Origin of the sequence: Stenotrophomonas maltophilia R551-3, from assembly GCF_000020665.1 — a bacterium.
Lineage (GTDB): Bacteria > Pseudomonadota > Gammaproteobacteria > Xanthomonadales > Xanthomonadaceae > Stenotrophomonas > Stenotrophomonas maltophilia_L.
The window spans coordinates 3,020,917-3,249,112 of record NC_011071.1; the positions used below are offsets into that span (position 1 = coordinate 3,020,917).

Consider the following 228,196-nt stretch of genomic DNA (forward strand, 5'->3'; position numbering starts at 1 on the left):
GTATGCCGACGGCGATGTGCTGGCCGGGCTGGCGAAGATCCGGGTGGAGAAGGCGTTGGCGATCGGTGCCAACACCGACATCCTGTTCCCGGTGCAGCAGCAGCAGCAAGTAGCAGATGGCCTGCGCGCCGGCGGCGCCGATGCGCAGTTCATCGGCCTGGAATCACCACAGGGCCACGACGCCTTCCTGGTCGATTTCGAGCGCTTCGGCCCGGCCGTGCGCGGCTTCCTCGACACTCTCTAAGTGGCCTGGCGGCGTAACCTCGCGCTGGCCGCGTTCGGCGCGCTAGTTGCGCTGATGATCAGCGGCGTGCTGCCACTGTGGCTGGGCGGCTGGTGCCTGCTGGCCAGCGCAGTGTCGTTCGGCCTGTACGGCCACGACAAGCGCGCGGCGCAGCGCAAGCAATGGCGGATTCCCGAGCGCACCCTGCAACTGCTGGCCTTTGCCGGCGGTTGGCCCGGTGCGCTGCTCGGCCAGGCGCTATTCCGCCACAAGCATCGCAAAGCCGAATTCCAGTGGGTGTTCTGGCTGTGCGTGCTGGCCAACGTGGCCTCGATCGCAGTGATGCTGCGCGAGTTCTCGCGGTAACCGTTCGAAGGGGTAGTGCCGGCCGCTGGCCGGCAATTCCGTATCCGTATCAATTGCCATGAGGTTGCCGGCCAGCGGCCGGCACTACCATTCACGCTTCGCGGTTCAGAACCCCATCACGCAACCGATACTGCACATCGACCACGCCCTCGGGCAGGTCATCGTGGGTGATCATCAGCAGGCTGCGGCCGTCCAACAGGCTGGCCAGATCCTGCAGCAGCGCGCGCGCGGTATCCACGTCCAGGCCCTCGGTCGGTTCGTCCAGCAGCAGGATCGGCGCATTGCGCAGCAGCGCGCGCGCCAGTGCCAGGCGCCGTGCCTGACCGGCCGACATGGTCGCGCCGTTCTCGCCCACCCAGGTCTGCAGGCCACCATTGTGCTCGGCCCATTCGCCCAGGCGCACGCGACGCAGCACCGCCCAAAGCGCCGCGTCGCTGGCATTGGGATCGCCCAGGCGCAGGTTCTCGGCCACACTGCCGGCAAACACCGGGGCGTTCTGCGGCAACCAGGCCAGTTGCCGATGCCAGTCGGCCTGGGCGAAGTCGCGCAGGTCACGGCCACCGTAGGTCAACTGCCCCTGCTGCGGATCCCACAGCCGCAGCAGCAGGCTGGACAGTGTGGTCTTGCCACTGCCGCTGTCGCCGCGGATGGCAATGCGCTCACCCGGTGCCAGGGTCAGCTGCAGGCCGGACAGCACCGGACGCACCGCGCCTGGCCACTGGAAATGGATGTCATCCCAATGCACGCGCGCCGCCTGCGGCACCGGCTGCGGCGCCTGCGGGTCTTCCACCGTCGGCGGCTGCTCGACGATGGCCTGCAGCCGCTCAGCGGCGATGCGCCCGGACTGCAGCGACTGCCAGGCCAGGCCCATGCCCGCCCACAGCTCGATCATCGCCACGGTCAGGAACACCAGCCCAGCAGCCATTTCCGGCGCGATCCGCTGCTGCTCCGCTTCATGCAGGGCCAGTGCCAGCATCGCCACCAGGCCCAGCCCGGCAACCAGGCCATGCAGGGTCGAGGCCGCGATCAGGCGCCAACGCCGACGACGATCACGCGAGGCCAGCTGCTTGGCGGCCACCCGCACCTTCAGCTGCCATGCGGTGCTGGCATGCAGCGCGGCCAGATCACCCGCGCCTTCCAGTCCTTCGAACGCGGCGGTGCGCAGCGCAGCGCGATGTGCGGCGCGATCGGCCTCCTCATCGTCACGGCCACGCACGCCCAGCCACGGCACCCCGAAGCTGATCAGCACCGCCAGTACCGCCAGCAGCACGGCCGCCGAAGGCAGGATCACAGCGGCCGAAGCCACCCCCACCAGCGACAACCCGCCCAGGGCCAACAGGGGGCCGATGGCGCGCACCAGCAGGCCATCCACCTCGCCGATGTCACCCAGCAGCCGTGCCAGCAGCTCGCCGGTACGCGTCGCGCCCAACCGCGCCGGTGCCAGCGGCAGCGCGCGTCGGAAGAACCACACGCGCAGGTCACGGGCGATGCGCAGGGTCACGTCGTGCCCCACCAGCTTTTCGAAGTAGCGCGACGCGATGCGCGCCATGGTCAGCCCACGGATGCCCGCCGAGGGCGTGAAGAAATTGAAGCCCTGACCGAGGCCGGCGGCACCGGCCAGCGCCGCGGCGGTCAGGAAGCCGCCCGACAACCCCAGCAGGGCGGTGCCGGCCAGCATCGTGGTCCACAGCAGCAGCACGGCCAGCAACAGGCGCGCGCGATGGCGCAGGAACACCGCACGCAGCGAATCCGGCGAACGGCTCATGCGCGCACCGCCTGCGCCGGCTCAACCAGCCGCCCTTCGGGCAGCAGCAGGCAACGGTCAGCCCATGCAATCACCGCTGGGCTATGGGTGGCGACCACCACGCTGCGCCCGCGCGCATAGGCGGCCAGGCTGCGCAGCAGCGCGGCTTCGGTGTCGGCGTCAAGGAAGGCGGTGGGCTCATCCAGCAGCAGTACCTGTGGATCGCGCAGCAGCAACCGGGCCAGGCCGATGCGGCGTGCTTCACCACCGGACAGCCCGAAGCCGCGCTCACCGATCACGGTATCCAGCCCCTGCGGCAGGCGCTGTGCGAACTGCAGCACCTGCGCGGCTTCGGCCACCGCACGCAGGCGCGCGTCGCTGGCACCCGGATCGGCCAGCCGCAGGTTGTCGGCGATGCTGCCATGGAACAGGTAGGGCCGCTGGCTGGCATAGGCGACCTGCAGCCCCGGCCGCAGCTGCACCTTGCCCGCACGAGGTGGCAGCCAACCGGCCAGCGCTTCCAGCAACGTGCTCTTGCCACTGCCACTGGAGCCCACCAGCGCCAGCCGCTGGCCCGGCTCCAGTGTCACATCGAGGTCCTGCAGCACATCGTGCGGCGCACCCAATGGGCGAAGCACCAGCCCCTGTGCCTGCAGCGGCGCCATCGCCACTTCGGCCGGCTCCTGTGCCATCGGCGCCATTTCGTCATCGGCAAGAGCCGCTTCTTCCGGCAGCACCTGCAGAAGGCGCTCCACTTCAGCGGCTGCGGCCAGCGCATTGGCACGGTCGTGGTAGTGCGCTGCCAGCCGCCGCAGCGGCGCGTAGAACTCCGGCGCCAGCAGCAGGCAGAACAGGCCCGCACCCAACGTGGGCACCGTCGCATGCAACGACATCAGGCCCAGATAGCTCAGCCCCAGGTACAGCGCGACCATCGCCACGCTCACCGAGGCGAAGAATTCCAGCACGGTGGACGACAGGAAGGCGATGCGCAGTACCTTCATCGTGCGCACGCGCACGCCTTCTGCAGCCGCTTCGATACCGTCCAGCTCGGCCTCGCCGCGGCCGTACAGGCGCAGCAGGCCCAGGCCCTTGATGCGATCGGCGAAGTGCCCGCTCATCCGTGCCAGTTCACCCAGCTGCGCACGGCCGGCCGCTTCGGCACCCCAGCCCACCAGCATCATGAAGAACGGCACCAGCGGCGCGGTGAACAGCAGGATCAGCGCCACCACCCAGTCGACCCAGGCCACTGCGGCGAGGATCAGCAGCGGTACCACCACCACTTCGGTGCGCACCGGCAGGAAACCGCTGTAATAACTCTCAATCGCATCACCGTGATGCAGCATCAGCTCTCCGAGCTCGCCGGTGCGGCGCTGGCGCAGCCACAGCGGGCCGTGGCCCAGCAGCCGCGCGAACACGCGTTCGCGCAACGCCAGCCGTGCGGCGTCGGCTACATCACCCGCTGCGGCCTGGGTGGCGCTGCCCAGCAGCGTACGCACGATCAGGATCACGGCCAGCGTGGCCAGCACCGGCAGGCCCGAGGCCAGCGGTGCACGCTCGACGAGCACCTGCTGCACCAGCCAGGCGATGGCGGCGGCCTGGCCGATCAACAGCGCGCCGGACAGGCTGATGCACAACGAGGCCAACCGCTGGCGGCCACGCGCGGACCGCGCCAGATCGGCCAGCCACGCGCTGCGGACACGTCGCAACCGGGTCGATTCGTCATCGGAAACAGGGGCGTCAGCAGTCGGTTCGGCGGCGCTCAAGGGTCTTCACAGGCAACAGGGCATTGGCAGGCATTGTAGGCGCAGGCAACGGCCTCCCCCTGCGGCCGGCGGTCGCAGTCCTCGGTGGGTTGGCATACGATCCTCCTGAATACCCATTCATACATTGATCTGGATCAAGGCTGTTTGAAGTAGTCGGTCACATCATTCACCCCGTAGACCACCCTTCCCGCCACCTGCAACGGCACTATCCAACGAGGTAGCCAGGCCATGATTGATCAGACAGTCGTAGAACTGTCGCGGCTGCAATTCGCTCTGACCGCGATGTACCACTTCCTATTCGTCCCGCTCACGCTTGGCCTGTCCTTCATGGTGGCCATCATGGAGAGCGTGTACGTGATGACCCGCAAGCAGGTCTGGCGGCAGATGACCCTGTTCTGGGGTGCCCTGTTCGGCATCAACTTCGCCATCGGCGTGGCCACCGGCCTGGTGATGGAGTTCCAGTTCGGCATGAACTGGTCGTACTACAGCCATTACGTCGGTGACATCTTCGGTGCGCCGCTGGCCATCGAAGGCCTGATGGCGTTCTTCCTGGAAGCGACCTTCATCGGCCTGTTCTTCTTCGGCTGGAAGCGCCTGACTCCGGTCAAGCACCTCACCGTGACCTGGCTGATGGCGCTGGGCACCAACCTGTCGGCGGTGTGGATCCTGATCGCCAACGGCTGGATGCAGAACCCGACCGGTGCGGTGTTCAACCCGGAAACGATGCGCATGGAAGTGGTCGACTTCGCCGCGGTGCTGCTGAACCCGGTGGCCCAGGCCAAGTTCGTGCATACCGTCAGTGCCGGCTACGTGACCGGTGCGATCTTCGTGATGTCGATCAGCGCGCTGTACCTGCTGCGCGGCAAGTACAAGGACATGGCCCGCCGTTCGTTCGCGGTGGCCGCAGCCTTCGGCCTGCTGTCCTCGCTGTCGGTGGTGGTGCTGGGTGACGAAAGCGGTTATGCCGCCAGCGAACACCAGAAGATGAAGCTGGCCGCGATCGAAGCGATGTGGGAAACCGAGCGTGCGCCGGCCGACTTCACCGCCTTCGGCATTCCCAACCAGGACACCCATCAGAACGACTATGCGGTGAAGATCCCGTACCTGATGGGCCTGATCGCCACCCGCTCGCTGGACCAGCCGATTCCCGGCATCCTGGAACTGGTGGAACGTGCCGAGCACCGCATCCGCGGCGGCCAGATCGCCTACGGCGCGCTGGAACGGGTGAAGAAGGACCGCAACGATCTTGAAGCACGCGAGATGTTCGATCGCCACTGGCAGGATCTCGGCCATGGCCTGCTGCTGAAGCGCTACCGCGAAGACATTCTCAACGCGACCCCGGAAGAGATCTCCAAGGCGGCGATGGACACCGTGCCGCGCGTGGCTCCGCTGTTCTGGACCTTCCGCATCATGGCGGGCCTGGGCTTCTACCTGATCGCCTTCTTCGCGTTGGCCTTCTACTTCTCGTGCCGCAACAACTTCCAGGACAAGCGCTGGTTCCTGCGGTTGGCGGTGTGGTCGCTGCCGGCACCGTGGATCGCGATCGAATGCGGTTGGTTCGTTGCCGAGTACGGCCGCCAGCCGTGGGCGGTGGACGGCGTGCTGCCGACCTTCTACGCCGCATCGGGCCTGGCACTGCATGAAATCCTGACCACGCTGGCGGTGTTCACCAGCTTGTACACGGTGCTGCTGATCATCGAGATCAAGCTGATGCTGAAGGCGATCCGCAAGGGTCCGGACGACATCCTGCCGACGCTGCAGGCCGATATCCGCCCTGTTTCCCCCAATGCAGTCGCCCCCGGCCAGGCCTGAGGCAGGAGAATCCAGATGGAATTCATTGCACTTGATTACACCACGCTCCGCGTGATCTGGTGGCTGCTGCTCGGCATCCTGCTGATCGGCTGGGCCGTGATGGATGGTTTCGACCTTGGCGTCGGCACCCTGTTGCCGTTCGTTGCAAAAACCGATGAAGAACGCCGACTGGTGATCAATACCGTCGGCCCGGTGTGGGAAGGCAACCAGGTGTGGCTGGTACTGGGCGGCGGTGCGATTTTCGCCGCATGGCCGCCGCTGTATGCGGTCAGCTTCTCCGGCTTCTACCTGGCGGTGTTTGCGATGCTGTTCGGGCTGATCCTGCGCCCGGTCGGCTTCAAGTACCGCAGCAAGCTGCCGTCCAAGCGCTGGCGCGACAACTGGGACCGCGTGCTGTTTGTCGGTGGCCTGCTGCCGGGCCTGATTGCCGGCGTCGCGGTGGGCAACGTGCTGCTGGGTGTGCCGTTCCACTTCGATGACACCCTGCGCGTGACCTACACCGGTTCGTTCTTCGGCCTGCTCACGCCGTTCGCGCTGATTGCCGGCCTGATCAGCGTCGCCATGCTGGTTTCGCATGGTGCGGCCATGCTGGTGATCAAGACCGACGGCCCGGTGGCCGAACGTGCCGCACGTTACGGCAGCGTCGCCGCCATCATCAGCTTCGTGCTGTTCGCCGTGGCCGGTGCCTGGGTGGCCTTCGGCCTGCCGGGTTACCAGATCACCTCGCAGGTGGTCACCGATGGCCCGACCAACCCGCTGCTGAAGACCGCCGAACTGGGCACGGCTGCCGGTGGCTGGCTGCGCAACTACAGCTCCATGCCGGCGACGCTTGTGTTCCCGGTGCTGGGCCTGCTGGGCGCACTGGCCAGCGCGGTGCTGCTGCGCGCACGTCGTGGCGGCCTGGCCTTCATCGCCTCGGGTGCATCCATCGCCGGCATCATCCTGACCGTCGGCTTTGCGATCTTCCCGTTCCTGCTGCCGTCCTCCAGCCAGCCCACCTCCAGCCTGACCGTCTGGGACAGCTCGTCCAGCCACCTCACGCTGTGGGTCATGCTGCTGGCCACGGCCATCTTCCTGCCGATCATCATCGCCTACACCACCTGGGTGTACCGCGTGTTGAAGGGCAAGACGACGGTCGAGGACATGGACGACAACCCCAACGCCTATTGATTGCCAGCGTGCCGACCCACGGTCGGCACCTGTCTTGCACAGAGGAGATTGAACATGTGGTATTTCGCCTGGATCCTCGGCGCCGGCCTCGCCTCGACGGTCGCCATCCTCAACGGCATGTGGTTTGAAGCCCGCGAGCAGAACCGTATCGAGAAAGAAAATCGTCGCTGAGCTGTAAAAAAGCCTTGCCGCCCTGGTCTTCACACGGTATCTTAGGCGGCTCCTTCGGGGTGTAGCTCAGTCTGGTAGAGCGCTACGTTCGGGACGTAGAGGTCGCAGGTTCGAATCCTGTCTCCCCGACCACTCAAGTGGTCGCATTGAAGCCTGGTGAAGTCGTCCAGGCTTTTTTGTTCCCTGAAGTGGCACTGCTTCGGCAGTGTGAAGAAAACAGCATCCACCCCTTGCCGCCATCGGGGTGAATCGCTAGAATAGGCGGCTCCCTTCGGGGTGTAGCTCAGTCTGGTAGAGCGCTACGTTCGGGACGTAGAGGTCGCAGGTTCGAATCCTGTCTCCCCGACCACTTCGGTGGTCACCAAGAAGCCTGGAAGACATCACTGTCCTCCGGGTTTTTTTGTGCCTGCGGCCCGGGACCGGACCGGCCGGCCGCAACGCCACTGGCCAGCCACGTACAATGGCCGCCTCCCCCACCTGCCGCTTCGGCGTAGACCGATGCCGGCGCTGCATGCCACCACGTCGGCGTGCGACACCTGCAAGGACCACCGATGAGCTCCTCCACTTCCGATTCGCCGTCGCTGCTGCACGGCCGCGTCCTCGCATTCGCCGCGATCCTGCTGGCCGCGATCAACCTGCGCACTGCGGTCACCTCGATCACGCCCCTGCTCGATGTGCTCGGCCAGCAGTTCGGTTTCGGCACCACCATGACCGGTGTGCTGGGCATGCTGCCCACCGCCTCGTTCGCGCTGTTCGGTGTAGCCACGCCGGCACTGGCGCGGCGCCTGGGCCTGGAGCGCACCACCCTGCTGGCCATGCTGATGGCCGCCGCCGGCCTGCTGCTGCGCTCCAGCGCCGGCAACGTCGGCACGCTGCTGCTGGGCTCGGTGATCGCACTGGCCGGCATGGGCATCGGCAACGTGGTGGTGCCGCCACTGGTGAAGCGTTACTTCGCCAACAAGGTCGGCACCATGAGCACGCTGTACATCAGTGTGCTGCAGCTGGGCACGATGATGCCGGCGCTGCTGGCGGTGCCGGTGGCCAATGCGGCCGGCTGGCGGGTGTCGCTGGGCATGTGGGCACTGCTGGCGCTGGCGGCGAGCCTGCCGTGGCTGCTGCTGGCGCGCCGTGCGCCAAAGCCGGCGCTGGACGCCAACGACCCGACCGCACAGCCGCATGGCAAGGTCTGGCGCACGTCGCTGGGCTGGAGCATGACGTTGATGTTCGGCATGACCTCGCTGATGACCTATTCGATGTTCACCTGGCTGCCGCGCATCGTGGTCGAAGCCGGTGGCACGCCCGCCTTCGGCGGGGTGATGGTGGCGGTGTTCTCGGCACTGGGCCTGCTGCCGTCGCTGGTCATCCCATCGATGGCGGTGCGCCTGCAGAACCCGTTCCCGCTGGTCCTGATCGGCTTCTTCTCGTTCGTGATCGCCTTCACCGGCCTGCTGCTGGCACCGATGAAGGCGCCATTGCTGTGGGCCTGCCTGCTCGGTGTCGGCCCGTCCACCTTCCCGCTGGCACTGACCCTGATCAACCTGCGCACGCGCACTCCGACCGGCTCGGCCGCGCTGTCCGGCTTCATGCAGGGTGTGGGCTACAGCTTCAGCTGCCTGGGGCCGTTCCTGGTCGGCTGGCTGCACACCGTCAGCGACGGCTGGACGATCCCATTCAGCTTCCTGTTCGGCTGCGCCACCCTGATGCTGTGCGCCTCGTGGGTGGCGTGCAAGCCGCGCAAGCTGGAAGACCTCTGGTAAGCCTCCACCGGGGCCGCCTGCCGGTCCCGTCTACCGCCGGTCAGTCTTCACGCGCATTTTGACGCCGGGCTGACAATTCCGGGCGGATAGTGCCCACGAATGCCCATCCTTGCCGCGTGCCGGCATCGGGCATGGGGGCGGCAACGCCGTCCAGGCCACCACTCGGTGTGCGGGGGACTCTCGTTTCAGACAAGACATTGCAGGTCGCTGTCCTGGTTCTACCCGTCCTGCTGGATGGGAATGCGCGAGGGAGTGACGCAGGCCACGGCCATCCCAAAATCTGGCATGTGATGTGCGTCACATTTTTCAGGTTGTCTGGTTCGGAAGCCAAGGGGGTCCCCAATGGTTGTCCACCGCCGGCTGGCGCTCTGCGTCGGCCTTGCCTGCTCCGCCCTGGCCTGGGCCAGCGGCGCTGCCCCGCCTGATCGCGAGGCCGCCCTGGCCGAGATCGGCCGCTACCGCGCCCAGGCCCGCTGGCTGGACGCACTGGGCGCGATCGAGCGCGCCAGCCAGCAGCAGCCCAACGATGATCTGCTGTTCAAACTGCGTGTACTGACCCTGGGCGACATCGGCAATGCCTGGCGCGCGTGGGAGCTGTACCAGCAGCGCCCGCAGCTGTTCGATGCTGCACAGAAGCAACGCATCGAGGGCGACTACCTGGCCAAGCTGGTGGTCTGGAGCCTGGCCTACAGCAGCAGCGAGGACGCCCGCCTGGAAGAAGCCGAATCGACCCTGGCGCGCATGCAGCGCTACCTCGGCAGCGAAGGCACCCCACCCGAGCAGGCGCCGCTGCGCATCCGCATGGACCGGTTGATCCTGCTCAACCGGCTCGGCCGCCATGCGCAGGTGCGCGAGGAAGCACGGGCGCTGCAGGCCGAAGGTCATGCGCTACCCGACTACGTCCTGCCAGCGGTCGGTGATTCGTTGATGGGCACGCTGCATCCGCAGGAAGCCATCCCGGTGCTGCAGGCGGCCGTGGCCGGCGATCCCACGCGCGACGCCTCGCATTCGGAACTGGCCTATGCCTACCTGGAGAGCGAACAGCAGGAAAAGGCCATCGGCCTGCTGCAGGCGTGGCGCGACAAGGAACCGGCCTGGCGCTGGAGCAACGGCAAATCACCGTATGCAAACTGGTCACGCTACGAGGCCGACCTGAACCTGGCGATGGTGCGCGCCTACAGTGGCGACCTGCCGACCGCCCAGCACGAGCTTGAATCGATGGTTGATATCGCCCCCGGCAACGGTGGCCTGCAGAGCGCGCTGGGCAGCGTGTACATGATGCGCGGTTGGCCACGCATGGCCCTGCAGCGCCAGCAGATGGCGCATGCACTGGACCCGCGTGACATCGAGCCGCGGCTGGGTATGGAAGAGGCCTACGTCGCCCTGCAGCGCGATGACCTGGCGCGGCCACTGCATGACGACCTGCTCGCGCGCTATCCCACCCAGCCTGCCGTCGAACGCATGGACCAGGCCTGGCGTGCACATCGCGGCTGGCAGCTGAAGGCATGGACCGACATCGGCCGCAGCTCCGGCGGTGGCGGCACTTCGCCACTGGGCAACAACGACCGCCATTACGGTCTTGAAGTGGAGACACCGATCCTCGATGACCGCTGGCGGTTGTTTGCGCTCGCAGACCGGCGTTCGATCGACTTCCAGGACCAGCGCATCGATCCGCTGTGGCTGGGCGCCGGCGTGCGCTACCGCTTCGGCCGGCTGGATGCGGAGGCGGCGGTGCTGCGTGCCAACGACCACATCGGTGATACCGGCCTGCGTGCCAGCGTGGGCTGGCAGTTCAACGACTACTGGCATGCCGGACTGATTGCCGCACGCAATGATCCGGAGGCCTCGATGCAGGCGCGCGCTGCCGGCATCACCGCCGACAGCGTGAGTGCACAGGTGGACTACCGGCGCAGCGAACGCACCCACTGGATGTTCGGCGCCAGCCGCTTCCGCTACGACGACGGCAATCATCGCGAACTGTTCAGTACCCGCGTCGAGCAGCGGCTGCTGACCCGACCGCGCTGGCTGATCGATGGCCTTGCCAGTGCCTATACCAGCCGGGGCAGCCGCGACGATGCACCCTACTTCAACCCCAGTCGTGACCGCATGGTCGAGATCGGCCTGCGCATCGACCAGCAGCTGTGGCGGCACTATGAACGCCATTTCCGGCACCGGCTGACGGTCTCGCTGGGCGACTACTGGCAGGACGGCTTCGGCAGTGCACTGGTGCCGTCGGTGTCCTACCTGCACGAGTGGCAGATCGGCCAGGGCCGCGTGTTCGAGTATGGCGTGCGCTGGTCGCGGCCGGTCTACGACGGCCACCGCGAGCGTCACATCGGCTTCGAAGCCGCACTGCGCTGGGGAGACTGACATGACCCGCATCCTGCGACTGATCGTGCTCCTGCTGCTGGGCGTCACGCCACCCGCCCTCGCGCAGCAGGCCGTGCATCTCGACGCGGCCGACAACGGCCTGCTGATCCTCAGTTATCACGACATCCGCGACCAGGTCGCAGCCAAGGGCGACGCCGATACCTATGCGGTGAGCACGCAGAACTTCGCCGCACACCTGGACTGGCTGGGCGCGCATGGCTATCACCCGGTGTCGCTGTCGCAGCTGATCGCGGCCTCGCAGGGCCGCGCCACGCTGCCCCCGAAACCGGTACTGCTGACCTTCGATGATGGCCTGCGCAGCGTCTACGACAAGGCCTTCCCGCTGCTGCAGGCCTACCGCTATCCGGCCCTTGTAGCAGTGATCACCGACTACGTGGACATGGCGCCGGGCCGCACCATCGATTACGGCTACCGGCCGTTCGGCCGCGATGACTTCGTCACCTGGGCACAGCTGAAGCAGATGCACGACAGCGGCCTGATCGAGGTGGCCAGCCATACCGACGACCTGCACCATGGCGTGATCGCCAACCCACAGGGCAACTCCACCCCAGCGGTGGTCACTCGTGTCTATACGCCCGCGACCCACAGCTACGAGAGCGAAGCGCAGTACCAACAACGCCTGCGTACCGATCTCTCGCGCAGCGTGCAGCGCATCGAGCAGCACCTGGGCGTGCGCCCGCGCGCCATCGTCTGGCCGTATGCCGCGTACAACCAGCTGAGCAACGATATCGCCGAGCAGCTGGGAATGCCGGTCTCGTTCGACCTGGAAGGCCGCAGCACGCCGGTGGCCAGCGATCTGCACGGACTGGCGCGCTTCCTGGTCAGCGACAACCCGACCGTGGAGGGACTGGCCTACGAACTTCGCCGCGACGTCGCACTTGATGGCGTCCGCGCCCTGCAGGTCGACCTCGATGCTGTCTACGATCCCGATCCTGCACAGCAGGCGCGCAATCTGGATGCACTGATCGAGCGGGTCAAGCGGATCGCGCCGACCCACGTCTACCTGCAGGCCTTTGCCGACCCCGATGGCAACAACACCGCCGATGCCGTGTACTTCCCCAACCGGCACATGCCGATGCGCGCGGACCTGTTCAGCCGCGTCGCGTGGCAGCTGAAGTCACGTGCCGGAGTGAAGGTGTACGCGTGGCTGCCGGTGCTCGGTTTCGAGCTGCCCGATCCGGCGCAGCGACAGGCGCTGGCGATCCGCAATGGCGATGCCGATGGCATGTACCGGCTGGACTTCACCAACCCCCAGGCACGCCAGATCATGCTCGACATCTACGAGGATCTGGCGGTCAATTCCTACTTTGAAGGGCTGCTGTTCCATGATGACGGCTACCTGCGCGACACCGAGCTGCCCGCGCTGGGCGCAGGCAGCGATGGCAGCGCGCGTACGCAGGCGCTGATCGACTTCACCCTGGCCCTGCGCGACCGCGCACAGCGCTGGCGGCCGAAGCTGGCAACGGTGCGCAACCTGTACGCCGAGCCGGTGCTGCGCCCGCAGAGTGAAGCCTGGTTCGCGCAGCGCCTTGACCTGTTCAACAAGGCCTACGACCAGACCGCGCTGATGGCGATGCCGTGGATGGAAGGCAGCAGGCACCCGGAGCGCTGGCTGGACCAGCTGCTGGCCGATGTACGCAGGCACGATCCGCAGCTGCAGCACACGTTGTTCGAACTGCAGACTGTTGACTGGCGCAGCGGCCAGCCGATTCCGGCCGATCGCCTGCGTGCACAGATCCGCCAGCTGCAGGCGCAGGGCGTGCATCACTTCGCCTGGTACCCGGATGACTTCATCGCCGGCCAGCCCTCCACCCACGATGCCCGTGCGGCCATGTCCGCCGGCAACTTCCCGTACCCGGAGAAGTGACATGGACATGCATCCGTTGCTGCAGGTCCTGTTCCAGTTCGCCTTCTATTACCCGATGGTGATGGCGTTCTTCTGGATGTCCGGCGGGCTGTACTACTACTTCCGGCGCGAACGGCATTCGCGGCCGCGCAATGATCCACCGCTGATGATCGATCCACCGTTCGCCAGCCTGCTGATTCCCTGCCACAACGAATCGGAGAACCTGGACGACACGCTCGGCGCGGCACTGGCACAGCGCTATCCGGCCGACTACGAGGTGATCGCCATCGACGATGGCAGCAGCGACGACACCGGTGCCCGCCTGGATGCGCTGGCCGCGAAGCACCCGCGGCTGCGCGTGCTGCACCTGGACCGCAACCTGGGCAAGGCCAATGCACTGCGCATGGGCGCGCTGGCGGCACGCTCGGAATACCTGGTGTGCATCGACGGTGATGCGATGCTGGAGGAGCACGCGCTGCACTGGATGATCTGGCACCTGGTCAGCGGCAGCCGGGTCGGCGCGGTCACCGGCAACCCGCGCATCCGCAACCGCTCCACCCTGCTGGGCCGGCTGCAGGTGGCCGAGTTCTCCTCGATCATCGGCATGATCAAGCGCGCGCAGCGCGTGTACGGACGCATCTTCACCATCTCGGGGGTTATCGCCGGCTTCCGCCGCACCGCCCTGCACCAGGTGGGATGGTGGTCGGATGACATGGTCACCGAGGACATCGACATCAGCTGGCGGCTGCAGCGTGCGCACTGGGACATCCGCTACGAGCCCAACGCGCTGTGCTTCATCCTGATGCCGGAAACGCTGAAGGGGCTGTGGCGGCAGCGTCTGCGCTGGGCCCAGGGTGGCGTGGAGGTGATGCTGCGCCACGCACGTTCGCTGCTGCACTGGAAGGAGCGGCGCATGTGGGGCGTATTGCTGGAGTACGTGCTGAGCGTGGTCTGGGCCTACACCATGCTGTTCATCGTGGTGCTGTGGGCGTTGGGCAAGTTCATCGAAATGCCGCCGCAGCTGTACATCGCCAGCCTGCTGGCCCAGTGGCATGGCGTGATCCTGGCGCTGGTCTGCCTGCTGCAGTTCGCCAGCAGCCTGATCATCGACCGCCGTTACGAAACACAGATAGGACGCAACTATTTCTGGGTCATCTGGTACCCGATGGCGTACTGGCTGATCAGCCTTTCCACCACCCTGGTGGCACTGCCGAAGACATTGCTGCGCCGGCGCAGCAAGCGCGCCACCTGGACCAGCCCTGACCGGGGAATCCGATGAACACACAACACCCATCCAACCGCTTCGATTCACGGATGATCCGCAAGCCACACCACCAGCCTCGTTTTCAACGCACTGCATGGGGCTTCGTCACCCTGGCGTTCTGGGGCTTTTATTTCTACCTGTGGGCCCCACTGGTCACCCTGGTGTCGTGGCTGGTCGGCGGCCAGCTGGCCTGGCAGCAGCTGTACGAACGACAAAGCCAGTTCGATCCGTATGTGCTGGTGGCGCTGCCGCTGATGCTGCTGTGCGCCAGCATGTTGCTGATCGGTTGGGCCGAGTACAACCGCGCACGCTTCCGTGGCCACGAGCGGCGCCTGCCACGGCCGCTGGCCAGTCTCAACGAGGTCGCCGCTGACCTGGGTGCCAGCACCGGCCTGGCCGAACGCCTGCTGGGCTGCAAGGCCGCCACGCTGCACATGGACGATCACGCGCGGCCGATCGGCATCCGCCGGGAAGTGGTGTGACCCTGCGCTTCGCCGGGCATGGCCCGGCGTCCGCTGCGCTCAGGTGCGGGTCTGCCCCTCGCCACGCACCACGAAACGCTCGACGGTGAGCGCTTCCAGCCCCATCGGGCCGTAGGCATGCAGGCGCGTGGTGGAGATCCCGATCTCGCTGCCCAGGCCCAGCTGACCACCATCGGAGAAACGCGAGGACGCATTGACCATCACCACCGCCGAGCGCAGCGCAGTGACGAAGCGCTCGGCGTTGCCCGCATCCTCGGTGGCGATCACTTCGGTATGGTCGGAGGTGTAGGCACGGATGTGCGCGATGGCAGCGTCAAGGTCGTCAACCACGCGCACCGCCAGCACCAGATCAAGGAACTCGGCGGCGTAGTCGTCTTCGGTGGCCAACGTGCTGCCCGGCAGCAGCGGCTGCGCCAGCGCATCGGCGCGCAGCTGCACGCCGCGCTCGCCAAGCGCCTGTGCCACGCGCGGCAGGAATGTATCGGCCACGGCACGATGCACCAGCAGGGTCTCCAGCGAATTGCAGGCCGCCGGACGGCTGCACTTGCCATCTACCAGCAGGTCGATGGCCTTGCCGGGGTCGGCACTGGCGTCCACGAACAGGTGGCAGACACCCTTGTAGTGCTTGATCACCGGCACCCGCGCATGCTCGGCAACGAAGCGGATCAGGCCTTCGCCGCCACGTGGAATGGCCAGGTCGATCAGCTCATGCAGCTGCAGCAGTTCCAGCATCGCTTCGCGACGCAGGTCGGTCAGCACGGTCACGGCAGCCGGCGGTACGCCGTTGGCCTTCAATGCACCGGCTAGTGCCTGGGCGATGGCGGTGTTGGAATGGATCGCTTCGGAGCCGCCACGCAGGACCACACCATTGCCGGCCTTCAGGCACAGCGCCGCGGCTTCGGCAGTCACGTTCGGACGTGCTTCGTAGATCATCGCGATCACGCCCAGCGGCACGCGCACCTTTTGCACACGGATGCCGTTCGGGCGCACATCGTCGCGGGTGACCTGGCCGACCGGATCGGGAAGCGCTGCGACCTCACGCACGGCTTCGGCCATCGCGAACAGGCGTGCCGGGTCCAGTGCGAGGCGGTCGAGCATGGCACTGCCCACGCCCTTGTCGCGCGCGGCGGCGAGGTCACGTGCATTACCGGCCAGGATCAGCCCGGCATTCACTTCCAGCGCCTGTGCCATCGCCAGCAGCAGCGTGCGGCGGGCCGCACTGTCGAGGCCGGCAACCACCTGGGCCGCATCACGGCAGGCACGCGCCTGCGATTCGATATCGCTCATCGGAATATCCTGCAGTTCGTTCATGGCAGTACCAGATCGTCGCGGTGGACGACAGCGCCACCGTAGTTGTAGCCGAGCACGGCCTGGATATCGCGGGTGTGGCGACCGGCGATGCGGCGTACGTCGTCGGCCGCATATTGACTGACCCCGCGCGCAACGCAGACACGTCCCTGCGACGAGGTCCAGCACACCTGCACCATGTCGCCACGGCGGAAGCTGCCTTCTGCACCGGTGATGCCACCGGGTAGCAGCGAAGCGCCTTTCTCACGCATGGCCTGGGCCGCGCCCGCATCGACGATGATCGCGCCCTCGGCCAGCGGCGCATGCCGCAGCCAGTGCTTGCGTGCGGCCTCACGGCTGCGCGCGGCGTGGATGCGGGTGCCGAACAGGCGGTCCTGCGCCAGTGCGCGCACCACGTCACTGCTGCGGCCATTGAACAGATAGGTCTCGATACCGAGACGACCGGCCTTGGCCGCCGCTTCCAGCTTGGTGCGCATGCCGCCGGTACCGGCACGCGAGCCCGCACCGCCTGCCATTGCCAGCACCCCGTCGCTCAGTTCCGGCACGTCATGCATCGGTCGTGCGTCGGCCACGGTGCGCGGGTCGGCGCTGTACAGGCCATCGATGTCGGTGGCGATGAACAGCGCGTCGGCATCGACCAGCGCGGCCACCGTTGCGGCCAGGTTGTCGTTGTCGCCGAGCTTGAGTTCGTCCACCGATACGGTGTCGTTCTCGTTGACCACCGGCAACGCGCCCAACCGCAGCAGTTCGTTGAGGGTGGCCCGTGCGTTGAGATAGCGGCGACGGTTGCGCAGGTCGTCATGGGTGAGCAGCACCTGCGCCACCGGTCGTTCAAAGAAACGCTGCCACAACCCGATCAACTGGGCTTGGCCCAGCGCGGCCAGCGCCTGCCGCGCCGCCATCGCCGCACCGGGCTCATCAGCCCGGGGAAGAATCGCGCGGCCAGCGGCGACCGCGCCCGAGGACACGATCACCACCTCGCGTCCGGCCAGCACGTTGGCCGAGACGAACTGGGCCAGGCCCAGCGCGTGGCGTGGCGACAGGCCACCGCCATCGGCGGCCAGCAGGCTGCTGCCAACCTTCAGCACCGCGCGCCGCCACGGCGGCAGCACCTGTTCCGGGAACGGCGAGGCGACGTGGGTGGCGTGCAGGGTCATCAGGTGTGCCTCAGCGGGTATTCCATTCGTGCACGGTCAGGTCGGAGGCCTGCATCGTCACCAGTGGGTCGGTGGCGACGATGGCCTGCGCCTGCGCCAGGTTCTCCACGTTGCACAGCACATAGGCGCCGCCGCTGCCGTCGGCGAAACCGCCGGTCAGCTGCAGCCTGCCCTGCGCACGCAGCGCATCCAGGAAGTCCAGATGCGGCTGCACCGCTGCGGCGTTGAAATCGGGCCGGCGCATGGCCAGCACCAGGTACACGGTAGCGGCCATCAGGACAGCGCCTGCCAGCGCGCGCGCAGTTCATCCAGGCGCAGGTCGGCTGCCGAACCCGGCGATACGCGTGCGGCCAGGCTGCCTTCCGGAGTACGCCCCTGCCCTGCACTGTCGGCGCCGGCAGCTGCGGCCTTGTAGGCCTCGCGGAACGGCACGCCGGCAACGGCGGCTTCCACCGCAACGTCGGTGGCATACATGCCCGAATCGATCGCCGCGCGCAGCTTGTCATCGCGCCATTCCAGATTGGCCAGCAGCGACGGCAGCAGTTCCAGCGCGGCCAGGCCACGACCGAAACCATGGAAGATGGCGCCCTTGGACGACTGCAGGTCGCGGTGGTAGCCCGACGGCAGCGACAGCAACTGCTCGATCTCGGTGCGTGCGGCGGCCACGCTGGCGTGGGTGGCGCGCATCAGTTCGATCACGTCCGGGTTGCGCTTGTTGGGCATGATCGAACTGCCGGTGGTGTACTGCGCCGGCAACGCCACGAAGCCGAACTCCGCGCTGGTGAACAGCGACAGGTCCCAGGCGATGCGGCGCAGGTCCAGGGTCGCCGCGCCCAGCGCTTCCAGTGCGGCCAGCTCGAACTTGCCGCGCGACAGCTGCGCGTAGATCGGCGAGATCTGCATGCGCGCGAAACCGAGCGCGGCGGTGGTGTGCTCACGGTCCAGCGGCAGGTTCACGCCGTAGCCGGCAGCGGTGCCAAGCGGATTGGCGTCGACCAGTGCATGGGTATCGCGGGCACGGATGGCGTTGTCGATGAAAGCCTCGGCCCAGCCGGCCCACCACATGCCGGCCGAGGACACCACGGCGCGCTGGATGTGCGTATAGCCGGGAATCGGCAGGTCTTTTTCCGCCTGCGCACGGTCCAGAGCGACCTTGGCCACTTCGGCGCTGAGCTGGGCCACGCGCTGCAGCTTCTCCTTCAGCCAAAGACGCGTGGCGACCAGGATCTGGTCGTTGCGGCTGCGGCCGGTGTGGATCTTGCGGCCGGCATCGCCGAGGCGTTCGGTCAGGCGCGCTTCGATCGCCGAGTGGCCATCTTCGTACTGCGTATCCAGCACGAAGCGGCCTGCGCGGAAGTCCTGCGCCAGCACGTCGAGCTCGCGCAGCAGGCCCGCCAGCTCATCGGCGCTGAGGATGCCGATGTGCTGCAGGCCCTGTGCGTGCGCGGCGCTGGCGGCGATGTCGTGCAGGAAGAACTCGCGGTCGAGGATGACGTCGTCACCGGCGAGGAAGGTCTGGATCTTGGCGTCTACAGCGACACCGGGCTTCTGCCAAAGAAGGTCTGCCATGGGGGGCTCCGGAAGCGTGGTCAGTGCGGGATCGACGTCAGTTCGTCGATGCCCAGTGCGAGATTGAGGTTCTGCATGGCCTGGCTGGCCGCGCCCTTCAGCAGGTTGTCCAGGGTCGCCACCACCACCACCCGCTTGCCGCCCGGGGCCAGCGTGAAGCCACCGACCTGGGCACCGTGGCGGCCGGCAATGCGGCTGACCCACGGTGCTTCATCCACCACCTCGATCAGTGGTTCGCCGGCATAGGCCTGCTGGAAACGCTCGACGATCTGCTCGCGGGTCTGCACGCGATTCAGCCACAGATTGGCGGTCAGGGTGATGCCACGGAAATGCGGGGCCACGTGCGGCATGAACTCGACCGCCACGCCCATCTGCACCGACACCTCGCGCTCATGCACATGGTTGGTCAATGCATACGGCATCAGGTTGTCGGCCAGCAGTTCGACATTGTTCTTGTCCGAGGGCGTGGTGCCGGCACCGGAGTAACCGGACACGCCGAAGCACTGCGGCGGACCGGCCAGCAGGTCCAGCAGCGGGTAGATCGCCAGCTGCATCGCGGTGGCATAGCAGCCCGGATTGCTGATGTGCTTCTGGCCGTTGTAGCGACCGCGGGTCAGCTCCGGCAGGCCGTAGTACCACGCATTGTCGAAGCGGTAGTCGGCCGACAGGTCGACAATGACGGTGTCCGGCTTAGCCGCTTCCAGCGCGGCCACGAACGGAGCGGCCAGGCCGTTGGGCAGGGCCAGGATCACCGCGTCCACGCCCTTGGCGGCCACCGCGTCGGCGTCCAGGTTCTCGTACCGCAGTTCGCCCTGGAACTCGGGATGATGGTCAGCCAGGCGCTGGCCCGCGCGTTCGCGCGAGGACACGAAGGCCAGCTGCAGCCGCGGATGCGCAGCGACCAGCTTGATCAGTTCGGCACCGGTATGGCCTCGGGCGCCGACGATGCCCAGGGTGAAAGTCGAATCGTTCATGCGTGGCTGTCCAGGCGGTGCTGCAGGTGGCGCTTCACGCCTTGCCATTCCGCGTCGATTATGGAGAAGATGACGGTGTCGCGCGGGGTGCCGTCGGGGTGGCGGCGGTGGTTGCGCAGCACGCCATCCTGCTTGGCGCCAATGCGCGCGATCGCGGTGCGCGAGGCGAAGTTGAACCAGCTGGTCTCGAACACCACGCTCAGGCACTCCAGCCGCTCGAACGCATGGCTCAGCAGCATCAGCTTGGTCTCGGTATTGACCCCGGTGCGCTGCGCCGACTCGCCATACCAGGTGTAACCGATGCTCAGGCGCGGCACGTCCGCTTGCAGATCGTAGTAACGGGTGGTGCCGACAATCTGGTCGTTGGCATCGAACACCACGAACGGCAGCACCTTGCCTTCGGCCTGCGCCTGCAGCGCCGCCTGCACGTAGCCGGTCATGGTCTTCGCATCGGGCACCTGGGTGTACCAGAGCCTGGACAACGCGCCATCGCCGAGCGCGCCGCGCAGGCCATCGATATGCCCCATCTGCAGCGGCTCCAGCCGCGCATGGGTGCCCGCCAGCGTAGGGACCCTGGTCCAATCGGCATGGTTCATGTGTTCAGCCCTCCAGGCTCGGCGCACGCACGCCGCAATGGTCGACATAGGTCCTGATGCGGTCGATGCCATCGGCGCCGTACCAGAACACCTTCCAGTGGCCCTGCTTGTAGCAGCCATCGGATTCGGCGTAGTAGAAATGGTTGATCGGGTTGCCATTGCGCGAACGCCAGAACAGCTGCGGCGTCTCCTCGCGCATCACGTTCCAGACCGCGCGTCCCAGGCCTTCGCCCTGCGCATCATCAAGCACCGCGAACTTGTCCAGGTACACGCCCTCGGCCTCGTCGGTAAGGATCACCGCCGTGCGGTAGTTCTCGCTGACGTAGGCGCGCAGCAGCGTGGTCTTCTGGAAGTAGTCCGGCACCAGGGTACGGCCGAAACTCGACTCGATCAGCTGCTTCAGGCGCGGCAGGTCCAGCTGCTCCCACGCGGTGGCGCGCAGCACCTTCTCGCCCTTGCGCACCAGCGTGCCCGAGCCCTTGTGGGTGAACAGCTCCTTGGCCAGGTCGGCCGGGCGGGTGATCGATACCGACGATTCCAGCGGCAGGCGGTCGAGCAGATCCTTGATCTGTTCGATCTTCACCTTCATGCCGCCGTGGATCCACGGCTGCGCGATCAGGTGGTCGTACTCGGTGGACAGGTTGATCGAGTCGATCACGTTGCCCTGCTCGTCCAGCAGGCCGCCGGTGCCGGTCAGGAAGATGATCTTGTACGGCTGCAGCTCCTGCACCAGCTCGTTGGCAGCGAAGTCGGCGTTGACGTTGAGGATCTGGCCGCCAGCGGTCTCGCCCAGGCTGGTGATGACCGGAATCGAGCCGGCGCGAAGGCTGGCCTCGATCGGCGCCAGGTTGACCTTCTTCACCTCGCCAACCAGGCCGTAGGTGTCCACGTCCAGGTACTCGGCTTCGAACACGCCGCCGGTGATCGAAGTGGCGCGCGCACCGTTCTGCTGCAGCGCTTCGACCAGGCGCAGATTGGACTGCTGGAACACCCGGCGCACGATCGCCAGCGCTTCCGGCGAGGTCACGCGCAGGCCGTTGACGGTCTGCTTCTCGATGCCGGCCGCGGACAGCTCGGCATCCAGCTGCGGGCCGGCGCCGTGCAGCACGATCGGGGTCAGGCCGACTTCCTGCAGGAACGACAGCGACGAGGTCAGCGCGTCAAGGTCGTCGCGCAGGACGGCACCGCCGACCTTGACCACGGCGAAGCGCTTGGCGTCCAGCTGCGAGAATCGCTTGAGGTACTGGCTGATCTCCTTCGCGCTGGCCATGCTGGAAAGCAGGCGCACGATGGTCTGGCGGGTCTGGCGGTGGGGCTGGAGGGCAGGAGACATTTCGGTTTCGTCACAGGCGGCGGTCGCCGCGTTGCAGTTCCACCGTGCCGGAGCACGGCGGCGTTGTGGGGTCGATCAGGCGCCGGCAGCAATGATGCGGTGAACGGCGTCGGTGTAGCGCTGCAGCTGGTCCAGCGTTACGAACTCATCGGCGGTATGGGCCTGGGCGATGTCACCCGGGCCGAACACCAGCGTGGTGTAGCCACCGGCCGAGAACAGCGAGGCCTCGGTCCAGAAGTCCACCGCGTTGCCGATCGGCAGCTCAAGTGCGTCGGCCACGTCGCGCGCCAGCAGGCGGCGGTTCTCGGCCTCGGCGATGTCACCGGCCGGCAGGCTGGGACCACGGAAGGTTTCAGTGAACAATGCGGCTTCCGGCTCAGCGAAACCGGCAAAGGTTGCCAGCAGGCCATCAATGTCCATCGACGGCAGCGGGCGGAAGCCGAACCGCACTTCGGCGGCCGGGGCAATCATGTTGGCCTTGATCCCGCCTTCGACGCGGCCGATGTTGAAACGCAGGCCGGTGAGGCCGCCGAAGCGCGCCGAGGCCAGCGATTCCACATGGTCCAGCGCACGGTTGCCCCAGCGCATGGCCTGATGCAGTGCGCTGGCGGCCGCATCCTGCTTGCCCGAGGCATGCCCGGCGCGACCGGAGAACTGCATCAGCACCGAGCTGATGCCTCGGTGCGCCAACACCGCCTCGCTCATGGTCGGCTCGGCCACCAGCACCGCTTCATACGGAATGCCACGGGCCAGAAACGCGGCGATGCAGCGCGGATCGTTGGCTTCCTCGTCGCTGGAGAACAGGAACGCGGCATCGCCATCACTGGCGTTGGCCGCGGCCACCAGCGCGGCGGCCGCGCCCTTGATATCGCATACGCCAAGGCCTACCACGCGGTCGTCGAGGCGCCGCATCACATGCGGGTCGGCACTCCAGTGCGGCGAGTCCGGCACGGTATCCAGGTGCACGTTGAACAGGTACTTCGGCGTGCCACGCACCGCATACAGGCTGACCGCACCGGCGCCATGGTCGATCACCTCGACGTTGAAGCCGGGCAGGTTGTCGCGCAGGTAATCGAAGATGCCACCGGTGGTGATCGCACGCGGCGGGTTGCGGGTGTCGAAGGACACCAGCGCCTGCAGGTGATCGAGCGTCTGTTCAAGCATGAATCAACAATCCTGTGGGATTCCGCCGGGCATGGCCCGGCGCTACCGTGATGCGTCTGGTGGAGAGCCCCCTTCTTGTTGAAGGGGGCGCGCCAACGGCGCAGGGTTAAGGCGGAATGCGTGGTCAACCGCTCAGCGGTTGACCTGCGCATAGACAGTGGAGCTCATGCCGAACAGCTTGATGAAGCCTTCGGCCTCCTCCACGCCCCAGTCGGCCGACTGCGCGTAGGTGGCGCCCTTGGTGTTGAGCAGGTGCGGCGACTTCACCGCCACTGCATCGACGCGGCCGCCACGGGTTTCCAGCACCACTTCACCGTTGACCTTGGCCTGCGAGGACTTCAGGAAGGCCTCGATGTCGGTCTTCAGCGGGTCGTGGTAGAAGCCTTCGTACACCAGCTCCACCCACTTGCGCGCCACGTCCGGCTTGAAGCGGTTCTGCTGCTTGGTCAGCACCGCATCTTCCAGCGCGCGGTGCGCGGCCAGCAGCGAAACCAGGCCAGGCGCTTCGAACACGATGCGGCCCTTCAGGCCGATCACGGTGTCACCGGTGTAGACGCCACGGCCGACGCCGTAGGGAGCGAACAGCTTGTTGAGCTGGGCCAGGATCTGCTCACCCGGCAACGCCTTGCCGTTCAGTTCGACGGCTTCGCCTTCAACGAACTTCAGGGTGACGGTCAACGCCTGCTCCGGCCATTCGCTGCGCGGTGCGCACCAGCCACGGGCGCCCTCGCCCGGCGCTTCCCAGCGATCGATCTCACCGCCGGACATGGTCAGGCCCAGCAGGTTCTCGTTGATGGTGTAGGCCTGCTGCTTGGCGCGCACGCCGAAACCGCGCTCTTCCAGGTACTTCTGCTCGTAGGCACGGGTCTGGGTGTGTTCCTTCTGGATCTCGCGGATCGGCGCGATGATCTGGTAGTCGCCCAGCGCCTTCACTGCCAGGTCGAAACGCACCTGGTCGTTGCCCATGCCGGTGCAGCCATGGGCGATGATGTTGGTGCCCAGTTCAGCGGCGCGCTTGAGCGCGGCATCGACGATCAGGTAGCGGTCGGAGACCAGCAGCGGGTACTGGCCCTGGTAGCCTTCGCCGGCCCACACGAACGGCTTGACGAAGCCGGCCCAGATGGCCGGGCCACCATCGACGGTGACGTGGCTGGCCACGCCCAGTTCGGCGGCGCGCTTTTCGATGAAATCGCGCTCTTCATCATCCACGCCGCCGGTGTCGGCGAACACGGTGTGCACGTTGTAGCCACGCTCCTGCAGGTACGGCACGCAGAAGCTGGTATCCAGGCCGCCGGAGAAGGCGAGAACGACGTCTTTGTTGCTCATGGGGGTAATGTCCAATCAGGTGGGGTAGCGCCGGGCCATGCCCGGCGGATTGTTTCAATGCTTGGGAATCAGCGCCCGGCAACAGCCGCCATGATCGCCTTCTGCACGTGCAGTCGGTTCTCGGCTTCGTTGATGGCGATGCACTGCGGCGAATCCATCACCGCGTCGGTGGCCTTGACGTTGCGGCGCAGCGGCAGGCAGTGGCTGAAGACACCGTTGTTGGTCAGCGCCATCTTCCGTTCGTCCACGATGAAGTGCTTGAACTGGTCGCGGATCGGCTTTTCCGGTTCCCAGTTGCCGAAGAACGGCAGCGCGCCCCAGCTCTTGGCGTAGACCACGTCGGCACCGGCGTAGGCGCTGTCGATGTCATGGCTGATCTTCAGCGAACCGCCGCTCTCGGCCACGTTCTGCTCGGCCCAGCCCATGTAGCGGTCGTCGAGGATGTAGTCGGCGGTCGGGCACAGCAGGGTCACATCCATCCCCATGCGGGTGGCGATGGTCAGCGCCGAGTTCGCCACCGCGGTGTTCAGCGGCTTCGGGTGGTAGGTCCAGGTCAGCACGTACTTCTTGCCACGCAGGTCCTGGGTGCCGAAGTGCTCCTGCAGCGCCATCACGTGGGCCAGTTCCTGGCACGGGTGGGTGATGGTCTCCATGTTGATGACCGGCACCGGCGAATACTTGGCGAAGCTGTTGAGGACGATGTCCTGGCGGTCGTAGGCCCAGTCGATGAACTTGGGGAACGCACGTACGGCGATGATGTCGCAGTAACGGCCCAGCACCTTGGCCACTTCAGCGATGTGCTCTTCGGTATCGCCGTCCATCACCGTGCCGAGGTTGAACTCGATCGGCCACGCATCCTTGCCCGGCTGCAGCACCACCGCGTGGGCGCCGAGCTGGAACGCGCCCAGTTCGAAGCTGGTGCGGGTGCGCATGGACGGATTGAAGAACACCAGCGCGATCGACTTGCCCTTGAGCTGGTCGCCGAGCTTGTTGCGCTTGAACAGCGCGGCCTGGGTCAGCAGCGCGTCGAGATCGCTGCGGCTCCAGTCCTGGGTGTTCAGGAAGTGCTTGGGGGACATCATCTTTCCTTGCGTGGCGGCGCCGAAGGTCGACGCGGTGGAAGGGAAACCAGGAACCAAAGGTGGTACGAAAAGGTTGCAGTTGCAGCTTTCATGACGCGGAAACGAAAAAACCCAGCCGGTGGGCTGGGTTTTTTTCGGACGAACAGCAAAAAGCTCCGGTTACCCAGCGAGGATGTGGGGTTCCGGTCGACGCGCACGCGAGGTCATGCCCGACGCCTGTCGGGCTGCGCTGCTGTCGTGCTGGAAGTCGGTGAGCTTCATGGCCGGGCATCTTTGCATGCGGCCGGGACCGGCGCAAGGGGCGTGGGTCGCGGAATCAGGGATTGCTGGCAGTGTTCTGTTCGGGACCGACCCATGGGGTGATCGAGACCCGGACCTTGAGCCGGTTGCCGGGGTCTTCCGGCAGCCGCGAGCGGTACTTGGTGCCCTTGTAGACGTAGTCCACGTCATAGGCGATGGGCCGACGGAATTCACGCCCGACCGGCACGATACGGCAGTCGCGGGTCAGCATCGGCCCGTTGTTGGCCGGCGCCGGGGCCGGCGCGGGCGTCTCGGCCGCCGTCTCCTCCGCGCCCTCTTCATCGCTGCGCTTGAACATCGAGCGCACCGAGTCCCAGAAGCGACCGATCCGGCCCTTGTCCTCGGCAGGCTCCTCACCGGTGACATTGACCGGCGCCAGGGTCCGGGTCGAGACCGGCTCGCAGTGTTCTTCGGTGCGGGTCGCACGCAGGGTCTGGAACACGGGTTCGACGTTCAGCACCTGCGCGTAGTCGAACTTCACGTTCTCCACGATCACCACCCGGTTGCGGGGCTCGGCCTCCTGCGCCTGGGCCACGGCGGGCAGCGCCGACAGGCAGGCCAGGGTCAGCAACGCGGTGGATTTCATTGGCGACGGGAGCAGGGACACGGCGATAGTGTAGGCAGTGGCGAGCGCAAGGGGCTGAACATTACCCGTCCGCGCCGCTCCTGCCCACCCCACCTTGGGCGGGCTTCAGGTCCACCGGTAGCAGCGCGTCGCCCCAAAGCGCCCCGACACGTTCTAAAATCACAGGCTTGTCCCCCAGTCACAGCCCCATGACCCTGCGCCTGCACAACAACCTGACTCGCCAGCTCGAACCGTTCACCCCGCTCGACCCGGCCTGTCCGACCCTGTATGTGTGCGGCCCGACGGTCTACAACTACGTGCACATCGGCAACGCCCGTGGCCCAGTGGTGTTCGGGGTGCTGGCCGACCTGCTGCGGCGGCGCTTCGGTGGCCTGCGCTACGCGCGCAACATCACCGACGTGGACGACAAGATCAACAACGCCGCGCGCGAACAGGGGGTGCCGATCAGCACCATCACCGATCGTTTCGCCGCCGCCTACCGTGAAGACATGGCCGCGCTGGGCGTGGCACCGCCGGACATCGAGCCGGAAGTGACCGCGCACATCCCGCAGATCATCACCATGATCGGGCAGCTGATCGCCAGCGGCCACGCTTACCCGGCCGAGGGCCACGTGCTGTTCGCGGTCAGCAGCTTCGAGGGCTATGGCAAGCTCTCGCGCCGCGATCCGGAGGAAATGCTGGCCGGCGCCCGCGTCGATGTCGCCCCCTACAAGCGCGACCCGGGTGATTTCGTGCTGTGGAAGCCGTCCAGCGATGACCTGCCCGGCTGGGAATCGCCGTGGGGCCGTGGCCGCCCGGGCTGGCACATCGAATGCTCGGCAATGGCCGCCGCCCACCTGGGCGAGACCATCGACATTCATGCCGGTGGCGTCGACCTGCAGTTCCCGCACCACGAAAACGAACTGGCCCAGAGCGAATGCGCGCATGGCGGCAGGATCTTCGCCCGCTTCTGGCTGCACAACGGCATGCTCAACTTCGGCGGCGCCAAGATGAGCAAGTCGGTCGGCAACATCGAGCGCGTGCACGATCTGGTTCGCCAGCACCCGCCGGAAGCGCTGCGCCTGGCCCTGCTGTCGGCCCACTACCGGCAGCCGCTGGAGTGGTCCGATGCGCTGATCGAACAGTCGGTGCGCACCCTGGACCGCCTGTACGGCACCCTGCGCGAGCTGGCGTCGGTCGTGGCGGTCGTGGCGATCCCGGCCACGGTCGAGGCGACCCTGGATGACGACCTGAACACCCCGCAGGCACTGGCCGAAGTGGCCCGCATCGCCGCCGACGCACGCCGCGCCACCGACCCCACCGAACAAGCGCGCCTGAAGGGCGAACTGCTCGGCGCCGGCCTGGCACTGGGCCTGCTGCAGGCCGATCCGGCGCAGTGGTTCGGCACCGCTGCCGGTGATGATGGCGACGACGCGCGCATCCAGGGCCTGATAGACGCGCGCGCCGCCGCCAAGCAGGCGCGCGACTTCGCCCGTTCCGACGCCATCCGCGACCAGCTGGCCGCCGAAGGCATCGTGCTGGAAGACACCCCGCAGGGCGTGCGCTGGTCGCGCAAGCGCGGCTGACCTGCCCTGCCCCGTGGCCGGCCTGCCGGCCACGCTCCCACTGTAGAGACTGTTGTGACCGACTCCCCGTTCCCGCTTGAACCCACCGCCGCCGAGGCCCAGGCCGCCATCGCCGAGGAATTCGGCTTCTTCGGTGACTGGTCCGAGCGCTACCAGTACCTGATCGACCTCGGCCGCAAGCTGCCGGTGTTTCCGGAAGAATGGAAGACCGAAGAGCATCGCCTGCTCGGCTGCCAGTCGATGGTCTGGATCGTGCCGGAAGGCAACACGCAGTCGCTGCGCTTCCACGCCATCAGTGATTCGGCCATCGTCTCCGGCCTGATCTTCCTGGCCCTGCGCGTGTACTCCGGGCGCTCGGCGCAGGAGATCCTCGACACCGAGCCCAGCTACATCCAGGACATCGGTCTGGCCCGCCACCTGTCGCCGACCCGCAGCAACGGCGTGGCGGCGATGCTGGCCTTCATCCGTGAGACCGCGCAGGCGCAGCTGCAGCGCGAGCCCTCGTGAGCGAGCCTGCCACAGCCGAAGACACCGCGCTGGGCCTGCTGTCCCGGCCCGGTTTCGCCAGGCTGCTGGCCTACCGCATCTTCGCGATGCTGTCCTACCAGGTGGTCGCGGTCACCGTCGGCTGGCATATCTACGAAGTCACCCGCAATCCGTTCTCGCTGGGCCTGGTTGGCCTGGCCGAGGTGCTGCCGTTCTTCTGCGTCGCGCCATTCGCCGGCTACCTGGTCGACCACCTGCCGCGCCGCCGGTTGGGCATGGTCGCCTGTTCCGGGCTGATCGCCACTGCGCTGGTGCTGACCAGCGTGGCGATGGGCTGGCTGCCCGTTGACGGTGTGTGGCCGATCTATGCCGCCATTGCGCTGACCGGCATGGTCCGCGCCTTCCTGTCGCCGATCTACAACGCCCTGTTTGCCCGCGTACTGGCCCGCGACCAGTTCGCCCGTGGCGCCGGCCTGGGTGCGGTGGTGTTCCAGGCCGGCATGATCGCCGGCCCGGCACTGGGTGGCGTACTGGTCGGTTTCGCTGGCAAGGGCCTTTCCTATGCGGTGGCCACCCTGTTCGCGGCAGTCGCGATGGGCTGCCTGGCCACGCTGAAGGTGGAAGAGCCCGTGCATTCCGGCCCGGCTGCGCCGATCTTCAAGAGCATCGCCGAAGGCGCACGCTTCGTGGTCGGCAACCGGATCATGGTCGGTGCGATGGCGCTGGACATGTTCTCGGTGCTGCTGGGTGGCGTGGTGGCGATGCTGCCGGCATTTCTGCACGAGATCCTGCACCACGGTCCGGAAGGCCTGGGCATCCTGCGCGCGATGCCGGCGCTGGGTTCGGTCTGTGTCGGCCTGTGGCTGGCGCGCCACCCGCTGCACCGCAATGCCGGCTGCGTCCTGCTGTTCGCAGTGGCGGGCTTCGGCCTGTGCGTGATCGGCTTCGGACTGTCCCAGCACTTCTGGCTGTCGGCGCTGATCCTGTTGTTCTACGGGGCGTTCGACGGCGTGTCGGTGGTGATCCGATCGACCATCCTGCAGCTGGCCACGCCGGAAGAGATGCGCGGACGGGTGTCGTCGATCAACGGCATTTTCATCAGTTCCTCCAACGAGCTCGGCGCGTTCTATGCCGGCACGATGGCCAAACTGCTCGGCTTGGTGCCGGCGGTAGTGCTGGGCGGCTTCGCGGTGCTGAGTGTGGCTGGGATCACGGCGTGGAAGAACCCGACGCTGCGGAAATTGAATCTTCGCGACCTGCAATGAACCTGTAGAGCCGAGCCCATGCTCGGCTGAGCATTTCCGCGCGCCCACGCGCCGGTAGCGCCGGGCCATGCCCGGCGAGCGAAGTGGCGGTCTTTGCTCTCATCCCCCCTCCAAGCCCGCGCCTTCGGCCCGAGCCGGGCATGGGCTCGGCTTTACAGCAACCGCGCACGCAGGAAACCGTCGAGAGCCTGCGGGTGGGTCCGGGCAGGACCGTCCGCGGCATGAATGCCACGGCCGAGCTTACAGGGATGTACTTGCAGCGTGTCCTGCCCGGACCCACCCGCAGGCTCCCCCCGATACCCGGAAGGCGCTGTTCTACCCAGCCAACCACCACCCAACAAAAAACCCGGCCGGAGCCGGGTTCTTCGCATGACCATACAACGATCGGGAATCAGTCGCCCTGCTGCTTCTGCAGGTGCTCCCAACGCTCCTGGGCGTCGATGGTGCGCTCGGCGGTGAGGCGCGCTTCCAGGCGCTCCAGGCCGATTTCTTCACCGGTGTCCACGCAGTAACCATAGTCGCCCGCTTCCAGGCGCTTCAGGGTGCTGTCGATCTTGCCGATCAGCTTGCGGTAGCGGTCACGGGTACGCAGTTCCAGCGAGTTCTCGGTCTCGCGGGTCGCACGCTCGGCTTCGTCGCCGATGTCACGCACTTCCTCGCGCAGGTTCTCGATGGTCTGCTTGGACTCTTCCACCAGGTCCGCACGCCAGTTCTGCAGGCGCTGGCGGAAGTATTCCTGCTGCAGCGGGCTCATGTATTCCTCTTCCGAGGACGGCTTGTAGCCAGCCGGCAGGATCGGGCGGCCAGTGGCCTCATCGGTCTTGTATTCGACCACCTTGTACTTGCTGCGCGGGGCCGGCGCGGCCGAGCGGGCGGCGACGGCCACGGCGACCTTGCCGACAGGACGCGGCACGGTCTTCGGGGCGGAATCGGATTTCACGGCGGTTTTGGCAGGCGATTTCGAAACGGGCACGGGATTCTTGGATTGCGGGGCGGTCGATGCTGCAGGAGCGGCGGCCGGGGCCGGCTTGGGAGCCGGTTGGGCTGCTGCCACTGCCGCGGTCTTGGCCGGGACAGACTTGGCCGGAGCCGGCTTCGCAGCTGGCTTCGGTGCGGACTTCACAACGGGGGCCGGAGTCGGCTTTACGGCCGGCGCGGCGACATTCTTGGCAACTTTCTTTACAGCAGCAGGCTTGGCCGCAGCGACCTTCTTCGCTGCAGGCTTGGCGACCGGCTTTACCGCAGCCTTCTTCACCACTGCCTTCGGCGCTGGCTTGGCTGCTGCCTTCTTCGCCACCGGCTTGGCGGCGGCCTTCTTCACCGGCGCAGCCTTGCTGACGGCTTTCTTCAGCACCGGCGCCTTCTTGCCGGCAGCGGCAGGCTTGGCCTTGGCAGGCGCAGCGGCCTTCTTCGCCGCCGGCTTGGTTGCCTTCACCGGCGCTTTCTTTGCGGTGGCCTTCCTGGCCGCCGGTTGCGAGGACGCTGCCTTGGTCACCGGCTTGCTGGCCGGTTTCTTGGCAACGGGCTTTGCCGCCAACTTCTTCACAACAGGCTTGGCGGTTTTCTTGGCGGCCGTTACGGCCTTCTTTGCAGTTTTTTTAGCAGCCACGAAACGCTCTTCCTTGGATTCCCCGGGGCCCGGGAAAGCGGGCCTTTATAGCCTACCCGACCCGCAGCAGCAACCTCGGTGGCCCACTCCATTCAGTCCAGGAGACAACGGGCCCAAGGTGCGGTCCGACCAACACGGACCGCCCTGCGCGGTACGGAACCTGTCCGGCACCTGGAGGGTGCCGCGAGCGGTCGCAGGCCATTGGCGACATGCGACCAACGGCCCATCCTGCACAAATGCGGCCTTCATGCCAACTGGCATAAGATGACTGGGTGATCTCGCGCCTGCTCATCGCCCTGCTGCGCTTCTACAAGCGCTTCATCAGCCCCCTGCTGGGGCCGCGCTGCCGTTTCGTACCCAGTTGCTCTGAATACGCGATGGAAGCGATCTCGCGCCATGGCCCGCTGCGCGGCAGCTGGCTGGCGGCACGACGGCTGGGCCGCTGCCATCCGTTCCATCCTGGCGGCTTCGATCCAGTGCCCGAATCTCCCAACGCCCCCTCTTGCCGTTGCACAGGAAAACACTGACATGTCCTCCACGCTCATCACCAACGCCCGCCTGGTCAACGAAGGCCGCACCTTCGACGGCGACCTGCGCATCGAGAACGGCCGCATCGCGCAGATCGGTTCCGGGCTGGCGCCGCGCGACGGCGAGCAGGTGGTGGACGCGGCCGGGCGCTGGCTGCTGCCCGGCATGATCGACGACCAGGTGCACTTCCGCGAGCCAGGCCTGACCCACAAGGGCGACATCGCCAGCGAATCGGCGGCGGCCGTGGCCGGTGGCCTGACCAGCTTCATGGACATGCCCAACACCAACCCGCCTACGCTGGATTCGACCATCCTCGAAGCCAAGTACGAGCTTGCGCGCGGCCGCGCCTGGGCCAACTACGGCTTCTACCATGGCGCCAGCAATGACAACCTGGAGGCGATCCGCGCACTGGACCCGAAGAAGGCACCGGGCGTGAAGGTGTTCATGGGCGCCTCCACCGGCAACATGCTGGTGGACAACCCGGAAACGCTCGATGCGATCTTCCGGGAATGCCCGACCCCGATCATCACGCACTGCGAAGACACGCCGATGATCGATGCCAACCTGAAGGCCTTCCAGGAGAAGTACGGCGATGCGCTGACCCCGGACATGCACCCGGACATCCGTTCGCGCGAGGCCTGCATCAAGTCCACCCGCCTGGCCATGTCGCTGGCACGCAAGCACGGCACCCGCCTGCACGTGCTGCACATCTCCACCGCCGATGAGCTGGCGCTGTTCGAGAAGGGTCCGCTGATCCGCGCCGACGGCAGCCGCAAGCAGATCACCGCCGAGACCTGCGTGCACTTCCTGCATTTCGCGCGCCCGGATTACGCGACCAAGGGCAACCTGATCAAGTGCAACCCGGCGATCAAGGACGTGGCCGACCGCGAGGCGATCACCGCCGCGCTGGCCGATGACGTGCTGGACGTGCTGGCCACCGACCATGCGCCGCATACCTGGGAAGAGAAGCAGAAGCCGTACGCACAGGCGCCCTCGGGCCTGCCGCTGGTGCAGTACGCGCTGGTGGCCGCACTGGAGCGCGTGCACGAAGGCAAGCTGACCCGCGAGCAGGTGGTGCAGAAGTTCGCCCATGCCCCGGCGCAGCTGTTCGACGTCGAGGAACGCGGCTTCCTGCGCGAAGGCTACTTCGCCGATCTGGTGCTGGTTGAGGACGTGCCGTTCACCGTCAAGCGCGAGGACGTACTGTCCAAGTGCGGCTGGTCGCCGTTTGAAGGCACCACCTTCCGTTCGCGCATCGCCTCCACCTGGGTCAACGGCCAGCAGGTGTGGGACGGCAGCAAGCTGGTGGGCGAACCCGCCGGCCAGCGCATGACCTACGACCGCTGATGCGCTCCGCTCTCCTGATCGGGGCGCTGCTGGCGGCGCCCTTGTTTTCCGCACCTCCGGCGCAGGCACAGGATGGCATCGGCAGCCTGATCGACAGCCGCGTGGTGTTCCCGGCCAGCGCGTCGCAGGGCGCGCTGGTGATCGGCAAGGTACCCGCCGGCAGCCGCGTGCAGTACGCCGGCCGCCAGTTGCGGGTGAGCGGCTATGGCAGCGTGGTGTTCGGCATCGGCCGCGACGAGAAGGGTCCACTGCGTGTGCAGGTACAACGCCCCGATGGTGGCAGCGAGACCGCGACGATCACGGTGACACCGCGCGACTGGCCCACCGAACGTGTCAACGGCGTGCCGCCGAAGACGGTCAATCCGCCGCCGGCGATTGCCGAGCGGATCAAGCGCGAACAGGCGCAGGTGACCGCTGCACGCGCCCGTGACGACGACCGTACCGACTTCACCCAGACCTTCATCTGGCCGGTGCAGGGCCGCATCAGTGGCCGCTTCGGCAATGCCCGCGTCTACAACGGGCAGCCCGGTGCCGGTCATTCCGGCATGGACATCGCGGTGCCAACCGGCACTCCGGTGAAGGCCCCCGCCGCCGGCATCGTCACCTTTGCCGGCCCGGACCTGTACCTGACCGGCGGCACGTTGCTGCTTGACCACGGCTTCGGGGTCAGCTCCAACTTCCTGCACCTGTCACGCATCGACGTGAAGGTGGGTGACCGCGTGGAACAGGGCCAGGTGATCGCTGCGGTCGGCGCCACCGGCCGTGCCACCGGCCCGCACCTGCACTGGGGCATGAACTGGTTCGATACCCGTATCGACCCGCTGCTGGTGCTGGAACGGAAGTAACGCGCGACGAACGGCCGCCGGGCATGGCCCGGCGAGCGCAGCGGCATCAGCCGCGCGCGGCCCACCACACGCGCAGCAGCGTGCGTACCGGCGTGGCTTCGATCGGCTTGCCTGCGGCCTGCGCGGCAACGCGTGCACGCGCCAGGCTGGACCACACGCGGCGCGGGCGCGGACCGGGCACGCGACTGCCCCACCCCTTCAACAGATACTGCGCCCAGCGCTGCGCGGCGGTGCTGGAATCCTCGTCCAGCAGGCTGCGCGGCACACCAGCCACGCCGGCGTCCTGCAGGCGCTGGGCCAGGGTCTGCAGCAGCACCGCACGGCCTGCGCCGGTGCGCGGCTTGTCGGCAAAAAGTGCCGCTTCCACGGCGGCTACGGCCTCGGCGTAGTTCGCCAGCGCACGCTCGGCGCCGGCCGCATCCAGCGCGACGGTACGCGCTTCAACCAGATCCGGAAGTGCTTCGGCCAATTGTGCCCACGGCGCACGCACCGGCTCCAGCAGACGGCCCAGCGGATGGCGCGAACGATGCGCGGCCCAGCTGCGCAGCTCCTCGCCCCACCACGCCAGCTTGGCGTCGGCCGGCAGCGGGTCGCCGCTGGTGTTGAGCATGTCGTCGAATTCCTGCAGCAGCGCAAACCACGCCACTGCGATATCGCGTTGCGGTTCGGCCACGAACGGGGCGGCCACCGACCATTCCGGCCAACGGCTGCGCCACTTGTCGAGGAAACTGTCCAGCGCGGTACTGCTCACTACGTGATTCCTTACGGCTGGGCCGGGGCTGCCGGCCGGGTCGGCCAGAGGCTGGCCAGTTGCAGAAGTTCGGCGTTCTCGACCAGCACGTCGGCCTGCCAGGCCAGCGGATCGTCGCTGTGCAGGCGATAGCCCCACAACGCCGCCACCGACGGCATGGCCGCGGCACGCGCGGCGATGATGTCGCGCTCGTCGTCACCCACGTACACGCAGTCTTCGGCGGCGATGCCGATGGCCTGCGCGGCGTGCAGCAACGGCAGCGGGTGCGGCTTGCGCTCGGCCAGGCTGTCACCGCCGACCAGCACCGCGCAGCGCTGCTGCCAGCCGTACTGCGGCAGGATCAGCCGCGCCAGGTACTCGGGCTTGTTGGTGACGATGCCCCACACCGTGCCGGCAGCGTCCAGCGCGGCGAGCATGCCCGCCACGCCGTCGAACAGCACCGCGTGCTGGCCGATCAGCGCTTCATAGCGCTGCAGGAACTCGGGAATCAGGGCATCGCGTTCAATGGCTTCCAGCTCAGGGAAGGCCACCGACACCATCGCGCGCGAGCCCTTGGACACTACCGGCCGCAGCAGCACCGGATCGACCGGCGCGCGACCACGCTCGGCCAGCATCGCATCAAGGGTGGCGACGAAGTCCGGTGCGCTGTCCAGCAGGGTGCCGTCCAGGTCGAACAGCACCGCGCGCGGGAACTGCACGGTGGTCATGCAGCCTTGACCGCGTAGGCCAGGTAGTTGATGTCGGTACGGCTGCTCAGGCGGGCATGGTTGCGCCACGGCTCGTAGGCCATGCCGCTGACATCCACCAGCTGCATATCGGCCTCGCGCAGCCAGCGCGCCAGCTCGGCCGGCTTGATGAATTCCTGGTAGTGATGGGTGCCCTTGGGCAGCAGCCGCGCCACGTACTCGGCGCCGACGATGGCCACGGCAAAAGCCGCAGCGGTGCGGTTGATGGTCGACAGGAACAGGTGACCGCCCGGCTTCAGCAGGCGCATGCAGGCCTCGATGATCGCGCCCGGATCCGGCACGTGCTCGAGCATCTCCATGCAGGTCACCACGTCGAAGCTGCCCGGCTGCTCGGCGGCCAGGTCCTCAGCAGCCTGTACCCGGTAATCGACCGTGGCACCGCTTTCCAGCGCGTGCAGGCGTGCGACCTTGACCAGTTCCGGTGCCAGGTCGATGGCGGTGACGTCGGCACCGGCCTGGGCCAGTGCTTCACTCAACAGACCACCACCACAACCGATGTCGAGCACGCGTGCGCCACGCAGCGGCACGCGGTCGGCCACGTACTGCAGGCGTACCGGGTTCAGCGCATGCAACGGCTTCTGCGGGCCGTCAGCGTCCCACCAGCGGTTGGCCAGTGCGGCGAACTTGTCCAGCTCGGCCTGATCGAAATTGGAGGATGCGTGGGGGGCAGTCATGGGGAGTCCTTGCAGCGCCGGGTTCAGGCGCGGATATGACGGATGCGCTCGCGCCACTGGCGCGCGTTGGCGATGATGCCCGGCAGGTCCATGCCGACCAGCTCGCGCTGCACCAGCTTCGGCTTGCCGGCAATCCAGACGTCGCTGACCTGCTGGCGGCCGGTGGCGTACACCAGCTGCGACAGCACGTTGTGCAGCGGCTGGGTTTCCAGCGCGGACAGATCAACGCAGACCAGGTCGGCCTGCTTGCCGACTTCGATCGAACCGATGCGGTCGCCGAAGCCCAGCGCACGGGCGCCACCGAGGGTGGACGCGCGCAGCGTGGTCGCCGCGTCCAGCGCGGTGGCATCGTCGGCCACGGCCTTGGCCAGGATCGCCGCGGTGCGGTTCTCGCTGAACATGTCCAGGTCGTTGTTGCTCGCACAGCCATCGGTGCCGATGGCCAGGTTCACGCCGGCGCGCTGCAGAGCGCAGGCCGGGCAGAAACCGGAGGCCAGCTTCAGGTTCGATTCCGGGCAGTGCACCACACTGACGCCACGCTCGGCGCACAGGTGGATTTCCGCATCGGTCAGCTGGGTCATGTGCACCGCGATCAGGCGGTCATTGACCAGGCCGAGCCGATCCAGCCGCGCCAGCGGGCGCTGGCCATGCAGCTTGATCGAATCGGTGATTTCCTGCGCGGTCTCGTGGGTGTGCAGGTGCACCTGCATGTCGAGCTGGTCGGACAGCATCCGCACCCGCTCGAAGTTGGCATCGTTGACCGTGTACGGCGCATGCGGGGCAAACGCGGTGCCGATCAGCGGATCGGTGCGCCACTGGTCATGCAGTTCACCGGCCTTGGCGAAGTACTCGTCATCGGTCCTGGCCCAGGCGGTGGGGAAATCGATGATGACCGCGCCAACCAGCGCGCGGAAACCGTGCTTCTTGTAGACCGCGGCCTGCACGTCGCCGAAGAAGTAGTTCTCGTTGGCGCAGGTGGTGCCGCCGCGCAGCATCTCGGCGATGGCCAGGGTGGTGCCGTCGGCAACGAACTCGGGGCCGATCACCGCCGCTTCCACCGGCCAGATGTGCTGCTGCAGCCAGGTCATCAGCGGCAGGTCGTCGGCGACGCCGCGCAGCAGGGTCATCGGATTGTGCGTGTGCGCGTTGACCAGGCCCGGCATCAGCGCGGCCTCGGGACGGCTGACCACCTGGGTGGCGCGGAAACGCGCACGGGCTTCGGCACGCGGCAGGATGGCCACGATCTCGCTGCCGCGAACGGCCACGGCATGGTCTTCCAGCACCACCGCATGCGGCTCGATCGGAACGACATAACCGGCTTCGATGAGCAGGTCGCAGGCTTCAGGGAGGTGCGGGCTATCGCTCATGCGGGCTCACTGGCTGGGGGGGCGGTGGCCCACGATCCCCCGCGGGAGGATCGTGGTCGTGGCGCCGGGCGATACCCGGCGCCGTCCCGCAACCGTTGAGGTGGCGGGGTTGCCGGCCAGCGGCCGGCACTACACAAGGCGGGCCTGCGGCCCAGACCTTACTTCACGCGCGAGGAGTACTCGCCCGAGCGGGTGTCGACCTTGATGATTTCATCCTGGTTGACGAACAGCGGCACGCGGACCACTGCGCCGGTTTCCAGGGTGGCCGGCTTGCCGCCGCCGCCCGAGGTGTCGCCACGGACGCCCGGATCGGTCTCGGTGATCTTCAGTTCGACGAAGTTCGGCGGCTGCACGAAGATCGGCGAACCGTTGAACAGGGTCACGATGCAGGACTCTTCACCCTTCAGCCACTTCTCGGCGCCGCCCATGCCGGCCTTGTCGGCCTGCACCTGCTCGAAGGTTTCCGGGTCCATGAAGTGCCAGTACTCGCCGTCGCTGTACATGTAATCCATGTTGGTATCGACCACATCGGCCACTTCCACGTCATCGGTCGCCTTCATGGTCATTTCGACCGTGCGGCCCGACTTGATGAAGCGATAGCGCACGCGGGTGAAGGCCTGGCCCTTGCCCGGCTTGATGAACTCGGTCTCGGAGATGACGGCCGGTTCATTGTTGACCAGGATCTTCATCCCGTTCTTGACATCGTTCATGCCCGCAGTGGCCATGCTCAAGCTCCTCAAATGGCGAAACCGCCGCGCGTGCGGCGAGCCGGATAGAATGGAAAGCCCACCGGAACCCCGGCGGGCAACTGTTTATGTGTCCATGATAACCGCAGGCCCCCTGTCCATGCAGCTTTCCGCCTTCCCCCGGACCCCGTCGCCAGGCGCGCCCGCACGCTGGCAGCAGCTCTGGCGCCAGGCGCTGCGCGACCCGCACGCCCTGCTGGCCCGGCTGCAGCTGGACCCGGCCGCGCTGGGTGTCTCGGACCAAGCCATGGCCCAGTTCGCGCTGCGCGTGCCGGAGGGCTTCGTGGCCCGCATGCGCAAGGGCGATGCCGCCGACCCGTTGCTGCGCCAGGTGTTGCCGATCGACGAGGAAATGCGTCCGGCGCCCGGGTTCAGCTTCGACGCGGTGGGCGACGGCGCGGCAAAGAAGGCCACCGGCGTCATCCAGAAGTACCGCGGCCGTGCCCTGCTGGTGGCCACCGGCAGCTGTGCGATCAACTGCCGCTACTGCTTCCGCCGGCACTTCGACTACGGCGCGGAGAATGCCGCCAAGGGCGGCTGGCAGGAGGCGGTGGCGGCCATCGCGGCCGACCCGGACATCGACGAGGTGATCCTGTCCGGTGGCGATCCGCTGTCGCTGGCCACGCACAAGCTTGCCGAGCTGACCGACGCGCTGCGCCAGATCCCGCACATCCGGCGGCTGCGCATCCACACGCGGCTGCCGATCGTGCTGCCGGAGCGCGTGGACGAGGAACTGCTGGCCTGGCTGGGCGGCCTGCCCTGGCCGCTGGCGATCGTGGTCCACGCCAATCACGCCAATGAATTCGACGCCAGCGTGGACGCAGCGATGGCCCGCCTGCGCGGTACCGGCGCCCAGCTGCTGAACCAGGCGGTGTTGCTGCGCGGGGTCAACGACAGCGTGCAGGCCCTGCAGGACCTGAGCGAGCGCAGCTTTGCCGCCGGCGTGCTGCCCTACTACCTGCATCAGCTGGACCGGGTCGAGGGCGTGGCCCACTTCGAAGTGGATGACACCCAGGCCAAGGCGTTGATCGCCGGCCTGACCGCGCGCCTGTCCGGCTACCTGATCCCGAAGCTGGTGCGCGAACTGCCCGGCGACCCGAGCAAGCGCCCGCTCTGACCGTCAAAAAGGGGACGGAGGGGATTAAGTCGCAAATGCATTTGCGACTTAATCCCCTCCGTCCCCTTTTTTGTCAGAGGCCCGATTCAATCATCCGCACCACTTCGGTGGCGGTCACCGGGTGGCTCAGCCAGTAGCCTTGGCCGAGGTCGCAGCCACGCTGGGCCAGCAGCTCGAACTGCGCCTGCTGTTCGATGCCCTCGGCCACCACCGTGATGCCCAGCGCATGGGCCATGGCGATGATCGCCGTGGTCAGGGCCAGGTCGTCGGGGTCGCGCTGCATGTCGGCGACGAAACTCTTGTCGATCTTTACCCCGTCCACCGGCACCTGGCGCAGATGGCTGAGGCCGGAGAAGCCGGTGCCGAAATCGTCCAGCCAGACCTTCACCCCGGTGCGGTGCAGCTTGTCCAGCAGCTGCGCGGCCACCATCTCGTCGCCGATCACCGCCGTCTCGGTCAGCTCCAGGTGCAGGCGCGAGGCCGGCAGCCCGGACTCATGCAGGCACTGCGCCACCAGTGCCGGCAACTCACCGCCGCGCAGCTGCCGCGGCGATACATTGACCGATACGAACAGGTCATCACCGGCCGCTCCGCGCGGCCACTGCGAGGCTTCAATGCAGGCCGCGCGCAGCACCTTCGGGCCGATGATCTCGATCAACCCGCTCTGCTCGGCCACTTCGATGAACACCGACGGCGGGATCGTGCCCAGGGTCGGGTGCTGCCAGCGCAGCAGCACTTCGACACCCACCATGCGGCGGTCGCGCATGCGGAAGATCGGCTGGTAGGCCAGGCGCAGCTCGCCTCGCTCCCAGGCACCGCGCAGCTCCTGCTCCATGTGCACGCGGCGCTCGACCGCATGGTCCATCGCGCGGCTGTAGTAGCGATAGCAGTTCTTGCCGGCCATCTTCGCCTGGTACATGGCGATGTCGCCGTTCTTCAGCAGCGTGGTCGCATCGGCCGCATCGTCGGGGAACAGGGTCACGCCGATCGAGGTGCCGAGGAACAGCTCCCTGCCCTGCACCACCAGCGGCTTGCCCAGCTCGCGCACCAGCACTTCGGCCAGCAACCGCGCGTTGGCAGCCACGTCACCGTCGCCGACCAGGATCACGAATTCGTCGCCACCGAACCGCGCCAGCAGCGCCTCATCGCCACCGGCATCGGTCACTGCGCGGCCGATGCGCTGTGCGAACTGCAGTAACGCCTCGTCGCCTGCCTCGTGGCCAAGGGTATCGTTGACCCGCTTGAAGTCGTCGATGTCGGCAAACAGCAGGCCCAGCCGATGGTTGGAGGCGCGCGCGGCCATCAACCGGTGATCCAGCGCCTCGCGGAACGCCAGCCGGTTGGTCAGCCCGGTCAACGCATCGGTATAGGCCATGCGCCGCACTTCGCGATCATGGCGGGCGATCGCATCACGCATGCTGGCAAAGCCGCGCACCAGCTCACCGACCTCGTCATCGCGACTGTTCTCGGCCAGCGGTGCCTGGTAGTCCCCGGCTTCGATACGGCGTGCCGCCGCAGCCAGGTCGCGGATCGGCGCCACCAGCGTGCGCTGCACGTAGAGGATCACCACCACGCCGATCACCACCAGCAGGCCCAGCATCAGCAGCAGCCAGCCCAGGTGGCGGCTGCCAACCTGCTGCAGGCGCTCTCCGAGGGTGGCGTTGGCAGCTTGTTCGCGCTGCTGTACCTCGTCCAGCGCCATACCGACGCGGACGCCGCCGATACGCTGATTGCCGACCATGATCGGCATCGCGTTGTCGAGCACCTTCGGCGATTCCTGCACCACCAGTGCCCGTGCGGCCACAGCCCTGGGCGCCAGCGGGTCGGCCATGGGCTGCCCGAAGCCCGCGACTTCCACCGTACCGTCATGCACCAGCCGGCCATGGTCATCGAACACCAGCACGTAGCGCACCACCTGCTGGCGGGCGGTATTGCGCACCAGCGCGCCGACCTGGTCCAGGTCGCGGTAGTACAGCGGGTTGGCCAGCGCATCGGACAACTCGCGCGCCATCGCCTCGCCACGGCTGCGCACGCCGCGGTCGAACAATTCATGGATGACGCTGCCACTGAGGTTGCGCACCTCGCTCTGCATTGCCGTCTGCCGCCCAAGCAGTACCGCCAGGATCGCCACGACAACGATCATCGCCCCGCCCATCGCGAGCAGGAACCGGGCCTGCATTCCCGAGCCGAGCCACTTCATTCCACTTCCATCCGCACGCGCGTCAATCCTTGTTTCAATTCATCCAGCCGCTGCTGCGCATGCGCATCGACGCGGTGGAAACCGGAAGTGCCAAAAAACCGATGCAACGCCCCCTGCGCCCGCGGATCGCTGGCCGCCTCCAGCAGCACCTGCTGCAGGCGGTCACGCACCTTCGGATCGAGGTCGGCGCGCACCATCTCCACCGCACGCGGGTACGGCTCGGTGCGCAGCAGCTCGCGGAAATCGCGCCGGAACGCCGCCGGCACCCGCCGTTCGTCACTCCAGTCCACGCTGCTCACCGCCCCCACATCGGCCATGCCCTTGTGCACATAGGTGGCGATGTTCAATTCACTGCGTACGAACATGTAACCCACGCTGTCCCGGCCCGGCATGTCCCAGGCCCCGGCCAGGATCTGTGGCGACAGCCCGTCCTGCAGCAGGGTCATCACCGGCACCAGGTAGGCACTGGTGGAGGCGGTGTTCTGCAGGGCCAGGCGATGGCCGCGCAGATCCTGCACGCGCTGGATCGGGCTGTCGTTGCGCACAAAGAACACCGTCTGGTATTCGCGCACGCCATTGCGCTCGGTCAACAGCAGCGGACGAGCGCCGCTGCGCTGGCCCAGCGCCATGGCCGTGCCCGATGTTTCGGTGACCCAGTCGACCCGTCCCCGCCGCAGATAGCTGGCCATCTGCTGGGGATCACGCGCCATCAGGATCCTCCCCTCCTTGATGCCAACGTCGTGCATGCGCGCCACCACATAGTCCAGCAAGGGCTGCAGCTGCTCGTAATGAGCCTTGGGATCATCGCTGATCCGGCCCAGCACCAGCACCGGGTCCGTTGCTGCACGCACCGTCCCGGCCAGCAGGACCATGGCCAGGCTCAGCAGTCCCCCCTGCATTGCCTTTCGAAGACCCGACACAGGCTTCATCCCCCCTGGGTATCCGGACAGACTACCCGAAAAAATGAGAACGTCGTCAGCTGTCCTTGTTGCCCGCCTGGGCCAGCCGCGCCATGCGCTGGGTGTCGGCGAGGATGCCGCGCAACAGGCGCACTTCCTGCTCGCTCGGCTCGCTGCGCAGGAACAGGCGGCGCAGCTTGCGCATCGCCGATTCGGGCGCGCGGCCCTTGTGGAAATCGATCTCGTCCAGGGTGTCGCCGAGCTGGGCGAAGAAGCTCTCCATCTGCTCATGGCTGGCCACCGGTTCGCGGACGCCGGTCCCGGACTCAACCACCGGCTGTGCGCCAAGCAGCTGCATGCGGGTTTCATAGGCCAGGACCTGTACGGCCGCCGCCAGGTTGAGCGAGCTGAACTCCGGATCGGACGGGATGTGCACCGCCGCGTGGCACAGCTGCAGCTCTTCATTGGTCAACCCGGTGCGCTCGCGACCGAATACCAGCGCCACCTCGGCGCCTTCACCGGCTTTGGCCACCGCGCGGGCAGCGGCGTCGGCGGGCAGGTATTCCTCCAGCTGGACGCGGCGGGCACGGGCAGTGCAGCCCAGCACCAGGCGGCAGTCGGCCACGGCCTCGGCCAGGGTGGCCACCACCGGGGCGTCACCGAGTACGTCTTCGGCACCGGCCGAGCGGCGGAAGGCCTCCTCGTCCAATGGCTTTTCGGGCGCGACCAGCACCAGGCGGGCCAGGCCCATGGTCTTCAGGGCACGGGCGGCGGCGCCCATGTTGCCGGGGTGCTGGGTGCCGACCAGGACGAATCGGAGGCGGGTGGCGACGGGAAACTGGGACATGAACAGGGAAAATGTCGAGCTGGACGAAGACCAATGGTAAACTGTGCGGCCGGCCACTGCGCCGGACCCGCTCTTTTCCCCCGCCAGCCCTTCTCTTCTGCCTTTCCGGGAGCCCACGCCATGCAGAAACCCGCCGTAACCGTCATGGTCAAGGCCGCCCGCCTCGCCGGCAACGTCCTGTTGCGCAACATCAACAAGCTCGAGGCGCTGAATGTGGTGCAGAAGGGCCGGATGGACTACGCCAGCGAAGTGGACGCGGACGCGGAAAAGGTCATCGTCAAGGAACTCAAGCGCGCCTATCCCGAATACGGCATCTTCGGCGAAGAAGGTGGCGTGCAGGGCGAGCGTCGCCAGATGTGGGTCATCGACCCGCTCGATGGCACCAGCAATTACCTGCGCGGCGTGCCGCACTACTGCGTGTCGATCGCCCTGGTCGAGAACGGCGAGCCGACCGATGCAGTCATCTTCGATCCGCTGCGCAATGAACTGTTCACCGCCAGCCGTGGCGCTGGTGCCGTGCTGAACGACCGCCGCATCCGCGTTGCCGACCGCAAGGACCTGGAAGGCACCATGATCCACACCGGCTTCGCCCCGCGTGAGCGCGCCCGCGCCAGCGCCCAGCTGAAGTCGGTCGACACCCTGCTGGTCCAGGCCGAGGACATCCGCCGCACCGGTTCGGCCGCGCTGGACCTGGCCTACGTGGCCTGTGGCCGCGCCGATGCCTACTTCGAAGCCGGTGTGAAGGCGTGGGACATCGCCGCTGGCCTGCTGCTGGTCCGCGAGGCCGGTGGCAAGGTCTGCGACTTCAAGGGCGCGACCCTGGGCCGCATGGACAACCGCGGCCCGGACACCCACCAGATCGTGGCCGGCAACCTGAAGGTGGCCGAGTCGCTGCAGAAGGTGCTGGTGAACACTGGCTACGCGGCGGAGTTCGACGCGAAGTTCTGAGGTTCCGTGTAAAGCGGTTCATGGAGACGGCACCTGCGAAGGTGCCGTTTTTGTTTGCGCGCCCGCGCATAGGTAGCGCCGGGATCATTTCCGCGACCGCGGAGGGGTGTCACTTTCTTTGTGCGCAAAGAAAGTGACACCTCTCCGCAGGCGCGGAAACGATCCGCCGGGCACGACCCGGCATCCGCAATGCATCCCTCAAACAAAAACGCCCGGCGCGAGGCCAGGCGTTCCTGCACTACCGTGGAAGTACGGAGGCTTACGCCACCGTCGACGCCCGCAGCGCGGCGATGCGCTCTTCCAGCGGCGGGTGGCTCATGAACAGCTTCTTCGCCGTCGAACCGGCAATACCGAACGCCGCAATCTGGGTCGGCAACGTGCTCTGGCCGTGGTTGAGCTGCAGGCGTTCCAGCGCGGCGATCATCTTCTGGCGGCCGGCCAGCGAGGCACCGCCTGCGTCGGCGCGGAACTCGCGATGGCGCGAGAACCACATCGAGATCATGGTGGCGAACAGGCCGAACACCATCTCCAGCACGAACACGATGATGAAGTAGGCGAAGCCACGGCCGCCGCCTTCGCGATTGCCCGACAGCGCGCTGTCGATGATGCCGCCGACCACGCGGGCCAGCACGATCACGAAGGTGTTCAGCACACCCTGCAGCAGCGCCATGGTGATCATGTCACCGTTGGCGACGTGGGCGATCTCATGGCCCAGCACTGCTTCGGCCTCGTCTTCACTCATGTTGTGCAGCAGGCCGGTGGACACCGCCACCAGCGCATTGTTGCGGTTGGCACCGGTGGCGAAGGCATTGATCTCCGGGCCTTCGTACACGGCCACTTCAGGCATGCCGATGCCGGCGGCCTTGGCCTGACGCTCGACGGTGGCCAGCAGCCAACGCTCGGTCTGGTTGCGCGGCTCGGTGATGACCACCGCACCGGTGGAGCGCTTGGCCATCCACTTGGACAGCAGCAGCGAGATGAAGGAACCACCGAAACCGAAGATACCGGCCATGACCAGCAGGCCGCTCATCGAACGCGAATCCACGCCCAAGAGTGACATCACGATGCTGGCCAGGATCAGCACCGCGAGGTTGGTCGCTAGAAAGAGGGCAATACGGGTGAACATGGGAAATTCCGGCTCGGAAGGGGTCGATATCGATCAATTTGCGGTGCGGTCAGCTTGAATTCAAGCGCCAACCTGACCGACGATTCAGCCAGCATGACCTCCCCCATTCCCTGCGGCCGCTTCGCACCCTCGCCCACCGGCCTGCTCCACCCCGGATCCCTGCTCGCCGCCTTCGGCAGCTGGCTGCTTGCCCGCCATCATGGCGGCCTGTGGCGGCTGCGCATCGAAGACGTCGATCCACCACGCACCGTGCCCGGTGCGGCGGAATCACAGCTGCAGGCACTGGCCGCGTTCGGCCTGGTCCATGATGGCCCGATCCTCTGGCAGAGCGCCCGCAGCGAGGCCTACCAGGCCGCGCTGGATGTACTGCTCGCCAGCGACCAGGCCTTTGTCTGCCACTGCAGCCGCAGCGACCTTGCCGCCAGCGGCGGCATCCATCATCGCTGCGTCGCCCGGCAACCACGACCGGACCCAGCCGTCCGCTTCCGCGTGCCGCCCGGCAGCCTCGTGCACTTCGACGATGGCCTGCGCGGCCCGCAGCAGCAGGACGTGCAGGCCGAGGTCGGCGACTTCGTGCTGCGCCGTGCCGACGGCTGCTGGGCGTACCAGCTGGCGGTGGTGGTGGATGACGCCGCACAGGGGGTGACCGAAGTGGTGCGCGGTGCCGACCTGCTCGACTCCACCGCGCGGCAGATTCTGCTGCAGCAGGCATTGGGGCTGGCGGTACCGCGCTACTGGCACCTGCCGCTGCTGCTCGATGCGCCGGGCCACAAGCTGTCCAAGTCCCTGGCGGCGCTGCCGGTGGACAGCGCACGCCCGCTGCCGGTGCTGCGCCAGCTCTGGCAGCTGCTCCGCCAGGCCCCTGAGGCGCTGGCGCAGGCACACGACCTGGACGCGCTGCTGGCCACCGCTCGACGGGCCTTTGACCCCGCCCAACTGCCGCGCACCGACATCCTGCTGCCGGGCGGCGCACTTTCCGCGCCGATGTTGCAGAATCCCCCTTCCCCCACCTGATTCCCGGACAGCATTCCATGACATCTCGCGTCGCACTGGTCACCGGCGGAACCGGCGGCATCGGTACCGCCATCTGCCAACGCCTGGCCGACCAGGGCCACCGGGTCGCCACCAATTACCGCGATGAAGCCAAGGCCCGGGCCTGGCTGCAGGCGATGACCGAACGCGGCTACAGCGTGTCGATCTTCCCGGGTGATGTCTCTGATCCAGACAGCGCCGAGGCGATGGTGCGCGCGGTCGAGGCCGAGCTCGGTCCGGTCGAGATCCTGGTCAACAACGCCGGCATCACCCGCGACACCACCTTCCACCGCATGCGTGCGGACCAGTGGCACGATGTGATCAACACCAACCTCAATTCGGTGTTCAACGTCACCCGCCCGGTCATCGAAGGCATGCGCCGCCGCGGCTGGGGCCGGGTCATCCAGATCAGCTCGATCAACGGCCTGAAGGGCCAGTACGGCCAGGCCAACTACGCAGCGGCCAAGGCCGGCATGCACGGCTTCACCATCTCGCTGGCCCGCGAGAATGCCGGCTTCGGCATCACCGTCAACACCATTTCTCCGGGCTATGTCGCCACCGACATGGTGATGGCAGTACCGGAGGAAGTGCGCGCCAAGATCATCGCCGACATCCCCACCGGGCGCCTGGGCAAGCCGGAAGAAATCGCCTACGGCGTGTCGTTCCTGGTGGCCGACGAGGCCTCGTGGATCACCGGCAGCAACCTGGACATCAACGGCGGCCACCATATGGGCTGGTAAGCCGCGCACGGGGTGGTTGCGCCGCGCGTTGCCGCCCCCCTGCCGAGAGTCATGCTGCGCAGCACGCAAACCCTTGTTGCGCAACATGATCGCCGCCGAAAGCCAAGCCTGGCGGGGGCTGAGGCGGTTGCAACGGCTGCTGCACTGCGCCATGCTGCGCGTCTACTGTGACGAGTACCGCTTCATGGCTGCGACCCGCATCATCAAGAAGTATCCGAACCGCCGTCTCTACGACACCGAGATCTCCAGCTACATCACCATCGAGGACGTGCGCCAGCTGATCCTGGACGGTGAAGACTTCGAAGTCCGCGACGCCAAGAGCGGCGACGACCTCACGCGATCGGTCCTGCTGCAGATCATCGCCGACCAGGAACAGGACGGCGAACCGATGCTGTCCACCCAGCTGCTGAGCCAGCTGATCCGCTTCTACGGCGATTCCCTGCAGGGCTTCATGGGCAATTACCTGGAGCGCAGCATGCAGGTCTTCCTCGACCAGCAGCAGCAGTTCCGCCAGCAGATGGGCAACCTGCTGGGCCAGACCCCGTGGGCGATGATGAACCAGCTGACCGAGCGCAACCTGGAGCTGTGGCAGGAGTTCCAGCGCAACATGGGCACCGGTTTCGGCGGCCCGCGCCCGGGTGGTACCGGAACGGGTACCGGCACCAGCACGGGTAACAAGCCGAATGAACCCGGCACCGGTACGGGTACCGGCGGCAAGACGCGCCGCTGAGCCATTGCTCCGGCTGGAACGATAACGGCGCGCCCCTTGGCGCGCCGTTCTGTTTTGCAGTGCAGCCGCGATGCGTCAGCGTTTCGCCTTGCACCCCGTGCACACGCGCTCGACCTTGTAGCCCTTCGCCTTCAGCTTTTCGACCACGCCATCGTTGCCGAGCAGATGAAGCGTGCCGACCACGACCAGCGTACCGCCCTGCCCGGCCTGCAGGTACGGCAGCAGCTTGGGCACCCAGGCATCATTGCGACCGGTGTTGATGCGCTGGTACAGCTGCGGATACTGCTGGCGCATCTCCGCCGCCATCTTGGTCCACAGCACGCGCTCATCGCCGCGCCGCCAGGCGTCGTGCAACTGGCGGGCCTGCTCATCACCCTTGCCGGCCTGGTCCAGCGCCTCGGACAGCATCTGACGCTGCTCCTGCACCGTCATGCCGTCGAGCATGCCGATCTGGGTATCGATATCTTCCAGGCCAGCGGTCTTGCGGCCAGTCTTCTGCGCGCGCTCCATGAAGTGGCGATCCAGGCCCAGCGCCGGGTCCAGCCCCATCTTCTGCATCTGCCCGACCGAAATGCTCAGGCCGACAAACCACGGCTTCATGCCCTGCATCTGCGCCAACGGCAGCTTGTTCTCGGTGGCGAACACCTGCAGTTTCTGCCAGGTGGCGGCATCAAGATCACGCTTGAGTTCGCTGCCATCGGTGCGCACCGCGGCCTGCACCATGCGACTGGCCAGCTGTGGCGACTGCATGTCTTCGGGCGACAGCTCGAACACCACCCGCTGCGACGCCTCGAAGGCCTGTTCCACATCGGGCGACAACGGATAGTCCTGCGGCTTCAGCAGGTGGAACGAACCGAGCAGGTACACGCGTGCATCGCCGGGGCCGGTTACCTTCCACAGCAGGGGGACTGGCGGCTTGGCGGTACCGGCAGCAGCAACGTCAGCCGCAGGCGCATTGCGCGCCAGCGCCGCCGGCGCGATCGCACAGGCCGCCAGCACCAGCGTGGCGCGGAACAGCAATCTGATGGGCATTTCAGCCTTCTCCTTCAGGCAGGTGGTAGGCCTTCTCGCCCGCTTCCACGCGCAGGTCCAGCCGGTTTTCCGGTGGCGCCAACGGGCAGGTCGCATAGGCGGTGAACGCACACGGTGGGTTGTAGGCGTGATTGAAATCGATGCGTACCGTGCCGTCGGCGCCGGGCGCATCGGTGTCCAGGTAGCGGCCGGCCGGATAACTGCCACGGCCGCTGGTGCGGTCGGCGAAGATCAGGAACAGCGGCTGCCCGGGAGCACCGATCGCCTCCAACCGCCAGGCGCGTCCATCGCGCTCGAACTCGACCGCACCGGCATTCGGCATCTCGGTGGTCAGGCCGGTGATATCGACGATCGGCAAGGTCTTGCCCGGCGGATGCGCGATGAAGCGCGCCTGCACCTGCCAGTCCGGACCACCAGGCCAGTACTCCAGGCCGGCGAAATCGCGGCGTGCCGGTGCGTCGGCGTGTTTGACCCGCAGCGCATCGCGCGGGCCGCGACGGATGATGCCGAGCTGGCCCTTGCCACCATCGAAGGCCAGCAGGGTCGGCTGCGGATCCTTGTCGGTGTCGATGCGGATGCGGCCGCGCACCGGCTGGCCGTCATGGCTGATCTCGGCGCCCGCTTCCGGGGTGAACCACCATTGGCTGCCTTCGCGGCGCAGCAGGCCCAGCTTGTCTGGCCCAACCGCCAGGCGGATGCCATTGGTGGCGCCGCTGCCGACGAAATGCGATCTGTTCGGCAGCCAATGCAGGCCAACCAGTGCTGTCCAGCCATCGGGCCGGGTCAGGTCCTGGTAACGCGCCACGCGCCACTGCTGCTGCGCGGTGGCATAGGCTGGATCTTCAGCAACGGCCGGTGCCGGCGGCGTCGCCGGGCTGCAGGCCGCCAACAACAAGGCGGCCAGCAGGCCGCCCATTCCCCGATAACGCATCGATGCTCCCCTCAACGTCCGCGCAGGAACCAGCGGTCAATCTCCGCCAGCGAAAAACGGGCCCAGGTCGGTCGGCCGTGGTTGCACTGGCCGGACCGCTCGGTGATTTCCATGTCGCGCAGCAACGCGTTCATTTCCGGCACGGTCAACCGCCGGTTGGCACGCACCGCGCCGTGGCAGGCCATGGTCGACAGCAGCTCGTCACGTGCAGTTGCCACGCGGCGGCTCTGGCCATGCTCACGCAGGTCGGTCAGCACGTCGCGCAGCAGGCCTTCCGGTTCGGCGTGGGCCAGCAGCGCCGGAATACTGCGTACATGCAGCGAGCCGGGGCCGGCGCGGGTCACTTCGAAGCCGAGTGCGGCCAATGTATCTGCCTCGCTCTCGGCGGTATCCGCCTCGCGCTCCCCCACCGCCAGCGTGATCGGCACCAGCATCGGCTGCGACTGCAGGCCGATGCCGTCGTGCGCGTTCTTCAGCCGCTCGTAGCCGATGCGTTCGTGCGCCGCATGCATGTCGACCACGATCAGGCCCTCAGCATTCTCGGCCAGGATGTAGATGCCGTGCAGCTGCGCGATCGCATAGCCCAGCGGCGGCACGCCGGCGTCGGCGCTGGTCACCGGCAGCCCGTTCTCGGTCGGCATCGGCGGTAACGCCGCCCCGCGTTCTGCACCGGAGGGTGCGGCATACAGCGCAGCATAGGCAGCCGGAGCATCGGCAACCTGCAGCCCCAGTGGCTGTTGCGGGCGCCAGCCTGAGAATCCGCCACCACCACCACCGGAGCCAGCGCCGGGTGCGGGACCGCGCACCAGTCCGAAACCGGAGGCGCCCGCGGTTGATGCCACCGGTGCAGCGGCCGCATCCACCGGATGCACGGCGCCAGCACCGATCTCCTGCGCCGACATGCCGGCGCGGGTATCGGCCAGCGCATCCTTCAGCGTGCGGTAGACGAAGTCATGGACCAGCCGCGAATCACGGAAGCGCACTTCGTGCTTGGCCGGATGCACGTTGACGTCGACGCGGGTCGGATCCAGCTCCAGGAACAGCACGTAAGCCGGCTGGCGGCCGTGGTACAGCACATCGCCGTAGGCCATCTTCACCGCGTGGGCGACGCTGCGGTCGCGTACCGAACGGCCATTGACGTACAGGTACTGCTGGTCGGCACTGGCCCGCGAATAATGCGGCTGCGCGATCCAGCCGTGCAGGCGCAGCCCGGCACCGCTATGGTCCACGCGCACCGCCTGGTTGGCGAAGTCCTCGCCCAGTGTTTCAGCCAATCGCGTATCGGAGTACAGGTCGCCCGGCTTGTAACGGCGTGACGCCTTGCCGTTGTGCGACACGCGCAGTTCGACATCCGGCCGCGCCAGCGCCAGCGAACGCAGCCACTCTTCGATATGGCCCAGTTCGGTGCGCTCGGCGCGCAGGAACTTGCGTCGTGCCGGCACGTTGTAGAACAGCTCGCGCACTTCCACGGTGGTGCCCGGCGCATGCGCGCGCGGGGTCACTTCGCCGATCTTGCCGCCTTCGATCTGCAGCGCCGAGCCATGCTCGTCATGCGCGCGGCGCGAGGACAGGGTGAAGCGGCTGACCGAAGCGATCGACGGCAGCGCTTCACCGCGGAAGCCCAGCGTGGCCACCGATTCGAGATCGTCGAGGTCGGCGATCTTGCTGGTGGCGTGGCGTGACACCGCCAGCGGCAACTGCTCCGGCGCGATGCCGCTGCCGTTGTCGCGGATGCGGATCAGGCGCACGCCGCCCTCTTCCAGGTCGATATCGACGCGGCTGGCGCCTGCATCGATCGCGTTCTCGACCAGCTCCTTGACCACCGACGCAGGACGCTCGACCACTTCGCCGGCGGCGATCTGGTTGATCAGGATGTCCGGCAACGGCCGGATCGGGCGCGGACCGGGCGCGCTCATGGGATGAAATGGGCAGCAGACTTCATGGGTTGATGATAGCGGAGCAGCCCGTCGTCCGCCGGGCATGACCCGGCGCTACCGTAACCTATTGCGCGATCCCATCCGCCGGGCGTGGCCCGGCGCTACCGTAACCCGCTGCGCGGGTTACTTGCTGCCGCCGGCCATGGTGCCGGCGGCGTCGATCTCGGCCTGGGCGCGGGCCGCGTAGAGCGTGCCCGGCGGCGGCTGCCGGCTGAAGAAGGTGTGCACGCCATCGAGCACCGCACCGGCGATCTTGCGCTGGTAGGCCGGGTCGATCAGGCGGCGCTCTTCATCCGGATTGGAGATGAACGCGGTTTCCACCAGCATCGCCGGCATGTCCGAAGTACGCAGCACCGCGAAGTTGGCGCGCTCGATGTTCGGCTTGTGGTTGTTGCCGATCCGCTTCAGCCCGCCCAGCACGTGGCCGGCCGCGTCCTCGGACGCCTTCATGTAGCCGCTCTGGGCCAGGTCCAGCAGCACGTTGGCCAGGGTGCCTTCGGTCTGCTGCAGGCGCACGCCGCCAACCAGGTCGGCGGCATTTTCCTTGTCCGCCAGCCAGCGGGCGCGCTGCGAGGAGGCGCCCTTGGTCGACAGCACGTACACCGACGAACCGGTGGCCGAACGGTTCTCGGCAGCGTCGGCGTGGATCGAGATGAAGATGTCGGCCTTGTTCGCACGCGCCTTCTGCGCACGCATCGGCAGCGGAATGAACACGTCGCTGTCGCGGGTCAGGTAAGCCTTCAGGCCCGGCGTCGCGTTGACCTGGCGGGCCAGCTCACGCGCCACGGCCAGGGTGACGTCCTTCTCTCGCTTGCCGGTCGGGCCGATCGCGCCTGGATCCTGGCCGCCATGGCCCGGATCAATGGCCACCACCAGGTGGCGCATGCCAGCCTGCATGCGGATGCGCGAGGCATCGCTGGGCATGACCGGGCGCGGCGGCACAACCGTCGTCGATACCGGCGCGGGGGCCGTAGCCGGCGGATTGGTCACTACCGCAGCGGTGCGCTGGCCGGCAAGGATCGCGGCCGGCGAGGAAGAAGGCGTGCTGCTGGCGGTGGTGCCGGCGGCGGCGACCTGGGCCGGCGCGGTGGACGGTGCCGGCGTCGGCGTAGCCGGTGCGGCAGCGGCAGCGCTGGCCTGCTGCTGCACCTGTGCGGTCAGCAGCGCCGTGGCACGCGCGGCGTCTGAACGCGACTGCGCGCTTTCGGCCGGCGTCGGCGCCGGTGCGGCAACCGGTGCCTGCTGCGGCGGCACGGTCGGCGTCGCCGCCGGACGGCTGGCGGCCACGGCGGGGCCATCACCCGGCCATTCGATCACCAGCTTGGATTCATTGCCCTCGCGCTGCATCTGCGGGCGGAACGGCGCCACCGATTCAGCGAGGTCGAAAACGACACGGAAGGTACCCGGCACCGGCTGTCCGGTACGCACCGCCGTGACCACGCCCTGCGCAGCCGGCATCTTCAGGTTGCGAATGGCGCTGGAGTCCGGGAAATCGACCACCAGCCGGTTCGGTCCCGCCAGCGACAAGGTCTTGTAGCCGCCGCTGCCAACCAGCGAGATTTCGGCGCGGGTGCCGGTGGCGCCCGTGTTCAGCAGGACCTGGCGGACTTCGCCGGCCCACGCACTGACGCTCGCCAGACTCAGTCCGACGGCGGCACAGATGGCAATGAGACGGTTCCCCGGGCGCATGGCTCAGGATTCAATCACCGCGCTGAACGGAATGCAACACCTTTTTCCTTAATAATCCGTAACCTGCCGGTGTTTGTTCTCGTCAGCCGACAGAAATGGCCTGCAAGTCGCCCCCTTGGGGGAGCCGTTTCAGCCATTCATGTCCGACGTCGCTGGCTCCAGTGAGACGGACGCGACGCCCCTGCCCCTCGATCTCCAGCGCCACAACCAGGTCAGTCGGCGGCAGCGCGCCAGCGCCACGCTCGGGCCATTCCACCAGCCACAGCACTGCACTGCCCTCGTCCAGCCCGAGAAAATCGAGCTCGCCGGCCTGGCCGATCCGGTACAGGTCCAGATGCCAGGCCTCGCCACCGCTGGCCAGCGGATAGCGCTCGACCAGGGTGTAGGTCGGGCTGCGGATCGCCCCCTGCACGCCCAGTGCGCGCAGCAGTGCGCGGGCGGTGGTGGATTTGCCGGCGCCCAGGTCGCCGCGCAGTTCGACCAGCGCCTGCGGCGGTCGGGTGGCGGCCAGCCACTGCCCGAGCAGTTCGGTGGCATCGCTGTCGGCAAGGAAGAAATCGATCATCGAGAGAGTTCCGGGTTGGCCAGTCGCCGCAGCGGCGACAGCAGATCAGTAGGAAGCAGGCCGCGCGCACCGTCGGCGGCAGCGATATCGCCGGCGAGCGCATGCAGCAGCGCGCCAGTGGCGGCGGCGTCGAAGGCGCTCAGGCCCTGCGCGCGCAGGCTGGCGATGATGCCGGTCAGCAGGTCCCCCATGCCACCCACAGCCATGCCGGGATTGCCGGCGGCAATCAGTCGTGGCCCGTGTCCAGGGGCGGCCACGATGCTGCCGGCCCCTTTCAGCACCACCACCGCGTGGAAACGTTCGGCCAGTGCCTGTGCGCTGGTGAAGCGGTCGGCCTGGATGTCAGACGTGCTGCAGCCGAGCAGACGCGCAGCCTCGCCCGGGTGCGGCGTGAGAATGGCTTCGGGCAATGCGCGCGGGTCCTGCGCCAGCAGGTTCAGGGCATCGGCATCGATCACCAGCGGCTTGCCGCATGCCAGCACCCGCGCAAACAATGCACGTGCCCACTCGTCCTGGCCCAGCCCGGGCCCGATCGCCACCACCCTGGCCTTGTCCAGCAGCGCCGGCAGTGCGTCACCATCTTCCAGTGCATGGGTCATGGCCTCGGGCAGCCGAGCCAGCAACGGGCCAACGTGGTCGCGGCGGGTGCCGAGGCTGAGCAGGCCCGCGCCTGCCCGCAGCGCCGCTTCGGCGGCCATCGCGATGGCGCCGCCGCTGCCGTGGTTGCCGCCCACGCACAGCACATGGCCGGATTCACCCTTGTGGGTATTGGCACGGCGCGGCCGCAGCAGGGCCGGCAAGCGCGGCTGCGTCCAGTGCTCCGCCGCTGGCGCCACGCCCAGCCATGCCGCCGTTGGCAGTTGCAGCGGCGCCAGCTGCTTCTGTCCGCAATGATCCAGCGCGTCACCGGTATACAGGCCGCGATGCGCCACGATGAACTGCAGGGTCAGCGCGGCCCTGACCGCCTCGCCGGGTACGGCGCCGCGGTCGGCATCGACGCCACTGGGGACGTCCAGCGCCAACACCGGTGCCACCTGCGCGTTGAGCGCGACAATCATGGCCTGCGCCGCGCCCTCCGGCGCGCGGTCGAAGCCCAGCCCGAACAGGCCATCGACCCAGATGTCGGCCTCGGGCAGCGTGCCGTCGAATTCGGTAACAGTGCCCCCCGCGCGGGCGAAGTCCGATGCCGCACGCCGCGCCAGTGCGGTCGACGGCAGTTTGCCCGGCAAGCTGATCACCTTCAGCGGCCGCCCGGCCTGCAGCGCATGGCTGGCCAGCACGTAGCCATCGCCGCCGTTGTTGCCCGCGCCGACCACCACGCCGATCCGTTGCGCCTGCGGCCAGCGCTGCAGCAGGCACTGCCAGGCCGCCTGGCCGGCCTGCGCCATCAGGTCCCAGCCGCCATCGGCAGCCAGTGCCGAGGCCTGCGCATCGAGCGCACGCGCGGCAGCGGAATCGAACAGATCGGCAAGGTTGGCCATGCAGGGATTTTATACTGGTGCACATGTCCCCCGTCCCCGCCCCTGTCGATCCGGCCCAGGCCGTGCAGCGCATCCGTGAACTGGCCCGTGCGCATGGCTTCCAGCGCTGCGGCATTGCCGGCATCGAACTGGGCGAGGATGAAGCGCATCTGGCCGACTGGCTGGGCCAGGGCCTGTACGGCACGATGGACTGGATGGCGCGCCACGGCACCCTGCGCGCACGCCCGGCCGAGCTGCTGCCCGGCACCGTGCGGGTGATCTCGCTAGGCATGGATTACAGCCACAAGGACGACACCGAAGCCTGGGCAACCCTGGCCGATCCCGGCCGCGCCTACGTGGCCCGTTACGCGCTGGGCCGCGACTACCACAAGCTGATGCGCAACCGCCTGCAGAAGCTGGCCACGCAGATCAACGATGAAGTGGCACCGCTGGGCTACCGCGTATTCGTCGATTCGGCACCGGTGCTGGAACGCGCACTGGCGCGCAACGCCGGGCTCGGCTGGATCGGCAAGCACACCTGCCTGATCGACCGCCACGGCGGCTCCTGGTTCTTCATCGGCGAGATCTACATCGATATCCCGCTGCCGATCGATGCAGCGGCCACAGCACACTGCGGTACCTGCACGCGCTGCATCGATGTCTGCCCGACCCAGGCCATCACCGGCCCGCAGCGGCTGGACGCGCGGCGCTGTATCTCCTACCTGACCATCGAACACGATGGCGCCATCCCCGAAGACATGCGGCCGCTGATCGGCAACCGCATCTACGGCTGCGATGACTGCCAGCTGGTCTGCCCCTGGAACAAGTTCGCCAAGCGCACCGACGAAGCCGACTTCCGTGCACGCAACAACCTCGATACCGCGCGCCTGGACCAGCTGTTCGCCTGGGACGAAGCAGAATTCCTGCGCCGCACCGAAGGCAGCCCGATCCGCCGCAGCGGCCATGAACGCTGGCTGCGCAACATCGCCGTGGCGCTGGGCAACGCACCGGCCTCGGCCGAGGCGTTGGCCGCGTTGCATACCCGCGTCGATGATCCCTCGCCGCTGGTGCGTGAACACGTGCAGTGGGCACTGGCCCAGCACGGCGCCCGCTGACGTGCGATCCTGAGCACCCGTTCCACCCGCCGCACGCCGTACCCATGCAGCCACGCAACAACGACATCCTTACCCCCAGCCAACTCAACACCCTGGCCCGCGACCTGCTGGAAGGCAGCTTCCCGGCGATCTGGGTCGAGGCCGAACTGGGCAGCGTGGCGCGGCCTTCCTCCGGGCACCTGTATTTCACCCTGAAGGACGCACGTGCGCAGCTGCGCGCGGCGATGTTCCGGATGAAGGCGCAGTACCTGAAGTTCGTGCCGCGCGAAGGCATGCGCGTGCTGGTGCGCGGCAAGGTGACGCTGTACGACGCCCGTGGCGAGTACCAGATGGTGCTGGACCACATGGAAGAAGCCGGCGAAGGCGCACTGCGCCGCGCCTTCGAGGAGCTGAAGGCACGGCTTGAAGCCGAAGGCCTGTTCGATCAGGCGCGCAAGCGCCCGATGCCGGCGCACGTGCAGCGCCTGGCGGTGATCACCTCGCCCACTGGCGCTGCCGTGCGCGACGTGCTGAGCGTGCTCGGCCGCCGTTTCCCGCTGCTGGAAGTGGACCTGCTGCCGACCCTGGTCCAGGGCAACAGTGCCGCGGCGCAGATCACCCGCCTGCTGCAGGCCGCCGATGCCAGCGGCCGCTACGACGTGATCCTGCTGACCCGCGGTGGTGGATCGCTGGAAGACCTGTGGGCGTTCAACGATGAAGCGCTGGCCCGTGCGATCGCCGCCAGCCGCACCCCGGTGGTGTCGGCAGTGGGCCACGAAACCGACTTCAGCCTCAGCGATTTCGCCGCCGACCTACGCGCACCCACGCCGTCGGTCGCCGCCGAGCTGCTGGTGCCGGACCAGCGCGAACTGGCGCTGCGCCTGCGCCGCAATGCCGCGCGCATGGTGCAGCTGCAACGGCATACGATGCAGCAGGCCATGCAGCGCGCCGACCGCGCCCTGCTGCGTCTGAACGCCCAGAGCCCGCAGGCCCGGCTGGATCTGCTGCGCCGCCGCCAGCTGGATCTGGGGCGGCGCCTGCACGCTGCCTTCAACCAGCAGCAGGAGCGCCGTGCTGCGCGCCTGCGGCATGCGGCTGCGATCCTGCGCGGGCACCATCCGCAGCGCCAGCTCGACGCGATGCAGCGCCGCCTGGCTGCCCTGCGCGGGCGCCCGCAGATTGCGATGCAGCGCCTGCTGGAACGCGATGCACTGCGCCTGCGCGGGCTGGCGCGTTCGCTGGAAGCGGTCAGCCCGTTGGCAACCGTGGCCCGTGGCTACAGCATCCTGACCCGCAGCGATGACGGCACGCTGGTACGGCAGGTCGACCAGGTGCAGCCGGGTGACGCCCTGCAGGCTCGCGTCGGCGACGGCGTGATCGACGTGCAGGTCAAGTAAAGGGTTGTTCGGCAGGGCTGCGCCCTGCACCTGCCGAAGCGTTCAAGCAACAGCAACAGCCGAAGCAACAGCCAAAGCTGGTATCCCGTGGGATGGCGGGGCGGTGTGGCTGTGCAGGACACGCCGTAAACCCATCCATGGGGGCTCGATGGCGCCATCCATGGCGCCAACGGTCCTGCACAACCACACCGCCCCGCCTCTGACAGATTCCGGAGGCTGTTGGTAGGTGTCGACCTTGGTCGACACGGTAGATCCACGCATGCGTGGATGAATCTCCATCGGAATCGAATATTTCGATATCGGAACGATTTGAGCCGAGCATGGCTCGGCTCTACAGAAGAGCGAACAGATTGCGAGAATCTGTCGAAGGCGGGGTGGGTCCGGTTGCGGGGGCGTGAGCCGCATGGATGCGGCGACCGAGCTTACATGGACGTACTTGCAGCGGCCCCCGCAACCGGACCCACCCCGCCATCCCACGGAATGCACGCTGTTGCTGTTGCTTCGGCAGGTGCAGGGCGCAGCCCTGCCGAACAACCCCCTACTTTGCCTGCTCGCAGAACTTCTGCCGGTACTCGAGCGCCTTCGGCATCAGCGCCTGCAGGTTCTGGATGCGGGTACCCGGGTTGGGATGGGTCGAGGAGAATTCCGGTGGTGCCTGGCCACCGCTGGCCTGGCCCATGCGCTGCCACAGCGGCACCGCCTCGCGTGGATCGAAGCAGGCCGCCGCCGCCAGCATCAGCCCCACCTCATCCGCCTGGGTCTCGTGGCTGCGCGCGTAGGGCAGCAGGTAACCGTAGCCCATCGCCGACATCATCATCTGTTGCTGCTGCGCGTCCATGCCGCTGGCAGCGCCAGCCACCTGCCCGATCTGGGTCAGCTTCTGCTGGGCCATGCGCTGTGCACCGTGGCGCAGCAGCGCATGGGCGATTTCATGGCCCATCACCACTGCCATCGCATCGCGGGTGCGTGCCACCGGCACCAGGCCGGTGTAGACCGCCATCTTGCCGCCAGGCAGGCAGAACGCATTGGCCTGCTCGGACGGGATCACGTTCACTTCCCACTGGAAATCACGCGCGAAATGCGCCGGCTGCACGCCGTGCTCCTGCGCCAGCGCGGTCTCCACCACGTCCACCTTGGCGATCAGGCGCAGGGCGATGTCGCGCACGTCGCGTGCGATCGGCGCATTCGGGTCCATCGGCCGTTCCTGCGACAGGATCTGCTGGTAGGCCTGCAGCCCCAGTGCGGTCTCCTGGCGCGCATCCAGGCTGCTGTCGATCATCACCTTCTCGCCGGTGTAGGGGTCGACCGTGCGGTTGGAGAACCAGTAGAACGCGGCGTAGCCGGCGGCCAGCAGCAGCACCCACCACCGGATGTTGCCGAACAGGCCGCGCCGCTGCGGGCCCTGCTGCGAGCGGGAGAAGGGATCGTTGCTCATCGGGAGATCTTCCAGCAGCCCCGCCGGCTGGCGGGTACGGCGCAATCTTAGTGCGCCGATGCCCGTAGCGGGTGAAGCCGGACGCCGATCAGATGCCGCGCACCAGGCGGAAGCCGATGCGCGCGTTGGTGGTGTCCGAATCCTGTGATTGCCGCCAGGCCGCGCGGGTCTGCTCGGGCGCGTTGGCCCAGTTGCCACCACGGATCACCCGTGCCCGGCAGCCCGGGTTGAACCAGGCCGCGCCATCGGAGGGCGCACGCCGGTAGCTGGCGTGCCAGCAATCGGCCACCCACTCGCTGAGGTTGCCGCCCATGTCGTGCAGGCCGTACGCATTGGCCCGGAAGCTGGCCACCGGTGCCGGCCCCCACCAGCCGTCGCCATAACCGACGAAGGCGTTGTGCCAGTGCCGCCCGGAGGGCGACACATCCTTGCTGCCGGTGAAGTTGCCACTGCCCGGCGGCGGTATGCCGGCATCGCCCCACGGATAGCGGCCACTGCTGCCGCCACGCAGCGCGTACTCGAACTCAGCCTCACTGGGCAACCGATAGCTGCGACCGGTCTGCTCGGACAACCAGACCGCATAGTTCTCGGCGTCGCGCACGCTGACATGCATCACCGGGGCATTGCCCAGCGCGCGGGCGCCGTCGTAATCCGAACGCCAATCCACGCCGCTGCGGCGGATGAAGTTGCCGCTGCGTTCGTCATAGACCACCGAATGACCGCGACGGCTCGCACGTGGCCGCGCATTGGTCGCCTTCACGTAGCGCTCGAAATCGCCAACCGTGACCTCGGTGATCGCCATCGCGAAGCCACGATCGAAACGCACGTAATGCGAGGGCCGTTCGGAATCAGTGGAGCCCGGCTCCGCATCACCAGCGCCCATCTGGAAGCCACCATGCGGGACCACCACCATCTGCGGACCACGGCCGCCGTCACGCATCGCATCGCTGAACACCTGGCCCGGGCGGAAGCTACCGTAGTGCGTGGCCAGGTCGATGCGCTCTCGCAGCTGGGCGACCACCGGGTCACCCGGCAGGGCGATGCGCAGGGCTTCGCCCAGCTTCTCGCGCGCCGGCTTCAAGCCCTGCGGCGTGGCCAGATCCCGCAGGCCGTCGTCGCGCAGCTGCAGCAATACGGTCGCCCGGATCTGCTCGATGCGCTCGAATGCATCGGCAATGGTCGGCGACGAGTCGCGGACCTTGCTGGCCTCGGCCAACCAGCTGCCGGCACTGGCGAAATCACGCGCACGCGCGGCCTCCTCGGCACGCCGGATCAGCCCGCTCTCGGCCGCTGCCAGGCCCTGGCGCGCCCGGCTGTTGTGTTCATCCAGCGCCAGCGCCTCGCGGAAATTGCCGATCGCACCGTCGCCGTCCTCGCCAATCCGGTCGGCGCGCAGGTCCTCTTCGCCGGCACGGTTGTAGGCCACCACCCGCTGCGCGTTCTCCACCCGGCCCTGCAGCGCCCGCACGGTCTCGTCCTTGGGCGCCAGGGTCAGCAGCACCAGTGCCTGTCGGCTGGCCTCTGCCAGTGCTTCGCGCTGCTTCAGCGGCCGTACCAGCAGCGCATCGGCCTGCTGCTGCAGGCGCTGGCGCGCGCGCTGCAGGCCCAGCCGCGCCTGGCGGTCATCCGGGTCTTCTTCCTGGACCGCCAGCCACAGCGGGATGGCCGCGTCTGCATCCTCGTACAGGCGGCCATCGGCGTACGCCTGCGTGGCGGCGCGGCGCAACTGGGCCAGGCTGCGGCCCTGGCGGTCCACCCGCGGCGGCGTCCACTGCTGTACATCCTCGGCGGCATCCTCACCGGCGATGGTCACGCTGCCCAAGGCCGGCTGCGGGCTGTCATCGGCGCCCTTGTCCGCGCCCGGACGCACGTCATCGGCTGCCGCCCGGTCCGCCGTCGCGGGGGGCGACGGCGTGCAACCGGCCAGGGCCACGGCCAGGGCGGTGCACAGCACGGACGACAGCGGAAAACGCAAGCGGGATCTCCTTCGGCACGGACGCGGACCGACGTTAGGCTATTCTCCCCTGCCTGAGCAAACCCGAGTAGTAGGCCCTGACCCGTGGCAACCTGGATCACCACCCCCACCGAGCTGGATGCGTACTTCCAGCAGCGCCCCTCCCGCATCGGCCTTGACACCGAATTCATTCGTGAGCGCACCTTCTGGCCGCAGCTGGCACTGGTGCAGATGGCGGTCGGCCAGGACATCCTGCTGATCGACCCGCTGATTCCCGGCATGGCCGAGGCGCTGGCGCCGTGGCTGGCCGATGAATCGATCATCAAGGTGATGCACAGCGCCAGCGAAGACCTGGTCGCCTTCAAGTGGGCCTGCGGCGTGCTGCCACGACCGCTGTTCGACACCCAGATCGGCGCGTCACTGGCCGGCATCGGCGGCGGCATGGGCTACCAGAAGCTGGTGGCTGAGATCACCGGCGTGGCATTGGCCAAGGGCGAGACCCGCTCTGACTGGATGCGCCGGCCGCTGTCGGAGTCGCAGCTGCAGTACGCCGCCGACGACGTCGAGCATCTGTTCGCGATGCATGACGCCATCGATGCCAAGCTGCAGGCGCTCGGCCGCCAGCAGTGGCTGCATGACGACGGCGAGCGCCTGCTGGCCAGCGTCGCCAATGACGAGGACCGCTGGCCGCACCTGTCGATGCGCTCGGCGCAGTTCCTTGATGCCGCCGCGCAGCGCCGCCTGCTGCGCCTGCTGCGCTGGCGCGATATGCAGGCACGCAGCAGCGACCGCCCGCGCAGCTGGATCCTGGACAACGAACTGGCGGCGACCCTGGCGCGTACGCCACCGGCCGACGCCGACGCCCTGGCCAAGCTGTTCGAGCAGTTCCCCAAGGCACCGCGCAAGCTCGCCGCTGCCGTGTGGCAGGCGCTGGACACTCCGCTGGCCGACGAAGCCGAAGCGCCGCTGGCGCTGCCGGCCAACGACAGCAACAAGCAGGCGCTGAAAAAGCTGCAGGATGCGGTGGCCGAACGCAGCCGCGAGCTGGGCCTGCCCGATGGCATCCTCGCCTCGCGCAAGCACCTCGAAAGCTATCTGGAGCGTCGCCAATGGCCGGCCGCACTGGCCGGCTGGCGCCAGCAGGAACTGGAATCGCGGCTGCAGGCACTGCTGCCCGCATAAGAAAACCGACCGCATCGGCCGCCCGGCAGGGCGGCCCTGCCGATGATCGACAAGGACGTTGCTGCATGCCTGCGTGGCTCCAATCCGGCACATCACGGTGGATGACAGCCTCGGTGCTGATGCTGGCGTCCAGCAGCATTGCAGCGCCCTCCTGCCCACCCGCATCCGGAGTTGCCGTGGCACAGACGCCCGAGTCCCTCAGCGAAGCCCTTGCGCGGGGCGATCTGCAAGCCGCCATCGAGGTGCTGCGCGATCCACAACGTTATCGCGTGTTGTTCAAGGATCCGCACGGCGCAGAGCGCTACATCGCGCTGGCACAACAGGTCGCCGACGATGTCCAGCAGAACCCCTGCATCGATCACGGCAGCCTGCTCAATGCCTACACCGTACTGGCCAGCGGGCTGGATCTTTCCCGCTCGGTCCACTACCTGGCACTGTCAGCCGCACTGATCGAACAGGATGCCGATGCCAGCGAGCAGGACACGCTCGAACCTGCGCTGCATCCGCATGCCCTGATGCATGGCTACTTCGAAGCCGGCGGTGGACTGGCACTGGAAGGCGCTGTACCCGGCATCGATCGCGCCGAAATCACCGCGTGGCACTACGGCCACACCACACCGGCCTACCAGCCGGACCTGCTGCTCGCGTTCCCGCTGCGCATGGATGCCCGCCAACGCCAGCGCCTGTTCGAGGTGACCAGCTTCACCCTGCTGCCGGCATCGCAATGGCATGACGCCGTCGCACTGCGCGCCATCATCCGCAGCGATGCCTACCTTGACTGGCTGGAGTCAGCGCCCCTGCATCTTGCCTCACGCTTGTCGATGGCATTGGAAGAAATGGCCACGCCGCCCTGGCCGGAGCATCTGCGTGCTGCCGGCTATCGGGTCCATGGCGAGACACCCGGGGATGATGGGGCCGATTCCGATTGAGCAACGAAAAGGGCGGCCCGGATCACCGGGCCGCCCTTTGCATTCCGTCGATGCGATGGTGGGACAGTGCCCGCCACCGCGACAGCGCGTTACCAGTTCATGTTCAGCGAGACACCCACGGTACGTGGTTCGTTGTAGACGGCGGCCATGTAGTTCTCGATCACGCCCTTGAGGTTCTTCTCGTTGGTGATGTTGCGCGCGAACAGCGCCACTTCGTAGGCACCGTAGTTGCCCGAATAGCCGATCTTCAGGCCACCCTCGAAATCGCCCTTGGAGTTGAACTCCTTGCTGTCGTACAGCACGAAGCTGGTGTAGCCCTGCTTGTTCCAGTCGGTGGACACGAACATCGTGGCCGCGTCGCTGACCGGGAAGTCGTAACGCGCTGCCAGGTTGATGTTGTACTTCGGCGCGTTCGGCAGCGGGTTGCCATCGATCTGCGCGAAGGTGTTGGCACCGACCTTGATGGTCGGATCGTTCACCGTGCACACCACCTGGCCGTTCAGGCCGCAGACCTGCGCGTAGACGCGCTTGTCCTTGATCTCGCTGTGCAGCAGGCTCAGGCCGGCGCTCAGGGTCAGGTTCTGGATCGGGCGCAGCTCCATGTCCGCTTCGAAACCGTAGGCCTTGGCCTTGTCGGCGTTGAACAGCACGCCGTTGCCGTCCGAATCGTTGCCGTTGAGCTGGATGTCGTTGACGGTGTAGGTGAACGCGGTGGCGTTCAGGCGCAGGCGGTTGTCCCACAGGCTGCTCTTCACGCCTGCTTCCCAGGACAGGATCGTCTCCGAATCGGCGGTAGTGAAGTCGGCATTGAACACCGCCGAACGGCCCTGGATGGTCGGGCCGCGGAAGCCGCGGGCGACCTTGGCATAGACGCTCACGTCCGGGGTGATCTGATACATCGCGCTCAGATCCCAGCTCGGGGTGGTGTCGGACATCTTGACGTCGGTGCGGCCCTTGTAAGTGACCACGCCAGCGGCAGTGTCAGCCGTCTTCAACAGGCGGGTGTGCTTCTCGTCCTTGGTCTGGCGCAGGCCGGCAGTAACGGTGAACTTGTCGGTGAAGGCGTAGCTGAGCTGGCCGAAACCGGCCCAGGAGGTGTTCTTGTTGCGCAGGCGCACCCAGTTGTTCGGGTTGCGCGCCGCACCCTTCAGGAACCAGGCGCGCTGGTAGAAGTCGGTGGTGTCGCTGCCGTTGAAGTAGAACGCACCGGCCTGCCACTGCAGGGCGCTGTCGTCGTGGCTGGCCAAGCGGAACTCCTGGGTCCACTGGTCCAGGTCACGGATCTGGCCCATCGACTGGCCGTAGCCGTTCGGCACGCCATTGACCGGGAAGTTGACCGCAGCGCCGCCATCTGTGTCACCACGGCTGTAGCCGGAGGTGGTTTCGTAGGCGGTGATCGAGGTGAAATCGACCGCGCCGAAGTCATAGCGCGCCTTCACCAAACCGCCGTAGGTCTTGTACGCCTGCGGGTTGTTGTCGGCCTCGTCGTAGGCGACCTGGTCACGCGGTACGTCGGTCTGGTTCGAGCCCTTGGTCAGCGCGTTGCGCAGGAACAGGGTCGAGGTGCCTTCGTAATCGCGGGCGTGGGCCGAGGCGAGGATCGAGAACTGGTCGCCCGGGGTCAGCAGCAGCTGTGCACGCACGTTGCGGTCGTCGAAGCCGCCCATGGCATTCTTCTTCGGGCTGACCGTGCCGTCGGCACTGGGGCCGGTGTAGGTGTTGTCGACGTAGTCGTCGCGGTGCTGGTACAGCGCCGACACGCGGAACGAAGCGATGTCGTTGATCGGGCCGCCGAAGCCACCGTCGATCGACACGCTGTTGTAGGAGGCATAGCTGGCGCTGACGCGGCCGCTGTAGTCCTGGGTCGGCTTGAGGGTGTCGAACTTGACGATGCCGGCGGTGGTGTTGCGGCCGAACAGCGAGCCCTGCGGACCGCGCAGCACTTCCACCTGGTCCACGTCATAGACCGGGTTGGACTTCAGCACCACGTGCTCCAGCACCACGTCGTCCTGGATGATCGACACCGGCTGCGAAGCACCCAGGTAGAAGTCGATGTTGCCCAGGCCACGGATGTAGAAGCGCGGGAAGATGCGACCGGTGGTGGTTTCCGCATACAGGCTCGGCACGCGGCCGGACAGCGCCAGCAGGGTGTCGTCGCCGCCGGCGGTGAAGTCGCGCATGCGCTCGCCCTGCACCACGCCCACCGACACCGGCACTTCCTGCAGGTTCTGCTCACGGTGCTCGGCGGTCACGGTGATGGTGTCCAGCCCGGTCGGGGTCGGCGCACTGTCCTGCGCGGCAGCACCGAAGCTGGCAGCCAGCGCCAGGCCCGCACAGGCCAGGGCCAGCGGATGGCGACGGAAGGAAACGAGGGAGGACGACATGCCCGACGAACGGCGGGAATCGGAATGGGAAGGCATCGAAAGCTCTGAGGAGGCGTCCGTGCGGCCTGCGCTGGCCGGGCGGCAAATAGGAGGAAAACTGCGCAAGCGGCCATTATCCTCCAAATTGTTACAATTTCGTTGCGCCGACCCACAACCCGGCCATCAAGCCGCTTTCGGCACAGTCCGGCCTCAGCTGTCCTTCGAGAGCGGCGCCAACGCGACGTCGACCATCGCCAGCAGGCGTTCGCGGCTGATGCCGTCACGTGCCTGCACCGAGATGCCGTGCAGCACAGTGGCGAAGTGATCGCCCAGCGCCTGCACTGCCGCATCGTCGCCAAGCTCACCTGCCACCTGCGCCTGCTGCAGCCGGGCGATGATCGCTGCCGTGCGCTGGCGGCGGTGGCTGGCCAGCCAGTCGCGCACGCCCTCGCCATCCGGTGACACGCTGCTGGCCGAGGACACCACCAGGCAGCCATGCGGACGACCACGACGGGTGTAGGTCAACACGGCATCCCGCAGCATGCTGCCGATCGCATCGCGCAGTGACGCCTGCTCCAGCGCGCGCGGCGCAAAGCCGCCCTCGCCTTCTTCGTACAGCGCCACTGCTTCGCGGAACAACTGCTCCTTGCTGCCGAACGCGGCGTAGATGCGCGCCGAGGCAATGCCAAGCGCTTCGACCAGGGCCGACATCGAGGTGCCCTCATAGCCGTGCTGCCAGAACAGCAGCATCGCCTTGCGCAATGCCTGGTCCCTGTCGAATTCGCGCGGTCGCCCTGCCATCTGCCTGCCTGCCGTTCTGAGGCGCGCAGTGTAACGCGGGTGTTGACCATCCCGATGCAGGCACCTATTCTTTGTCGACCGACAAACAATTGGAGCAACACATGCAAACCCTCAAAGGCCCCAGCCTGCATCTGGCGCAGTTCGCTGGCGACCAGGCGCCGTTCGACAGCCTGTCCGGCATCACCGCCTGGGCGGCCGGTCATGGTTTCAAGGCCCTGCAGATTCCGGCATGGGACGCGCGCCTGTTCGACCTGGCCACCGCCGCTGACAGCCAGGACTACTGCGATGACCTGCGTGGCACCCTGGCCGAGCATGGCCTGCAGGTCAGCGAGCTGACCACCCACATCCTGGGCCAGCTGGTGGCGGTGCATCCGGCATACGATGAGCTGTGCGATGGTTTCGCACCGGAAGCACTGCGCGGCAACCCGCAGGCACGCAGCGAATGGGCACAGCAGCAGCTGCATCTGGCCGCCCGCGCCTCGCGCCGGCTCGGCCTGCAGGACATGGGCACCTTCTCCGGCTCGTTCGCCTGGCCCTACCTGTTCCCCTTCCCGCAGCGTCCGCCGGGCCTGATCGATGCCGCGTTCGATGAGCTGGCACGCCGCTGGCGGCCGATCCTCGATACCTGCGAGGACAACGGCATCAACCTCTGCTACGAGATTCATCCCAGCGAAGACCTGCACGATGGCACCAGCTTCGAGCGCTTCTTCGAGCGTGTCGGCCAGCATGAACGCTGCCGCATCCTGTTCGATCCCAGCCACTTCGTGCTGCAGCAGCTGGACTACCTGCAGTATCTGGACATCTACCATCCGCTGATTCGCATGTTCCATGTCAAGGACGCGGAGTTCCGCCCCAGCGGCCGCCAGGGCATCTACGGCGGTTACGCCGACTGGACCGAGCGGGCGGGCCGTTTCCGCTCGCTGGGCGATGGCCAGGTCGACTTCAAGTCGATCTTCTCCAAGCTGGCCCAGTACGACTACCAGGGTTGGGCAACGCTGGAATGGGAGTGCTGCCTGAAGGACCAGGAAGCCGGTGCACGCGAAGGTGCCGCTTTCATCCGCGACCACATTATTCCGGTCACCGACAAGATCTTCGACGATTTCGCCGGCGCGCCGATCAGCACCGCACAGATGCAGCAGATGCTCGGCATCGCCTGAGCCCCAACGGAGCAACCCCCATGAACACCCTTTCTTCCGCTGGCGCTGCCGGCGACGCTTCGCTGCGCCACCACTACCTGCGCATCGATGGCCAGCGCGTGCATTGCGTGTCGGCAGGCAGCGGCCAGCCCGTGCTGCTGATCCCTGGCTGGCCGCAGACCTGGTATGCCTGGCGCCATGTGCTGCATGCGCTGGCAGCCGCCGGTTTCGAGGCCATCGCGGTCGATCCGCCAGGCATTGGAGAATCCGATCGCCCCGTACATGGCTACGACACAGGCAGTGCCGCCGCAGTGCTGCACCAGACCATGCAGGCGCTGGGTCACGAACGCTACCAGGTGGTCGGCCACGACATCGGCATGTGGATCGCCTATGCGCTGGCCAGCGACCAACCGCAGGCCGTGCAGCAGCTGGCCGTCACCGAAGCGGTCATCCCCGGGCTGGCGCCGGAGCCGGGCATCTTCGCTGCGCCGGCCGACAACATCTTCCTCTGGCACTTCATGTTCAACCAGGTGGCCGACCTGCCGGAAGCATTGATCACCGGACGCGAGCGCGCCTATCTGGAATTCATGTTCGACCGCTGGTCGTACCGCCGTGATGCCGTCGCCGCCGATACCTACATTGCCGCCTACAGTCGGCCCGGTGCACTGCGCGCCGGCTTCGCCTGGTACCGAGCGATTCCGGAAACGATCCGCCAGAACAAGCTGCGTGCGCAACGCCGGCTCGCAATGCCGGTGCTGGCGATCGGCGCCGAGCATGCCACCGCCGACGCACCGATGCTGACCCTGCGACCACACGCCGATGACCTGCGCGGCAGCATCGTGCCGGGCTGCGGCCACTTCATCATGGAGGAAGCACCGCAGGCGTTCCTGGAACAGCTGCTGCCATTCCTGCGGGAGGCGCGTCATGCCGCTTGAACCCGCACTGCAGCAGTTCGTCGATGCAGTCGCGGCCCATCCGCTGCCGGAGGACCTGCGCGAACTGCGTGCGATCAGCGAGACCGCGCTGCCGCAACTGCAGGGTGCACCGCAACCGGTCGCACACGTGATCGAGCACAGCGTGGTCGCACGTGACGGACAGGTGCTGGAAGTGCGCCTGTATACCCCGGACGGGCTACCCGACGGACCGGCGCCGGCCCTGTTGTTCGCGCATGGCGGCGGCTGGTTCCAGTGTTCGCTGGCGGTCTATGACGGTCCTTGCCGTGCGCTGGCCAATGCCAGCGGCTGCGTCGTGGTGGCGGTCGGCTACCGGCTGGCCCCGGAGCATCCGTTCCCGGTGCCGCTGCATGATGTCGCAGACGCCTGGCAGTGGCTGCAGATCAACGCCGCAGGCCTGGGCCTGGACCCGCAACGACTGGCGATCGGGGGCGACAGTGCCGGTGGCAATCTCGCTGCCGCCTGCTGCCTGATGCTGCGTGATCTCGGCCTGCCGCAGCCGCGCCACCAGCTGCTGCTGTACCCCGCGCTGGATGCCGGCATGGGCAGCGACTCCTACCGTGAGTACGCCAGCGGCTACTACCTCAGCGCCGAATTGATGCAGCGCTGCTGGCAGGCCTATCTGGGTGACACGTATCCGCTGCCCACACTCGCCTCGCCGGCCCACGCAACGGACCTGTCTGGCCTGGCACCGGCTTCCGTGCTCAGCTGCGAGCACGACCCGCTGCGTGATGAGGCCGAGCACTACGCGGCGCGCCTGCAGTCTGCGAACGTGGCGTGCACGCTGGAGCGGCTGCCTGGGATGATCCATGCCTGCATCCATCTGCATGGAATAGCGGCCTCCACGGACGTGGCGGTACAGCGCGCGGGGCCCCGGCTGCGTCAGGCACTGGCCTGAACAGGTGGGCCAGTGGCGGGGCCTAACACCGCCACCCTGCCCTCCGCTTGGCAAGCCCCACAGGCAGCGCTACACTGAAAGCCTGCCGTGGGGCCATAGCTCAGCTGGGAGAGCGCGTCGTTCGCAATGACGAGGTCAGGAGTTCGATCCTCCTTGGCTCCACCACTATTCGGAAGAACCCGCAGATCCTGGTGATCTGCGGGTTTTTTCTTTCCTGCATCCCGGTTCAGGCCGGCTCCTCGCCGCCGTCCTTGCGCTGCGGGCTGCGCGAGTGCGCATCGCGCAGCTGTTGATCGCGCTGCCCCGGCCGCTGCTTGGTCACGTCGTCCTGCTTCCTGTCCTGGCGGCTTTCCTGCACGCCCTGCTTCGGGTCGCCGTGATCTTTATCGTGCTCGCTCATCGAAAACTCCCTCGTCGGCAGAGGCCGACGCTGCCTCCACGCTAGAGCGCATCGGGTAAGTCGAAGGTCAGCCCGGTGCGAACGCTGTGTGCAGCCCGCGGCTTGCAGCCATCGGCAAGGTGCATCCAGAATCCGACGCACTATGCATATCGGGTGCACCATGCCCTCTTCTGCCCAGCACGCAGCACACGCCGTGCCGATGATCTTCGATGCGACCGACGGCAGCCTCCGGCTCGGCAATATGTCGGCCTTGATCTGCCCCACCCTCTCACTGGATGAAGCGCGCATCGCCTTTGCCGCCTTGGCAAGTGGGGAGCGTGATGTCGGCACCGGCTATCGCTGGTTGAGCCTGCACCGGCTCAGCCTGGGCGGTGCGCCCGCTGGCATCAGCCTGTGCTTCCACGGGCAACAGCTCGACATGGTGACGATGGGCGTCAGTCTGCCTGGTGCGACGTTGGAAGACGGCTGGCCGACCCAGGTGGCGATCGACGCCGAGGTCGCCTTCATGCGCCGCACGCTGGGCGCGGCGTTGGGTCGCAAGCTGAGCGGCGGCCACGCCCGGTTCGACTGGGGCGAAGCCTGGGCCCGTTTCGATCCGAAAGGCTTCATGGCCAGCAGCGGCATTCGCTACTCACCACGCACGTAACCGCGCTCAGGTACGGGTGATCGACACGCCACCCTCCACGCGCATCGCGGTACCGGTGACGAAACTGCTTTCATCGCTGGCCAGGAAAAGCGCCGCGTTGGCGATCTCCTCCGGCTCGGCCATGCGCTTGAGTGCGTGCAGCGAGCGCACGAAATCACGCGCATCGCCCGTAGGCGCCGCCTGCCGCCCCATCTCGGTATCGGTGCCACCGGGCAGCAGCACGTTGCTACGCACGCCACGCGCCCCGTATTCGGCGGCGATCACCTGGCTCAGGCCGATCAGCCCGGCCTTGCTCGACGCATAGGCCGCCATGCCCGGGAAGCCCACGGTGTGGCCGACGAAGGTGCCAACGAACACCAGCGAGCCGCCGCCGCGCGCCAGCAGTGCCGGCAACTGCGCGCGTGCCGCATGGAAGGCGGCATCCAGATTGGTCGCCATCACTTCGCGCCAGGCGTTCACCGGGAACTCCGCGGCCGGCACACCGGGCCCGAGCATGCCGGCATTGTTGAGTGCGATGTCCAGACCGCCGAATGACTGCTGGGCCAGATCGACCAGCGCCTGCGCCGTGCCCGGATCAGCCACATCCGCCGCATGCACCACCACCTCGCCACCAGCGGCGCGGATCTGTTCGGCCAGTCCCTGCAGCGGCTCCGGCCGCCGTGCGTTGAGCACCAGCTTTGCTCCTTCGGCAGCGAAGCGCAGCGCGCTGGCGCGACCGATGCCGGCACTGGCACCGGTGATGAGAGCGATCTTGTTGTTCAGGCGCATGGTCGTGGTACCGGTTGTGAAGTGGCCGCCACGATGCCGTGCCTTCGGCCCGCCAACACTCCGTTTCCGGGCCTCACAGATGAGTGCAGGAAACGGAGTTTCCGCAGCACCGGCACGTGCCAGAATCCGGCCATGGACAGTACCGCCGCCGCCACCCTCGATGCCCGCGTCGAACGGGTCTGCCGCCACCTGCAGACCAGCCTCGACGAACCCTCGCTGCAGGAACTGGCGGACATCGCCGGCTGCAGCCCGACCCGTCTGCATCGCCTGTTCAAGCAGGCCACCGGATTGACCCCCAAGCAGTACGCCGCCGCGCTGCGCGCCGACCGCCTGCGCACCGGGCTGGAACAACAGGAACGCATCACCGACGCCTTCCACGATGCTGGCTTCGGTTCCAGTGGACGCTTCTACGAGAACGCACCGAAGTTGCTGGGCATGACGCCCAAGCAATGGCGCGCAGGGGGGCGCGGCGAAGTCATCCACTTCGCGCTTGCCGAAAGTTCACTGGGCAGCGTGCTGGTGGCCAGCAGCGGGACCGGCGTGGTCGCGATCCTGCTCGGCGACGATCCGGAGACGCTGCTGCAGTCATTGCAGCAACGCTTCCGCCAGGCCGAACTGGTCGGCGCCGACCAGGACTACGAGCAACTGGTGGCACAGGTCGTAGGCCTGGTCGAGGATCCTTCGCGAGGCGCCACGCTGCCGCTGGATATCCGCGGCACCGCCTTCCAGCAACGGGTGTGGCAGGCGCTGCAGCAGATTCCGCGCGGGCAGACCGCGTCGTATGCGGATGTTGCCGCGCGCATCGGCGCGCCGCGCTCGAGCCGTGCGGTGGCACGCGCATGCGCAAGCAACCCGCTGGCGGTGGCAGTCCCCTGCCACCGCGTGGTGCGCCGCGATGGCGACCTGTCCGGCTACGCCTGGGGCGTGGCCCGCAAGCGTGAACTGCTGCGCCGGGAAAAGGCAGCCAACGGCTGATGCAACCCGGTAGCTGCCGACCTTGGTCGGCACACCACGCGGTAGCGCCGGGCCATTCCCGGCGAATCCCGGCGAACGCTCAATCCAGCTTCACCACCAGCTTTCCGAAGTTGCGCCCCTGCAACAGCCCGAAGAACGCCTCCGGTGCATTCTCCAGCCCTTCCACCACATCCTCGCGGTACTGAATGCGGCCGTCGCGCAGCCACTGCGGCATCTCGCGTTCGAAGTCCGGCCACAGGTGGTTGAAGTCGTGCACGATGAAACCACGCACGGTCAGGCGCTGGCGCAGGATCTGGCTGAACAGTGCGGGCAACCGGTCCGGGCCGGGCTGCTCGACGCCCCGCTCGTTGTAGGTGGCGATGGTGCCGCACACCGGAATGCGGGCGAAGTCGTTGAGCAGCGGCAGCACTGCATCCAGCACGTGTCCGCCCACGTTCTCGAAATACACGTCGATACCCCTGGGCACTGCCGCGCGCAGCGTCGCGGCGAAATCAGCGGCGCGATGATCCAGCGCCACGTCCACGCCCAATGTCTGCAGATAGGCACGCTTGGCTTCGCCACCGGCGATGGCGACCACGCGCGCGCCCTGCAGCTTCGCCAGCTGCGCCACAGTCGCGCCGACCGGCCCGGTCGCGGCGGCCACCACCAGCGTCTCGCCCGGCTTCAGGCGGGCGATTTCATGCAGGCTGGAATAGGCGGTGAAACCGGGCATGCCATACACGCCCAGCGCCGTACTCAACGGCAGGCCGGCCGGATCCAGCCGACGCCCCAGCGCCTTGGCCGGCAGCACCGCGTGGGTCTGCCAGCCACCGGGCGCCAGCACCAGATCACCTGCGGCTACGCCCTCGGCGTTGGACTGCAGCACCTCGGCCACGGTCTGCCCTTCCATCACCGCGCCCACCGCCACCGGCGCGGCATACGAGGGGCCCTCGTCCATGCGTCCACGCATGTACGGGTCCAGCGACAGATAACGGTTGCGCAGCAGCACTTCGCCATCGGCCAATGACGGCAACGCAACCTGTTCCAGGCGGAAGTTGGCTGCGCTTGGCGCCCCCTGCGGACGCGACGCAAGCACGATGCGGGAGGTGGTCGAGGGATCGGACATGGCCAGGTCTCTGCTGTTGCCAGCATCAGGAAAGGAGTGCCGACACTACGCCGCAGCCATACCCGATGGCGGCCACGAAAACAGCGTTCCATCGCCCGGACCGGCGCGGGTCCGGCGCAGCCCCTGCCCTTGCAGCTTTGGCGATGGCGGCGATCTGCTGATTTCCACCACAGGCGATTATCGACTGGTCACGCCCCGCCCCAGAACGGAGGATCAAGCACTTGCGAGCGTGCAGACGGCAATGTGAAGAAATCTTGGCAAAACGCTTGCCGAAGGCAGCCGACCTCCGTAATATACGCGTCCTTGGCAGCGACCTCGCTGCAACGAAACATGTGGCCGAGTAGCTCAGTTGGTAGAGCAGGGGATTGAAAATCCCCGTGTCGGCGGTTCGATTCCGTCTTCGGCCACCACTTTCGAAGGCCTGCAGAAATGCGGGTCTTTTTTTTCCGGAAGCCGGGTTTGATCACGGTTGCCACACAATTTGGCCGAGTAGCTCAGTTGGTAGAGCAGGGGATTGAAAATCCCCGTGTCGGCGGTTCGATTCCGTCTTCGGCCACCATCTTCAGAGACCTGCAGAAATGCAGGTCTTTTTTTTGCGCGACCGTCCCTGCCGTCTCTGTAGTACCGTCCTTGGTTCACTGCATGGAGCACTGATGACATGGATGACACCCCCTCCCTGTCCCAACTACAGCAATCGCTGCGACGCCTGCAATGGCTGGTTGCCGGGCTGTCCGTATTGTTGCTTGGCTTGGCCGCAGTCACAGCCTGGCTGCTTTCGCAGCGCGATGCCGCATTACACGTCGATCATTTGAGCACGCGGCAGCTGCAGGTACTCGACGAGCACGGCGTGGTACGGGTGGAGATTGGCCAGGGCAGCGTAGAAGAAGGGCGACGAAGCCGCGCTGCCGGCATCCTGATTTTCGACGCTTCCGGCGCCGAGCGAGGCGGCCTGAGCACGTTCGAGGACAACAGCGTCGCTCTTGCTCTGGACGCCCCGAAGGGACAGGGCGAGGACCGGTGGCGGGACCGGGCCGGACTCCGTGTGGACGCCGACGGCTCCGCGCAACTGCTGCTGACAGACAATCTGACCCGCGGCGCAGTACGCCTGCATTCCAAGGGAACCGGCGGCGGAGGGCTGGACACCTTCAAATGGGATATGAGCAGCGGCACGTTGCATACGCGGACAATTACCTTTGACGGCGACGAGCGCAGTCAACGCCCGTTCGAGCAGTAGCCGCAACTGACGACGGCAATGGTGCCGGCGCATGGAACCTTTACACGCGCCCGTGGCCGCTCGCCTAAGCTCCAGACTCCCGCCTGGAGCCGCCCATGCATCTTCGCCCCGCCCTGCTCGCCTGCCTGCTGCTGGCCGCCTCCCCGGTGATCGCCACCGAACCGGTGCGCGCAGTCGACACGCTGGACATCGATCGCTACGCAGGCCAGTGGCACGAGATCGCGCATCTTCCGGTGTCGTTCCAGAAGCAGTGCGTTGGCGAAATCACCGCCAACTACGGGCTGCGCCGCGATGGCCGCATCAGTGTCACCAATGCCTGCCGCAACGGCGACGGAGAACGCGTGGTTGCTGAAGGCGTGGCACGCCCGGTTGCCGGCCATCCCGGCCAACTGCAGGTGCGCTTTGTGCCGGACTGGCTGAGCTGGGTGCCACTGGTCTGGGCGGACTACTGGGTCCTGGCACTGGACCCGGACTATCAGTGGGCGTTGGTCGGTGAGCCGGACCGTAAGTACCTGTGGATCCTCTCGCGCCTGCCGGAAATGGATCGCGCCCGGTTCGAACAGTTGAAAGAGAAAGCCGAGACGATGGGCTACGACCTCGGCCCACTGCGCCTGATGGCTCCGATTCGCGACACGCCCGCCGACTGAACCACGCCGCATCCGGCGCACCACGCGCGCGCCATCCGGCGCCGCGCACGCCCGGCCGCCATCTTCACGCGCTACCCTCTGCGACGGGTCGCCACAGGCGATCCAAACGACCATACGCCGTAGTATGCTTATCCAACGCACCCCTCCAGAGGACCTGCGCCCATGCTCCACCGTTTCCGTATCGCCTTGATCGTCCTGTGCACCCTCGCTCTTGTTGCCTGCAACAACGGCATCGTCAAGCGTGTTTCGGAACCGGCGGCCAGCCTGCAGCAGCTGACCGTGCGCGCCGACGGCAACTGGACCGTAGCCCTGCGCCTGCAGAACTACAGCTCGATGCCGATGACCTTCGATGATGTCTCCCTGGCCCTGACCGTCGGCGACACCGAAGCCGGCACCCTGCAGGCCAAGCCCGGCATCTCCATCGGCGGCACCTCGGCCGACGTCATCAATATCGACCTCGTGCCCAGCTCGGCCGCACGCTTGGTGGTGGCCGACGCGCTGGCCGGCAATCGCACCCTCGCTTATGGCCTGAAGGGTTCGGTGGCGGCCACGCCGCAGGAAAAGAAGCAGCGCAGCTTCGACATCAGCAGCCGCAGCACCCTCAACCAGGCCCCGGGCCTGCCCGGCGTGCTGCGCTGACTCCACTTTCCGCCGCGGCGCCTGCCGCCGCTCCCCCTGCCCCTGATCGAGACGTACCTGATGAGCAGCTACACCGCCCCGCTTTCCGACCTCCGTTTCGGCCTGCACGACGTGCTCAAGGTCGAACCCCTGTTCGCCCGCCTGGGCTTCACCGACGCCACCGCCGACGTGGTCGATGCCGTGCTGGAAGAAGCCGGCCGTTTCAGCGCCACCGTGCTGGCACCGCTCAACAGCGTCGGCGATGAGATCGGCTGCGTGCTCGACCAGGCCAGCGGCGAAGTGACCACCCCGCCCGGCTTCAAGCAGGCCTATGACCAGTTCGTGGACGGCGGCTGGACCGGCCTGACCGCCGCACCGGAGCTGGGCGGCCAGGGCCTGCCGCACACTCTGGGCGTGCCGCTCAACGAAATGATCAATGCCGCCAACCTCGCCTGGGGCAACTTCCCGCTGCTCTCGCACGGCGCCATCGAAGCCCTGAAGCAGCACGGCGAAGCGTGGCAGCACGAGGCCTTCCTGAAGCCACTGATCGAGGGCCGCTGGACCGGCACCATGTGCCTGACCGAACCGCATTGCGGCACCGACCTGGGCCTGCTCAAGACCAAGGCCGAGCCGAATGCCGACGGCAGCTATTCGATCACCGGCACCAAGATCTTCATCACCGCCGGCGAGCACGACCTGACCGGCAACATCGTGCACCTGGTGCTGGCCAAGCTGCCTGACGCGCCCCCGGGTGCGAAGGGCATCTCGCTGTTCGTCACCCCGAAATTCAAGGTCGACCGCGATGGCAATGTCGGCGAGCGCAACGCGCTGCGCTGCGGCTCGATCGAGCACAAGATGGGCATCAAGGGTTCGGTCACCTGCGTGATGAACTTCGATGGTGCGCAGGGCTACCTGGTCGGCCAGCCGCACAAGGGCCTGCAGGCCATGTTCACCATGATGAACACTGCGCGCCTGGGTGTCGGCCTGCAGGGTATCGGCCTGTCCGAGCGCGCCTACCAGAACGCGCTGAAATACAGCCGCGAGCGCCTGCAGTCGCGTTCGCTCAGCGGCGCCAAATTCCCGGACAAGCCGGCCGACCCGATCCTGGTGCACCCGGACGTGCGCCGCATGCTGCTGACCATCAAGTCGCTGGTCGAAGGCAGCCGTCTGCTGGCACTGCACGCGGCCACCCTGATCGACGTCGCCCACCACGCCGACGATGCCGCCGAGCGTGAGCGCGCCGACACCCTGGTGAGCTTCCTGACCCCGATCTCCAAGGCCTGCCAGACCGAATGGGGTATCGAGAACACCTACAACGCCCTGCAGTGCTTCGGCGGCCACGGCTACATCCGCGAACACGGCATGGAGCAGTTGGCCCGCGATGCGCGCATCACCACGCTGTATGAAGGCACCACCGGCATCCAGGCGCTGGACCTGATCGGCCGCAAGACCGCCTCCAGTCAGGGCGCCGGCCTGAAGCTGATGCTGGCCGAGATCGAGGCGTTCGCCAAGGCCAACGAGGGCAACGAAGCGCTGGCCGAGTTCATCGGCCCGCTGCGCGCCAAGGCCGCCGAATGGGGCAAGCTGACCATGGATGTGCTGCAGCGCTCGGCCGCCAATCCGGACGAACTCGGCGCGGCCAGCTACGACTACCTGTTCTATTCGGGTTACGTGGTGCTGGCCTACTGGTGGGCCCGCAGCGTGGCCGCCGCCGATGCCAGCGCGCATGGCGCCGCCTTCGCCCAGGGCAAGCGCGAGACCGCACGGTTCTACTTCGCCCGCGTGTTGCCGCGCACGCTCAGCCACGCCGCCGCGATCCAGGCCGGCGCCGCCCCGCTGATGGCGATGGACGACGAGCGCTTCGGCGCCTGAGCCGGGCGGCGCCCGGCACCCGCGGTAGTGCCGGCCGCTGGCCGGCAACCGCAACAGCAACAGCTGCATCCCGGTGGATGGCGGGACGGTATGGGCTGGCAGGACACGCCGTAAACCCATCCTTGGGGGCTCGATGGCGCCATCCATGGCGCCAACGGTCCTGCCAACCCACACCGCCCCGCCTCTGACAGTCCCCCGCGATCTGCCGTAGATCCACGCCACGCGTGGATGGAAACCACCGAAATCCATCTGGAGAAAAGCCCCCCCTTTGTTAAGGGGGGGCGCACCGACAGGTGCGGGGGATAGGAGGAATGCGCGGACCTGAATCTTGCGATTTGGGTATCGCCCTCCAGGCGATACCCAAATCGCAATGATTCAGGTATAAGCTGTTCTCCCGATGGAGACAGACACTACACGCTTGGGTCTGATCGAAGCCGGAGCCCCGATTTCTGCTCCGGGCGCCGAAGCATCGCCCAACGCCACGACGCTGCATCGCCCCGGTTCGGTCCGGCTGCTCTCGCTTGATGCCCACGGACGCGTACTGGACTGGATCACCTGGCAGGATGCTGCCTGCCTCTACGCCCGCGAAGCGGTGGCCTGGACGCTCGGCGATCCCTGCCTGCACATCCACGGCGGCATCAACCGCTTCAGCGGCCTGCAGAGCGGGATGGACCTGCACCCGATCATCGCCGCGCGTGGCCATGCCCGCTCCCGTGCGATCGACCCCACACCGAACCTGACCAACCCGGCCCTGTTCGCCCGCGACGCCCACCTGTGCATGTACTGCGGCCAGCAGTTCGGCCGCCCCACGCTTACCCGCGACCACGTCATGCCGCTGTCCAAGGGTGGCCTGGACTGCTGGGAAAACGTGGTCACCGCCTGCTTCCACTGCAACTCGCGCAAGAGCGACCGCACGCCCCAGCAGGCCGGCATGCCACTGCTGGCGGTGCCCTACCGGCCCAGCTGGATCGAGCACCTGATCCTGTCCAACCGCAACATCCTGGCCGACCAGATGGCCTTCCTGAAGGCGCAATTGCCCAAGCGGTCAAAACTGAGCACCTGAATCGCCGAAAATGCAACCCTCACCGTCCTGTCACGGACGGCGGCGTTTGCTTGCCCCACCCCCGTTTGAGGGCGAAAATGGGCGTTCAGAACAAGTGCGAACATGATGATCGACTCTGCCCGCTATCCCCGCCTCGCGCGCATCCAGACACCGGATGACCTGCGCACGTTCGACGAATCCGAATTGACGGCGGTCGCCGATGAACTGCGCGCCTACCTGATCGAATCGGTGGGCAAGAGCGGCGGCCACTTCGCCGCCGGCCTGGGCGTGATCGAACTCACCGTGGCCCTGCACTACCTGTACCAGACCCCGGTCGATCAGCTGGTCTGGGACGTCGGTCACCAGACCTATCCGCACAAGATCCTGACCGGTCGCCGCGACGAGATCCATACCGTCAAGCAGAAGGACGGCGTCGCGCCGTTCCCGAAGCGCGAGGAAAGCGAATACGACACCTTCGGCGTTGGCCACTCTTCGACCTCGATCTCGGCCGCGCTCGGCATGGCCATCGCCCGCCAGTCCGAAGGCGACGACCGCAAGGTCGTGGCGGTGATCGGTGACGGCGCGATGACCGCCGGCATGGCGTTCGAGGCGCTGATGCACGCCGGTGGCATGGAGCCCGAGCCGAACCTGCTGGTGATCCTCAACGACAACAACATGTCGATCTCCGAAGCGGTTGGCGGCCTGACCAAGATGCTGGGCCGCGCCACCGGCAGCCGCACGCTCAACGCACTGCGCGAAGGCGGCAAGAAGATCCTGGGCGACAAGAAGAACAATCCCGCGCGCTTCGTGAAGCGCTGGGAAGAACACTGGAAGGGCATGTTCGTTCCGTCCACGATGTTCGAGGAAATGGGCTTCCACTACACCGGCCCGATCGACGGCCATGACCTGCCGGCGCTGCTGTCCGCGCTGAAGACGCTGCGCGCCTCCAAGGGCCCGAAGCTGCTGCACGTGATGACCACCAAGGGCAAGGGCTACGAGCCGGCCGAAGGCGACCAGATCGGTTACCACGCGGTGGGCCCGTTCGATCCGGACAAGGGGCTGGTAGCCAAGGCCGGTGCCAAGAAGCCGACCTACACCGATGTATTCAGCGACTGGCTGTGCGATGCCGCCGCCGTCGAGCCGCACCTGTACGGCATCACCCCGGCGATGCGCGAAGGCTCCGGCCTGGTGCGTTTCAGCAAGGAATACCCGCAGCGCTATTTCGACGTGGCGATCGCCGAGCAGCACGCGGTTACCCTCGCCGCCGGCATGGCTACCCAGGGTGGCAAGCCGGTGGTGGCGATCTATTCCACCTTCCTGCAGCGCGCGTACGACCAGCTGGTGCACGACGTGGCGATCCAGGACCTGGACGTGCTGTTTGCGATCGATCGCGCCGGCGTGGTCGGCCCGGACGGCGCAACCCACGCCGGCAACCTCGACCTGAGCTTCCTGCGCTGCGTGCCGAACCTGGTGGTGATGGCACCGTCCAATGAAGCCGAGTGCCGGCAGATGCTCAGCACCGGCCTGCAGCACCCGGGCCCGGCCGCCGTGCGCTACCCGCGTGGTACCGGCACCGGCGTGGCCGCCGGCAGCGACCTGTCCACGCTGCCGATCGGCAAGGGCGAGCTGCGCCTGCAGGGCAGCCGTATTGCCCTGCTGGCCTTCGGCAGCACCGTCGCCGCGGCCGAACAGGTCGGCCGCGAACTGGGCCTGAGCGTGGTCAACATGCGCTTCATCAAGCCGCTTGACCGCGAGCTGGTGCTGGCTGTCGCCGCCCAGCACGAGGGCCTGGTGACGATCGAAGACAACGTGGTGGCCGGTGGTGCCGGTTCCGGTGTCGGCGAGCTGCTCAATGCCGAGGGCGTGCTGCGCCCGATCCTGCACCTGGGCCTGCCCGACAGCTACCAGCACCACGCCAGCCGCGAGGACCTGCTGGCTGAAGCCGGTATTGATGCCGCCGGCATCCGCGCGGCAGTGCTCAAGCGCTGGCCGCAACTGGCAACCGGCACCCCGCCGCTGAGCGCGGCCGGCTGAGGCCGGTCAGCACCACCCAGTGGATCCACGCCATGCGTGGATGGCGGAACCCCGAAAACGCGCCCCGGCCGTCAGCCGTAGCTGACCGCCTCCACGAAGGCACCACTGGCCTCCACGCGCACCGCCGCACGCTGCCCGGTATCGACAAAGTGCAGGCGTGCGAGGGTTTCGGCGAAATCGTAGGCACGGGCGCCATCGCGGAACTCGATCGGCTCCGGCCTGTCCGGGTGCAGCACGCGCCATTGGCGCTGTTCGCATTGCAGGCGGATCAACATGCGGCTCACTCCTTGAGGCAGCGTATCGACGTTGGCGTACGACCGAGCCGATACCGGCACGGACTGTCGTTGCAGATCAGGGACACCCGAGGGCGCCCTGATCGCAGAAGATACGTTGTTCAAAATGTGAGCTGTATCAGATTATTCTGATTTTCGAGGGGGACGCTCAGTTCACCTGGAACTGCGCCCGGCAGCCGTTGCTGACCCAGATGCCGCGACGGTCCCAACCCCAGGTCTGGCCTTCGATGCAGGCGCTGCGCGAATCCTGGCGGACCATGCGCACGCCACGGCGGATGCGGGCTTCGCAGTACTCCTGGCGGTGGCCGTTGGAATGACAGGTGACGACCTCGCCACCACCCCAACCGTTGCCGTTGCCATTACCCCAACCGCCCCCATTGCCCCAGCCACCACCGCGGCGGTATTCACCGACAAACTCGGCACGGCAGCCCTGGGTGACCCAGACCCCGTAGCGCGACTGCCCCCAGGTCTCACCCTCGACACACGGCGAACCCGACAACTGGCGGATCATCCGCGCCCGGCCTTCCAGGCGGCACTCATTGCTGCGGTTCTTGATCGACTCGCAGCGCACGATGCCGCTGCCTTCGCGACCGCCATAGCGATCATCGTCATAACCGTAGCCATAGCTCTGTGCCCGTGCGCCACCGGCGGCTGCCAGCATCGGCAACAGGGTGCAGGCCAGGGTGCGCCAGGGGAGTGCCTTGCCCATCGATATCTCCAGATGAATACGATGGCGCAAGCATCAGTGATTCCCGACGCGGCGCACAGGGGGCGTGCAACGACGGTTCTTTCCCCATTCAAACAACCCAACCGTGGCTGACCGCGCCACCGTCGGCAGCGCGTCACCCGACGATGAGCGCGTCCACGGCATTTCCGAGCGCCTCGACCCGTACCCGGCTGGGCTGGCCGGTACGACGGTGGTGCTCCAGCGCCAGTGCGGCGGCGGCGTCGAACGCGTCGGCACCGCGCGCATAGCGGGCGGCATCATCCGCGTGCGGGTCCAGCACGGACCAGTGCTGGGTGTTGCATCGGACAGTAAAGACCATGGAAGGCTCCTGTGGGTTCGAAGATTCGTCGGCGGGTTCCGCCGCCAGTACCCCGTCAGGCTAGCCAGCGCCTCAGGAGAGGCCTATCAGATTTGTACGAAAATGCCTCGTCATTCGGTCGGCCCCCCCCCTGCCCTCACATCGCTGAGTCCGTTTACCGAATTCATTTCGTGATCCTTGTCACGGAGTCAGCACGGCTTCACACTACTGTCACCAACAGGGGCCCCTTCCACATGCGCACCTTCTTTTTCCAGCAGCGTTCAACGCTTCTGAAGTTCTACTTCGTGGCTTGCTATCTGGTGCTGATCGAGGAACTGATCCGCGCCGTCGTGTAGAGAGCGCTTGCTGAAGGGTTATTTGCGACAGACACTGTCGCTTTAGGCACGGAGCCGGCCCGATGAAAGCGTTTCTCCTGATTCCCCTCCTGATGCTCCTGACCGCCTGCGCGAGCCAGGACAAGGCAGCTGCGCGCGCTGACGCGGCAGCGGCTGCGCCGGCCACACCGATGGTCGGCGGTGACCGCGACGCCCACGGCTGCATCGGCTCGGCCGGCTACCAGTGGTGCGAACACAGCCAGCGCTGCGAGCGTCCGTGGGAACTGGCACAAGCCCAGGGCCTGGCCAATACCGCCGAGGCCATTGATGCGTACTGCGCGAAGCCGGCCAATCCGGCCCGCAAGTGAGCTGCGGGCACCATGGCTGAGCTGGGCCCACTGCCGACCCTCGCACCGGGTCGCTACCGCCATTTCAAGGGCGGCGAGTACGAAGTGATCGACATCGTCCGCAGCAGCGAGACGCTGGAGCCGCTGGTGCTGTATCGCGCCCTCTATGGTCAGGGTGGCCTGTGGGTACGGCCGTTCCCGATGTTCGTCGAACAGGTGCCCGGCGAACACGGTCCGCAACCCCGATTTGCGCGGATCGACGATTGACCCGATGCTGCCGGCCACGGCCGGCAGCCCGACGCAGCACCAGGCCTGCGTTACAATCGTACCGTCCAGTCGGTTTCTTCCCGCCATGTCCGCATCCCCCTCCCGTTCGCGCCGCAAGGCGCCCGACAGCGTGCGCCAGTCATTGCTGCAGGCAACCATTGAAGTGATCGGCCGTCATGGCCTGCCCGCGCTGACCGTGCAGGACGTCGCGCAGGCCGCCGGTGTCAGCAAGGGTGCGCTGTTCCATCATTTCAGCAGCAAGCAGGCACTGGTGGATGAAGCCATCGGCGCACTTATTGGCGAATTCGAAGCACGCGTGCGCGCCCTGCTGCTGCAGAACGCACCTGGCCATGGCTGCTTCAGCCGTGCCTATGTGCAGGCCAACTTCGAGCACTTGCTGCAGCAGGAAGAAGACAACGACATCGGCCTGACCCTCGGCAATCTGATGGAGCCGGCCCTGCTGGCGCACTGGCGCACCTGGAAGCGCGCGATGCTGGCCGAATTCCCTGACGAAGCCAACGACGCACGGTTGTATGCCGCGCGCTGTGCCGCCGACGGCTACTGGGCCACCGCCTATGGCCGGCCGCTGGATGAAGAGGAGCGCCTCAACGCCCTGGCCATGGCCGAGCAGGCCCTGAAGCTGTGCGACCCGTTGTGAGCCGGAGCCTGTAATGAACCCCTACGCCTATCTCGCCGCTGCGATCGTGCTGGAAGTGATCGCCACCTCGCTGCTGAAGGCGTCCGATGGCATGAGCCGTCTGGCACCGACACTAGGCGCATTGGTCGGTTACGGCCTGTGCTTCTACCTGCTGTCAGTGACGATGAAGTCGATCCCGACCGGCATCGCCTATGCGATCTGGTCCGGTGTCGGCATCGTGCTGATCTCGCTGATCGGGCTGGTAGTCTTCAAGCAGCGCCTGGATGCACCGGCGCTGATCGGCATCGGGCTGATCTGTGCCGGCGTGCTGGTGATCAACCTTTTCTCGCACAGCAGCGCACACTGAGCACACTGCTGCGCGGTCAACGCTAGCTGACCTTCTTCGCTACGGTCATGCCGAGCAGGAACAGCACCACGGCGATGATGATGCCGGCCCAGAACAGGAACTTGGCGATGCCGACCGCGGCGCCAGCAATGCCGCCGAAGCCGAGCACGCCCGCAATGACGCCGATGATGGCGAAGATGATGGCCCACTTGATCATGTCAAACCTTTCCCCGTGGGGACTGCGTACTGGATGATCAGGCTAGGGCGTAGCCGATGCGGCAGTCGTGAACAGGCCGCGTGCGCGGCGTGAATCAGCGCGGGCGGAAACGCAGCAGGGCCACCGCGAAGGCCAGGAACACGCTGCCCACCAGCCGCTCGAACCAGCGCCGCGCGAAAGGTTTGGCCAACCAACGGCGCAGGCCATGGCCACCGGCGGCATACATCACGTACCAGAACAACTCGCAGGCAGCGAAGGTGGCAACCAGCACGCTGTACTGCAGCGCCTGGCCACGCGACGGGTCGACGAACTGCGGCAGGAACGCCGCAGCGAACAGCAGCAGCTTGGGATTGCTCAGGCCCACCAGAAGGCCACCACGGAACACCCTCCACGCGCCCAGCGACGCCGCAATCGGCAGCGCGGCATCGACCGTCACCGGTGGTGCCGGCCGGCAACTGTCACGCCATGCCTTTAGACCCAGCCAGGCCAGATAGGCCACGCCAAGATAGCGCAGCACCTCAAACAGCATCGGCGAGGAATGCAGCAGCGCACTCAGGCCTGCTGCGGAGGCCGCCAGCACCAGCAGCATCGCCAGCAGGCAGCCAGCCATCGCCGGCACGCTGCCGCGAAAGCCGAGCCCGACGCTGCGACCGAGGATATGCAGCATGTTCGGCCCCGGCGTACCACACAGAACGAACACCGTGGCGAGGAACCACCACCAGGTATGCAGGGCCATATCGGACATCCACTTCAGAAGATCCCACCAGCATAGAGTGCGCCGGCCTGGCGCGGCACACACAGCGCAGCATGGATGCGGTGGTTACAGAGGCAGGCTCAGGCCGCGAGCGCGTCGCGCCGTAACAGTACCTGGTCGATCAAGCCCCATTCGCATGCCTGCTCGGCACTCATGAAACGATCGCGGTCCAGGGTCTGCTCGACCTCCTCGACACTGCGTCCGCAATGCTGCGCATACAGCCGGGTGATGCGCTGCTTGGTGCGCTGCATTTCCTCGGCGTGGATGAAGATGTCCGACGCCTGGCCCTGCACCCCGCCCAGCGGCTGATGCACATGCAGGCTGGCATTGGCCAACGCCGCGCGGTGACCGGGCTCGCCGGCCATCAACAGGAACGAACCCATCGACCGCGCGGTGCCCATGCACAGCGTATGCACCGGGGCCGAGATGTATTGCATGGTGTCGTACATCGCCAGGCCGCTGGAGATCACCCCACCCGGCGAGTTGATGTACAGATGGATCGGCTTCTCCGGGTTTTCCGATTCCAGGAACAGCAGCTGCGCGCAGACCAGCGCCGACACAGTGTCATCGACTTCGCCGTTGAGAAAGATGATGCGCTCACGCAGGAGCCGCGAGTAGATGTCATAGGAGCGCTCACCGCGCTCGCTGCGTTCCACCACCATCGGTATCAGCTGCATTCTGTCCCGCATGTGCCTGCTCCCTGTAGCGTTCGATCCAGGCGCCGCCTCAGGCCGCGCGCATCATGGTGCGATGATCGTCGTTGGCGGCCAACGGCAGCAGCGCGCGCAGGTCGGTGAGCCGATGCACGATGGTCAGCACCGTCCCCCCACCGTCATCCGCGCGCAGCCGGAAACACACCAGGCTGTGCAGATGCGGGGGCTGCGCATCGCGCAGGTGGAACCCCAGCTCCCGCCCCTCCTCGCACAGGCAAGGCTGCGGATCGGCAAGATCGGCCGCCGGCAACCAGCGCTCACGCAGCGCCGGATCGAACAGTGCGCGCCAGACCCGTTCCGATGGCGCTGGCAGCCACTGCTCCATCACCAACGCGGGAGCCGCTTCGTGCAGAACATCGTCCATCAGTCCATCTCCTTCAGCAGATCCTGCAAGGCATCCATCCGCGCGGGCCAGTAGGCCCGGTAGCGCTGCAGCCAGTTGCCGATGTGCGCCAGCCCGCGCGGATCGACCTCGTAGTGGACGAAGCGGCCCTGGCGCTGTTCGCTCACCAGCCCGGCATCGCGCAGCACCGCCAGGTGCTGGGACATCGCAGACTGACTGATCGCCATGCCCTCGCGCAGCGCGCTGGCATGCTGCCCGCCCCCGGCCAGCTTTTCGAAGATGTGGCGGCGGGTGGGGTCGGCCAGCGCCTTGAACAGAGCGTTCTCGATCATGACCAACACATTAGCAACTACTAATGTGTAGTGCAACTCCCGCATCGGCTGTGCTGCAATGACGGCTCCCCGGCATGGAGCTGTGCATGAAGACCCTTGGCCTGATCGGCGGCATGAGCTGGGAAAGCTCGGCTCAGTATTACCGGCTCATCAACGAGGACGTGCGGCAGCGCCTCGGTGGCGCACATTCGGCGCAGCTGCTGCTGTGGTCGGTGGACTTCGCCGACATCAAGCAGCTGCAGCATGAAGGCGACTGGAATGCGCTGGGCGACCATATGGCCGACGCTGCACGGCGCCTGCAGGCCGGTGGCGCCGATCTGCTGTTGATCTGCACCAACACCATGCACAAGCTGGCCGACCGCATCGAGGCGGTCTGCCCACTGCCGCTGCTGCATATCGCCGACCCCACCGCTCAGGCCATCGTGCAGTCGGGCATGCGCAGAGTGGGCCTGCTCGGCACCGCCTTCACCATGGAACAGGACTTCTACCGCGGCCGGCTGCAGGATCGCTTCGGCCTGGAGGTACTGGTCCCAGATGCCGATGATCGTCGCAGCGTGCACGACATCATCTACCAGGAACTGATCGCCGGCGTGGTCAGTGATCGCTCGCGACAGGTCTATGTCGACGTGATCGCACGCCTGGTCGAACGCGGTGCCGAAGCGATCATCCTCGGCTGCACCGAGATCATGCTGCTGGTGCGCGACGAGGACAGCGCAGTGCCGCTGTTCGACACCACCACCCTGCATGCGCGGGCCGCGGTGGACGCGGCACTGGCCTGATCCTGCCTGCGATGCAGCGCGGAATCAGTCCGCGCCCTGCACTTCCAGCGCGGTGATCAGCCACTCGACCACCGCCTGTGAATCGCACAGGAAGAAGATGGCATCGCCGGAGCGCGCCTCGGTAAGCAGGCGATAGACCGTGATCGCCACCGCTGACTGGTTGGCGATGAACACTTCCGGGCTGCGCGGCCCCTCGCTGTGGCCGGCAACCGCGTGCAGCGCCTTGCGTGCGGCCACGGTGGCAGCCGGGTCCGCGCTGCGGGTCAGTTCCGGCCCGCGCAGGCCCCAGGCAATGAACACATGCTTGCCCTTGAACGTGGTGTCCAGGACTCGCACCTCGGCGCCACCTGCGTCGGCCGAGCGATGAATGACGGTACTGCTGATCAACGCAACCCCCTGTGGTCGTCGTGGTCCGCGCATCGTCCTCCGCAGGTCGCCCGCACGCCAGTGACGACAGCCACAGGCTGTGCCGACAGGCGTGGGAGACATGTAAGAAGGTGTAACCCGATGCGATCGGATGTGCAGCGATGATACGGGATGTAAGCCCCTGCATGGGCTCGTGCGCACTACTAAATCCCCACTGAGCCATCGCCGGAACGATCCGTTCCGGCAGCCCCGGGCTGGGCCATTCTTGCCGCCCGTTCCCCACCCGAGGCTCCCCATGACCCATCGCCTGCTGCTGCCGATCGCCGGCACCGCCCTTGCCCTGTTGTTGGCCGCTACTGCCGTGGCCGCCCAGGACTACGACGCCGATCACATTCCCGTGCTGCGCTGCGAATCCCAGTTCAACAAGACCCAGCAGTGCCCGATCGAGGGCCGCGTGCGCCTGGCAAAGCAGCTCTCGGTCACCCGCTGCGTCGAGGACAGGAACTGGGGCCAGAGCCGTCGCATGCTGTGGGTGACCGACGGCTGCCGCGCCGAGTTCGTCGCCGACGGCTATGGGCGCGGACGCTGGCCGGGCCGCGGCCGGAACCGTGACGATGATGGCGAGCGCCTGGTCTGCGAGTCCTACGAAAAGAAGGACAAGGAATGCCGTATCCGTGTGCGCCACGAGGTGCGCCTGGTCAAGCAGAAGTCGGTGACGGCCTGCATCGAGGACCGCAACTGGGGCTGGGACCGCCGCGGTGTGTGGGTCAGCGACGGCTGCCGGGCCGAGTTCCGGGTGTATTGACTGCCGAGCACGCGCTGGCTGCAACGAGTAGGCGTGCGTGCAAGGCGGAGCCGATAGACTATGGCCCGCATGGCAGGGAGCACGACATGGAACGATGGTATCTGGCGACGCTGCTGGCGTTGATCCTGCATCAGATCGACGCTGCGTTCTGGCAGGAATGGGCCATGTTCCATGTCCCCGGTGGCATCCAGGGCTTCCTGCTGTTCAACCTGTTCGCTGTCGGCGCTGTGCTTTGGGGTTATCGCCAGATCCTGCTGGGCACATCCACGGCACGCGGCTATGCACTGGTGTGTGGCGCGCTCGGCATTGGCACGGCACTGGTCCATCTGGCGTTTGCCCTGCTCGGCCGCAATGAATTCGATCTGCCGCTGTCGATCGCCATACTGCTCGCCTGCTTTATGTCGGGTGGCGGCCTGTTGCTGAAGCTGCGCCCGCGATGAACCGGACTTCCCACTTCCCACACCTGCGTGACGGCAGCATCCAGGACGCCAATGCCTTGATCGCGCTCGACAGCGTGGCGGCCATCGATCCAGGCCGGGCCCTGCAGATCGGCGACTGGCTGGCACGCGGCGGCGTGCAGGTTGCCGAGCAGAACGGCAGGGCCGTCGGCTACCTGGTCATTCATCACCACTTCTTCGGCGAAGCCTTCATCGAAATGCTGATGGTGGCGCACGCACAGCGCGGCCAAGGCATCGGTACCGCACTGCTGCGCCAGGCCATCGCACTGCATGGCCGGCGCAAACTGTTCACCTCGACCAATGCCTCCAACATCGGCATGCAGCGCCTGCTGGATGCCAGTGGCTTCATCGACAGCGGCATCGTGCACGGATTGGACGAAGGCGACCCGGAACTGATCTATCGCTTCGCAGGCGCATGAGCCGGACACATCGCACGCACAAAAAAGCCCACGCATCGCTGCGCAGGCTTCTTGATTCATCACAGTGGTCGGGACGGCCGGATTCGAACCGACGACCCTCTGCCCCCCAGGCAGATGCGCTACCAGGCTGCGCTACGCCCCGACTGATGCTGCGATGTGCCCGCCAGTGCGGCGGGCCGTGAAGTATAGCGGATTACAAGGGAAATGGGGTCAGCGACGCAGCAACTGCAGCACTTCTTCCAGCTCCATGCGCACCTGCTTGATGATCTGGTTGCTCAGCGCCGATTCCTCGCGGGCATCGGGGCCATCCAGACGCAGGCGTGCACCACCGATGGTGTAGCCCTGTTCGTACAGCAGGCTGCGGATCTGCCGCACCATCAGCACGTCGTGGCGCTGGTAGTAGCGGCGGTTGCCTCGGCGCTTGGCCGGCTCAAGGCTGGGAAACTCGGTTTCCCAGTAGCGCAGGACGTGCGGCTTGACGTCGCACAGCTCGCTGACCTCACCGATGGTGAAGTAGCGCTTGGCCGGGATCGGCGGTAGTTCGCGGTTACTGCCCGGATCCAGCATAAGCTTCCACCCTCTCCTTGAGCTTCTGGCCCGGACGGAAGGTGACCACCGTACGGGCGGAAATCGGAATTTCCTCGCCGGTCTTGGGGTTGCGACCCGGGCGCTGGTTCTTGCGCCGCAGATCGAAATTGCCGAAGCCCGACAGCTTCACCTGACGTCCCTGTTCCAATGCTTCACGCAGCACATCGAAAAACGCGTCGACGAATTCCTTGGCTTCCCGCTTGTTCAGACCGACTTCGTCGAACAGCTTTTCCGCCATCTCCGCCTTGGTCAATGCCATTGCCTGCTACCCCCGAGTGCTGCCCGCTCAGCCGCGGATCCGGGCGTGGTGTTCACGCTCGATGGCAGTGACCGCCTCGGCCACTACCGCATCCACGTCGCGGTCCGTCAGAGTGCGCGACTTGTCCTGCAAAATCAAGCCCATAGCGAGACTCTTGAATCCCGGCTCGACGCCCTGCCCGACATAGCGGTCGAACAGGTTCAGGTCGCGCAGCAGTGGACCGGCAGCCTGGCGGACAGTCGCCGCCAGCTCGGCCCAGGCCACCTGCTCAGGCACCAGGAACGCCAGGTCGCGGCGCACTGCGGGGAAGCGCGACAGCTCGCCGGCACGCGGCAGGCGGCGGGCGGACAGCGGCTCCAGGTCCAGTTCAAAGGCATAGACGTCGGCTTCGATGTCCATCGCCTTGGCCAGGCGCGGGTGGATCTGGCCGATCCAGCCGATCGCCACGCCGTCGCGGAACACCTCGGCCGAACGCGCCGGGTGACCGTAGGCACGGTCCGAGGGGCGGAACTCCAGGACCGCGCCACTGGCGGCGGCCAGCGATTCCAGGTCGCCCTTCAGGTCATGGAAATCGACCTTGCGGGTCGGCAGGCCCCACTGCACCGCCTGCGCTTCACCGCAGACCGCAGCGGCCACGCGCGGGGTTTCCAGCGGTGCCGGCTGGCCATCACCAACCTGCTGGGCGAACACGCGGCCGATCTCGAACAGGCGCACGCGACCCAGCTGGCGGGCGGCGTTGCGACCGAGCGTGGCGACCAGGCCCGGCAGCAGCGACGGACGCATCACTGCCAGTTCGGCCGACAGCGGGTTGGCCAGCGGCACCAGGCTGTCGCGCAGCCGCCACTGGGTCAGCAGCGCATCGTCGACGAAGGCGAAGTTGACGGTTTCCTGCTGATCACGGGCGATCAGCTGACGACGCACGCTCAGCGCGTCCAGCTGGGTCTCGCTCGGCATCGCCACGCGCGAGGCACCGCCCGGCAGCGTGGTCGGGATCTGCTCGTAACCGTGGATGCGCGCCAGTTCTTCGATCAGGTCTTCCTCGATGGCGATGTCGAAACGGCGGCTCGGCGCGGCCACCTGCCAGCCATCGGCCGTCGCGCTCACGTCCATGCCCAGCGCACGCAGGATGCGCTCGACCTCAGCGTCTTCGATGGTGATGCCGAGCACGCGGGTGATGCGGGCGCGACGCAGCATGATCGTCGCCGGCTTCGGCAGGTCGTCGGCGCGCACGGCTTCGGTGACCGGCGCCGGGGTACCGCCGGCAAGGTCCAGCACCAGGCGGGTGGCGTATTCGATGGCGGTGCGCGGCAGTGCCGGGTCGACACCGCGCTCGAAGCGGTGGCCGGCATCGGTGTGCAGGCCCAGCTTGCGGCCACGGCCCATGATCGCGGCCGGCGCGAAGTGCGCGGCCTCCAGGAACACGGCGGTGGTGGTATCGGTGACTCGGGTATCGAAGCCGCCCATCAGGCCGGCCAGACCGACCGCACGATCGGCGTCGGTGACCACCAGGAAGCTGTCGTCCAGCGCGGCATCGCGGCCGTCCAGCAGCTTCAGGCTTTCACCTGCGCGCGAACGGCGCACGGCAATGCTGCCCTGCAGGGTGCCCAGGTCATAGGCGTGCATCGGCTGGCCCAGCTCCAGCATCACGTACTGGGTGATGTCGACCAGCAGCGAGACCGGGCGCACGCCACTGCGGCGCAGGCGCTCGGCCATCCACAGCGGCGTCCTGGCGGCGGCGTTGACGCCTTCGATGACACGACCAAGGTAGCGCGGCGCCTCGGCGCCGGCATCGAGCTGGATGGCCAGCTCATGGCTGCCGACGGCGGGAATCGCCTCGGCGGTGAAATCCAGCACGTCGCTGCGGGTGGCCGCGGCGACGTCGTAGGCGATACCGCGCAGGCTGAAGCAGTCGGCGCGGTTCGGGGTCAGCTTGATCTCGATGCTGGCGTCCGGCAGGCCCAGGTACTCGACCAGGGTCTGGCCGACCGGGGCGTCGTCCGGCAGTTCCAGCAGGCCGGAGGCATCGTTGTCCAGGCCCAGCTCCTTGGCCGAGCACAGCATGCCGTTGGACTCGACGCCGCGCAGCTTGGCCGGCTTGATCTTCAGCTCACCGATCTGCGCACCGACCATTGCCAGCGGCGCAACCAGGCCCGGGCGCGCATTCGGCGCACCGCAGACGATCTGCAGCAGCTCACCCTGCCCGGCATCGACCCTGCACACCTGCAGGCGGTCGGCTTCCGGATGGCGTACGGCTTCGACGATGCGTGCCACGACCACGTGCTCGAGGCCCTCGCCCAGCGCGGTCACTTCTTCCACTTCCAGGCCGATGGCGGTCAGCACCGCGCTCAGTTCTTCGCGCGATGCAGTGGTCGGGACGTGGCTGCGCAGCCAGTTTTCGGAGAATTTCATGGTGTCACCCTGGTGGGCCCGGCGCATGCGCCTGGGCCTGCGTTGTTGAGTCCGCCGGGCATGGCCCGGCGCTACCTGGTGGTTTACGCGAACTGTTTCAGGAAGCGCACGTCGTTCTCGAAGAACGCGCGCAGGTCGTTGACGCCATAGCGCAGCATCGCGAAGCGCTCCACGCCCATGCCGAAGGCAAAGCCGGTGTAGCGCTCCGGATCGATGCCGACGTTGCGCAGCACGTTCGGATGGACCATGCCGCAGCCGAGCACTTCCAGCCAGCGGGTGCTGCCATCGGGCTGCTGCCAGGCGATGTCCACTTCCGCGCCGGGTTCAACGAACGGGAAGTAGCTGGGGCGGAAACGCATTTCGAAATCGCGCTCGAAGAACGCGCGCACGAACTCGGCCAGCGTGCCCTTCAGGTCGGCGAAGGTCGAATGCTCATCGACCAGCAGGCCTTCCACCTGGTGGAACATCGGCGAATGGGTCTGGTCGCTGTCGCTGCGGTACACCTTGCCGGCGGCAATCATGCGTAGCGGCGGTGCGTGGTCGCCCATATAGCGCACCTGCACACCGGAGGTGTGCGTGCGCAGCAGACGGCCGTCACCAAAGTAGAAGGTGTCGTGCATGGCGCGCGCCGGGTGGTGCGGCGGGAAGTTCAGCGCCTCGAAGTTGTGCCAGTCATCCTCGATCTCAGGCCCTTCCGACAGCTCGTAGCCCAGCCGGCCGAAGATGCCGGTGATGCGCTCAAGGGTGCGGGTGATCGGATGCAGGCCAGCGCGCTCGGCGCTGCGGCCCGGCAGGGTGATGTCGATCGATTCGGCGGCCAGGCGCGCGTCCAGTGCGGCGTCTTCCAATACCGCCTTACGCTCGCCCAGCGCGTGACTCAGCGCGTCGCGGGCCTGGTTGATGGCTTCACCGGCAGCCTTGCGCTCGTCAGCCGGCAACGCGCCGAGCTGCTTGAGCTGCGAAGTGATGCTGCCGCTCTTGCCAAGCAGGGCCACGCGCAGCTGTTCCAGCACGTCGGGGCTCTGTGCGGCGGCCACATCGGCCAGCGCCTGGGTGGTGAGGGATTGGATGTCGCTCATGGGGGGCCGGAACTCCAGTCGATCTGCCATCGCGATACGCGAAGGGCCGACCCCTGTCGCCACCGCCGTCCCCGCGCTGCCGCTGTGGCCACGCCGGGACCCAAAAAAGAATGGGGAAGGACTTGCGCCCTTCCCCATGCATTGCCTTGACCTGACACCGTTCCGAGGAACGGTTACGGCATCGGGAAGGACTTATGCCGCCAGCGCGCCCTTGGCCTTTTCGGCCAGTGCGGTAAAGCCGGCTGCGTCGTGCACGGCGATGTCAGCCAGGACCTTGCGATCCAGGGTGATGCCGGCCTTCAGCAGACCGTTCATGAAGCGGCTGTAGCTCAGACCATTGATGCGGGCAGCCGCATTGATGCGGGTGATCCACAGCGAACGGAAGTTGCGCTTCTTCTGCTTACGGCCGATGTAGGCGTACTGCTGTGCCTTGATGACCGCCTGCTTGGCAACGCGGAAGACCTTGCGACGGGCGTTGTAATAGCCCTTGGCGAGATCCAGAATTTTCTTGTGGCGGCGACGCGCCTGTACGCCACGCTTAACTCGTGCCATTTTTCAGTTCCTCAGAGGTAAGGGAGCATGCGGTCCAGACGGCCGGCGTCTTCTGCACGGACATGGCCCGTCTGACGCAGATTACGCTTACGCTTGGTCGCTTTCTTCGTGAGGATGTGGCTACGGTTGGCGTGGCCGCACTTGTACTTGCCCGAGGCGGTCTTGCGGAAACGCTTGGCCGCTGCCCGGTTGGTCTTGATCTTGGGCATTGCAATGTCCTTGATGGGATATGACCCTGGTTTCTGACTGATCTGGCGGCGGCCTGGGCCGCTCTTTCCATCCTGCCATGATCGGCGTACGACCCGTCCTGGGTGGGTCGAGCCGGGCATGATACAGGCAAATCGGGACCATCACCAGCCCCTGCTGCCCTTTTCACGCCCGTCTTCACATCGCCGGCGGCCGTGCCGCCCGCACAAAGGCAAAAGGACGCCAGCGGCGTCCTTTCACCTTTCCATTCAGCCGCCAGGCGCCCCGGAAGGCAGCCCGTCAGGCCTCAGGTCTTCTTCTTCGGCGCGATCATCATCACCATCTGACGCCCTTCCAGGCGCGGACGGGATTCAATGACGATGTCCTCGCCCAGATCGGTCTCGATCCGGTTGGCCATTTCGCGACCCAGTTCCTGGTGGCTCATTTCACGGCCACGGAAACGGATGTTGACCTTGATCTTGTCGCCTTCTTCAAGGAAACCGCGCATCTTGCGCAGCTTGATCTGGTAGTCGCCCTCGTCCGTGACCGGACGGAACTTCACTTCCTTGATCTCGACCTGCTTGGTCTTCTTCTTGGCCTCGCTGGCCTTCTTCTGCGCTTCGAACTTGAACTTGCCGAAGTCCATGATCTTGCAGACCGGCGGGTCGGCCTGCGGCTGGATCTCGACCAGGTCCAGGCCTTCATCTTCGGCCATGGACAACGCTTCGTCACGCGTCAACACGCCGATCATTTCTCCGTCGCTGCCGATCACGCGGACGCGCGGCACACGGATTTCCTGATTCTTGCGGTTCTGTTTGTTGTCAGGGGTACTGATATTGCGATCTCCCAAGGGTGTCGAACCCGGCCCGGGCGCCAATGCGCACGGGCCGGACCTTTGCTTACGCGCCCTCGGCCTGGAGCCGCTCGATGAAGGCCTGGAGGCTCATGCTGCCGAGATCTTCGCCAGAACGCGTACGCACCGCCACAGCGCCGTTTTCCTTCTCGCGGTCACCAATGACCAGCAGGTACGGCACGCGCTGCAGCGTGTGCTCGCGAATCTTATAGCCGATCTTCTCGTTACGCAAATCCGCGCTGACGCGGAAGCCTTGATCCGCAAGGGTTTTGGTCACGTCCGAGACGTATTCAGCCTGGGCGTCGGTGATATTGGCCACCACCACCTGGGTCGGAGCCAGCCAGGCCGGGAACTGGCCGGCATGGTGCTCGATCAGGATGCCCAGGAAGCGCTCCATCGAGCCGACGATGGCCCGGTGCAGCATGACCGGGTGCTTCTTCTGGCTGTTCTCGTCCACGTACTCGGCGCCGAGGCGGCCGGGCATCATGAAGTCGACCTGCATCGTGCCCAGCTGCCAGGTACGGCCGATGGCGTCCTTCAGGTGGTACTCGATCTTCGGGCCATAGAAAGCGCCCTCGCCCGGCAGCTCCTGCCACTCCACGCCGTTGCTGGACAGGGCCGAGCGCAGCGCGCCCTCGGCCTTGTCCCAGGTTGCGTCATCGCCCAGGCGCGATTCCGGGCGCAGCGCGATCTTGACCTGGATCTCATCGAAGCCGAAGTGCTGGTAAACCGCCAGCGCCTGCTGGTGGAACGCGGTCACTTCCGCCTCGACCTGGTTCTCGGTGCAGAACACGTGGCCGTCGTCCTGGGTGAAGCCACGCACGCGCAGGATGCCGTGCAGCGCGCCGGACGGCTCGTTGCGGTGGCAGGCACCGAACTCACCGTAACGGATCGGCAGATCGCGGTAGCTGTGCAGGCCCTGATTGAACACCTGCACGTGGCCGGGGCAGTTCATCGGCTTGAGCGCATAGGTACGCTTCTCCGATTCGGTGAAGAACATCGCGTCCTGGTAGTTGTCCCAGTGACCGGATTTCTGCCACAGGCTCACGTCCAGGATCTGCGGGCAGCGCACTTCGCCGTAGCCGGTCTTGCGGTAGACCTTGCGCATGTACTGCTCGACCACCTGCCACAGCGCCCAGCCCTTCGGGTGCCAGAACACCAGGCCCGGTGCCTCTTCCTGCAGGTGGAACAGGTCCTGCTGCTTGCCGATGCGGCGGTGATCGCGCATTTCCGCTTCTTCGATGCGCTTGATGTACGCCTCGAGCTGCTTCTTGTCGGCCCAGGCAGTGCCGTAGATGCGCTGCAGCTGTTCGTTCTGCGCGTCACCACGCCAGTAGGCACCAGAGATGCGGGTCAGCTTGAAGGCCTTCAGGAAGCGCGTGTTCGGCACGTGCGGGCCACGGCACATGTCCACGTACTCCTGGTGGTAGTACATGCCCATGGCCTGGATGTCGTCGGACATGTCCTCGATCAGGCGCAGCTTGTAGTCCTCGCCACGGGCCTTGAAGATCTCGATCACTTCGGCGCGCGGCGTCACCTTCTTGATGACGTCGTAGTCCTGGGCGATCAGCTCGCCCATGCGCTTCTCGATCGCCGCCATGTCTTCCGGGGTGAACGGGCGCTCGGAGTAGATGTCGTAGTAGAAGCCCTCGGCAATCACCGGGCCGATCACCATCTTCACGTCCGGGTACAGCTGCTTGACCGCATGGCCAACCAGATGGGCGCTGGAGTGGCGGATGATCTCCACGCCCTCCTCGTCCTTGGCAGTGATGATGCGCAGGCTGGCATCGTGGTCGATGACGTCGCTGGCATCGACCAGCACGCCATCGACCGAACCGGCGATGGTGGCCTTGGCCAGGCCGGCACCGATCGACTGGGCAACGTCCATGACGCTGACGGGGTTTTCGAATTCGCGGCGGCTGCCGTCGGGAAGAGTAATGTTGATCATCGCAGTGGCTTCGTGCGGGGCCCGCGCGGGCGGGCTGGAAAGCGGTTCCGGGCCAGCGCCCGGGCAATAAAAAAGCGCCGCGAGGGCGCCGGGAACTCGGGCCTTCGGGGGCAGGTCAACAGTGGGCGGTGGTAGTGCTCATGTCGCACGCTCGGCCGGCGCTGGGCGCGGGCCACCTTGTTCCAGTGAGGATTCAACAATGATCTTAAACCAGCGCACGGGAAAGCCCAAGGGCTACCATACGGCCCGCTGAATGGGCTTCGCTGGCGGCGTCAAATTGCAATGATTACCATGTCGGCGCAGGTCGCCCCGTGCCAGCCTGCCCGCTTTCCCCCAGGACCCCGTGATGCGCCACCCGCTCCGACCGGCTCCCGCCGGCCCCGCCCGTGCCCCGCGTTCGCCAGCCTGCAGCCGCGCAGGTCGCGCGCAATGATCACCGTCGGCCTTTCCACGCTCGGCTTCTGCAGCCTGGGCATGCTGGCGGCGATGTTCTCGGCGCTGGCGTTCTATGCCGCCTCGCCACACTGCCGCTGGCCGCGCCTGCGCCGTGCCGGCCGCCTCGGGCGGCAGATCGGCCTGGTCGCCGCCGCTGCCGCGCTGTGGCTGTGGATGGCCGAGCTCGGTTTTGCCGCCGGCCTGGTGGCGATGCTGTGCACCTGGATGCTGGCGGCGATGCTGCTGCCGGCACTGGCCGCCTGGCATCGCCCCGGCACGGAGTCGCCGTGATGTGGCCGCGCGCCTTCGCCGGCATCGTGGCCGGCTTCCTCCTGGCCGCCGCCGCGACCGGACTGGTGACCTGGTTGCCGCCCGGGCCATGGCAGAACGCGCTGGTGCCCAGCCTGATCACCTTCATCCCGCTGTGGATGCTGGCCGCCCTGTGGGCGTTCAGTTTCCGCAGCGCGCTGCGCGCCTGGCTGGTGCTGGCGGGCAGTGGCGCCGCCGGCTTCGCCGTGCTCGCGCTGCTGCGCCTCACCGGCGCGGTGCAATGAGACCCGCCGCATGAAGTTCAGTTCGCAGACCCTGCGCACATTCACCACCCTGCACACCTGGGTCGGCCTGGTCGCCGGCTTCGGCCTGTTCGTAGCCTTCTATGCCGGTGCACTGACCCTGTTCCACCACGACCTGCCGCTATGGCAGACCCCGGGTGCAGCCAGCGCATTGCCGGCCGGCCTGGACGACGCGCAGTACCTGCTGGAAGACGTGCTTGCCGCGCATCCGGAAGCGCGCCGCCACGTCGGCATGACCTTCCCTGGCACCGAACACCCGCAGCCACTGGCCTACTGGCAGGCCGATGACGGCAGCTGGCGCTACGCCTGGCCAGGGCAGATCGCCGGCAGCCCGACGCCGCCGCAGACCGGGCTGGCCGAACTGGTCAACGAACTGCATTACAGCCTCGGCCTGCCGGTGGCCGGCATCTACGTGATGGGCATCGTCAGCCTCCTGTATGGCATGGCCCTGCTCAGCGGCCTGGTGATCCACCTGCCGAAGCTGTTCGGTGACCTGTTCGCACTGCGCCCCGGCCGCAACCTGAAGCAGCTGTGGCAGGACGCGCACAACGTGATCGGCGTGCTCAGCCTGCCCTTCCATCTGATGTTCGCGGTGACCGGTGCCCTGCTCTGCCTGGTGTTCGTGCAGATGGCCCTGCTCAACCCGTTGATCTACGACGGCAAGGCCCTGCAGGCGGTGCCGACGGCGATGGACACCGCGCCGGTGCGCGACGCCAGTGGCATTCCGGCGCCGCCGGGCAGCCTGCGCGTGCTGCATGCACGCGCGCTTGAAGTCGCCCGTGCACAAGGCGTGGCCAACTTCGAGCCGGCCTACCTGAAGCTGGCCAACGCCGGCGATGCCAATGCCACCATCGAGATCACCGGCGAATCCACCGGCACGCTCGGCCCACTTGGCGCGGTGGCGCTGGACGTGACCACCGGCAACGTTCTGGCCTCGCAGCTGCCGGGCCAGCGCGACGCAAACCACGCCACGCTCAGCGCCGCCTACGCGCTGCACTTCGGCGAATTCGGCAACGGCGTGGTGGTCTGGCTGTACTTCCTGCTCGGCCTCGGCGGTGCCTTCCTGTTCTACTCCGGCAACCTGTTGTGGATCGAGTCGCGGCGCAAGCGCCGCCAGCCGCAGCAGCCGCGTGCCGGGGTGAACATGGCGCGGGCCACGGTCGGCGTCTGCATCGGCCTCTGCGTAGCGATCTCGGTCGCCTTCGTCACCGCTTTGGTGCTGGAGCGGTGGGCACCGTCCGCGGTCGACCAGGGCATCCGCTGGGCCTGCTTCGGCAGCTGGGTGTTGTGCGCGTTGTGGGCGGCGCTGCGACGCCCGGCACAGGCCGCACGCGAGCTGCTGTGGGCCGCAGCGATCAGTACCGCGCTGGTGCCGGTCGTGCACGGCGCGCTCAATGGTGACTGGCTGTGGCGCGCGGCCGCACGCGGCCACTGGCCGCTGTTCTGGGTCGATGCGATCGCGCTGGCCATGGCCTTCGGCTTCGCCCGCCTGGCGGTGGCCAGCCAGCGCCGTGCCCGCCACGGCGATCCGAACAGCGTCTGGGCCGATTGAGCCAACGCCGGGCACGGCCCGGCGCTACCGAAGCGGTCAATCGCCGATGCGGGCCTTCTGCCACGGGCCGAGCATGGCGTTGAGCAGGCTGGCCTGCTCGTCGTCGCCGGTCAGCTCCCACATGAACACCCCGGCCAGGCCCTGCTCACGGGCGAACTGCGCACGCAGCCCGATCGAACGCGGGTCTTCGTAGCTGATGAAGACCTTCTGCTCCGCGTTGTACAGCCAGGGGCTCTGCGCCTGCGGCTGCCAGTGCTTCGTCCAGCCGGGCTGGTCGAGATAGCGCGCCTTGATCACCCGCCAGTCACCGGCATCGGCCGGGGCGCTGTAGGCCTGGTACAACCCGTCGGCAGCCTCGCCGGTGACCTTGAAGCCGCGTCCGTAGAACGGCACGCCCAGCACCAGCTTGTCGGCCGGTACGCCGTGCTCACGGTAGTACTGCACCGCGCCGGCCACGTTGTTCCAGCGCCGCAGTTCCGGCGCCAGCGGATCGGCTGGCACCTCATGCAGCGGCGCGTTGAAGGTCGACACCGCCGAGAAGCCGGTGCCCATGTCGTAGCTCATCAGGTTGATGAAATCGAACAGCCTGGCCAGCGCCGGCAGGTCGTAGCTCGCCGCGGGATCGTAGGGGCCGTCGGTCTGCAGGCGGCCGGCGGCCAGCGCAGCAGTCAGCAGCATCGGCTGGCCCGCCTTGCGGCCGCGCGCATCAAGGGCCACGCGGAAGGCCTGCGCAAGCCGGGTCAGGTTGGCGCGATCCTGCGGGCGGTGTGCCAGCTCCTTCGGCCCGCCACTGACCGGGAACTCCCAGTCGATGTCGACACCGTCGAAGCTTCCAGCATGGCGCTCGAAGAACAGCGCCATGCACGAGTCGACCAAGCGCTTGCGGCTGGCCTCGTTCAACGCTGCATCGGAGAATCCGCCGGCGCCCCAGCCACCGATCGAAATCAGCGTGCGCAGGTGCGGGTGCGCCTTTTTCAACTCAGCCAGTGCAGCGAAATTCTTCGGCGCTTCCGCACCGATCGTGCAGCGCCCGTCCTCGATGGTGGAGAACGCATAGAACAGATGGGTCAGGCGCTCGGCCGGAATGCTCGACACCGGATAGCGCTCGGCCGAACCACCGGGGTAGTAGGCACCGAAGATCGGCGGCTGCGCCGGCGCGGCGTGCGCGGCGATGGGCAAGGCACCGGCAATCAGCACGGCAAGAACGGCCACGGTCTGGCGGAACATGGGATCTCCCGGGTCAAAGGCGCAGCCACGTTAGCAAACAGAAGCGGCAGCGGCATGGATGTCCGCGCATGTCGTCCCGTGGACAGGCACCGGCCGTTGCAAGCTGCCACGGGCCTGGCCAACCCATGTCGAAAGCACGTCGCTGCAGGACAACATGCGGCCTGCCTGGGCTATGGTGTCGCTGGATTTTTACCGGCGCACGGACATGACCGCAGACCACGACGCAGATGGCGAACTGCTTGACGACGAGACCCTGGAGAAACTGCAGGCACTGGAAGCGCGCGCCTATGCAGCGTTCGACGAGGGCGACCTGCCCGATGCAGCCGACCTGTTCGGCGAGCTGGTCGAACTGACCCCTGGCATCCCCCACCTGCACTACATGCGCGGGTTGGCTCACAAATACCTGCGCGACTGGCCGGCATCGCTGCGGGACAACCTGTGCTCGGAACGGCTGCGCGACGCGTTCGACCAGGCCACCGCGTGGAATGCCGGCATTGCCGCCACCGGCGCGGGTGACTGGGCGGAAGCACGCAGGCAGTGGGCCCGATGCGGCATCGCCTTGCCGGAAGGTGAAGGCCCGATCGAAGGCAATTTCGGCGTCGCCTGTGTGCGCCTGAATCCGTGGTCAAGTGGCGAAACCGTCTACATGCGCCGGCTGGACCCGGTGCGTGCACGGGTAGAGAACGTGCCGTTGCCCGAGAGCGGATTCCGCTTCGGCGACATCGTGCTGCACGACGGTGCCTCCACTGGGCAACGCCTCTACGGTGAGCGCCAGGTACCGGTGTTCAATGCCATGCAACGCCTGCAGCAATCGGACATGGCCACCTATGCGGTATTCGTGCAATGCGATGCGGCCGAGGACATCACCGCGCTGCGGGCGCTGAGCCTGCCCGGCATCGGCCTGGTCGAGGACTGGACCCATTCGGTGCGCCACCTCTGCCTGCGCTGCAGCTATGGCACGCCGCACCAGCATGATGATGGCGACGCAGATGACGACGAAGGCTGGGTACGCGATCGCAACCTCGGTATTGCCGCACAAGGCCGGGCTGCGGTGGAGAAGTTGATGGCGGTGTGGACGGCGGCCGGCGCTGGCCGGGTGCTGGAGGCCATCGAACAGCGCGAGCACCCGATGAGCGACCCGAAGCCAGGCCAGGTCTGGTGGCTGGGGGAAGAGGAAGAAAGCGCGTAAGTGCAAGGACCAACGGTCCTCACCCACAGGATTCCAGGCAAAAAAAAAGCGGGCCGAAGCCCGCTTTTTCATCTGCGAAAGCGTGAGGACCAACGGTCCTCACCCACCGCACAATCGGCAATGCCGATTATTCGGCGCTGGCGCCTTCGCCTTCTTCAACGGCCTTCATCGACAGGCGGATACGGCCCTGCTTGTCGACTTCCAGCACCTTGACCTTGACCACATCGCCTTCCTTCAGCACGTCGCCGACCTTCTCGACGCGGTCGCTGGAGATCTGCGACACGTGCACCAGGCCATCCTTGCCCGGCAGGATGGTGACGAACGCACCGAAGTCCATGATCTTGGCGACCTTGCCTTCGTAGATGCGGCCCGGCTCGACGTCCGAGGTGATCTGCTCGATGCGGGCCTTGGCGGCCTGCGCAGCGATGGCATTGACCGAAGCGATGACGATGGTGCCGTCATCCTGGATGTCGATCTGGGTGCCGGTTTCCTTGGTGATGGCCTGGATGGTCGAACCACCCTTGCCGATCACTTCGCGGATCTTGTCCGGGTGGATCTTGATGGTCAGCAGACGCGGCGCGTAGTCCGACAGCTCTTCGCGCGGAGCGGTCAGGCCGTGGGCCATTTCGCCCAGGATGTGCAGACGGCCAGCCTTGGCCTGCTGCAGAGCCTGCTTCATGATCTCTTCGGTGATGCCTTCGATCTTGATGTCCATCTGCAGGGCGGAGATGCCCTCAGCGGTACCGGCCACCTTGAAGTCCATGTCGCCCAGGTGATCTTCGTCACCCAGGATGTCGGACAGGACGACGAAGCGATCGCCTTCCTTGACCAGGCCCATGGCGATACCGGCAACCGGTGCCTTCACCGGCACGCCGGCGTCCATCAGGGCCAGCGACGAACCGCAGACCGAGGCCATCGACGAGGAACCGTTCGACTCGGTGATTTCCGAGACAACGCGGATGGTGTACGGGAACGACTCCAGCGACGGCATCACTGCCAGCACGCCGCGCTTGGCCAGACGGCCGTGACCGATTTCGCGACGCTTCGGGCCCATCATGCGGCCGGTCTCACCCACCGAGTAGGGGGGGAAGTTGTAGTGGAACAGGAAGTTTTCCTTGTACTCACCGGAGACGGCATCGATGACCTGGCCATCACGGGCGGTGCCCAGGGTGATGGTCACGATGGCCTGGGTCTCGCCACGGGTGAACAGCGAGGAACCGTGGGTACGCGGCAGCACGCTGGTCTTCACCGCAATCGGGCGGACGGTGTCCAGCGCACGGCCGTCGATGCGGACCTTGGTGTCCAGCACCGAGTTGCGCATGGTGCTGTATTCCAGCTCGCCGAATTCCTTCGACAGTTCGGCCGGGTTCCAGCCTTCGGCGGCAACGCGGCCGGCCAGCGACTCGACCACGTCCTTCTTGATCGCCGAGATGGCGTCACGGCGCTGCAGCTTGTCACGCACCTGGAAGGCTTCGCCCAGGCGCGGGCCGACCGCTTCCTGCACGGCGCTGATCAGCGCGGTGTTCTTGGCCGGGGCTTCCCAGGTCGACGGCTTGGTGCCGGCTTCGACGGTCAGCTCGTTGATGGCGTTGATGACCTTCTGCATTTCGCGGTGACCGAAGGTCACGGCGCCCAGCATCACGTCTTCGGACAGCAGCGCGGCTTCGGATTCCACCATCAGCACGGCGTTGGCGGTACCGGCAACGACCAGCTCCAGCTGCGATTCCTTCAGCTCGGATACGGTCGGGTTGAGGATGTACTCACCGTCCTTGTAACCGACCTTGGCGGCAGCGATCGGGCCCTTGAACGGGGTACCGGCCAGCGACAGCGCGGCCGAAGCACCGATCAGCGCCGGGATGTCACCGTCGATCTCCGGGTTCAGCGACATCACCGTGGCGATGATCTGGACTTCGTTCTTGTAGTCTTCCGGGAACAGCGGACGGATCGGACGATCGATCAGGCGCGAGATCAGGGTTTCCTTCTCGGTCGCGCGGCCTTCGCGCTTGAAGAAGCCACCCGGGATGCGGCCACCGGCGTAGAACTTCTCCTGATAGTCGCAGGTCAGCGGGAAGAAGTCCTGGCCCTCACGCGCGCTCTTGGCGGCAACGGCGGAGACCAGCAGCACGGTGTCGTCGAACTTGACGATGACGGCGCCACCGGCCTGGCGGGCGATTTCGCCAGTCTCAAGCGTGACGGTGTGCTTGCCGTACTGGAAGGTTTTGGTGATTTTTGCCACGGATGGATGTCCTTGGGGATGCTGTCTGCGAATTGGACCGTCGGCGACCCTTGCCGCCAGCGGGTGACCGGATCGTTCCGGCCTGAATCGGGGATTGCGGTGCTACAAAACAAAACCGCGGCGCATCGCTGCGCCGCGGGGGATTCGTTGCTTAGCGACGCAGGCCAAGCTTCTCGATCAGGGCCTTGTAACGCTCGACGTCCTTCTTCTTCAGGTAGTCGAGCAGGCTGCGACGGCGGTTGACCATCTGCAGCAGGCCGCGGCGGCTGTGGTGGTCCTTCTTGTGGGTCTTGAAGTGGCCGGTCAGCAGTTCGATGCGGGCGGTCAGCAGTGCAACCTGGACTTCCGGGGAGCCGGTGTCAGCCGAGCTGCGCTTGTTGTCTTCAATGACCTTCTGGGTGTCGATCGACATTTCTTTTTTCTCAGTGATGCGTGGCCGGCAGGAACGCGCTTCGCGCACCGCCAGGCTCGCCGTGGACTACGAGGATGAAACCTGCGCAAGGCAGGCTGCCGGAAAACGGCCGCGAAATTGTAACGGGCAGGGGCCTCCGGGACAAGGTCCGGGGCTGAACCGGCCTGCCCGGGTCAGAGGTTGAAACGACGCTGCGGCGCCAGCAGCCCGCTGTCATCGACCTGGCCCAGCCCCTGGACAACCGCGTCCGGACCAAACACGGCAACCAGCCCGCGTGGCCAGGACGGATCGCGCTGGCGCTGGCCGACACAGAAGCGGTGGACCTGGTCGGCATCCAGCTCGACCCGTGGGTATTCAGCCAGGCCGGCCGCCAGCGGCAGCAGCAGCGCGTCCATGCCGGCCTCATCGCCCGCCTCGACCATCGCCCGCAGCTGGTCCAGGGTGACCATGGCCGGCTGGTGGAAGGGCTCGACCCAGAGCCGGCGCAGCGCACTGATATGGGCACCGCAGCCCAGGCTTTCACCGAGGTCACGGGCCAGGCTGCGGATGTAGGTGCCCGAGCCGCAGGTCACGCGCAGGCGCAACTGCTCCGGCTGCTGCTCCAGCACCTCGATGGCATGGACCTGGACCTCGCGCTCGGGTGCCTCGATGGCATCCCCACGGCGGGCCTTCATATACAGCGGTTCACCGCCCTGCTTCAGCGCCGAATAGATCGGGGCACGCTGGCGGATGCTGCCGGTCAGCGGCGCCAGCGCGGCCTGCAGCGCCTCGGCACTGATCTGCGGCACCGGGCGCTGCAGCAGCACCTGGCCCTCAGCATCGTCGGTGTCGGTGGTCTGGCCGAGCACGATCTCGGCGTCATAAGCCTTGGCCGAGCCCAACAGCAGGCCGGCGATCTTGGTCGCCTCGCCGAAGCACAGCGGCAACAGGCCGGTGGCCAACGGATCGAGGCTGCCGGTGTGGCCGCCCTTCTCGGCACGGAACAGGCGGCGGGCCACCTGCAGTGCGGCGTTGGAGCTCATGCCGGCGGACTTGTCGAGCAGCAGGATGCCATCCAGGCGGCGGAACTGAATTCGGGTCATGACAGGTACGGGTAGCGCCGGGCCATGCCCGGCGAGCGCGCAGCGCGGTCTGCATCAGACATCACGTTGCCGGAATGCAACAACGCCGGGCATGCCCGGCGTCGCGCGGTTATTCGTCGTCGCCTTCGCGACGCTTCTCCGCGGCCAGCGTATCGGGCAGGTCGCGCAGGATGTTGTCGATATGCTCACCGCGATCGACCGAGTCGTCGTAGTGGAAATGCAGCTCCGGCACGTGGCGCAGCTTCATCGCCCGGGCCAGGTCCATGCGCAGGCGATAGCCCAGCTCCTTCAGGCCGGCGACGGCTTCGGCCGAACGCTCGGGCATCAGTGCGGTGACGAACACCTTGGCATGGGCCATGTCACGGGTGATTTCCACGTCGGACACGCTCACCGAGGGCAACCCATGCTCACGCACGGCGTTGTGCACCAGGGTGCCGAGTTCACGGCGCAGCTGGGCGGAGACACGGTCGGTTCGGTGGAAAGTCTTGGGCACGAGGGACTCTTGGTTCAGTTGTCGCCCGACCAACGGTCGGGCGCTACTCTTGATTCAATGGTCGCCCGACCAACGGTCGGGCGCTACTACATGGTACCCGACCGTTGGTCGGGTTCTACATCATGGTAGGGCCCGACCGTTGGTCGGGCCACTGCACAGCATTACAGGGTGCGCGGCACTTCAATACGCTCGAAGCACTCGATCTGGTCACCCGGCTTGACGTCGTTGTAGGCCTTCACCGCGATACCGCATTCGGTACCGTTGCGGACTTCCTCGACGTTTTCCTTGAAGCGGCGCAACGATTCCAGCTCGCCTTCGAAGATCACCACGCTGTCGCGCAGGACGCGGATCGGCTTGTTGCGCTTGACCACGCCCTCGATGACCATGCTGCCGGCCACGGCGCCCAGCTTGGAGCTGCGGAACACGTCACGGACCTCGGCGATACCGATGATCTCTTCGCGGATCTCGACGCCCAGCAGACCGGAGGCCACCTGCTTCACCTGATCGATCACGTCATAGATGATCGAGAAGTAACGCAGGTCCACGCCGTTGGATTCGATGATGCGGCGGGCCGAAGCATCCGCACGCACATTGAAGCCGATGACGGTGGCCTTCGAAGCGGCCGCCGAATTGGCGTCCGACTCGGTGATGCCGCCCACGCCGGAGTGGATCACGTTGATGCGGATGTCTTCGTTGGACAGCGCGACCAGTGCCTGGCTCAGTGCCTGCACCGAACCCTGCACGTCGGCCTTGATGACCAGGTTGAGGACCTGCTGGCCCTCGCCCTTGCCCAGGGTCGCCATGATGTCTTCCATGCGGCTGCCAGCGGTGGCGACCAGGCGCGATTCACGGCGCTTGGTTTCACGCTGCTGGGCAACGTCCTTGGCCAGGCGCTCGTCGTCGACGACGACGAAGTCGTCACCGGCTTCCGGCACGCCGGACAGGCCCAGGACCTGTACCGGGATGGACGGCCCGGCGAACTCCGGCTGCTTGCCGGTTTCGTCGAACAGGGCACGCACGCGGCCGTACTGGATGCCGCACACCAGGTAGTCGCCCTTCTTCAGGCGGCCCTGCTGCACCAGCACCGTCGCGACCGGGCCGCGGCCCTTGTCCAGCGAGGATTCGATGACCACACCATTGGCGCGGCCTTCGTCGACGGCCTTCAGTTCCAGCAGTTCGGCCTGCACCGACACCGCGTCCAGCAGGTCGTCGATGCCCAGGCCGGTCTTGGCCGAGATCTCCACCATCTGGATGTCACCACCGAAGTCTTCGGCCACGACCTGCTCGGAGAGCAGTTCGTTCTTGACCCGCATCGGGTCGGCACCGGACTTGTCGATCTTGTTGATGGCCACGATCAGCGGCACACCCGCCGAACGGGCGTGCTGGATCGCTTCCTTGGTCTGCGGCATGACGCCGTCGTCGGCTGCAACCACCAGCACCACGATGTCGGTCAGCTTGGCACCGCGGGCACGCATCGAGGTGAACGCGGCGTGGCCCGGGGTATCCAGGAAGCTGATGACGCCCTTCGGCGTATCGACGTGGTAGGCACCGATGTGCTGGGTGATGCCGCCGGCTTCGCCGGTGGCGACCTTGGTACGGCGGATGTAATCCAGCAGCGAGGTCTTGCCGTGGTCGACGTGGCCCATGATGGTGACCACCGGCGGACGCTGCACGGCTTCGCCCTGGTTCTCGCCAGCGGAGGCGAGCAGTGCGTCTTCGGCATCGTTGTCGTTGGCACGGATGGCCTTGTGCCCCAGCTCTTCGGTGACCAGCGCGGCGGTGTCATGGTCGATGGACTGGGTGATGGTGGCCATCACGCCCATCTTGAACAGCGCCTTCACCACCTCGCCACCCTTCAGCGCGAGCTTCTGCGCCAGGTCGGCCACGGTGATGGTCTCGCCGATCGCCACTTCACGCACCACCGGCGCGGTCGGACGTTCGAAGGCGTGCGGACCAGCGTTGTTGCCACCACGCGACATGTCGCGACGGCCACCGCTCTGGTTGCGGCCACCCGGACGACCACGGTTGTTGCTGTTGTTGCTGTTGCCACGACGCGCACGGTCGGCAGCCGACAGATGCATCTGGCCGGCGAAACGGTCGCCCGGGCCACGCTCGTTGCGCGGCGCGCTGCGGTTGTTGCGGTCGTCGCTGCGCGGCGGCGGCGGCGGAGCACCACGCGGCGCAGCCGGGGCGGCAGCCGGGGCGCGCGGCGGGCGCGGCGCGGTTTCGTCGATAGGAGCGCGTACCTTGGGCTTGCTGGCAGCCAGCGCCTCGGCAGCCTTGGCAGCAGCCGCAGCCTCCTCGGCCGCCTTCTTCTCGGCTTCAGCACGCTCCTTGGCGGCAACCTCTTCCTCACGGGCACGGACGATGGCCTCGTCACGCAGACGATCCTTCTCGGCCAGCGCCTGCTGTTCGGCAAGGTTGCGGGCACGCGACTCTTCCAGCTTGCGCAGGATGTCGGCGCGCTCTTCGTCCGGAGTCATGGCGCGAGCACCATCCTTGACGTAGGTACGCTTCTGGCGCACCTCGACATTCACGGTCGTCTTGCTACGACCGGAATTGACCGTCACTTCCTGCTGCTTCCGGCGGTTGAGCGTGATCTTCTTTGCAGACTGATCGGTCTCTTCCGGGGCCTGCTCGGGCTTGCCGTGCGAACGACGAAGGAAGCCCAGGAGCTTTACCTTCTCGGAGCTGGTCACGACCTGGTCGGGACCGCTGAACTTCATGCCGGCACCGGCCAGCTGTTCCAGCAGTTTTTCGACCGGCGTGTTGACCAGTTCGGCAAGCTTGCGGATGGTGGTTTGCTGCGACATTCGGATCCTATGATCTTGTGGGCGCCCCCCCGCATGTGGAGGTGGCGCGGATTCTACGCCCTGAGCGGCTCAGGGCCCTGTTCATTGCCGGCTCATTCGCCGCGTTCCAGTCGGGCGATCTCCTCGGCACGGGCGGCCAGGATCAGCGCAGCGGCGCGCGCCTGATCCAGTCCTTCGATGCCGAAGTCCATGACCTCGTCGGCGGCCAGGTCGGACAACTCCTCGCTGGTGCGCACGCCGTGGCCGGCCAGCGCATACGCGGTGGCTTCGTCCATGCCCTTCAGGGACAGCAGGTCCTGCGCCGGCTGGCCGTCTTCAAGGCCTTCCTCGACTGCCAGGGCCTCATTGAGCAGCGCATCGCGGGCACGAGCGCGCAGCTCTTCGACGATGTCTTCGTCGAAACCTTCCACGGCCAGCAGTTCGCCGACCGGTACATATGCGATTTCCTCGACGGTGCCGAAGCCTTCGCTGACCAGGATGCCGGCGATTTCCTCGTCCACTTCCAGCTTGTCCATGAACAGCTGGCGGGCCGAAGCCTGCTCGGCCTCCGACTTGGCGGTGACCTGGTCCTGGGTCATCACGTTGAGCTGCCAGCCGGTCAGGCGGCTGGCCAGGCGCACGTTCTGGCCGCCCTTGCCGATCGCCTGGGCCAGGCGGTCTTCGGCAACGGCCAGGTCCATCGAATGCTTGTCTTCATCGACGATGATCGACTGCACTTCGGCCGGCGCCATCGCATTGATGACGAAGTTGGCCGGGTTGTCGTTCCACAGCACGATGTCCACGCGCTCGCCATTGAGCTCGTTGGACACGGCCTGCACGCGCGAACCGCGCATGCCGATGCAGGCGCCGATCGGATCGGTGCGCTGGTCGTGGGCGAGCACGGCGATCTTGGCGCGGTCACCCGGATCACGGGCACAGGCCTTGATTTCCACCAGGCCCTGGCCGACTTCCGGCACTTCCAGCTTGAACAGCTCGATCATGAATTCCGGGGCGGCGCGGCTGATGAACAGCTGCGGGCCACGCGGCTCCGAGCGCACTTCGGCCAGGTAGCCGCGCACGCGGTCACCCGCGCGCAGCACGTCGCGCGGAATGCCCTTGTCCTTCGGAATGAAGCCTTCGGCGTTGCCGCCCAGGTCGACATAGATGTTGCCGCGCTCGGCGCGCTTGACCACACCGGTGATCAGCTCGCCAACGCGGTCCTTCCATGCATCCACGACCTGCTGGCGCTCGGCTTCGCGCACGCGCTGCACGATCACCTGCTTGGCAGCCTGGGCGGCGATGCGGCCGAAATCCGGGTTTTCGATCTGCTCTTCGATGTAGTCGCCGACATCCACGCCTTCGGCTTCGTCGACGGCATCCATCAGGCGGATCTGACGGTCCGGCGATTCCATGACCACGTCATCGGCCACCACTTCCCAGCGGCGGAAGGTTTCGTAGCTGCCATCCTTGTGGTCGATGACCACGCGGGTCAGCACTTCCTCGTCGGGATAGCGCTTCTTCGCTGCCGAGGCCAGGGCGGCCTCGATGGCATCGAAGATCACTTCACGCGGCACGCCCTTCTCGTTGGCGACTGCGTCGACTACCAGCAACAGTTCCTTGCTCATTGGCTCACTCCGCGCGCGGCTTCTTTGCCGCCGGCTCGTTGGAAGAAGAATTCGTTTTCGGCTTCGGACGCTTCGGTGCCGGACCGGTCGGCTTGCTCGGGGCGAGCCCCAGCGCGACCCAGTCGGGCATGATCCGTGCCTTGTCGATGTTGTCCGCCGACACGACCACTTCGGCCTTGTCGACGATGAAGGTGATGGCGCCTGCGGCTTCGTCGATCGCCTCGATGCGGCCCTGCAGGCGACGACGGTTGTCCTGCGGCAGCTTCAGCGTGACCTTGGCCGACTCGCCGAGGTGACGGCCGAACTGCTCCAGGTTGAACAGCGGACGATCGACACCCGGCGAAGACACTTCCAGCGTGTAGTTGCCGCTGATCGGGTCTTCGACGTCCATCTGTGCCGACACTTCGCGGCTGACCCGCTCGCAGTCGTCGACATTGATGATGCGCTCCGGCTGCTCAGCCAGCGGCACGTCGATGTAAAGGCGCAGGGTCGCACCGCCGGGGGCCGGCAGATACTCAACGCCCAGCAGCTCCAGGCCCAGCGACACAACGGTCGGGGCGAGCAGATTCGCGATGTCGGTTGCCTTGTCGCTCACAGCCTGCCTTGATCTCTTGGTTGGGTGCCGGCCTTGGCCGGCGTGGAAACATGACGCCCCGGAAACGACAAAGGGCCCGCTGGGCCCCTTTTCCGGAAAGACTCCGGTGACTGGATTCCGGTTGCAACCTGCATTGCCTGCCGGTTGCGGCCCTCCTTCCGGGTGTGGACTCCCGCTGGGAGGCCGCCTTCAGGGGTACTGCTAGGCCGCTGATGATAGCGACTGCACCGCGCTGGTGCAAGGCTTGGACCCGCCTGAAACCGGCCGCTTCGCTCGCCGGGCATGGCCCGGCGCTACCGGCACGCCGCGCGGTGGTAGCGCCGGGCCATGCCCGGCGGATCGAGCGGAAGCGCAAAAGAAAAACGCCTTCGAAGCAGGACTTCGAAGGCGCATTCTTTACTTGGTAGCGGGGGCAGGATTTGAACCTGCGACCTTCGGGTTATGAGCCCGACGAGCTGCCAGACTGCTCCACCCCGCATCAGAAGCGGAATTATGAGGCATGGCTTCAAAACATGCAAGCTTTTCCTCATTCATCAAACCGGTTGGCGCCGATATGAAGTTGGTAGCGGGGGCAGGATTTGAACCTGCGACCTTCGGGTTATGAGCCCGACGAGCTGCCAGACTGCTCCACCCCGCACCGGAAGTGTTTGAACTGCTGCCCTACTCTTTCGAGGAGGGCTACCGCAACGATGTTCTGGCTGAACCGCTGCAGTGACAACTCAGGCTGCGCATATTACACGAATCGCGCAGCTTTGTGTCAACTTTTATGCAATATGCGCAAATGCCTGCTGGCACCAGACCATGATCGGGTTCCAGGCCAGGCCCAGCGCCAGCAGCGCCAGTGCATTCACGCCCAGCACCAGGCCCAGCACGCGGTCGTTGCTGCGCGGCATGGCCTCGCCCACCGGCTCATCGAAGTACATGACCTTGATGACGCGCAGGTAGTAGAAGCAGCCGACCACGGCACACAGCACGCCCAGGATGGCCAGCCACAGCAGGCCACCATTGATGGCTGCGCCCAGCACCGCCAGCTTGGTCCAGAAGCCCAGGAACGGCGGAATGCCAGCCAGCGACGCCATGATGCACAGCACCAGGCCGGCCATCCACGGGTTGCGGGCATTCAGACCCTTGAAGTCTTCGATGTTCTCGGCTTCGAAGCCGGCACGCGACAACGCGATGATCGCGCCGAAGGCCGCGGTCGACATGATCGCGTACGCCAGTGCATAGAACAGCGCGGCGGCATAGCCCTGCGAACCGCCACCGGCGATGCCCATCAGCAGGAAGCCGATGTGCGAGACCGTGGAGAACGCCAGCATGCGCTTGAGGTTGCTCTGCGCAATGGCCATCAGGTTGCCGATCACCAGCGAGACCGCGGCCAGGCCGGCAATCAGCAGCTGCAGCTCGGTCGACAGCGGGCCCACGCCCATCTCCAGCAGCCGGTAGGCCATGCCGAACGCGGCCAGCTTCGGTGCCGAGCTGATGAACAGCGCGATCGGTGCCGGGGCACCCTGGTAGACGTCGGGCAGCCACATGTGGAACGGCGCGGCACCCAGCTTGAAGGCGACGCCGGCAATCATGAACACCGCACCGGTGATCAGCAGCACGCGCTCTTCCGAGTGCGGGATGGCCTCGCGGATGACGTCCAGGTGCAGGCTGCCGGTGGCGCCGTAGATCAGCGACATACCGTACAGCAGCAGGCCCGAGGCCAGCGAACCCAGCACGATGTACTTCATCGCCGCTTCCGAGGCCAGGCCGTTCTCACGGTTGCTGGCAACCAGCGCGTACGAGCACAGCGCCAGCAGTTCCAGGCCCAGGTAGACCATCAGCAGGCTGCCGGCCGAGACCAGGATCATCATGCCGGCGGTGCCGAACAGGATCAGCACCGGGATCTCGCCCTGGAACAGGTTGCGGTCACGCAGGTAGCGCCAGCCATAGACCAGGGTCAGGCCGCTGAGCAGCACGATCCCGGTCTTCATCACGTCCGCGGCGGTATCGCGCACGAACATGCCATGGAAGACCTCCCCCTGCCCGCCCACGCCGGTGGCCAGCATGAACAGCACCACGGCCAGCGCAGCGAGCGAGAACAGGTGGGTGACGAGCTTGTTCCGGTTGCTGACGAACAGGTCGAGGATCATCAGGGCGAAGGCGCTGCCGATCAGCACCAGCTCGGGGGCGAGCGGTGGCAGGTCAGCGGCGGTCAATGGCAGCAGCGGCGAGGTGGTCATCATCAAATCCTGGAATTACAGCAGCTTGCTGGATGCGATCTGCATCGCCAGCTTCGCGATCGAGGGCTCCATCAGGTCGGTCAGCGGCTTGGGGTAGATGCCCAGGGCCAGCACGCCGATGGCGAACACGCCCAGCACCAGCCATTCGCGGCCGTTGATGTCCTTCAGTTCGGCGACATGGCTGTTGGCCACTTCGCCGAAGAAGATGCGCTTGTACAGCCACAGGGTGTAGGCGGCGCCGATGATCAGGGTGGTGGCCGCGCCCAGCGCGATCCACGGATTACGCTGGAAGGCCGCGAGGATGACCATGAACTCGCCGACGAAACCGCTGGTGCCCGGCAGGCCTGCGTTGGCCATGAAGAACAGCATGGCGAAGGTGGCAAACCAGGGCATCACGTTGACCACGCCGCCGTAATCGGCGATGCGGCGGCTGTGCATGCGGTCGTACAGCACGCCGACGCTGGAGAACATCGCGCCGGACACGAAGCCGTGCGAGATCATCTGCACCATCGCGCCCTGTAGGCCCAGACGGGCCGCATCGGCGTTGCCAGCTTCGCGCACCAGCCACAGGGCGATGAAGGTACCCAGGGTGACAAAGCCCATGTGCGCGATCGACGAATAGGCGATCAGCTTCTTCATGTCGTCCTGCACCAGCGCGACCAGGCCGACGTAGATCACCGCGATCAGCGACAGCGCGATCACCAGCCAGGCCCATTCCTGCGACGCGTCCGGGACGATCGGCAGGTTGAAGCGCAGGAAGCCGTAGCCACCGATCTTCAGGGCGATGGCAGCCAGGATCACCGAACCGGCGGTCGGCGCTTCCACGTGGGCGTCAGGCAGCCAGGTGTGGACCGGGAACATCGGCACCTTGACCGCGAAGGCGATCAGGAAGGCGAAGAAGATCCAGGTCTGTTCCTTGGCCGACAGCGGCAGCGCGTACAGGTCGGCCAGCTGGAAGCTGCCGCCCTTCATGTACAGGTAGATCAGCGCCACCAGCATCAGCACCGAGCCAAGGAAGGTGTACAGGAAGAACTTCAGCGCGGCGTAGATGCGGCGCGGGCCGCCCCAGACACCGATGATCAGGAACATCGGGATCAGCATCGCTTCGAAGAACACGTAGAACAGCATCGCGTCCGTTGCGGCGAAGATACCGACGGTGACACCTTCCAGAATCAGGAAGGCGGCCACGTACTGGTTGACGCGCTTGTCGATCGCGCTCCAGGCACCGATCAGGGCAAGCACGCTGACCAGTGTGGTCAGCAGGATCAGCGCCACGGCAATGCCGTCCACGCCCAGGTTGTAGCCGATCTTGTACGCCGGGATCCAGGCATGGGTCTCGACGAACTGCATGCCGTCGACACCCGCGTTGTAGCCGCTCAGCAGCGAGAGGCTCGCCACGAAGGTCAGCACGGCGACGCCCAGGGACGCCCAGCGGGCGGTCTGCGCATCACGGATCGCAAGGATCAGGGCACCACCGATGATCGGCAGCCAGATGAGGACACTGAGTAGAGGCCAGTTCGACACGTCTTCTTATTCCGTACAGGTCATCAACGCAGGTAATGCATCAGCACGCCCAGAAGGGCAATAAGGCCGATGATCATCGCGAAGGCGTAGTGATAGAGGAAACCGGATTGGGTACGACGCAGCACGCCGGCTGCAACGTCCACAACACGTGCCGAAAGATTGACCACGCCGTCGACGATGTTGCTGTCGATCCAGCGCGAGACCTTGCCCAGCTTGACACCGCCACCGGCAAAGCCATCGATCCACAGCTTGTCGAAGCCGTACTTGTTTTCCAGCACCGACACCAGCGGAGCAAAGGTCTTGCGCGCCTTGCCCGACAGGTCCGGCTTCCACAGGTAGAACAACGCGGCCAGCAGGAAGCCTGCCAGTGTCAGCCAGAACGGCGGCAGCATCATGCCGTGCAGGGCGAACGCGACCGGGCCATGGAACTCCTCACCGAGGAAGGCAACGGTGTTCTTGGCCGGATCGTAGAAGTCCACGACACCGGTGAAGAACGTCTGCGCCTGGCCCTTGATCGCTTCATGCGCATGGTGGCCGGCCCAGTCGGTGCCGTGCAGCATCGGACCGATGCTGAAGAAACCGATGGCGATCGAGGGGATGGCCAGCAGGATCAGCGGCAGGGTCACCACCCACGGGGTTTCGTGCGGCTCATGCGGACCGTGGCCATGGCCGTGGTCGTCATGGGCATCGCCGTGGTGAGCATCAGCATGGTGGGTGTCGGCGGCGTGGTGATCGTCATGGCCATGGCCGTGATCATCGTGCGCGTCGCGGAAGCGTTCCTTGCCATGGAAGGTCAGGAACAGCAGGCGGAAGCTGTAGAAGCTGGTCACCAGCACGCCACCCAGCACTGCCCAGTAGCCATAGGTGGCCACCCAGCTGTTCTGCATGTGGGCGTGGATCTCGGCCGCCTCGATGATGGTGTCCTTCGAGTAGAAGCCGGAGAAGAAAGGCGTACCGACCAGCGCCAGGGTACCGATCCACATGGTAACGAAGGTGATCGGCATGTACTTGCGCAGGCCGCCCATCTTGCGCATGTCCTGCTCGTGGTGCATCGCGATGATGACCGAACCGGCACCCAGGAACAGCAGCGCCTTGAAGAAGGCATGGGTCATCAGGTGGAACACGGCGGCCGAGTAGGCCGACACACCCAGTGCGACGGTCATGTAGCCCAGCTGGGACAGCGTGGAGTACGCGACGACACGCTTGATGTCGTTCTGCACGATGCCGATCAGGCCGGTGAAGAAGGCCGTGGTGGCACCGATGAACAGGATGAAGTTCAACGCGGTCTGCGACAGCTCGAACAGCGGCGACATGCGGGTGACCATGAAGATACCGGCGGTCACCATCGTCGCGGCGTGGATCAGTGCCGAGATCGGGGTCGGGCCTTCCATCGAGTCCGGCAGCCACACGTGCAGCGGAACCTGGGCCGACTTGCCCATCGCACCGATGAACAGGCAGATGCAGATGACGGTGGCGATCGACCAGATCACCGGCTCGTTCAGCAGCTGCATGCCGAACATGGTGCCGTCCCAGATCTGCAACTGGGCGCGCGGGTCGGCCAGCATGCCGGCCTGCGAGAACACCTGCGAGTAATCCAGGGTGCCGAACACCCACAGCACGCCGGCGATACCGAGCAGGAAGCCGAAGTCACCGACGCGGTTGACCAGGAACGCCTTCATGTTGGCGAAGATCGCGGTCGGGCGCTTGAACCAGAAGCCGATCAGCAGGTACGACACCAGGCCCACCGCTTCCCAGCCGAAGAACAGCTGCAGGAAGTTGTTGCTCATCACCAGGGTGAGCATCGAGAAGGTGAACAGCGAGATGTAGCTGAAGAACCGCTGGTAGCCCGGATCGTCCTGCATGTAGCCAATCGTGTAGATGTGGACCAGCAGCGACACGAAGGTCACCACCACCATCATCATCGCGGTCAGCTTGTCGACCATGAAGCCGACATGGGCCGAGTACTGGCCGACTTCGAAGAACGTGTAGATGTTCTGGTTGAACGGCTGCGCACCGCCCCACAGCAGCTGGTAGAGCGTGTACATCGACAGGCCGCAGGCCACCGCGACGCCGAGGATGGTGATGGTCTGCGCGCCGAAGCGCTTGACCTGGCGACCGAACAGGCCGGCGATGATGCTGCCGAACAGCGGTGCAAGCACCACTGCGATCAACAGACTCTTGGAGAGAGTGATTTCCATCTGTGGATCAGCCCTTCAACGAATCGACTTCGCCGACATTGATCGTGCGTCGGGTACGGAACAGGGTCACCAGGATCGCCAGGCCGATGGCGGCTTCCGCGGCGGCGACGGTCAGGATGAAGAACACGAACAGCTGGCCGGACGGATCGCCCAACTGACGCGAGAACGCGACGAAATTGACGTTCACCGACAACAGCATCAGCTCGATCGACATCAACAGGACGATGACGTTCTTCCGGTTGAGGAAGATGCCGGCCAGGCTGATGGCGAACAGCACCGCGCCAAGCGCAAGCATGTGGCCAAGGGTAATCACGGCTGGGTCTCCTCGCCGGTGGCCGGCTTGCTGTTGCTGTGCACGACCGGCGCTTCGGCGCCCATCTTGACCATGCGCAGGCGCTGGTCGGCCTTGACCATGGTCTGCTCACCCGGGTTCTGGCTCTTCACGCCGGTACGGCGACGCAGGGTCAGCATCACGGCGGCAACCACGGCCACGGTCAGGATGACTGCAGCGAACTCGAACGGCAGCAGGTACTCGGTGAACAGCGTACGCGCCAGCCAGGTGACGTTGGAGCTGTCGGCGGCCAGCGCGGCGGCGTTGTCGGCCGGGAACGGGGTGACCGCCCTGCCCTTCACGCCGATCAGGATCAGCATCTGCACCAGCATCGCCACGGCCACGATGAGGCCGACCGGCAGGTAGCGCACCCAACCCTCACGCAGCTTGGTGGGATCGATGTCGAGCATCATCACCACGAACAGGAACAGCACCATTACAGCGCCGACATACACCAGCACCAGTGCCACGCCGAGGAACTCGGCACCGACCAGCAGCCACACGCAGGCGATGGAGAAGAAGGTCAGCACCAGACACAGAACGGCATGCACCGGATTGCGCACGCTGATCACCGCACCGGCCGAAACCGTTGCCGCGATGGCGAAGACCCAGAAAGCGATATTTACCCAATCCATCTCTCGACCTCAGCGGTAAGCGGCATCGGCGGCGCGACGCTCGGCGATCTCGGACTCGAGACGGTCGCCCAGGGCCAGCAGCTGCGGCTTGGTAACGATGTTTTCGCCACGATTCTCGAAGTGATACTCGAGGATGTGGGTTTCGACGATCGAGTCCACCGGGCAGCTTTCTTCGCAGAAGCCGCAGAAGATGCACTTGAACAGATCGATGTCATAGCGCGTGGTACGGCGGGTGCCGTCTTCGCGCTTGGCCGAGTCGATGGTGATGGCCAATGCAGGGCACACCGCTTCGCACAGCTTGCAGGCGATGCAGCGCTCTTCACCGTTGGGGTAACGGCGCAGGGCGTGCAGTCCACGGAAGCGCGGCGACTGCGGGAACTTCTCCATCGGGTACATCATCGTGTACTTGGGCTTGAAGCTGTACTTCAGCGTCAGCCAAAGGCCGCCCAGCAGTTCGAGCAGCAGCAGGCTCTTGAAGTAATGGGTAATCCTGTTCATCACTTAGACGCCCTTTTGAATCACGCCGAAGAACACCATGACGGCGGTAACCGCGATCCACAGAATGGCCAGCGGGATGAAGACCTTCCAGCCCAGGCGCATGATCTGGTCATAGCGGAAGCGCGGGAAGCTGGCACGGAACCAGATGTAGGCACTGGCGAAGAAGAACACCTTGACGAACAGCCACGGTGCACCGCCCTTCCAGATCCAGTCGACCAGCGGCGAGATATCGCCCGGGTTGACCCAGCCCTGGATCGGGCTCAGCCAGCCGCCGAGGAAGAAGATCGAGATCAGGAAGCTGATCAGGATCATGTTGGCGTATTCGGCCAGGAAGAACAGCGCGAACGCACCGCCCGAGTACTCGACCATGTGACCGGCGACGATTTCCGATTCACCTTCCACCACGTCGAACGGCGCGCGGTTGGTTTCGGCAACGCCCGACACCCAGTAGATGACGAACAGCGGGAACAGCGGCAGCAGGAACCAGTCGAAGAAACCGGAATTGCCGGCCTGCGCCATCACGATGTTGCTCAGGTTCAGGCTGCCCGACGCGATCATCACGCCGACCAGAGCGAAGCCCATGGCGATTTCGTAGCTGATCATCTGCGCCGAGGCGCGCATCGCACCCAGGAACGCATACTTCGAGTTGGATGCCCAACCGGCCAGGATGATGCCGTAGATGCCCAGCGAGGTCATCGCCAGCAGGTACAGCAGGCCGGCGTTGGCGTTGGACAGCACGATCTGCGAATCGAAGGGGACCACCGACCAGGCCGCGAAGGCCGGAGCCAGGGTGATCAGCGGCGCCAGCAGGTAGATCGCCTTGTTGGCGCTGCTCGGCTGGACCACTTCCTTGAACAGCAGTTTGAAGACGTCGGCGAAGGCCTGGAAGATGCCCATGCCTACGTACATCGGGCCGTGGCGGACGTGCATCCAGCCGATCAGCTTGCGTTCCCAGACCACGTAGAAAGCCACCGAGACGATCACCGGAACGGTGATCACCAGGATCTTCAGGATGATCCAGATCAGCGCGCCGATGTCACCAAGGCCGAGCAGCCACTGGTGCAGCGGGTCGACCGCGTTCAACAGCAATTCGTTCATGCAGCCACCACCGTTACGCGAGCGGCACCCAGCGGCGCGGTCGCGCCGTGGCCCGATTCAATCCAGACCGAACCCGCAGCGACGCGGGCGTCGATCACCACCGGCAGGGTGGCCTTGCCGGCATCGGTGCCGACCTTGGCCATCTGCCCTTCCTGCAGCTGCAGGCGAGCGGCATCTTCAGCGTTCAGCACGATGCGCAGGGCGTTGTTGAGCGGATGCGACTGCAGCGCCGGGGCGCGACGGACCACCGCATCGGTGCGGTAGATCGCGGCGGTCGAAGTCACTTCCAGGCCTTCGCCAGCAACCACCGGCTGCGCCGAAGCGGCAACGGTGACCGACACCGGGGCCAGGCTGGCGCGCAGGCCGGCCAGGTCGGTGAAGTCGAAACCGGCTACCGCCAGCTCGCCGCCCAGGGCGCGCAGCACGCGCCAGCCCTCACGAGCCTCGCCCGGCAGCTTGCCGCCGGCACGGGCCGACTGCTCGCGACCATCGAGGTTGGTCAGGGTGGCGTCGATTTCCGGCAGCGCACCGATCGGCAGGATCACGTCGGCAACGTCGCGGGTGGAGACGCAGGCGAACTGGCTGAAGGCCACCACCTGGGCACCGACCAGCGCCTTGCGCGCGGCGGGAGCGTCGGCGAAGTCCAGACCCGGCTCCAGGCCGTACACCACGTAGGCCTGGCGCGGCTGCGCCAGCATTGCGGCGACGTCCTTGCCGGCCGGCAGCACGCCTGCGCGGGTCAGGCCAACGGCGTTGGCACCCTGCGGGATGCGGCACAGCTTGGCACCGGTCGCAGCGGCGAAGTCACGCGCGGCGGCGCGGATCGCGGCAGCCTGCGGGTGGTTTTCGGCGATGCCACCGACGATCAGCACGGTGTTGTTGCCGCCCTGCACTGCCGAACGCAGCTCGGCGTTGGCCAGCGCGTCGACGAACTTCGACGGTGCGACGATCTGCTTGCCGGCGATGCTGAAGGCGAAGTCGAAGTCCACCGGGTTGACGACGTGGATCTTCGCGCCGTTGGTGGTCTGCGCCTTGCGCAGGCGGGCGTGCAGCAGCGGCAGTTCGTGGCGGATGTTGCTGCCCAGAACGACGATGCGGTCGGCGCCTTCGATCTCGGCCAGCGGCAGGCCGAACACTTCGGCGGTTGCAGCGTCGGAGAAATCGCGGTTGTTGATGCGGTGGTCGATGTTGCTCGAGCCCAGGCCCTTGGCCAGGCGGGCCAGCAGCGCGCCTTCCTCGTTCGAGGTGGACGGATGCACCAGCACGCCCAGGTTGTCGCCCTGGTTGGCCTTGAGAATCTCGGCAGCGGCGGCCAGGCCTTCGGCCCAGCTCACTTCCTTCCACTCGCCATTGACCTTGCGCAGCGGCTTGACCGCACGGTCTTCGCTGTACAGGCCCTGGTGCGAGTAGCGGTCACGGTCGGACAGCCAGCACTCGTTCACGGCTTCGTTGTCGCGCGGCACGGTGCGCAGCACTTCGCCGCGACGCACGTGCAGGAACAGGTTCGAACCCATGGCGTCGTGGTAGCCCAGCGATTCGCGCGCGGTCAGCTCCCACGGGCGGGCGCGGAACTGGAACACCTTGTTGGTGAGTGCACCGACCGGGCAGACGTCGACGACGTTGCCGGACAGCTCGGTGGTCAGCGGCTTGCCGTCGAAGGTACCGATCTGCAGGTTCTCACCGCGGTACATGCCACCCAGTTCATAGGTACCGGCAACGTCGGCGGTGAAGCGGACGCAGCGGGTGCACTGGATGCAGCGGGTCATCTCGGTGGCGACCAGCGGGCCCATGTCCTCGTCCGGCACCACGCGCTTGCGCTCGTTGAAGCGGCTGACCGAACGGCCATAGCCCAGCGACACGTCCTGCAGCTCGCACTCGCCGCCCTGATCACAGATCGGGCAGTCCAGCGGGTGGTTGATGAGCAGGAACTCCATCACCGAGCGCTGGAACTTCAGTGCCTTCTCGCTGCGGGTGGCGACCTTCATGCCGTCCATCACAGGGGTGGCGCAGGCCGGCGCCGGCTTCGGCGACTTCTCCACGTCCACCAGGCACATGCGGCAGTTGGCAGCGATCGGCAGCTTCTCGTGGTAGCAGAAGCGCGGAATCGAAATGCCGGCCTTGTCGGCGGCCTGGATGATCATCGAACCCTTGGGCACGACCAGCGACTTGCCATCGATCTCGATGGTCACGTGATCCGGTGGCACGCTCGGGTTTACGGGTTGCGCGCTCATGCGGCGGCTGCCTCCACCTTCTTGCCGTCAACCATCGAATGACCGTTGACGATGTAGTACTCGAATTCGTCCCAGAACTGGCGCAGGAAGCCCTGGATGGGCCATGCAGCCGCTTCACCGAACGCACAGATGGTGTGGCCTTCGATCTGGCCGGCCACCGCCTTCAGCTGGTGCAGGTCTTCCATCGTGGCCTTGCCGGCGACGATGCGCTCCAGCACGCGGTGCATCCAGCCGGTACCTTCACGGCACGGGGTGCACTGGCCACAGGATTCCTTGTGGAAGAACTGGCTGATGCGGCAGGCGAACTTGACGCAGCAGACGCTGTCGTCAAGCACCACGATCGCACCCGAACCCAGGCCGGAGCCCAGCGCACGGATGGTGTCGTAGTCCATCGGCAGGTCCTTCAGCTCGGCCGCGGTCAGCACCGGCATCGACACGCCGCCCGGAATCGCGCCCTTCAGGGTGCGGCCCGGACGCAGGCCACCGGCCATCTGCAGCAGATCGTGGAACGTGGTGCCCAGCGGCACTTCGAAGTTGCCGCCGTTCTGCACGCAGCCGGATACCGAGAAGCACTTCGGACCGCCGTTGGCGGTCAGGCTCAGGCCCTTGAACCACTCCGGACCGTTGCGGATGATCGCCGGCACCGAACCATAGGTTTCGGTGTTGTTGATCGTCGACGGCTTGCCGTACAGGCCGAAGTTGGCCGGGAACGGCGGCTTGTAGCGCGGCTGGCCCTTCTTGCCTTCCAGCGATTCCATCAGCGCGGTTTCTTCGCCGCAGATGTACGCGCCGGCGCCCAGCGCACCGTAGATGTCGATGTCCACGCCCGAGCCCATCACGTTCTTGCCCAGCCAGCCATTTGCATAGGCGTCGGCCAGGGCCTGCTCGAAGTGCTCGAACGGCTCGTGGTGGAACTCACCGCGCAGGTAGTTGTAACCCACGGTCGAACCGGTGGCGTAGCAGGCGATCGCCATGCCTTCCACCACCGAATGCGGGTTGTAGCGCAGGATGTCGCGGTCCTTGCAGGTGCCCGGCTCGGATTCATCCGAGTTGCAGAGGATGTACTTCTGCATGTTGCCCTTGGGCATGAAGGACCACTTCAGGCCGGTCGGGAAGCCTGCGCCACCGCGGCCGCGCAGGCCCGAGGCCTTGACCATCTCGATGACCTGCTCCGGCGGGATCTTCTCTTCGAGGATCTTGCGCAGGGCGGCATAGCCACCAGTCTTCAGGTAGCTTTCGTACGACCACGGGGTGTCGTAATGCAGGGTGGTGTAGACCACCTGGTGCGGCAGCGGCGCGGGGCCGACCGGACCCTTGGATTCGTGGTGATGTGCCATGCCCTTACTCCAGCCCGTCCAGCAGCTCGTCGACCTTTTCCAGGGTCAGACGCTCATGGTAGTGACCGTTGATGACCATCATCGGTGCGCCACCGCAGCCAGCGAGGCACTCTTCCTCGCGCTTGAGGTAGACGCGGCCGTCCGCGGTCGATTCACCGTGCTTGATGCCCAGCTTCTTCTCGCAATGGCGGACGATGTCCTCGGCGCCATTGAGCCAGCAGCTGATGTTGGTGCAGATGGCCACGTTGTTGCGGCCCACCTTCTCGGTCTCGAACATCGAGTAGAAGCTGGCGACCTCGTAGGCCCACACCGGCGGCAGGTCGAGATACTTGGCCACGCCGGCGATCAGCTCGTCGGTCAACCAGCCCTCGTTCTGCTCCTGGGCCGCGTGCAGGCCCTGCAGCACGGCAGAGCGCTTGCGGTCCGGCGGGAACTTGGACAGCCAGTGATCGATGTGAGCGCGCGTCTTGTCGCTCAGCACCACCATCGGGTCGACGTCGCGCGCCGCCTCGAAATTACCTGTCGCCTTCATCGGCCGACCTCAGCGAAATGCATAACGTGGGAGTGCAGGAACTGCGGCGCCGGCTTGCGCCGGCTGCCTGCAGCGGGCGTTGGCGTGGCGGACGGCATTACCGGTCAACCTCGCCGAACACCAGATCGTAGGTACCGATCATCGCCACCACGTCGGCCAGCATGTGGCCGCGCACGATCGAATCGATCGAGGACAGGTGGGCGAAGCCCGGCGCGCGAAGGTGCACGCGGAACGGCTTGTTGGCGCCATCGGAAACCAGGTAGCAGCCGAACTCGCCCTTCGGGGCTTCAACGGCGGCGTAGGTTTCACCGGCAGGCACGCAATAGCCTTCGCTGAACAGCTTGAAGTGGTGGATCAGCGCTTCCATGTCGTCCTTCATGTCCTCGCGCTTGGGCGGAGCGACCTTGAAGTTCTTGACCATGACCGGACCGGGGTTGGCCTTCAGCCACGCCACGCACTGCTTGATGATGCGGTTGGACTCGCGCATTTCGGCGATGCGGACCAGGTAACGGTCGTAGCAGTCGCCTTCCTTGCCCAGCGGGATGTCGAAATCGACGGCATCGTACTTGGCGTACGGACGCTTCTTGCGCAGGTCCCAGGCAATGCCCGAGCCACGCAGCATCACGCCGGTCATGCCCCACTGGTGGGCCAGTTCCGGCGTCACCACGCCGATGCCGACGGTACGCTGCTTCCAGATACGGTTATCGGTCAGCAGGGTCTCGTATTCGTCGACACGACCCGGGAATTCGTTGGTGAAGTTCTCCAGGAAGTCCAGCAGCGAACCTTCGCGCGCGGCATTGAGGTTCTTCAGGGCCTTGCCCTTGTGCCAGCGCGATTCCTTGTACTTCGGCATGTGGTCCGGCAGGTCGCGGTAGACACCGCCCGGACGGTAGTACGCCGCATGCATGCGCGCGCCGGAGACCGCTTCATAGCAGTCCATCAGCTCTTCGCGCTCGCGGAAGGCGTACAGCATCACCGCCATCGCACCCAGATCGAGGGCGTTGGAACCCAGCCACATCAGGTGGTTGAGGATGCGGGTGATTTCATCGAACAGAGTGCGGATGTACTGCGCACGCTCCGGCGCCTCGATACCCATCAGGGTCTCGATCGAGCGCACGTAGGCGTGCTCGTTGCACATCATCGACACGTAATCCAGGCGATCCATGTAGCCAATCGACTGGTTGAACGGCTTGGACTCGGCCAGCTTTTCGGTACCACGGTGCAGCAGACCCACGTGCGGGTCGGCGCGCATGATGGTTTCGCCGTCCATTTCCAGGATCAGGCGCAACACACCGTGAGCGGCCGGATGCTGCGGACCGAAGTTCATGGTGTAGTTGCGGATTTCCTGCCGGCTCTCGGCCGGGCTGCTGGCGAATGCTTCGCCGGCCTGGTGTACGTGGCTCACTTCACTGCCTCCTGCGCGCGCTCACCTTCTGCGGTCTGCAGGCGGGCGTCGTCGCGGATCACGCGCGGCACGCCGACACGCGGCTCCACCGAGGTGACCGGTTCGTAGATCACGCGCTTCTTTTCTTCGTCGTAGCGGACTTCGACATTGCCGATCAGCGGGAAGTCCTTGCGGAACGGATGACCGACGAAACCGTAGTCGGTCAGGATCCGGCGCAGGTCCGGGTGGCCTTCGAAGATCACGCCGTACAGGTCGAACGCTTCGCGCTCGAACCAGTTCAGGCCCGGCCAGATGCCGGTCAGCGAGGACACCACCGGCAGCGCTTCGTCAGGAGCGAAGCAGCGCAGGTGCATCATCAGGTTGTGCTGGTACGAACGCAGCTGGGCGACCACGGCGAACCGCTGGGTCGGCATGTGCTGCGGGCGGGCGCCGTCGGCACCGTTTTCCTCGGTGGGGAACTCGCCCCACGCGAAACGGCCCTGGGCCTTGCCTTCGACACCACGGCTGAAGCCCTGCGAGGACACATCGGCGGTGTCCCACTCGTCGGAGCCATAACCGAGATAGTCGACGCCGCAGAGATCCACGGCCTGTTCGAAACCAAACTCGTCACGCAGCGCCAGGGCGGTGGCGTGCCACTCGGCGGCAGGCACTTCCAGCGTCACTTCGCCGCGGGGTTCGACCACGATGACCTTCGCACCTGCGAAACGTGCGGAGAGTCGGTCGATGAAGGATGCTTGCTCTGCCATGGGGGCTTGGCGCGCTCTTGTCAGGTGAAGGGGTCAGCGGGCGATGGTCTGTGTACGCCAGATCTTCTTCTGCAGCTGCAGGATCCCGTACACCAGCGCCTCGGCGGTCGGCGGGCAGCCTGGGACATAGACGTCCACCGGCACCACGCGATCACAGCCGCGCACCACAGAATAGGAATAGTGGTAGTAACCACCGCCGTTGGCGCAGCTGCCCATCGAGATGACCCACTTCGGGTCCGGCATCTGGTCATAGACCTTGCGCAGCGCCGGGGCCATCTTGTTGACCAGGGTACCGGCCACGATCATCACGTCGGACTGACGCGGCGACGGGCGGAACACCACGCCGTAGCGGTCAAGGTCCAGGCGCGCGGCACCGGCATGCATCATCTCGACCGCACAGCAGGCCAGGCCGAAGGTCATCGGCCACATCGAGCCGGTACGCGCCCAGTTCAGCAGTGCGTCGACGCTGGTGGTGACGAAGCCCTTTTCCAGCAGCGGGTTGTCGCCTTCCGGCCGCAGGATGTCATCAACCCGGCCTTCCGGCGTCGGATTGTTCATGAGGCCATCGAGAGTCTGAATCACTCCCATTCCAGCGCTCCCTTCTTCCAGACGTAAATGAAACCGAGGAACAGCATGCCGACAAACAGGCCCATGGTGATGAGCGAACGCGCGCCCAGCTCCATGAAGACCTGGGTCCACGGCACGATGAAGATGATTTCCAGGTCGAAGACGATGAACTGGATCGCGATCAGGTAGTAGCGCACGTCGAACTTCATGCGCGCGTCTTCGAAGGCTTCGAAGCCGCACTCGTACGGCGACAGCTTTTCCAGATCGGGGCGGCGGGGACCGAGGAATCGGCCAACCAGCATCAGCGTAATGCCGATACCGGTGGCAACGATCAGAAACAGCAGAGACGGCAAATATTCGGCCAGCACAGCGATTCTCTCTTGCCTCTGCCGCTGCGCCTGCAGGCGCTTTGGCATGGGGGAGTGGACGGGAATCTGCCTGGCGCCTTGCGCGCCAGACGAACCCGCTTTACTTACAAATGGTGCCCAAGAGGGGACTCGAACCCCTACGACCTAAGTCGCTACCACCTCAAGGTAGTGCGTCTACCAATTCCGCCACCTGGGCAAACGATCACATCAGACTATCTTCCCGATGCGCCGCGTATTGTAACCGGCTTCAGTGTTTCTGGGAGCCTTCCGAAGCCTTTTCTTCACCAGAAACCGAAGATTCCGCCTGAGCCGGCACAGTTGCGGCCGGAACCGGGGCGGCCGGGACCGCATCGGCCTTCGGAACGGCCGGCAATTCGCCCGCCGGGGCCGCCGGAGCGGTCACCGCCGGGGCGGACATCAGGCCCAGATCCTGCTCGGCCGCCGGGCGGGTGCCGTGACCGGCATACCAGGCCATGAAGAGGCTGATGCCGAAGAACACGACTGCCAGCCACTTGGTCGACTTGGACAGGAAGTTCGAAGCGCCGCGCGCACCGAACACCGTACCCGAGGCACCGGCGCCAAAGCCCGAACCCGCCGCCGCACCCGAACCACGCTGCATCAGGATCAGCGCGATCATGGCCACAGCGACCAGCACGTAGACGACATTGAGGATCAACATCAGCATTGAAAACCGCCCTCGGACAATACTTCTAGGATTAGTTCGCGGCCGCCGCCCGTGCGATGGCCAGGAAGTCCGCGGCCACCAGGGAGGCGCCACCGACCAGCCCACCATCGACATCCGGCTGCGCGAACAGTTCCCCGGCATTGTCGGGCTTCACGCTACCGCCGTAAACAATGGGCAGTGAATCAGCAATTCTAGCATCGATACGCGCGACTTCGCCACGAATGAACGCGTGCACCTGCTGTGCCTGCTCCTTGGTCGCGGTGCGGCCGGTACCGATGGCCCAGACCGGCTCGTAGGCAACCACGGCCTTGGCGAAACCGGCCGCACCGACCAGCTCCAGCACCGGCGCCAGCTGGCTGGCGATGACCACATTGGTCTGCCCGGCCTCGCGCTGCTCCAGGGTCTCGCCCACGCACAGCACCGGCACCAGGCCGGCATGCTGGGCGGCGGCGAACTTGCGGGCGACCAGCTCGCTGCTTTCATGATGGTACTGGCGGCGCTCGGAATGACCGACCAGGCCGTAGCGGGCACCGACCTCGACCAGCATCGCCGCGCAGACCTCGCCGGTATAGGCCCCCTTCTCGTTGCTGCTCACGTCCTGCGCGCCAAAAGCAAGGCCGGTGTCGCCGAAGTCCTCGACCAGCTCCCCCAGGTACGGCAGCGGCGGCAGGATCACCACGTCCACCCCCTCCAGCGGCAGCCCGGCGGCCACCTGCCCCAGCAGTTCATTGGCGAATTGACGGCTGCCATGCAGCTTCCAGTTTCCGGCGACGATCTTGCGGCGCATGAGCGGGTGGCTCCTGTGTGAAATCAGCCGGTCATGATACCCGCTGCGGCAAAAATTCGTTTCTTTGTAAGCGGTTACATGGAGTTTCAGCCAACGGCGCAGCCCCTCGTGGCGAGGGTTGGGTTGGTCGCGGAGAGCCCGGTTGGATTTGGGGCTTGGCCCGGCGGGTGGGACTGCGCAGGGGACGCTGCAAGTCCCCCTCCGGGGCCCGGCCCAGCCGCTGGCGGCTGTGCGTTCGGGCGCTTGCGAAGCAGTGCTTCGCAAGCAAAGCGCCCTCACCCATGTAAGCTCGGTCGCCGCTTGCTCGTGTGCGCTGTCCTGCGCACACGGCAAGACCGGGGTTGGGCGTCCTGCCCAACCCGCCCGAGGCATGCCTCGGGCCCATGCGGCTCACGCCCCTGCGCAGCCCCACCCGCCCGGCCTCTGACACATTCCGGCGGTTCCGCCCGCCACGGAAAGAAAAAAGAAGAGCAAGAGCAAAGGCAAAAGCTGCATTCCCGTTGCTGCCGGTTGCCCCCCCCCCCCCCCCCCTACCCCACTTCGATCTGACAGATGTGTCGACCAAGGTCGACACCTACCAGGAGCCACCCGCACCCACCGTCACCGGGAATCTGTCGAAGGCAGGGAGGTGTCGGATGGCGGGGTGTCCGCGGCATGGATGCCGCGGCCAAGCCCCCATGGACGGGTTCACGGCGCCCCCGCCATCCGACACCTCCCCGCCTCCCCACGCAGAAACCCAGAGCCGCTTTTGGCTTTGGCTTTGGCCTTTGGCCTCTGCGGGTGCAGGGCGCAGCCCTGCCGAACACCCTCCGCTGCGCTCGCCGGGCATGGCCCGGCGCTACCCGTAATGAAAAAGCCGCCTTTCGGCGGCTTCTTCATTACTTCAGCTTGATCTCGCGCAGGCGTTCTTCAAGGAAGCCGTGGGCGGTGATCGCTTCCGGGTACCGGCTCGGATTGTCCGGGGTGATGCACGACGGCAGCACGTCGATCAGGAAGTCCGGGTTCGGGTGCAGGAAGAACGGCACCGAGTAACGCGGCTGGCGCGCCAGCTCACCCGGGGGGTTGACCACGCGGTGAATGGTCGACGGATACACATGGTTGGTCAGGCGCTGCAGCATGTCGCCGATGTTGACCACGATGGTGTCCGCATCCGAGGTGAACGGCACCCACTCACCATCGTGCGACTGCACTTCGAGGCCGGCGGCACTGGCGCCGACCAGCAGGGTGATGAAGTTGATGTCGCCATGAGCGCCCGCACGCACGTTCGGGATGTCGTCGGTGGTGATCGGCGGGTAATGGATCGGACGCAGGATCGAGTTGCCGAAGTTGGTCTTGTCGGCAAAGAAATTCTCCGGCAAGCCGATGTGCAGGGCCAGCGCCGAAAGCACGCGCGAACCCAGGTTATCCAGCGCCTGGTACAGGCCGTAGCCACGCTCACGGAAGCCCTCGACCTCGGTCGGCCACAGGTTCGGCGCCATCACGTCGCGGTACTTGGAGTCGTCGGCGATCTCGCGGCCGATGTGCCAGAACTCCTTGAGGTCGAAGTGCTTGGAACCCTTGGCGGTTTCAACACCGAACGGGGTGTAGCCGCGGGCGCCGCCGCTGCCGGCCACGTGGTACTTGCGCTTGACCTCATCCGGCAGGGCGAAGAAGGCCTTGAAGGCACCGTAGGCCGCGTCGATGTCGGCCTGCGGGATGCCGTGGTTGCGGATGCCCGCGAATCCCCATTGGCGGTAGGCCGCGCCCAGCTCGGCCACGAAGGCTTCGCGGTCGCTGTCGAAACGGGTGATGTCGAGGGTGGGGATCTGGCTCACAGCGGTTCCTGGCTTGTCGTTGGGTCTGGAGGGGCCTGCGCATTCATGCCCCGCCTGAACATTGTGACAGATCGCCCGGCGAACGCGACTCGATACACTCGATACAAGGAAACAAACCGATACAATGCGCGGCCCGCGCGTATTTAACGATTCCGTCACGTTGGTGTCGCGCGCGGCCCGCCCACCTGAACACGTCCGCACGATGCCCACTGCTCCAGCCAAAACCACCCGCCCTGTAGACACCGCCCGCCGCTGGCGTGGGCTGGCCTGGTGGTCGCTGTTCGTCACCGGCAATGCGATCCTGGCGGCAGTCATCACGCTCGGCAACGTGCCGCTACGCGGTAATCCCGGCGGAGGCCAGGGCCTGGCCTACCTTGCGATCGCCCTGCCCGGCCATCTGCTGGCCTTCGGCGCCCTCGCCGGCCTGCTGCCACTGCTGCTGGGCCTGTGGACGCGCAGTGCACGCACGTTGAGCATCAGCGCAGTGCTGCTGCAGGGCCTGTGGCTGTGCCTGCTGCTGGTCGATGCCAAGGTATTCACGCTGTATCGCTTCCACCTCAATGCCATGGTGGTGAACATGGTGTTCGGGGGAGCACTGCAGGACCAAGTCGCATTGTCCTGGAAGACCTGGCTGCAGATCGGCCTGTTGGTGTCGGCGATCTTTACCGCTGAGGGCCTGCTGGCCTGGGCGTGCTGGAAGCTGCTGCCAGCGGCGCCGCGTCGGCGCCGGGTGCTGCAGGCCTGGGCGGTGGTCGTCCTGCTGATGGCCGGCGGCCAGGTCGCCACTGCCTACTACGATGCACGTGGCGACCGTGACGTGATCGCCCAGTGGAATTACCTGCCCTGGGCCCAGCCCATCACGGCCAAGAGCTTCATGCGCAGGCTGGGCGTGGTCAGCGAACCGCAGGTTGGGCTGCCCGATCCGCGCCATGCCCAGTTGCTGTATCCGCTACAGCCGCTGCGCTGCCAGAATCCGCACCGCCCCAACGTGCTGATGGTGGTGCTGGAATCCCTGCGCCACGATGCACTGACGGCGGAGGTCATGCCGAATACCTCGGCGCTGGCTCAGTCAGCGCGCGTGTATGACCGCCACTTCAGCACCGGCAACGCCACCCGTTACGGTCTGTTCGGCCTGTTGTACGGCCTCCCTGGTGGTTACTGGCAGAGCATGCTGGACGAGCAGCGCGGCTCGCAGTTGTTCCAGGTGCTGGGGCAGCAGGGCTACGACCTGCACCTGTATGGCAGCGCGCCGCTGTACAGCCCCGAATTCGACCGCACCGCGTTCGCCGACGTACGCAACCAACTGCATCAGGGGCCCTCCGAGCTGGGTTCGGAGGGACGCGACCGTGCCATCGTCGCCTCGCTGCAGCAGGACATCCGCACCAGCCAGGCCGCGCACAAGCCGTGGTTCGGCTTCGTATTCCTCGATTCCACCCACGCGCCGTACCACATGCCCGCCGGGTACCCGGCTCTGGCCACGCCAATGGCCGGCGAAATCGACTTCCTCAAGTTCGGCCCCGAGCATGACCCGACCCCCGAGCTGAACCGCTACCGCACCGCCGTGCACTACGCCGACAGCCTGGTGGGCACGTTGCTGGACGACCTGCGCGCACAGGGCCTGGATCAGGACACCATCGTGCTGGTCACCGGCGACCACGCCGAGGAATTCAACGACCTCGCACTGAATTACTGGGGCCACAACGGCAACTTCTCGGATTACCAGTTGCAGGTGCCATTCGTGCTGCACTGGCCGGGCCGGGGCAGCGCGCGCGAATCCCGCACCAGTTCGCATGAGGACTGGGTCCCGACGTTGATGCGCCACGCGCTGGGCTGCGAGAACGCGCTGACCGACTTCAGCACCGGCCAGGATCTGTTGGCCGAGCCCAGCGGCGAACGTGCACTGGTGGTGGAAAGCTGGTCGCAACGCGCTGTCCGCCATGGCAACGCCATCTATGTGTTCGACAAGTTCGGCAACGCAACCGCTCTGGATCTGCAGTACCGCGCGCTGCCGCAGCAGGCCCCGGATGCCACCGCCGTCCGTACCGCATGGGAAGCGCTGACCCGCTTCCGCAACCGCTGACCACAGAGGATGGTTTCCATGAAACGCCCGCTGCGCATCCTGCATACCGAAGCCGCCAAGGGCATGGGTGGGCAGGAAATCTACATCTTCCGCCACATGCAGGTGATGCGTGCGCGCGGCCATGAGGTATCCCTGCTGTGTCAGCCCGATGCACGCCTGGCCCAGCTGGCACGTGATGATGGATTCACCGTACACACCCTGCGCATGGGTGGACTGGCCCGACTGCTGCGTGGCATCTGGTCGGTATCACGACTGGTGCGCCGCGAGCGCTACGACGTGGTCAATACCACCAGCCGCCGCGATGCACTGATCGCCGCCGCCGGTGCACGCCTGGGTGGAACCCCGCTCGTGGTGCGCTCGCGCCATCTGATGAGCCCGGTCAACTCGCTGCTGACGTATACCAGGCTTCCCCACCGGATCATCACCGTCAGCGACTTCGTCAAGCGGTTGCTGGTCGACCGCGGCATCGCTGCCGGGCATATTGGCATCGTGCCGCCGATGGCGACGCCGCCACGCTGGGACGTCTCCGAGCAGAGCGATCCCTGGACGAGACTGCAGGAGACCCGCGCGCACGTGCGTGCTGAACTCGGTTTCGCCGAGCATGACATCGTGATTGGCTGCGTGGCCGTGCTGCGCGAACCCAAGGGCCATGCCGAACTGCTGCGCGCCATTGCGCCTTTGTGCAAGGCCAACCCCGATCTGCACCTGGCCGTGGTCGGAGACGGAGAGCCAGTAATGGGCCGGCTGCTGGCCCTGCGCAGCGAACTCGGCCTGGAGCAGCAGGTGCATCTGCTCGGCTTCCGCAGCGAGGCTCATCGACTGATGGCGGGCTTCGACATCTTCGCCCTGGCGACCCACAAGGAAGCTTCGGGAACAGTTTTCCTGGAAGCCGCGCAGGCAGCACTGCCAATCGTCTCGCACCGCGTTGGCGGCGTGCCTGAAATGCTGGTGGAAGGCAGCAATGCCATCCTCACCCGGCTGGGCGATGAAGCGGCCCTCACCGGCGCGTTGCGGTTGCTGGTGGAGGATCAGGAGCGTCGACGACAGATGGGCCGTGCCGGCTGGGACTGGATCCGAACCACCTCGCGCTTCAGCACGGCCGGTCATGGCGAGGCGACCGAGAATTATTACCTGCAATGGTTGAAGGAGCTGGGTCATGGCTAATGCCCGAACCGTACCGGTGCTGATGCACCACCATGTCAGCAACTCACCTGGCATGATCACCGTATCCCCGGAGAACTTCGAGAGCCAGATCGCGTGGCTTGCACGTACCGGCTGGACGTCATTGACGCTGGACCAGTACGCCGGCTTCCTCGCCGGCAAACCGGTACCGCGCAAGTCGATCGTGATCACGTTCGACGACGGCTATCTGGACAACTGGGTCTATGCCCATCCGATCCTGCAGAAGTACGGCATGCATGCGGTGGTATTCGTGGTCACCGGCTGGATGCATGAAGGTCCGGCGCGCCCGCACGCAGGCATCGAAGGCGCCCAGCTGCCGGCTACGCCGGAGCATCGTGCCTGCGAAGACCTGATCTACAAGCAGGGCCGCAGCGACGAAGTGATGATGCGCTGGAGCGAAGCACGCGCCGCGATCGAGGCCGGCACGTTCGAGGTCCACTGCCATACCCACAGCCACACCCGCTGGCTGAAGCGTGATGATCTGGATCGCGCACAACGCCGGGAAGGCATCAGTGGCGATCTGGCGATGGCCAAGCAAACGCTGCTCGAGAAGCTCGGCGAGGTCTCCGACACGCTGTGCTGGCCTTATGGCGACTTCGACGATGACTACATCGAGGTGGCGCGCGAACAGGGCTTCCGCTATCTGCACACCACCCATCCATTTGGCCGCAACGTGGTTGGTGGAGATCCAGAGCGCATCTACCGCTTTGCGATCCGCAACCGCCCGGCCAGCTGGCTGCGCAAGCGCATCGCCTGGAGTTACAACCCGCTGATTGCACCGATCTTCAACAGTTTCAAGGCGCGGCAGAAGAAGATGGTGCCGGGCCCGTAAACGGCGGTTCCATCCCGGTGTTCATCAGCACCCGATTCTCGAATGGATTCCAAGGAACAGTGAAGGCAATGAACATTCTGGTGACCGGCGGCGCTGGCTACATCGGCTCACATGCATGCGTCGAGCTGCAGCAGCAGGGGCATCGCGTGGTCATCGTGGATTCGCTGTGCAACAGCGACGCCAGCGTCGTCGAGCGTATCGGACAGATCACCGGTACGGCGCCGGTGTTCGTGCAGACGGACATCCGTGATCGACCGCGTATGGCCACCCTGATGCGGCAGCATGCGATCGATGCTGTGCTGCATTTTGCGGCGCTCAAATCCGTGGGCGAATCGCAGAAGGTGCCCCTGCAGTACTTCGACAGCAACATCAGCGGCACCATTGCCCTGCTCGGTGCAATGCAGGATTCGGGGGTGGCGTTGCTGGTCTTCAGCTCCTCCGCCACTGTGTACGGCAACCAGGAGCACTGCCCGGTGGCCGAATCCGCTTCAACCTGTGCAATGACGCCCTATGGGCGTACCAAGCTGGTGGTGGAGCAGCTGCTTGCCGACCTGATCGCCACGGGCCCGGACCTGCACGTGGCGACGCTTCGCTACTTCAACCCGGTCGGCGCCCATGACACTGCATTGATCGGCGAGCTGCCGCACGGCACGCCGAGCAACCTGATGCCCTACATCGCGCAGGTTGCCGCCGGGCTGCTGCCGGAAGTCCAGGTCTTCGGTGATGACTATCCGACCCACGACGGCACCGGTGTACGCGACTACATCCACGTCCAGGATGTAGCCAACGCCCATGTACTGGCCCTGCAGTTCCTGCGCGACGAACGGCGCAGCATCACACTCAACCTCGGTACCGGCCAGGGTCACAGCGTGCTGGAGCTGATCCAGGCCTTCGAGCACACCACCGGAATTCGGATTCCGTTCCGCATCGTTCCGCGACGCAATGGTGACATCGCCGTCAGCTTCGCCGACGCCTCGCTGGCACTGCGCGAGCTGGGCTGGAAGGCCCGGCACACGTTGGCCGATATGTGTCGTGACACATGGAAGTGGCAGAGAGAAATGCCGGCCCAAGCGCCAACAACATCCCGATGAACGAACAGCTGTGCCTGCCTGCGCCGTGACGCAGGCAGGTACCACCGGTCAAAAGAGACGCCTGGGCCCGCTCTGCTCGATCTCATCGCGGGTATTGCCGCTACTCGTCACGGGAGACCGGCCGCGCATTGCCCGGATCGCTTGGACGCTACATCCGCGGGTGATCCCAATACGCGCACTTCGGCTCCTATCGAGGTTCCAGGTTACCCCGTCACCAGACTCAGGCGGCGGCTTCGCGCACCGCGGCAGACAGGCGATCGAGCGTCTCCTGCATCAGTGTCGCGTCATCGGCCTCGACCGTGACCCGCACCACCGGTTCGGTACCGGACGGACGCAGGAACGCACGACCACGACCGGCCACCGCATGCTGCGCGTCGGCAAGCGCGGACTGCACACTTCCAGCCTGCACCGTGGCCTTGGCCGAGACATTGCCCAGCCGCACGTTGACCGTCTTCTGCGGCACCCGCACCAGCCCCTTCAGCGCCTGGCGCAGGGTCTGGCCGTTGTTGCGCAGCGCTACCAGCACCTGCAGGGCACTGACGATGCCATCGCCGGTGGTGGCCCGATCCAGGCACAGCAGGTGCCCCGACGCTTCACCGCCGAGCACGCCACCACCTTCGGTCAGCACCTGGTGCACGTAGCGGTCACCGACGTTGCTGCGCAGGAACGGAATCTGCAGATCGGCGAAGGCCTTCTCCACACCGTAGTTGCTCATCAGCGTACCGACCACCGGACCGCGCAGGCGACCTTCGTCCTTCCACGCACGCGCCAGGATGTACAGCAGATCATCACCGTCGACCGGATTGCCCTGGTCGTCGGCCATCAGCACGCGGTCGCCGTCGCCATCGAAGGCGATGCCGAGATCGGCGCGGGTCTCGCGGACCTTGGCTGCCAGGTTGTCGATGTGGGTGGAACCGACGCCGGCGTTGATGTTGACGCCGTTGGGTTCAGCACCGATACCGATCACTTCCGCACCCAGCTCACGGAACAGCAGCGGTGCGATCTGGTAGGTGGCCCCATGCGCACAGTCCAGGACCAGGCGCACGCCACGCAGGTCGAATGCACGCGGCACGCTGGCCTTGCAGAATTCGATGTAGCGGCCAACCGCCTCACGTGCGCGCGAGGCCTTGCCCAGCTTCTCCGATTCAGCAGTGGTGAACGGCACATCCAGTGCCGCTTCCAGCGCCAGTTCGGTGGCATCGTCGAGCTTCTCGCCCTGGGCGGAGAAGAACTTGATGCCGTTGTCGTAGTGCGGATTGTGCGAAGCACTGATGACGATGCCGGCATCCACGCCCAGCGTGCGGGTCAGGAAGGCCACGGCCGGGGTCGGCATCGGGCCCAGCAACTGCACGTCGGCGCCGGCAGCGACCAGTCCGGCCTCCAGCGCCGCTTCGAACATGTAGCCGGAAATGCGGGTGTCCTTGCCGATGATCACGATCGGCCGGCGCCCATCCTGGCCACGCTGGGCCACCAGCACCCGGCCCAGGGCGTTGCCCAGACGCAACACGAAGTCGGCCGAGATCACGCCCTGGCCGACCCGCCCACGGATGCCATCAGTACCGAAGTACTTGCGGCCTCCCATCAGGCCACCTCCGGCGCCGGCTGACGGCCCAGCATCGCCAGCAGGTCGGCGAGACGGTCACGCATTTCACGGCGGTCGCAGATCTGATCGATGGCGCCGTGCTCGAGCAGGAACTCCGAACGCTGGAAGCCTTCCGGCAGCTTTTCACGCACGGTCTGTTCGATCACGCGCGGGCCGGCGAAACCGATCAGTGCCTGCGGCTCGGCGATGTTGATATCGCCCAGCATCGCAAACGATGCCGACACGCCACCGGTGGTCGGGTGGGTCAGCACCGAAATGAACGGCAGGCCGGCTTCACGCAGCTTGCCCAGCGCCGCCGAGGTCTTGGCCATCTGCATCAGCGAGAACAGGCCTTCCTGCATACGCGCCCCGCCACTCTGCGAGAAGCACACATAAGGAGCGCCGATCTCGACTGCGGTTTCGGCAGCCAGCGAGAAACGCTCACCCACCACCGAACCCATCGAGCCGCCCATGAAGGCGAAGTCGAACGACGAGGCCACCAGCGCACGGCCCTTGAGCAGGCCGCGCATGGCGATCAGCGCGTCGTACTCACCGGTGTTCTTCTGCGCGATCTTGATGCGCTCGCTGTACTTCTTCTGGTCCTTGAACTTGAGCAGGTCGGTCGGGCCCAGGCGCGCAGCGATCTCGGTGGTGCTGTCGGCGTCGAACAACGCCGCCAGGCGCGCACGTGCACGGATCGCCATGTGGTGGCCGCACTTCGGGCAGACCTCCAGGTTCTCTTCCAGTTCCGGCCGGTACAACGCGCTGCCGCAGTTGCTGCACTTTTCCCACAGGCCCTCGGGGACACTGCGCTTCTTGCTGGGGGTGTTGTCGGTGCGGATGCCGGACGGCATCAACTTGCTGAGCCAACTCATGCGGGAGGACACTTCCGTTCAGGGCGGCCCAAGGGCCGCAAAGGCGGACAGTCTAGCTCCGCTTTCCCTGCCCGTGCACCCCCTGTGCGACCGGCGGAAGGCCGGAAAAAACCATGCTGGGACGTACGTTTAGCGCGGCAACGCCGTGCGGGTAGCGCCGGGCCATGCCCGGCGGATACCCTTGCGCCCCGCACCGCCGGGCATGGCCCGGCGCTACCGTTACTGGTCCAGCGCCTGCCGCAGCGGGGCCAGGAAGGCAGCGGCACGCTGCGCGGCCTGTTCTACCGAGCCCGCCTCAGCCAGGGCAGCGACCAGCGCGCTGCCGACCACCACGCCATCGGCCTGGCGGGCCATGGCCGCGGCACTGGCTGCATCCTTGATGCCGAAGCCTGCCACCACCGGCACCGTGGCGCGCGCGCGGAGGGCCTGCAGCCGAGCGCTTGCGGCATCGCTGTCCAGTCGCTCGGAGGCACCGGTGACGCCGGCGAAGCTGACGTAGTAAAGGTAACCACGCGCCAATGCCAACAGCTTGTCGGCACGTGCCTCGCTGGTGGTCGGCGAGGCCAGCAGCACCAGCGCCAGGCCGGCTGCATCGAAGGCCTGCTGCGCCTCACCGGCTTCTTCCGGCGGCAGGTCGACCAGCAGCACGCCATCGACGCCAGCGTCCACGGCGGTGCTGGCAAATGCTGCGTAGCCATGGATCTCCACCGGGTTCAGGTAGCCCATCAGTACCACCGGGGTCTGCGCGTCGCGCTCGCGGAACTGCGCCACCGCCTGCAGCACGTAACGGCTGCCAGCACCGCGTGCCAGCGCGCGCTCGGAGCTGCGCTGGATGGTTGGGCCGTCGGCCATCGGGTCGGAGAACGGCACGCCCAGCTCAATCACATCGGCACCGGCGCCGACCAGTGCATGCATCACCGGCACGGTCGCCTCCAGCGAGGGATCGCCGGCGGTGATGAATGGGATCAGCGCCTTGCGCTGCTGCGCGCGCAGGCGCTGGAAACAGGCATCGAGTCGGGAAACAGGCATCTCAGGCACATCCTTCAATCAGTTCAATCGCATCGCTGGTCCCCCAGTACATCTGGATGACCCTCCCTTCAAACAGTTCCACGCGGATGCCAAGGGCCGAGCCCGGGTCCTGCCAGGTCAGGTATTCGCCCTGCTCGCCATCGTAGGCATGCGGGCTGGACACAGGCGGCTTCGGAAACCGGGCAACCGCCTGGGCACGGGTCATGCCGACACGCAGGCCGAACGGGCCCGGCTGCTGGGTCGGCGCCCCGCTCTCCGGATCCAGGCCGAGGTCGAAGCGGACCACACGATCTTCGTCGGTCATCATCGACACGCCGGGCGGCAGCCCCTTGCCGTCGTAGTACTCGCAGCTTCCGCCAATGGCCTCGACCGCCCCTTGTGCCGTCCACGGCCCGAATGCCTTCAGATCGGTCATGTGCTGTCCGATCAGCACCTCGCCGGCATGGTCCAGCGCCACCGAGACCACCGCCGGCGCGTCATCGCTGTTGGTCTCTTCCGTGGAGGGCGGGTCGTCGATCGGCGTGCGCGCCATCGGGTCGAGGTCATCATTGGCCGCCGGTTGCTGCACCGGTTGCGTGGTGGCCTTGGCCGCCGGTGCCAGCACCGGCGGTTCCGGCGGCTGGCATGCCGCCAGGCCCAAGGCCAGCAGAAGCACACCGCTGCTTCGCAGCCGCGCGCTCACAGCACCAGGCCTTCGCGCGCGGCGATGGTATGCACGTCCTTGTCGCCACGGCCGGACAGATTGCACAGCACGATCTGGTCACGCGGTCGCTCACGCGCCAGCTTCATCGCCTGCGCCAGCGCGTGGCTGGATTCCAGCGCCGGCAGGATGCCCTCGGTGTGCGCCAGCAGATGGAAGGCCTGCAGGGCCTCCTCATCGGTGATGCCGAGGTAACGCGCGCGGCCGCTGTCGGCCAGGAACGCGTGCTCCGGGCCGACGCCCGGGTAGTCCAGGCCGGCCGACACCGAATGAGTCTCGATGATCTGGCCATCGTCATCGCACAGCACGTAGGTGCGGTTGCCATGCAGTACGCCCGGGCGACCGGCAGCAATCGAGGCCGCATGGCGGCCGGTATGGATGCCATCACCGGCGGCTTCGGCACCGACGATCTCGACCTGACGATCGTTGAGGAAGGCATGGAACAGGCCGATCGCATTGCTGCCGCCGCCAACGCAGGCGGTGATCGCATCGGGCAGGCGACCGTATTCGGCCAGCATCTGCTCACGCGCTTCGCGGCCGACGATGGCGTTGAAGTCACGCACCATGCGCGGGTACGGATCCGGGCCGGCCACCGTACCGATGATGTAGAAGGTGTCCTGCACGTTGGTCACCCAGTCGCGCATCGCTTCGTTGAGCGCGTCCTTCAGGGTGGCCGAGCCGGAGGTGACCGGCACCACCGTCGCGCCCAGCAGCTTCATGCGGTAGACGTTGATCTTCTGCCGCTCGATGTCGGTGGCGCCCATGTACACCACGCATTCCAGGCCCAGGCGTGCGGCGACGGTGGCACTGGCCACGCCATGCTGGCCGGCGCCTGTCTCGGCGATGATGCGCTTCTTGCCCATCCGCGCGGCCAGCAGGGCCTGGCCGATGGTGTTGTTGATCTTGTGCGCGCCGGTGTGGTTCAGGTCCTCGCGCTTGAGCAGGATCTGCGCACCGCCGACATGATCGCTCAGGCGCTGGGCGTGATAGATCGGGCTCGGCCGGCCCACGTAATGGGCCAGGTCGCGGTCGTAGGCGGCCTGGAATGCCGGGTCCTGGCGGGCCTGGTCATAGGCCTGGGCCAGTTCCTGCAGCGGGCCGACCAGGGTTTCGGCAACGAAGCTGCCGCCGTAGCGGCCGAAGTGGCCCTGGGCATCCGGGAAGGCGTGGTAGTCGGCAATGGGGGAGGCAGACATGGAAGCGACCGCTGGTTCGAGACAGGTGGATACTCTAGCGCACGGGTCGTGACCGGAAAATGGATATTATCTGGCGCATATCGTCAGGAAATCTCACATGAGCCGTTCCCTGCTGCCGCCCCTCAATGCGCTGCGTGCGTTCGAAGCCACTGCCCGGCTTGGCGGCGTTGGGCGCGCCGCACAGGACCTGCATGTCACCCACGGCGCGGTCAGCCGGCAGCTGAAGCTGCTGGAAGACCATCTCGGCCTGGCGCTGTTCCAGCGTGCCGGCCGCGGGCTGCGCCTGACCCCTGCGGGCACTCGCCTGCAGGCTGCGTGCAGTGACGCCTTCACTGGCATCGAGGATTGCGTGCGCGAGCTGCGACGGCCGGCAGCTTCTCCGGCGCTGGTGCTGGGTTGCAGTGGCAGCGTGCTCGCGCGCTGGATGATCCCGCGCCTGCCCACGCTGCAGGCCGCCCTGCCCGGCGTGCGCCTGCAATGGTCGGCGCTGGACGGCAGCTTCACCGATGCGCAGGCGGCACTGGATGCGGTGCTGCTGCTTGCGCAGGGACCGTGGCCACGCGGTTGGCAGGTGCGCGAACTGGCACCGGAACGGGTCGGCGTGGTGGTGGCCCCCTCGCATCCTGCGGCACTGCGCCTGCGCCACGTGCCGCCGTCTGCACTACTGCAGGAGACACTGCTGCACACCAGCTCACGGCCACAAGCGTGGCCAGCCTGGGCGCAGGCGCATGGTCTGGAGACGTCCAGACTGCAGCTGGGCACCGCCTTCGAGCACCTGTACTACCTGCTTGAGGCGGCCGTAGCCGGGCTGGGCCCTGCGATCGCGCCCGAGCCGTTGGTCGCGGAGGATCTGGCGGCGGGCCGGCTGGTCGCGCCGTGGGGGTTTGCCGCCACCGGTGGCTTCTGGGTGCTGGCGCGGCCGGATGGCCCGGCCGATGCGCGCGTGGATGCGCTGGCCGACTGGCTGGGTCAGCAACTCCGTTGACAACGAGAAAGGGGACGGAGGAAATCAAGTCGTATGTGGCGTATACGACTTAATCCCCTCCGTCCCCTTTTTCCACTTCAGGGTGCGGTGGGAGCGGCCAGCCGCTGCTGCAGGTCCTCGCGCAGGCGCGACAGCTCCACTTCCGCCTGCTGCCGCTGCTGCATCCCCTCACGATGGATGCTGCGTACTTCTTCCACTGTCGCGATCAGCTGATCATGCACATGGCGCAGCGTGGCCACGTCGATCACCCCACGCTGGTTGCTGCGTGCGGTATCCACCGAGGCCTGGCGCAACAGGTCGGCATTGCGGCGCATCAGTTCGTTGGTCGCATCGTCGATGGCGTTGGCCAGCTCGGCGGCATTCTTCTGCTCGCCCAGCGACAACTGGATCGCGAACTGGCGCTTCCACGAGGGGATGGTGATGTCGCGGACGGTGTTGAATTTCTCGATCAGCTGCAGTGCGTTGGCCTGGATCAGGCGGATCATCGGCAACGATTGGTCGGCCGCGTGCTGCATCAGCTGCAGGTCGGACACGCGCTTCTCGATCAGGCGGATCGCATTATCGATCTCACTCTGGCGAATACGTTGCTGCGGATCTTCGCTGCCCTGCCCCAGCAACTGCTCGGACTGCAGCTGGGCCAGGCGCTGCTTGCCGGCGGCGGCATACAGTCCCAGCGCATGACGTTCTTCGCGGACGATGTCGTGCATGCGGTCGAAATCAGTGACCCGCTTGCCCATCAGCGCCTGCTGCGCGCCGACGTCGCCGAGCAGCTGCTCGATCTGCGCATTGGTATCGCTGAACTTCTGCACCAGCTCGCCCTTGGACGAACGCAGGCGATCGATCAGGCCACCGATCAGCGGCACTTTCGAGCGCTGGGAGAAGCCATCAAGTTTCAGTTCACGGGCGATGCGCACTACTTCACCCAGCTTTTCGCCGTTGGCATCCAGGTCACGATTGCGCACCTGATCCAGCAGCTGACTGGAGAACGCCGTGGTCCGGGCAGCCGCCTCGCGCCCGAACACCTGCAGGTTGCCTGGGCGCAGGTCCTCCAGTTCGCGGCCGATCTCGGCGATGCGCGGCAGGTCGTCGCGCACCAGGCCCAGGGCCTTCAGGGTGCTGTCGTCAATCTCGGCGGCGGTCGTCGTGGCAGGCACGAGGGTTCCGGGGGTCTGGCTGTCCTGGGTCATCGGGCGGTGTCCTTGCAGTGGAAAAGCGGCAGCGGCGGCCGGCTCAGCGCAGTCTAGCCTGAGCGGCAGCCACTTCGTCATGGATCTGTACCTGCAGCGCAGCCGCCGTCGCCACCTGTGCCGACTGCGCCTGGAGCTGTCGGTTCAACGTGGCCTGTCGCCACGCCGGCAGCAGCACATCGTGGATGCGTGCGAACCGTTCCAGCAACGCCTCGTCCTGGGCCTGCAGCAACCGCCACTGCCCGGCGTCGATACGGTGCAGCGCGGCCAACCGCTGCAGGTGGTCGATGCGCGAGGCCAATGCCGCCTGTGCACCGACAGGCAGCTGTGGCAGCAGCGCGCCTGCATGTTCGCCCCAGGCCTGCAGGGCCAGCGCCGCAGCATCCGCGTCGATGATCGCTTCACGCCGCTGCTCGCCCTGCACGCGCACTGCCTGCGCCTGTTCCCGGGCCTGCAGCGCCAACACGCCCAGCTGCGCCTGCAACGCCTGCGCTTCGGCCTGGCGGACAACGTCGCGGCCCAGCAGGCGCCCCCACCAGCCTTCACGTCGGCGCAGGGCGCGCGGGTCGGTTGCCTGCAACGCCAATGCGATACGCGCCAGCGCATCGACCAGGCCCTGCCCTGCCGTCTGTGCCTCGGCGGCGTGATGCACGCCGATCGCCTGCAGCAATGGTGCACCGTAGCTCGACAGCGTTGCGATGTCCGCCGATGGCGGCAGCACGGGCGCAGGCAGGGGGCGTGACGCGGTCATGGCAGCGGAGGCGGCCGCGGCATATCGCCGTCGGTGGTTTCCGGTGGCAATGACTCACCATAGAAGTGGCGCATCAAGGCTTCATCGAGCGCACGCTCTTCCGGTGTGGCAGCACGCCGCACGCGCGGACGCGGGCGCACGTCGGCCGTGGCCACGCCGGATGCCAGCTGCTGCCGCGCCCAGCCGGCAAACGCCGCCAATGTCTGCGAAACCTGCGCCTGCTGTTCCTGCGAGGCAACCAGCAACTGCAGCAGCGGGGCCAGCCCGGCCTGCAGGTCCTCGGCCAACGGCGTTGCAACAGGCACTGTCGTTGCCAACACCGGCTGGCGGGCCTGCTGCGCCTGCGCCAACTGCTGCAGCGCCGCCAGCAATGCCGGCCAAGGCGCCGGCTCTGGCGCTGCGACAACCTCGGGCACCGGCGGCGGCAGCTGCAGGGCACTGGCAATGTCGGCAAGCTGGGCCACGACACGGCCGCCAACATCACCGTCGCCCGCGCCCATCGCCTTGTTGCGCAGGAAATCGCGCTTGATCTGCGCCCAGCGCTGGGCCTGTTCCGCGCTCAGTACATCACGCAGTTCCGCCAGCTTGAGCAGGTTCTCTTCGGCACCGGTGGTCAGCAGCTGCGCTTCGCCCAGGTAGTGGTCGGAAATCAGCTGCTGCAGCTCGTCCTCGTTCATCACCGGCGAGATCTTCTCGGCCAGCTTGTTCATGTTGCGGTAGCTGCCCTGCAGGCGGAACGGTGGTTCGGTGCGGTAGCGGTCGTCCTGCGCGGCACTCACGATGTATTGCTGGTTGACCCGGTACACCACGTCGCGCACGCGCAGCATGCGCTGCAGGGTGGCGGTGATCTCGTTGATCTCGGCACTGCTGTAGGCGTGACTGAGGCCATTGGTGGAGACGTCCTTGCCCATCGCCCGGTCGACCAGCAGGTACAGATCGGACATCTCCCGCGTGGCCAGTGGTGCCAGCACCGGGTTGGAGGTCAGGCTGTTCTCGATGTAGCTGAGGGTAAATGCCGCTTCCATGCCGCCGAGCACATCGCCAAGGTTGTAGATGTCGGCGCGGTTGGCCAGCATGTCCGGAATCTTGAACACTTCACCGGACTCGGTGTACGGATTGCCGGCCATCACCACGCAGAATTTCTTGCCGCGCATGTCGTAGGTACGTGTCTTCCCGCGCCACACGCCTTCGATGCGACGGGTGCCATCGCACAGCGAAATGAATTTCTGCAGGAACTCTGGATGGGTATGCTGGATGTCGTCGACATACAGCATGGTGTTGTTGCCCATCTCCAGCGCCAGGTTGAGCTTCTGCAGCTCCTGCCGCGAGGTGGCATCAGGGGCCTGTTCCGGATCCAGCGAACGCACCTCATGGCCTAGCGCCGGGCCATTGATCTTCATGAAAACCAGGCCGAGGCGATGCGCGACGTACTCCATCAGCGTGGTTTTGCCGTAGCCCGGCGGCGAGATCATCATCAGCAGGCCCATCAGGTCACTGCGCTTGTTCTCGCCGACCGTGCCCATCTGCTTGGCCAGGTTGTCGCCGATCACGCCAAGATAGACATCGTTGATCAGCTTGTTGCGCACGAACGAGGACAACGGCCGTGCCTTGAACTCGGACAGGCGCAGGGTCTCACGCTCGCGGCCGATGATGCCCTGGCGCACGGCCTGGTAGGCATGGAAGGCGGGCACGAACTTGCGCAGATGCTGCTGCAGGCGTGCCAGGAAATCATCCAGCGACAACGCAAGCGTGCCATTGCCGATGCGCGCGTGCTCGCCGAGAAGTCCGTTGACCTCCACCCGCAACGCGGCATCGCTGGCGCGGGTGCGCAGCTGTCGCTGCACCAGCAGCAGTGCCGCCGCCTCATCGACATAGCCGGCGTGCATGGCGTACGCCGGAGTACCCGCCAGTGCACGCAGCCACTGCCCGGCCAACGCCCAGCGCGTAGCCAATGGATCCTGGCTGCGTTGCAGCGCGCGCTCGACCACCTCGCGTTGCCCGGCCTGCTCCAGCTGCTGTGCAAGCCCCTCCAGCAAAGCCAACGCGTGGCGGCTGCTGTTGAACACCGGATCGCCGCCAGCCAGCTCCTCGCCGAGGTAGGCCGCTGACGCATCGGCAGCAGCGGCATCGAACGGCAACGCGTGGGAGTGCGCGTAGGCCACAATCGCCTCGGCCATCTCTGCCCGCAATGCCTGCCGCCCTTCATCGGAACCAAACAGGCGTGCCAGCGCTTCGGCACCGGCCTGGCGCGCCGGCCACTGCGCCACGCCCTCACTGCGTTGCTCGGCCGCCCAGAACAGCAGCGCCAGCGCGCGCACCTGCGGCGGGTGTCTCAGGCTGCCCGCGGCCTGCTGCAATGGCAGCAGCGCGCGCAGGATCAGCGCGGCATCGTGATCATGGATGCCACGCTCGTAGCCTTCGCGGTAGCGCGGCGCGGCAAATCCACGCACACGCTGGTCCAGCAGTTCGGGGTTGGCAACCTCGTGCTGCAGCGTGGCCAGATCGAGGCCGTCGCAACCTTCCTGCGCGGCCAGCAACAGGCACCCGGCCAGATACTCGCCGCGATACAACGTGGTCGATTCAGAATCCAGGGTCACCGGCCAGAACGGCTTCAGTGCATCAAGCTCCGGATCGTGCAGGGTCTCCAGGAAGTCGGTACCGGTCAGGTGAATGGCCAGAGTGTCACCGCGCGGCAACAGGGTCAGATCCAGTGCCTGGGTGTTGACACTGAATCGATGCCGTGGCCCCAGCCGCACCACATTGCCACCGGCTTCGTACAGATCACTGCGATCACGCAGCTGGCGCACGGCCTGGTCGCGTACGCCCTTCAGGCGCGCCTCGATATCGTCAGCCTTGACGTTATCGTGCAGGGCACGCAGGCGCTCGGCCAGTTCACGCAGTTTGAGGATCAACGGATCGCCGGCAAAGAAGGCATTGAGCTCATCGGCGGTGGCGAAGCGCTCCGTTCGCTTGGCCAGGCCGTCAAGGATGCGGTTGGCCGCATCCAGAACCGAGCGCGCCTTGCGCTGGCGGTCATCAAGCAGCGCCTGCTTGTGCGTATCGAAGGCCTCGACCAGCTCCTCGCGCTTGCTGAGAATGTCGCCGAGGAACTGTTCGTGCTCACCGAACTGGCTTTCCAGCTCCTCCAGCTGTACCAGCAGGCGCGACAGCTGTTCGTCGGCACGCTCCGGGTCCGTGGCCAGGGCCAGCGCACTGGTGATCGACTGCGAGAACAGCGCGAACTGCGCGGCGAACTGTGCCACGGCCTCGGCTGAACCGAGCGACCTGCGGCGTTGATCAGCACGCGCGCGGGCCTGGTTGAGGCGGCCATACAGCACGGAGATCGACTCGACCACGCGGGTACGGGCGGTAGCGTCGTCCACCTTCAAGCCGGCCATCAGCTCGGACAGCATGTCCAGGTCGGTGGCCATGCCGCGCAGTCCATCCAGCTGCTCATCCAGCTGGCGCGCACTCTGTGCCTGCTGCGCCGCTTCATCCAGGACCTGCAGGCGCTCGACCAGCGGTGCCAGTGCAGCTTCGCCGGCGAGGAAGCCACCGGTGGCGGCACCCACATGGTCCTGCGCATCCACCAGCTCGGCCGTCATTGCGTCGATGCGAACGGTGTCGATGTAACGCAGCTCGCGGATGGTCAGCAACCGTCCGCGCAGTGCGGTGACCGCATTGAGCGCCTCGACGAACGCCTGCACCTCGTTCCAGTTCTGCGGCTGCAAACGGCCCAGCAGGGCCTTGTGCGCAGCCTCCGCCTCGACCATCGCCTGCGACGACTGCTGGCGGATCGACTGCACTTTCTCGTATTCGTCCAGAACCGATTCGCCGGTGGCGCTGATCTGTCGCAGCAGCGTCTCGGCACCATCGCAGGCCTGGTCACCCAGCCAGTGGTGGGCATCGAACAGGCGCCGGGTATCGGCCACCAGGCGCTGGTAGCGCTGTACCGACACATCCTGGCCATCAATCTCGCGCGCGAGGTTGAACAGGTTGGAGATGCCGCGCACCAGTTCGGCGTTGCCGATGCGGCCCATGAAGGTATTGCCGGATGGGCGGCTGGCAGCGAACTCGTCGCTGCTGAACGGGGTTTGCCAGACCTGCATCGGATGGATGCGGGTCGGTTCGTTGCCTTCTGCATGGAACAGCACCATGCGCCCGTCCTGCAGGAAGGCGTAGCCATGGCCGAACACCGGATTCTGCAGCACGCGCTGGATGGTGTTGTAGACAAACAGTGCGGAGCGACCGCCTTCACGCTCGTAGAAGATGTAGAGCACATCTTCGCCATTGGGGGAGCGGATGCTGCGCTTGAACTGCATGCCGGCCATCGAGGCGTCGAACGCCTTGTGCTCGCCGCCCTGCAGGTAATACCCACCCGGGAAGATCACGCCATGGTCTTCAGGCAGCTGCACGCAGGCCTGCACGATTGCATCGTTGCGCACGATGTCGCCGGTCAGCGTGTTGTAGATCAGGCCGCGCCACTCCGTCTCGCGGTACGGCAGCACCTTCAACAGCACCAGCGAGCCGACCCGGGCGAACTCGAACTGGGCGTCATCCAGCGACTGCGTGCTGTCTTCCACCGGTTCGCTGTAGATGCCCTGCCCGGTCTCGGTGTTGTTCTCGACCTTGATCGTAAGGTCACCACCGGTGGTCTCGACGAACAGGGTGTCGAGGATGTTCAGGTGCGAATGGCGGCCACTGACCGCAAGATCGCGGGTGGCCTTGGTCCATTCGAAATCAAATGGTGGCGGTAGCGCGATGTCACGCTCACCGCGTGCGTCCAGATAGGTCAGTTCTCCATCGCGCGACAGCGCCCAGCGGAACACGCGCACATCGCTGCTGCGCTCGCCGATCTGGAACGAAGCCAGCAGCTTGTCACCGACCACGATCAGCTGCAGCAGGCGTGCATGTTTGTAGTAGGCGTAAAGCTCGTTGAAGTCGTGCACGAAACCCGGCTGATCGAGGAAGCTGCCCTTCAGCTCCAGCGCGGCGACGTCGTAGCCATCACTGCCCTGCACCAGGCGGTACAGGCCGAACACATCCTCGATGCGGGTCTGGGTCTTCAGCCCGATGAACACGTTGTAGCCGAACAGCAGGCGGTCCGGTCCAACCTGGACGATGTCGCGGCCGACACAGTTGTTCTCGCTGCGGATGCGGAAGCGCCCGGCCACTTCCAGGCGGCTGTCGCCGAACTCGGCCAGGCGCTGGCGGTTCAGTGTTTCAGCCAGGGTCTGCAGGCGCTGGCCCTGTTCGGCCAGGCGGCGGCGCAGGACTTCATAGGCACCGCCCTGGGCGACGGCCTGGTCGACGGTGCTGCCGCCGGCCTCCGGCGCGGTGGTTTCGGCGGACGGGTGGGTTTCAGACATCAGCAGGCTTCCAGCTCACGGGCGAATGGCCGCATGTGCGGCCGGCACGGGCGGGCGATGGCCAGACCGGCCATCGCTCGGTGCATCAACGGGCGCTGTCGAGCACGGTGGCCGACACGGTCGGCACCGCTTCGGCGTCCTCGGCGATCTGCCGCGGTGCCGGTTCGGCCACGGACACGCCCAGGTAGCGCTGCATCAGTTCCTGCACGATCGGGCTCTTGCCAGCGAAGCCTTCGATCGACTTGCCCAGCGAGACGGCCTTGACCAGGTTCTCGAACATGCCGCCATCGCCACCCACCAGATCGATGTCGGCGTTGCGCAGCGCACTGGCGATGACGTTGGCATTCTCGCGCGACACTTCCTTGCCTGCTTCGATCGAGGCCAGCGCCTGCTTCAGGCTGTTGTCCAGCATCATGCGGAACTCTTCGTGGCCGCGCGCCTGGTCGCTCAGCGAGGCGATGGCCTCGAACTTGCGCACCAGGCCTTCGGCCTCGGCCAGCAGCTTCTTCTGCACCACGCCCGCTTCGGCGTTGCCCAGCGATTCGGTGGCGGTGGCACGGGCCAGGCCCATCTTCTCTTCACCCTGGGCCTGCGCCTGCAGGGTCTCGGCCAGCACGCGGGCTTCATTGCTGCCCTGCTTCAGGCTGGCTTCGGCCTTGGCTTCGATCACGCGGGCCTCGGCAATGCCGACCTTCTCGATGGCCAGCGCCGATGCTTCACGCACCTGCGCTTCGGCCAGGCCCGGTGCGGCCTGTTCGGCACGATAGGCGTCGGCCAGCAGGCGCTTGGCTTCGGCCTGCTTGCCGGCGGCCTCGTGCTCGGCCTGGGCCAGCGTGGTGAGTTCCACCGCGCGGTGCTTGGAGGCGGTTTCACGCGCCTGCGCTTCTTTCACTTCGCGCACCAGTGATTCCTGCGCCTTGGCTTCGGCTTCGAGGATCAGCACCTGCTTCTGGCGGTCGGCCTCGGAGACCTCGCGCACTTCCTTGATGCGCTCTTCTTCCTGCGCCACGGTCTTGTCGATGGAGATGCGTTCGCGGGTGATGTTGGCCACATCCATCTTGCCCTGCTCGACCACCTTGTCGCGCTCCACGCCCTGCAGCTGCACTTCGCGGTCGGTGGTGACCTGCTCCAGCTGGCGCGCACGCTCCACACGCTCGGCCTCGATGGCCACCGCGCGCTGGCGGTTCTGCTCGGCCACTTCCACTTCGCGCAGACGGTTCTGGTCGCGGATGTCGATCAGCTGCTGGGCTTCGATGCGTGCATTCTCCGACAGCTGGCGCTGTTCTTCCTGGACCTTGGCGGTCTCGGCCTCCTCGCGCGCGCGGATCGTCTCGATCTCGCGCTTCTGGCGCGCCTCGGCTTCGGCCTGCTGGCGTTCCAGCGCCAGCAGCGCTTCGCGGGCTTCCACGTTCTTCTTGGTGATGGCGAGCTTCTCGTTCTGCTCCAGCTCGTTGGTCACCACGTTCTGTGCGGCGGTCAGCTCGGTGATCTTGCGGATGCCCTGCGCGTCGAGGATGTTGAACTGGTCCAGCAACGACTTCGGGGTCTGCTCCAGGTAATCGATCGCCACGTCTTCCAGCACGTAGCCGTTCAGATCGTTGCCGATCACCGCGATGATCTCGTCGCGGAACTCCTGGCGTTTCTCGAACAGCTCGGTGAAGTCGAACTTCTTGCCAACCGTCTTCAGCGCTTCGGAGAACTTGGCGTTGAACAGCTCATCGACGGCATGCTTGTCCGACGCACGGTCGGCACCGATGGCCTTGGCCACGCGCAGCACGTCGGCCTGGGTCTCGTTGACCCGCAGGTAGAAAGCCACGGCGATATCGGCGCGCATGTTGTCGCGGCAGATCAGGCCTTCCTTGCCACGACGGTCGATCTGCAGGGTGATCAGGCTGATCCGCATCAGCTCGGCGCGGTACAGCACCGGGATGATCAGCGCACCGGTGAAGTGCACCTTCGGCGTGGAGCTCATGTCGTTGACGATCAGGGCCACGCCCTGGTCGACCTTGCGGTAGAAGGCCTTGAACAGGCCGGCCACGCCCAGCAGCAGGACGAGCAGGCCGCCGGCGACGGCCAGGATCGGTAAGAGGGACGCCAACGTCATTGATGATTCTCCTTGTTGCCCGGAAGCAGGTTGTCCTGGAAATCGAGGGCGATCGCATCAGCGCGGACCACCCGGTAATAGTGTTGTTCGGCCATGTGCTCGACCAGCACGATGCGCTCGCCACGCTGCAGTTCGATGTCGCTGCGGATCTGCAGCACCAGCCCGGCGCCGCCATCATCGACATTGGCATGACCGCTGCGTGCGTCCGCCTTCGGCGATGCGACCACGCCGATCCGACCCAGCAGCGATGCCTGCGGCACCGGCCGCAGGCGCAGCAGGAAGCGACGGACCGGGCGCAGGATCAGCGCGGTGAGCGGTACCGCAGGCAGCGGTGCCAGCATCGCCACGAGCGTACCCAGGCCCCAGCGCAGCAGGTCCGGCAGCGGCAGCAGTACGAACAGATGGATGAAATAGGTGATGAGCCAGCCGAACAGGCCCAGCAGGGTGACCACCACCATGATCGGGACACCGCCCAGCCCCCAACGCGCCAGCACGGCCGACAGGCCACTGAGGTCGGTCCCGGCCTCGAGTGCGCCATCGGCGCCGAGATCGCCGAAACCGTCATCGACCAGGCCGAACGCCGCAACCGCCCAATACATCACCGACACCATCAGCAGAATGCTGTACGGCAGAGTCGGGTAACCGAGCACGACGGTGAGAAACTCCTGCATCGCTTGCCTTCCTGGGCTGTGGGCGGCGGCCGCCCGTTCGGGGCGCACAGTACACGCCCCGTCGATCCCGCGCCGGCCTTCATGGCTGGCGCGCCTGGGTCCATCCTATGTGAAGAATGCGTGCAGGCTCAAATCTGCGTGCAGATCGCCGTGAATGGTGACGCCATTCACTCGAGAACCGTGCAATCCGCGCGGCGCACTTCCTCGACGAAGGTGCGCATCCTGTAACCGTCCTTGATGCCCGGTTCCAGCTCGATGCCGCTGGAGACGTCCACACCCCATGGCAAGGTAGCCAGCACGGCGTCGTAGACGTTTTCCGGGTTCAGGCCGCCGGCGAGCAGGAACGGACGGTGCAGTCCGGTCGGGACGCGGCTCCAGTCGAAGGCCACGCCGGTACCGCCACCGCCGCCCGGCGCATGGCTGTCGAACAGGAAGCCAGCCGCACTGGGGTAGCGCAGCTGCAGGGTACGGGCGTTGACCTCTTCCCGCCCCCCCATCGCGATCGCCTTCAGGTACGGCATGTTGAAACTGCGGCAGAAGCTCTCGTCTTCCTCGCCATGGAACTGCAGCAGGGTCGGCCGCACCGTGCGCAGCACCTCACGCACCTCTTCCTTGCTGTTGTTGCGGAACAGCGCCACCACGTCGACCATCGGCGCGATCGCCTGGCGCATCGCGCGCGCTTCGGCCGGAGCGACCCGGCGACTGCTTTCACGGGCAAAGATGAAACCCACTGCGTCCACGCCCAGCTCACCGGCCAGGCGGACGTCGCCAGCCCGGGTCATGCCACAGAACTTGATGCGCGTGCGGTAGTAGGAGCGGCTCATAGCGTGACCTCGGCGGGCAGATGCCAGTTGTCGGGGTACAGGGGCCCAAGGAACACCAGGCCCTGCGGCGGTGCGGTGGGACCGGCTACGGTGCGGTCGCGCCCGGCCAGCAGTTCAGCGATCCATTCCACCGGTTTCTCGCCGCTGCCCACCAGGATCAACGAACCGACAATATTGCGGACCATGTGATGAAGGAATGCATTGCCCTGTACTGAGACCTCGATCACCTCGCCGTGGCGGCTGACCTGCAGCGACTGCAGTTCACGCCGTGCATGCAGCGCCTGGCACTGCACGGAGCGGAATGCATTGAAGTCGTTCTCGCCGAGCAGGGCCTGCCCGGCGATGTGCATGCGTGTTTCGTCCAGCGCACGCCGCTCCCAGCTCAGGGTCTGCCGCTCCAGCGCCGGCCGCACCTCGCGGTTGAGCAGTCGGTAGCGGTAGCGGCGCGCGCGCGCCGAGAAGCGGGCATGGAAATCGTCAGCGACCGGAACGCACCAGCGCACCGCGATCGAACGCGGCAGACGGGTGGTGGTGCCCAGCATCCAGGCGCGCGGATCGCGCACCACGTCGGTATCGAAATGCACGACCTGGCATTGGCCGTGCACACCGGCATCGGTACGACCGGCACAGACCACCTGCAGCGGCGTGTCCGCCACCGACGACAGGGCCTGTTCAAGACTGGCCTGCACGCTGGGACCACCCTCGCCCAGGTTCTGCCAGCCCCTGAAATCGCTGCCGTCGTACTCGACGCCAAGCGCGTAACGCATGTGCTACCTCGAAGTTGCGGAGGGGGTGACGCTCAGGCCGGGTCGCGCTCGGACCAGACCGCCAGTTCGTTGCCACCGGGCTCGACGAACTGGAAGCGGCTACCGCCGGGAAAAGAGAACACCGGGCGCACGATCGCGCCGCCGGCATCACGCACGGCCGCTTCGACCGGCGCCAGCTGATCGGCATACAGCACCAGCAGCGGTGCGCCACCGTCCGTGGCCCGCTGTGGCTGGCCGCGGAAGAAACCGCCCTGCAGGCGGCCGTCGTCGAAGGCGGTGTAATCGCTGCCGTAGTCGACGAATGACCAGCCAAACACTTTCTCGAAGAATGCACGGCTGGCCGCCGGATCGCTGGAAGCGAATTCAACGTAATCGATGCGGCGCTCGCGGCTCATGGCACAGTCCTTGTCGGCAGGTTCGGTCACGGCAGGCGGGCCAGCAGTTCCCGGGCCTGTGCCTGGCTGTGCAGGTCGCCGCCTTCGGCGACTTCCAGCAGCAGGGTACGCGCAGTCTGTGCGTCACCCAGGTCAAGATAGGCGATGGCCAGCTCCAGGCGCTCCTGGCCGGCACGCGGCGACCAGCCAGCATCGCCGACGGACGCAGCCTCCGTCGGCCCGACATCATCAGGGTGCGCGTTGTCGATGCGGTCATGGTGGACGGGGTCGACCACGGCCTCGACCTCATGCGACTCCGCCGGCAGGTCAAATACGCCACGGAACTGCGGCTGTTGTTCGGCGTGCAGCGCATAGTCCGGCACACCGACGTCGGCAGCGGCGTCCTGTACCACCGGTTCGTCAGGGTGCTGTTCGACGACAAGCCCATCGTCACGTCCGGACATCGGCTCGTCCCAGCGCGGCTGCTCGGTCACTGCCGCAGGCAGCTCCACCACATCCTCGGCGCGCAGCGTCCCGGCCTGCCAATCGGCCTGCACTGCGTGATCGGCCGTCGGCTCGGCATGCGCCGGGTCCTGCGTTTCGGTTTCGGTGGCCCAGGCTGGCATCGCCGGCTCCTGGCGGCCGCCTTCGGCAACCACCGACGACCATGAAGACTGCTCGGCCAGGGCATCCAGCGCGGCTCCGGCCGGGACTGCCGCGGCAAGCCCGGCGGCATCGTCTTCTTCACGCAATGGAGGCAACGGCGACGGCTTGCGACGGCGCAGCAGCCAGGTCGCAGCGGCGGCCAGCAGCAACACCGGCAGCCCCAGCCAGTACCACGGTGTTGCCGCGTCGCGGGCGCCCGGGGCCTGCGCGAGGCGTTGCTGCGCGGCGGCCAGATCGTTGTCCTTCATGGCGATCAGCGACTGCTGCTGTTGCTTCAGCGCTTCCAGGTCGGCCACGCGCTGCTTCAGCTCGCCGATCTCGGCATCGCGGGTGGCGATGTCCTCACGCGCCTGGCGCAGTTGTTCGTTGCCCAGCATGTCACCCTCACTGCCGGCAGCGGTGCCGGTGGTTGTGCCCGCATGCGCGGCGTCGGACGCCAGCGCCGGAGCGATCTCAAGTCGTGCCCCGTTGGCCGCAGCCGGGGAGGAATCGGTGGCCGCGTCCACCTTGGCGACCGGGGCGACCGTGCCCGCCGGTTGCGGCACGGTACGCGCCTGCCGCCATTGCGCCGCGTGCTCGCGCACCAGCGCAGCGGCCTCGGCGGCATCGACGGCTGCCAGCGCATCACTACCCGGCATGCGCAGCACCGCGCCCTGCTTGAGCAGGTTCACGTTGCCCCGGATGAAGGCTTCGGGATTGGCGCGCAGCAGGGCGATCATCGCGCGGTCGCGGCTGATCTGGTTGCCACGGGCAACCGCACCGGCGATCTGCGACAGGGTCTGTCCACGCTGCACGGTGACGCTGCCATCGGCTGACGGCACGGAAACCGGCGTGGCCGCTGTACGTGGGCGCGCCGGCACCGGCGCAGCGGTGGATGCATGCACGGGCGCTGGCACGCTTGCCGTTTCGGCTGCCGCAGGCTCAGGCGCCACGTCACGCGTGATGGTGTTGGACAGGGTGCCTGCAGGAGCAACGATCTCCGGTTCGGCCACGGCCAGCGCACTGGGGGGTGCATCGACCAGCGCCGAGTACTCGCGCACCAGCCGGCCCTGGCCCCAGTCGGCCTCGATCAGGAAGCTCAGCGACGGGGTCTCGACCGGTGCCTGCGAGGTCACCCGCACCACCGCTCTGCCCTGTGCATTGCGGGTCAGTTCGAACTGCAGCTCGCTGACCAGCCCGGTCGGCCGTTGCAGGCCTACGCGTTCGAAGGTGACCGGTGAGGCCAGCGCCACGCGCAGGTTTTCCAGCTCGGACGGGTCGGCCGAGACCACCGGAATTTCTGCCAGCAGTGGCTGGCCCGGCTTGGACAGGACACGGATGTCACCCAAGCCCAGGGCAAGCGCCGAACTGCTGGCCAGGGCCAGCAGCGCGGCGGAAAGATAGCTGAGCGGGCGCTTTGCGCCCTTGGCCCGTTTATTCATGGGCGACACTATAAAGCGTGCGGACCGGGGTCCGCACCCACCGGAAAGACCCTTGAGGTAGTGCCGGCCGCTGGCCGGCAATCCCTTCAGCCGGTGGATCAGGGCAATGCCGGCCAGCGGCCGGCACTACCGACAAGCAGTCGAGCATGGCTCGACTCTACATAACCGGAGATCAGCGCTGCTCGGCGGCGACCAGCTCGGCCAGCTGCACGGCGTTCAGTGCCGCGCCCTTGCGCACGTTGTCCGACACGATCCACAGGTTCAGGCCGCGCGGGTGCGACAGGTCCTCGCGGATGCGGCCGACGTACACCGCGTCGGTGCCCGACGCATGCGTGACCGGGGTCGGGTAGCCGCCAGCCTCATGGCGATCCACCACTTCGATGCCCGGCGACTGCTCCAGCAGCGCGCGCGCTTCGGCGACGGTCACCTTGTCGCGGGTCTCGATCGCCACCGACTCGGAGTGGCCGTAGAACACTGGCACACGCACTGCAGTCGGATTCACCAGGATGCTGTCGTCACCGAGGATCTTGCGGGTCTCCCAGATCAGCTTCATCTCTTCCTTGGTGAAGCCGTTGTCCTGGAAGTCGTCGATGTGCGGGATCAGGTTGAAGGCGATCTGCACCGGGAAGCGCTGCGGATCGATTTCCTGGAAGCTCAGCAGCTGGCCGGTCTGCTTGCCCAGTTCCTCGGTGGCCGAACGGCCACCGCCGGACACCGACTGGTAGGTGGAGACGTTGATGCGCTCGATGCCGTACTTGCGGTGCAGCGGTGCCAACGCCACCAGCATCTGCATGGTCGAGCAGTTCGGGTTGGCGATGATGCCGCGCGGACGGTTGGCGACCTGCTCCGGGTTGACCTCGGACACCACCAGCGGCACGTCATCGTCGTAGCGGAAGGCCGAGGAGTTGTCGATCACCACCGCACCGGCGGCGGCGAACTTCGGAGCGTATTCCTTGGACACGCTGCCGCCGGCCGAGAACAGCGCGATCTCGACGCCGCTCGGATCGAAGGTGGCCAGGTCCTGGACCTTGACCTTCTGGCCATTGAACTCGATCTCGCCGCCGGCCGAACGCTCGGAGGCCAGGACGCTCAGGGTGCCGACCGGGAAATCACGCTCGGCCAGGATCGACAACATGGTCTCGCCGACGGCACCGGTGGCACCGACGACGGCGACGTGAAAACTGCGCTGTGCATTGCTCATGGGGGAAACTCTCACGAAAACAGGGATGGGGGAAAATCACGCACGACAGCTGGGTTCGGGGAACCTCCTCAAGCAGCACGCACGGAGGCTCCCTATCGTTTCCCGGTTTTTTTGCCCAGGGTCACGCGCGCGGCCATTGCCGCGTCAGCGTTGATCGCGCTTGGCATGCGCGATGGGGCGCCGTCCAGGCCAAGCCCGGCAAGCAGATTATCCACCGCCAGCTGTACCATCGCCGTGCGCGTGGCCAGCGAGGCACTGCCGATATGCGGGGTCAGCACCACGTTGCTCAGCGCCAGCAGTTCCGGACGCACCGTCGGCTCGCCTTCGTACACATCCAGGCCGGCCGCAGCGAGGCGGCCGTTGGCCAGTGCGTCGACCAGTGCCAGTTCGTCGACGATGCCGCCGCGGGCGATGTTCACCAGCGTGGCCGTCGGCTTCATCTTCGCCAGTGCAGCTGCATCGATGATGTGATGCGAGGACGGCGAATACGGCAGCACCGTGATCAGGTGATCGGCCTGCGCCAGCAGCGTATCCAGATCCACATACGAAGCGCCGACAGCGGCCTCGGTGTCGGCCGGCAGGCGCGAACGGTTGTGGTAAAGCACTTTCATGCCAAAACCGTGCGCACCGCGGCGGGCGATCCCCTGGCCGATGCGGCCCATGCCCAGGATGCCCAGCGTGCTGCCATGGATGTCGGCGCCGAGCATGGTCTGGAACGACCACTGCTGCCACTGGCCCTCGCGCAGCCAGCGCTCGGACTCGGTGATGCGGCGCGCGGTGGCCATCAGCAGTGCGAAGCCGAGATCGGCGGTGGTTTCGGTCAGGACGTCCGGCGTGTTGCTGGCCAGGATGCCGGCCGCGCTGAGCGCGTCGACGTCCAGGTTGTTGTAGCCGACCCCGACATTGGCGATCACCTGCAGCTGCGCGGCATCGGCCAGCTGGGCCGCGCCGATGCGCTCGTTGAGGGTGATGATCGCGCCGTCGGCGCTGGCCAGTTGTTCGGCGATCTGGTCCGGCGACCAGGCGGTGACGGTGTCGGTGCTGCGCAGCTGCACGCGATCGCGCAGCGGCGCGATGGCCGCGTCGATCAGCGGCTGGCTCACCCACACAGTCGGCCGCGTGTCAGCCATCGAACTGACCAGGAATACGCGGGGTGATGGTGCCGACGTCGCCGCACTGCGCACGGTGGCGCAGGGCCTGGTCCATCAGCACCATCGCCACCATCGCCTCGGCGATGGGCGTGGCGCGGATGCCGACGCAGGGATCGTGGCGACCGGTGGTGACCACCTCAACCACGTTGCCGGATGTATCCAGCGACGGGCCGGGCAGACGCAGGCTGGAGGTCGGCTTGAGCACGATCGAGGCGACCACCGGCTGGCCGGTGGAAATGCCGCCGAGGATGCCGCCGGCGTGGTTGCTGGCGAAACCCTGCGGGGTCAGCAGGTCACGGTGTTCGGTGCCCTTCTGCACGGCGCTGGCGAAACCGTCGCCGATCTCCACGCCCTTGACCGCGTTGATGCTCATCAACGCAGCGGCCAGGTCGCCATCGAGCTTGCCATAGATCGGCTCGCCCCAGCCGGGCGGCACGTTGTCGGCGACCACGTCCACGCACGCGCCGACCGAATCACCGGACTTGCGCAACGCATCCATGTACGCCTCCAGCTCCGGCACCTGCGCGGCGTGCGGCCAGAAGAACGGGTTGTCTTTCACCGCCGACCAGTCGAAACCGGCCGGGGTGATCTCGCCCAGCTGCGACAGGTAGCCGCGCACGGTGACGCCGAAGCGCTCGGCCAGCCACTTCTTGGCGACCACGCCGGCGGCCACGCGCATGGTGGTCTCGCGTGCCGAAGACCGGCCGCCGCCACGCGGGTCACGGATGCCGTACTTGTGCCAGTAGCTGTAGTCGGCATGGCCCGGGCGGAACTGCTGGCCGATATTGGCGTAATCCTTGCTGCGCTGGTCGGTGTTGCGGATCAGCAGTGCGATCGGAGTGCCAGTGGTCAGGCCCTCGTACACGCCGGACAGGATCTCGACCTCATCGGCCTCGCGGCGCGCCGAGGTGTGCCGGCTCTTGCCGGTGGCGCGGCGCTGCAGGTCGTGGGCGAATTCGGCCGCGTCCAGCGCCAGCCCCGGCGGGCAGCCATCGATCACGCAGCCGATGGCCGGCCCGTGCGATTCGCCGAACGTGGTGACGGTGAACAGCTTGCCGAACGAATTGGAGCTCACGAGCGCTGCGCCGCCAGTTCGGTGATGCGCGCGCTGTGGGCAATCAGCTCGCGGCATTCAACCGCGAAGATGCCCATCTGGCCGACCTTGAACTCGATCCAGGCGAAGTCGACTTCCGGCAGCAGCTTGATCAGATGCTGTTCGGACTCGCCTACTTCACAGATCAGCAGGCCGTCTTCGCTCAGGTGCAGCGGGGCGTCGCGCAGGATCTTCAGCACCAGGTCCAGGCCGTCGTCGCCGGCACGCAGGCCCATGTCCGGCTCGTAGGAGTACTCCTGCGGCAGCGCATCGGTCTCGTCGTTGGTGACGTACGGCGGGTTGGTGACGATCAGGTCGTAGTGGCGGCCGGTCAGGCCGTTGAACAGGTCCGACTTGAGCAGGGTGACGTTGTGCGCCTGCAGGCGCTCCTTGTTCTCGGTGGCCAGCGACAGCGCGTCATCGCTGAGGTCCACGCCATCCACTTCCCAGTTCGGGTAGTAGTGACCCATGGCGATGGCAATACAGCCCGAACCGGTGCACAGGTCCAGCGCACGGCTGACATCGCGGCCGGCCAGCCACGGCTCGAAGCCGCACTCGATCAGTTCAGCGATCGGCGAGCGCGGCACCAGGGCGCGCTTGTCGCTCTTGAAGCTCAGACCGGCGAACCAGGCTTCACCGGTCAGATAGGCGGCCGGCATGCGCTCGTCGATACGGCGCTGGAACAGTTCCAGCACGCGCACCTTCTCTTCCTGCAGCAGGCGCGCCTGGCCGTAGGCCGGGCCCAGATCGTGCGGCAGGTGCAGGCTGTGCAGCACCAGCTGGGTCGCTTCATCCAGCGCGTTGTCGTAGCTGTGGCCGAAGGTCAGCCCGGCAGCGTTGAAACGGCTGGTGCCGTAGCGGATCAGATCGATGATCGTGTGGAGTTCGGCGGCCGTTTCAGCGGTCATGGCGGTACTGCGGGCAAAGTGGCCCCCGATTATAGGGGCTGGCGCCCGTGGCGGCATCCGTTGCGGCAGAAACGATCGGGCCACAGCCGGTATGATGGAGCCCACTTCGCGCGGGGGCTCCCATGTTCAATCGCAACGCCGGCATCATCCTGCTGATCGCCCTGGCGGCGGGTCTCGGCCTGCTGGCAGCCCAGCAGGTGTTCGCGCCGAAGCCGCCGGCCAATGCCCCGGCCACCGAAGCGATCACGCTGTACCCGCAGGCGCGCGAACTGCCCGACTTCAATCTGGCCCAGTCCGACGGCACCCGCCTGATCCCGGGCGAACTGAAGGGTCACTGGACCCTGGTGTTCCTGGGCTTCACCTTCTGCCCCGACGTCTGCCCGACCACCCTGGCCGAGCTGGCCGGCGCGCAGAACCAGTGGGAAGCCCTGCCCGACAGCCTGCGCCCGCGCGTGCTGTTCATCTCGGTCGACCCGGACCGTGACAGCGCCACCCGCCTCGGCGAGTACGTGCACGGCTTCCACAAGGACACCCTGGCCGCCACCGCCGACGTTCCCTCGCTGGAGCGCTTCGCCACCTCGCTGGGCTTCGTGTTCCAGAAGGTGCCGGGCAAGCATTTCGACGAGAACCCCGAGGATTACACCGTCGAGCATTCGGCCAGCCTGGCCGTGCTCGACCCGCAGGGCCGCCTTGCCGGCCTGGTGCGGCCCCCGTTCAACGCGCCGGCCATTGCCCGCGACCTGCAGAAGCTGACCGAGAAAACCGCCCCATGAGCCTCACCACCGCCCTGACGTACGCCCTGCCCCACCGCCTGCTGTCCTCGATGGCGCGTTCGCTGGCGTACTCGGACGATCCGCGCGTGTCGCGCTGGCTGATCGACACGGTCACCCGCAAGTTCAACGTCAACCTGGACGAAGCGGCCAACCCGGACCCGCGCAGCTATGCGACCTTCAACCAGTTCTTCACCCGTGCGCTGAAGCCGGGCGCGCGCGTGGCCGATGCCGATCCGCGCAGCCTGGTGATGCCGGCCGACGGCCGCATCAGCCAGCTTGGCAGGATCGAGGCAGGCCGCATCTTCCAGGCCAAGGGCCAGTCGTTCACCGCCGCCGAACTGCTTGGCAGTGACGAGGATGCCAAGCCGTACAACGACGGCCTGTACGCCACCGTGTACCTGTCGCCGCGCGATTACCATCGCGTGCACATGCCGTGGACCGGCACCCTGCGCGAAACCGTGCACGTGCCCGGCCGCCTGTTCAGCGTCGGCCCGGCCGCCGTCAACGGCGTGCCGCGCCTGTTCGCGCGCAACGAACGCCTGGTCTGCCATTTCGACACCAGCTTCGGCCCGATGGTCAGCGTGATGGTCGGTGCGCTGCTGGTGTCCGGCGTGGAAACCGTGTGGAGCGGCGAAGAAATTCCGGCCTACGGTGACCGCATCACCCGCAAGGATTACCGCGGCCAGGGCATCCAGCTGGAGCGCTTCGCCGAGATGGCGCGCTTCAACTACGGTTCGACCGTGATCGTGCTGCTGCCGCCGGGCGTGGCCGAATTCGCCCCGCAGCTGGGTGCCGAAAGCCCGGTGCAGCTGGGCCAGGCCCTGGCGAAACTGCGCTGACAAAAAGGGGACGGAGGGGATCAAGTCGTTTATGCATAAACGACTTGATCCCCTCCGTCCCCTTTTTCCACAACGGAATGCCGGCCAGCGGCCGGCACTACCGTACGCGCGCTACTGCAGGGCCGGGGCGGGGCCGACGTCCATGCCGTCGTAGTCTTCCACGCCCTTCTCCGCGGCCAGCGCCGCGAACGCCTGGTTGCGGCGGTCCAGCGAGGCTTCGTCGTGGATCTCCACGCGCTCCACGTGCAGCACGTGGAACGGCGCACCGCCCTCTTCCGGCTCCTGCTCGAACAGTTCGACGAAGCTGTAGCCCTGCGCCTGCAGATGATCCGCCAGTGCCTGCAGCGGCTCGGCGCTGGAATGGACGAAGAAATACCCCCACAACAACGGGCCGTTGATGTCCCAGTCGGTGTTTTCGCGGAGGTTGGCGAACAGGTTGCGGGTGTCTTCGAGGTCCATGCGGGTTCCAGGGGTCGTGGGGGATTACTTGTCGCAGCCCTGCAGCTTCAGCGTATGGCCGTGGCGCAGGCTGTAGGCCGGGGCTTTCAGGCCGTTGGCGCGGGCCAGGGTCGGCACATCGCACTGGAATTTCGCGGCGATGGCGCCGAGGGTTTCGCCCTTGCCCACCTTGTGGCTGCGCACCGGCTTCGGCCGCGCAGCCGGACGTGGCGTGGCCACCGGCGCCACCGGTGTGGTCGGCACGCTGGTGGATGCGGCCGCATCAGCCACCGGCACCACGCCGCCCACGGCCACGCTGCCGGTGTAGCTGGCAGCGGTCGGGCGCACGATCGCGGCATTCAGATCGGCGGTGATCAGGGTGCGGGCGAGGTCGGCACGCGGGCCGCTGACGCAGTTGCGCTGGTACAGGCCGGCAATGCGGGTAGTGGCGTTGATCAGCGTGCCGGCCGGAATCCAGCCATCAGCTTCATAGCGCGGGTTGAGATTGCGCAGCGCGCGCATGTAGCCATCGCGGGTGCCATGGCTGCCCAGGCAGATGGTCAGTTCATAGATCGTGGTGGATCGCGCCAGGCGGATGGTGGCCGGCTGCGCGCTGATCTTCGGGAACTCCACGCCGTACTGCTGCGGGTGCAGGAAGATCCACGCCGCGGCGATCACCATCGGCACGTAGTCCTTGGTTTCGCCGGGAAACTGGTTGTAGACGCTGTCCACCCAGAAGCTCTGCCCCGGGTACTGCTTGTAGACGCGCGCTGCGCGGCCTTCGCCGCCGTTGTAGCCAGCCAGCGACAGTTCAACGTTGTTGTTGAGCTCGCGCATGCGCTCGTTGAGGTAGGTGGCACTGGCTTCTGCAGCACTGCGTGCATCGAAGCGGGTGTCGAAACCGGTGCCATCCGGGCCCAGGCCGAAGCGGCGGCCAGTGGCCGGCATGAACTGCATCAGGCCGGCGGCACCGGCACGCGAAGATGCGTGTACGCGACCATTGGATTCCTTGGCCATGATGCCGAACAGCAATGCCTCGGGCAGGCCGCGCTTTTCCCACTCCGGCCACATCACCGCGCGCAGGTTCTGGTAGTTCTCGTAGGTGGTCATCAGCGCCGGGCGCATGTCGGTCAGCCAGCGGCGGATACCGGCCTGTACCGCCGGGTTGTACTCCACCATGCTGTCGAAGGCGTGCCGCTTGTCGTTCAGCAGCGCAGCGGCGCGGGCCGCCTCGGGCACGTCGGCGGTGAGCGGGCCGATATGGTCGGGGTCGGCTTCCAGGCGGTCGCCACCTTCATCGGCCACGTCATCGCTGGCAGCCGCATCGGCATCATGCTTGAGCAGGCGCTTGTAGCTGGCCAGCAGGGTGCCCATCTGGCAGCCCTTCTGCTTCACGCAGTCGTTGAGGACATCTTCCATGTCCTCCAGCGCAGCATCGGCCTCGTTGCTGCCCTTGGGGTCGGCATTGGCGACCAGCAGCAGGGCATCGCTGTAGCGCTTCTCGGCGGCGGTCATGCGCTGCTGCAGCGCATCCACCTTCACCTTGTCCCGGGCCGAGACCCGCTGTGCATGGGCATCGGGTGCCAGGGAAACCAGGCCGGCCAAGGCCAGCAGCGGCCAACCGCGGGAAATCAGGACAGGAACGGGCATTGATGGCACTGTGTGCGAAACAGGCAGGCAGAGTAGCGGCGCCGCCAAGGTCCGGGCAAGCGGACCTTCGGACCGTCACCGCCGGCGGTTAACATTGGGCTATTCACCACAAGGGCTGGACCATGGATCCGATTCTGCTCGGCAAAGGCATCACCGACGATGTTGCCGTCACCCTGCTGCCGAAACTGGGCAACCGTCACGGCCTGGTGGCCGGCGCCACCGGTACCGGCAAGACCGTGACCCTGATGACCCTGGCCGAGGGCTTCTCGCGGCTGGGCGTGCCCGTGTTCCTGGCCGATGTGAAGGGCGATGTGTCCGGCCTGGCCGTGCCCGGCACCGGCGCCGAGAACCTGCTCGCGCGCGCCGCCGAGATCGGCGTGGCCGATTATGCGCCGGCCGCAAGCCCGGCCATTTTCTGGGACCTGTACGGCAAACTCGGCCACCCGGTGCGCACCACGGTCAGCGAAATGGGCCCGACCCTGCTGTCGCGCATCCTCGAGTTGAACGACACCCAGGCCGGCGTGCTCGACATCGTGTTCAAGCTGGCCGACGACCGTGGCCTGCTGCTGCTGGACATGGACGATCTGCGCGCCCTGCTCGGCCTGGTTGCCGAGGAACGCAAGGACATCTCCACCGAGTACGGCCTGGTCAGCGCACAGTCGATCGCTGCCATCCAGCGTTCGGTGCTGCGCCTGGCGCAGGACGGCGGCGAGAACTTCTTCGGCGAACCCGCGCTGGAACTGGCCGACATCATGCGGGTCAATCACGACGGCCGCGGTGTGATCGGCATCCTGGCCGCCGACCAGCTGGTGCTCAAGCCCAAGCTGTATTCCACTTTCCTGCTGTGGCTGCTGTCGGAGCTGTTCGAGCAGTTGCCGGAAGTGGGCGACCTGGACAAGCCGAAGCTGGTCTTCATCTTCGACGAGGCACACCTCCTGTTCGACGATGCACCCGCCTCGCTGGTGCAGCGCATCGAGCAGGTGGTGCGGTTGATCCGCTCCAAGGGCGTGGGCGTGTACTTCTGCTCGCAGTTCCCGGACGACGTGCCGGGCAACATCCTCGGCCAGCTGGGCAACCGCGTGCAGCATGCACTGCGCGCGTTCACCCCGCGCGACCAGAAGGCGGTCAAGACCGCCGCCGAAACCTTCGTGCCCAATCCGAAACTGGATGTGGTGAAGGTACTGAGCCAGCTCGGCACCGGCGAAGCGCTGGTTTCCACGCTGCAGGACAAGGGCGTGCCGATGCCGGTACAGCAGACGATGATCGCACCACCGCGCTGCCGGATGGGGCCGATCACCGAGGCCGAGCGCGCCCAGGTGCGTGCCGGCAGCCCGGTCGGTACCCGTTACGACACGGCGATCAACCGCGAATCGGCTGCCGAACTGCTGGCACAACGTGCGCAGAAGGCGGTTGAGAAAGCAGAGGCCCCCGCTGCCCGCAGCCGTGAGCAGGACGAGGCGCAGGAAGGTGGTTTCGGCCAGTCGATCAAGGACGCGATCTTCGGCACCAAGCGCCGCCAGGGCATGATCGAGACCATGGCCAAGCAGACCACGCGCACCGTCGGCACCAAGCTGGGCAACCAGATCGTGCGCGGCATCCTGGGTGGCATTTTCGGCGGCAAACGCTAGCTGCCCCTGCTGGGGTCAGAGCCCTTTCCTGCGGAAAGGGATCCGACCCCACGCCCCCCCACCGCTCCCCTGAAAAGAAATCGCACCACATGTCGCGTTGGCGTCCCCCTGCAGAAAAGAGCACCGCACTGATCACCGCCTCCGGCCATGCACGGCTGAAGGCTGAACTGGATGAGCTATGGCGTGTGCGGCGCCCCGAAGTGGTGAAAGCACTGGCCGCGGCGGCTGCGGAAGGCGACCGTTCGGAAAACGCCGAGTACACCTATCGCAAGAAGCAGCTGGGCGAGATCGACCGCCGCGTTCGCTACCTGACCAAGCGGCTGGAATCGCTGCGCGTGGTCGATACCACGCCTACCGATCCGCAGGCGGTGTTCTTCGGTGCCTGGGTGGAACTGGAGAACGTGGACAGCGGGCAGACCAGCCGCTACCGCATCGTCGGCCCGGACGAGACCGATGCGGGATTGGGCTGGATCAGCATCGACTCACCGCTGGCACGGGCACTGCTGAAGAAACGGCTGGATGATGAATTCTCAGTGGAGCTGCCGAGCGGGCCGCACACCTTTGCGGTGATCGGGGTGGAATACGAGCCCCTGTAGCGTCGAGCCAAGCTCGACTGCGCTGCCGTTGTAGAGCCGAGCCCATGCTCGGCTGCGTTTGCCCATCAGCCGAGCATGGGCTCGGCTCTACAACGGCAACAGCGCCAACGGCGGCGGATACGCGCGGCCGGCACGCAGCGGGCGGAAGTAGCCGGTATCTGCGTAGAAGGCTGCATCCTGCACCTCGTACCAGCCCGGAATACCAGCCAGCGGCAGGGGCCGCAGTTGCAAGGGATCCGTCAGTACCCCGCCCTCGTTGATGGCCCTCGCGACGGCATCGACACACTCCGCATCGGCATCGCCGTGCACCACCACGCACTTGCCCACCAGCCGGCGCCCGGGCAGCAGCGCCTGCTCCATCAATGCATGGCCGAATACCGCAGCGATGGCGATGTCACCGCTTTGCCAGTACGCCGGTTCGAACAACGCGCGCCAGTCATGCGCATCCCACCCGGCCAGCAATGTCTCATCGCGCATACGCACGATCACGCCGGTCTCGTCGAACTGGGTCAGCGCGGCCTGCGCGCGGTTGCGCTGGCCTGGCGGCATGGACTCGATATGCAGGCACTGCCGCGCATTGAGTGCGTGTTTGAGTTGCCGATGGCGTGCCCACACCAGCGCATTGAACAGGTCGTGCCAGTTGTCGGCGCGGGTGGCGATGCGCCCCTGTGCGATGCGGGCTTCGTAGTGCAGGCCGTCGGCCAGCAGCGTGGCATCCTGCTCGACCAGGCGCAGTCCCGACAGCCCCAGCCGCGCATCCAGATCGGCAATGGCAGGCCACTCGCGGCCAGCCAGCAGGTCATGGAAGTCCTTCAACCCGGCAAACAGCGGGTGCTCGAAAACAGTAGCGTCGACCGCCGCACGCGGCGGCGGCATGAAGCGGCGCAGGCCGCCCGCTGTGGCAGCGGCCTGCGCGAAGGTCACAGCACCTTGAGGTCGAGTGCCGGGCGGGCTGCAGCCGGCAACGCATCGCCGTACAGATCGTGGTCGTCACTCTCGGTGATTTCCACGTCGACGAACTCACCGACGCGCAACGCCACCTGGTCGGCATTCTGGATGTGCACCAGGCCATCGATCTCCGGGGCATCGGCCTTGGAACGGGCCACCGCGATATCGCCTTCGATGGCGTCGACCAGGCACTGCTGCACGGTGCCAATTTTGGCTTCCAGGCGTGCGGCGGAAATCTGCGCCTGCTTCTCCATGAAACGGGCCAAGCGCTCCTGCTTCACCTCTTCCGGCACCGCATCGGGCAGGTCGTTGGCGGTGGCACCCTCGACCGGCGAATAGGCGAACGCGCCGACGCGGTCCAGCTGCGCTTCGTCCAGGAACGACAGCAGCTCCTCGAACTCGGCCTCGGTCTCGCCGGGGAAGCCAACGATGAAGGTCGAACGCACGGTGATGTCCGGGGCGATACGGCGCCAGTTCTGCACGCGCTCCAGGGTTTTCTCGACCGCACCGGGGCGCTTCATCAGGCGCAGGATGCGCGGGCTGGCGTGCTGGAACGGAATGTCCAGGTACGGCAGGATGCGGTTCTCGGCCATCAGCGGTACCACCTCGTCCACGTGCGGGTACGGGTAGACGTAGTGCATGCGCACCCACGCATCCAGCTCGGACAGGCCTTCGCACAATGCCTTCAGACGGGTCTGGTAGGCCTTGTCGCGCCACATCTTCTCGGCGTACTTCACGTCCACGCCATAGGCCGAGGTGTCCTGCGACACCACCAGCAACTCACGCACGCCGCCTCGCACCAGGCGCTCGGCTTCACGCAGCACCTCATCGACCGGGCGCGAGACCAGCTTGCCGCGCATCGATGGAATGATGCAGAAGCTGCACTTGTGATTGCAGCCTTCGGAAATCTTCAGGTAGGCGTAGTGGCGCGGGGTCAGCTTGATGCCGTAGTCAGGCACCAGATCCACGAACGGGTCGTGCTTGGGCGGCAGCGCTTCGTGCACCGCCTCCATCACGCTCTGGTAGTCCTGCGGGCCGGACACCGCCAGCACGTTCGGGTAGGCCTCGCGGATCTGTTCCGGGCGCTTGCCCAGGCAGCCGGTGACGATGACCTTGCCGTTCTGGTTCATCGCCTCGCCGATCGCGTCCAGCGACTCGGTCACCGCCGAATCGATGAAGCCACAGGTGTTGACCACCACCACGTCGGCCGAATCGTAGGACGGGACGATGTCGTATCCCTCGGACCGCAACTGGGTGAGGATGCGCTCGGAATCGACAAGGGCCTTCGGGCAGCCAAGGCTGACGAAGCCGACTTTGGGGTTCAGCTGGGACATGGAATCGCGGGACTCTGGGGGCCTGGGCCCCTGCCGGCATGGCAGGGGGACCTGGGGGCCGGGGCCTGAAAGGGCGCCAGTATACCGGGGTTGGCGGCCGCGCTCTGAACCCCCAGCCGCCTGATCGGGCACAGCCGCTGACACCGCGCTAACCCGCGCAGCATCGACAATGCAGCCCTGTTCCCCGCAACGAGGTAGAAACGATGGCCGAGTGGATCACCCTGGATACGCATCACGGCCCGGTACGCGCCTGGCAGGCCCTGCCCGAGGGCACCCCGCGCGGCGGGCTGGTGGTGGTGCAGGAAATCTTCGGCGCCAACCCGCACATCCGGGGCGTGGCCGAGCGCTTTGCCGCCGAAGGCTATGCGGTGCTGGCGCCGTCGTTCTTCGACCTGGTCGATGGCACCGATGCCGATCCGGACGCCCTGCCCTACGACGCCGACGGCGTGAAGCAGGGCCTGGAACGGGTGACCGCACTGGGCATGGAGAAGGCATTGGAGGTGGTCCGTGCCGCAGCGACCCGGCTGGCTCCCTACGGCAAAGTCGGCACGATCGGTTACTGCTGGGGCGGCAGTGTCGCCCTGCTGTCCGCGCTGCGCCTGGGACTGCCGTCGGTCAGCTACTACGGTGCGCGCAACGTCCAGTTCCTGGATGAGACGCCAAAGGCCCCGGTGATCTTCCACTTCGGCGCCCAGGACAAGAGCATCCCGCCGGAAGCCATCCAGGCCCATCGCCAGAAGCTGCCGCAGATGGCCACCTACGTCTATCCGGCCGATCACGCCTTCAACCGGGAGGTCGGACATGCGTATGATCCAGACAGCGCCACCCTGGCGCTGCAACGCACCCTGGACTTCTTCTCGGAGCATCTTGGATGAGCGATTTCGAACTCGATTCACGCCTGGCCACCGATAGCGTGCTGGTGGCGGAAGGACCGTTGTCGCAAGTGCGGCTGATGAACGACGAACGATTCCCCTGGCTGGTGCTGGTACCGCGCCTGGCCGGGGTGACCGAGTGGATCGAGCTGGACGGCGAGCAGCAGGACAAGCTGCGCACCGAGCTCAACCGCGCCTGCAAGGCCCTGCACGGTTCCGACGGGGTGGAGAAGATCAACATCGGCGCGCTGGGCAACATCGTGCGCCAGCTGCACTTCCACGTGATCGGCCGCCATGACGGCGATCCGGCCTGGCCGGGACCGGTCTGGGGCAGCGGCCCGGCGCACCGCTACGAGCCGGCCGCGCTGGACCAGCATGTCGCCTACTGGAAGGAACGGCTAGGATATCCGGCCCAGTCCTGAGCCGTTGCCGACCGATGCGATTCAACCTCGTTGCCGCCGTCCTGCTGATCCTGATCGGGCTGTTCATGCTCGCCAGCAACCTGGGCTGGACCCACCTGAACCTGTCCAAGCTGCTGCTGACCTGGTGGCCGGTGGCGCTGGTCGGCGTCGGCATCGCGATGCTGTTCGGTCGCGGCAAGTAAGGTAGCGCCGGGCCAAGCCCGGCGAGCGCAGCGCGCGGCCCCACAAACGGAAACGCCGGGCATGGCCCGGCGCTACCGATACGCGTTGACGCAGGCAGTCAGGTACGCGGCAGGGTCACGCCGGTCTGGCCCTGGTACTTGCCACCGCGATCGCGGTACGACGTCTCGCAGACGTCATCGGCTGCGGCCTGGAAGAACAGCATCTGCGCCACGCCTTCGTTGGCGTAGATGCGCGCCGGCAGCGGCGTGGTGTTGCTGAATTCCAGGGTCACGTGACCTTCCCATTCCGGCTCCAGCGGCGTCACGTTGACGATGATGCCGCAGCGCGCGTAGGTGCTCTTGCCCAGGCACACCACCAGGGTGTCGCGCGGAATGCGGAAGTACTCGACGGTACGCGCCAGCGCGAAGCTGTTCGGCGGAATGATGCACTCGTCACCGACGATGTCGACGAAGCTGCCCGGATCGAAGTGCTTTGGGTCGACGATCGTCGAGTTGATGTTGGTGAATACCTTGAACTCGCGCGAGCAGCGCACGTCATAGCCATAGCTGGAGGTGCCGTAGCTGACGATGCGTTCGCCGTTGGCCTGCTTGACCTGCCCAGCCTCGAACGGCTCGATCATGCCGTGCTGCTCGGACATGCGGCGGATCCAACGGTCACTCTTGATGCTCATGCTCTGTCCTGGGGAATACGGGGGGCGCGAGGATTCTAGCAGGGGCCCGGGCATCGCCGCCGGCCCCTGCCCCAGCGCTTACAGCAGCGACGACAGGATCGGGATCGAGGCGCGCGGGCGCTTGCCCACTTCCTCGATCAGGCGCTGCGCAGCATGGCGATAGGCCTGCGCCGGCGCCGAATCCGGCTGGGCCACGGTGATCGGGGTGCCTGCATCGCCCTGCTCACGGATGCCGATCTGCAGCGGCAGCGAGCCCAGCAGCGGCACGCCGTACTGCGCGGCCATGCGCTCGCCGCCACCCTCGCCGAACAGGTGCTCGACGTGCCCGCAGCTGCTGCAGGTATGCACCGCCATGTTCTCGACGATGCCCAGCACCGGCACCTCCACCTTCTCGAACATCTTCAGTGCCTTCTTCGCATCCAGCGTGGCGATGTCCTGCGGCGTGGTGACGATCACCGCGCCGGCCAGCGGAATTTTCTGGGTCAGGGTCAACTGGATGTCACCGGTACCCGGCGGCAGGTCGATCAGCAGGAAGTCCAGATCGTCCCACAGGGTATCGTTGAACAGCTGGGTCATCGCCGAGGTGGCCATCGGACCGCGCCAGATCATCGGCGTGTCCTCTTCGATCAGGTAGCCGATCGACATGGTGTCCACGCCGAATGCGCGCAGTGGCTCAATGCTTTTGTTGTCGGGGCTTTCCGGGCGACCGGACAGGCCCAGCATGGCCGGCACGCTAGGGCCGTAGATGTCCGCATCGAGCACGCCGACGCGCGCGCCCAACTGCTGCAGGGCCACTGCAAGATTGACTGCAGTGGTCGACTTGCCAACCCCCCCCTTGCCCGAGCCGACCGCGATCACGTTGCGGATGCGGGCATGCGGCGTCAATCCCTTCTGGACCTGGCTGGCATGGGGACGGCGAGGAGAACTGTTCACAACGGGCACCGGCAGATCAGGAGTGAGAACCCAACATCATACAAGCTGGACCTAACCTGACTGAAATTCAGGATTGCTACAGATTCGTGCACAGATTGTTAAGTTCATGTTACGTTCGTAGAGCACTGTTTTGGGCTGCGGGGCTGGCTTTCCAGCGCGCACGATGGCGCATGCGCAGTGCCGTTTTTGTTATTTGCTCTTTATTGGAACTACATGAACTACGTAAGCAACACCGCACGTCGCAACACGCTCGCCGTCGCCCTGATTTCCGCCCTGATGGCCGCCGCCCCGGCAATGGCCCAGGACAAGGCGACCAACCTGGACAAGATCACCGTCACCGGTTCGCTGATCCCGCAGACCCAGGTTGAAACCCAGACCCCGGTGATGTCCATCACCGCCGAAGACATCCAGACCCGCGGCTTCAGCAGTGTTGCTGAAGTGCTGCAGCAGTCGTCGCTGACCACCGGCGGCCTGCAGGGCGGCCAGACCTCGGGTTCATTCACCCAGGGCGCCGAAGCCGCCGGCATGTTCGGCCTGAATCCGGGCTACACCAAGTACCTGATCAACGGCCGCCCGATGCTCTCGTATCCGGCGCTGTACAACGGCAGCGAAACCTTCAACAACATCAGCGGCATTCCGATCGACATCGTCGAGCGCATCGAAGTGCTGCCGGGCGGCCAGTCCTCGCTGTACGGCTCGGACGCGATCGCCGGCGTGGTCAACATCATCCTGAAGGAGCGCATGGACGGCGGCACGATGACCGTCCGTGGTGGCACCTACACCGAAGGTGGCGGCAGCAACATCCGCTTCAGCGCCGCCAAGGGCTTCAACGCGTTTGACGACCGCTTCCACGCGCTGGTCAACGTGCAGATCGAAAACGGCAGCCCGATCTGGGGCTACCAGCGTGACATCACCAAGCAGACCAACCCGGTCGGCTACACCGCCCAGGTGCCGTCGAACGACTTCGCCGTCATCACCAACGCTGACAACAAGCTGTTGATGATGGACCCGACCCGCTGCGCCAATGTCGCGGGCCTGTACGACGGCACCACCGTGGTCGGCCAGCGCCCGTCGGGCGAATCCTGCGGCTCGGTGTACAGCGCCGGCTACAAGACCCTGAAGAACGGCAAGAACAGCGGCCAGTTCTACTCGTCGATGACCTTCGACGTGAACGACAACTTCCAGCTGTTCGCCGACGTGCTGTACAGCAAGGAAAAGACCGAGTTCACCTCCGGCTCCAGCGCCCTGTGGTGGGGCACCAAGTCGGTCATGGGCGGTTTCTACGACCAGGGCCTGGGCAAGGTCGTGAACCTGCAGCGCGCCTTCGCGCCGGAAGAAATCGGTACGGGCGACTACAACAACATCCTGAACTCCGATGAGAGCCGCGCCTACCAGGTCACCCTGGGCGGCAAGGGCATGGTCGGCGATTGGGATTACAGCGCCAGCTTCACCCGCGGCGAGTACCGCCTGGACCAGAACCGCTTCGTGCGCTGGAAGGACAAGATCGAAGACTTCTTCGGCCAGACCGTGCTGGGCCCGCGCCTGGGCACCCACACCGACCCGAAGGATCCGACCGCCCAGTTCGGCATCTACAGCCCGAACTACGCTGCCTTCTACTCGCCGATCACCCCGGACCAGTTTGCCAGCTTCACCGGCTACGGCACCCACCGCAGCAAGACCTGGCAGAACCTGGGTCGCGTGCAGGTGACCAACGGTTCGCTGTTCAGCCTGCCGGGCGGTGACGCCGGCCTGGCCGTTGTGCTGGAAGGTGGCAGCGAAGGCTGGGACTATTCGCCGGATCAGGCGTTCGTCGACGGCAACGTGTGGGGCACCACTGCCGTCGCCGGCGCCGGTCACCGCAGCAACTATGCGGTCACCAGCGAACTGCGCATGCCGCTGCACGACAAGCTGACTGTCAGCGCGTCGGGCCGCTATGACGCCTTCAAGATCGCCGACAAGACCGTCGACAAGGCCACCTACAGCATTGGCCTGGAATTCCGTCCGATCGAGAGCCTGCTGCTTCGCGGCAAGTACGGTACCGCCTTCCGCGCACCGACCCTGTCCGATGCCTTCCAGGGCATGAGCGGCTCGTACGCCTCCAGCCAGAACGACTACTACCGCTGCAGCCAGCTGGGCTACGGCCTGCGTGACGAGGCCTGCTCCTTCTACAAGGGCACCTCGGTGTACAGCGAAAAGTCCGGCAACCCGGACCTGAAGCCGATCACCGCCGATGTGTGGAGCGCAGGCGTGGTGTGGGCCCCGGTCAGCAACTTCTCGCTGTCGGCCGACTACTACAACTGGAAGATCAAGAACGAGGTCAAGACCCTCAGCAGCGATCAGCTGCTGCTGGCCGAGTACCAGTGCCGCAACGGCCTGCCGAACAACACCTCGGCCAGCTGCGGGAACGTGACCGACTGGGTGTCCCGCGATGCCGGCGGCAACCTGACCCGCGTGTACACGCCGAAGCTCAACGTTGCCAGCCAGAACCTGGAAGCGGTGACCGTGGCGGCCAAGTACCAGCAGGATATCGGCCGCTTCGGCTCGCTGATGTTCTCCGGCAACTACACCAACATGCTGAAGCGTGAAGTTCAGCCGATGCCGGGTGCCGCCAAGCTCGACCTGCTGAGCGATCCGTACAACATGTGGTACTACGACAACTTCGCCAAGGTTCGCGGCGATCTGTCGGTGGCATGGAACATCGCCAAGTTCACCACCACTGTGTACGCCAACTACGTCGGCAGCACCCCGAACTACCTGGCCTACACCGGCCGCAGCTACGGCTATGTCCACTCTTCCGGCGCCAAGGCCGGCAAGTGGGGTTCGTACACCACGTACAACCTGAGCATGAACTACCAGGCGCAGGACGATCTGGTCCTGTCGCTGATGGTCAACAACGTGTTCAACAAGCTGCCGGAAGGCCAGCGCTACAACTACCCGGGCAACGAATCGACCCCGTTCAACGACGGCTTCTACAGCGTCTACGGCCGCCAGATCTCGGCCCAGGTCAAGTACAACTTCTGATCCCGTCGTTTTCCGGACCTTGTGTCTGGACCAGGCCCCGCTTCGGCGGGGCCTTTTTTTTGGGGCGGAGCGGTCACCGAAGTGACTACTCGTCCGAATTCAGCATTCAGACACATTGGAGCGACCACAAAAAATTCACTAGAATTCAATGACATGCAACTCCAGAACGCAACAAAAGCTGAAGCGGACAGCATTTCCGCAACAATTTGATGACTCCTCAATGAACGTTTGACAGCATCGGTTAATGTCGTGTTAATCTCGAGTTACCGGCTTGTGAAGCCGGTGCAGACCGGGGGCAGCACGCTGCCGACACCGGGTCAGGGGCACACGGAGACGCCCGCAAGGCAATGTCCCCGGTGTACGACGCAATCATTGGATTCAAGGGGATTTCAGATGATCAATCGCAAGTCGCTCGGCAGGCATCCGCTGAGCTTTGCCCTCGCTTCGGCCGTGCTGCTCGTCGCAGCCGCTCCGGCGCTCGCCCAGGACGCAGGCTCGACGCAGACGGCACAAGACACGCCGAAGGAAGCACCGAAGTCCAAGGCGACCAACCTGGACACGGTGACCGTCACCGGTTCGCGCATCAGCCGCGACGTGTTCAACTCGGTTTCGCCGGTGCAGGTCGTAACCCGTGAGGAAACCACCCTGGCGGGCTTCAACTCGACCGCCGCCGCGCTGCAGAGCAACAGCGTCACTGCGGGCAGCGCACAGATCAACAACTCCTTCGGCGGCTACGTCACCAATGGCGGCCCCGGTGCCAACACCCTGTCGCTGCGTGGCCTGGGCGCCACCCGTACTCTGATCCTGCTCAATGGCCGCCGCGTTGCACCGGCAGGCTCGCGCGGCTCGGTCGGCTCGGCCGACCTGAACGTGCTGCCCAGCGCGATGGTCGACCGCGTGGAAATTCTGAAGGACGGTGCTTCGTCCATCTACGGTTCGGACGCTGTGGCCGGCGTTGTCAACATCATCACCCGCAAGAACGTCGACGGTGTTGAGGCCGAGTTCCAGCACAACGCCACCGAAAGCGGTGGCGGCGACGAAACCCGATACTCGATCGTGTTCGGCAGCACCGGCGAGCGTTCGCACTTCTCCGGCTCATACGAGCACTACCGCCGCAATGAAATGACCGTGGGTGATCGCAGCTGGGCCAGCTGTCCGACCGACAACCTGCGCGACATGACTGTGGGCAACTACTTCGGTAGCGGCGACTACATCGATCCGACCACCGGCAAGTCGAAGTGCTTCACGCTCGATTCCGGCGGCGTGACCATCAATACTCTGGGAACTGCCACCTTTGGTGGATTCAACCGCTGGCGTCCGAATCCCGCCGTCACCACCGGCCGCCTGCCGGGTTATGAGTCTGTCGGCTACTACGACCGCGACACCTTCGATCCGGGCCTGCTGAGGGAATCGCTGGTGTCCCCGGCCACCACTCACACCCTGTTCTTCCAGGGTGGCGTGGATCTGGGCGTGATGGGAGATGCCGAGTTCTACTACGAGTTCCTCGGCAACAAGCGCGACTCCACCCAGACCGGCTACCGACAGCTGTCCTATGACTACTCGGTCGGTAATCCGCTGCTCGGCGACCTGTCCAACCTGCCGGCCTTCGCCCTGCCGACGGAAACGTCCAATGGCAAGAACGTATCGGCCCGCACCTTCATCGGCTTCGGCAACGACCGCAGCAAGCAGTCGGTGGACTTCTTCCGTGCCACTGCCGGCGTGCGCGGCAGGCTCGGTTCGGAATGGAACTATGACTTCATGGTCAGCCACGCCGACTCCGACGCGGACTACACCTTCAACACGTTCCTGACTGATCGCCTGGCACAGAGCCTGAACGTGGTGTCCGACGGCGCCGGTGGCTTCAAGTGCGTGAACCCGGCCAACGGCTGCGTTGCTGCACCGATGCTCAACGCACAGACGCTGGCCGGCAAGCTGCCGTACGAGTGGAAGAACTTCGTCTATACCCCGGTCACTGGCAACACCAGCTACAAGGAATCGACCGCGAACCTGAACGTCAATGGTCCGCTGTTCGACCTGCCGGGCGGTACCGCCGCGGGCGCCTTCGGTGTCGAATACCGCAAGGCCAAGATCGACGATACCCCGAGCATCCACTCGATCAACCGCAACCTGTACAACCTGACCAGCTCCGACCCGACCCGCGGCAGCGATTCGGTGTGGGAAGCCTACGGTGAAATCGAGCTGCCGCTACTGTCAGGCGTCACCGCTGCCGAGGAACTGACCTTCAACGCCTCGGCCCGATACACCGACTACCAGTCGTACGGTTCGGACACCACCTGGAAGTTGGGTGGCCTGTGGACACCGGTCAAGTGGCTGTCGCTGCGTGCGTCCTACGGCACCTCCTACCGTGCCCCGGCACTGTTCGAACAGTTCCTGGGTGCCACCAGCGGCTTCCTGAACGCTTCCAGCGATCCCTGCAATAACTACGGGTCGCGCAATCCGACCAGCCCGCGCTATATCAACTGCGCCTCCCAGGGCCTGCCCACCAGCTTCACCGCGACCAACTCGGTACGCGTGGACTCCATCGGTGGTGGCCTGGTCGGTGCCAACCTGAAGGCCGAAACATCTGACGCGTTCACGGTCGGCCTGGTGTTGCAGCCGGAGTTTGGCAGCGGCTTCGGTGATCTGTCCTTCGCCGTCGATTACTACGATATCGAAGTGGAGAACGGCGTTGCCCAGATGGGTGCCACCTACATCCTGAGCACCTGCTACAACGGCACCACCGGCGACTTCGCCGCCAACAATGGTCTGTGCCGCCTGATCAGCCGTTCGCCCAACAACACCCTGACGGTCCAGAACGGCTATGCCAACCTGGCCACCGACAAGGTGCGCGGCCTGGACTTCACCACCCGCTACGTTCGCGACATCGGTCCGGGCGAGTTCCGCGCCAACGTGCAGGTCTCGCGGTTCCTGGAGCAGTCCGGCAAGGTGTTCGAGGACGATCCGCTGGTTGATGCCAACGGCCGGATCAATAATCCGAAGTTCACCGGCCAGCTGGACCTGACGTACAAGTTCAAGGAATGGCGTGTGCGCTATGGCCTGAACTGGGTGGACAACATGTCCAGCTATGCGTACTACGAGGAAGATCCCGCAACCTCGGCGTACAAGCTGGCCGTGCCGAACTACATCACCCAGGACTTCTCGGTTCAGTACACCGCCGACAAGTGGCAGGCCACCGCCGGCGTGCGCAACTTTGCTGACAAGGAACCGCCGACCATCAGCCCGGGTGCCGGCATCTACAACACCATCGGCAACGCCCCGTTGTACAGTGGCTACGACTACTTCGGCCGTACGTTCTTCGTGAACCTCAGCAAGAAGTTCTAAGCCTGCACCACCAGCCGCCGCCCTTACGGGCGGCGGCTGCATATGGGGTGGGTGCAACGCCCACTCTCCCATTGCTCGGATACAGTGAGACGTAGCATGAAGCACTATCTGCTGCTGGCCGCGCTGGCCGTCGCCGCGCCGCTGCACCTCCATGCCAAGCCGGCGGTCCCAACGATCGAACAGCTGGCCGCCTTCCCGGACATATCAAGTCTCTCCGTGTCTCCGGACGGCACTCAGATCGCCGGGCTTCAAGCCCGCGGCGAAGATCGTGTGATCCTGGTCTGGAAGACCGACAACCTCAGCGCAGCGCCCACCACGATCGGCGCAGGCCGCATGAAGTTCCAGAGCGTGAGCTTCATCAAAGACGGACTGCTGGCGGTCACCCTGTGGCAGCCATTCGACCTGCGTACCGACCGCGTCAACAAGACATTCATCAGCAAGTTCTTCATCACCGATACCGAAGGCAAGCAGTGGAAGGAGCCAATCAGCGTTCCACGTGCCACCAGCCGCAATGAAGAACTGGAGCAGGCACTGTCCAATGCCACGGTCCTGGACACGCTGCCCAACGACCCGGATCACATCCTGGTGGTCAACGGTTCGGGCAGCAACTCGGGAGACGTCTACAAAGTCAACCTGCGCAGCTTCACATCCCAGCGCATCCAGAAGACTGAAGAACGCGTCGCCGGTTACCTCACCGATCTGAACAGCGAACTGCGCGCACGCCTGCGCCAGGACGTGGATGGTACCGGTGCCTACGTCGCCACCGAATTCCGCAACCCGGCCACCAACGCGTGGGAAGAACATTTCCGCTCGCATGTGAAGGACCGCGACATCACCCAGGTCGTCGGTTTCGCCGATGACCCGAACATCGCCTTCATCCAGAGCAACGTCGGCCGCGACAAGACCATCATCTACGAGTACGACATCACTGCACGCAAACAGAGGGAAGTGCTGTTCGAGCACAAATTCTTCAATGCAGGTTCAGTTCATGTGAACCGCTACAAGGATGTGGAGGGCGTGCCGTTCGGCGCACTGCTCGGCGTGACCTACAGTGGCCCTCGCGAGAACGAAGTTGAATGGACCCATCCGGTGTTCAAGGGCCTCAACCAAGGCGTACGCCAGGCCCTGGGCATCCAGTCCAGCGAAGTCACCTTGGTCGATCCCGCGACGGGTCAGCGCGCGACCACCCAGGCCGATACCGGCCGTGCGGTGCGCGTCGTCGACTACAGCAAGAACCTGAAGACCTTCGTGCTGGCCGTCTCTGGACCGGCCAATCCGCCTGAATATCACCTGCTGCGAAACGGCAAGCTGACCCTGCTGGCCAAGTCCTATCCGAAGATCGATCCGGCTGCGCTGGGCGATACCAGGCTGGTCTATTACAAAGCCCGCGATGGGCTGGATATTCCGGCGTTCCTGACCACCCCCAACACCGAACTGTGCGGTGCCGGTCCCTGGAAGGCGGTCGTGCACCCGCATGGCGGTCCGTGGGCCCGCGATGGCATGGACTTCGATGGTTCGATGTGGGTACCGCTGATGGCATCGCGCTGCATGGCCGTACTGCGCCCGCAGTTCCGCGGCTCCGCAGACTGGAGCCGCAAGCTTTGGATGGCCGGTGACGCCGAATGGGGCCAGAAGATGCAGGACGACAAGGATGACGGCGCCAAGTGGATGATCGACCAGAAGATCGCCCAGCCCGGCCACATTGCCATGTTCGGCTTTTCCTACGGTGGCTACTCCGCGTTTGCCGCCTCGGTTCGCCCGAACGGCCTGTACAAGTGCGCGATTGCCGGTGCCGGCGTCTCGGACATCAAGAAGATCTGGGCACGTTTCTATACCAACCCATTCTTCCGCCAAGCGCAGTCGAAGACCGTGGACGGCCTGAACCCGCTGGACAAGGCCGGTGAAATGAAGATCCCGTTGATGGTCTACCACGGTGACCGCGATCGCACGGTCCCCATCGAGCAATCGGAGTGGTTCGTGAACAAGGCCAAGGGCTCGGGCCAGCCGGTCGAGTTCCACGCCATCGCCGACTATGCGCATGGGCCGGCCTGGACCCGCGCGATCATGGGCGACCAGCTCAGGTTGATCGACGACTATCTTGGCAAGGGCTGCGGCGGCGGCGGTCTGTAACCAGAACAATGTCCATGCAAGGGCGCCCAACCGGGCGCCCTTGCACGTTCTGGCCCTTGCGCCCGGCCATGACCTTCGACACCCTTGCAGGACAGGCCGGCGGCGTATCGTTCGGCCCACGGCCGTCCCCGCGGCCCTTCCCTGACTCACTCGGCCTGGAGGCCATTCAAGTGACCCGTACTCCCAAGATCGTACTGCTGACCCTGGCCGTTTCGGCCGCGCTGGTCGGCTGCGGCAAGAACGAAACCCCGGCCAAGGACGCCACCGCCTCCACGCCGGCCACCACCGAAGCCACCAACTACACGCTGGACGAAAGCAAGCTGCCGGCCTACAACGCCTTCCAGCCGAGCGATCTGGACACCACCAAGGATGCCTGCGGCGCCTTCGGCGACTACGTCAACAGCAAGTGGCTGGCCGCCAATGAAATCCCGGGCGACCGCACCAGCTGGGGCGCCTTCACCATCCTCGACGAGCGTTCGGTCGCCGTGCAGCACCAGCTGGCTGAACAGGTGGCGCAGGTCAAGAACCCGAACCATATCGAGAAGATCGTCGGCGACCTGTGGGCAACCGGCATGGACGAAGCCAAGATCAATGCGCAGGGCATCGAGCCGCTGAAGGCCGACCTGACCGCGATCGACGGCCTGCAGGACAAGGCAGCCATCGCCAACTACCTGCGCACCAGCGCCGCCAAGGGTGACAACATCCTGTTCGGCTTCGGCGCCGAAGCCGACTTCAAGAACTCGGCCGTGAACATGGCCTACGCCAGCCAGGGCGGCCTGGGCCTGCCGGACACCACCTACTACACCGATGCCAAGAACGCGGACAAGCTGAAGGCCTACCAGGCGCACGTCGCCAAGGTGCTGGAGCTGTCCGGCGTCGCCGCGGCCGACGCCGCCAAGCAGGCCGAAGAAGTGGTCAAGTTCGAAACCCGCCTGGCCAAGGCCTCCAAGTCGCGCGTCGAGCTGTCGCGCAACGTCGAGCTGTTCTACAACCCGGTCACCCTGGCAGACGCCGACAAGCTGACCCCGAACTTCAGCTGGACCGAGTTCTTCAAGTCGCAGGGCGTGGCTGCGCCGGAGAAGTTCTCGCTGGCCATGCCGGCCTTCCATGAAGAAGTGAGCAAGGCACTGGGCGACGCCGATCCGGCGGTGTGGCGCGCCTACCTGCGCTTCCACACCGTGGACAGCGCTTCGCCGTACCTGGCCGACGCGTTCGTGCAGGAGAACTACGAGTTCTACGGCAAGACCCTCAATGGCCAGAAAGAACAGAAGCCGCGCTGGAAGCGCGTGCTGGGCACCATCGAAAATGATGCCGGCGAAGCCTTCGGCCAGCTGTACGTGAAGGTGGCCTTCTCGCCGGAAGCCAAGGCGAAGATGGAAGAACTGGTGAAGAACCTGGCAGCTTCGCTGAAGGAACGCATCCAGGGCCTGAGCTGGATGAGCGAGGAAACCAAGGCCAAGGCCATCGCCAAGTGGGAAACCTTCACCCCGAAGATCGGCTACCCGGACAAGTGGCGTGACTGGTCGGGCCTGCAGACCCAGCGCGACAGCTTCCTGGGCAATGTGCGCGCCGCCAGCGAGTTCAACTACAAGTTCAACCTGTCCAAGATCGGCAAGCCGGTGGACAAGACCGAGTGGGGCATGACCCCGCAGACGGTCAATGCCTACTACAACCCGCTGCAGAACGAGATCGTGTTCCCGGCCGCCATCCTGCAGCCGCCGTTCTTCGATCCGAAGGCCGACGACGCGCTGAACTACGGCGGCATCGGTGCGGTGATCGGCCATGAAATGACCCACGGCTACGACGACCAGGGTGCGCGCTTCGGGCCGACCGGCAACATGGAAGACTGGTGGACCCCGGCCGACAAGAAGAACTTCGAAGGCCTGACCGGCAAGCTGGTCAAGCAGTTCGACCAGTACAAGGTCGACGGCCAGGCGGTGAACGGCCACCTGACCCTGGGTGAGAACATCGCCGATCTGGGCGGCCTTGCCACCGCCTACGACGCCCTGCAGAAGGCCACCGCCGGCAAGGAAGATGCCAAGGTCGACGGCTTCACCCGCGACCAGCGCTTCTTCTTCAACTGGGCCACCGTGTGGCGCACCAAGTACACCCCGGAAAACGCCAAGGTCCGCCTGGCCACCGATCCGCACGCCCCGGCGCAGTTCCGCGCCATGGGTGCGCCGTCGAACCTGCCGACCTTCGCCGCTGCGTTCCAGTGCAAGGCCGGTTCGCCGATGGTCCGCGCCGGCGAACAGCAGGTGGTGATCTGGTAAGCCCTGGCTGATGCCAAGGTAGACCTGCAGAGGCCCGGGAATTCCCGGGCCTTTGCTTTTGGCGGCGCATTGCATGTCATCCACGAATGGCCTGGATCTACTGATGCCGGTGCCCCGCGAACACGGCGTGACGCCTGCATGCCGCGTCGATGCACGGCTTGCTATAGTGCGCGCGCCCTCAATCCATCACGGATTCGTTCCACATGCCCAATTTCCGTCCGCTTGCCATCGCCCTGGGCATCAGCCTGGCGACCCTGGTCCCGACCCACGATGCCTTCGCCGCCAAGAAAAAGGCCGCGCGCGCCCCGGCTGTCAGCGCCCAGTGCAGCGACTTCTACGACGCCACCAATGCAGGCTGGCTGAAGGCCAACCCGGTGCCACAGACCGGCGCCATCACCGCACTGGGCCAGCTGGTCGACCGCAGCCGCCAGCAGCAGCGCGAACTGCTCGACGCGGCGATGAAGTCGCCGCAGGGCAACGTGCAGAAGCTGCTGGGTGATTTCTGGGCCAGTGGCCTGGACGAAGCGGCCGTGGAAGCAGACGGCTCCAACCCGATCGCACCGCTGCTGACCCGCATCAACGCGATCAAGAAGGCCAAGGATGTACCGGCCTCGATCGCGGCACTGCATCAGGTCGGCATCCCGGTGGCCTTCAACTTCGGCCCGGACGTCGACCTGAAAGCACTGGACCGCCACATCGGCTACTTCATGCAGGGCGGCATGGGCCTGCCGGATCCGGCGTTCTATACCCGCACCGACGCCGACACCGTGGCCCTGATGGGGCGCTACCGCAACTACGTCAAGCAGATCCTGGCGCTGACCGGTACCCCGGCCGCCAAGCTGGATGCCGAGTCGCAGGCGGTGATCGCACTGGAAACCGAACTGGCACGCAATGCGCAGTCGCTGGCCGGCATCAACAACCCATTCAACAACTACGCGCCGATCTCCACCAAGGAGCTCAACAGCCGCTACCGCAATCTGCAGCTGGACGCCTTCCTTAAGGCACAGGGCGTGGATGACGATCTGGTCTCGCTGGCCGACCCGGGCCTGTTCAAGCAGCTCGACGGCATGGTCACCAAGCTCAAGCCGGACCAGTGGAAGGCTTACCTGCGCTGGCGCGTGGGCGACTCGATGGCGCCGTACCTGTCCAAGGCCTACCGCGACGCCGAGTTCGAATTCCGCGGCCGCGTGCTGCGTGGCGAGACCCTGCCGCCGCAGCGTTGGGAAGACGTGCTCGATGCGATCAACGTGGCCGCTGGCCCGATGGTCGGTCGCGAGTACGCCGCGCGTTACCTGTCGGCCGAAGACCGTCGCCAGGCGGCGTGGATCGTCGACAAGGTGCGCGAAGTGCAGATCGAAGCGGTCAAGAACAGCAGCTGGATGAGCGCCGAGGCCAAGACCGAAGCACAGGCCAAGCTGGCCGCGCTGAAGATCGAGATCGGCACCCCGCTGCGCGACCTCGACTACAGCGTGCAGCCGATGGGCCGTGGCTCGTTCGGCGGCAACATGCTGATTGCTTCGACCTGGCGCCATCGCGAGGAAATGAAGCGCATCGGCAAGGGCAACGCCGACCGCCGCTGGGACGTGCTGCCGCAGCAGCCGTCGCTGGCCTACGACCTGGCACAGAACCGCCTGATCGTCACCGCCGCGATCCTGCAGGGCCCGGTGTTCAACGCCAAGGCCGACGCCGCCGACAAGTTCGGCAGCTTCGGTGGCCTGGTCGGCCACGAGCTGACCCGCGCGATCGATGCAAAGGGCGCTCTGGTCGACGCCAAGGGTGAACTGCGCAGCTGGTGGACTCCGGCCGACAAGACCGCCTGGACCCTGCTCGGCAACCGCGTGGCCGCGCAGTACGGCAGCTATGATTTCCCGGGCGTGAAGGGTGCCAAGGTCAACGGCACGCTCACCCAGGAGGAGAACCTGGCCGACATCGCCGGCCTGGAGCTGGCCTGGGCGGCTTATCTCGCACAGGAGCCGAAGGCCAAGCAGGCACAGCAGCAGGGCTTCTTCCGCGCCTGGTCGGCGCTGTGGGCACAGCAGCTGTCGCCGAACGAAGCCGTGCGCCGCCTGACCGCCGACATCCGTGCACCGGGCCTGTGGCGCAGCAACGGCACGCTGGCCAACCTGCCGGCGTTCGGTGCCACCTTCAGCTGCAAGGCCGGCCAGCCGATGCAGCGCAGCGAGGCCGAGCAGATCAAGGTCTGGCGCTGATCAATAGGCAATAGCAGTAGCGGGAAGGGGCGCCCCCAGGGCGCCCTTTTCTTTGCTTGCTGCCCTGGGAGAAAAAAAGGACCCCGGCATTGCCGGGGTCCAATTCACATCTCATGGAGAGGTAGATCAGAAGCTGCGATCAGAAGTCATAGGACGCACTAATCCGGACCGAACGCGGTGCACTGAAGTAGGTGCCCATGCCGTAGGTGTTGGAGACCGTGTACGGACCATCCTCATAGACCGCGTCGGTCTGCACCGCACGGCGCTGGTTCAGCACGTTGAACACATCCAGGCCGATGGCCAGCTTGTGGTCGGCAAACGCCGGACGGTACATCACGCCCAGATCCACGCGCGTGGTCCACGGCTGGCGGCCAGCATCACCCGGGCGCGACGGCGAGCCAGCACAATAGTGGTAGGCCGCGCCATAACGCTCCGGATCGCTTTCGTTGGTGCCGTAGTAGCCGAGGCAGCTCTTGGGCATGCCGGACATGATGCGCAGCGTTGCCGAAGCGGACCACTCGTCGTTGAACATGTACGCGCCGTAGCCCTTCAGCTGGTGACGACGATCATTGGCCAGGTAACCACCGGCATACTCCATCAGCGTGCCGGCATCCCAGTCCTGGGTCTTGGAAACGTCGTCCTGGCCGATGTCCGATTTCACCTGGCCTTCGGTGTTGCCGAAGCTGCGCGACCAGGTGTAGTCCAGGCGGCCATACCACTTGTTGCTCAACGGGTGCTCGATGAACAGGTCAATCGCGACGTAGTCACGCTTGGCCTTCTTGTTGCCGAAGCCCCAGTCACTGGAACTCATGCGTACCGGGGTGTAGCCCGAACCATCGGCGTGCTTGACCATGATGGTATTGGTCTTGCCCGGGTTGAAGATCACGCACCCCGGAACTTCCATGTTACTGCTATCCACACCCATTGCATCGAGCTTGTCGACGATGCGATCGGATGCACACGTATCATCGATAGCCGACTGCAACCGGCGGTAGGTGAACTTCGCACCTGAGTTCCAGCTTTCACCCAGGGTCTTCTCGAAGCCCAGGATCAGCTCATCCTGGTACTGCGATTTCAGGTCGGTCGGCGCCACCGACAGCGGGTCCGGCGTCTGGCCGTACTCGTCGTTGGAGGAAACCGGACCCGGGCCAAGTGCGGTCAGGCCGGTCGGCACGCCATTGGCATCGATACCACTGTACGCGAAGTACTCGCGGGTGTAGGTGGACGCCGAAGCACCACGGATGGCGACACTGTTGGGCAGTGCCAGATAGTAGCGGCCCAGGTTGGCGAATACCTTCAGCGACGAGTCGCCGAACACATCCCAGCTCGCGCCCAGGCGCGGGGCCCACTGGTCACCGCTTTCCACGTAGGCGACGGCCGCACTGTTGTAATTGGTGAACTTGTCGTTGCGCACACCGATGGTCAGCAGCCAGTTCGGGGTGACCTGCCAGCGGTCTTCCACGTAATAGGCTTTCTGCTTCACCGACATGCTGGTGGTGGTGGAGAAGATGTACTTCTGCACGAAGTAGCCGTCACCGGGCGGCGGGGTGATGTCGAAGCCCGGGCTGGGCGACTCGCCCGGCTCCACACGGCCATAGATCCAGGCATAACCAGGACCGGTCATCGACTGCCCTTCGTTGTGCCCCTGGTAGTACATGTTGTCGATACCGGCAGTCAGCTCGTGATCGCCAAGGCGATACTGCAGATCGATCCGGAGGCCGCGCGTCTTGCTGCCGGCGTCGTCGGCCTTCTGGTAGAGCTCCGGCTGGTCATTGCGGATGGGGCGACCACCCGTGATGGACGGATCCTGGGTACCCGGGCTGCTCAGATAGGGATTGAGGGAGTTGGCCGGATTGGACTCCAGATTGCTCTGCTTGCTGCGACCCCAGACTGCACTCAGGGTCAGATCGTTGGTCAGGTAGCCGGTGTACTTGAAGATGTCGTAGTCGTCCTTGACCTTCGTGGTGTTCGGGAAGGTTCCGGTGCGATCACCCTCGCTCAGGTCGTCGTAATCGAACGAACGGTAGTAGCCCCCGTCACGGTCGGTATTCTGCACACGGGTGTATTCCAGCGTATTGCTGTCGTTGATGTTCCAGTCGATCTTGCCGTAGAACTTCGGCGAATCGATGGTGTAGTGGTTGCGGACCTGCTGCGAGGCAGCCTCACTGTTGGTCGACACACCCTCAACGCGATCCTTCTCCGCAGCCAGGTGGATGAACAAGCGATCTTCGATCAACGGGCCACTGGCATAGCCGCTGTAGGTGGTACGGGTCGCCACATCATCCTTGCGGTAGCGGTACAGCTTGCCGGCCAGCGCGTCATCCGTATAGGAATAGCGGTCGGGCAGCTGGCGGTTCGGATACATCACAGTAGCGGCCGACGCGGCCAGCGAGTCCGGCGACCAGGTCGTCTGCACGCCGAAGTGCCATTCATTGGTGCCGCGCTTGCCGAGCTGGTTGATGACGCCACCGGTGGATCGGCCATAGCTGGCGCTGTAGCCACCCATGTAGGTTTCCTGCTGGTCGATCGAGCCGTACGGCAGGCTGACGCCGCCCAGGTTGTTGAGCGGGTTGGACGCATTGAAACCGTTGAGGTAGTACGCATTCTCCGTGACGCTGGAGCCGCCGAATGACAGTACCGAACGCGAGCCGTTGGTGAAGGCGCCACTGCCCTGGACCACGCCTGGCGCCAACAACGCGATCGCTTCGGCGCTGCGGCCCAGCGGCAATACATCCAGTTGCTCGGAGGTGACCACCGACTTGGACACCGTATTGCTGACGTCGATCTTCGGTACATTGGCAGCGACTACGTTCACCGTACCCAGCGTGGTGGCTCCGGACGCGCCGCCGCCAAACGACACTTCAGTACCGCCACCCACCCTCAGCAACACGTTCTCGCGGCGCTCGACGGTCTGGCCATCGCGCTGCTGGGTAATCGTGTACTTGCCTACCGGCAACGAGCCGAGGTTGTAGCGGCCATTGCTGTCGACGGTCGCCGAGCGCGTCAGGCCGGAGTCGCTCTGCACGACAATGGTGGCGCCGGCGGGGGCGTTGCCGAACAGCGAGCCGGTGGTGCTCTGCGCAGCAGCGGCGCCGATGAATGAGGTCAGAACGACTGCGAGGGCGGTGCGCTTCAACCGTGCGACGTTGGTGCGGCTGGTCATGAAGTTTCCTTGATTCAGTGAGATCAGGCGTCTGTGGCAATTGCGCTGCAGCGAGGCGAAGGCTTCACGACAGCTGAACCCGATCTTAATTTCATCAATCAAACATATGCAATGGCAGATGAACGAACGTAACCATTTGATCCTGAAAGACAAATTTCGACACAATAGTGAAAATTTCTCATATTTCATTTACCTTTCAGTCACTTGCGGTCACTTCTGTCCTATTTGACTCGCCCGCACGCGCCCTGTGTCAGGAGATGCCGGATTAACGGTAGACGTGTTATCGCTGGTACTTCACCCGCTGCGGAGCGCCGCTCATGGCACACAAGAACACGATCTGTGTCTGGTACGACAACGGCGCGCTCGAGGCCGCCACCTTCTACTCCGGCCTCCTGCCCGACAGCGCGGTGACCGCCGTGCATCACGCCCCGGGCGACTACCCGGACGGCAAGGAAGGCAACGTGCTGACCGTCGAATTCACCGTCTGCGGCATCCCCTGCGTCGGCCTCAACGGCGGCACCGCGTTCACGCACAGCGAAGCGTTCTCCTTCCAGATCCAGACCGAGGACCAGGCCGAGACCGACCGCCTGTGGAATGCGATCGTCGGCAACGGCGGACAGGAGAGCCAATGTGGCTGGTGCAAGGACCGTTGGGGCATCTCCTGGCAGATCAGCCCACGCATGCTGATCGAAGCGGTGACCAGCCAGGACAAGGCACTGGCCAAGCGCGCCTTCAACGCAATGATGCCGATGAAGAAGATCGACATCGCCACCATCGAAGCGGCAATCAAAAAAGGGGACGGAGGGAATTAAGTCGTTCCCCCCCATGCCCTGTGCTCAGATGCAGATTGCGACTTAATCCCCTCCGTCCCCTTTTCCGAGGTGCTGATGACCTGGGATGCGATCGTCGTTGGTGGTGGCCACAACGGCCTGGTCTGCGCGGCCTATCTGGCGCGCGGCGGAAAGAAGGTGCTGGTGCTGGAACGTCGTGGCGTTCTCGGCGGCGCGGCAGTCACCGAGGAATTCCATCCAGGCTTCCGCAATTCGGTGGCGTCATACACGGTCTCGCTGCTGCAGCCGCAGGTGATCGATGACCTGCAGCTGCATGTACATGGGCTGCGCATCGTCGCGCGTCCCGCCAACAACTTCCTGCCGTTGCCTGATGACCGCTACCTGCTGTCGGCACCAGGCCGCACCCAGGCCGAAGTAGCGAAGTTCTCCGAACGGGATGCGCAGCGCTTGCCAGCGTACGATGCGCGCCTGGAGGTCTTCGCCGACGTACTGCGCGCATGGGCTCTGCGTGCGCCACCCGACCTGGGTGTGGCGGGCGGTTGGCGTGCCCTGCCCGCCCTGTGGCAGATGGGCCGCCTCGGTCGTGAACTGGCAACGCTGGATGCCTCGCTGCGGCAGGAACTGCTGGACCTGTTCACGCTCTCGGCCGCGGAGTACCTGGATCGCTGGTTCGAGAGCGAGCCGATCAAGGCGTTGTTCGGTTTCGATGGCATCGTCGGCAACTACGCCAGTCCATACACGCCCGGCAGCGCCTACGTGCTGCTGCACCACGTGTTCGGCCAGTGCAATGGCGTGAAGGGTGCCTGGGGCCACGCGATCGGCGGCATGGGCGCGATCAGCCAGGCGATTGCGGCCTCGGCACGCGAGGCCGGTGCGCAGCTTCGCGTGGATGCAGGTGTGCGGCGCGTGCTGGTCGAACAAGGCCGCGCGGTGGGCGTGGAATTGAGCAACGGCGAAACCCTGCGTGCGCGCGTGGTGATCGCCAACGTCAATCCGAAGCTGCTGTACGAGCAGCTTCTGGAGCCGGCGCAGGTACCGGCAGCTACGCGCGAGCGGATGGAGAACTGGCGCTGCGGTTCGGGCACCTTCCGGATGAACGTGGCGCTGTCGCGGTTGCCGGACTTCCGTGCCCTGCCCGGCCCGGGCGAGCATCTCAGTGCGGGCATCATCATGGCACCGAGTCTGGATTACATGGACCGCGCGTGGCTGGACGCGCGCCGCGAGGGCTGGTCGCGCGAGCCGATCGTGGAGATGTTGATTCCGAGCACGCTGGACGATTCGCTGGCGCCGCCCGGGCAGCATGTGGCCAGCCTGTTCTGCCAGCACGTGGCGCCGGTGTTGCCCGACGGGCGTCACTGGGATGATCACCGCGAGACTGTGGCCGACCTGATGATCGCCACCGTCGAACGGTATGCGCCCGGCTTCGCTGACAGCGTGCTCGGTCGACAGGTACTGTCACCGCTGGATCTGGAACGCACCTTCGGCCTGATCGGCGGCGACATTTTCCACGGCGCGCTCAGTGCCAACCAACTGTTCTCGGCACGGCCGATGGTCGGCCAGGCCGGTTATCGCGGTGCCCTGCCGGGGTTGTATCTGTGCGGCTCGGGAACCCATCCCGGCGGGGGTGTTACCGGCGCACCGGGGCACAATGCCGCGCAGGTGGTATTGCAGGACCTGTAGAGCCGCGCCATCGTGGAGGCGCGAGTACCCCGTCGCCTGCATGAATCTGCTGTTGGTAGGTGCCAACCTTGGTTGGCACGAGGCAGCAGAAGCGATTGCCAACCAAGATTGGCACCTACCGGGCAATGCGTGCCGACCAACGGTCGGCACCTACCGCGTCAAATGATCCCGTTCAAAGCGTGCCAACCAAGGTTGGCACCTACCCGCGTGAAGCGAGGCGCATCGCGCCTCACTTCACGCTGCGCAGATGGTTCGGGCGCTTCGGTGGGCCAGGCGGGCGACGCTTGTTGAACGGCGGCTGCCCGCGCCAGTAGCGGATCAGCAACCAGCCGAACAGCATGCCGCCAAGGTGCGCGAAGTGGGCCACGCCCGGCTGCCAGCCGGTCATGCCCAGCACCAGTTCGCCCACGCCGAACAGGATCACGAAGGTGCGTGCCTTCATCGGAATGGGTGGGAACAGCAGCATCACCCGCTGGTTCGGGAACAGCATGCCGTAGGCCAGCAGCAGGCCGAACACGCCACCGGAGGCACCCAGCACCGTGGCCGGGTTTTCCAGCAGCGTCCCCACCAGCAGCTGGCAGACGCCGGCTCCGGCCACGCACACCAGGTAATAGAGCAGGAAGCGCTTTTCGCCCCAGGTCTGCTCCAGTGGCGCGCCGAACATGAAGACCGCCAGCATGTTGAAGAACAGATGGCCGAAGCTGCCATGCAGGAAGCCGTAGGTCAGCAGCTGCCAGGGCTGGAAGTTACCGCCCGGCGAGAACGCGTCGAAGCCCTGCTGCAACGGTTGCAGCATGAACGGCTCGAAGGTCTGCATGCCGAGCAGGAACGGCTGCTGCAGCAGGAACAGGATCGCGTTGGCGATCAGCAGGGCCTTGGTAACGGTAGGCAGTCGCGGGAACATGGGAGCACCGGCATGGAACGGCCTCCATCATAGCCGCAGCACCGTGTCTTGTTGGCGACCGGCAGGCGTGGCCTGTTCAGTCGCCAGCGGCGCTCAACCGGGGCCCCACACGGCCGCATCCAGCGCTGCAACCGGATCGGTCGCCGGCATCCGCACCCGGCCATTCTCGACCACCACGCCCTCTGCACGCAGCCGCTGCGACTGCTCGCGCCAGCCGGCCGACCCTTCTTCCATGGCAATGCGCCCATCCGAGCGCAGCACGCGGTGCCAGGGCAGGTCTGGATCGTCGTTCTGGCCGAGGATGCGTGCGGTCAACCGCGCGCGCCCAGGCAGGCCGGCACGCATCGCCACCTGGCCGTAGCCCATCACCTTGCCAGGCGGAATCGCACGGATCACCGCCAGGATGCGCGCACGCGCCTGCTCCGGCGTCAGCGTCGCAGGCGGGTCACCAGCAGTACGCCGATCAGCACCAGCACGGTGCCGGCGATCTGTGCCGGCCCCATCGGTTCGTCGAGCAGCCATAGGCTCATCACGATGGTGGAAACAGGGCCCAGCATACCGACCTGCGCGGCCAGCGACGAACCCACGCGCTGCACCGCCAGCATGATCGCCAGCACCGGCAGTACGGTACACACGGTGGCGTTGACCAGCGACAGCCACTGCACCGGGGCCGGTGCCTGCCACAGCAGCGGCAGCGGATGGGTGATGGCGAAGTGCAGCAGCACCAGCACGCTGGCCACGCAGCTGGCATAGGCAGTCAAACGCACCGCGCCGATGCGCGCGACCACCTGGCCGCTGCCGAACAGGTACAGCGCGTAGCTGAGTGCACTGCCCAGCACCAGCAGGCTGCCGAGGATGATCTGCCCGCCCTCACGCTGCAGGTCGTGGCCAAAGGCGATCAGCACGCCGATGTAGCTCAGCAGCAGCGCAGCGACCTGCCAGCGGCCGGGTCGCTGGCGGGCCAGCAGCACGTTGATCAACAGCACCAGCGTCGGGTTCAAGTACAGGATCAATCGTTCCAGGGTCACGCTGATGTACTGCAGCCCCTGGAAGTCGAGCAGGCTGGACAGGTAGTAGCCGGTGAAGCCCAGCCACAGCACGCGTGCACGGTCGCGCCAGGACAGCGGTGCGGCACGGCGCGCGGCCCACAGCGCCATCAATGCGAACAGCGGCAGTGCCATCAGCATGCGCAGGGCAAGCAAGGTGGTGGCGTCAACGCCGTGGCGCAGGCCAAGCTTGACGATGATCGCTTTGCCGGATGCGGCAATGGCGCCGATCGCGGCCAGACCAATGCCACCCAGCGCGATGCGCGGGGAAGCGGTGGCGATACGGGAAGCAGGGTTGGACATCAGGACGACGGCGGGCCGCGCGGAGCGGCTGGGGAAAGCGTGGGGGCGGCCATTGTCGCATGGAGGCGTCCGATCCCCTGTAGAGCCGAGCCCGCGCGCGGCTGCACCATGTCTGGCGAAAAGCAGCCGAGCATGGCTCGGCTCTTGTGTCTTGGATCGTGCCCTGATCAGGCACAATCCCCCGGTGACCCGGGAGGCTCCGATGACGCTGCCTCGGCTCTTAAGCCTTCGAGCTTGCAAAGTAGATTCAGCGCGTCGGCGGCCTGACACCGCCATGGAACTTGAACGGTATCTTAGGCCCGCCATCGGGTGAGAGCCTGTACTCACAAGGGCAAGTCTGGCGGCTTCCGATCACGATCGTAAGTTCAAGCTGGAGCGAAATCATGCAATTTATCGGCATCGACGCAGCCAAGGCGACTTTTGACATCGCCCTGCCTCTATCTCACGGCAAGTATCGAACCAAGGCCAAACTCCCCAATACGCCAAAGGGTTTTGATGAGCTTCTGGCCTGGCGCGCCAAACATGCGCCGAACGCGGCGGTAGGTATGGAGGCTACAGGCATCTATCACGAGGCCTTGGCTCAAGCACTGGTGGAAGCGGGGGTAGTGGTTCATGTGGCCAATCCCGCCCGAGTAAAGGCGTTTGGGCAGGCGGAGGGGATGCGGACCAAGACTGACCGCAGCGACGCCAAGCTGATTGCCCGGTTTTTTGAGGCACAACGCTCGGAAAAGCTGTATCCCTACGTTCCACCGACGCCCTCGGAGGTGAAGCTGCGCGCCTTGGTACGGCGTCGAGATGACCTCCAGGAAATGCTGCAGATGGAGCACAACCGCCTGGACGTTGCCGATATCTCGGTCCAGCAAGGGATCAAGGATGTGATCCGGACGTTGGAAGAGCAGATCAAGCAGGTCCAGAAGGCGATTGAGGACCATATCGATAACGATCCGGACCTGCGCCGGCGTCATCAACTGCTTACCAGCATCCCCGGTGTAGGCAACACCAGCAGTGCCCAGCTGTTGGCCATGCTGGGGGATCTAAGCAAATACAGCGACGTGCGCCAGGTGGTTGCCCACGCGGGCCTGAATCCGGCCCAGCGTCAATCAGGAAACTACGAAGGCAAATGCCGGATATCACGCGTCGGCGACGCCAATTTCCGCAAAAAGCTGTACATGCCGGCGCTGACCGGGAAGACCCACAACCCCACACTGAAGTCCTTTGCAGACCGGCTCAGCGCGAAAGGCAAGCCCTTCAAGGTCGTCATGTGTGCAGTGATGCGCAAGCTCATCCATCTGATTTGGGGCGTACTGAGAAGTGGCCGACCCTTTGAGCCTGACGTCGCCCTTGCCTAGGCGAGGGCGACACGGTATCTACAACGGCCCGGCTCAGCGCATCAGCACCACTTCCTCGGCCGAGGTCGGGTGGATCGCCACGGTGTCGTCGAACTGGGCCTTGGTCGCGCCCATCTTCACCGCCACCGCGAAGCCCTGCAGGATCTCATCCGCGGCCTCGCCCAGCAGATGGATGCCGACCACGCGTTCTTCCGGGCCGGCGCAGACCATCTTGAACAGGCTGCGCTGGGTGCCATTGGCCAGCGCCTGCAGCATCGGGCGGAAACGGCTGTGGTAAACGCTCACCTGGTCGAAGCCTGCGCGTGCGTCTTCTTCGCTCATGCCCACCGCGCCCAGCGGCGGGTGCGAGAACACCACGCTGGCCACGTTCTCGTAATCCATCTTCGACTGCGGGCGGCCACCGAACAGGCGGTCCATCAGCCGCCGCGATGCGGCCACCGCCACCGGGGTCAGGCCAACCTTGCCGGCGATGTCACCCACCGCGTGCACGCTCGGCACGCTGGTGGTCTGCCATTCGTCCACCTGCACCTGCTGGTGTTCGCCAATGCCGATGCCGAGCGCTTCCAGGCCCAGATCACGGCTGTTGCCGCGACGCCCGGTGGCAAAGAACACCGCATCGAACACGTTGTCGAGCGGACCGTCATGGCCGAACGCACGCACCCGTTCGCCATCGCGCTGCAGTTCGCGCAGGCGGTAGTTGAAATGGATGCGCACGCCCTGCTGTTTCAGGTTCTCGGCCAACTGATCGGTCAGCTCGTAGTCGAAGCGCTCCAGCAATCGCTTGCCGCGCACCAGCAGGCTCACGCGGCTGCCCAGCGCCTGCAGCAGGCCGGCCAGTTCCACCGCGATGTAACCACCCCCGATGATCGCGACCTCGGCAGGTGCCGCGCGCAGATCGAAGAAATCGTCGGAGACCAGGCCCAGTTCGGCACCCGGAATGTCGGGCCGCAACGGGTGCGCACCGGTGGCGATCAGGATGTGCTCGGCGCTGTAGCGCACACCGTCGCTGCAGGCCACGGTGTGCGCATCCAGCAGATGGCCACGCGCCGGAATACGCACCACGCCGGTCTCATCCAGGCGTTTGTGGTAGCTGGTGTGAATGTTGCTGATGTAGGCCTGGCGATGGATCACCAGTTCCTTCCAGGAAAGCGCCGGGCGCGCTTTTACATCGAAGCCCATCGCACTGGCCAGGCCGATGCGCTCGTGCAGGTCGGCTGCCAGCCACATCGCCTTCTTCGGCACGCAGCCGACATTGACGCAGGTCCCGCCCAGTTCGCCCGGCTCCAGCATCGCCACACGCTTGCCGTGCTGTGCGGCGCGGATCGCGCCAGCCAGGCCGGCGGAGCCGCCGCCAAGGACGATCAGGTCGTAATCATAGGGTGCAGTGCTCATCGGAATCGCTCGGGTCGGTAGGGGGCAGGATCGATCGCGGGTGGACGGTCGCAGACAGGATCGGCGATCAGCCGGCCGGTGCCGGCACTCATGCTGATATCGAGCATGGCACGGCCCACTGCAGGCCAGACGTGAACTGACGCCACCGATGACCTGCGGCAGCTGCGCAGATGGCGGCGGCGATCACGGTCAACGGCGTGTGTGGCAGGCATCGATCAGCCCTGCCCGGCATCGCGTCGCATCGCCGGCCATTGCCGGTAGGTCATCGCTCGCCACAGCCATTCCATCGGACCAAAACGGAACCGACGTAACCAGAGATGGCTGATCACCACCTGGCTGGCGAACAGCAGCAATGCCGACAGCAGCTGCACGCTGCGAGGCATCACCTCGAACCATCCCAGGCCGTAGTGATAGAACAGGAGCGTGCAGACCAGCGACTGCGCCAGGTAATGGGTCAGCGCCATGCGCCCGACCGGTGCCAGCCAACCCAGCTGCGTGCGCCAGCGCACGATCCACGCCAGGTAGCCCAGGCACATCAGCAGACCGCCGACCGTCACCAGTGCCATCGCGGCTGTCACCGGCAGGTCGTAGGCACCCGGCACCAGGTACGGCTTCCAGGCAACGCCCAGTACCGTGACCAGCAGGCCCAGCGGCAGCGCAATCCAGCGCAGCACCGCGTACAGCCGCGGGAAGCGCTCCGGCGCCGCCAGCGCACCGCTGCCGGCGAACCAGCTGCCGATCAGGAACATGCCCAGCACTTCGGGGCCGGTGATCAGCAGCGCACCCATCGACGTGCCGAACTCGCTCAACCGCTGCACGTTGGCCTGCATCCAGCTGCCGTGCCCGTACACCTGCCGCTGCAGATTGATGCTCTGCTGCGCCTCAGCCAGCATTTTCTGCACATCCTCGGCCGAGGCCATCGATACCATCGCGCCGACCAGCAGCATCATCGCCACACCGCCCAGATAGAGCATCACGCCCATCCATGGCAGCCAGCTGCGCGGCGCCTCGCGGCAGGCCAGCAACGGCAGCGACACCAATGCGTACATCACCAGGATGTCGCCGGACCAGACCAGCAGCGCATGGCACAGGCCGATCAACAGCAGTCCGGCGCTGCGGCGCAGGTAGAACGGAGTGAACCCACGCCCGGCCACTTCAGCGCGCCGTGACATCACCGCGAAGCCGGCGCCGAACAGCAGCGAGAACAGAGTGAAGAACTTGCCCTGCACGAACACGTAGACGAAGGCATCGGCCCAGTAGTCGATGCCCTGCCAATGCGTGTCGATGCCGGTGAAAGCCAGGTCCAGCGGGCCGCTGAAGGCCTCGATGTTCATCAGCAGGATGCCCAGCAGCGCGGCACCGCGCAGCATGTCCAGCACCGCGATGCGTTCGCCGGAAGCCACCGGCTGCAGGGAAGGAGAAGCGGCGTTCACGGGGGATCCGTCGGGCAGGTCCGCCATTATGCCGCCGGCCTGCGCGCCATGGATGGCCGCGCCGTGTTCCACAAACGCAACGGCCCGCCGTAGCGGGCCGTTGCAGCCATCACGATCGCGCTGCGATCAGTGCTGGTGACCACCGTCGCCGTGGACGTGGCCGTGGTCGAGCTCTTCCTTGCCGGCTTCGCGCACGTCGACGATCTCGACGTCGAAATGCAGGTCCTTGCCGGCCATCGGGTGGTTCAGGTCAACGTCGACCACGCTCATGCCGACCTTCTGCACGGTCACCGCACGCGGGCCGAAGTTGGTCTGCAGCACAACCTGCTGGCCCGGGACCAGCTTGGTGTTGCCGAAGTGCTTCTTCGGCACGCGCTGGGACAGGCCGTCACGGCGCTCGCCGTAGGCGTCGGCCGCCTTGACGTCGACATTGAAGGTTGCGCCGGCTTCCTTGTCCATCATGGCGTTTTCCAGGCCCGGGATGATGTTGCCGTGGCCGATCAGGATCGCCAGCGGCTCGCCGCGGTCCTTGGACGATTCGATCGGCTCCTGGCCGGCTTCGGAAACGGTGTAGTGGAAGCGGACAACGCGGTCTTTTTCGATCTTCATGCGCAACTCTGTATGGATCTGCCGGAGGCAGGCGGGTTGGGGCGGGTTGTCGCCCGGCGGGGACGCCGCCATCATGACGGCCAATCCAAGGTGGCGCATTATCCGGAGATCATGCAGATCACGCCAGTTTCGTCCGGCCCGCGCCGGCTCCTCGCCCCGGCCCTGCTGCTGGCCCTGCCCCTGTTGATGACCGCTTGTGGCGGCGGCAAGGCCACGCGCCCGGCCCCACCACCGCCCTCGGCGAACTGGCCGAAGACGGTGCCGGACAATCCCGAGGCCGCCAACTCGGTGCTGATGCGCGCCATCAGCCTGGTCGGCACGCCTTACCGCTATGGCGGCAACACGCCTGATTCGGGCTTCGACTGCAGCGGACTGGTCGCCTACGTCTATCGCGAGATGCTGGACCTGAAGCTGCCGCGGACCTCGCGCGACCTGGCCGCGGTACAGGGCCCGAAGATCGATCCGCAGCGCCTGGCCACGGGTGACCTGGTGTTCTTCGGCAGCCGCGGCAGCGTCACCCATGTCGGCATTTATGTAGGTGAAGGACGCTTCGTGCACGCACCGAGCACCGGCGGTACGGTTCGTCTCGATTCGCTCAGCGGGCCCTACTGGAAAGACCACTACACCGGCGCGAAACGTGTTCTTCGCTAAACTGAACAGGCGATATGTCCAAAACTGTGACGTCCATCACCGTCAAAATAACGATTTTATAACGGAATTTTTAACTTTTAGAGGCGTTCGCAGGGCATGATGCCCCATCGTTTTTTCCTGTGACCGACGCGTGACGACTGAAGACCAGACGTGCCAAGGCCAGACCGCCGCATTTTCGCGTAGTGCCCGCCCTCTGCTGATGGGCCTGGCGCTGTGTCTGACCAGCCTTCCGGCCTGGTCGCAGACTGTTCCCTCCCGCTCCGATGTGACCCCGGCCCCCGCGGCCGAGAGCACCGCCCGCCCGGCCGCCAAGGCCGAGGCTGCCGCTCCTCAGCGCAGCCGCGTCGATGCCGCCGCCAGTGCCACGCTGGCCGCCCTGCTGCCGCACCTGGCCGCCAATGACACCATTCCGCTGATGGACCGTTCGGCCGTGGTGGCCGGCGACCTCAGCCGCCTGCTCGCCAACTACGACACCAGCAGCGCCGCCAATGGCAGCGTTGTCGGCACCGCCGCCGACAACGGCAAGGTGCAGTCGCTGCTGCGCCGCGCGATGACCCTGCTGGGCACCCCGTACCGTTGGGGTGGCAGCAACCCGGACAGCGGTTTCGACTGCAGCGGTCTGGTCGGCTACGTGTTCCGCTCGGCCCTGGGCATCGAGCTGCCGCGCGTATCGCGCGAGATGGCCCACGATGACAACGCCGAACTGATCAACGACCGCACCGCGCTGGCCGCTGGTGACCTGGTGTTCTTCGGCCGCAAGGGCCGCGTCGACCACGTCGGCATCTACGTCGGTGATGGCCGCTTCCTGCACGCCCCGAGCTCCGGCAAGGATGTGCGCGTGGATACCCTGCTCAGTGGCTACTGGGGCAACAAGTTCATGCAGGCCCGCCGGGTCGATCTCTGATCTGACCTCGCTGGCGCCACGGCGCCGCCTGAGAGACAAGAAGCCGCTGCCCTGCAGCGGCTTTTTTGTTGGGCCCGCAATGACGGGTAGGCAGATGCCGGTCGACCCTCTGTCAGATGGGTGCCGACCTTGGTCGGCACTGCCTTCATCCACGCTTGGCGTGGATCTACCGGGGGCCGCCTTGGTCGGCAACGCGTCCGCCATCCCCCCCAAACGAAAGGCCCGCCGGTCAGGGCGGGCCTTTCATCTCAACGCAACCTCAGGCGCGTGGCGGTGTTGGATTTGGTCGGCAACGCGTCCGCCATCCCCCCCAAACGAAAGGCCCGCCGGTCAGGGCGGGCCTTTCATCTCAACGCAACCTCAGGCGCGTGGCGGTGTTGGATCAGGATCGTCCACACCCACATTGCTGGACGGGTTGTCATACACCGCCTGGTCGAGCAGCCCGGTTTCCTTGGCCACGATCACCGGCACCAGCATCTGGCCCGTCACATTGGTCATCGTGCGCATCATGTCGAGGATGCGGTCGATGGCATACAGGTAGCCGATGGTCTCCAGCGGCAGGTTGGCTGCGCTCAGCACCACCGTGGCCATGATCACTGCCGTGCCGGGTACACCGGCGGTGCCGAAGCTGCCCAGCACCGAGGCGATCAGCACCACCACGTACTGTTCCGGGGTCAGCGGCACACCGCTGTACTGCGCGATGAACACCGCGCACAGCGCTGGGTAGATCGCGCCGCAGCCATCCATCTTGATGCTGGCTCCCAGCGGTACCGCGAACGAACCGTAGTCCTTGTTCACGCCCAGGTTGTGGGTGATCGAACGCAGCGCCACTGGCATCGCAGCGAAGCTGGACGAACTGACGAAGGCCACCTGCATGCCCGGCGCCGCCCCACGGAAGAACTTCAGCGGGTTCAGGCCGTGCGCCAGCAGCAGTGCGCTGTAGACCACCACGATGTGCAGCGCGCAGGCCACGTACAGCGCCAGCACGAAATGACCCAGTGGCAGCAGCTTCTCGAAGCCATAGCTGCCGACCAGGCCGGCGATCAGGCCGAAGGTACCGATCGGGGTGACTTCCAGCACGAAGCGCGTCACCTGGATCATGATGTCGCTCATCTGCCCGACCAGCTTACGCGCCTCGGTCACCTTCTCGCCCAGCTTGACGATCGCAAAGCCCACCAGGCCCGCGAAGAAGATCACCGGCAGGATCGAGCCGCGACCGGCAGCCAGCACGGTCTCACCGGCCGCATTGACCTTGGTGCCGATGCCGGACAGCGCATAGAAGACATTGGCCGGCACCACGTCCAGCAGTACCTGCACCACGCTGGGCACTTCGCGCGGCACGTAGTTGCTGGCCATCGACAGCTGCAGGCCACCGGCGCCGGGCTGCAGCACGGTACCCACGCCCAGGCCGACGCAGACCGCCAGCGCGGCGGTGATCACGAACCACAGGAAGGTGCGGCCACTGAGTGCGGCGACCGACTTCTGGCCGTGCAGCGACGAGATCGCGTTGATGACCGCGAAGAACACCAGCGGCACCGCGATCATCTTGATCAGGGTGACGTACAGCTCGCCCAGCGGGCCGAACCAGGTTTCAGCAGCCGGGCCGAGCGCCCAGCCGGCCAGCGCGCCAAGCACGAAGCCACCGACCACGCGCTGCCAGAATGGAATCCGCAGCCAGGCAGAGACCAGCTTCATAGGCAATCCAGAGGGGAAGGAAGGGATGCTGGCACGATAGCCCAAGGCGGCCCGCAGAACGACCGCCGGGCGGGCAAATCAGTGTGTCATCGGCGTGCCTTGCGAGGGCGGGCATAATGAACGTCCCGTTACAGTTTGTGAGATCCCAGCGTCCATGCGCCGTTCCGTCTCCCTGTTGGCCGCCTGCGCCACCACCCTGCTGCTGGGCGCCTGCGCCAGCACCACCCCCGCGTCCGCCCCGGCCGGCCTGAAGGTCGCCGTCGATCCTGTCGCCCATCCGGCCGGCGAGACCCCGCAGTGGTGGTACCGCAGCGGCGCCGCCCAGGCGGCAGCCAACGGCGCGATGTCCGGCAAGGCCAAAAACGTCATCCTGTTCCTCGGCGACGGCATGAGCCTGACCACCGTAGCCGCCTCGCGCATCTACGAAGGCCAGCAGAAGGGCGGCTCGGGCGAGGAGAACCTGCTGTCCTGGGAGCGCTTCCCGGCCACGGCCTTCAGCAAGACCTACAACACCGATTCGCAGACCCCGGATTCGGCCGGCACCATGACCGCCATCACCACCGGCGTGAAGACCCACATGGGCGCGATCGGCGTCAGCGCCGGCACCCGCACCGACTGCGCCGACAGCCTGTCCAAGGGACTGCTGACCTGGCTGCAGCTGGCCGACAGCGCCGGCCTGGCCACCGGCGTGGTGTCCACCGCGCGCCTGACCCATGCCACTCCGGCCGCCACCTACGCGCACTCGCCCGAGCGCAACTGGGAAAACGACACCGACCTGACCGAAGCGGCCAAGGCGGCCGGCTGCAAGGACATCGCCCAGCAGCTGCTGTCGACCTCGCGCTATGGCCGTGGCCCGCTGGTCGCCCTTGGCGGTGGCCGTGGTGAGTTCACCACCGTGGAAGAGCGCGATCCCGAGTACGACGACAAGGTCGGCCAGCGCCTGGACGGCCGCAGTCTGGTGCAGGAGTGGCAGCAGGCGCACCCGCAGGGTGCCTACGTGTGGAACAGCAAGCAGCTGGCCGCCGCCACCAACGCGCCGGCCATCCTTGGCCTGTTCGAGCCGGACCACATGCGCTACGAGTACGAGCGCCCGCAGGATCCGGGCGGTGAGCCGAGCCTGGCCGAACTGACGGCGGCAGCCATCAAGAACCTGGCCAAGCACCAGGAAGGCTACGTGCTGATGATCGAAGGCGCGCGCATCGACCACGCCAACCACAGCGGCAACGCCTACCGGGCGCTGACCGAGACCGTGGCGCTGTCCGACGCCGTGCGCGTGGCCAACGAACTGACTTCGGCCGATGACACCCTGATCATTGTCACCGCCGACCACTCGCACACCCTGAACTTCGTCGGCTACCCGGCGCGCGGCAACCCGATCCTGGGCAAGGTGAAGGACAAGGGCGGCGAAGACGGCGCCGGCAAGCTGGACTACGCGCTGGACGGCACCGGCCAGCCCTACACCACGCTGAGCTACGCCAACGGCCCGGGCCACACCGGCAGCAGCAACCAGCAGCCGGCTGGCACCAAACGCTATCCGCACAATCCCAGCACGTTCGAGCCGGCCAATGGCCGCCCGAACCTGCGCGAGGTCGATACCGAGCACCCCGATTACATGCAGGAAGCGCTGGTACCGATGAAGTCCGAATCGCACGGTGGCGAGGACGTCGGCATCTGGGCCCGCGGCCCCGGCAGCAAGGCGATCCGCGGCACGCTGGAACAGAACGCGATCTACCACATGATCGTGCAGGCCACCCCGGCCCTGCGCGAGCGCCTGTGCCAGGCCGGCACCTGCGATGACAAGGGCGTGCCGGTGCAGTTGCCGGCGCCGACCGTCTTCGAGCGCAAGGCCGAGGCCAAGTGATGATGTGGCCGGCACGCCCTGCCCCCTCCAGCGGCCGCCTCGCGCGGTCGCTGGTCCTGCTCGGCGTGCTGGCCAGCGGCAGCGCGTTGGCGCAGGGACCGGCCTGCAAGGTCATGACCGAAGAGCATGGTCTCTGGATGCTGCCGGGCTGCGAGGTCGCCAACGGCCGGCCGCAGATCAGCCGGGACATCCTGGCGCAACTGCCGTACGACGATCACGGCCTGGCCGTGGTGTACGCAGGCGAAGGCTTCCACTACGTCAACCGCAAGGGTCGCAGCCTGCCGGTGATCACCTGGGACAACGGCCCGGAGACACCGCAGGAAGGCCTGTTGCGCGGGCGCGTTGGCAATCGCGTGGCCTACTTCGATCTGAAGTTCCAGCAGACGGTACCAGGCACATTCGATTTTGCGTGGCCATTCCAGGATGGCGTGGCTGAAGTCTGCAATGGCTGCCGGCGTGGCACGCCGGATGGCGATGGCCACACGCCGATGGAAGGCGGCGACTGGTTCCGCATCGACCGCAAGGGTCGTCGAGTGAAGTAGGTTTTCGGCAGGGCTGCGCCCTGCACCTGCAGACGCAACGGCAACAGCCGAAGCAACAGCGTGCATTCCGCGGGATGGCGGGGCACTGTGGGTTTGCGGGGACGGCGCAAGTACGTCCATGTAGCCTTGATCGCCGCATCCATGCGGCTCACACCCCGCAAACCCACAGTGCCCCGCCTTCGACAGTTTTCCGGCGGCCGGTAGATCCACGCCATGCGTGGATCAGATCCGTCAGATATCGAATTGAATCCGGGGTCAGATCCGTTTTCCTGCGGAAAACGGATCTGACCCCATCAGCATGCCCAACAGATCGCAGGACACTGTCGAAGGCGGGGTGGGTCCGGTTGCGGGGGCGTGAGCCGCATGGATGCGGCGACCGAGCTTACATGGATGTACTTGCAGCGGCCCCCGCAACCGGACCCACCCCGCCTACCCTCAGGAAACCCGCTTCTGCTGTTGCTTCGGCCGTTGCCGTTGCTTGCGCGTCTGCGGGTGCAGGGCGCAGCCCTGCCGACCAACCCTATACTTGCCGCCGTGACTGCCTTCCCTGCCCTTGTTCCGCTGGATGCGCCCGTACTGGTGGGCTACAGCGGCGGTGTCGACTCGACCGTGCTGCTGCACTGGTTGTGGCGCTGCGCACAGGCCTCCGGTACCCCGCTGCGCGCGGTGCACATCCACCATGGCCTGCAAGCTGCAGCTGACGAGTGGGTACTGCACTGCCAACAACAGTGCATAGCACTGGGCATCGAACTGGCCGTGCACCGCGTACAGGTCGAAAGCGACACAGGCCTGGGACCCGAAGGTGCGGCACGGCAGGCACGACGGGCGGCGTTCGCGGCCGAACTGCGCGAGGGCGAAACGCTGGCGCTGGCGCAGCACCAGGACGATCAGGCCGAAACGTTCCTGCTGCGCGCCTTGCGTGGCTCCGGCATCGACGGCCTTGCGGCGATGTCAGCCGATAGCCTGCTCGACGGTCACCGTCTGTGGCGACCACTGCTGCAGGTGCCCCGCAGCACCCTGCTCGACCATGCCCGCCAGCACGCACTGCGCTGGATCGAGGACCCCAGCAATGGCGATGACCACGCCGATCGCAATTTCCTGCGCCTGCAGGTGCTGCCGCTGCTGCGCCAGCGCTGGCCACATGCGGCCGCTGCATTGGCGGGCAGCGCGTTGCATTGCAGGCAGACGCGGGACCTGCTGGATGAAGAAGACGCCGAACTGATCACGCACCTGGAAGTGGCACCGCGCGTGCTGTCGCTGCAGCTGCTGCGCCAGGTCTCACCGGGCCGCGCCGCGCGCGTGCTGCGTGCCTGGGTGGTAGGCCACGGTGCCGCGCCGCTTCCGGCCACGGTGCTGCAGCAGGCACTGGACGAACTGCTGCCGGCCGATAACGATCGCCAGGCACGCGTGCGCTGGCACGATCACGCGATCCAGCAATGGCGCGACCATGCCTACCTGCTGCCCGTGCAGCTTCCCGTGCTGCCGAACGACTGGCAGGCCGAATGGGACGGGCGAGCACCGCTGCCCCTGCCCGACGGTGGCCAGCTGCGCCTGCAGGGCATCGCTGCCTTTGAACGCCCGCTGCAGGTCCGTGCACGCGTGGGCGGCGAGCGCATCCAGCTGCCGGGTCGCCAGCATTCGCATGCGCTGAAAGACTGCCTGCAACGCGAACATCTTGCGCCGTGGCGACGCGCGCAGCTGCCGTTGATCTTCGATGGCCCGCAGTTGCTGGCCGCCGCCGACGTGGTCATCGCCGCACCACTGCAGGCCTGGTTGCAGGCCCACGACGCGCAGCTGCAGTGGCGGCCGGGCGGCTGGTGAATTGACCCCCGCGCGCGGCCCGTCCACACTTGCCGCATGGCCAAGAAGTCCCCCGAAAACGCCTCCCCAGTCGCCCAGTTCGAGCAGTCGCTCGAATCGCTGGAGCAGCTGGTGGAGCAGATGGAAACCGGCGAGCTGAGCCTGGAAGCTTCGCTCAGTGCTTACGAACGCGGCGTGGGCCTGTACCGCCAGTGCCAGCAGGCGCTGGAGCAGGCTGAACTGCGCGTGCGCCTGCTCAGCGACCCCGCCCAGCCGGAAGCCGCCGAACCTTTCGACCCGCCCAGCCATGACGGCTGAGGCATTGTTCGCGCGCTGGCGCGACCGTATCGAAAGCCAGCTCGACGCCGCCCTGCCCTCGCCGGCCGAGGCGCCACAGCGCCTGCACCAGGCCATGCGCTATTCGGTACTCGGCGGCGGCAAGCGCATGCGCCCGCTGCTGGTGTATGCCAGCGGCCAGCTGTTCGGCGCGCAGCCGGAAAGCCTGGACGCGGCGGCGATGGCGGTCGAACTGATCCACGCCTATTCGTTGGTGCATGACGACCTGCCGGCCATGGACGACGACGCCCTGCGCCGCGGCAAGCCGACCACCCACATCGCCTTCGACGAAGCCACCGCGATCCTCGCCGGCGATGCGCTGCAGACTCGTGCCTTTGGTCTGCTGGCCGATGCACCGCTGCCGGCAACGCTGCGCGTGGCCTGCCTGCAGACTCTGGCGCATGCCTCCGGTGCCTCCGGCATGTGCGGCGGCCAGGCGCTGGATATCGATGCCACCGGCCAGCAGCAGACGTTGGCGGCACTGACCCGCATGCACGCACTGAAGACCGGCGCGCTGATCCGTGCAGCGGTGCGCATGGGCGCGCTGTGCGGCCAGGCCCACGAACCACAGCTCGCCCAGCTCGACAGCTTCGCCGATGCGCTCGGCCTGGCTTTCCAAGTGCGTGACGACATCCTTGATGTTGAAGCCAGTTCCGAGCAGCTGGGCAAGACCGCCGGCAAGGACCAGGCGCAGGACAAGAGTACCTTCCCCGCCCTGCTCGGCATGGACGGTGCGAAGGCGCAGCTGCGCGAACTCGCGGCCCGCATGCAGTCCACTCTGGCCGGATACGGCGATGAGGCCGACGCGCTGCGTGCGCTGGCGACGCTGGCGGTGGAGCGCGATCACTGATCGCTGGCGGTGATGCTGCCGCTGCGCGCTCGCCGGGCATGGCCCGGCGCTACCGCCAAGCAAAAACGCCCGGCAGTGCCGGGCGTTTTCGTTTCAGCATGAAGCCGGTCTTACTTGATCAGGCGCAGGGTGAACGGGTAGCGGTACGCTTCACCGTTGTTGGCCTTGACCGCTGCAATGATGCAGAACACCAGGTTGATGATGCCGACGATCGGGGCCAGGATGCCGCCGATGATCACGATCATCAGGATGATGCTGATGACCATGGCGATGGTCACGGTGATCTGGAAGTTCAGGGCTTCCTTGGCCTGGTCGGTGACGAACGACTTGGCAGCATCGTCCTTGTTGATCAGCCAGATGATCAACGCGCCGATGAAGCCGGTGAAGATGCCCAGCAGGTGGGCAGCCAGGGCCATGGTGCGCTGGTCGGCCGGCACATCGGTGGTGACCGGCGGCGGCGGGACGTTATCGAATTCGCTCACGACAAAACTCCTTTTCATTGGGTGGTCTTGACCCACCAGCACCAAGCTGGTTGCGTCAGGCGGGCATAGCTTACGCCATCGACGCCATCAATCATTACCGGCGATGGTCATCCGCCCCAACAGGATCGAGCCGGTGCGGATGTGCGAGCGCGGGTCGACGTCGCTGCCGACCGCTTCGATCGAACGGAACATCTCGCGCAGGTTGCCAGCAATGGTGATGCCGTCCACCGGGAACTGGATCTCGCCGTTCTCGACACGGAAGCCGCCAGCCCCCCGCGAGTAGTCGCCGGTCACCCCGTTCACCCCCTGCCCCATCAGCTCGGTCACCAGCAGGCCGTCGCCCATCTGCCGGGCAATCTCCTGCAGGGAACCGGCGTTGGCGGCCAGCTGCAGGTTGTGCACGCCGCCGGCATTGGCGGTGGTCTGCAGGCCCAGCTTGCGCGCCGAGTAGCTGCCCAGCACATAACGCTGCAGCACGCCGTCGCGGACCAGGGCCGAGGCACGGGTAGCCACACCATCACCGTCGAAGGCGGCCGAGCGCAGGCCACGGCGCAGGTGCGGCAGTTCCTCGATCTGCATCCAGTCCGGGAACAGCTGCTGGCCGACGCTGTCCAGCAGGAAGCTGGCCTGGCGGTACAGCGCACCGCCGGACACGGCAGAGAGCAGATGGCCGACCAGGCTGCGCGCCACTTCCGGGGCGAACAGCACCGGCATGCTGCCGGTGGAAAGCGACCGTGGCTGCAGGCGGGCGACGGTGCGTTCGGCGGCACGGCGTCCGACCAGGCCCACATCCTCCAGATCTTCACGGGCCAGCGCACCGGTGTACCAGCCGTCGCGCTGCATGCCATCACCCTGGCCAGCGATCAGCGCACATCCGATCGAATGGTGGGTGCCGCGCTCACGGCCGATGAACCCATGCGAATTGGCATACACCGACAGGCTCTGCATGCTCGACACCGAGGCGCCGTCGGAATTGCGGATCTGCGCGTCAGCCTCGCGGCCGGCGGTTTCACAGGCCAGGGCCAGGTCCACGGCCTCATCGGCCTGCAGCGCCCACGGATGCCAGGCATCCAGATCCGGGAAGTCGGTGGCCATCAGCACAGCCTCGGCCAGCCCGGCGGCCGGGTCGTCCTCGGTATGCCGGGCAATCGCGCAGGCCTGCTCGACGGTGGCCGCCAGGCTGGCCTCGTTCAGGTCGCCGGTGCTGGCACTGCCCTTACGCTGGCCGAAATAGACGGTCACGGCGATACCGCGGTCACGCGTGGACTGCACGGTCTCCACGTCACCGAGGCGCACATTGACCTCCAGGCCACGGTCCTCGCTGCAACTGACCTCGGCCTGGCTGGCGCCGAGCGCGCGGGCACGGTCGAGCAGCTGCTGGGAGAGGTCGGCCAGCCGTTCCAGCCGGGCCGGGCTGTCGTCACCGACGGCGACTTCAGGGGCGATCACGTTCAATGCTTTATCCTGTACAGGTTGGGCCCGGCATCACGCCGGGCGACTTTTTTTGAAATCAGGTATGGACGATGCGCGGACGCGACGAAGAAACCGGTGAATTCCACGACAAGAGCCGCAGCCAGAACCGGCGCGACGCGCTCGACGTTCTGGCCCTGGGCGAGAAGCTGGTGTCGCTGACCCCGGCCCAGCTGGCGCGCCTGCCGGTTCCGGAAGACCTGCTGCCGCACATCGCCGAGTGCAAGCGGATCACCGCCCACATCGCCCACAAGCGCCAGCTGGCGTTCCTGGCCAAGCACATGCGCCGCGAAGAAGATGCCACCCTGGATGCGATCCGCGATGCGCTGGATGCCAACAGTGAGACCGGCCGCCGCGAAGTGGCGATGATGCACCGTGCAGAAGACTGGCGCGAACGCCTGCTTGCCGAGGGCGACAAGGCGCTGGCCGCACTGCTCGATGACTACCCGCAGGCCGACCGACAGCAGCTGCGCACGCTGGTACGCAACGCCCAGGCCGAAAAGGCCAAGAACAAGCCGCCGCGCGCCTACCGCGAGATCTTCCAGGTGCTGCGTACGCTGATGCTGCCGGCCGCGCTGGGCCTGAAGGCCAGCGACGACGAGGTCGAGGCCGACGACACGGCCGACGCCAGCGACGAGGACTGAGTCCCCGCCGGGCCTGGCGGTGGCGCTGGCCATCGCCCGGCTCAGGCCTGGGTACCGCCGACGGTGATGCCTTCGATCAGCAACGACGGCTGGCCGACGCCCACCGGCACGCTCTGGCCGTCCTTGCCACAGATGCCCACACCCTCGTCGAGGGCCAGGTCGTTGCCGACCATGCGCACCTTCTGCATGGTTTCCGGGCCGTTGCCGATCAGGGTCGCGCCCTTCACCGGCGCGGTGATCCGGCCATCCTCGATCAGGTAGGCCTCGGTGGCCGAGAACACGTACTTGCCGCTGGTGATATCGACCTGGCCGCCGCCGAAGTTCACCGCGTACAGGCCCTTCTTCACCGAACGGATCATCTCCTGCGGATCGTGCTGGCCGGCACGCATGTAGGTATTGGTCATGCGCGGCATGGTCAGGTGCGCGAATGATTCGCGGCGACCGTTGCCGGTCGGCGCCATGCCCATCAGCCGTGCATTGAGGCTGTCCTGCATGTAGCCAACCAGGATGCCGTCCTCGATCAGCGTGGTGCATTGGGTCGGGTGGCCTTCATCGTCGATGTTCAACGAGCCACGGCGGCCATCCAGCGTGCCGTCGTCGACGATGGTCACGCCCGGGGCGGCCACGCGCTCGCCGATGCGACCGGCGTAGACGCTGGTGCCCTTGCGGTTGAAGTCACCTTCCAGACCGTGGCCGACCGCTTCGTGCAGCAGCACGCCGGGCCAGCCTGGGCCGAGCACCACCGGCATCACACCGGCCGGCGCCGGCACCGCGTCCAGGTTCACCAGCGCCTGGCGCAGTGCCTCGCGGGCGAACGCTTCCGGACGTCCCTCGGCGAACAGTTCTTCATAACCATAGCGGCCACCGCCACCGGCATAGCCCGATTCACGGCGGCCGTTCTGCTCGACGATCACCTGCACGTTCAGGCGCACCAGCGGGCGCACGTCTGCGCCCAGCACACCGTCGCTGCGGGCGATCAGCACCGTATCGACACCGCCGGACAGGCTGACCATCACCTGCTTCACGCGCGGGTCGGCGGCACGCAGGTAGCCGTCCAGGCGCTTGAGCACCTCGACCTTGGCTTCATTGCCGATGCCGTCGATCGGGTCCAGCGCCGGGTACAGCGCGCGCGCGTTGCCGCGCAGCAGCGAACGCCCGGACTGGGCACCGCCTTCACGCGAGATCGCACGCGCCGACTGCGCCGCCGCCAGCAGCGCGTCGGCATGGATGTCATCGGAGTAGGCGAAGCCGGTCTTCTCCCCGGCAATCGCACGCACGCCCACGCCCTGCTCGATGGAATGGGCACCGTCCTTGACGATGCCGTCCTCCACGCTCCAGCTCTCGCGGCGGGCGTGCTGGAAGTAGAGGTCGCCGAAGTCGACACCGGGGCCGAGCAACTGGCCGAAGGTGCGCTCCAGGCCAGCGGTATCCAGGCCACCGGGGCGCAACAGGCGGTCTTGGGCAAGCGTCAGGGCGGTATCAGTCATGGTCTCGATCTGGGGATGCGGGGGCGCTCAGGCAAGCCCCGTGAACAGGAGGGCCACGCTCAGCGCGAGCGCGGCAGGTCGGTGACGGTCGGCGGAATGGCCGGTGCCGGCTTCGGCGCGGGCGGCGGAGTCTTGTCGCGGCTGCGCTCGATCACTTCCACTTTCGGCTCCTTCCATGGACCGGTCACCTTGTACGTGCGGGCGCCGATTTCGCCCAGTGGCTTGGACAATACCGCATTGGTGGCGGCACCGAGCGCAGCGCCCACCGGCCCGCCGGCCACCGCACCGACCACGGTCAGCAGGTTGCCGGCACGCGGGTTGACGTCGATGGTCTGGTCGAACTGCTGGTTGCGGAGGTCGGCCTGGCCGCGAATGGTGATGTTCGCCGCGGGGCCCTCGATCAACACCTTGTCGGTACGTGCCATGCCCTGGCCGAACTGCATGCTGCCGTCGATCTGGTTGAACGCGAAGCCCTTGGAGAAGAAGTCGCGGAAATCGAACATCAGGCGCCGCGGCAACTGGGTGACACTGAGCAGGCCCAGCACGCGGCCGGCACCCGGCTCCAGCTCCAGCAGCTGGCCATTGCGTGCATGCAGATCGAGGGTGCCCTGCAGGTTGCCCAGCTGGAAGTCCGACGGACCGCCGCTCCATGACGCCTGCAACTGCGCCCGGCCCGAGCCGCCGCGCAGCTGGCCGCCGTAGTCGAGGTTCTGCATGAGTCCACCGAGGTCTTCGCTGCGCACCTGCGCGGTCAGTTCAGTGCGCGCGCCACCACTGCGGCCCAGCCAACGGCCGCTGATGTCGATTTCCTGGTCCGGCGCGCGGAAGCGCAGCTCATCCACGTTCAGTCCGTTGCCCAGCGGTCGCGTACGCAGCACCGTCTGGCCGAGCACGACCTTGCCGAACTTGAGGTCGGCGATGTCCAGCGCGAACGGCGGCAGCTTGGCCGGGTCCATGTCATTGGCACCGGCCTGTACCCGCGCCGGCGCGGCAGCACCGGGGGACGGCGGCAGCGACTGCCAGTGCACGCGGTCGAGCTGGCCACTGATGGTGCCGCCCTCGGCGTTGGGTACCGTCAAACGGCCTGCCAGCGTAGGTCCATCCAGGCGCACGTCCAGTGCCTGCGGGCCGGGCTGCAGCTGCAGCCGGGTCTGTTCGAAGACGCCGCCGATCAGCATCAGCTTGCCGACCTGCACATCCACCGCACGCAGCGGCATTGCATCATCGTCGTCACCACCGCGGGCCAGGCTGATCCACTCCAGCGCATCCAGGGTCGGGCTGCGGCCGTTGACGGTCAGCCCGCTCGGCGGGGGCTCCCGGTCAACATGATCGCTGCCCAGGGTGACCTGCACGCCGGTGCGGTTGTTGTGGCTGCGCGCGGCCAGGGCCAGACGCTGGCCGAAGGCCACATCGATACGGCCGGCGCCCATCGGCAACTGCGCGGCCACCGTGGTCGCCAGCGGCTCGCCGGCGGGCTTGTCCAGCGGTGCCGGCAGGTCAAGACGGGTGCCGACCAGGTCCGAGCTCAGCCGCAGTTCGCTGGGCGGGGCCGGTGCACCAGGCGCGACCTTCGGCAGGTTGACCGCGATGGTCCACGGCGAGACACCGCTGATGTAGGGCTTGAGCCAGGCCATCTCCGGCGCGCGGTCGATCAGCACGCCGGCGTCGAGGTTGGCCGATAGCTGCGATTCAAAAGCCAGTTTGCTGTCGTGCACATAGCTGCCGGCCCGCAGGCTCAGGCGACCGTCCTGACCGAGATGGCGCACCGCCAGTTCCTCGGCGCCGAAACCACCGTTGCCGTAGCGCGCCTGCCCCTGCATGTTGTCGAAGGTCAACTGGAAGCGCTTGTCGACCAGCTTCACTCCCGCCAGATCTACCGTGCCCTGCAGGTGGCCGCCACCTTCATCGTGATGCAGCGGCTGCAGCAGGTCGAAGGTCACATGCGCCGGACCCGCTGCGGTCAGGTTGTCCAGGGTGTCGCCATAATCCTTGTGCAGCGGGCTCTGCCGCAGCATCGCCAGCAGCTTGCCTGCCTCGCTCTGCGTGTCGGCGCGCACATACAGCGGCTGCTGGCCGAAGTCCGCAATGCCCGCTTCGAATTTCTGCACGGCCACACCGGCCAGGTCACCACGCCCACGCATGTCGAAGCCCGGCCCGATGAAGGCGATATCGGCGTCAACCTGGCTCATCAGCGGCCAGTCGTGCTGGAAGCGGATGTCGCCGTTGGTGATGTGGCCGGTGGCTTCAAAGCGACCGTCGTTGTTATCGAACGGCCAGTCGTCCAGGTCACCGCTGACCAGACCGATGCCGCCACGCACCTGGCCACCGGCCAGCGCCATGTCCAGCCAGTCGGTGGCGCCCTTGCTCATCCTGGAGTGGATCCAGAAGCGCTTGGCCGCGGTCATCGGCACATCGTCCAGCTTGGCGGCCAACTGCAGCCACGGCCGGGTGCCGTCACCCTGGAACCAGACCCCGCCACGCACGTCAGCGGCGTAATCGGTGCCTTCCACGCGCATCGCCGCGGTGCCGATACGCCAGCCGCCGCCCTCGTCACGCCAACCCACCACCTGGCCGGCCAGATGCAGGTCGTGGCGCACGCCAAAGCCGGTCGGCCAGTCGAACTGCAACTGGCGCTGCGGCTGCAGCTGCAGGCTGAAGCCATTGGCATCGCCCTCGAAGCGTCCGCCAAGGCCACGTAGGCCAGGCGAATGACCGACGCTGGCAAAGCCCAGCGACTGCAGCTCGCCCTGTGCCCACAACGGGCCATCGCGCTCGCCGGACAGCTGCAGCTCTGCGACGTCCAGCTGCGGTTTGGACAGGAACAGCCAGCGGCGCAGCCCGGGGTCAAGGCGGTCACTCAGCGCCAGTGCGCGCAGCGCGGTGCCGGCCTGTACTTCACCGGAGCTCATCCGCAGCTGCTTGCCGACCTGCAGCTGCAGGCCATCGAGCTGCTGCTCGCCCTCTTCCGTTTTCAAGCGCAGGTGCGGTACCTGCAGCGCCCAGCCATCGGCCTGGCGTTGCCAGCGCAGGCGTGCCTGCAGGCGCTGCAGCTGCAGCTGCGGTGCAGCCAGCTCCGGCATCGGCGCGCCGTCGATGCGTACGTCGCGCAGGTCCGAATCGGTGGTCAACGCCACCGGCGCGAAATCACGCAGGGTCAGCCACAGGTTCAGTTCGCCCTTGCCCTCGCGCAGGCGAACGCCGCCGGCCGCCAGCAGTGGCGACCAGGCATGGAAATCGACCGGGTCGGCACCCAGCCAGGCCTGGCCGTTGCCGCCTGCGCGGTCCACGTCCAGTACCGCGGTCAGCGGCAGCGCATCGGTCTGGGCCCAGGCCCGCACGCCCACCCGCAGGCGCTCGCCGTTGACGCGCAGGCGCAGGTCGATGCGTGGCAGCGTGGTGTCGATGCCGAGGCCAGGGGCATGCACGCCCAGACGGCCACCGATCACCTGCAGCTCGCCCAACCGGCGCAGTGCGTCCAATGGGTCGCCACCGCTGTCGGATCGGGGCAGGCCGCGTACCGACCAGCGCCCGTCCTCACCCTGCTGCAGGTCCAGCGCCAGCCCGCGCAGGCGCAGCTCGGTCAGCGAGCGGCCCGGAAGCAGGCCGCTGTACAGCGATACCAGCACTTCGGCCTCGCCGATGGCCAGGCCCTGCCCGGCGCCGATGCGCAGGCCCTTCAGCTGCAGCAGCGGACCACGCCGGGTCCAGGCGGTCTGCAACTGATCGAAACGGACCGGCTGGCCGGCACGCTCGCTCAGCCACGCAGCAATCTTTTCAGGATGGCGCTCGGCCAGCGGCAGCAGCTGGCTGAGCGTTCCCACCAGCAGTGCAAGCCCGACCAGGCCAACCGCGCAGGCGGCGATGAAATGACGGCGGATCCTTCGCAGTCGCAGGCGCGGCGGCGCGCTCATCGGCCACCGGAAGAAGACAGTCGGCCTGGATCAGAGCAGCACAACATCGAACTGCTCCTGCAGGTACTGCTCGTCCGCCTGGAAGCGGATGCTCTTGCCGAGGAACTCCTCAAGCTCGGCCACCGCCGAAGACTCCTCGTCGGTGATGCGCGCGACCACCTTGGTCGAGGCAATCACCAACAGGCGCGCGGCATCGAACTGGCGCACCGCACGGGTGATCTCGCGGAAGATCTCATAGGTCACCGTTTCGGTGGTCTTGATGGTGCCGCGGCCACTGCACTGCGGGCAGGTTTCCGACAGCTGGCGCTCCAGGCTTTCCACCGTGCGCTTGCGGGTCATCTCCACCAGACCCAGCGGCGAGAAGTCGTACACCGTGGTCTTGGCATGATCGCGCGCCAGCGCCTTTTCCAGCGTGCGCAGCACCTGGCGGCGGTGCTCGGCATCGTCCATGTCGATGAAGTCGATGATGATGATGCCGCCGAGGTTGCGCAGCCGCAGCTGCCTGGCTACTGCCTGCGCAGCCTCCAGGTTGGTACGGAACACCGTCTCTTCCAGGTTGCGCTGGCCAAGGAACGAGCCGGTGTTGACGTCGATGGTGGTCATCGCCTCGGTCTGGTCGATCACCAGGTAGCCACCGGACTTCAACGGCACCTGCTTGTCCAGCGCGCGGCCGATCTCGTCCTCCACCCCGAACATGTCGAAGATCGGGCGATCGCCGCTGTACAGCTCGATCTTCTCGGCCAGCACCGGCATGTACTTGGCCACGAAGGCCTGCAGCTGGGCGAAGGTCTCCTTGGAGTCCACCTTCACCTTGTCCACATCCTTGCGGATCAGGTCGCGCACCGAACGCAGCGGCAGGCTCAGGTCTTCATAGATGTTGCTGCACGAGGCCGCTTCACGGCCACGACGCTCGACCACGTTCCAGACCCGCGACAGGTAGGCGACGTCCTCGGCGATGGCCTCGGCCGGCTGGCCCTCGGCATTGGTACGCACGATGTAGCCGTAGCCGCCATGCTGGGCCGACAGCTCGGTCACCAGCGCCTTCAGCCGCGCACGCTCGCCTTCATCCTCGATGCGCGCCGACACCCCCACCACCTTGGACTGCGGCAGCAGCACCATGTAACGCGAGGGAATGCTGATCTGCGTGGTCAGGCGCGCGCCCTTGGTCCCGATCGGATCCTTCACCACCTGCACCACGATGTCCTGGCCGTCGCGCAGCAGTTCGACGATCGGCACGCTGGACGGCGGTGGCAGCGTGGTGTTTTCGGTGTCGGCGCTGGCCACCGGCGCCGGCCGTACCACGTCGTTGGCGTGCAGGAACGCGGCGCGCTCCAGCCCGACCTCGACGAAGGCCGCCTGCATGCCCGGCATGACCCGCTGCACCTTGCCCTTGTAGATGTTGCCGACCACACCCCGGCGCCAACCGCGCTCGATGTGCAGTTCCTGCAGCATGCCGTTCTCGATCACCGCGACCCGGGTTTCGCGCGGGGTCACATTGACCAGGATTTCCTCAGACATCGGCAGCCTCCCTGGCGGCATCAGCAGTTGTGGCCGGCACGCCGCAGCGCGACAGCAGACGATCGGTATGCAGCAGTGGCAGCCCCATGACACCGGAGTAGCTGCCGGAAAGATGTTCGATCCAGCGCTCGGCACCGCCCTGGATGGCGTAGGCGCCGGCCTTGTCCAGCGGCTCGCCGGTGGCCACGTAGTCGGCGATGTCGGCGCTGTCGATCGGGGCAAAGGTCACCTCGGAAACGACCAGCTCGCTGTCCAGGCCTTCCGCGCCGACCACCACCACGGCGGTCATCACCTGGTGGGTACGCCCGGCAAGCCGCGCCAGCATCGCCCGCGCGTCGGTAGCATCGGCCGGCTTGCCGAACACCTCGCCGTCCAGCACCACCTCGGTGTCCGAGCCGAGCACCCGCGCCTGCGGGTCATCGGCCAGCACCCGGGCCAGGCCGGCACGTGCCTTGTCGGCTGCGACCCGGCAGACATACTGTTCGGCGCTTTCAGCGGGCGCGCGCTGCTCGACGACCTCCAGGTCCAGGGCCTGGAAGGGGCGTCCGAGTCGGGCCAGCAGCTGGTTGCGTCGGGGGGAGCGGGAAGCAAGATAGAGCATCGGCACAGCATAACCTGAGGCCGCCACCTGAATCGTCGGCAACCCCTCGCGGTACGCTTCCAACCCCGAACAGGCTCACAGCGCGTTCATCGCTACGACACCACCCTCACCGCACAACAAGGAGATCCCATGCGCCTGACCGCCACCCCGCTGCTGCTCGCCCTGTCCCTCGCCCTTGGAACCTCGATGACCGCCCATGCTGCCCCGTCGTCGCCGTCGATCGCCGCCCCGGCCGAAGGCACCCTGCTGAACATCTCGGCCAACGCCGAAGCCACCCGCGTGCCGGACGTGGCCACCTTGTCGGCCGGCGTGGTCACCCAGGCCGCCGATGGCAACAGCGCGATGCGCCAGAACGCCCAGCAGATGGACAAGGTGCTGGCCGCGATCAAGGCGGCCGGCATTGCCGAGCGTGACGTGCAGACCAGCGGCGTCAGCCTCAACCCGCAGTACCGCTATGCCGACAACGAGGCGCCGAAGATCACCGGCTACCAGGCCAGCAACACGGTCAGCCTGAAGGTGCGTGACATCGCCAAGCTCGGCAAAGTACTGGACGCACTGGCGGCGCAGGGCGCCAACCAGATCAATGGCCCCAGCTTCGAGATCGACCAGCCGGAACCGGTCTATGACGAAGCCCGCCTGGCCGCACTGAAGAAAGCCCAGGCCCGCGCCCAGACCTATGCGAAGTCGCTGGGCCTGCAGGTCCGTCGCATCGTCAGCATTTCCGAGAATGCCGGCGGCGGCTATCGCCCGATGCCGATGATGCGGGCAATGTCGGCCGGCGCCGCGATGGACAAGGCCACCCCGGTCGCGCCGGGCGAGTCGACCGTCTCGGTCAACCTGGATGTGGTGTTCGAACTGGGCCGCTGATCCCGTTCGTCATTGCCGACAAAGGCGGATCCCGCAGGGGATCCGCCTTTTTTCATGCCCGCGGCCGGCACTGGCTGAAGGCCAGCCCAACGATCGCCCCCCTGCCTCTAGGCAGTAGCCGCCGCGCCGCGCTACTGATGCACTGCCAGCCGCGTGCGGCAACCCCGTGATCGGCCCTGGTGCGTTGAGGACTTCGTCACTGGCATGGAGGTGGACCATGGTTCGTACGTATCCCGTTGCATCCCCGCACTTCGACCCCGCCCGCGTTGCCGCCTGGAGCGCGGCCATCGCCCTGCATCTGATCGCGCTGCTGATGTTGCTGATCCCGGCGACCTACCAGGCTGTCACCGCACTGCCCCGCGACAACACCACGGTGCGGCTGATCCCGAAGGAACAGCCCAGACCACCTGAGCCGCCCAAGCTACCCACCGACCCGGAACAGGTACAGGTCAAGGCCGAGCCACGGCAGCAGACCGTGCCCACGCCATTGCCCACCCCCACCGCCACTGTCGAGGAGGCACAGGGCATCGTCCTGCCTGCTGCCGAGCCTGCGCCGGTGCAGGCGGCCCCGAGCATCGACAGCTCCACACCGCTGGCCGGTGCCCAGCTGCAGTACCGCAGCGCCCCGCCGCCGACCTACCCGGTTCCGGCGCTGCGCAACCACGAGCAGGGCACGGTGCTGCTGCGGGTGGAAGTGGACAACAGCGGTCAACCGGTGGTGGTCAGCATCGAGCGCAGCAGTGGCTCGCGCAGCCTGGACCAGGCCGCACGTCAGCAGGTACTGAAGCACTGGCGCTTCGAACCCGCCCAGCGTGAAGGCGTGGCAGTGCCGGCCATCGGCCTGGTGCCGGTGCAGTTCTCGCTGCCGGACTGAGCCTCTCCGAGCGCCGGCCCGGCACCCGCCGGGTCGGCCTGGAAGGTCGAAATGCCAGATTCAGCAAAGTCCGTCCTTAAACGTTACGGATTAAGCAAAATTTCACGACTTCGTCACCCGCTGGAAACCTAGATTGGCCCGTCCCGGAACCTTCCGGAGACAGCCCTCAACGCTAAGGTTTTCCAGTTAGGAGAGAAGCTGTGAAACACCCGATCCAACGGCCCGCCAGCCGCCGCCGCTCCACCCTGGCATCGTCCATCACCCATATCCTTACCGGCGGCACCCTGCTGCTGGTTGGCGCCGTGGCTTCCACCTCCGCCTTCGCGCAGGAAAAGGCCACCAACCTGGACCGGATCACGGTCACCGGCTCGAACATTCCGCGCACCAACACCGAAACACCGTCCCCGGTGCAGGTGGTGACCCGCCAGGAAATCGACCGTACCGGCAAGACCACGGTTGCTGAATACCTGCAGACATTGACTGCCGATGGTTCCGGCTCCATTCCCAAGACCTTCGGCAACGGCTTCGCCGGCGGTGGCGCCGGCATTTCGTTGCGTGGTCTGGGCGCGGGTTCGACCCTTGTCCTGCTGAATGGCCGCCGCATGGCCACCTATGGCCTGGCCGATGACGGCCAGAAGGTCTTCACCGACCTGAGCACCATCCCGCTCGACGCCGTTGAACGCGTTGAAGTGCTGAAGGATGGCGCCTCGGCGATCTATGGCTCCGACGCCATCGCCGGCGTGGTCAACATCATCCTGCGCAGCGATTTCCAGGGTGCGATCCTTCGCGGTTCCTACGGCGTTTCCGGCGACGGCGATGGCGACGCGAAGAAGGCGACCCTGACCGCCGGTACCGGCGACCTCGCCACCGATGGCTGGAATGCATTCTTCAGCCTGGATGTCGCCAAGACCGATGCGATCAAGATCAGCGACCGCAAGAACCGCAAGTGGATCGGTACCGGCGATACCCGCCCGTGGGGCTATGGCAACAACGCCCAGTTCCTGGGCGGCGCCTTCCTCAGTGGCAAGACCCGGGGTGGCGTCGGTCCGAACGGTTCGGTGTATGACGATCGCAATGTAACCAAGGAGAACCCCGCCTTCCTGGTCGCACTGCCGGGCTGTGCTGGCCTGACCACGATTCCGGGCCAGACCGAAGCCTCGGCACAGGCGCAGGGCTGCCTGTGGGATCCGAACCAGCTGTATCGCGACCTGACCCCCGAAGAGAAGTACATCAACGTGTTCGGTCGCGCCAGCTTCGCCTTTGGTGAAGGGGGTGAGATCTACACCGAAATCGGCTACTCGAAGAAGGAAACGACCTTCAGCAATACACCTTCCGGCGTATCCGGCAGCTGGGGTTTCCCAGAGGGTCCCGTCAACGGCAACAGCGGCCCGGGCGCGGTCGTGCTCGGCCCCAACCACCCGGACAATCCGATCCCGGGCCAGGCCTCGCGCCTGCGCTATTCGGCATGGGACGTCGGTCCGCGCGTGACCAACAACACCAACGAGTTCACTCGCTTCCTGGTCGGCGTCAAGGGCAACTGGGGTGACTGGAGCTACGACACCGCATACCTGCACTCCGGCACCGACCTGGTCAACAAGCGCACCGGTTTCCTCAACTACGACAACGTACGTTGCGCACTGGCCAATCCGAACTGCGCCGGTGGTGTTTGGCGCATCGGTGACAACGCGGGCATGAACTCGCAGGCGTTGTACGACTTCATCTCGCCGGATATCAGCGCCCGCGCCAAGTCGAGCCTGGACATGTTCGACTTCACCGTGTCGCGCAGCCTGATGGACCTCAAGGGCGGCCCGCTGGGCTTGGCACTGGGTACTGAATGGCGCAAGACCAGCAACAGCCTGACCCCGCAGACCTACACCGACAAGGGCCAGATCATTGGTCTGGGCTACTCGGCCTATGACGGCACGCAGAACGTGTACGCCGGCTACGTCGAACTGTCGGCCCCCGTGCTGGAAAGCCTGGAACTGTCCGGTGCTGTGCGCTACGACAAGTATGAAAGCGGCGAAGGCAAGGCCACACCGAAGATCGGCATCAAGTGGACACCGGCCGACTGGATCGCACTGCGCGGCAGCTATGCCGAAGGCTTCCGTGCACCGAACCCGGCCGAGAACGGCGATGGCGGCCTGGCAGCGTTCTCCAATGCATCCGATCCGGTGCGCTGCCCGGGCGGCAACCCGGCACCAGGTGCAAACGGTGACGACTGTGGCGCCCTGCCGGTCGCCATCATCACCCGCCCGAACAAGGACCTGAAGCCGGAAGAGTCGAAGAGCTACTCGGTGGGTATCGTCCTGCAGCCGACGTCCACGACCTCGCTGACCATCGATGCCTGGCAGATCAAGCGCACCAACGAAATTGCCCAGGGCAGCACTGCCGAGGCAATTGCTGCCGGCAACGTACTGCGTGACACCAACCTGCTCAATGGCGTACCCGGCACCGGCAGCATCCTGGCGGTCAACACGCAGTACATCAACGCCGCATCGACCCGGGTACGGGGTATCGATACCGATATCCGCCAGACCTTCGACATCGGTCCGGGTCAGCTGGAGATGGATCTGCAGTGGAGCCATGTGCTCAAGTTCGAGCGCACCGATGCCGACGTGACGGTTGACTACGCGGGTACTCACGGCAACTGCGACGTGACCAACTGCATCGGCACGCCGAAGGACCGCATCAACTTCGGCACCACCTGGCGGCAGGGCCCGTGGAGCGTCAGCGGTGTCGCCAACTACATCTCGAAGATGGACAACAAGGACTTCCGTGGTCCGGACGGCTCGTATCTGTTCGCGTATGCGGACGGCACCGACGTCAAGAAGATCTCCTCGTTCACCACGTTCGACCTGTCGGGCCGCTGGAACATCACTGACGCGTTCGAGTTGAATGCCTCGGTGCAGAACGTGTTCGATCGGATTGCGCCGCTGGATCCGTCCACCTACGGCGGCGTGAACTACAACCCGTTGCACTTCAGCGGTGCCATCGGTCGTTACTTCACCGTCGGTGCCAAGTACACCTTCAAGTAATACAGGCACCATCCGTCAACGCAGTACCTTCGAAGGCCCGGGCAGCTGCCCGGGCCTTCGTCGTTCTGCCCCTTGCAGGCATGTTCACAAGCACATGGCTACCGTGTGCACGCGGCATCACCGCCGCAGGGGATTTCCATGGCCGCGACATCGCAACGCCTGGGCCTGCCCGCGTTGATCGCACTGGTGGTCGGCTCGATGGTAGGCGCGGGAATATTTTCATTGCCGCAGAACGTGGCGCGCAGCGCCGGCCCGGCCGCTGCGCTGATCGGTTGGGCGCTGAGCGGCGCCGGCATGCTGATGCTGGCCTTCGTGTTCCAGGCCCTGGCCAACCGCCGCCCGGACCTGGATACCGGCATCTATGCCTATGCGCGCGAAGGCTTCGGCAACTACATCGGCTTTTCCGCAGCGTGGGGCTACTGGGTCGCTTCGGTACTGGGCAATGCCAGCTTCTTCGTACTGATCTTCAGCGGGCTTGGCCACTTCATGCCCGTCTTCGGTGAAGGCAATACCCCGGCCGCGGTGGCGGCCTCGTCGCTGCTGCTGTGGGCCGTACACCTGCTGGTGCTGCGCGGCCTGCGTACTGCCGCCATCGTCAACGGACTGGTGACGGTGGCCAAACTGTTGCCGATCGCACTGTTCCTGGTGCTTGCTGCCGGTGCGTTCCGTCTCGACGTGTTCCGTGCCGATTTCTTCGGCACGCCTGCACTCGGCGATCTCGGCCAGCAGCTGCGCGGCATGATGCTGGTCACCGTCTGGGTGTTCATCGGCATCGAAGGCGCCAGCATCTACTCACGTCGCGCCGCCCGCCGCGCCGATGTCGGCCGCGCTACGGTGATCGGCTTCGTGGGTGTGTGGCTGCTGCTGGTGCTGGTCAGCCTGCTGTCGATGGGCGTGCTGTCACAGGCGGAACTGGCAGGCCTGCCCAATCCTTCGATGGCCTATGTGCTGCGCGCCATCGTCGGCGAATGGGGCGCGACGGTGATCATCGTCGGCTCGATCATTTCCGTGCTGGGTGCGCTGCTGGCCTGGGTGCTGCTTTGCGCCGAAGTGCTGTACGCCGCCGCAGGCGATGGCACGATGCCCGCATTCCTCGGCCGCGAAAACGCGCGCGGTGTGCCGGCCAATGCACTCTGGTTGAGCAACGGGCTGATCCAGTTGTTCCTGCTGCTGGTGCTGGTCAATTCCGGCAGCTACACCGGACTGGTGCTGCTGGCCGCATCGATGAGCCTGGTGCCATATTTCCTGTCCACCGCGTTCGGTGTGCAGCTGGCCTGGCGCGGTCACGCCTACGCCGGTCAGCCGGGTGTGCGCTGGCGCGATTTCGCGGTTGCGCTGCTGGCCAGCGCGTATGCACTGTGGCTGGTATATGCCGGCGGCCTCGACAACCTGCTGCTGTCGGTGCTGCTGTATGTGCCGGGCGTGGTGCTGTTCGCGCTGACCCGGCACCAGCGCGGCGATCAGGTATTCACGCGCTGGGAATGGGTGCTGTTCGCTGCGATCCTGGTTGTGGCGGTTGCTACGCTGGCGGCGTTCTGGCGAGGAGCACTGACACTGTAGAGCCGAGCCCGCGCTCGGCTGCTGCTGGGTAGAGTCGAGCTTGCTCGACGCTACGAAGCAGAGCGGCTCCATATGGTTCGACTCTACAAGACCCTGGGCAGCATGCCGATATCGCGCATCCAGCGTTTGGCCAGATGCGGCCACTCCGCCACCGGCGCGTCCTTCACACGCAGGCCGAAGGCATGGCCGCCACGCGCAAACAGATGCATTTCCACCGGTACGCCCGCGCCGATCAGCGCACGGTAATAGGTCAATGATTCGCGCACGTCATCGGTTGGGTCATCGGTCGCCTGCACGATGAAGGTCGGCGGCACCGCATCATCCACGACAATGTCGCCGGCCAGCGACAGCCCGTGCTTCGCACCGGTCCACAGATGCCCGGAGTACATCACCATCGCGAAATCCGGGCGGCTCGGCTGCGCATCTGCGGCATCGACCGCAACGTAGCTGCGCGCGTCATGCGTGCTCAATCCAGCCACCACGTGGCCACCGGCGGAAAAGCCGATGACCCCCACCCGCTTCGGATCAATCTTCCAGCGCTCTGCCTGCGCACGCAGCAGGCCCATCGCACGCTGTGCATCCTGCAGCGCCATCGGCACCGCTGGAATGTCCCGGCAGTTGCAGTCGCTATCCCAGTTCGGCCCCGATGCCGGCACACGGTACTTCAGCAGCGCGCAGGTGATGCCCTGGCCGGTCAACCAGTCGCAGATCTCGCTGCCTTCCAGATCCATCGCCAACACACGGTAGCCTCCGCCGGGCACCACCAACACCGCCGTCCCGTTGCCACCACCCTTGGCGGGAAACACAGTCAGCGTCGGCACGGCCACGTTCTGCAGCATCGCCCAGCGTTCGCCGCTGGCTTTCGAGATGGTATCCCTGAGCTCTTCGGGCCCTTTCAGTTTCGGTGGTGCCGTTACCTCGCCCGCCGGCCACAGCGGCATCTCGGTGCTGCCCGGTGGTGGCTGCCAGGTCGGCGTTACCGCCATCGCCGCGCAGGGCGACAATGCAAGCAGCACTGCAATGGCAATGACAGACGCACGCATATCCGACTTCCCTATGGATGAAGAAGGATTGTAGGGCCGGACAATCGACGCAAAAAAAAAACCTGCATCTCGCGATGCAGGTTTCTCAAGGTGGCGCCCGAAGTTGGACTCGAACCAACGACCCCCTGATTAACAGTCAAGTGCTCTAACCGGCTGAGCTATTCGGGCAGACGACTAGTATAACCACTCTTCACGCGCGATGGTAGGGGTGATTTGCCAACATCGCCGCAGCGCGATACAGCTGTTCGGCCACCACCAGCCGTACCAGCATGTGTGGCAGGGTCAGCGGGCCGATCGACCACTTCTCATCGGCCAGCGCCGAGACCTCCGGCGAATGTCCTTCCGGCCCACCGATCAGGAATGCGAGATCCCTGCCCTGCCCGCGCCAATGTTCCAAGCGCTGTGCAAGCTGCTCGGAACTGAGCTGGCGACCCGGTACATCCAGCGCCACCACGTAGGCATTCTTCGGCAGCGCAGCGATCACCCGCTTGCCTTCATCCTCGGTGGCGCGGCGCGGATCACGGCCCTTGCCACGCAGGCCCGGCTCGATTTCCACCAGTTCGAAGGGCAGCCAGTGCGAAAGACGCTTCTGGTACTCGGCGAAACCCTGCGCGACCCAGCTGGGTGCGCGTTCGCCGGTAGCGATCAGTCGGGCTTTCATCAACGGTCCTCCAAAACGTCGACGGCGCCATCGGCGCCGTCGAAGGGGTGCATCAACGTGTGGCTCAGGCCACTTCGTCGTCGTCGCGGGACGGCGGCTGGTCGCCGACGGTCCACAGGCGCTCGAGCGCATAGAACTCGCGCACGCGCGGCAGCATCACGTGGACGATCACGTCGCCCAGGTCCACCAGCACCCACTCGGCCTCGCGCTCGCCTTCCACACCCAGCGGCATGACATCGATCTTCTTGGCAAAACGCACGACTTCATCGGCAATCGACTTGACGTGGCGGGTCGACGTACCCGACACGACCACCATGTAGTCGGCAACGCTGGAGCGGCCACGCACGTCGATCTCGACCGGGTCCTTGGCCTTCAGGTCTTCAGTGGCTTGGCGGACGCTGGCCAGCAGTTCCGGCACGGACGGCGGCGGGCTGGGCAGATCGACCTTGATGGTCTGGGGCTGGGTCTGGTTGCTCAAAGTGGATCGACTCGATAAACGTAGGGGCGATTATACGGGGATGCTGCGGCCGCGCCATTCACGGCGTGGCCGGGCGGTACAGGCCGTGTGCAGCGACATAGTCGGCCACGGCCGGTGGCAACAGCGCCCGCCAGGGGCCGGAGCCGGCAATCTGCGCACGCACGGCACTGGCCGATTCCGCGCGCAGGGGGTGGTGCAGGCGCAGGATACGCCCGGCCGGGCTGGCAAACAGGGCCTGCTCGCTGTCGGTCCAGCGCCCCTCCAGTGCCCGGCCCAGCTCGCCGTCCACCGAAGCCTGCAACGGGCTGCCGGGGCGCTCTGCCACCACGAAATGGGCCAACCCGAACAGGGCTTCCCACTCGTGCCAGCTGGGCAGGCCAAGCAGGCTGTCGGCCCCCACCAGCCAGGCGAGCGGTCTGCTGGGACCGAGTTCCCCGCGCAGGTCGCGCAGGGTATCGACGGTATAGGACGGGCGGCCGGGAAAGCGCGCAGCGCGATCCAGTTCGCGGCGGTCCAACAGCAGGCCCGGCTCGTCGCCAATGGCCAGCGACAGCATGGTGCAGCGCTGTTCGGCGGTGGCACCGGGCAGCGCACGGTGTGGCGGGTCGGCAGCGGGCAGCATGCGCACCGCCACCTGCAGTTCGTCTCGCGCGGCGCGTGCGATCGCCAGGTGGCCGAGGTGCACCGGATCAAAGGTGCCCCCGTAATAGATCCGCAGGCTCATTGGCTCAGGCCCGCGCCAGCAGGCGCACGGCACGCGGTTCGGCCACGGCCACCAGCAGGCGCTCCAGCGCCAGCCAGGCATCGCCGTCGGCGCGGCCCTTGGCGATGCGGTCGACCAGCCCGGCCTCCGCCACGAAGCGTTCCCAGCGCTTGCCTTCCGGGTGCCGCTGCAGCGCGCGCTTGTACGGCGCCTGCCGCGACTCCCATATGCCACGGGACTTCATTTCGGCGGCCAGGTTGCCGCCACGCGCCTGCACCCGTGCCAGGCCGGCACCGGCCAGCAGTTCACGGATCACGATCGGCATCAGTGCAGCCACGGCTTCGCCTTCACCACGCAGGCCGGCCAGCATGCGCAGCACCGCCGGCGCCTGCCCGGAGAAGGTGGCTTCCACCAGCCGGAACACGTCGTAGCGGGCCGCATCGGCCACCAGCGACTCCATCCGTTCCACATCCAGCGGCTGGCCATCGGCCAGCAGCGCCAGTTTGTCGATTTCCTGCGCGGCAGCCAGCAGGTTGCCTTCCACCCGTTCGGCCAGCCGCTGCACCGCGGCCGGATCGGCGCGCAGGCCTTTGCCACGCAGGCGGCGCTCGATCCAGTCCGGCAGTTCGTGCGGCTTGATCGCCCACGCCACCGACAGCACGCCGATGCGGTTGACCGCCTCGGCCCACTTGCCCTGATGGGCCTTGCTCCATTCGTTGGCGGTGATCATCAGCACCACGTCCGGCGCCGGGTTGGCACAGAACTGGCTGATCACCTCCGCCCCGTCCTTGCCCGGCTTGCCGCTGGGCAGGCGCACCTCGACCAGGCGGCGGGCGCTGAACAGGCTGGGCGCGTTGAACGTTGCGTCAAGCTGGTTCCAGTCGAAATCGCGACCGTCCGCGTCGAACACCTCGCGCTCGCCGATGCCGGCGGCACGTGCACGCGCGCGGACGGCATCCGCCGCCTCCAGTACGCGCAGGGTTTCCGGCCCGGCAATCAGATAGACCGGCGCCAGCGGGGTGTCAGCGCCCTGGCTGGCCAGCTGCTCCGGACGCAGTTCCATCGTCGCGGCTCAGTGCTTCACTGCAGGGGCCGGAGCGGCCGGGACCGCATCCTCGACCGGCGGGGTCTTCGGTGCAGACAGGCTGCCACCCTTCTCGATCTCGGCGCGGACCACGCTGTCGATGCGGCGGATGATCGAAGCGGACATTTCCCGGCGCAGCTCGGTGGCCAGGATTTCGCGTTCGGTGGTGGTACCGGTGGCGTCGGTCGGCGGCGACACGTAGTCGCGCGACAGCTCGATCACCTGCTGCGGCACCAGATCGCTGCCATCCTCGCGGCGGAAGATGAAGATCACCGCATAGCGCAGGCTGTATTCCTGTGCACGGCCCTGCGAGTCGATGGCAATCGGCAGATCGCCCCAGCGTTCGGACAGCACCTGCAACTGGGTGCTGGGCTCCTTGCTGTCCTCATCGGCCAGCCTGGCGCCGGACGCCAGCAGGTTGCGGTTGAGCAGCTTGACCAGTTCGCTGTACGGCGCAGTGGAAACCACCTTCACCGGTGCCGTATCGGTCGGCAGCATCAGCTTGTTGCGCAGATGGAAACCGCAGCCGGCAAGGCCGAGGGCAAGAACGAGGGCAAGCAGGATTCGGGTCATGGAGACAGTCTGGCGGAGCCGGGCGATCACGGCAACACACAGCCTGCCCGAAGCCGCGTGAATGCAGGGCCATCAAGTGCCTGGCCCTGCACCGGAAAGAGCACCGGCCCCCCGTGGGCGGCCGGTACGGGAAGCATCAGGCGACGACGATGTTCACGATCTTGCCCGGGACAATGATGATCTTGCGCACCGTCAGGCCTTCCATGAACTTGGCCGCGTTGGGCTCGGCCAGCGCCAACGCCTCGACCTGTTCGCGCGGGGCGTCGGCCGCCACCTCGATGGTGCCACGCAGCTTGCCGTTGACCTGCACGGCCAGGGTCAGCGCATCGCGCACCAGCGCGGCGGCGTCGGCCTGCGGGAATGGCTGGTCTTCCAGCAGCGTCTCGCCGTGGCCCAGCACCTGCCACAGCGTGTGGCTGGCGTGCGGGGTAATCGGGTTGAGCAGCAGTACGATGGCCTGCAGCGCTTCCTGGCGTACCGCACGGCCCTGGTCGCTGCCATCGTCGAACTTGGCCAGCGCGTTCATCAGCTCCATCACTGCAGCGATGGCGGTGTTGAAGCTGTGACGGCGGCCGTAGTCGTCGCCGACCTTGCCGATGGTTTCATGGGTCTTGCGGCGCAGCGCCTTCTGGCTGGCATCCAGCACGGCCACGTCCAGCGCCGGTGCGGCACCGTCGGCAGCGTGCTTCTGTACCTGCGCCCACAAGCGACGCAGGAATCGGGCCATGCCATCCACGCCCGCTTCGTTCCACTCCAGCGACTGTTCCGGCGGCGCAGCGAACATCGAGAACAGGCGCACGGTGTCGGCGCCGTACTTGCCGACCATCGCCTGCGGGTCCACGCCGTTGTTCTTCGACTTGGACATCTTCTCGGTGCCACCGACCACCACCGGCTGGCCGTCGGCGATCAGGGTGGCACCGGTGATGCGGCCGCGCTCGTCACGCTGCACGTCCACATCGGCCGGGTTGATCCAGTCCCTGGAACCATCCGGGTTCGGGCGGTAATAGGTTTCGGCGATCACCATGCCCTGGCACAGCAGGTTGCG

General features: G+C 66.2%; 203 protein-coding genes and 10 tRNA genes (2 of these 213 running past the window's edge). 85 read left to right on the top strand and 128 right to left on the bottom strand.

Going from position 1 to position 228,196, the window contains the following annotated elements:
* On the top strand, positions 1–244 hold the end of the coding sequence (metX, locus tag SMAL_RS13765) for a homoserine O-acetyltransferase MetX (RefSeq protein ID WP_012511628.1). 869 nt of this gene lie to the left of the window's left edge; only the last 244 of its 1,113 coding nucleotides appear in the window; the start codon falls outside the window, past its left edge; it ends in the stop codon at positions 242–244.
* A complete protein-coding gene (locus SMAL_RS13770) occupies positions 245–589 on the top strand; it encodes a DUF1294 domain-containing protein (protein ID WP_041864564.1) in 345 nt (114 codons plus the stop codon). It abuts the gene before it with no gap.
* Between the two features lie 91 nt (positions 590–680).
* Here SMAL_RS13770 and cydC read toward each other — a convergent pair whose 3' ends face one another.
* Both cydC and cydD read right to left on the bottom strand, forming a co-directional pair.
* Positions 681–2,354, bottom strand: coding sequence for a thiol reductant ABC exporter subunit CydC (gene cydC / locus SMAL_RS13775; protein WP_012511630.1), 1,674 nt, complete (start codon positions 2,352–2,354; stop codon positions 681–683).
* On the bottom strand, positions 2,351–4,096 hold the full coding sequence (cydD, locus tag SMAL_RS13780; RefSeq protein ID WP_012511631.1) for a thiol reductant ABC exporter subunit CydD: 1,746 nt from the start codon (positions 4,094–4,096) through the stop codon (positions 2,351–2,353). Before cydD ends, cydC begins: the two co-directional genes overlap by 4 nt.
* 228 nt (positions 4,097–4,324) lie before the next feature.
* Here cydD and SMAL_RS13785 point away from each other — a divergent pair, with 228 nt between their 5' ends.
* The 10 genes from SMAL_RS13785 (at position 4,325) to pgaD (ending at position 14,989) form a co-directional block, all read left to right on the top strand.
* Entirely contained in the window at positions 4,325–5,908 is a 1,584-nt protein-coding gene (locus tag SMAL_RS13785) for a cytochrome ubiquinol oxidase subunit I (RefSeq protein WP_006378378.1), read from the top strand.
* A 15-nt stretch (positions 5,909–5,923) separates the two neighbouring features.
* Positions 5,924–7,078 (top strand): cytochrome d ubiquinol oxidase subunit II, encoded by a 1,155-nt coding sequence (gene cydB, locus SMAL_RS13790; RefSeq protein ID WP_012511632.1) that lies wholly within the window; start codon positions 5,924–5,926, stop codon positions 7,076–7,078.
* A gap of 54 nt (positions 7,079–7,132) precedes the next feature.
* Complete coding sequence (gene cydX / locus SMAL_RS13795; RefSeq protein WP_005410354.1) at positions 7,133–7,249, top strand: cytochrome bd-I oxidase subunit CydX; 117 nt, start codon at positions 7,133–7,135, stop codon at positions 7,247–7,249.
* 55 nt (positions 7,250–7,304) lie between these two features.
* A tRNA-Pro gene (locus SMAL_RS13800) sits at positions 7,305–7,381 on the top strand.
* 140 nt (positions 7,382–7,521) lie between these two features.
* Positions 7,522–7,598: transfer RNA gene (locus SMAL_RS13805), tRNA-Pro, on the top strand.
* 202 nt (positions 7,599–7,800) lie between these two features.
* Positions 7,801–9,006 (top strand): CynX/NimT family MFS transporter, encoded by a 1,206-nt coding sequence (locus SMAL_RS13810; RefSeq protein WP_012511633.1) that lies wholly within the window; start codon positions 7,801–7,803, stop codon positions 9,004–9,006.
* A 342-nt stretch (positions 9,007–9,348) separates the two neighbouring features.
* Positions 9,349–11,376 carry a poly-beta-1,6 N-acetyl-D-glucosamine export porin PgaA gene (gene pgaA / locus SMAL_RS13815; protein ID WP_012511634.1) on the top strand — a complete coding sequence of 676 codons (2,028 nt, stop codon included), beginning with the start codon at positions 9,349–9,351 and terminating at the stop codon, positions 11,374–11,376.
* Between the two features lies 1 nt (position 11,377).
* Complete coding sequence (gene pgaB, locus SMAL_RS13820; RefSeq protein WP_012511635.1) at positions 11,378–13,264, top strand: poly-beta-1,6-N-acetyl-D-glucosamine N-deacetylase PgaB; 1,887 nt, start codon at positions 11,378–11,380, stop codon at positions 13,262–13,264.
* A 1-nt stretch (position 13,265) separates the two neighbouring features.
* The gene (gene pgaC / locus SMAL_RS13825; RefSeq protein WP_012511636.1) at positions 13,266–14,522 is read left to right on the top strand and encodes a poly-beta-1,6-N-acetyl-D-glucosamine synthase; all 1,257 of its coding nucleotides are present in this window, start codon (positions 13,266–13,268) and stop codon (positions 14,520–14,522) included.
* A complete protein-coding gene (gene pgaD, locus SMAL_RS13830; RefSeq protein WP_012511637.1) occupies positions 14,519–14,989 on the top strand; it encodes a poly-beta-1,6-N-acetyl-D-glucosamine biosynthesis protein PgaD in 471 nt (156 codons plus the stop codon). Before pgaC ends, pgaD begins: the two co-directional genes overlap by 4 nt.
* A 39-nt stretch (positions 14,990–15,028) precedes the next feature.
* Here pgaD and SMAL_RS13835 read toward each other — a convergent pair whose 3' ends face one another.
* The 11 genes from SMAL_RS13835 to SMAL_RS13885 all read right to left on the bottom strand — a co-directional run bounded on the left by SMAL_RS13835 (position 15,029) and on the right by SMAL_RS13885 (position 26,384).
* Positions 15,029–16,300, bottom strand: a complete 1,272-nt coding sequence (locus SMAL_RS13835; protein ID WP_012511638.1) for a glutamate-5-semialdehyde dehydrogenase — start codon at positions 16,298–16,300, stop codon at positions 15,029–15,031.
* Positions 16,297–17,454 carry a glutamate 5-kinase gene (gene proB, locus SMAL_RS13840; RefSeq protein ID WP_012511639.1) on the bottom strand — a complete coding sequence of 386 codons (1,158 nt, stop codon included), beginning with the start codon at positions 17,452–17,454 and terminating at the stop codon, positions 16,297–16,299. Before proB ends, SMAL_RS13835 begins: the two co-directional genes overlap by 4 nt.
* A 10-nt stretch (positions 17,455–17,464) precedes the next feature.
* The gene (locus tag SMAL_RS13845) at positions 17,465–17,728 is read right to left on the bottom strand and encodes a YciI family protein (RefSeq protein WP_006378488.1); all 264 of its coding nucleotides are present in this window, start codon (positions 17,726–17,728) and stop codon (positions 17,465–17,467) included.
* Positions 17,728–19,023, bottom strand: a complete 1,296-nt coding sequence (argH, locus tag SMAL_RS13850) for an argininosuccinate lyase (protein ID WP_012511640.1) — start codon at positions 19,021–19,023, stop codon at positions 17,728–17,730. The genes SMAL_RS13845 and argH overlap by 1 nt, the downstream gene beginning before the upstream one ends.
* Before the next feature lie 20 nt (positions 19,024–19,043).
* The gene (gene argC, locus SMAL_RS13855; RefSeq protein WP_012511641.1) at positions 19,044–19,997 is read right to left on the bottom strand and encodes an N-acetyl-gamma-glutamyl-phosphate reductase; all 954 of its coding nucleotides are present in this window, start codon (positions 19,995–19,997) and stop codon (positions 19,044–19,046) included.
* Positions 19,994–20,593, bottom strand: coding sequence for a GNAT family N-acetyltransferase (locus SMAL_RS13860; RefSeq protein ID WP_012511642.1), 600 nt, complete (start codon positions 20,591–20,593; stop codon positions 19,994–19,996). Before SMAL_RS13860 ends, argC begins: the two co-directional genes overlap by 4 nt.
* Before the next feature lie 4 nt (positions 20,594–20,597).
* The gene (locus tag SMAL_RS13865) at positions 20,598–21,926 is read right to left on the bottom strand and encodes an acetylglutamate kinase (RefSeq protein ID WP_006378492.1); all 1,329 of its coding nucleotides are present in this window, start codon (positions 21,924–21,926) and stop codon (positions 20,598–20,600) included.
* Positions 21,927–22,001: 75 nt separating this feature from the next.
* A complete protein-coding gene (locus tag SMAL_RS13870) occupies positions 22,002–23,090 on the bottom strand; it encodes an acetylornithine deacetylase (RefSeq protein WP_006378493.1) in 1,089 nt (362 codons plus the stop codon).
* 132 nt (positions 23,091–23,222) lie between these two features.
* Positions 23,223–24,416, bottom strand: coding sequence for an argininosuccinate synthase (locus SMAL_RS13875; RefSeq protein WP_006378567.1), 1,194 nt, complete (start codon positions 24,414–24,416; stop codon positions 23,223–23,225).
* Between the two features lie 68 nt (positions 24,417–24,484).
* Positions 24,485–25,495: an N-acetylornithine carbamoyltransferase gene (locus SMAL_RS13880; protein ID WP_005410369.1), complete on the bottom strand. Its 1,011-nt coding sequence runs from the start codon at positions 25,493–25,495 to the stop codon at positions 24,485–24,487.
* A gap of 319 nt (positions 25,496–25,814) precedes the next feature.
* Positions 25,815–26,384 carry a glycine zipper 2TM domain-containing protein gene (locus tag SMAL_RS13885; RefSeq protein WP_012511643.1) on the bottom strand — a complete coding sequence of 190 codons (570 nt, stop codon included), beginning with the start codon at positions 26,382–26,384 and terminating at the stop codon, positions 25,815–25,817.
* Positions 26,385–26,572: 188 nt separating this feature from the next.
* Between SMAL_RS13885 and cysS the strand changes: the two genes are divergently transcribed.
* The 3 genes from cysS to SMAL_RS13900 are packed head-to-tail and all read left to right on the top strand — an operon-like array spanning position 26,573 to position 29,700.
* On the top strand, positions 26,573–27,949 hold the full coding sequence (gene cysS, locus SMAL_RS13890; protein WP_012511644.1) for a cysteine--tRNA ligase: 1,377 nt from the start codon (positions 26,573–26,575) through the stop codon (positions 27,947–27,949).
* Positions 27,950–28,003: 54 nt separating this feature from the next.
* The gene (locus tag SMAL_RS13895; protein WP_006378633.1) at positions 28,004–28,456 is read left to right on the top strand and encodes a SufE family protein; all 453 of its coding nucleotides are present in this window, start codon (positions 28,004–28,006) and stop codon (positions 28,454–28,456) included.
* Positions 28,453–29,700, top strand: a complete 1,248-nt coding sequence (locus tag SMAL_RS13900; protein WP_012511645.1) for an MFS transporter — start codon at positions 28,453–28,455, stop codon at positions 29,698–29,700. Before SMAL_RS13895 ends, SMAL_RS13900 begins: the two co-directional genes overlap by 4 nt.
* 391 nt (positions 29,701–30,091) lie before the next feature.
* Here SMAL_RS13900 and dksA read toward each other — a convergent pair whose 3' ends face one another.
* Positions 30,092–31,309 carry an RNA polymerase-binding protein DksA gene (gene dksA / locus SMAL_RS13905; RefSeq protein ID WP_012511646.1) on the bottom strand — a complete coding sequence of 406 codons (1,218 nt, stop codon included), beginning with the start codon at positions 31,307–31,309 and terminating at the stop codon, positions 30,092–30,094.
* Between the two features lie 272 nt (positions 31,310–31,581).
* Between dksA and yidD the strand changes: the two genes are divergently transcribed.
* Genes yidD through SMAL_RS13920 form a run of 3 tightly spaced genes read left to right on the top strand, consistent with a single transcriptional unit; the run spans position 31,582 to position 34,029 of the window.
* Entirely contained in the window at positions 31,582–31,836 is a 255-nt protein-coding gene (gene yidD, locus SMAL_RS13910) for a membrane protein insertion efficiency factor YidD (RefSeq protein ID WP_005414016.1), read from the top strand.
* Position 31,837: 1 nt separating this feature from the next.
* A complete protein-coding gene (locus SMAL_RS13915; protein ID WP_012511647.1) occupies positions 31,838–33,184 on the top strand; it encodes a dihydroorotase in 1,347 nt (448 codons plus the stop codon).
* Complete coding sequence (locus SMAL_RS13920) at positions 33,184–34,029, top strand: M23 family metallopeptidase (RefSeq protein ID WP_006379717.1); 846 nt, start codon at positions 33,184–33,186, stop codon at positions 34,027–34,029. Before SMAL_RS13915 ends, SMAL_RS13920 begins: the two co-directional genes overlap by 1 nt.
* Before the next feature lie 46 nt (positions 34,030–34,075).
* On the opposite strand, the gene SMAL_RS13925 is transcribed toward SMAL_RS13920, so the two are convergent.
* The 5 genes from SMAL_RS13925 to efp all read right to left on the bottom strand — a co-directional run bounded on the left by SMAL_RS13925 (position 34,076) and on the right by efp (position 38,292).
* On the bottom strand, positions 34,076–34,780 hold the full coding sequence (locus SMAL_RS13925; protein WP_006379719.1) for a squalene/phytoene synthase family protein: 705 nt from the start codon (positions 34,778–34,780) through the stop codon (positions 34,076–34,078).
* Between the two features lie 11 nt (positions 34,781–34,791).
* Positions 34,792–35,487 (bottom strand): phosphoglycolate phosphatase, encoded by a 696-nt coding sequence (locus SMAL_RS13930; protein ID WP_006379721.1) that lies wholly within the window; start codon positions 35,485–35,487, stop codon positions 34,792–34,794.
* The gene (gene ubiG / locus SMAL_RS13935; protein WP_006379724.1) at positions 35,484–36,200 is read right to left on the bottom strand and encodes a bifunctional 2-polyprenyl-6-hydroxyphenol methylase/3-demethylubiquinol 3-O-methyltransferase UbiG; all 717 of its coding nucleotides are present in this window, start codon (positions 36,198–36,200) and stop codon (positions 35,484–35,486) included. Before ubiG ends, SMAL_RS13930 begins: the two co-directional genes overlap by 4 nt.
* A gap of 23 nt (positions 36,201–36,223) precedes the next feature.
* Complete coding sequence (locus SMAL_RS13940) at positions 36,224–37,567, bottom strand: TRZ/ATZ family hydrolase (protein WP_012511648.1); 1,344 nt, start codon at positions 37,565–37,567, stop codon at positions 36,224–36,226.
* A 158-nt stretch (positions 37,568–37,725) separates the two neighbouring features.
* Positions 37,726–38,292, bottom strand: a complete 567-nt coding sequence (gene efp, locus SMAL_RS13945; RefSeq protein ID WP_006379771.1) for an elongation factor P — start codon at positions 38,290–38,292, stop codon at positions 37,726–37,728.
* A 97-nt stretch (positions 38,293–38,389) separates the two neighbouring features.
* Here efp and epmB point away from each other — a divergent pair, with 97 nt between their 5' ends.
* Positions 38,390–39,430, top strand: coding sequence for an EF-P beta-lysylation protein EpmB (epmB, locus tag SMAL_RS13950; RefSeq protein ID WP_012511649.1), 1,041 nt, complete (start codon positions 38,390–38,392; stop codon positions 39,428–39,430).
* Positions 39,431–39,503: 73 nt separating this feature from the next.
* Here epmB and SMAL_RS13955 read toward each other — a convergent pair whose 3' ends face one another.
* The 3 genes from SMAL_RS13955 to SMAL_RS13965 form a co-directional block, all read right to left on the bottom strand.
* A complete protein-coding gene (locus tag SMAL_RS13955) occupies positions 39,504–41,630 on the bottom strand; it encodes a putative bifunctional diguanylate cyclase/phosphodiesterase (protein ID WP_012511650.1) in 2,127 nt (708 codons plus the stop codon).
* Positions 41,627–42,529, bottom strand: a complete 903-nt coding sequence (locus SMAL_RS13960) for a phosphate/phosphite/phosphonate ABC transporter substrate-binding protein (protein ID WP_012511651.1) — start codon at positions 42,527–42,529, stop codon at positions 41,627–41,629. The genes SMAL_RS13955 and SMAL_RS13960 overlap by 4 nt, the downstream gene beginning before the upstream one ends.
* A gap of 76 nt (positions 42,530–42,605) precedes the next feature.
* Positions 42,606–43,376: an RNA methyltransferase gene (locus SMAL_RS13965; protein ID WP_012511652.1), complete on the bottom strand. Its 771-nt coding sequence runs from the start codon at positions 43,374–43,376 to the stop codon at positions 42,606–42,608.
* 120 nt (positions 43,377–43,496) lie between these two features.
* On the opposite strand from SMAL_RS13965, the gene SMAL_RS13970 reads away from it, so the two are divergent.
* Positions 43,497–44,324 carry an inositol monophosphatase family protein gene (locus tag SMAL_RS13970; protein WP_012511653.1) on the top strand — a complete coding sequence of 276 codons (828 nt, stop codon included), beginning with the start codon at positions 43,497–43,499 and terminating at the stop codon, positions 44,322–44,324.
* A gap of 259 nt (positions 44,325–44,583) precedes the next feature.
* Here the strand turns inward: SMAL_RS13970 and htpX are convergent, their stop codons facing one another.
* Complete coding sequence (gene htpX / locus SMAL_RS13975; protein WP_006379846.1) at positions 44,584–45,450, bottom strand: protease HtpX; 867 nt, start codon at positions 45,448–45,450, stop codon at positions 44,584–44,586.
* Between the two features lie 93 nt (positions 45,451–45,543).
* Between htpX and gluQRS the strand changes: the two genes are divergently transcribed.
* The 3 genes from gluQRS (at position 45,544) to phaR (ending at position 47,952) form a co-directional block, all read left to right on the top strand.
* Positions 45,544–46,464: a tRNA glutamyl-Q(34) synthetase GluQRS gene (gene gluQRS, locus SMAL_RS13980; RefSeq protein ID WP_012511654.1), complete on the top strand. Its 921-nt coding sequence runs from the start codon at positions 45,544–45,546 to the stop codon at positions 46,462–46,464.
* Between the two features lie 17 nt (positions 46,465–46,481).
* On the top strand, positions 46,482–47,222 hold the full coding sequence (locus SMAL_RS13985) for a beta-ketoacyl-ACP reductase (RefSeq protein WP_006379851.1): 741 nt from the start codon (positions 46,482–46,484) through the stop codon (positions 47,220–47,222).
* A gap of 184 nt (positions 47,223–47,406) precedes the next feature.
* Positions 47,407–47,952: a polyhydroxyalkanoate synthesis repressor PhaR gene (phaR, locus tag SMAL_RS13990; protein WP_012511655.1), complete on the top strand. Its 546-nt coding sequence runs from the start codon at positions 47,407–47,409 to the stop codon at positions 47,950–47,952.
* 75 nt (positions 47,953–48,027) lie between these two features.
* Here phaR and SMAL_RS13995 read toward each other — a convergent pair whose 3' ends face one another.
* The 6 genes from SMAL_RS13995 to SMAL_RS14020 form a co-directional block, all read right to left on the bottom strand.
* Entirely contained in the window at positions 48,028–48,984 is a 957-nt protein-coding gene (locus SMAL_RS13995) for a TraB/GumN family protein (protein WP_012511656.1), read from the bottom strand.
* Position 48,985: 1 nt separating this feature from the next.
* Positions 48,986–49,915: a DUF1684 domain-containing protein gene (locus tag SMAL_RS14000; protein ID WP_012511657.1), complete on the bottom strand. Its 930-nt coding sequence runs from the start codon at positions 49,913–49,915 to the stop codon at positions 48,986–48,988.
* Positions 49,916–49,926: 11 nt separating this feature from the next.
* Positions 49,927–51,831 carry a DNA mismatch repair endonuclease MutL gene (gene mutL, locus SMAL_RS14005; RefSeq protein ID WP_006379887.1) on the bottom strand — a complete coding sequence of 635 codons (1,905 nt, stop codon included), beginning with the start codon at positions 51,829–51,831 and terminating at the stop codon, positions 49,927–49,929.
* A gap of 144 nt (positions 51,832–51,975) precedes the next feature.
* Complete coding sequence (locus SMAL_RS14010; protein ID WP_012511658.1) at positions 51,976–53,541, bottom strand: N-acetylmuramoyl-L-alanine amidase; 1,566 nt, start codon at positions 53,539–53,541, stop codon at positions 51,976–51,978.
* 82 nt (positions 53,542–53,623) lie between these two features.
* Complete coding sequence (gene tsaE / locus SMAL_RS14015) at positions 53,624–54,106, bottom strand: tRNA (adenosine(37)-N6)-threonylcarbamoyltransferase complex ATPase subunit type 1 TsaE (protein ID WP_012511659.1); 483 nt, start codon at positions 54,104–54,106, stop codon at positions 53,624–53,626.
* Complete coding sequence (locus SMAL_RS14020; RefSeq protein WP_012511660.1) at positions 54,103–55,587, bottom strand: bifunctional ADP-dependent NAD(P)H-hydrate dehydratase/NAD(P)H-hydrate epimerase; 1,485 nt, start codon at positions 55,585–55,587, stop codon at positions 54,103–54,105. The genes tsaE and SMAL_RS14020 overlap by 4 nt, the downstream gene beginning before the upstream one ends.
* A gap of 23 nt (positions 55,588–55,610) precedes the next feature.
* Here SMAL_RS14020 and queG point away from each other — a divergent pair, with 23 nt between their 5' ends.
* Positions 55,611–56,681: a tRNA epoxyqueuosine(34) reductase QueG gene (gene queG, locus SMAL_RS14025; RefSeq protein WP_012511661.1), complete on the top strand. Its 1,071-nt coding sequence runs from the start codon at positions 55,611–55,613 to the stop codon at positions 56,679–56,681.
* A gap of 44 nt (positions 56,682–56,725) precedes the next feature.
* On the top strand, positions 56,726–58,057 hold the full coding sequence (gene xseA / locus SMAL_RS14030; protein ID WP_012511662.1) for an exodeoxyribonuclease VII large subunit: 1,332 nt from the start codon (positions 56,726–56,728) through the stop codon (positions 58,055–58,057).
* Between the two features lie 538 nt (positions 58,058–58,595).
* On the opposite strand, the gene SMAL_RS14035 is transcribed toward xseA, so the two are convergent.
* Complete coding sequence (locus SMAL_RS14035; RefSeq protein ID WP_012511663.1) at positions 58,596–59,492, bottom strand: M48 family metallopeptidase; 897 nt, start codon at positions 59,490–59,492, stop codon at positions 58,596–58,598.
* Positions 59,493–59,580: 88 nt separating this feature from the next.
* Entirely contained in the window at positions 59,581–61,467 is a 1,887-nt protein-coding gene (locus SMAL_RS14040) for a formylglycine-generating enzyme family protein (RefSeq protein ID WP_012511664.1), read from the bottom strand.
* A gap of 84 nt (positions 61,468–61,551) precedes the next feature.
* Between SMAL_RS14040 and rnd the strand changes: the two genes are divergently transcribed.
* Entirely contained in the window at positions 61,552–62,628 is a 1,077-nt protein-coding gene (rnd, locus tag SMAL_RS14045) for a ribonuclease D (RefSeq protein ID WP_012511665.1), read from the top strand.
* A gap of 176 nt (positions 62,629–62,804) precedes the next feature.
* On the top strand, positions 62,805–63,557 hold the full coding sequence (locus SMAL_RS14050) for a hypothetical protein (protein WP_041864566.1): 753 nt from the start codon (positions 62,805–62,807) through the stop codon (positions 63,555–63,557).
* Positions 63,558–63,646: 89 nt separating this feature from the next.
* On the opposite strand, the gene SMAL_RS14055 is transcribed toward SMAL_RS14050, so the two are convergent.
* Together SMAL_RS14055 and SMAL_RS14060 are read right to left on the bottom strand one after the other, a co-directional pair.
* Positions 63,647–65,977: a TonB-dependent receptor gene (locus tag SMAL_RS14055; RefSeq protein ID WP_012511667.1), complete on the bottom strand. Its 2,331-nt coding sequence runs from the start codon at positions 65,975–65,977 to the stop codon at positions 63,647–63,649.
* A gap of 153 nt (positions 65,978–66,130) precedes the next feature.
* Positions 66,131–66,721 (bottom strand): TetR/AcrR family transcriptional regulator, encoded by a 591-nt coding sequence (locus SMAL_RS14060; protein WP_012511668.1) that lies wholly within the window; start codon positions 66,719–66,721, stop codon positions 66,131–66,133.
* 101 nt (positions 66,722–66,822) lie between these two features.
* On the opposite strand from SMAL_RS14060, the gene SMAL_RS14065 reads away from it, so the two are divergent.
* The 4 genes from SMAL_RS14065 (at position 66,823) to SMAL_RS14080 (ending at position 69,873) form a co-directional block, all read left to right on the top strand.
* The gene (locus SMAL_RS14065) at positions 66,823–67,878 is read left to right on the top strand and encodes a sugar phosphate isomerase/epimerase family protein (protein WP_012511669.1); all 1,056 of its coding nucleotides are present in this window, start codon (positions 66,823–66,825) and stop codon (positions 67,876–67,878) included.
* Positions 67,879–67,898: 20 nt separating this feature from the next.
* Positions 67,899–68,792, top strand: coding sequence for an alpha/beta fold hydrolase (locus tag SMAL_RS14070; protein ID WP_012511670.1), 894 nt, complete (start codon positions 67,899–67,901; stop codon positions 68,790–68,792).
* Positions 68,782–69,708, top strand: coding sequence for an alpha/beta hydrolase (locus SMAL_RS14075; RefSeq protein ID WP_012511671.1), 927 nt, complete (start codon positions 68,782–68,784; stop codon positions 69,706–69,708). Before SMAL_RS14070 ends, SMAL_RS14075 begins: the two co-directional genes overlap by 11 nt.
* A gap of 89 nt (positions 69,709–69,797) precedes the next feature.
* A tRNA-Ala gene (locus SMAL_RS14080) sits at positions 69,798–69,873 on the top strand.
* A 61-nt stretch (positions 69,874–69,934) separates the two neighbouring features.
* Here the strand turns inward: SMAL_RS14080 and SMAL_RS21130 are convergent.
* Positions 69,935–70,108, bottom strand: coding sequence for a hypothetical protein (locus tag SMAL_RS21130; protein ID WP_012511672.1), 174 nt, complete (start codon positions 70,106–70,108; stop codon positions 69,935–69,937).
* Positions 70,109–70,268: 160 nt separating this feature from the next.
* Between SMAL_RS21130 and SMAL_RS14085 the strand changes: the two genes are divergently transcribed.
* Complete coding sequence (locus SMAL_RS14085; protein ID WP_006380315.1) at positions 70,269–70,754, top strand: hypothetical protein; 486 nt, start codon at positions 70,269–70,271, stop codon at positions 70,752–70,754.
* A 6-nt stretch (positions 70,755–70,760) separates the two neighbouring features.
* Here the strand turns inward: SMAL_RS14085 and SMAL_RS14090 are convergent, their stop codons facing one another.
* Positions 70,761–71,522, bottom strand: a complete 762-nt coding sequence (locus SMAL_RS14090) for an SDR family oxidoreductase (protein ID WP_012511674.1) — start codon at positions 71,520–71,522, stop codon at positions 70,761–70,763.
* A gap of 132 nt (positions 71,523–71,654) precedes the next feature.
* Here SMAL_RS14090 and SMAL_RS14095 point away from each other — a divergent pair, with 132 nt between their 5' ends.
* Complete coding sequence (locus SMAL_RS14095) at positions 71,655–72,497, top strand: bifunctional transcriptional activator/DNA repair enzyme AdaA (protein WP_041864567.1); 843 nt, start codon at positions 71,655–71,657, stop codon at positions 72,495–72,497.
* A gap of 79 nt (positions 72,498–72,576) precedes the next feature.
* Here the strand turns inward: SMAL_RS14095 and SMAL_RS14100 are convergent, their stop codons facing one another.
* Positions 72,577–73,602 (bottom strand): NADP-dependent oxidoreductase, encoded by a 1,026-nt coding sequence (locus tag SMAL_RS14100; RefSeq protein ID WP_012511676.1) that lies wholly within the window; start codon positions 73,600–73,602, stop codon positions 72,577–72,579.
* Between the two features lie 334 nt (positions 73,603–73,936).
* On the opposite strand from SMAL_RS14100, the gene SMAL_RS14105 reads away from it, so the two are divergent.
* The 8 genes from SMAL_RS14105 to dxs all read left to right on the top strand — a co-directional run bounded on the left by SMAL_RS14105 (position 73,937) and on the right by dxs (position 81,049).
* Positions 73,937–74,012 (top strand) — tRNA-Phe (locus tag SMAL_RS14105).
* 73 nt (positions 74,013–74,085) lie between these two features.
* Positions 74,086–74,161 (top strand) — tRNA-Phe (locus SMAL_RS14110).
* Between the two features lie 99 nt (positions 74,162–74,260).
* Complete coding sequence (locus tag SMAL_RS14115) at positions 74,261–74,836, top strand: hypothetical protein (protein WP_006380394.1); 576 nt, start codon at positions 74,261–74,263, stop codon at positions 74,834–74,836.
* A gap of 95 nt (positions 74,837–74,931) precedes the next feature.
* A complete protein-coding gene (locus SMAL_RS14120) occupies positions 74,932–75,483 on the top strand; it encodes a lipocalin family protein (protein WP_012511677.1) in 552 nt (183 codons plus the stop codon).
* A 162-nt stretch (positions 75,484–75,645) separates the two neighbouring features.
* Positions 75,646–76,122 carry an LEA/WHy family protein gene (locus tag SMAL_RS14125; protein WP_012511678.1) on the top strand — a complete coding sequence of 159 codons (477 nt, stop codon included), beginning with the start codon at positions 75,646–75,648 and terminating at the stop codon, positions 76,120–76,122.
* A 60-nt stretch (positions 76,123–76,182) separates the two neighbouring features.
* Positions 76,183–77,973: an acyl-CoA dehydrogenase C-terminal domain-containing protein gene (locus tag SMAL_RS14130; protein ID WP_012511679.1), complete on the top strand. Its 1,791-nt coding sequence runs from the start codon at positions 76,183–76,185 to the stop codon at positions 77,971–77,973.
* 397 nt (positions 77,974–78,370) lie between these two features.
* Entirely contained in the window at positions 78,371–79,036 is a 666-nt protein-coding gene (locus SMAL_RS14135; protein WP_006380400.1) for an HNH endonuclease, read from the top strand.
* A 105-nt stretch (positions 79,037–79,141) separates the two neighbouring features.
* Entirely contained in the window at positions 79,142–81,049 is a 1,908-nt protein-coding gene (gene dxs / locus SMAL_RS14140) for a 1-deoxy-D-xylulose-5-phosphate synthase (protein ID WP_041864673.1), read from the top strand.
* A 71-nt stretch (positions 81,050–81,120) separates the two neighbouring features.
* Here dxs and SMAL_RS14145 read toward each other — a convergent pair whose 3' ends face one another.
* The 3 genes from SMAL_RS14145 to SMAL_RS14155 form a co-directional block, all read right to left on the bottom strand.
* The gene (locus tag SMAL_RS14145) at positions 81,121–81,324 is read right to left on the bottom strand and encodes a hypothetical protein (protein ID WP_005417823.1); all 204 of its coding nucleotides are present in this window, start codon (positions 81,322–81,324) and stop codon (positions 81,121–81,123) included.
* Between the two features lie 166 nt (positions 81,325–81,490).
* Entirely contained in the window at positions 81,491–82,051 is a 561-nt protein-coding gene (locus tag SMAL_RS14150) for a DUF3011 domain-containing protein (RefSeq protein ID WP_012511681.1), read from the bottom strand.
* 133 nt (positions 82,052–82,184) lie between these two features.
* Positions 82,185–82,388 (bottom strand): hypothetical protein, encoded by a 204-nt coding sequence (locus tag SMAL_RS14155; RefSeq protein WP_012511682.1) that lies wholly within the window; start codon positions 82,386–82,388, stop codon positions 82,185–82,187.
* 397 nt (positions 82,389–82,785) lie between these two features.
* On the opposite strand from SMAL_RS14155, the gene SMAL_RS14160 reads away from it, so the two are divergent.
* The 4 genes from SMAL_RS14160 (at position 82,786) to SMAL_RS14175 (ending at position 84,320) form a co-directional block, all read left to right on the top strand.
* Entirely contained in the window at positions 82,786–83,070 is a 285-nt protein-coding gene (locus tag SMAL_RS14160; protein ID WP_012511684.1) for a hypothetical protein, read from the top strand.
* Positions 83,071–83,082: 12 nt separating this feature from the next.
* Entirely contained in the window at positions 83,083–83,316 is a 234-nt protein-coding gene (locus tag SMAL_RS14165; protein WP_012511685.1) for a DUF1653 domain-containing protein, read from the top strand.
* 85 nt (positions 83,317–83,401) lie between these two features.
* A complete protein-coding gene (locus tag SMAL_RS14170) occupies positions 83,402–83,974 on the top strand; it encodes a TetR/AcrR family transcriptional regulator (RefSeq protein ID WP_012511686.1) in 573 nt (190 codons plus the stop codon).
* Between the two features lie 13 nt (positions 83,975–83,987).
* Positions 83,988–84,320, top strand: coding sequence for an SMR family transporter (locus SMAL_RS14175; protein WP_012511687.1), 333 nt, complete (start codon positions 83,988–83,990; stop codon positions 84,318–84,320).
* 22 nt (positions 84,321–84,342) lie between these two features.
* Here SMAL_RS14175 and SMAL_RS20880 read toward each other — a convergent pair whose 3' ends face one another.
* The 5 genes from SMAL_RS20880 to SMAL_RS14200 form a co-directional block, all read right to left on the bottom strand.
* A complete protein-coding gene (locus SMAL_RS20880) occupies positions 84,343–84,516 on the bottom strand; it encodes a DUF1328 domain-containing protein (RefSeq protein ID WP_006380555.1) in 174 nt (57 codons plus the stop codon).
* 94 nt (positions 84,517–84,610) lie between these two features.
* The gene (locus SMAL_RS14185) at positions 84,611–85,252 is read right to left on the bottom strand and encodes a LysE family translocator (RefSeq protein WP_012511688.1); all 642 of its coding nucleotides are present in this window, start codon (positions 85,250–85,252) and stop codon (positions 84,611–84,613) included.
* A 98-nt stretch (positions 85,253–85,350) separates the two neighbouring features.
* Positions 85,351–85,959 (bottom strand): ATP-dependent Clp protease proteolytic subunit, encoded by a 609-nt coding sequence (locus tag SMAL_RS14190; protein ID WP_006380557.1) that lies wholly within the window; start codon positions 85,957–85,959, stop codon positions 85,351–85,353.
* A gap of 37 nt (positions 85,960–85,996) precedes the next feature.
* Positions 85,997–86,347 carry an SRPBCC family protein gene (locus SMAL_RS14195; RefSeq protein WP_012511689.1) on the bottom strand — a complete coding sequence of 117 codons (351 nt, stop codon included), beginning with the start codon at positions 86,345–86,347 and terminating at the stop codon, positions 85,997–85,999.
* A complete protein-coding gene (locus tag SMAL_RS14200) occupies positions 86,347–86,658 on the bottom strand; it encodes an ArsR/SmtB family transcription factor (protein ID WP_012511690.1) in 312 nt (103 codons plus the stop codon). Before SMAL_RS14200 ends, SMAL_RS14195 begins: the two co-directional genes overlap by 1 nt.
* Before the next feature lie 86 nt (positions 86,659–86,744).
* On the opposite strand from SMAL_RS14200, the gene SMAL_RS14205 reads away from it, so the two are divergent.
* Entirely contained in the window at positions 86,745–87,437 is a 693-nt protein-coding gene (locus tag SMAL_RS14205; protein ID WP_006380560.1) for an aspartate/glutamate racemase family protein, read from the top strand.
* A gap of 24 nt (positions 87,438–87,461) precedes the next feature.
* On the opposite strand, the gene SMAL_RS14210 is transcribed toward SMAL_RS14205, so the two are convergent.
* Positions 87,462–87,857: a hypothetical protein gene (locus SMAL_RS14210; protein WP_012511691.1), complete on the bottom strand. Its 396-nt coding sequence runs from the start codon at positions 87,855–87,857 to the stop codon at positions 87,462–87,464.
* Positions 87,858–88,098: 241 nt separating this feature from the next.
* On the opposite strand from SMAL_RS14210, the gene SMAL_RS14215 reads away from it, so the two are divergent.
* The 3 genes from SMAL_RS14215 (at position 88,099) to SMAL_RS14225 (ending at position 89,485) form a co-directional block, all read left to right on the top strand.
* Positions 88,099–88,608, top strand: coding sequence for a DUF3011 domain-containing protein (locus SMAL_RS14215; protein WP_012511692.1), 510 nt, complete (start codon positions 88,099–88,101; stop codon positions 88,606–88,608).
* A gap of 86 nt (positions 88,609–88,694) precedes the next feature.
* Complete coding sequence (locus tag SMAL_RS14220) at positions 88,695–89,048, top strand: DUF6713 family protein (protein WP_006380564.1); 354 nt, start codon at positions 88,695–88,697, stop codon at positions 89,046–89,048.
* Complete coding sequence (locus SMAL_RS14225) at positions 89,045–89,485, top strand: GNAT family N-acetyltransferase (RefSeq protein ID WP_006380566.1); 441 nt, start codon at positions 89,045–89,047, stop codon at positions 89,483–89,485. Before SMAL_RS14220 ends, SMAL_RS14225 begins: the two co-directional genes overlap by 4 nt.
* Positions 89,486–89,550: 65 nt before the next feature.
* Here SMAL_RS14225 and SMAL_RS14230 read toward each other — a convergent pair.
* The 9 genes from SMAL_RS14230 to thrS form a co-directional block, all read right to left on the bottom strand.
* Positions 89,551–89,627: transfer RNA gene (locus SMAL_RS14230), tRNA-Pro, on the bottom strand.
* A gap of 68 nt (positions 89,628–89,695) precedes the next feature.
* Positions 89,696–90,052, bottom strand: coding sequence for a MerR family transcriptional regulator (locus tag SMAL_RS14235; protein ID WP_005410431.1), 357 nt, complete (start codon positions 90,050–90,052; stop codon positions 89,696–89,698).
* Positions 90,033–90,332 carry an integration host factor subunit alpha gene (locus SMAL_RS14240; protein WP_005410432.1) on the bottom strand — a complete coding sequence of 100 codons (300 nt, stop codon included), beginning with the start codon at positions 90,330–90,332 and terminating at the stop codon, positions 90,033–90,035. The genes SMAL_RS14235 and SMAL_RS14240 overlap by 20 nt, the downstream gene beginning before the upstream one ends.
* A gap of 27 nt (positions 90,333–90,359) precedes the next feature.
* Complete coding sequence (gene pheT, locus SMAL_RS14245) at positions 90,360–92,741, bottom strand: phenylalanine--tRNA ligase subunit beta (RefSeq protein ID WP_041864674.1); 2,382 nt, start codon at positions 92,739–92,741, stop codon at positions 90,360–90,362.
* A gap of 83 nt (positions 92,742–92,824) precedes the next feature.
* Positions 92,825–93,820, bottom strand: coding sequence for a phenylalanine--tRNA ligase subunit alpha (locus SMAL_RS14250; protein WP_012511694.1), 996 nt, complete (start codon positions 93,818–93,820; stop codon positions 92,825–92,827).
* 192 nt (positions 93,821–94,012) lie between these two features.
* Positions 94,013–94,372: a 50S ribosomal protein L20 gene (gene rplT, locus SMAL_RS14255; RefSeq protein ID WP_006380762.1), complete on the bottom strand. Its 360-nt coding sequence runs from the start codon at positions 94,370–94,372 to the stop codon at positions 94,013–94,015.
* 11 nt (positions 94,373–94,383) lie between these two features.
* Positions 94,384–94,581, bottom strand: coding sequence for a 50S ribosomal protein L35 (rpmI, locus tag SMAL_RS14260; protein ID WP_005410436.1), 198 nt, complete (start codon positions 94,579–94,581; stop codon positions 94,384–94,386).
* Between the two features lie 284 nt (positions 94,582–94,865).
* Entirely contained in the window at positions 94,866–95,408 is a 543-nt protein-coding gene (gene infC, locus SMAL_RS14265) for a translation initiation factor IF-3 (protein ID WP_006380763.1), read from the bottom strand.
* 49 nt (positions 95,409–95,457) lie between these two features.
* Positions 95,458–97,359 (bottom strand): threonine--tRNA ligase, encoded by a 1,902-nt coding sequence (gene thrS / locus SMAL_RS14270; RefSeq protein ID WP_012511695.1) that lies wholly within the window; start codon positions 97,357–97,359, stop codon positions 95,458–95,460.
* Positions 97,360–97,788: 429 nt separating this feature from the next.
* On the opposite strand from thrS, the gene SMAL_RS14275 reads away from it, so the two are divergent.
* Genes SMAL_RS14275 through SMAL_RS14285 form a run of 3 tightly spaced genes read left to right on the top strand, consistent with a single transcriptional unit; the run spans position 97,789 to position 99,918 of the window.
* Positions 97,789–98,085: a hypothetical protein gene (locus tag SMAL_RS14275; protein ID WP_005410439.1), complete on the top strand. Its 297-nt coding sequence runs from the start codon at positions 97,789–97,791 to the stop codon at positions 98,083–98,085.
* Positions 98,085–98,348 (top strand): hypothetical protein, encoded by a 264-nt coding sequence (locus SMAL_RS14280; RefSeq protein ID WP_012511696.1) that lies wholly within the window; start codon positions 98,085–98,087, stop codon positions 98,346–98,348. Before SMAL_RS14275 ends, SMAL_RS14280 begins: the two co-directional genes overlap by 1 nt.
* Positions 98,349–98,358: 10 nt before the next feature.
* Positions 98,359–99,918, top strand: coding sequence for a PepSY-associated TM helix domain-containing protein (locus tag SMAL_RS14285; RefSeq protein WP_012511697.1), 1,560 nt, complete (start codon positions 98,359–98,361; stop codon positions 99,916–99,918).
* Between the two features lie 36 nt (positions 99,919–99,954).
* On the opposite strand, the gene SMAL_RS14290 is transcribed toward SMAL_RS14285, so the two are convergent.
* On the bottom strand, positions 99,955–101,145 hold the full coding sequence (locus SMAL_RS14290; protein ID WP_012511698.1) for a glycoside hydrolase family 18 protein: 1,191 nt from the start codon (positions 101,143–101,145) through the stop codon (positions 99,955–99,957).
* 205 nt (positions 101,146–101,350) lie between these two features.
* On the opposite strand from SMAL_RS14290, the gene SMAL_RS14295 reads away from it, so the two are divergent.
* On the top strand, positions 101,351–102,334 hold the full coding sequence (locus SMAL_RS14295) for a tetratricopeptide repeat protein (protein WP_050767051.1): 984 nt from the start codon (positions 101,351–101,353) through the stop codon (positions 102,332–102,334).
* A gap of 127 nt (positions 102,335–102,461) precedes the next feature.
* On the opposite strand, the gene pnp is transcribed toward SMAL_RS14295, so the two are convergent.
* The 27 genes from pnp to SMAL_RS14430 form a co-directional block, all read right to left on the bottom strand.
* Positions 102,462–104,570 carry a polyribonucleotide nucleotidyltransferase gene (gene pnp / locus SMAL_RS14300; protein WP_012511700.1) on the bottom strand — a complete coding sequence of 703 codons (2,109 nt, stop codon included), beginning with the start codon at positions 104,568–104,570 and terminating at the stop codon, positions 102,462–102,464.
* Positions 104,571–104,721: 151 nt separating this feature from the next.
* The gene (gene rpsO, locus SMAL_RS14305) at positions 104,722–104,982 is read right to left on the bottom strand and encodes a 30S ribosomal protein S15 (protein WP_005410445.1); all 261 of its coding nucleotides are present in this window, start codon (positions 104,980–104,982) and stop codon (positions 104,722–104,724) included.
* A gap of 173 nt (positions 104,983–105,155) precedes the next feature.
* Positions 105,156–106,064 carry a tRNA pseudouridine(55) synthase TruB gene (gene truB, locus SMAL_RS14310; protein WP_012511701.1) on the bottom strand — a complete coding sequence of 303 codons (909 nt, stop codon included), beginning with the start codon at positions 106,062–106,064 and terminating at the stop codon, positions 105,156–105,158.
* Between the two features lie 109 nt (positions 106,065–106,173).
* Positions 106,174–106,557, bottom strand: coding sequence for a 30S ribosome-binding factor RbfA (gene rbfA / locus SMAL_RS14315; protein ID WP_012511702.1), 384 nt, complete (start codon positions 106,555–106,557; stop codon positions 106,174–106,176).
* A 161-nt stretch (positions 106,558–106,718) separates the two neighbouring features.
* On the bottom strand, positions 106,719–109,370 hold the full coding sequence (infB, locus tag SMAL_RS14320) for a translation initiation factor IF-2 (RefSeq protein WP_012511703.1): 2,652 nt from the start codon (positions 109,368–109,370) through the stop codon (positions 106,719–106,721).
* Between the two features lie 92 nt (positions 109,371–109,462).
* Entirely contained in the window at positions 109,463–110,974 is a 1,512-nt protein-coding gene (nusA, locus tag SMAL_RS14325; RefSeq protein ID WP_006381058.1) for a transcription termination factor NusA, read from the bottom strand.
* 4 nt (positions 110,975–110,978) lie between these two features.
* Positions 110,979–111,569, bottom strand: coding sequence for a ribosome maturation factor RimP (gene rimP / locus SMAL_RS14330; RefSeq protein ID WP_006381060.1), 591 nt, complete (start codon positions 111,567–111,569; stop codon positions 110,979–110,981).
* 401 nt (positions 111,570–111,970) lie between these two features.
* Positions 111,971–112,047: transfer RNA gene (locus tag SMAL_RS14335), tRNA-Met, on the bottom strand.
* 82 nt (positions 112,048–112,129) lie between these two features.
* Positions 112,130–112,206: transfer RNA gene (locus SMAL_RS14340), tRNA-Met, on the bottom strand.
* 127 nt (positions 112,207–112,333) lie between these two features.
* Positions 112,334–113,794 carry an NADH-quinone oxidoreductase subunit NuoN gene (nuoN, locus tag SMAL_RS14345; RefSeq protein WP_012511704.1) on the bottom strand — a complete coding sequence of 487 codons (1,461 nt, stop codon included), beginning with the start codon at positions 113,792–113,794 and terminating at the stop codon, positions 112,334–112,336.
* A 15-nt stretch (positions 113,795–113,809) separates the two neighbouring features.
* Entirely contained in the window at positions 113,810–115,318 is a 1,509-nt protein-coding gene (locus SMAL_RS14350) for an NADH-quinone oxidoreductase subunit M (RefSeq protein WP_006381122.1), read from the bottom strand.
* Positions 115,319–115,341: 23 nt separating this feature from the next.
* On the bottom strand, positions 115,342–117,516 hold the full coding sequence (gene nuoL / locus SMAL_RS14355) for an NADH-quinone oxidoreductase subunit L (protein WP_012511705.1): 2,175 nt from the start codon (positions 117,514–117,516) through the stop codon (positions 115,342–115,344).
* Between the two features lie 7 nt (positions 117,517–117,523).
* Complete coding sequence (gene nuoK, locus SMAL_RS14360; protein ID WP_006381125.1) at positions 117,524–117,829, bottom strand: NADH-quinone oxidoreductase subunit NuoK; 306 nt, start codon at positions 117,827–117,829, stop codon at positions 117,524–117,526.
* Complete coding sequence (locus SMAL_RS14365; protein WP_006381127.1) at positions 117,826–118,482, bottom strand: NADH-quinone oxidoreductase subunit J; 657 nt, start codon at positions 118,480–118,482, stop codon at positions 117,826–117,828. The genes nuoK and SMAL_RS14365 overlap by 4 nt, the downstream gene beginning before the upstream one ends.
* A 9-nt stretch (positions 118,483–118,491) precedes the next feature.
* The gene (nuoI, locus tag SMAL_RS14370) at positions 118,492–118,980 is read right to left on the bottom strand and encodes an NADH-quinone oxidoreductase subunit NuoI (protein WP_006381128.1); all 489 of its coding nucleotides are present in this window, start codon (positions 118,978–118,980) and stop codon (positions 118,492–118,494) included.
* A gap of 3 nt (positions 118,981–118,983) precedes the next feature.
* The gene (gene nuoH, locus SMAL_RS14375) at positions 118,984–120,078 is read right to left on the bottom strand and encodes an NADH-quinone oxidoreductase subunit NuoH (protein WP_012511706.1); all 1,095 of its coding nucleotides are present in this window, start codon (positions 120,076–120,078) and stop codon (positions 118,984–118,986) included.
* Entirely contained in the window at positions 120,075–122,309 is a 2,235-nt protein-coding gene (gene nuoG / locus SMAL_RS14380) for an NADH-quinone oxidoreductase subunit NuoG (protein WP_012511707.1), read from the bottom strand. The genes nuoH and nuoG overlap by 4 nt, the downstream gene beginning before the upstream one ends.
* Complete coding sequence (nuoF, locus tag SMAL_RS14385) at positions 122,306–123,646, bottom strand: NADH-quinone oxidoreductase subunit NuoF (RefSeq protein ID WP_012511708.1); 1,341 nt, start codon at positions 123,644–123,646, stop codon at positions 122,306–122,308. Before nuoF ends, nuoG begins: the two co-directional genes overlap by 4 nt.
* Before the next feature lie 4 nt (positions 123,647–123,650).
* Entirely contained in the window at positions 123,651–124,178 is a 528-nt protein-coding gene (nuoE, locus tag SMAL_RS14390; protein ID WP_012511709.1) for an NADH-quinone oxidoreductase subunit NuoE, read from the bottom strand.
* A 97-nt stretch (positions 124,179–124,275) separates the two neighbouring features.
* The gene (locus SMAL_RS14395) at positions 124,276–125,583 is read right to left on the bottom strand and encodes an NADH-quinone oxidoreductase subunit D (RefSeq protein ID WP_012511710.1); all 1,308 of its coding nucleotides are present in this window, start codon (positions 125,581–125,583) and stop codon (positions 124,276–124,278) included.
* Positions 125,580–126,329 carry an NADH-quinone oxidoreductase subunit C gene (locus tag SMAL_RS14400; RefSeq protein ID WP_005410462.1) on the bottom strand — a complete coding sequence of 250 codons (750 nt, stop codon included), beginning with the start codon at positions 126,327–126,329 and terminating at the stop codon, positions 125,580–125,582. The genes SMAL_RS14395 and SMAL_RS14400 overlap by 4 nt, the downstream gene beginning before the upstream one ends.
* Positions 126,330–126,362: 33 nt before the next feature.
* A complete protein-coding gene (locus tag SMAL_RS14405) occupies positions 126,363–126,917 on the bottom strand; it encodes a NuoB/complex I 20 kDa subunit family protein (protein ID WP_005410463.1) in 555 nt (184 codons plus the stop codon).
* Positions 126,908–127,264 (bottom strand): NADH-quinone oxidoreductase subunit A, encoded by a 357-nt coding sequence (locus tag SMAL_RS14410; protein WP_008265012.1) that lies wholly within the window; start codon positions 127,262–127,264, stop codon positions 126,908–126,910. Before SMAL_RS14410 ends, SMAL_RS14405 begins: the two co-directional genes overlap by 10 nt.
* A 111-nt stretch (positions 127,265–127,375) precedes the next feature.
* Positions 127,376–127,460, bottom strand: a tRNA-Leu gene (locus SMAL_RS14415).
* Positions 127,461–127,511: 51 nt separating this feature from the next.
* Positions 127,512–127,949 carry a preprotein translocase subunit SecG gene (gene secG / locus SMAL_RS14420; protein ID WP_012511711.1) on the bottom strand — a complete coding sequence of 146 codons (438 nt, stop codon included), beginning with the start codon at positions 127,947–127,949 and terminating at the stop codon, positions 127,512–127,514.
* Positions 127,950–127,980: 31 nt separating this feature from the next.
* Complete coding sequence (gene tpiA / locus SMAL_RS14425) at positions 127,981–128,736, bottom strand: triose-phosphate isomerase (RefSeq protein ID WP_012511712.1); 756 nt, start codon at positions 128,734–128,736, stop codon at positions 127,981–127,983.
* Positions 128,737–129,614: 878 nt separating this feature from the next.
* The gene (locus SMAL_RS14430) at positions 129,615–130,550 is read right to left on the bottom strand and encodes an isopenicillin N synthase family dioxygenase (protein ID WP_012511713.1); all 936 of its coding nucleotides are present in this window, start codon (positions 130,548–130,550) and stop codon (positions 129,615–129,617) included.
* A 202-nt stretch (positions 130,551–130,752) separates the two neighbouring features.
* On the opposite strand from SMAL_RS14430, the gene SMAL_RS14435 reads away from it, so the two are divergent.
* From SMAL_RS14435 to galE, 4 genes are all read left to right on the top strand, one after another.
* Positions 130,753–132,630, top strand: coding sequence for a DUF3413 domain-containing protein (locus SMAL_RS14435; RefSeq protein ID WP_012511714.1), 1,878 nt, complete (start codon positions 130,753–130,755; stop codon positions 132,628–132,630).
* Between the two features lie 18 nt (positions 132,631–132,648).
* The gene (locus SMAL_RS14440; RefSeq protein ID WP_012511715.1) at positions 132,649–133,794 is read left to right on the top strand and encodes a glycosyltransferase family 4 protein; all 1,146 of its coding nucleotides are present in this window, start codon (positions 132,649–132,651) and stop codon (positions 133,792–133,794) included.
* The gene (locus SMAL_RS14445) at positions 133,787–134,644 is read left to right on the top strand and encodes a polysaccharide deacetylase family protein (protein ID WP_006381146.1); all 858 of its coding nucleotides are present in this window, start codon (positions 133,787–133,789) and stop codon (positions 134,642–134,644) included. Before SMAL_RS14440 ends, SMAL_RS14445 begins: the two co-directional genes overlap by 8 nt.
* A gap of 68 nt (positions 134,645–134,712) precedes the next feature.
* Positions 134,713–135,735 carry a UDP-glucose 4-epimerase GalE gene (galE, locus tag SMAL_RS14450; protein ID WP_012511716.1) on the top strand — a complete coding sequence of 341 codons (1,023 nt, stop codon included), beginning with the start codon at positions 134,713–134,715 and terminating at the stop codon, positions 135,733–135,735.
* Between the two features lie 220 nt (positions 135,736–135,955).
* Here galE and glmM read toward each other — a convergent pair whose 3' ends face one another.
* The 5 genes from glmM to trpB all read right to left on the bottom strand — a co-directional run bounded on the left by glmM (position 135,956) and on the right by trpB (position 141,117).
* Entirely contained in the window at positions 135,956–137,317 is a 1,362-nt protein-coding gene (glmM, locus tag SMAL_RS14455; RefSeq protein WP_012511717.1) for a phosphoglucosamine mutase, read from the bottom strand.
* Positions 137,317–138,192 (bottom strand): acetyl-CoA carboxylase, carboxyltransferase subunit beta, encoded by an 876-nt coding sequence (gene accD, locus SMAL_RS14460; protein WP_006381208.1) that lies wholly within the window; start codon positions 138,190–138,192, stop codon positions 137,317–137,319. Before accD ends, glmM begins: the two co-directional genes overlap by 1 nt.
* Positions 138,193–138,411: 219 nt before the next feature.
* Positions 138,412–139,221, bottom strand: coding sequence for a tryptophan synthase subunit alpha (gene trpA / locus SMAL_RS14465; protein WP_006381251.1), 810 nt, complete (start codon positions 139,219–139,221; stop codon positions 138,412–138,414).
* Position 139,222: 1 nt separating this feature from the next.
* Complete coding sequence (locus SMAL_RS14470; protein WP_012511718.1) at positions 139,223–139,903, bottom strand: hypothetical protein; 681 nt, start codon at positions 139,901–139,903, stop codon at positions 139,223–139,225.
* A complete protein-coding gene (gene trpB, locus SMAL_RS14475) occupies positions 139,900–141,117 on the bottom strand; it encodes a tryptophan synthase subunit beta (RefSeq protein WP_012511719.1) in 1,218 nt (405 codons plus the stop codon). Before trpB ends, SMAL_RS14470 begins: the two co-directional genes overlap by 4 nt.
* A 97-nt stretch (positions 141,118–141,214) precedes the next feature.
* Between trpB and SMAL_RS14480 the strand changes: the two genes are divergently transcribed.
* A complete protein-coding gene (locus SMAL_RS14480) occupies positions 141,215–142,102 on the top strand; it encodes a LysR family transcriptional regulator (protein ID WP_012511720.1) in 888 nt (295 codons plus the stop codon).
* A gap of 77 nt (positions 142,103–142,179) precedes the next feature.
* On the opposite strand, the gene SMAL_RS14485 is transcribed toward SMAL_RS14480, so the two are convergent.
* The 13 genes from SMAL_RS14485 to prmB form a co-directional block, all read right to left on the bottom strand.
* Positions 142,180–143,289, bottom strand: a complete 1,110-nt coding sequence (locus tag SMAL_RS14485) for a toxic anion resistance protein (RefSeq protein ID WP_012511721.1) — start codon at positions 143,287–143,289, stop codon at positions 142,180–142,182.
* A 43-nt stretch (positions 143,290–143,332) separates the two neighbouring features.
* Positions 143,333–144,040, bottom strand: a complete 708-nt coding sequence (locus SMAL_RS14490; RefSeq protein ID WP_006381261.1) for a hypothetical protein — start codon at positions 144,038–144,040, stop codon at positions 143,333–143,335.
* A complete protein-coding gene (locus tag SMAL_RS14495; protein WP_012511722.1) occupies positions 144,037–149,409 on the bottom strand; it encodes a DNA repair ATPase in 5,373 nt (1,790 codons plus the stop codon). The genes SMAL_RS14490 and SMAL_RS14495 overlap by 4 nt, the downstream gene beginning before the upstream one ends.
* Before the next feature lie 85 nt (positions 149,410–149,494).
* Positions 149,495–151,513, bottom strand: coding sequence for a flotillin family protein (locus SMAL_RS14500; RefSeq protein ID WP_012511723.1), 2,019 nt, complete (start codon positions 151,511–151,513; stop codon positions 149,495–149,497).
* On the bottom strand, positions 151,510–152,184 hold the full coding sequence (locus SMAL_RS14505; protein ID WP_006381308.1) for an OB-fold-containig protein: 675 nt from the start codon (positions 152,182–152,184) through the stop codon (positions 151,510–151,512). The genes SMAL_RS14500 and SMAL_RS14505 overlap by 4 nt, the downstream gene beginning before the upstream one ends.
* 167 nt (positions 152,185–152,351) lie before the next feature.
* Positions 152,352–153,008, bottom strand: coding sequence for a phosphoribosylanthranilate isomerase (locus tag SMAL_RS14510; RefSeq protein WP_006381350.1), 657 nt, complete (start codon positions 153,006–153,008; stop codon positions 152,352–152,354).
* On the bottom strand, positions 153,005–153,775 hold the full coding sequence (truA, locus tag SMAL_RS14515; protein ID WP_006381351.1) for a tRNA pseudouridine(38-40) synthase TruA: 771 nt from the start codon (positions 153,773–153,775) through the stop codon (positions 153,005–153,007). Before truA ends, SMAL_RS14510 begins: the two co-directional genes overlap by 4 nt.
* A gap of 32 nt (positions 153,776–153,807) precedes the next feature.
* The gene (locus tag SMAL_RS14520) at positions 153,808–154,170 is read right to left on the bottom strand and encodes a VOC family protein (protein ID WP_006381353.1); all 363 of its coding nucleotides are present in this window, start codon (positions 154,168–154,170) and stop codon (positions 153,808–153,810) included.
* Between the two features lie 26 nt (positions 154,171–154,196).
* Positions 154,197–156,236, bottom strand: a complete 2,040-nt coding sequence (locus SMAL_RS14525) for a FimV/HubP family polar landmark protein (RefSeq protein ID WP_012511724.1) — start codon at positions 156,234–156,236, stop codon at positions 154,197–154,199.
* A gap of 172 nt (positions 156,237–156,408) precedes the next feature.
* A complete protein-coding gene (locus tag SMAL_RS14530; RefSeq protein WP_012511725.1) occupies positions 156,409–157,437 on the bottom strand; it encodes an aspartate-semialdehyde dehydrogenase in 1,029 nt (342 codons plus the stop codon).
* A gap of 92 nt (positions 157,438–157,529) precedes the next feature.
* Positions 157,530–158,567 carry a 2-hydroxyacid dehydrogenase gene (locus SMAL_RS14535; RefSeq protein WP_012511726.1) on the bottom strand — a complete coding sequence of 346 codons (1,038 nt, stop codon included), beginning with the start codon at positions 158,565–158,567 and terminating at the stop codon, positions 157,530–157,532.
* Positions 158,560–159,663, bottom strand: a complete 1,104-nt coding sequence (aroC, locus tag SMAL_RS14540; protein WP_012511727.1) for a chorismate synthase — start codon at positions 159,661–159,663, stop codon at positions 158,560–158,562. Before aroC ends, SMAL_RS14535 begins: the two co-directional genes overlap by 8 nt.
* The gene (gene prmB / locus SMAL_RS14545; RefSeq protein WP_012511728.1) at positions 159,660–160,589 is read right to left on the bottom strand and encodes a 50S ribosomal protein L3 N(5)-glutamine methyltransferase; all 930 of its coding nucleotides are present in this window, start codon (positions 160,587–160,589) and stop codon (positions 159,660–159,662) included. Before prmB ends, aroC begins: the two co-directional genes overlap by 4 nt.
* Before the next feature lie 122 nt (positions 160,590–160,711).
* Between prmB and SMAL_RS14550 the strand changes: the two genes are divergently transcribed.
* Both SMAL_RS14550 and asd read left to right on the top strand, forming a co-directional pair.
* Positions 160,712–161,362, top strand: coding sequence for an SCO family protein (locus tag SMAL_RS14550; protein WP_012511729.1), 651 nt, complete (start codon positions 160,712–160,714; stop codon positions 161,360–161,362).
* Complete coding sequence (gene asd / locus SMAL_RS14555; protein WP_006381472.1) at positions 161,359–162,201, top strand: archaetidylserine decarboxylase; 843 nt, start codon at positions 161,359–161,361, stop codon at positions 162,199–162,201. The genes SMAL_RS14550 and asd overlap by 4 nt, the downstream gene beginning before the upstream one ends.
* 111 nt (positions 162,202–162,312) lie before the next feature.
* On the opposite strand, the gene SMAL_RS14560 is transcribed toward asd, so the two are convergent.
* Positions 162,313–162,660, bottom strand: a complete 348-nt coding sequence (locus SMAL_RS14560) for a ribonuclease E inhibitor RraB (RefSeq protein ID WP_006381474.1) — start codon at positions 162,658–162,660, stop codon at positions 162,313–162,315.
* A 24-nt stretch (positions 162,661–162,684) separates the two neighbouring features.
* Complete coding sequence (locus tag SMAL_RS14565) at positions 162,685–164,289, bottom strand: transglycosylase SLT domain-containing protein (protein ID WP_012511730.1); 1,605 nt, start codon at positions 164,287–164,289, stop codon at positions 162,685–162,687.
* A 122-nt stretch (positions 164,290–164,411) separates the two neighbouring features.
* Here SMAL_RS14565 and SMAL_RS14570 point away from each other — a divergent pair, with 122 nt between their 5' ends.
* Both SMAL_RS14570 and greB read left to right on the top strand, forming a co-directional pair.
* The gene (locus SMAL_RS14570; RefSeq protein ID WP_006381478.1) at positions 164,412–165,917 is read left to right on the top strand and encodes a helicase HerA-like domain-containing protein; all 1,506 of its coding nucleotides are present in this window, start codon (positions 164,412–164,414) and stop codon (positions 165,915–165,917) included.
* Between the two features lie 89 nt (positions 165,918–166,006).
* A complete protein-coding gene (gene greB / locus SMAL_RS14575) occupies positions 166,007–166,513 on the top strand; it encodes a transcription elongation factor GreB (RefSeq protein WP_012511731.1) in 507 nt (168 codons plus the stop codon).
* Positions 166,514–166,600: 87 nt separating this feature from the next.
* Here greB and SMAL_RS14580 read toward each other — a convergent pair whose 3' ends face one another.
* Together SMAL_RS14580 and rimO are read right to left on the bottom strand one after the other, a co-directional pair.
* A complete protein-coding gene (locus SMAL_RS14580) occupies positions 166,601–167,437 on the bottom strand; it encodes a DUF3025 domain-containing protein (protein WP_012511732.1) in 837 nt (278 codons plus the stop codon).
* On the bottom strand, positions 167,434–168,795 hold the full coding sequence (gene rimO / locus SMAL_RS14585; protein ID WP_012511733.1) for a 30S ribosomal protein S12 methylthiotransferase RimO: 1,362 nt from the start codon (positions 168,793–168,795) through the stop codon (positions 167,434–167,436). Before rimO ends, SMAL_RS14580 begins: the two co-directional genes overlap by 4 nt.
* 203 nt (positions 168,796–168,998) lie before the next feature.
* Here rimO and SMAL_RS14590 point away from each other — a divergent pair, with 203 nt between their 5' ends.
* The 3 genes from SMAL_RS14590 to SMAL_RS21135 are packed head-to-tail and all read left to right on the top strand — an operon-like array spanning position 168,999 to position 170,271.
* Positions 168,999–169,670 (top strand): dienelactone hydrolase family protein, encoded by a 672-nt coding sequence (locus tag SMAL_RS14590; RefSeq protein WP_012511734.1) that lies wholly within the window; start codon positions 168,999–169,001, stop codon positions 169,668–169,670.
* Entirely contained in the window at positions 169,667–170,089 is a 423-nt protein-coding gene (locus SMAL_RS14595; RefSeq protein ID WP_006381641.1) for an HIT domain-containing protein, read from the top strand. The genes SMAL_RS14590 and SMAL_RS14595 overlap by 4 nt, the downstream gene beginning before the upstream one ends.
* Positions 170,090–170,103: 14 nt before the next feature.
* Positions 170,104–170,271, top strand: coding sequence for a LiaI-LiaF-like domain-containing protein (locus SMAL_RS21135; protein ID WP_005418011.1), 168 nt, complete (start codon positions 170,104–170,106; stop codon positions 170,269–170,271).
* Between the two features lie 98 nt (positions 170,272–170,369).
* Here the strand turns inward: SMAL_RS21135 and dcd are convergent, their stop codons facing one another.
* Both dcd and apbC read right to left on the bottom strand, forming a co-directional pair.
* On the bottom strand, positions 170,370–170,942 hold the full coding sequence (gene dcd / locus SMAL_RS14605; RefSeq protein ID WP_012511735.1) for a dCTP deaminase: 573 nt from the start codon (positions 170,940–170,942) through the stop codon (positions 170,370–170,372).
* A 78-nt stretch (positions 170,943–171,020) separates the two neighbouring features.
* Positions 171,021–171,875, bottom strand: coding sequence for an iron-sulfur cluster carrier protein ApbC (gene apbC, locus SMAL_RS14610; RefSeq protein ID WP_006381643.1), 855 nt, complete (start codon positions 171,873–171,875; stop codon positions 171,021–171,023).
* Between the two features lie 213 nt (positions 171,876–172,088).
* Here apbC and SMAL_RS14615 point away from each other — a divergent pair, with 213 nt between their 5' ends.
* The 5 genes from SMAL_RS14615 to SMAL_RS14635 all read left to right on the top strand — a co-directional run bounded on the left by SMAL_RS14615 (position 172,089) and on the right by SMAL_RS14635 (position 184,851).
* Positions 172,089–174,896 (top strand): TonB-dependent receptor plug domain-containing protein, encoded by a 2,808-nt coding sequence (locus SMAL_RS14615; RefSeq protein WP_012511736.1) that lies wholly within the window; start codon positions 172,089–172,091, stop codon positions 174,894–174,896.
* Positions 174,897–175,289: 393 nt separating this feature from the next.
* Positions 175,290–178,238: a TonB-dependent receptor plug domain-containing protein gene (locus tag SMAL_RS14620; RefSeq protein ID WP_012511737.1), complete on the top strand. Its 2,949-nt coding sequence runs from the start codon at positions 175,290–175,292 to the stop codon at positions 178,236–178,238.
* A gap of 96 nt (positions 178,239–178,334) precedes the next feature.
* Positions 178,335–180,368: an alpha/beta hydrolase family protein gene (locus SMAL_RS14625; RefSeq protein ID WP_012511738.1), complete on the top strand. Its 2,034-nt coding sequence runs from the start codon at positions 178,335–178,337 to the stop codon at positions 180,366–180,368.
* Positions 180,369–180,538: 170 nt separating this feature from the next.
* On the top strand, positions 180,539–182,641 hold the full coding sequence (locus SMAL_RS14630; protein ID WP_041864570.1) for a M13 family metallopeptidase: 2,103 nt from the start codon (positions 180,539–180,541) through the stop codon (positions 182,639–182,641).
* A gap of 203 nt (positions 182,642–182,844) precedes the next feature.
* On the top strand, positions 182,845–184,851 hold the full coding sequence (locus SMAL_RS14635; RefSeq protein ID WP_012511740.1) for a M13 family metallopeptidase: 2,007 nt from the start codon (positions 182,845–182,847) through the stop codon (positions 184,849–184,851).
* Between the two features lie 139 nt (positions 184,852–184,990).
* Here SMAL_RS14635 and SMAL_RS14640 read toward each other — a convergent pair whose 3' ends face one another.
* Positions 184,991–188,014, bottom strand: coding sequence for a TonB-dependent receptor (locus SMAL_RS14640; RefSeq protein ID WP_012511741.1), 3,024 nt, complete (start codon positions 188,012–188,014; stop codon positions 184,991–184,993).
* A gap of 317 nt (positions 188,015–188,331) precedes the next feature.
* Here SMAL_RS14640 and SMAL_RS14645 point away from each other — a divergent pair, with 317 nt between their 5' ends.
* Together SMAL_RS14645 and SMAL_RS14650 are read left to right on the top strand one after the other, a co-directional pair.
* The gene (locus SMAL_RS14645; RefSeq protein WP_012511742.1) at positions 188,332–188,826 is read left to right on the top strand and encodes a VOC family protein; all 495 of its coding nucleotides are present in this window, start codon (positions 188,332–188,334) and stop codon (positions 188,824–188,826) included.
* 75 nt (positions 188,827–188,901) lie between these two features.
* Positions 188,902–190,485, top strand: a complete 1,584-nt coding sequence (locus SMAL_RS14650) for a phytoene desaturase family protein (protein ID WP_012511743.1) — start codon at positions 188,902–188,904, stop codon at positions 190,483–190,485.
* A gap of 229 nt (positions 190,486–190,714) precedes the next feature.
* Here SMAL_RS14650 and SMAL_RS14655 read toward each other — a convergent pair whose 3' ends face one another.
* The 3 genes from SMAL_RS14655 to SMAL_RS14665 form a co-directional block, all read right to left on the bottom strand.
* Entirely contained in the window at positions 190,715–191,389 is a 675-nt protein-coding gene (locus SMAL_RS14655; protein WP_005410509.1) for a rhomboid family intramembrane serine protease, read from the bottom strand.
* A 93-nt stretch (positions 191,390–191,482) separates the two neighbouring features.
* Positions 191,483–191,821: an MGMT family protein gene (locus tag SMAL_RS14660; protein ID WP_232054081.1), complete on the bottom strand. Its 339-nt coding sequence runs from the start codon at positions 191,819–191,821 to the stop codon at positions 191,483–191,485.
* Entirely contained in the window at positions 191,818–192,738 is a 921-nt protein-coding gene (locus tag SMAL_RS14665) for a DMT family transporter (RefSeq protein WP_006381748.1), read from the bottom strand. The genes SMAL_RS14660 and SMAL_RS14665 overlap by 4 nt, the downstream gene beginning before the upstream one ends.
* A gap of 383 nt (positions 192,739–193,121) precedes the next feature.
* On the opposite strand from SMAL_RS14665, the gene SMAL_RS14670 reads away from it, so the two are divergent.
* Positions 193,122–194,087, top strand: a complete 966-nt coding sequence (locus SMAL_RS14670) for an IS110-like element ISStma4 family transposase (protein ID WP_012510657.1) — start codon at positions 193,122–193,124, stop codon at positions 194,085–194,087.
* A gap of 33 nt (positions 194,088–194,120) precedes the next feature.
* Here the strand turns inward: SMAL_RS14670 and gorA are convergent, their stop codons facing one another.
* The 3 genes from gorA to SMAL_RS14685 all read right to left on the bottom strand — a co-directional run bounded on the left by gorA (position 194,121) and on the right by SMAL_RS14685 (position 197,521).
* On the bottom strand, positions 194,121–195,479 hold the full coding sequence (gene gorA / locus SMAL_RS14675) for a glutathione-disulfide reductase (RefSeq protein WP_012511745.1): 1,359 nt from the start codon (positions 195,477–195,479) through the stop codon (positions 194,121–194,123).
* A gap of 215 nt (positions 195,480–195,694) precedes the next feature.
* On the bottom strand, positions 195,695–196,939 hold the full coding sequence (locus SMAL_RS14680) for a DUF418 domain-containing protein (RefSeq protein ID WP_012511746.1): 1,245 nt from the start codon (positions 196,937–196,939) through the stop codon (positions 195,695–195,697).
* A gap of 99 nt (positions 196,940–197,038) precedes the next feature.
* On the bottom strand, positions 197,039–197,521 hold the full coding sequence (locus SMAL_RS14685) for an FKBP-type peptidyl-prolyl cis-trans isomerase (RefSeq protein ID WP_012511747.1): 483 nt from the start codon (positions 197,519–197,521) through the stop codon (positions 197,039–197,041).
* A 111-nt stretch (positions 197,522–197,632) separates the two neighbouring features.
* Between SMAL_RS14685 and SMAL_RS14690 the strand changes: the two genes are divergently transcribed.
* Together SMAL_RS14690 and SMAL_RS14695 are read left to right on the top strand one after the other, a co-directional pair.
* Positions 197,633–198,172 carry a C40 family peptidase gene (locus SMAL_RS14690; RefSeq protein ID WP_012511748.1) on the top strand — a complete coding sequence of 180 codons (540 nt, stop codon included), beginning with the start codon at positions 197,633–197,635 and terminating at the stop codon, positions 198,170–198,172.
* A gap of 130 nt (positions 198,173–198,302) precedes the next feature.
* Entirely contained in the window at positions 198,303–199,076 is a 774-nt protein-coding gene (locus SMAL_RS14695) for a C40 family peptidase (RefSeq protein ID WP_041864571.1), read from the top strand.
* 360 nt (positions 199,077–199,436) lie between these two features.
* Here the strand turns inward: SMAL_RS14695 and SMAL_RS14700 are convergent, their stop codons facing one another.
* Positions 199,437–200,771 (bottom strand): dicarboxylate/amino acid:cation symporter, encoded by a 1,335-nt coding sequence (locus tag SMAL_RS14700; protein ID WP_006381938.1) that lies wholly within the window; start codon positions 200,769–200,771, stop codon positions 199,437–199,439.
* Positions 200,772–200,925: 154 nt separating this feature from the next.
* Between SMAL_RS14700 and SMAL_RS14705 the strand changes: the two genes are divergently transcribed.
* The 5 genes from SMAL_RS14705 (at position 200,926) to SMAL_RS14725 (ending at position 206,160) form a co-directional block, all read left to right on the top strand.
* A complete protein-coding gene (locus SMAL_RS14705) occupies positions 200,926–202,632 on the top strand; it encodes an alkaline phosphatase (RefSeq protein ID WP_012511750.1) in 1,707 nt (568 codons plus the stop codon).
* Entirely contained in the window at positions 202,632–203,174 is a 543-nt protein-coding gene (locus SMAL_RS14710; RefSeq protein ID WP_012511751.1) for a WG repeat-containing protein, read from the top strand. The genes SMAL_RS14705 and SMAL_RS14710 overlap by 1 nt, the downstream gene beginning before the upstream one ends.
* Before the next feature lie 534 nt (positions 203,175–203,708).
* Positions 203,709–204,995, top strand: a complete 1,287-nt coding sequence (tilS, locus tag SMAL_RS14715; protein WP_198283143.1) for a tRNA lysidine(34) synthetase TilS — start codon at positions 203,709–203,711, stop codon at positions 204,993–204,995.
* A gap of 36 nt (positions 204,996–205,031) precedes the next feature.
* A complete protein-coding gene (locus tag SMAL_RS14720; RefSeq protein WP_010482975.1) occupies positions 205,032–205,292 on the top strand; it encodes an exodeoxyribonuclease VII small subunit in 261 nt (86 codons plus the stop codon).
* The gene (locus SMAL_RS14725; RefSeq protein WP_012511753.1) at positions 205,282–206,160 is read left to right on the top strand and encodes a polyprenyl synthetase family protein; all 879 of its coding nucleotides are present in this window, start codon (positions 205,282–205,284) and stop codon (positions 206,158–206,160) included. Before SMAL_RS14720 ends, SMAL_RS14725 begins: the two co-directional genes overlap by 11 nt.
* 110 nt (positions 206,161–206,270) lie before the next feature.
* Here SMAL_RS14725 and SMAL_RS14730 read toward each other — a convergent pair whose 3' ends face one another.
* Together SMAL_RS14730 and pmbA are read right to left on the bottom strand one after the other, a co-directional pair.
* Positions 206,271–206,642, bottom strand: coding sequence for a DUF4870 domain-containing protein (locus SMAL_RS14730; RefSeq protein WP_012511754.1), 372 nt, complete (start codon positions 206,640–206,642; stop codon positions 206,271–206,273).
* 87 nt (positions 206,643–206,729) lie between these two features.
* Positions 206,730–208,097 carry a metalloprotease PmbA gene (gene pmbA, locus SMAL_RS14735; RefSeq protein ID WP_012511755.1) on the bottom strand — a complete coding sequence of 456 codons (1,368 nt, stop codon included), beginning with the start codon at positions 208,095–208,097 and terminating at the stop codon, positions 206,730–206,732.
* 68 nt (positions 208,098–208,165) lie between these two features.
* Between pmbA and yjgA the strand changes: the two genes are divergently transcribed.
* Positions 208,166–208,756 carry a ribosome biogenesis factor YjgA gene (gene yjgA, locus SMAL_RS14740; RefSeq protein ID WP_012511756.1) on the top strand — a complete coding sequence of 197 codons (591 nt, stop codon included), beginning with the start codon at positions 208,166–208,168 and terminating at the stop codon, positions 208,754–208,756.
* A gap of 41 nt (positions 208,757–208,797) precedes the next feature.
* Here yjgA and tldD read toward each other — a convergent pair whose 3' ends face one another.
* Genes tldD through SMAL_RS14760 form a run of 4 tightly spaced genes read right to left on the bottom strand, consistent with a single transcriptional unit; the run spans position 208,798 to position 216,273 of the window.
* A complete protein-coding gene (gene tldD / locus SMAL_RS14745; RefSeq protein ID WP_006382111.1) occupies positions 208,798–210,243 on the bottom strand; it encodes a metalloprotease TldD in 1,446 nt (481 codons plus the stop codon).
* A 59-nt stretch (positions 210,244–210,302) separates the two neighbouring features.
* A complete protein-coding gene (locus SMAL_RS14750) occupies positions 210,303–214,154 on the bottom strand; it encodes a YhdP family protein (RefSeq protein WP_012511757.1) in 3,852 nt (1,283 codons plus the stop codon).
* Between the two features lie 30 nt (positions 214,155–214,184).
* On the bottom strand, positions 214,185–215,672 hold the full coding sequence (gene rng / locus SMAL_RS14755; protein WP_006382134.1) for a ribonuclease G: 1,488 nt from the start codon (positions 215,670–215,672) through the stop codon (positions 214,185–214,187).
* Positions 215,665–216,273, bottom strand: coding sequence for a Maf family nucleotide pyrophosphatase (locus tag SMAL_RS14760; RefSeq protein WP_012511758.1), 609 nt, complete (start codon positions 216,271–216,273; stop codon positions 215,665–215,667). Before SMAL_RS14760 ends, rng begins: the two co-directional genes overlap by 8 nt.
* A 129-nt stretch (positions 216,274–216,402) precedes the next feature.
* Here SMAL_RS14760 and SMAL_RS14765 point away from each other — a divergent pair, with 129 nt between their 5' ends.
* From SMAL_RS14765 to SMAL_RS14780, 4 genes are all read left to right on the top strand, one after another.
* Positions 216,403–217,140 (top strand): SIMPL domain-containing protein, encoded by a 738-nt coding sequence (locus SMAL_RS14765; protein WP_006382138.1) that lies wholly within the window; start codon positions 216,403–216,405, stop codon positions 217,138–217,140.
* 217 nt (positions 217,141–217,357) lie between these two features.
* Positions 217,358–218,014 carry an energy transducer TonB gene (locus SMAL_RS14770; RefSeq protein WP_012511759.1) on the top strand — a complete coding sequence of 219 codons (657 nt, stop codon included), beginning with the start codon at positions 217,358–217,360 and terminating at the stop codon, positions 218,012–218,014.
* Positions 218,015–218,214: 200 nt separating this feature from the next.
* On the top strand, positions 218,215–221,049 hold the full coding sequence (locus SMAL_RS14775; protein WP_012511760.1) for a TonB-dependent receptor: 2,835 nt from the start codon (positions 218,215–218,217) through the stop codon (positions 221,047–221,049).
* Between the two features lie 138 nt (positions 221,050–221,187).
* A complete protein-coding gene (locus SMAL_RS14780; protein WP_012511761.1) occupies positions 221,188–222,609 on the top strand; it encodes a basic amino acid/polyamine antiporter in 1,422 nt (473 codons plus the stop codon).
* An 83-nt stretch (positions 222,610–222,692) separates the two neighbouring features.
* On the opposite strand, the gene SMAL_RS14785 is transcribed toward SMAL_RS14780, so the two are convergent.
* The 8 genes from SMAL_RS14785 to leuS form a co-directional block, all read right to left on the bottom strand.
* Positions 222,693–223,652 carry an alpha/beta hydrolase gene (locus SMAL_RS14785; RefSeq protein WP_012511762.1) on the bottom strand — a complete coding sequence of 320 codons (960 nt, stop codon included), beginning with the start codon at positions 223,650–223,652 and terminating at the stop codon, positions 222,693–222,695.
* 91 nt (positions 223,653–223,743) lie between these two features.
* Positions 223,744–223,820, bottom strand: a tRNA-Asn gene (locus SMAL_RS14790).
* A 22-nt stretch (positions 223,821–223,842) separates the two neighbouring features.
* The gene (rlmH, locus tag SMAL_RS14795) at positions 223,843–224,313 is read right to left on the bottom strand and encodes a 23S rRNA (pseudouridine(1915)-N(3))-methyltransferase RlmH (RefSeq protein ID WP_012511763.1); all 471 of its coding nucleotides are present in this window, start codon (positions 224,311–224,313) and stop codon (positions 223,843–223,845) included.
* 64 nt (positions 224,314–224,377) lie between these two features.
* Positions 224,378–224,791 (bottom strand): ribosome silencing factor, encoded by a 414-nt coding sequence (rsfS, locus tag SMAL_RS14800; protein WP_012511764.1) that lies wholly within the window; start codon positions 224,789–224,791, stop codon positions 224,378–224,380.
* A gap of 58 nt (positions 224,792–224,849) precedes the next feature.
* Positions 224,850–225,515, bottom strand: coding sequence for a nicotinate-nucleotide adenylyltransferase (nadD, locus tag SMAL_RS14805; RefSeq protein WP_012511765.1), 666 nt, complete (start codon positions 225,513–225,515; stop codon positions 224,850–224,852).
* 4 nt (positions 225,516–225,519) lie between these two features.
* Complete coding sequence (holA, locus tag SMAL_RS14810) at positions 225,520–226,557, bottom strand: DNA polymerase III subunit delta (protein ID WP_012511766.1); 1,038 nt, start codon at positions 226,555–226,557, stop codon at positions 225,520–225,522.
* A 9-nt stretch (positions 226,558–226,566) separates the two neighbouring features.
* Positions 226,567–227,151 carry an LPS-assembly lipoprotein LptE gene (locus SMAL_RS14815; RefSeq protein WP_012511767.1) on the bottom strand — a complete coding sequence of 195 codons (585 nt, stop codon included), beginning with the start codon at positions 227,149–227,151 and terminating at the stop codon, positions 226,567–226,569.
* Between the two features lie 136 nt (positions 227,152–227,287).
* Positions 227,288–228,196, bottom strand: partial view of a leucine--tRNA ligase gene (gene leuS / locus SMAL_RS14820; RefSeq protein WP_012511768.1) — the 3' end only. The gene runs 1,734 nt beyond the window's last position; only the last 909 of its 2,643 coding nucleotides appear in the window; its start codon lies off the right edge, out of view — the gene reads right to left on this strand; the stop codon is at positions 227,288–227,290.

Excerpts from the sequence above, each read along its gene's own strand:
- cydC (WP_012511630.1), bottom strand. The coding sequence starts at position 2,354 with ATGAGCCGTTCGCCGGATTCGCTGCGTGCGGTGTTCCTGCGCCATCGC.
- SMAL_RS13785 (WP_006378378.1), top strand. The coding sequence starts at position 4,325 with ATGATTGATCAGACAGTCGTAGAACTGTCGCGGCTGCAATTCGCTCTG.
- cydB (WP_012511632.1), top strand. The coding sequence starts at position 5,924 with ATGGAATTCATTGCACTTGATTACACCACGCTCCGCGTGATCTGGTGG.
- cydX (WP_005410354.1), top strand. The coding sequence starts at position 7,133 with ATGTGGTATTTCGCCTGGATCCTCGGCGCCGGCCTCGCCTCGACGGTC.
- SMAL_RS13810 (WP_012511633.1), top strand. The coding sequence starts at position 7,801 with ATGAGCTCCTCCACTTCCGATTCGCCGTCGCTGCTGCACGGCCGCGTC.
- pgaA (WP_012511634.1), top strand. The coding sequence starts at position 9,349 with ATGGTTGTCCACCGCCGGCTGGCGCTCTGCGTCGGCCTTGCCTGCTCC.
- pgaB (WP_012511635.1), top strand. The coding sequence starts at position 11,378 with ATGACCCGCATCCTGCGACTGATCGTGCTCCTGCTGCTGGGCGTCACG.
- pgaC (WP_012511636.1), top strand. The coding sequence starts at position 13,266 with ATGGACATGCATCCGTTGCTGCAGGTCCTGTTCCAGTTCGCCTTCTAT.
- pgaD (WP_012511637.1), top strand. The coding sequence starts at position 14,519 with ATGAACACACAACACCCATCCAACCGCTTCGATTCACGGATGATCCGC.
- SMAL_RS13835 (WP_012511638.1), bottom strand. The coding sequence starts at position 16,300 with ATGAACGAACTGCAGGATATTCCGATGAGCGATATCGAATCGCAGGCG.
- proB (WP_012511639.1), bottom strand. The coding sequence starts at position 17,454 with ATGACCCTGCACGCCACCCACGTCGCCTCGCCGTTCCCGGAACAGGTG.
- SMAL_RS13845 (WP_006378488.1), bottom strand. The coding sequence starts at position 17,728 with ATGGCCGCTACCGTGTACCTGGTGCTGGCCATGCGCCGGCCCGATTTC.
- argH (WP_012511640.1), bottom strand. The coding sequence starts at position 19,023 with ATGGCAGACCTTCTTTGGCAGAAGCCCGGTGTCGCTGTAGACGCCAAG.
- argC (WP_012511641.1), bottom strand. The coding sequence starts at position 19,997 with ATGAACGATTCGACTTTCACCCTGGGCATCGTCGGCGCCCGAGGCCAT.
- SMAL_RS13860 (WP_012511642.1), bottom strand. The coding sequence starts at position 20,593 with ATGAACCATGCCGATTGGACCAGGGTCCCTACGCTGGCGGGCACCCAT.
- SMAL_RS13865 (WP_006378492.1), bottom strand. The coding sequence starts at position 21,926 with ATGTCTCCTGCCCTCCAGCCCCACCGCCAGACCCGCCAGACCATCGTG.
- SMAL_RS13870 (WP_006378493.1), bottom strand. The coding sequence starts at position 23,090 with ATGCTTGAACAGACGCTCGATCACCTGCAGGCGCTGGTGTCCTTCGAC.
- SMAL_RS13875 (WP_006378567.1), bottom strand. The coding sequence starts at position 24,416 with ATGAGCAACAAAGACGTCGTTCTCGCCTTCTCCGGCGGCCTGGATACC.
- SMAL_RS13880 (WP_005410369.1), bottom strand. The coding sequence starts at position 25,495 with ATGTCCCCCAAGCACTTCCTGAACACCCAGGACTGGAGCCGCAGCGAT.
- SMAL_RS13885 (WP_012511643.1), bottom strand. The coding sequence starts at position 26,384 with ATGAAATCCACCGCGTTGCTGACCCTGGCCTGCCTGTCGGCGCTGCCC.
- cysS (WP_012511644.1), top strand. The coding sequence starts at position 26,573 with ATGACCCTGCGCCTGCACAACAACCTGACTCGCCAGCTCGAACCGTTC.
- SMAL_RS13915 (WP_012511647.1), top strand. The coding sequence starts at position 31,838 with ATGTCCTCCACGCTCATCACCAACGCCCGCCTGGTCAACGAAGGCCGC.
- SMAL_RS13920 (WP_006379717.1), top strand. The coding sequence starts at position 33,184 with ATGCGCTCCGCTCTCCTGATCGGGGCGCTGCTGGCGGCGCCCTTGTTT.
- SMAL_RS13930 (WP_006379721.1), bottom strand. The coding sequence starts at position 35,487 with ATGACCACCGTGCAGTTCCCGCGCGCGGTGCTGTTCGACCTGGACGGC.
- ubiG (WP_006379724.1), bottom strand. The coding sequence starts at position 36,200 with ATGACTGCCCCCCACGCATCCTCCAATTTCGATCAGGCCGAGCTGGAC.
- SMAL_RS13940 (WP_012511648.1), bottom strand. The coding sequence starts at position 37,567 with ATGAGCGATAGCCCGCACCTCCCTGAAGCCTGCGACCTGCTCATCGAA.
- efp (WP_006379771.1), bottom strand. The coding sequence starts at position 38,292 with ATGGCCACTGCGGGCATGAACGATGTCAAGAACGGGATGAAGATCCTG.
- epmB (WP_012511649.1), top strand. The coding sequence starts at position 38,390 with ATGATAACCGCAGGCCCCCTGTCCATGCAGCTTTCCGCCTTCCCCCGG.
- SMAL_RS13955 (WP_012511650.1), bottom strand. The coding sequence starts at position 41,630 with ATGAAGTGGCTCGGCTCGGGAATGCAGGCCCGGTTCCTGCTCGCGATG.
- SMAL_RS13960 (WP_012511651.1), bottom strand. The coding sequence starts at position 42,529 with ATGCAGGGGGGACTGCTGAGCCTGGCCATGGTCCTGCTGGCCGGGACG.
- SMAL_RS13965 (WP_012511652.1), bottom strand. The coding sequence starts at position 43,376 with ATGTCCCAGTTTCCCGTCGCCACCCGCCTCCGATTCGTCCTGGTCGGC.
- SMAL_RS13970 (WP_012511653.1), top strand. The coding sequence starts at position 43,497 with ATGCAGAAACCCGCCGTAACCGTCATGGTCAAGGCCGCCCGCCTCGCC.
- htpX (WP_006379846.1), bottom strand. The coding sequence starts at position 45,450 with ATGTTCACCCGTATTGCCCTCTTTCTAGCGACCAACCTCGCGGTGCTG.
- gluQRS (WP_012511654.1), top strand. The coding sequence starts at position 45,544 with ATGACCTCCCCCATTCCCTGCGGCCGCTTCGCACCCTCGCCCACCGGC.
- SMAL_RS13985 (WP_006379851.1), top strand. The coding sequence starts at position 46,482 with ATGACATCTCGCGTCGCACTGGTCACCGGCGGAACCGGCGGCATCGGT.
- phaR (WP_012511655.1), top strand. The coding sequence starts at position 47,407 with ATGGCTGCGACCCGCATCATCAAGAAGTATCCGAACCGCCGTCTCTAC.
- SMAL_RS13995 (WP_012511656.1), bottom strand. The coding sequence starts at position 48,984 with ATGCCCATCAGATTGCTGTTCCGCGCCACGCTGGTGCTGGCGGCCTGT.
- SMAL_RS14000 (WP_012511657.1), bottom strand. The coding sequence starts at position 49,915 with ATGCGTTATCGGGGAATGGGCGGCCTGCTGGCCGCCTTGTTGTTGGCG.
- mutL (WP_006379887.1), bottom strand. The coding sequence starts at position 51,831 with ATGAGCGCGCCCGGTCCGCGCCCGATCCGGCCGTTGCCGGACATCCTG.
- SMAL_RS14010 (WP_012511658.1), bottom strand. The coding sequence starts at position 53,541 with ATGCGCCCGGGGAACCGTCTCATTGCCATCTGTGCCGCCGTCGGACTG.
- tsaE (WP_012511659.1), bottom strand. The coding sequence starts at position 54,106 with ATGATCGATTTCTTCCTTGCCGACAGCGATGCCACCGAACTGCTCGGG.
- SMAL_RS14020 (WP_012511660.1), bottom strand. The coding sequence starts at position 55,587 with ATGGCCAACCTTGCCGATCTGTTCGATTCCGCTGCCGCGCGTGCGCTC.
- queG (WP_012511661.1), top strand. The coding sequence starts at position 55,611 with ATGTCCCCCGTCCCCGCCCCTGTCGATCCGGCCCAGGCCGTGCAGCGC.
- xseA (WP_012511662.1), top strand. The coding sequence starts at position 56,726 with ATGCAGCCACGCAACAACGACATCCTTACCCCCAGCCAACTCAACACC.
- SMAL_RS14035 (WP_012511663.1), bottom strand. The coding sequence starts at position 59,492 with ATGAGCAACGATCCCTTCTCCCGCTCGCAGCAGGGCCCGCAGCGGCGC.
- SMAL_RS14055 (WP_012511667.1), bottom strand. The coding sequence starts at position 65,977 with ATGCCTTCCCATTCCGATTCCCGCCGTTCGTCGGGCATGTCGTCCTCC.
- SMAL_RS14060 (WP_012511668.1), bottom strand. The coding sequence starts at position 66,721 with ATGGCAGGGCGACCGCGCGAATTCGACAGGGACCAGGCATTGCGCAAG.
- SMAL_RS14065 (WP_012511669.1), top strand. The coding sequence starts at position 66,823 with ATGCAAACCCTCAAAGGCCCCAGCCTGCATCTGGCGCAGTTCGCTGGC.
- SMAL_RS14070 (WP_012511670.1), top strand. The coding sequence starts at position 67,899 with ATGAACACCCTTTCTTCCGCTGGCGCTGCCGGCGACGCTTCGCTGCGC.
- SMAL_RS14075 (WP_012511671.1), top strand. The coding sequence starts at position 68,782 with ATGCCGCTTGAACCCGCACTGCAGCAGTTCGTCGATGCAGTCGCGGCC.
- SMAL_RS21130 (WP_012511672.1), bottom strand. The coding sequence starts at position 70,108 with ATGAGCGAGCACGATAAAGATCACGGCGACCCGAAGCAGGGCGTGCAG.
- SMAL_RS14085 (WP_006380315.1), top strand. The coding sequence starts at position 70,269 with ATGCCCTCTTCTGCCCAGCACGCAGCACACGCCGTGCCGATGATCTTC.
- SMAL_RS14090 (WP_012511674.1), bottom strand. The coding sequence starts at position 71,522 with ATGCGCCTGAACAACAAGATCGCTCTCATCACCGGTGCCAGTGCCGGC.
- SMAL_RS14095 (WP_041864567.1), top strand. The coding sequence starts at position 71,655 with ATGGACAGTACCGCCGCCGCCACCCTCGATGCCCGCGTCGAACGGGTC.
- SMAL_RS14100 (WP_012511676.1), bottom strand. The coding sequence starts at position 73,602 with ATGTCCGATCCCTCGACCACCTCCCGCATCGTGCTTGCGTCGCGTCCG.
- SMAL_RS14115 (WP_006380394.1), top strand. The coding sequence starts at position 74,261 with ATGGATGACACCCCCTCCCTGTCCCAACTACAGCAATCGCTGCGACGC.
- SMAL_RS14120 (WP_012511677.1), top strand. The coding sequence starts at position 74,932 with ATGCATCTTCGCCCCGCCCTGCTCGCCTGCCTGCTGCTGGCCGCCTCC.
- SMAL_RS14125 (WP_012511678.1), top strand. The coding sequence starts at position 75,646 with ATGCTCCACCGTTTCCGTATCGCCTTGATCGTCCTGTGCACCCTCGCT.
- SMAL_RS14130 (WP_012511679.1), top strand. The coding sequence starts at position 76,183 with ATGAGCAGCTACACCGCCCCGCTTTCCGACCTCCGTTTCGGCCTGCAC.
- SMAL_RS14135 (WP_006380400.1), top strand. The coding sequence starts at position 78,371 with ATGGAGACAGACACTACACGCTTGGGTCTGATCGAAGCCGGAGCCCCG.
- dxs (WP_041864673.1), top strand. The coding sequence starts at position 79,142 with ATGATCGACTCTGCCCGCTATCCCCGCCTCGCGCGCATCCAGACACCG.
- SMAL_RS14145 (WP_005417823.1), bottom strand. The coding sequence starts at position 81,324 with ATGTTGATCCGCCTGCAATGCGAACAGCGCCAATGGCGCGTGCTGCAC.
- SMAL_RS14150 (WP_012511681.1), bottom strand. The coding sequence starts at position 82,051 with ATGGGCAAGGCACTCCCCTGGCGCACCCTGGCCTGCACCCTGTTGCCG.
- SMAL_RS14155 (WP_012511682.1), bottom strand. The coding sequence starts at position 82,388 with ATGGTCTTTACTGTCCGATGCAACACCCAGCACTGGTCCGTGCTGGAC.
- SMAL_RS14160 (WP_012511684.1), top strand. The coding sequence starts at position 82,786 with ATGAAAGCGTTTCTCCTGATTCCCCTCCTGATGCTCCTGACCGCCTGC.
- SMAL_RS14165 (WP_012511685.1), top strand. The coding sequence starts at position 83,083 with ATGGCTGAGCTGGGCCCACTGCCGACCCTCGCACCGGGTCGCTACCGC.
- SMAL_RS14170 (WP_012511686.1), top strand. The coding sequence starts at position 83,402 with ATGTCCGCATCCCCCTCCCGTTCGCGCCGCAAGGCGCCCGACAGCGTG.
- SMAL_RS14175 (WP_012511687.1), top strand. The coding sequence starts at position 83,988 with ATGAACCCCTACGCCTATCTCGCCGCTGCGATCGTGCTGGAAGTGATC.
- SMAL_RS20880 (WP_006380555.1), bottom strand. The coding sequence starts at position 84,516 with ATGATCAAGTGGGCCATCATCTTCGCCATCATCGGCGTCATTGCGGGC.
- SMAL_RS14185 (WP_012511688.1), bottom strand. The coding sequence starts at position 85,252 with ATGGCCCTGCATACCTGGTGGTGGTTCCTCGCCACGGTGTTCGTTCTG.
- SMAL_RS14190 (WP_006380557.1), bottom strand. The coding sequence starts at position 85,959 with ATGCGGGACAGAATGCAGCTGATACCGATGGTGGTGGAACGCAGCGAG.
- SMAL_RS14195 (WP_012511689.1), bottom strand. The coding sequence starts at position 86,347 with ATGGACGATGTTCTGCACGAAGCGGCTCCCGCGTTGGTGATGGAGCAG.
- SMAL_RS14200 (WP_012511690.1), bottom strand. The coding sequence starts at position 86,658 with ATGATCGAGAACGCTCTGTTCAAGGCGCTGGCCGACCCCACCCGCCGC.
- SMAL_RS14205 (WP_006380560.1), top strand. The coding sequence starts at position 86,745 with ATGAAGACCCTTGGCCTGATCGGCGGCATGAGCTGGGAAAGCTCGGCT.
- SMAL_RS14210 (WP_012511691.1), bottom strand. The coding sequence starts at position 87,857 with ATGCGCGGACCACGACGACCACAGGGGGTTGCGTTGATCAGCAGTACC.
- SMAL_RS14215 (WP_012511692.1), top strand. The coding sequence starts at position 88,099 with ATGACCCATCGCCTGCTGCTGCCGATCGCCGGCACCGCCCTTGCCCTG.
- SMAL_RS14220 (WP_006380564.1), top strand. The coding sequence starts at position 88,695 with ATGGAACGATGGTATCTGGCGACGCTGCTGGCGTTGATCCTGCATCAG.
- SMAL_RS14225 (WP_006380566.1), top strand. The coding sequence starts at position 89,045 with ATGAACCGGACTTCCCACTTCCCACACCTGCGTGACGGCAGCATCCAG.
- SMAL_RS14235 (WP_005410431.1), bottom strand. The coding sequence starts at position 90,052 with ATGCTGGATCCGGGCAGTAACCGCGAACTACCGCCGATCCCGGCCAAG.
- SMAL_RS14240 (WP_005410432.1), bottom strand. The coding sequence starts at position 90,332 with ATGGCATTGACCAAGGCGGAGATGGCGGAAAAGCTGTTCGACGAAGTC.
- pheT (WP_041864674.1), bottom strand. The coding sequence starts at position 92,741 with ATGAAATTCTCCGAAAACTGGCTGCGCAGCCACGTCCCGACCACTGCA.
- SMAL_RS14250 (WP_012511694.1), bottom strand. The coding sequence starts at position 93,820 with ATGAGCGACATCCAATCCCTCACCACCCAGGCGCTGGCCGATGTGGCC.
- rplT (WP_006380762.1), bottom strand. The coding sequence starts at position 94,372 with ATGGCACGAGTTAAGCGTGGCGTACAGGCGCGTCGCCGCCACAAGAAA.
- rpmI (WP_005410436.1), bottom strand. The coding sequence starts at position 94,581 with ATGCCCAAGATCAAGACCAACCGGGCAGCGGCCAAGCGTTTCCGCAAG.
- thrS (WP_012511695.1), bottom strand. The coding sequence starts at position 97,359 with ATGATCAACATTACTCTTCCCGACGGCAGCCGCCGCGAATTCGAAAAC.
- SMAL_RS14275 (WP_005410439.1), top strand. The coding sequence starts at position 97,789 with ATGATCACCGTCGGCCTTTCCACGCTCGGCTTCTGCAGCCTGGGCATG.
- SMAL_RS14280 (WP_012511696.1), top strand. The coding sequence starts at position 98,085 with ATGTGGCCGCGCGCCTTCGCCGGCATCGTGGCCGGCTTCCTCCTGGCC.
- SMAL_RS14285 (WP_012511697.1), top strand. The coding sequence starts at position 98,359 with ATGAAGTTCAGTTCGCAGACCCTGCGCACATTCACCACCCTGCACACC.
- SMAL_RS14290 (WP_012511698.1), bottom strand. The coding sequence starts at position 101,145 with ATGTTCCGCCAGACCGTGGCCGTTCTTGCCGTGCTGATTGCCGGTGCC.
- SMAL_RS14295 (WP_050767051.1), top strand. The coding sequence starts at position 101,351 with ATGACCGCAGACCACGACGCAGATGGCGAACTGCTTGACGACGAGACC.
- rpsO (WP_005410445.1), bottom strand. The coding sequence starts at position 104,982 with ATGTCGATCGACACCCAGAAGGTCATTGAAGACAACAAGCGCAGCTCG.
- truB (WP_012511701.1), bottom strand. The coding sequence starts at position 106,064 with ATGACCCGAATTCAGTTCCGCCGCCTGGATGGCATCCTGCTGCTCGAC.
- infB (WP_012511703.1), bottom strand. The coding sequence starts at position 109,370 with ATGTCGCAGCAAACCACCATCCGCAAGCTTGCCGAACTGGTCAACACG.
- nusA (WP_006381058.1), bottom strand. The coding sequence starts at position 110,974 with ATGAGCAAGGAACTGTTGCTGGTAGTCGACGCAGTCGCCAACGAGAAG.
- nuoN (WP_012511704.1), bottom strand. The coding sequence starts at position 113,794 with ATGACCACCTCGCCGCTGCTGCCATTGACCGCCGCTGACCTGCCACCG.
- nuoL (WP_012511705.1), bottom strand. The coding sequence starts at position 117,516 with ATGGAAATCACTCTCTCCAAGAGTCTGTTGATCGCAGTGGTGCTTGCA.
- SMAL_RS14365 (WP_006381127.1), bottom strand. The coding sequence starts at position 118,482 with ATGGATTGGGTAAATATCGCTTTCTGGGTCTTCGCCATCGCGGCAACG.
- nuoI (WP_006381128.1), bottom strand. The coding sequence starts at position 118,980 with ATGAACAGGATTACCCATTACTTCAAGAGCCTGCTGCTGCTCGAACTG.
- nuoH (WP_012511706.1), bottom strand. The coding sequence starts at position 120,078 with ATGAACGAATTGCTGTTGAACGCGGTCGACCCGCTGCACCAGTGGCTG.
- nuoG (WP_012511707.1), bottom strand. The coding sequence starts at position 122,309 with ATGAGCGCGCAACCCGTAAACCCGAGCGTGCCACCGGATCACGTGACC.
- nuoF (WP_012511708.1), bottom strand. The coding sequence starts at position 123,646 with ATGGCACATCACCACGAATCCAAGGGTCCGGTCGGCCCCGCGCCGCTG.
- nuoE (WP_012511709.1), bottom strand. The coding sequence starts at position 124,178 with ATGAAGGCGACAGGTAATTTCGAGGCGGCGCGCGACGTCGACCCGATG.
- SMAL_RS14400 (WP_005410462.1), bottom strand. The coding sequence starts at position 126,329 with ATGGCAGAGCAAGCATCCTTCATCGACCGACTCTCCGCACGTTTCGCA.
- SMAL_RS14405 (WP_005410463.1), bottom strand. The coding sequence starts at position 126,917 with ATGGGAGTGATTCAGACTCTCGATGGCCTCATGAACAATCCGACGCCG.
- secG (WP_012511711.1), bottom strand. The coding sequence starts at position 127,949 with ATGCTGATGTTGATCCTCAATGTCGTCTACGTGCTGGTCGCTGTGGCC.
- tpiA (WP_012511712.1), bottom strand. The coding sequence starts at position 128,736 with ATGCGCCGCAAGATCGTCGCCGGAAACTGGAAGCTGCATGGCAGCCGT.
- SMAL_RS14435 (WP_012511714.1), top strand. The coding sequence starts at position 130,753 with ATGCCCACTGCTCCAGCCAAAACCACCCGCCCTGTAGACACCGCCCGC.
- SMAL_RS14440 (WP_012511715.1), top strand. The coding sequence starts at position 132,649 with ATGAAACGCCCGCTGCGCATCCTGCATACCGAAGCCGCCAAGGGCATG.
- SMAL_RS14445 (WP_006381146.1), top strand. The coding sequence starts at position 133,787 with ATGGCTAATGCCCGAACCGTACCGGTGCTGATGCACCACCATGTCAGC.
- galE (WP_012511716.1), top strand. The coding sequence starts at position 134,713 with ATGAACATTCTGGTGACCGGCGGCGCTGGCTACATCGGCTCACATGCA.
- glmM (WP_012511717.1), bottom strand. The coding sequence starts at position 137,317 with ATGGGAGGCCGCAAGTACTTCGGTACTGATGGCATCCGTGGGCGGGTC.
- accD (WP_006381208.1), bottom strand. The coding sequence starts at position 138,192 with ATGAGTTGGCTCAGCAAGTTGATGCCGTCCGGCATCCGCACCGACAAC.
- trpA (WP_006381251.1), bottom strand. The coding sequence starts at position 139,221 with ATGCCTGTTTCCCGACTCGATGCCTGTTTCCAGCGCCTGCGCGCGCAG.
- trpB (WP_012511719.1), bottom strand. The coding sequence starts at position 141,117 with ATGTCTGCCTCCCCCATTGCCGACTACCACGCCTTCCCGGATGCCCAG.
- SMAL_RS14480 (WP_012511720.1), top strand. The coding sequence starts at position 141,215 with ATGAGCCGTTCCCTGCTGCCGCCCCTCAATGCGCTGCGTGCGTTCGAA.
- SMAL_RS14485 (WP_012511721.1), bottom strand. The coding sequence starts at position 143,289 with ATGACCCAGGACAGCCAGACCCCCGGAACCCTCGTGCCTGCCACGACG.
- SMAL_RS14490 (WP_006381261.1), bottom strand. The coding sequence starts at position 144,040 with ATGACCGCGTCACGCCCCCTGCCTGCGCCCGTGCTGCCGCCATCGGCG.
- SMAL_RS14495 (WP_012511722.1), bottom strand. The coding sequence starts at position 149,409 with ATGTCTGAAACCCACCCGTCCGCCGAAACCACCGCGCCGGAGGCCGGC.
- SMAL_RS14500 (WP_012511723.1), bottom strand. The coding sequence starts at position 151,513 with ATGACGTTGGCGTCCCTCTTACCGATCCTGGCCGTCGCCGGCGGCCTG.
- SMAL_RS14505 (WP_006381308.1), bottom strand. The coding sequence starts at position 152,184 with ATGCAGGAGTTTCTCACCGTCGTGCTCGGTTACCCGACTCTGCCGTAC.
- SMAL_RS14510 (WP_006381350.1), bottom strand. The coding sequence starts at position 153,008 with ATGAGCCGCTCCTACTACCGCACGCGCATCAAGTTCTGTGGCATGACC.
- truA (WP_006381351.1), bottom strand. The coding sequence starts at position 153,775 with ATGCGTTACGCGCTTGGCGTCGAGTACGACGGCAGCGATTTCAGGGGC.
- SMAL_RS14520 (WP_006381353.1), bottom strand. The coding sequence starts at position 154,170 with ATGAGCCGCGAGCGCCGCATCGATTACGTTGAATTCGCTTCCAGCGAT.
- SMAL_RS14525 (WP_012511724.1), bottom strand. The coding sequence starts at position 156,236 with ATGAATAAACGGGCCAAGGGCGCAAAGCGCCCGCTCAGCTATCTTTCC.
- SMAL_RS14530 (WP_012511725.1), bottom strand. The coding sequence starts at position 157,437 with ATGAGCAATGCACAGCGCAGTTTTCACGTCGCCGTCGTCGGTGCCACC.
- SMAL_RS14535 (WP_012511726.1), bottom strand. The coding sequence starts at position 158,567 with ATGGCTGACACGCGGCCGACTGTGTGGGTGAGCCAGCCGCTGATCGAC.
- prmB (WP_012511728.1), bottom strand. The coding sequence starts at position 160,589 with ATGACCGCTGAAACGGCCGCCGAACTCCACACGATCATCGATCTGATC.
- SMAL_RS14550 (WP_012511729.1), top strand. The coding sequence starts at position 160,712 with ATGTTCAATCGCAACGCCGGCATCATCCTGCTGATCGCCCTGGCGGCG.
- asd (WP_006381472.1), top strand. The coding sequence starts at position 161,359 with ATGAGCCTCACCACCGCCCTGACGTACGCCCTGCCCCACCGCCTGCTG.
- SMAL_RS14560 (WP_006381474.1), bottom strand. The coding sequence starts at position 162,660 with ATGGACCTCGAAGACACCCGCAACCTGTTCGCCAACCTCCGCGAAAAC.
- SMAL_RS14565 (WP_012511730.1), bottom strand. The coding sequence starts at position 164,289 with ATGCCCGTTCCTGTCCTGATTTCCCGCGGTTGGCCGCTGCTGGCCTTG.
- SMAL_RS14570 (WP_006381478.1), top strand. The coding sequence starts at position 164,412 with ATGGATCCGATTCTGCTCGGCAAAGGCATCACCGACGATGTTGCCGTC.
- greB (WP_012511731.1), top strand. The coding sequence starts at position 166,007 with ATGTCGCGTTGGCGTCCCCCTGCAGAAAAGAGCACCGCACTGATCACC.
- rimO (WP_012511733.1), bottom strand. The coding sequence starts at position 168,795 with ATGTCCCAGCTGAACCCCAAAGTCGGCTTCGTCAGCCTTGGCTGCCCG.
- SMAL_RS14590 (WP_012511734.1), top strand. The coding sequence starts at position 168,999 with ATGGCCGAGTGGATCACCCTGGATACGCATCACGGCCCGGTACGCGCC.
- SMAL_RS14595 (WP_006381641.1), top strand. The coding sequence starts at position 169,667 with ATGAGCGATTTCGAACTCGATTCACGCCTGGCCACCGATAGCGTGCTG.
- SMAL_RS21135 (WP_005418011.1), top strand. The coding sequence starts at position 170,104 with ATGCGATTCAACCTCGTTGCCGCCGTCCTGCTGATCCTGATCGGGCTG.
- dcd (WP_012511735.1), bottom strand. The coding sequence starts at position 170,942 with ATGAGCATCAAGAGTGACCGTTGGATCCGCCGCATGTCCGAGCAGCAC.
- SMAL_RS14615 (WP_012511736.1), top strand. The coding sequence starts at position 172,089 with ATGAACTACGTAAGCAACACCGCACGTCGCAACACGCTCGCCGTCGCC.
- SMAL_RS14620 (WP_012511737.1), top strand. The coding sequence starts at position 175,290 with ATGATCAATCGCAAGTCGCTCGGCAGGCATCCGCTGAGCTTTGCCCTC.
- SMAL_RS14625 (WP_012511738.1), top strand. The coding sequence starts at position 178,335 with ATGAAGCACTATCTGCTGCTGGCCGCGCTGGCCGTCGCCGCGCCGCTG.
- SMAL_RS14635 (WP_012511740.1), top strand. The coding sequence starts at position 182,845 with ATGCCCAATTTCCGTCCGCTTGCCATCGCCCTGGGCATCAGCCTGGCG.
- SMAL_RS14640 (WP_012511741.1), bottom strand. The coding sequence starts at position 188,014 with ATGACCAGCCGCACCAACGTCGCACGGTTGAAGCGCACCGCCCTCGCA.
- SMAL_RS14645 (WP_012511742.1), top strand. The coding sequence starts at position 188,332 with ATGGCACACAAGAACACGATCTGTGTCTGGTACGACAACGGCGCGCTC.
- SMAL_RS14650 (WP_012511743.1), top strand. The coding sequence starts at position 188,902 with ATGACCTGGGATGCGATCGTCGTTGGTGGTGGCCACAACGGCCTGGTC.
- SMAL_RS14655 (WP_005410509.1), bottom strand. The coding sequence starts at position 191,389 with ATGTTCCCGCGACTGCCTACCGTTACCAAGGCCCTGCTGATCGCCAAC.
- SMAL_RS14665 (WP_006381748.1), bottom strand. The coding sequence starts at position 192,738 with ATGTCCAACCCTGCTTCCCGTATCGCCACCGCTTCCCCGCGCATCGCG.
- SMAL_RS14670 (WP_012510657.1), top strand. The coding sequence starts at position 193,122 with ATGCAATTTATCGGCATCGACGCAGCCAAGGCGACTTTTGACATCGCC.
- gorA (WP_012511745.1), bottom strand. The coding sequence starts at position 195,479 with ATGAGCACTGCACCCTATGATTACGACCTGATCGTCCTTGGCGGCGGC.
- SMAL_RS14680 (WP_012511746.1), bottom strand. The coding sequence starts at position 196,939 with ATGGCGGACCTGCCCGACGGATCCCCCGTGAACGCCGCTTCTCCTTCC.
- SMAL_RS14685 (WP_012511747.1), bottom strand. The coding sequence starts at position 197,521 with ATGAAGATCGAAAAAGACCGCGTTGTCCGCTTCCACTACACCGTTTCC.
- SMAL_RS14690 (WP_012511748.1), top strand. The coding sequence starts at position 197,633 with ATGCAGATCACGCCAGTTTCGTCCGGCCCGCGCCGGCTCCTCGCCCCG.
- SMAL_RS14700 (WP_006381938.1), bottom strand. The coding sequence starts at position 200,771 with ATGAAGCTGGTCTCTGCCTGGCTGCGGATTCCATTCTGGCAGCGCGTG.
- SMAL_RS14705 (WP_012511750.1), top strand. The coding sequence starts at position 200,926 with ATGCGCCGTTCCGTCTCCCTGTTGGCCGCCTGCGCCACCACCCTGCTG.
- SMAL_RS14710 (WP_012511751.1), top strand. The coding sequence starts at position 202,632 with ATGATGTGGCCGGCACGCCCTGCCCCCTCCAGCGGCCGCCTCGCGCGG.
- SMAL_RS14720 (WP_010482975.1), top strand. The coding sequence starts at position 205,032 with ATGGCCAAGAAGTCCCCCGAAAACGCCTCCCCAGTCGCCCAGTTCGAG.
- SMAL_RS14725 (WP_012511753.1), top strand. The coding sequence starts at position 205,282 with ATGACGGCTGAGGCATTGTTCGCGCGCTGGCGCGACCGTATCGAAAGC.
- yjgA (WP_012511756.1), top strand. The coding sequence starts at position 208,166 with ATGCGCGGACGCGACGAAGAAACCGGTGAATTCCACGACAAGAGCCGC.
- tldD (WP_006382111.1), bottom strand. The coding sequence starts at position 210,243 with ATGACTGATACCGCCCTGACGCTTGCCCAAGACCGCCTGTTGCGCCCC.
- SMAL_RS14750 (WP_012511757.1), bottom strand. The coding sequence starts at position 214,154 with ATGAGCGCGCCGCCGCGCCTGCGACTGCGAAGGATCCGCCGTCATTTC.
- rng (WP_006382134.1), bottom strand. The coding sequence starts at position 215,672 with ATGTCTGAGGAAATCCTGGTCAATGTGACCCCGCGCGAAACCCGGGTC.
- SMAL_RS14760 (WP_012511758.1), bottom strand. The coding sequence starts at position 216,273 with ATGCTCTATCTTGCTTCCCGCTCCCCCCGACGCAACCAGCTGCTGGCC.
- SMAL_RS14765 (WP_006382138.1), top strand. The coding sequence starts at position 216,403 with ATGCGCCTGACCGCCACCCCGCTGCTGCTCGCCCTGTCCCTCGCCCTT.
- SMAL_RS14770 (WP_012511759.1), top strand. The coding sequence starts at position 217,358 with ATGGTTCGTACGTATCCCGTTGCATCCCCGCACTTCGACCCCGCCCGC.
- SMAL_RS14780 (WP_012511761.1), top strand. The coding sequence starts at position 221,188 with ATGGCCGCGACATCGCAACGCCTGGGCCTGCCCGCGTTGATCGCACTG.
- SMAL_RS14785 (WP_012511762.1), bottom strand. The coding sequence starts at position 223,652 with ATGCGTGCGTCTGTCATTGCCATTGCAGTGCTGCTTGCATTGTCGCCC.
- rlmH (WP_012511763.1), bottom strand. The coding sequence starts at position 224,313 with ATGAAAGCCCGACTGATCGCTACCGGCGAACGCGCACCCAGCTGGGTC.
- nadD (WP_012511765.1), bottom strand. The coding sequence starts at position 225,515 with ATGAGCCTGCGGATCTATTACGGGGGCACCTTTGATCCGGTGCACCTC.
- holA (WP_012511766.1), bottom strand. The coding sequence starts at position 226,557 with ATGGAACTGCGTCCGGAGCAGCTGGCCAGCCAGGGCGCTGACACCCCG.
- SMAL_RS14815 (WP_012511767.1), bottom strand. The coding sequence starts at position 227,151 with ATGACCCGAATCCTGCTTGCCCTCGTTCTTGCCCTCGGCCTTGCCGGC.